Annotated in this window: 211 protein-coding genes, 1 tRNA gene, 1 CRISPR repeat array, 1 riboswitch and 1 other annotated feature (1 of these 215 cut by a window edge); of the genes, 76 read left to right on the forward strand and 136 right to left on the reverse strand. The window is 31.8% G+C overall.

Translation table 11 applies throughout. The features are described 5' to 3' along the window. Positions 1 to 2 precede the first annotated feature (2 nt). The 3 genes from Q5I67_RS02005 to Q5I67_RS02015 form a co-directional block, all read right to left on the reverse strand. Entirely contained in the window at positions 3 to 590 is a 588-nt protein-coding gene (locus Q5I67_RS02005) for a M20/M25/M40 family metallo-hydrolase (protein ID WP_302486192.1), read from the reverse strand. Between the two features lie 267 nt (positions 591 to 857). Continuing rightward, positions 858 to 1,220, reverse strand: a complete 363-nt coding sequence (locus tag Q5I67_RS02010) for a P-II family nitrogen regulator (protein WP_296896124.1) — start codon at positions 1,218 to 1,220, stop codon at positions 858 to 860. 72 nt (positions 1,221 to 1,292) lie between these two features. Beyond that, positions 1,293 to 2,684: an ammonium transporter gene (locus tag Q5I67_RS02015; RefSeq protein WP_296896126.1), complete on the reverse strand. Its 1,392-nt coding sequence runs from the start codon at positions 2,682 to 2,684 to the stop codon at positions 1,293 to 1,295. Positions 2,685 to 3,112: 428 nt separating this feature from the next. Between Q5I67_RS02015 and putP the strand changes: the two genes are divergently transcribed. After that, positions 3,113 to 4,618 carry a sodium/proline symporter PutP gene (gene putP, locus Q5I67_RS02020; RefSeq protein WP_302486193.1) on the forward strand — a complete coding sequence of 502 codons (1,506 nt, stop codon included), beginning with the start codon at positions 3,113 to 3,115 and terminating at the stop codon, positions 4,616 to 4,618. A 512-nt stretch (positions 4,619 to 5,130) separates the two neighbouring features. On the opposite strand, the gene Q5I67_RS02025 is transcribed toward putP, so the two are convergent. The 4 genes from Q5I67_RS02025 to Q5I67_RS02040 form a co-directional block, all read right to left on the reverse strand. Next, entirely contained in the window at positions 5,131 to 6,417 is a 1,287-nt protein-coding gene (locus tag Q5I67_RS02025) for an ArsB/NhaD family transporter (protein WP_302486194.1), read from the reverse strand. Between the two features lie 78 nt (positions 6,418 to 6,495). Next, entirely contained in the window at positions 6,496 to 8,166 is a 1,671-nt protein-coding gene (locus Q5I67_RS02030; protein ID WP_302486195.1) for a glutamine--tRNA ligase/YqeY domain fusion protein, read from the reverse strand. Between the two features lie 73 nt (positions 8,167 to 8,239). After that, complete coding sequence (locus Q5I67_RS02035) at positions 8,240 to 9,082, reverse strand: HD domain-containing protein (protein WP_366926313.1); 843 nt, start codon at positions 9,080 to 9,082, stop codon at positions 8,240 to 8,242. Positions 9,083 to 9,129: 47 nt separating this feature from the next. Beyond that, the gene (locus Q5I67_RS02040; RefSeq protein WP_302486196.1) at positions 9,130 to 10,278 is read right to left on the reverse strand and encodes a metallophosphoesterase; all 1,149 of its coding nucleotides are present in this window, start codon (positions 10,276 to 10,278) and stop codon (positions 9,130 to 9,132) included. 368 nt (positions 10,279 to 10,646) lie between these two features. Between Q5I67_RS02040 and Q5I67_RS02045 the strand changes: the two genes are divergently transcribed. The 5 genes from Q5I67_RS02045 (at position 10,647) to Q5I67_RS02065 (ending at position 14,658) form a co-directional block, all read left to right on the forward strand. Then, on the forward strand, positions 10,647 to 11,090 hold the full coding sequence (locus Q5I67_RS02045; RefSeq protein ID WP_008539551.1) for a Fur family transcriptional regulator: 444 nt from the start codon (positions 10,647 to 10,649) through the stop codon (positions 11,088 to 11,090). Positions 11,091 to 11,250: 160 nt separating this feature from the next. Then, entirely contained in the window at positions 11,251 to 12,048 is a 798-nt protein-coding gene (locus tag Q5I67_RS02050) for an MBL fold metallo-hydrolase (RefSeq protein ID WP_302486197.1), read from the forward strand. A 51-nt stretch (positions 12,049 to 12,099) separates the two neighbouring features. Continuing rightward, a complete protein-coding gene (locus Q5I67_RS02055) occupies positions 12,100 to 13,188 on the forward strand; it encodes a S1C family serine protease (RefSeq protein WP_302486198.1) in 1,089 nt (362 codons plus the stop codon). 2 nt (positions 13,189 to 13,190) lie between these two features. Beyond that, a complete protein-coding gene (rlmH, locus tag Q5I67_RS02060) occupies positions 13,191 to 13,670 on the forward strand; it encodes a 23S rRNA (pseudouridine(1915)-N(3))-methyltransferase RlmH (protein WP_015561772.1) in 480 nt (159 codons plus the stop codon). Between the two features lie 82 nt (positions 13,671 to 13,752). Continuing rightward, on the forward strand, positions 13,753 to 14,658 hold the full coding sequence (locus Q5I67_RS02065; protein WP_302486199.1) for an isochorismatase family protein: 906 nt from the start codon (positions 13,753 to 13,755) through the stop codon (positions 14,656 to 14,658). A 148-nt stretch (positions 14,659 to 14,806) separates the two neighbouring features. On the opposite strand, the gene Q5I67_RS02070 is transcribed toward Q5I67_RS02065, so the two are convergent. Beyond that, positions 14,807 to 16,234 (reverse strand): sodium:solute symporter family protein, encoded by a 1,428-nt coding sequence (locus Q5I67_RS02070; protein ID WP_302486200.1) that lies wholly within the window; start codon positions 16,232 to 16,234, stop codon positions 14,807 to 14,809. A 183-nt stretch (positions 16,235 to 16,417) separates the two neighbouring features. Here Q5I67_RS02070 and tadA point away from each other — a divergent pair, with 183 nt between their 5' ends. From tadA to Q5I67_RS02090, 4 genes are all read left to right on the forward strand, one after another. Beyond that, positions 16,418 to 16,894 (forward strand): tRNA adenosine(34) deaminase TadA, encoded by a 477-nt coding sequence (gene tadA, locus Q5I67_RS02075; protein WP_302486201.1) that lies wholly within the window; start codon positions 16,418 to 16,420, stop codon positions 16,892 to 16,894. 127 nt (positions 16,895 to 17,021) lie between these two features. Beyond that, on the forward strand, positions 17,022 to 17,459 hold the full coding sequence (locus Q5I67_RS02080; protein ID WP_302486202.1) for a universal stress protein: 438 nt from the start codon (positions 17,022 to 17,024) through the stop codon (positions 17,457 to 17,459). 18 nt (positions 17,460 to 17,477) lie between these two features. After that, positions 17,478 to 17,900, forward strand: a complete 423-nt coding sequence (locus Q5I67_RS02085; RefSeq protein ID WP_296896834.1) for a universal stress protein — start codon at positions 17,478 to 17,480, stop codon at positions 17,898 to 17,900. A gap of 170 nt (positions 17,901 to 18,070) precedes the next feature. Then, the gene (locus tag Q5I67_RS02090) at positions 18,071 to 18,904 is read left to right on the forward strand and encodes a hypothetical protein (protein ID WP_224169316.1); all 834 of its coding nucleotides are present in this window, start codon (positions 18,071 to 18,073) and stop codon (positions 18,902 to 18,904) included. Positions 18,905 to 18,966: 62 nt separating this feature from the next. Here the strand turns inward: Q5I67_RS02090 and Q5I67_RS02095 are convergent, their stop codons facing one another. The 7 genes from Q5I67_RS02095 to Q5I67_RS02125 all read right to left on the reverse strand — a co-directional run bounded on the left by Q5I67_RS02095 (position 18,967) and on the right by Q5I67_RS02125 (position 27,600). After that, a complete protein-coding gene (locus Q5I67_RS02095; RefSeq protein ID WP_302486203.1) occupies positions 18,967 to 20,253 on the reverse strand; it encodes an ArsB/NhaD family transporter in 1,287 nt (428 codons plus the stop codon). Between the two features lie 85 nt (positions 20,254 to 20,338). Beyond that, on the reverse strand, positions 20,339 to 21,520 hold the full coding sequence (gene alr / locus Q5I67_RS02100; protein WP_296896840.1) for an alanine racemase: 1,182 nt from the start codon (positions 21,518 to 21,520) through the stop codon (positions 20,339 to 20,341). A gap of 73 nt (positions 21,521 to 21,593) precedes the next feature. Further along, positions 21,594 to 22,241, reverse strand: a complete 648-nt coding sequence (locus tag Q5I67_RS02105) for a TatD family nuclease-associated radical SAM protein (protein ID WP_296896842.1) — start codon at positions 22,239 to 22,241, stop codon at positions 21,594 to 21,596. Positions 22,242 to 22,397: 156 nt separating this feature from the next. After that, complete coding sequence (locus tag Q5I67_RS02110; protein WP_296896844.1) at positions 22,398 to 23,228, reverse strand: pyridoxamine kinase; 831 nt, start codon at positions 23,226 to 23,228, stop codon at positions 22,398 to 22,400. Beyond that, positions 23,229 to 24,881: a dihydroxy-acid dehydratase gene (ilvD, locus tag Q5I67_RS02115; RefSeq protein WP_302486204.1), complete on the reverse strand. Its 1,653-nt coding sequence runs from the start codon at positions 24,879 to 24,881 to the stop codon at positions 23,229 to 23,231. Between the two features lie 96 nt (positions 24,882 to 24,977). Beyond that, positions 24,978 to 26,639, reverse strand: a complete 1,662-nt coding sequence (locus tag Q5I67_RS02120; RefSeq protein WP_296896848.1) for a 2-isopropylmalate synthase — start codon at positions 26,637 to 26,639, stop codon at positions 24,978 to 24,980. A gap of 62 nt (positions 26,640 to 26,701) precedes the next feature. After that, positions 26,702 to 26,940, reverse strand: a binding site (T-box leader). Positions 26,941 to 27,024: 84 nt separating this feature from the next. Beyond that, positions 27,025 to 27,600 (reverse strand): hypothetical protein, encoded by a 576-nt coding sequence (locus Q5I67_RS02125; protein ID WP_302486205.1) that lies wholly within the window; start codon positions 27,598 to 27,600, stop codon positions 27,025 to 27,027. A gap of 326 nt (positions 27,601 to 27,926) precedes the next feature. Between Q5I67_RS02125 and leuC the strand changes: the two genes are divergently transcribed. Genes leuC through leuB form a run of 3 tightly spaced genes read left to right on the forward strand, consistent with a single transcriptional unit; the run spans position 27,927 to position 30,761 of the window. Next, positions 27,927 to 29,189: a 3-isopropylmalate dehydratase large subunit gene (gene leuC, locus Q5I67_RS02130; protein ID WP_302486206.1), complete on the forward strand. Its 1,263-nt coding sequence runs from the start codon at positions 27,927 to 27,929 to the stop codon at positions 29,187 to 29,189. Position 29,190: 1 nt separating this feature from the next. Next, the gene (locus Q5I67_RS02135) at positions 29,191 to 29,685 is read left to right on the forward strand and encodes a 3-isopropylmalate dehydratase small subunit (protein ID WP_008539526.1); all 495 of its coding nucleotides are present in this window, start codon (positions 29,191 to 29,193) and stop codon (positions 29,683 to 29,685) included. Positions 29,686 to 29,693: 8 nt separating this feature from the next. Then, the gene (gene leuB, locus Q5I67_RS02140) at positions 29,694 to 30,761 is read left to right on the forward strand and encodes a 3-isopropylmalate dehydrogenase (protein ID WP_296898627.1); all 1,068 of its coding nucleotides are present in this window, start codon (positions 29,694 to 29,696) and stop codon (positions 30,759 to 30,761) included. 133 nt (positions 30,762 to 30,894) lie between these two features. On the opposite strand, the gene Q5I67_RS02145 is transcribed toward leuB, so the two are convergent. The 12 genes from Q5I67_RS02145 to Q5I67_RS02200 all read right to left on the reverse strand — a co-directional run bounded on the left by Q5I67_RS02145 (position 30,895) and on the right by Q5I67_RS02200 (position 42,297). Continuing rightward, positions 30,895 to 31,728 (reverse strand): AraC family transcriptional regulator, encoded by an 834-nt coding sequence (locus Q5I67_RS02145; protein ID WP_296898629.1) that lies wholly within the window; start codon positions 31,726 to 31,728, stop codon positions 30,895 to 30,897. Between the two features lie 344 nt (positions 31,729 to 32,072). Next, a complete protein-coding gene (locus Q5I67_RS02150) occupies positions 32,073 to 32,861 on the reverse strand; it encodes a putative hydro-lyase (protein ID WP_302486207.1) in 789 nt (262 codons plus the stop codon). 12 nt (positions 32,862 to 32,873) lie between these two features. After that, the gene (gene accC, locus Q5I67_RS02155) at positions 32,874 to 34,232 is read right to left on the reverse strand and encodes an acetyl-CoA carboxylase biotin carboxylase subunit (RefSeq protein WP_296898632.1); all 1,359 of its coding nucleotides are present in this window, start codon (positions 34,230 to 34,232) and stop codon (positions 32,874 to 32,876) included. Between the two features lie 43 nt (positions 34,233 to 34,275). Further along, positions 34,276 to 34,701: an acetyl-CoA carboxylase biotin carboxyl carrier protein gene (gene accB, locus Q5I67_RS02160; protein ID WP_296898633.1), complete on the reverse strand. Its 426-nt coding sequence runs from the start codon at positions 34,699 to 34,701 to the stop codon at positions 34,276 to 34,278. A 17-nt stretch (positions 34,702 to 34,718) separates the two neighbouring features. Continuing rightward, positions 34,719 to 35,717 (reverse strand): biotin-dependent carboxyltransferase family protein, encoded by a 999-nt coding sequence (locus Q5I67_RS02165; protein ID WP_302486208.1) that lies wholly within the window; start codon positions 35,715 to 35,717, stop codon positions 34,719 to 34,721. Then, entirely contained in the window at positions 35,714 to 36,439 is a 726-nt protein-coding gene (pxpB, locus tag Q5I67_RS02170) for a 5-oxoprolinase subunit PxpB (RefSeq protein ID WP_302486209.1), read from the reverse strand. The genes Q5I67_RS02165 and pxpB overlap by 4 nt, the downstream gene beginning before the upstream one ends. Before the next feature lie 22 nt (positions 36,440 to 36,461). Continuing rightward, entirely contained in the window at positions 36,462 to 37,658 is a 1,197-nt protein-coding gene (locus tag Q5I67_RS02175; RefSeq protein WP_296898639.1) for an NRAMP family divalent metal transporter, read from the reverse strand. Between the two features lie 51 nt (positions 37,659 to 37,709). Then, a complete protein-coding gene (gene pxpA / locus Q5I67_RS02180) occupies positions 37,710 to 38,468 on the reverse strand; it encodes a LamB/YcsF family protein (protein WP_296898640.1) in 759 nt (252 codons plus the stop codon). A 164-nt stretch (positions 38,469 to 38,632) separates the two neighbouring features. After that, complete coding sequence (locus Q5I67_RS02185) at positions 38,633 to 39,268, reverse strand: HAD family hydrolase (protein WP_302486210.1); 636 nt, start codon at positions 39,266 to 39,268, stop codon at positions 38,633 to 38,635. A 404-nt stretch (positions 39,269 to 39,672) separates the two neighbouring features. Next, positions 39,673 to 40,614, reverse strand: a complete 942-nt coding sequence (locus Q5I67_RS02190) for an AEC family transporter (RefSeq protein WP_302486211.1) — start codon at positions 40,612 to 40,614, stop codon at positions 39,673 to 39,675. A gap of 38 nt (positions 40,615 to 40,652) precedes the next feature. Next, complete coding sequence (locus Q5I67_RS02195) at positions 40,653 to 41,867, reverse strand: D-alanyl-D-alanine carboxypeptidase family protein (protein ID WP_302486212.1); 1,215 nt, start codon at positions 41,865 to 41,867, stop codon at positions 40,653 to 40,655. Continuing rightward, positions 41,860 to 42,297, reverse strand: coding sequence for a PaaI family thioesterase (locus Q5I67_RS02200; RefSeq protein ID WP_296899453.1), 438 nt, complete (start codon positions 42,295 to 42,297; stop codon positions 41,860 to 41,862). Before Q5I67_RS02200 ends, Q5I67_RS02195 begins: the two co-directional genes overlap by 8 nt. Before the next feature lie 301 nt (positions 42,298 to 42,598). On the opposite strand from Q5I67_RS02200, the gene Q5I67_RS02205 reads away from it, so the two are divergent. The 3 genes from Q5I67_RS02205 to Q5I67_RS02215 are packed head-to-tail and all read left to right on the forward strand — an operon-like array spanning position 42,599 to position 44,975. Beyond that, positions 42,599 to 42,862, forward strand: a complete 264-nt coding sequence (locus tag Q5I67_RS02205) for an HPr family phosphocarrier protein (RefSeq protein WP_296899451.1) — start codon at positions 42,599 to 42,601, stop codon at positions 42,860 to 42,862. A gap of 38 nt (positions 42,863 to 42,900) precedes the next feature. Then, positions 42,901 to 44,607, forward strand: coding sequence for a phosphoenolpyruvate--protein phosphotransferase (ptsP, locus tag Q5I67_RS02210; RefSeq protein WP_296899449.1), 1,707 nt, complete (start codon positions 42,901 to 42,903; stop codon positions 44,605 to 44,607). A 5-nt stretch (positions 44,608 to 44,612) separates the two neighbouring features. Then, positions 44,613 to 44,975, forward strand: a complete 363-nt coding sequence (locus tag Q5I67_RS02215; RefSeq protein WP_296899447.1) for a hypothetical protein — start codon at positions 44,613 to 44,615, stop codon at positions 44,973 to 44,975. Between the two features lie 173 nt (positions 44,976 to 45,148). Here Q5I67_RS02215 and sstT read toward each other — a convergent pair whose 3' ends face one another. Together sstT and Q5I67_RS02225 are read right to left on the reverse strand one after the other, a co-directional pair. After that, positions 45,149 to 46,402: a serine/threonine transporter SstT gene (gene sstT, locus Q5I67_RS02220; RefSeq protein WP_296899445.1), complete on the reverse strand. Its 1,254-nt coding sequence runs from the start codon at positions 46,400 to 46,402 to the stop codon at positions 45,149 to 45,151. 148 nt (positions 46,403 to 46,550) lie between these two features. Continuing rightward, complete coding sequence (locus tag Q5I67_RS02225) at positions 46,551 to 47,213, reverse strand: MgtC/SapB family protein (protein WP_302486213.1); 663 nt, start codon at positions 47,211 to 47,213, stop codon at positions 46,551 to 46,553. 489 nt (positions 47,214 to 47,702) lie between these two features. On the opposite strand from Q5I67_RS02225, the gene Q5I67_RS02230 reads away from it, so the two are divergent. From Q5I67_RS02230 to araD, 7 genes are all read left to right on the forward strand, one after another. After that, positions 47,703 to 48,989, forward strand: coding sequence for an S-layer homology domain-containing protein (locus tag Q5I67_RS02230; RefSeq protein ID WP_302486214.1), 1,287 nt, complete (start codon positions 47,703 to 47,705; stop codon positions 48,987 to 48,989). Between the two features lie 379 nt (positions 48,990 to 49,368). Beyond that, complete coding sequence (locus Q5I67_RS02235) at positions 49,369 to 50,643, forward strand: putative porin (RefSeq protein WP_302486215.1); 1,275 nt, start codon at positions 49,369 to 49,371, stop codon at positions 50,641 to 50,643. A 395-nt stretch (positions 50,644 to 51,038) separates the two neighbouring features. Further along, on the forward strand, positions 51,039 to 52,358 hold the full coding sequence (locus tag Q5I67_RS02240) for a putative porin (RefSeq protein ID WP_302486216.1): 1,320 nt from the start codon (positions 51,039 to 51,041) through the stop codon (positions 52,356 to 52,358). A 407-nt stretch (positions 52,359 to 52,765) separates the two neighbouring features. Next, positions 52,766 to 55,045, forward strand: coding sequence for an anaerobic ribonucleoside triphosphate reductase (locus Q5I67_RS02245; protein WP_302486217.1), 2,280 nt, complete (start codon positions 52,766 to 52,768; stop codon positions 55,043 to 55,045). Positions 55,046 to 55,093: 48 nt separating this feature from the next. Then, positions 55,094 to 55,378: an anaerobic ribonucleoside-triphosphate reductase gene (gene nrdD, locus Q5I67_RS02250; RefSeq protein ID WP_302486218.1), complete on the forward strand. Its 285-nt coding sequence runs from the start codon at positions 55,094 to 55,096 to the stop codon at positions 55,376 to 55,378. After that, positions 55,365 to 55,865: an anaerobic ribonucleoside-triphosphate reductase activating protein gene (gene nrdG / locus Q5I67_RS02255; protein WP_296899181.1), complete on the forward strand. Its 501-nt coding sequence runs from the start codon at positions 55,365 to 55,367 to the stop codon at positions 55,863 to 55,865. The genes nrdD and nrdG overlap by 14 nt, the downstream gene beginning before the upstream one ends. 183 nt (positions 55,866 to 56,048) lie before the next feature. Continuing rightward, positions 56,049 to 56,753 (forward strand): L-ribulose-5-phosphate 4-epimerase, encoded by a 705-nt coding sequence (gene araD / locus Q5I67_RS02260; RefSeq protein WP_296899182.1) that lies wholly within the window; start codon positions 56,049 to 56,051, stop codon positions 56,751 to 56,753. 73 nt (positions 56,754 to 56,826) lie between these two features. On the opposite strand, the gene Q5I67_RS02265 is transcribed toward araD, so the two are convergent. After that, complete coding sequence (locus Q5I67_RS02265; protein WP_302486219.1) at positions 56,827 to 58,251, reverse strand: sodium:alanine symporter family protein; 1,425 nt, start codon at positions 58,249 to 58,251, stop codon at positions 56,827 to 56,829. A gap of 309 nt (positions 58,252 to 58,560) precedes the next feature. Here Q5I67_RS02265 and Q5I67_RS02270 point away from each other — a divergent pair, with 309 nt between their 5' ends. Next, positions 58,561 to 59,283, forward strand: coding sequence for a DUF554 domain-containing protein (locus Q5I67_RS02270; RefSeq protein ID WP_302486220.1), 723 nt, complete (start codon positions 58,561 to 58,563; stop codon positions 59,281 to 59,283). A 23-nt stretch (positions 59,284 to 59,306) separates the two neighbouring features. Continuing rightward, complete coding sequence (locus Q5I67_RS02275) at positions 59,307 to 60,197, forward strand: ADP-ribosylglycohydrolase family protein (RefSeq protein ID WP_302486221.1); 891 nt, start codon at positions 59,307 to 59,309, stop codon at positions 60,195 to 60,197. A 55-nt stretch (positions 60,198 to 60,252) separates the two neighbouring features. Here Q5I67_RS02275 and Q5I67_RS02280 read toward each other — a convergent pair whose 3' ends face one another. The 12 genes from Q5I67_RS02280 to xylB (Q5I67_RS02335) all read right to left on the reverse strand — a co-directional run bounded on the left by Q5I67_RS02280 (position 60,253) and on the right by xylB (Q5I67_RS02335) (position 73,582). Next, the gene (locus Q5I67_RS02280; RefSeq protein ID WP_302486222.1) at positions 60,253 to 61,050 is read right to left on the reverse strand and encodes a histidinol-phosphatase HisJ family protein; all 798 of its coding nucleotides are present in this window, start codon (positions 61,048 to 61,050) and stop codon (positions 60,253 to 60,255) included. Positions 61,051 to 61,182: 132 nt separating this feature from the next. Further along, positions 61,183 to 62,445, reverse strand: a complete 1,263-nt coding sequence (locus tag Q5I67_RS02285) for a class II D-tagatose-bisphosphate aldolase non-catalytic subunit (RefSeq protein WP_296899193.1) — start codon at positions 62,443 to 62,445, stop codon at positions 61,183 to 61,185. A gap of 57 nt (positions 62,446 to 62,502) precedes the next feature. Next, complete coding sequence (locus Q5I67_RS02290) at positions 62,503 to 63,558, reverse strand: PTS fructose transporter subunit IIC (RefSeq protein WP_302486223.1); 1,056 nt, start codon at positions 63,556 to 63,558, stop codon at positions 62,503 to 62,505. Positions 63,559 to 63,578: 20 nt separating this feature from the next. Beyond that, positions 63,579 to 63,899 carry a PTS fructose transporter subunit IIB gene (locus Q5I67_RS02295; RefSeq protein WP_296899199.1) on the reverse strand — a complete coding sequence of 107 codons (321 nt, stop codon included), beginning with the start codon at positions 63,897 to 63,899 and terminating at the stop codon, positions 63,579 to 63,581. Positions 63,900 to 63,947: 48 nt separating this feature from the next. After that, positions 63,948 to 64,403, reverse strand: coding sequence for a PTS sugar transporter subunit IIA (locus tag Q5I67_RS02300; protein WP_296899200.1), 456 nt, complete (start codon positions 64,401 to 64,403; stop codon positions 63,948 to 63,950). A gap of 17 nt (positions 64,404 to 64,420) precedes the next feature. Next, a complete protein-coding gene (locus Q5I67_RS02305; RefSeq protein WP_296899202.1) occupies positions 64,421 to 66,328 on the reverse strand; it encodes a transcription antiterminator in 1,908 nt (635 codons plus the stop codon). A gap of 167 nt (positions 66,329 to 66,495) precedes the next feature. Further along, positions 66,496 to 68,169 (reverse strand): alpha-glucosidase, encoded by a 1,674-nt coding sequence (locus Q5I67_RS02310; protein WP_302486224.1) that lies wholly within the window; start codon positions 68,167 to 68,169, stop codon positions 66,496 to 66,498. A gap of 78 nt (positions 68,170 to 68,247) precedes the next feature. Beyond that, positions 68,248 to 68,688 (reverse strand): OmpH family outer membrane protein, encoded by a 441-nt coding sequence (locus tag Q5I67_RS02315; RefSeq protein WP_296898482.1) that lies wholly within the window; start codon positions 68,686 to 68,688, stop codon positions 68,248 to 68,250. A gap of 174 nt (positions 68,689 to 68,862) precedes the next feature. Beyond that, a complete protein-coding gene (locus Q5I67_RS02320; protein ID WP_302486225.1) occupies positions 68,863 to 69,483 on the reverse strand; it encodes a DUF4867 family protein in 621 nt (206 codons plus the stop codon). 10 nt (positions 69,484 to 69,493) lie between these two features. Further along, positions 69,494 to 70,510: a LacI family DNA-binding transcriptional regulator gene (locus Q5I67_RS02325; RefSeq protein WP_302486226.1), complete on the reverse strand. Its 1,017-nt coding sequence runs from the start codon at positions 70,508 to 70,510 to the stop codon at positions 69,494 to 69,496. Between the two features lie 100 nt (positions 70,511 to 70,610). Continuing rightward, a complete protein-coding gene (locus tag Q5I67_RS02330) occupies positions 70,611 to 72,029 on the reverse strand; it encodes a sugar porter family MFS transporter (protein ID WP_302486227.1) in 1,419 nt (472 codons plus the stop codon). Positions 72,030 to 72,058: 29 nt separating this feature from the next. After that, positions 72,059 to 73,582: a xylulokinase gene (xylB, locus tag Q5I67_RS02335; RefSeq protein ID WP_302486228.1), complete on the reverse strand. Its 1,524-nt coding sequence runs from the start codon at positions 73,580 to 73,582 to the stop codon at positions 72,059 to 72,061. 351 nt (positions 73,583 to 73,933) lie between these two features. Here xylB (Q5I67_RS02335) and Q5I67_RS02340 point away from each other — a divergent pair, with 351 nt between their 5' ends. Next, positions 73,934 to 75,421, forward strand: a complete 1,488-nt coding sequence (locus tag Q5I67_RS02340) for an L-fucose/L-arabinose isomerase family protein (protein ID WP_302486229.1) — start codon at positions 73,934 to 73,936, stop codon at positions 75,419 to 75,421. A 78-nt stretch (positions 75,422 to 75,499) separates the two neighbouring features. Beyond that, positions 75,500 to 76,075: an AAA family ATPase gene (locus tag Q5I67_RS02345; RefSeq protein WP_115152230.1), complete on the forward strand. Its 576-nt coding sequence runs from the start codon at positions 75,500 to 75,502 to the stop codon at positions 76,073 to 76,075. Positions 76,076 to 76,142: 67 nt separating this feature from the next. Here Q5I67_RS02345 and xylB (Q5I67_RS02350) read toward each other — a convergent pair whose 3' ends face one another. The 10 genes from xylB (Q5I67_RS02350) to Q5I67_RS02395 form a co-directional block, all read right to left on the reverse strand. Continuing rightward, a complete protein-coding gene (xylB, locus tag Q5I67_RS02350) occupies positions 76,143 to 77,675 on the reverse strand; it encodes a xylulokinase (RefSeq protein WP_302486230.1) in 1,533 nt (510 codons plus the stop codon). A gap of 74 nt (positions 77,676 to 77,749) precedes the next feature. Continuing rightward, positions 77,750 to 78,439: a D-lyxose/D-mannose family sugar isomerase gene (locus Q5I67_RS02355; protein ID WP_302486231.1), complete on the reverse strand. Its 690-nt coding sequence runs from the start codon at positions 78,437 to 78,439 to the stop codon at positions 77,750 to 77,752. A 5-nt stretch (positions 78,440 to 78,444) separates the two neighbouring features. Then, complete coding sequence (locus Q5I67_RS02360) at positions 78,445 to 79,497, reverse strand: aldose epimerase family protein (RefSeq protein WP_302486232.1); 1,053 nt, start codon at positions 79,495 to 79,497, stop codon at positions 78,445 to 78,447. A 61-nt stretch (positions 79,498 to 79,558) separates the two neighbouring features. Then, the gene (locus Q5I67_RS02365) at positions 79,559 to 80,647 is read right to left on the reverse strand and encodes a PTS fructose transporter subunit IIC (RefSeq protein WP_302486233.1); all 1,089 of its coding nucleotides are present in this window, start codon (positions 80,645 to 80,647) and stop codon (positions 79,559 to 79,561) included. Between the two features lie 15 nt (positions 80,648 to 80,662). After that, a complete protein-coding gene (locus Q5I67_RS02370) occupies positions 80,663 to 80,974 on the reverse strand; it encodes a PTS fructose transporter subunit IIB (RefSeq protein ID WP_302486234.1) in 312 nt (103 codons plus the stop codon). Positions 80,975 to 81,072: 98 nt separating this feature from the next. Continuing rightward, a complete protein-coding gene (locus tag Q5I67_RS02375; RefSeq protein WP_302486235.1) occupies positions 81,073 to 81,942 on the reverse strand; it encodes a ketose-bisphosphate aldolase in 870 nt (289 codons plus the stop codon). Positions 81,943 to 81,986: 44 nt separating this feature from the next. Further along, entirely contained in the window at positions 81,987 to 82,445 is a 459-nt protein-coding gene (locus Q5I67_RS02380) for a PTS sugar transporter subunit IIA (protein ID WP_302486236.1), read from the reverse strand. A gap of 13 nt (positions 82,446 to 82,458) precedes the next feature. After that, positions 82,459 to 84,216 (reverse strand): PRD domain-containing protein, encoded by a 1,758-nt coding sequence (locus Q5I67_RS02385; protein WP_302486237.1) that lies wholly within the window; start codon positions 84,214 to 84,216, stop codon positions 82,459 to 82,461. A 203-nt stretch (positions 84,217 to 84,419) separates the two neighbouring features. Beyond that, positions 84,420 to 85,403, reverse strand: a complete 984-nt coding sequence (locus tag Q5I67_RS02390; RefSeq protein WP_302486238.1) for a Gfo/Idh/MocA family protein — start codon at positions 85,401 to 85,403, stop codon at positions 84,420 to 84,422. Between the two features lie 13 nt (positions 85,404 to 85,416). Further along, a complete protein-coding gene (locus Q5I67_RS02395; protein WP_302486239.1) occupies positions 85,417 to 86,856 on the reverse strand; it encodes a PLP-dependent aminotransferase family protein in 1,440 nt (479 codons plus the stop codon). Positions 86,857 to 86,970: 114 nt separating this feature from the next. On the opposite strand from Q5I67_RS02395, the gene pdxS reads away from it, so the two are divergent. Then, entirely contained in the window at positions 86,971 to 87,852 is an 882-nt protein-coding gene (gene pdxS, locus Q5I67_RS02400) for a pyridoxal 5'-phosphate synthase lyase subunit PdxS (RefSeq protein ID WP_302486348.1), read from the forward strand. 6 nt (positions 87,853 to 87,858) lie between these two features. Then, the gene (gene pdxT, locus Q5I67_RS02405; protein WP_302486240.1) at positions 87,859 to 88,434 is read left to right on the forward strand and encodes a pyridoxal 5'-phosphate synthase glutaminase subunit PdxT; all 576 of its coding nucleotides are present in this window, start codon (positions 87,859 to 87,861) and stop codon (positions 88,432 to 88,434) included. 55 nt (positions 88,435 to 88,489) lie between these two features. On the opposite strand, the gene Q5I67_RS02410 is transcribed toward pdxT, so the two are convergent. From Q5I67_RS02410 to Q5I67_RS02435, 6 genes are all read right to left on the reverse strand, one after another. Beyond that, positions 88,490 to 89,719 (reverse strand): ATP-binding protein, encoded by a 1,230-nt coding sequence (locus tag Q5I67_RS02410; RefSeq protein ID WP_302486241.1) that lies wholly within the window; start codon positions 89,717 to 89,719, stop codon positions 88,490 to 88,492. Positions 89,720 to 89,927: 208 nt separating this feature from the next. Then, a complete protein-coding gene (locus Q5I67_RS02415; RefSeq protein ID WP_302486242.1) occupies positions 89,928 to 91,442 on the reverse strand; it encodes a phosphomannomutase/phosphoglucomutase in 1,515 nt (504 codons plus the stop codon). A gap of 40 nt (positions 91,443 to 91,482) precedes the next feature. Continuing rightward, complete coding sequence (gene recQ / locus Q5I67_RS02420) at positions 91,483 to 93,249, reverse strand: DNA helicase RecQ (protein WP_302486243.1); 1,767 nt, start codon at positions 93,247 to 93,249, stop codon at positions 91,483 to 91,485. After that, positions 93,239 to 94,123 (reverse strand): NAD(P)-dependent oxidoreductase, encoded by an 885-nt coding sequence (locus Q5I67_RS02425; RefSeq protein ID WP_302486244.1) that lies wholly within the window; start codon positions 94,121 to 94,123, stop codon positions 93,239 to 93,241. The genes recQ and Q5I67_RS02425 overlap by 11 nt, the downstream gene beginning before the upstream one ends. 20 nt (positions 94,124 to 94,143) lie before the next feature. Beyond that, on the reverse strand, positions 94,144 to 94,599 hold the full coding sequence (locus tag Q5I67_RS02430; RefSeq protein WP_008539465.1) for a metal-dependent hydrolase: 456 nt from the start codon (positions 94,597 to 94,599) through the stop codon (positions 94,144 to 94,146). 20 nt (positions 94,600 to 94,619) lie between these two features. Then, positions 94,620 to 95,081 carry an HPP family protein gene (locus Q5I67_RS02435; protein WP_118205125.1) on the reverse strand — a complete coding sequence of 154 codons (462 nt, stop codon included), beginning with the start codon at positions 95,079 to 95,081 and terminating at the stop codon, positions 94,620 to 94,622. A gap of 178 nt (positions 95,082 to 95,259) precedes the next feature. Here Q5I67_RS02435 and Q5I67_RS02440 point away from each other — a divergent pair, with 178 nt between their 5' ends. Together Q5I67_RS02440 and Q5I67_RS02445 are read left to right on the forward strand one after the other, a co-directional pair. Beyond that, positions 95,260 to 95,868, forward strand: a complete 609-nt coding sequence (locus tag Q5I67_RS02440; RefSeq protein WP_302486245.1) for a TetR/AcrR family transcriptional regulator — start codon at positions 95,260 to 95,262, stop codon at positions 95,866 to 95,868. Positions 95,869 to 96,031: 163 nt separating this feature from the next. Further along, positions 96,032 to 97,246, forward strand: a complete 1,215-nt coding sequence (locus Q5I67_RS02445; RefSeq protein ID WP_296896488.1) for a dicarboxylate/amino acid:cation symporter — start codon at positions 96,032 to 96,034, stop codon at positions 97,244 to 97,246. Between the two features lie 408 nt (positions 97,247 to 97,654). Here the strand turns inward: Q5I67_RS02445 and Q5I67_RS02450 are convergent, their stop codons facing one another. The 5 genes from Q5I67_RS02450 to rpsO all read right to left on the reverse strand — a co-directional run bounded on the left by Q5I67_RS02450 (position 97,655) and on the right by rpsO (position 102,247). Beyond that, a complete protein-coding gene (locus Q5I67_RS02450; RefSeq protein WP_302486246.1) occupies positions 97,655 to 98,257 on the reverse strand; it encodes a DUF1847 domain-containing protein in 603 nt (200 codons plus the stop codon). A gap of 98 nt (positions 98,258 to 98,355) precedes the next feature. Further along, positions 98,356 to 99,273 (reverse strand): UDP-N-acetylmuramate dehydrogenase, encoded by a 918-nt coding sequence (murB, locus tag Q5I67_RS02455; RefSeq protein WP_302486247.1) that lies wholly within the window; start codon positions 99,271 to 99,273, stop codon positions 98,356 to 98,358. A gap of 15 nt (positions 99,274 to 99,288) precedes the next feature. Continuing rightward, the gene (gene trmL / locus Q5I67_RS02460; protein WP_302486248.1) at positions 99,289 to 99,771 is read right to left on the reverse strand and encodes a tRNA (uridine(34)/cytosine(34)/5-carboxymethylaminomethyluridine(34)-2'-O)-methyltransferase TrmL; all 483 of its coding nucleotides are present in this window, start codon (positions 99,769 to 99,771) and stop codon (positions 99,289 to 99,291) included. 18 nt (positions 99,772 to 99,789) lie between these two features. Next, the gene (locus tag Q5I67_RS02465; RefSeq protein ID WP_302486249.1) at positions 99,790 to 101,859 is read right to left on the reverse strand and encodes a polyribonucleotide nucleotidyltransferase; all 2,070 of its coding nucleotides are present in this window, start codon (positions 101,857 to 101,859) and stop codon (positions 99,790 to 99,792) included. Between the two features lie 121 nt (positions 101,860 to 101,980). After that, positions 101,981 to 102,247, reverse strand: coding sequence for a 30S ribosomal protein S15 (gene rpsO / locus Q5I67_RS02470; protein ID WP_008539476.1), 267 nt, complete (start codon positions 102,245 to 102,247; stop codon positions 101,981 to 101,983). A 229-nt stretch (positions 102,248 to 102,476) separates the two neighbouring features. Here rpsO and Q5I67_RS02475 point away from each other — a divergent pair, with 229 nt between their 5' ends. Further along, the gene (locus Q5I67_RS02475) at positions 102,477 to 103,193 is read left to right on the forward strand and encodes an HAD family phosphatase (RefSeq protein ID WP_302486250.1); all 717 of its coding nucleotides are present in this window, start codon (positions 102,477 to 102,479) and stop codon (positions 103,191 to 103,193) included. A gap of 42 nt (positions 103,194 to 103,235) precedes the next feature. On the opposite strand, the gene Q5I67_RS02480 is transcribed toward Q5I67_RS02475, so the two are convergent. From Q5I67_RS02480 to Q5I67_RS02505, 6 genes are all read right to left on the reverse strand, one after another. Next, positions 103,236 to 104,525 (reverse strand): MFS transporter, encoded by a 1,290-nt coding sequence (locus tag Q5I67_RS02480; protein ID WP_302486251.1) that lies wholly within the window; start codon positions 104,523 to 104,525, stop codon positions 103,236 to 103,238. Between the two features lie 115 nt (positions 104,526 to 104,640). Continuing rightward, a complete protein-coding gene (locus Q5I67_RS02485; protein WP_296899875.1) occupies positions 104,641 to 105,345 on the reverse strand; it encodes a tetratricopeptide repeat protein in 705 nt (234 codons plus the stop codon). 158 nt (positions 105,346 to 105,503) lie between these two features. Continuing rightward, positions 105,504 to 106,634 (reverse strand): YibE/F family protein, encoded by a 1,131-nt coding sequence (locus tag Q5I67_RS02490; RefSeq protein WP_296899877.1) that lies wholly within the window; start codon positions 106,632 to 106,634, stop codon positions 105,504 to 105,506. A gap of 102 nt (positions 106,635 to 106,736) precedes the next feature. Further along, positions 106,737 to 108,266 (reverse strand): metallophosphoesterase family protein, encoded by a 1,530-nt coding sequence (locus Q5I67_RS02495; protein ID WP_302486349.1) that lies wholly within the window; start codon positions 108,264 to 108,266, stop codon positions 106,737 to 106,739. Positions 108,267 to 108,502: 236 nt separating this feature from the next. Further along, positions 108,503 to 110,065, reverse strand: coding sequence for a metallophosphoesterase family protein (locus Q5I67_RS02500; RefSeq protein ID WP_302486252.1), 1,563 nt, complete (start codon positions 110,063 to 110,065; stop codon positions 108,503 to 108,505). Positions 110,066 to 110,106: 41 nt separating this feature from the next. Further along, positions 110,107 to 111,372 carry a porin gene (locus Q5I67_RS02505; protein WP_302486253.1) on the reverse strand — a complete coding sequence of 422 codons (1,266 nt, stop codon included), beginning with the start codon at positions 111,370 to 111,372 and terminating at the stop codon, positions 110,107 to 110,109. A 326-nt stretch (positions 111,373 to 111,698) separates the two neighbouring features. Between Q5I67_RS02505 and Q5I67_RS02510 the strand changes: the two genes are divergently transcribed. The 3 genes from Q5I67_RS02510 (at position 111,699) to Q5I67_RS02520 (ending at position 115,477) form a co-directional block, all read left to right on the forward strand. Then, positions 111,699 to 112,376, forward strand: coding sequence for a response regulator transcription factor (locus Q5I67_RS02510; protein WP_302486254.1), 678 nt, complete (start codon positions 111,699 to 111,701; stop codon positions 112,374 to 112,376). Position 112,377: 1 nt separating this feature from the next. After that, a complete protein-coding gene (locus Q5I67_RS02515; protein WP_302486255.1) occupies positions 112,378 to 113,664 on the forward strand; it encodes a cell wall metabolism sensor histidine kinase WalK in 1,287 nt (428 codons plus the stop codon). Between the two features lie 127 nt (positions 113,665 to 113,791). Then, on the forward strand, positions 113,792 to 115,477 hold the full coding sequence (locus Q5I67_RS02520; protein ID WP_302486256.1) for a phospholipid carrier-dependent glycosyltransferase: 1,686 nt from the start codon (positions 113,792 to 113,794) through the stop codon (positions 115,475 to 115,477). 57 nt (positions 115,478 to 115,534) lie between these two features. On the opposite strand, the gene Q5I67_RS02525 is transcribed toward Q5I67_RS02520, so the two are convergent. Both Q5I67_RS02525 and Q5I67_RS02530 read right to left on the reverse strand, forming a co-directional pair. Next, positions 115,535 to 116,299, reverse strand: a complete 765-nt coding sequence (locus Q5I67_RS02525; RefSeq protein WP_302486257.1) for a hypothetical protein — start codon at positions 116,297 to 116,299, stop codon at positions 115,535 to 115,537. A gap of 47 nt (positions 116,300 to 116,346) precedes the next feature. Continuing rightward, complete coding sequence (locus Q5I67_RS02530) at positions 116,347 to 116,712, reverse strand: EamA family transporter (protein WP_302486258.1); 366 nt, start codon at positions 116,710 to 116,712, stop codon at positions 116,347 to 116,349. A gap of 211 nt (positions 116,713 to 116,923) precedes the next feature. Here Q5I67_RS02530 and Q5I67_RS02535 point away from each other — a divergent pair, with 211 nt between their 5' ends. The 6 genes from Q5I67_RS02535 (at position 116,924) to Q5I67_RS02560 (ending at position 123,698) form a co-directional block, all read left to right on the forward strand. Then, a complete protein-coding gene (locus tag Q5I67_RS02535; protein WP_302486259.1) occupies positions 116,924 to 118,573 on the forward strand; it encodes a phospholipid carrier-dependent glycosyltransferase in 1,650 nt (549 codons plus the stop codon). Between the two features lie 28 nt (positions 118,574 to 118,601). Beyond that, complete coding sequence (locus tag Q5I67_RS02540; protein WP_302486260.1) at positions 118,602 to 119,768, forward strand: DegT/DnrJ/EryC1/StrS aminotransferase family protein; 1,167 nt, start codon at positions 118,602 to 118,604, stop codon at positions 119,766 to 119,768. Between the two features lie 10 nt (positions 119,769 to 119,778). Continuing rightward, positions 119,779 to 120,732 carry a glycosyltransferase gene (locus Q5I67_RS02545; RefSeq protein WP_302486261.1) on the forward strand — a complete coding sequence of 318 codons (954 nt, stop codon included), beginning with the start codon at positions 119,779 to 119,781 and terminating at the stop codon, positions 120,730 to 120,732. Further along, positions 120,725 to 121,642 (forward strand): formyltransferase, encoded by a 918-nt coding sequence (locus Q5I67_RS02550; protein ID WP_302486262.1) that lies wholly within the window; start codon positions 120,725 to 120,727, stop codon positions 121,640 to 121,642. The genes Q5I67_RS02545 and Q5I67_RS02550 overlap by 8 nt, the downstream gene beginning before the upstream one ends. A gap of 37 nt (positions 121,643 to 121,679) precedes the next feature. After that, on the forward strand, positions 121,680 to 122,711 hold the full coding sequence (locus tag Q5I67_RS02555) for a bifunctional UDP-4-keto-pentose/UDP-xylose synthase (RefSeq protein WP_018998869.1): 1,032 nt from the start codon (positions 121,680 to 121,682) through the stop codon (positions 122,709 to 122,711). A gap of 93 nt (positions 122,712 to 122,804) precedes the next feature. Then, entirely contained in the window at positions 122,805 to 123,698 is an 894-nt protein-coding gene (locus tag Q5I67_RS02560) for a 4-deoxy-4-formamido-L-arabinose-phosphoundecaprenol deformylase (protein WP_302486263.1), read from the forward strand. Between the two features lie 61 nt (positions 123,699 to 123,759). On the opposite strand, the gene Q5I67_RS02565 is transcribed toward Q5I67_RS02560, so the two are convergent. After that, positions 123,760 to 124,326 carry a 6-carboxytetrahydropterin synthase gene (locus tag Q5I67_RS02565; RefSeq protein WP_302486264.1) on the reverse strand — a complete coding sequence of 189 codons (567 nt, stop codon included), beginning with the start codon at positions 124,324 to 124,326 and terminating at the stop codon, positions 123,760 to 123,762. A gap of 272 nt (positions 124,327 to 124,598) precedes the next feature. On the opposite strand from Q5I67_RS02565, the gene Q5I67_RS02570 reads away from it, so the two are divergent. Continuing rightward, a complete protein-coding gene (locus Q5I67_RS02570) occupies positions 124,599 to 125,450 on the forward strand; it encodes an HAD-IIB family hydrolase (protein WP_302486265.1) in 852 nt (283 codons plus the stop codon). A 58-nt stretch (positions 125,451 to 125,508) separates the two neighbouring features. On the opposite strand, the gene Q5I67_RS02575 is transcribed toward Q5I67_RS02570, so the two are convergent. Then, positions 125,509 to 126,696 (reverse strand): MalY/PatB family protein, encoded by a 1,188-nt coding sequence (locus Q5I67_RS02575; RefSeq protein WP_302486266.1) that lies wholly within the window; start codon positions 126,694 to 126,696, stop codon positions 125,509 to 125,511. A gap of 205 nt (positions 126,697 to 126,901) precedes the next feature. Between Q5I67_RS02575 and cbiM the strand changes: the two genes are divergently transcribed. Genes cbiM through Q5I67_RS02590 form a run of 3 tightly spaced genes read left to right on the forward strand, consistent with a single transcriptional unit; the run spans position 126,902 to position 129,376 of the window. Further along, positions 126,902 to 127,897 carry a cobalt transporter CbiM gene (gene cbiM, locus Q5I67_RS02580; protein WP_302486267.1) on the forward strand — a complete coding sequence of 332 codons (996 nt, stop codon included), beginning with the start codon at positions 126,902 to 126,904 and terminating at the stop codon, positions 127,895 to 127,897. Next, positions 127,875 to 128,705: an energy-coupling factor transporter transmembrane component T gene (locus Q5I67_RS02585; RefSeq protein ID WP_302486268.1), complete on the forward strand. Its 831-nt coding sequence runs from the start codon at positions 127,875 to 127,877 to the stop codon at positions 128,703 to 128,705. The genes cbiM and Q5I67_RS02585 overlap by 23 nt, the downstream gene beginning before the upstream one ends. Further along, positions 128,702 to 129,376, forward strand: a complete 675-nt coding sequence (locus Q5I67_RS02590; protein WP_302486269.1) for an energy-coupling factor ABC transporter ATP-binding protein — start codon at positions 128,702 to 128,704, stop codon at positions 129,374 to 129,376. Before Q5I67_RS02585 ends, Q5I67_RS02590 begins: the two co-directional genes overlap by 4 nt. Before the next feature lie 51 nt (positions 129,377 to 129,427). Here Q5I67_RS02590 and nirJ2 read toward each other — a convergent pair whose 3' ends face one another. The 6 genes from nirJ2 to Q5I67_RS02620 form a co-directional block, all read right to left on the reverse strand. Continuing rightward, complete coding sequence (gene nirJ2, locus Q5I67_RS02595) at positions 129,428 to 130,414, reverse strand: putative heme d1 biosynthesis radical SAM protein NirJ2 (protein WP_296896543.1); 987 nt, start codon at positions 130,412 to 130,414, stop codon at positions 129,428 to 129,430. Continuing rightward, positions 130,414 to 131,604 (reverse strand): putative heme d1 biosynthesis radical SAM protein NirJ1, encoded by a 1,191-nt coding sequence (gene nirJ1 / locus Q5I67_RS02600; protein ID WP_296896540.1) that lies wholly within the window; start codon positions 131,602 to 131,604, stop codon positions 130,414 to 130,416. Before nirJ1 ends, nirJ2 begins: the two co-directional genes overlap by 1 nt. A gap of 229 nt (positions 131,605 to 131,833) precedes the next feature. Continuing rightward, positions 131,834 to 132,772 (reverse strand): HTH domain-containing protein, encoded by a 939-nt coding sequence (locus Q5I67_RS02605; protein ID WP_302486270.1) that lies wholly within the window; start codon positions 132,770 to 132,772, stop codon positions 131,834 to 131,836. A gap of 90 nt (positions 132,773 to 132,862) precedes the next feature. After that, on the reverse strand, positions 132,863 to 133,429 hold the full coding sequence (locus tag Q5I67_RS02610) for a chromate transporter (RefSeq protein ID WP_302486271.1): 567 nt from the start codon (positions 133,427 to 133,429) through the stop codon (positions 132,863 to 132,865). Between the two features lie 47 nt (positions 133,430 to 133,476). Beyond that, positions 133,477 to 134,034: a chromate transporter gene (locus tag Q5I67_RS02615; protein WP_296896534.1), complete on the reverse strand. Its 558-nt coding sequence runs from the start codon at positions 134,032 to 134,034 to the stop codon at positions 133,477 to 133,479. 94 nt (positions 134,035 to 134,128) lie between these two features. After that, positions 134,129 to 135,124: an asparaginase gene (locus Q5I67_RS02620; RefSeq protein ID WP_302486272.1), complete on the reverse strand. Its 996-nt coding sequence runs from the start codon at positions 135,122 to 135,124 to the stop codon at positions 134,129 to 134,131. Positions 135,125 to 135,270: 146 nt separating this feature from the next. On the opposite strand from Q5I67_RS02620, the gene cbiB reads away from it, so the two are divergent. Both cbiB and cobO read left to right on the forward strand, forming a co-directional pair. Continuing rightward, positions 135,271 to 136,251 (forward strand): adenosylcobinamide-phosphate synthase CbiB, encoded by a 981-nt coding sequence (gene cbiB / locus Q5I67_RS02625; RefSeq protein WP_302486273.1) that lies wholly within the window; start codon positions 135,271 to 135,273, stop codon positions 136,249 to 136,251. A gap of 25 nt (positions 136,252 to 136,276) precedes the next feature. Next, positions 136,277 to 136,816 carry a cob(I)yrinic acid a,c-diamide adenosyltransferase gene (gene cobO, locus Q5I67_RS02630; RefSeq protein WP_302486274.1) on the forward strand — a complete coding sequence of 180 codons (540 nt, stop codon included), beginning with the start codon at positions 136,277 to 136,279 and terminating at the stop codon, positions 136,814 to 136,816. A 52-nt stretch (positions 136,817 to 136,868) separates the two neighbouring features. Here the strand turns inward: cobO and Q5I67_RS02635 are convergent, their stop codons facing one another. The 9 genes from Q5I67_RS02635 to Q5I67_RS02675 all read right to left on the reverse strand — a co-directional run bounded on the left by Q5I67_RS02635 (position 136,869) and on the right by Q5I67_RS02675 (position 144,678). Further along, entirely contained in the window at positions 136,869 to 137,606 is a 738-nt protein-coding gene (locus Q5I67_RS02635) for an ABC transporter permease (protein ID WP_075554921.1), read from the reverse strand. A 2-nt stretch (positions 137,607 to 137,608) separates the two neighbouring features. Then, a complete protein-coding gene (locus Q5I67_RS02640) occupies positions 137,609 to 138,472 on the reverse strand; it encodes an ABC transporter ATP-binding protein (RefSeq protein ID WP_302486275.1) in 864 nt (287 codons plus the stop codon). A 19-nt stretch (positions 138,473 to 138,491) separates the two neighbouring features. Beyond that, complete coding sequence (locus tag Q5I67_RS02645) at positions 138,492 to 139,286, reverse strand: ABC transporter ATP-binding protein (protein ID WP_302486276.1); 795 nt, start codon at positions 139,284 to 139,286, stop codon at positions 138,492 to 138,494. Between the two features lies 1 nt (position 139,287). Further along, on the reverse strand, positions 139,288 to 140,313 hold the full coding sequence (locus Q5I67_RS02650) for an iron ABC transporter permease (RefSeq protein ID WP_302486277.1): 1,026 nt from the start codon (positions 140,311 to 140,313) through the stop codon (positions 139,288 to 139,290). A 12-nt stretch (positions 140,314 to 140,325) separates the two neighbouring features. Beyond that, complete coding sequence (locus Q5I67_RS02655) at positions 140,326 to 141,288, reverse strand: ABC transporter substrate-binding protein (RefSeq protein ID WP_302486278.1); 963 nt, start codon at positions 141,286 to 141,288, stop codon at positions 140,326 to 140,328. 20 nt (positions 141,289 to 141,308) lie between these two features. After that, on the reverse strand, positions 141,309 to 142,016 hold the full coding sequence (gene cobI, locus Q5I67_RS02660) for a precorrin-2 C(20)-methyltransferase (RefSeq protein WP_296899716.1): 708 nt from the start codon (positions 142,014 to 142,016) through the stop codon (positions 141,309 to 141,311). A gap of 172 nt (positions 142,017 to 142,188) precedes the next feature. Beyond that, entirely contained in the window at positions 142,189 to 143,196 is a 1,008-nt protein-coding gene (locus tag Q5I67_RS02665; RefSeq protein ID WP_118205151.1) for a sirohydrochlorin cobaltochelatase, read from the reverse strand. A 200-nt stretch (positions 143,197 to 143,396) separates the two neighbouring features. Beyond that, a riboswitch (cobalamin riboswitch) is annotated at positions 143,397 to 143,575 on the reverse strand. A gap of 63 nt (positions 143,576 to 143,638) precedes the next feature. Beyond that, complete coding sequence (locus Q5I67_RS02670) at positions 143,639 to 144,058, reverse strand: biopolymer transporter ExbD (protein ID WP_015561858.1); 420 nt, start codon at positions 144,056 to 144,058, stop codon at positions 143,639 to 143,641. A 2-nt stretch (positions 144,059 to 144,060) separates the two neighbouring features. Then, on the reverse strand, positions 144,061 to 144,678 hold the full coding sequence (locus Q5I67_RS02675) for a MotA/TolQ/ExbB proton channel family protein (protein WP_296899710.1): 618 nt from the start codon (positions 144,676 to 144,678) through the stop codon (positions 144,061 to 144,063). A gap of 133 nt (positions 144,679 to 144,811) precedes the next feature. Here Q5I67_RS02675 and Q5I67_RS02680 point away from each other — a divergent pair, with 133 nt between their 5' ends. Continuing rightward, positions 144,812 to 145,405, forward strand: coding sequence for a DUF2284 domain-containing protein (locus Q5I67_RS02680; RefSeq protein WP_302486279.1), 594 nt, complete (start codon positions 144,812 to 144,814; stop codon positions 145,403 to 145,405). A gap of 98 nt (positions 145,406 to 145,503) precedes the next feature. Here the strand turns inward: Q5I67_RS02680 and araA are convergent, their stop codons facing one another. Beyond that, entirely contained in the window at positions 145,504 to 146,988 is a 1,485-nt protein-coding gene (araA, locus tag Q5I67_RS02685; protein WP_302486280.1) for an L-arabinose isomerase, read from the reverse strand. Between the two features lie 483 nt (positions 146,989 to 147,471). Here araA and Q5I67_RS02690 point away from each other — a divergent pair, with 483 nt between their 5' ends. Both Q5I67_RS02690 and Q5I67_RS02695 read left to right on the forward strand, forming a co-directional pair. After that, on the forward strand, positions 147,472 to 148,875 hold the full coding sequence (locus Q5I67_RS02690; RefSeq protein ID WP_296897211.1) for a sugar porter family MFS transporter: 1,404 nt from the start codon (positions 147,472 to 147,474) through the stop codon (positions 148,873 to 148,875). A 30-nt stretch (positions 148,876 to 148,905) separates the two neighbouring features. Continuing rightward, positions 148,906 to 149,484 (forward strand): AAA family ATPase, encoded by a 579-nt coding sequence (locus Q5I67_RS02695; protein WP_296897210.1) that lies wholly within the window; start codon positions 148,906 to 148,908, stop codon positions 149,482 to 149,484. Positions 149,485 to 149,572: 88 nt separating this feature from the next. Here Q5I67_RS02695 and Q5I67_RS02700 read toward each other — a convergent pair whose 3' ends face one another. The 10 genes from Q5I67_RS02700 to Q5I67_RS02745 all read right to left on the reverse strand — a co-directional run bounded on the left by Q5I67_RS02700 (position 149,573) and on the right by Q5I67_RS02745 (position 161,619). Beyond that, positions 149,573 to 150,667, reverse strand: a complete 1,095-nt coding sequence (locus Q5I67_RS02700; protein WP_302486281.1) for a GntR family transcriptional regulator — start codon at positions 150,665 to 150,667, stop codon at positions 149,573 to 149,575. A gap of 169 nt (positions 150,668 to 150,836) precedes the next feature. After that, positions 150,837 to 151,235, reverse strand: coding sequence for a dihydroxyacetone kinase phosphoryl donor subunit DhaM (gene dhaM, locus Q5I67_RS02705; RefSeq protein ID WP_296899018.1), 399 nt, complete (start codon positions 151,233 to 151,235; stop codon positions 150,837 to 150,839). Between the two features lie 18 nt (positions 151,236 to 151,253). Continuing rightward, on the reverse strand, positions 151,254 to 152,276 hold the full coding sequence (gene yjfF / locus Q5I67_RS02710) for a galactofuranose ABC transporter, permease protein YjfF (RefSeq protein WP_296899020.1): 1,023 nt from the start codon (positions 152,274 to 152,276) through the stop codon (positions 151,254 to 151,256). Further along, a complete protein-coding gene (locus Q5I67_RS02715) occupies positions 152,273 to 153,310 on the reverse strand; it encodes an ABC transporter permease (protein WP_091695233.1) in 1,038 nt (345 codons plus the stop codon). The genes yjfF and Q5I67_RS02715 overlap by 4 nt, the downstream gene beginning before the upstream one ends. Continuing rightward, the gene (locus Q5I67_RS02720; protein ID WP_296899023.1) at positions 153,310 to 154,818 is read right to left on the reverse strand and encodes a sugar ABC transporter ATP-binding protein; all 1,509 of its coding nucleotides are present in this window, start codon (positions 154,816 to 154,818) and stop codon (positions 153,310 to 153,312) included. The genes Q5I67_RS02715 and Q5I67_RS02720 overlap by 1 nt, the downstream gene beginning before the upstream one ends. 103 nt (positions 154,819 to 154,921) lie before the next feature. Beyond that, positions 154,922 to 155,947, reverse strand: a complete 1,026-nt coding sequence (locus Q5I67_RS02725) for an ABC transporter substrate-binding protein (RefSeq protein ID WP_296899025.1) — start codon at positions 155,945 to 155,947, stop codon at positions 154,922 to 154,924. Positions 155,948 to 156,210: 263 nt separating this feature from the next. After that, positions 156,211 to 157,005, reverse strand: coding sequence for an HAD-IIB family hydrolase (locus Q5I67_RS02730; RefSeq protein WP_302486282.1), 795 nt, complete (start codon positions 157,003 to 157,005; stop codon positions 156,211 to 156,213). An 85-nt stretch (positions 157,006 to 157,090) separates the two neighbouring features. Further along, complete coding sequence (gene gndA, locus Q5I67_RS02735; protein WP_302486283.1) at positions 157,091 to 158,506, reverse strand: NADP-dependent phosphogluconate dehydrogenase; 1,416 nt, start codon at positions 158,504 to 158,506, stop codon at positions 157,091 to 157,093. Positions 158,507 to 158,711: 205 nt separating this feature from the next. Continuing rightward, positions 158,712 to 160,031 carry a gluconate:H+ symporter gene (locus Q5I67_RS02740; RefSeq protein WP_302486284.1) on the reverse strand — a complete coding sequence of 440 codons (1,320 nt, stop codon included), beginning with the start codon at positions 160,029 to 160,031 and terminating at the stop codon, positions 158,712 to 158,714. A 31-nt stretch (positions 160,032 to 160,062) separates the two neighbouring features. Then, complete coding sequence (locus Q5I67_RS02745; RefSeq protein ID WP_302486285.1) at positions 160,063 to 161,619, reverse strand: gluconokinase; 1,557 nt, start codon at positions 161,617 to 161,619, stop codon at positions 160,063 to 160,065. 233 nt (positions 161,620 to 161,852) lie between these two features. On the opposite strand from Q5I67_RS02745, the gene Q5I67_RS02750 reads away from it, so the two are divergent. After that, positions 161,853 to 162,704, forward strand: a complete 852-nt coding sequence (locus Q5I67_RS02750) for a MurR/RpiR family transcriptional regulator (RefSeq protein WP_302486286.1) — start codon at positions 161,853 to 161,855, stop codon at positions 162,702 to 162,704. A 136-nt stretch (positions 162,705 to 162,840) separates the two neighbouring features. Then, positions 162,841 to 163,680 (forward strand): YitT family protein, encoded by an 840-nt coding sequence (locus tag Q5I67_RS02755; protein ID WP_296899037.1) that lies wholly within the window; start codon positions 162,841 to 162,843, stop codon positions 163,678 to 163,680. A gap of 108 nt (positions 163,681 to 163,788) precedes the next feature. Here Q5I67_RS02755 and Q5I67_RS02760 read toward each other — a convergent pair whose 3' ends face one another. The 9 genes from Q5I67_RS02760 to Q5I67_RS02800 all read right to left on the reverse strand — a co-directional run bounded on the left by Q5I67_RS02760 (position 163,789) and on the right by Q5I67_RS02800 (position 171,054). Beyond that, positions 163,789 to 164,613 (reverse strand): undecaprenyl-diphosphate phosphatase, encoded by an 825-nt coding sequence (locus Q5I67_RS02760; RefSeq protein ID WP_296899039.1) that lies wholly within the window; start codon positions 164,611 to 164,613, stop codon positions 163,789 to 163,791. Positions 164,614 to 164,759: 146 nt separating this feature from the next. Beyond that, positions 164,760 to 165,734, reverse strand: coding sequence for a ribose-phosphate pyrophosphokinase (locus Q5I67_RS02765; RefSeq protein ID WP_296922571.1), 975 nt, complete (start codon positions 165,732 to 165,734; stop codon positions 164,760 to 164,762). A 133-nt stretch (positions 165,735 to 165,867) separates the two neighbouring features. Continuing rightward, entirely contained in the window at positions 165,868 to 167,238 is a 1,371-nt protein-coding gene (glmU, locus tag Q5I67_RS02770) for a bifunctional UDP-N-acetylglucosamine diphosphorylase/glucosamine-1-phosphate N-acetyltransferase GlmU (RefSeq protein WP_296899045.1), read from the reverse strand. A gap of 263 nt (positions 167,239 to 167,501) precedes the next feature. Beyond that, positions 167,502 to 168,188 carry a GntR family transcriptional regulator gene (locus tag Q5I67_RS02775; RefSeq protein ID WP_296899047.1) on the reverse strand — a complete coding sequence of 229 codons (687 nt, stop codon included), beginning with the start codon at positions 168,186 to 168,188 and terminating at the stop codon, positions 167,502 to 167,504. Positions 168,189 to 168,201: 13 nt separating this feature from the next. Beyond that, positions 168,202 to 169,071, reverse strand: a complete 870-nt coding sequence (ispE, locus tag Q5I67_RS02780; RefSeq protein ID WP_296899049.1) for a 4-(cytidine 5'-diphospho)-2-C-methyl-D-erythritol kinase — start codon at positions 169,069 to 169,071, stop codon at positions 168,202 to 168,204. Between the two features lie 198 nt (positions 169,072 to 169,269). Continuing rightward, positions 169,270 to 169,614 (reverse strand): metal-sensing transcriptional repressor, encoded by a 345-nt coding sequence (locus Q5I67_RS02785; protein WP_302486287.1) that lies wholly within the window; start codon positions 169,612 to 169,614, stop codon positions 169,270 to 169,272. 12 nt (positions 169,615 to 169,626) lie between these two features. After that, positions 169,627 to 169,815 carry a type II toxin-antitoxin system prevent-host-death family antitoxin gene (locus Q5I67_RS02790; RefSeq protein WP_302486288.1) on the reverse strand — a complete coding sequence of 63 codons (189 nt, stop codon included), beginning with the start codon at positions 169,813 to 169,815 and terminating at the stop codon, positions 169,627 to 169,629. Between the two features lie 39 nt (positions 169,816 to 169,854). Then, positions 169,855 to 170,085, reverse strand: coding sequence for a hypothetical protein (locus Q5I67_RS02795; RefSeq protein WP_302486289.1), 231 nt, complete (start codon positions 170,083 to 170,085; stop codon positions 169,855 to 169,857). A gap of 15 nt (positions 170,086 to 170,100) precedes the next feature. Beyond that, positions 170,101 to 171,054 (reverse strand): magnesium transporter CorA family protein, encoded by a 954-nt coding sequence (locus Q5I67_RS02800; protein ID WP_296897463.1) that lies wholly within the window; start codon positions 171,052 to 171,054, stop codon positions 170,101 to 170,103. Positions 171,055 to 171,429: 375 nt separating this feature from the next. On the opposite strand from Q5I67_RS02800, the gene Q5I67_RS02805 reads away from it, so the two are divergent. Next, positions 171,430 to 171,518 (forward strand) — tRNA-Ser (locus tag Q5I67_RS02805). A 138-nt stretch (positions 171,519 to 171,656) separates the two neighbouring features. On the opposite strand, the gene Q5I67_RS02810 is transcribed toward Q5I67_RS02805, so the two are convergent. The 3 genes from Q5I67_RS02810 to Q5I67_RS02820 form a co-directional block, all read right to left on the reverse strand. Continuing rightward, positions 171,657 to 172,748, reverse strand: coding sequence for a site-specific integrase (locus Q5I67_RS02810; protein WP_302486290.1), 1,092 nt, complete (start codon positions 172,746 to 172,748; stop codon positions 171,657 to 171,659). Positions 172,749 to 173,025: 277 nt separating this feature from the next. Beyond that, positions 173,026 to 173,736, reverse strand: a complete 711-nt coding sequence (locus Q5I67_RS02815; protein ID WP_302486350.1) for a Fic family protein — start codon at positions 173,734 to 173,736, stop codon at positions 173,026 to 173,028. 794 nt (positions 173,737 to 174,530) lie between these two features. Then, a complete protein-coding gene (locus tag Q5I67_RS02820) occupies positions 174,531 to 175,208 on the reverse strand; it encodes a helix-turn-helix domain-containing protein (protein ID WP_302486291.1) in 678 nt (225 codons plus the stop codon). Between the two features lie 185 nt (positions 175,209 to 175,393). On the opposite strand from Q5I67_RS02820, the gene Q5I67_RS02825 reads away from it, so the two are divergent. From Q5I67_RS02825 to Q5I67_RS02860, 8 genes are all read left to right on the forward strand, one after another. Beyond that, positions 175,394 to 175,594, forward strand: coding sequence for a helix-turn-helix transcriptional regulator (locus Q5I67_RS02825; RefSeq protein WP_302486292.1), 201 nt, complete (start codon positions 175,394 to 175,396; stop codon positions 175,592 to 175,594). A gap of 50 nt (positions 175,595 to 175,644) precedes the next feature. Then, a complete protein-coding gene (locus Q5I67_RS02830; RefSeq protein ID WP_302486293.1) occupies positions 175,645 to 175,857 on the forward strand; it encodes a hypothetical protein in 213 nt (70 codons plus the stop codon). Positions 175,858 to 175,913: 56 nt separating this feature from the next. Then, a complete protein-coding gene (locus Q5I67_RS02835) occupies positions 175,914 to 176,165 on the forward strand; it encodes a hypothetical protein (protein WP_019000173.1) in 252 nt (83 codons plus the stop codon). 117 nt (positions 176,166 to 176,282) lie between these two features. Continuing rightward, positions 176,283 to 176,531: a hypothetical protein gene (locus Q5I67_RS02840; protein WP_302486294.1), complete on the forward strand. Its 249-nt coding sequence runs from the start codon at positions 176,283 to 176,285 to the stop codon at positions 176,529 to 176,531. A 10-nt stretch (positions 176,532 to 176,541) separates the two neighbouring features. Continuing rightward, on the forward strand, positions 176,542 to 176,820 hold the full coding sequence (locus Q5I67_RS02845) for a hypothetical protein (protein WP_075554936.1): 279 nt from the start codon (positions 176,542 to 176,544) through the stop codon (positions 176,818 to 176,820). Between the two features lie 189 nt (positions 176,821 to 177,009). Further along, positions 177,010 to 177,762: a hypothetical protein gene (locus Q5I67_RS02850; RefSeq protein WP_302486295.1), complete on the forward strand. Its 753-nt coding sequence runs from the start codon at positions 177,010 to 177,012 to the stop codon at positions 177,760 to 177,762. 295 nt (positions 177,763 to 178,057) lie between these two features. Continuing rightward, positions 178,058 to 178,531 carry a hypothetical protein gene (locus Q5I67_RS02855; RefSeq protein ID WP_302486296.1) on the forward strand — a complete coding sequence of 158 codons (474 nt, stop codon included), beginning with the start codon at positions 178,058 to 178,060 and terminating at the stop codon, positions 178,529 to 178,531. A gap of 757 nt (positions 178,532 to 179,288) precedes the next feature. Further along, a CRISPR array of direct repeats spans positions 179,289 to 179,908; the repeat unit is 30 nt; unit sequence GATAAATATCAACAGGTACTGTACGAATAC. Positions 179,909 to 180,772: 864 nt separating this feature from the next. Then, a complete protein-coding gene (locus tag Q5I67_RS02860; RefSeq protein ID WP_302486297.1) occupies positions 180,773 to 182,113 on the forward strand; it encodes an MATE family efflux transporter in 1,341 nt (446 codons plus the stop codon). A gap of 43 nt (positions 182,114 to 182,156) precedes the next feature. On the opposite strand, the gene Q5I67_RS02865 is transcribed toward Q5I67_RS02860, so the two are convergent. From Q5I67_RS02865 to Q5I67_RS02890, 6 genes are all read right to left on the reverse strand, one after another. Continuing rightward, positions 182,157 to 183,098, reverse strand: a complete 942-nt coding sequence (locus tag Q5I67_RS02865) for an asparaginase (RefSeq protein WP_302486298.1) — start codon at positions 183,096 to 183,098, stop codon at positions 182,157 to 182,159. Between the two features lie 43 nt (positions 183,099 to 183,141). After that, positions 183,142 to 183,321 carry a hypothetical protein gene (locus Q5I67_RS02870; protein WP_296899079.1) on the reverse strand — a complete coding sequence of 60 codons (180 nt, stop codon included), beginning with the start codon at positions 183,319 to 183,321 and terminating at the stop codon, positions 183,142 to 183,144. Between the two features lie 23 nt (positions 183,322 to 183,344). Further along, a complete protein-coding gene (locus Q5I67_RS02875) occupies positions 183,345 to 184,856 on the reverse strand; it encodes a GDSL-type esterase/lipase family protein (protein ID WP_302486299.1) in 1,512 nt (503 codons plus the stop codon). A gap of 72 nt (positions 184,857 to 184,928) precedes the next feature. Continuing rightward, the gene (gene rpoN / locus Q5I67_RS02880; protein ID WP_302486300.1) at positions 184,929 to 186,281 is read right to left on the reverse strand and encodes an RNA polymerase factor sigma-54; all 1,353 of its coding nucleotides are present in this window, start codon (positions 186,279 to 186,281) and stop codon (positions 184,929 to 184,931) included. Positions 186,282 to 186,299: 18 nt separating this feature from the next. Then, positions 186,300 to 187,592 carry a hexokinase family protein gene (locus Q5I67_RS02885; RefSeq protein WP_302486301.1) on the reverse strand — a complete coding sequence of 431 codons (1,293 nt, stop codon included), beginning with the start codon at positions 187,590 to 187,592 and terminating at the stop codon, positions 186,300 to 186,302. Between the two features lie 152 nt (positions 187,593 to 187,744). After that, positions 187,745 to 188,113 carry a VOC family protein gene (locus tag Q5I67_RS02890; protein ID WP_302486302.1) on the reverse strand — a complete coding sequence of 123 codons (369 nt, stop codon included), beginning with the start codon at positions 188,111 to 188,113 and terminating at the stop codon, positions 187,745 to 187,747. 190 nt (positions 188,114 to 188,303) lie between these two features. Here Q5I67_RS02890 and Q5I67_RS02895 point away from each other — a divergent pair, with 190 nt between their 5' ends. After that, a complete protein-coding gene (locus Q5I67_RS02895) occupies positions 188,304 to 188,891 on the forward strand; it encodes a LexA family transcriptional regulator (protein ID WP_302486303.1) in 588 nt (195 codons plus the stop codon). An 84-nt stretch (positions 188,892 to 188,975) separates the two neighbouring features. On the opposite strand, the gene Q5I67_RS02900 is transcribed toward Q5I67_RS02895, so the two are convergent. Continuing rightward, a complete protein-coding gene (locus tag Q5I67_RS02900) occupies positions 188,976 to 190,337 on the reverse strand; it encodes an NAD(P)-dependent oxidoreductase (protein ID WP_296899345.1) in 1,362 nt (453 codons plus the stop codon). 142 nt (positions 190,338 to 190,479) lie between these two features. Beyond that, the gene (locus Q5I67_RS02905; protein WP_296899347.1) at positions 190,480 to 190,836 is read right to left on the reverse strand and encodes a NirD/YgiW/YdeI family stress tolerance protein; all 357 of its coding nucleotides are present in this window, start codon (positions 190,834 to 190,836) and stop codon (positions 190,480 to 190,482) included. Between the two features lie 215 nt (positions 190,837 to 191,051). Between Q5I67_RS02905 and Q5I67_RS02910 the strand changes: the two genes are divergently transcribed. After that, entirely contained in the window at positions 191,052 to 191,738 is a 687-nt protein-coding gene (locus Q5I67_RS02910) for a response regulator transcription factor (protein WP_296899349.1), read from the forward strand. Continuing rightward, positions 191,722 to 193,185 (forward strand): ATP-binding protein, encoded by a 1,464-nt coding sequence (locus Q5I67_RS02915; protein WP_302486304.1) that lies wholly within the window; start codon positions 191,722 to 191,724, stop codon positions 193,183 to 193,185. The genes Q5I67_RS02910 and Q5I67_RS02915 overlap by 17 nt, the downstream gene beginning before the upstream one ends. Positions 193,186 to 193,251: 66 nt before the next feature. On the opposite strand, the gene Q5I67_RS02920 is transcribed toward Q5I67_RS02915, so the two are convergent. From Q5I67_RS02920 to Q5I67_RS02930, 3 genes are all read right to left on the reverse strand, one after another. After that, complete coding sequence (locus Q5I67_RS02920) at positions 193,252 to 194,004, reverse strand: hypothetical protein (RefSeq protein WP_302486305.1); 753 nt, start codon at positions 194,002 to 194,004, stop codon at positions 193,252 to 193,254. A gap of 128 nt (positions 194,005 to 194,132) precedes the next feature. Next, entirely contained in the window at positions 194,133 to 195,413 is a 1,281-nt protein-coding gene (gene serS, locus Q5I67_RS02925; RefSeq protein WP_296899355.1) for a serine--tRNA ligase, read from the reverse strand. Positions 195,414 to 195,535: 122 nt separating this feature from the next. Continuing rightward, positions 195,536 to 197,344, reverse strand: coding sequence for a penicillin-binding protein 2 (locus Q5I67_RS02930; RefSeq protein WP_296899357.1), 1,809 nt, complete (start codon positions 197,342 to 197,344; stop codon positions 195,536 to 195,538). Between the two features lie 208 nt (positions 197,345 to 197,552). Here Q5I67_RS02930 and Q5I67_RS02935 point away from each other — a divergent pair, with 208 nt between their 5' ends. Further along, a complete protein-coding gene (locus Q5I67_RS02935) occupies positions 197,553 to 197,924 on the forward strand; it encodes a RidA family protein (RefSeq protein ID WP_296899359.1) in 372 nt (123 codons plus the stop codon). A gap of 48 nt (positions 197,925 to 197,972) precedes the next feature. Here the strand turns inward: Q5I67_RS02935 and Q5I67_RS02940 are convergent, their stop codons facing one another. Continuing rightward, entirely contained in the window at positions 197,973 to 198,440 is a 468-nt protein-coding gene (locus tag Q5I67_RS02940) for a low molecular weight protein-tyrosine-phosphatase (RefSeq protein ID WP_302486306.1), read from the reverse strand. Between the two features lie 150 nt (positions 198,441 to 198,590). Between Q5I67_RS02940 and Q5I67_RS02945 the strand changes: the two genes are divergently transcribed. Further along, positions 198,591 to 203,576, forward strand: coding sequence for a type ISP restriction/modification enzyme (locus Q5I67_RS02945; RefSeq protein WP_302486307.1), 4,986 nt, complete (start codon positions 198,591 to 198,593; stop codon positions 203,574 to 203,576). 36 nt (positions 203,577 to 203,612) lie between these two features. Here Q5I67_RS02945 and Q5I67_RS02950 read toward each other — a convergent pair whose 3' ends face one another. Then, positions 203,613 to 204,938 (reverse strand): DUF2971 domain-containing protein, encoded by a 1,326-nt coding sequence (locus Q5I67_RS02950; protein ID WP_302486308.1) that lies wholly within the window; start codon positions 204,936 to 204,938, stop codon positions 203,613 to 203,615. Between the two features lie 569 nt (positions 204,939 to 205,507). Between Q5I67_RS02950 and Q5I67_RS02955 the strand changes: the two genes are divergently transcribed. Further along, positions 205,508 to 207,058, forward strand: coding sequence for an AbgT family transporter (locus Q5I67_RS02955; RefSeq protein ID WP_296899541.1), 1,551 nt, complete (start codon positions 205,508 to 205,510; stop codon positions 207,056 to 207,058). A gap of 17 nt (positions 207,059 to 207,075) precedes the next feature. Continuing rightward, positions 207,076 to 208,323 carry a peptidase T gene (pepT, locus tag Q5I67_RS02960; RefSeq protein WP_302486309.1) on the forward strand — a complete coding sequence of 416 codons (1,248 nt, stop codon included), beginning with the start codon at positions 207,076 to 207,078 and terminating at the stop codon, positions 208,321 to 208,323. A gap of 140 nt (positions 208,324 to 208,463) precedes the next feature. Here the strand turns inward: pepT and Q5I67_RS02965 are convergent, their stop codons facing one another. From Q5I67_RS02965 to nadA, 5 genes are all read right to left on the reverse strand, one after another. Beyond that, positions 208,464 to 208,718 (reverse strand): hypothetical protein, encoded by a 255-nt coding sequence (locus Q5I67_RS02965; RefSeq protein WP_302486310.1) that lies wholly within the window; start codon positions 208,716 to 208,718, stop codon positions 208,464 to 208,466. 143 nt (positions 208,719 to 208,861) lie between these two features. Then, entirely contained in the window at positions 208,862 to 210,175 is a 1,314-nt protein-coding gene (locus Q5I67_RS02970) for an MFS transporter (protein WP_296922803.1), read from the reverse strand. A 23-nt stretch (positions 210,176 to 210,198) separates the two neighbouring features. Beyond that, positions 210,199 to 211,050 carry a carboxylating nicotinate-nucleotide diphosphorylase gene (nadC, locus tag Q5I67_RS02975; protein WP_296897646.1) on the reverse strand — a complete coding sequence of 284 codons (852 nt, stop codon included), beginning with the start codon at positions 211,048 to 211,050 and terminating at the stop codon, positions 210,199 to 210,201. After that, positions 211,047 to 212,360: an L-aspartate oxidase gene (locus Q5I67_RS02980; protein ID WP_302486311.1), complete on the reverse strand. Its 1,314-nt coding sequence runs from the start codon at positions 212,358 to 212,360 to the stop codon at positions 211,047 to 211,049. Before Q5I67_RS02980 ends, nadC begins: the two co-directional genes overlap by 4 nt. 13 nt (positions 212,361 to 212,373) lie before the next feature. Then, complete coding sequence (nadA, locus tag Q5I67_RS02985) at positions 212,374 to 213,282, reverse strand: quinolinate synthase NadA (RefSeq protein WP_302486312.1); 909 nt, start codon at positions 213,280 to 213,282, stop codon at positions 212,374 to 212,376. A gap of 194 nt (positions 213,283 to 213,476) precedes the next feature. On the opposite strand from nadA, the gene addB reads away from it, so the two are divergent. The 3 genes from addB (at position 213,477) to yidA (ending at position 221,576) form a co-directional block, all read left to right on the forward strand. Then, positions 213,477 to 217,049 (forward strand): helicase-exonuclease AddAB subunit AddB, encoded by a 3,573-nt coding sequence (addB, locus tag Q5I67_RS02990; RefSeq protein ID WP_302486313.1) that lies wholly within the window; start codon positions 213,477 to 213,479, stop codon positions 217,047 to 217,049. Further along, complete coding sequence (gene addA, locus Q5I67_RS02995; protein WP_302486314.1) at positions 217,016 to 220,696, forward strand: helicase-exonuclease AddAB subunit AddA; 3,681 nt, start codon at positions 217,016 to 217,018, stop codon at positions 220,694 to 220,696. Before addB ends, addA begins: the two co-directional genes overlap by 34 nt. Positions 220,697 to 220,763: 67 nt before the next feature. Then, complete coding sequence (yidA, locus tag Q5I67_RS03000; RefSeq protein ID WP_296899636.1) at positions 220,764 to 221,576, forward strand: sugar-phosphatase; 813 nt, start codon at positions 220,764 to 220,766, stop codon at positions 221,574 to 221,576. A gap of 80 nt (positions 221,577 to 221,656) precedes the next feature. Here the strand turns inward: yidA and Q5I67_RS03005 are convergent, their stop codons facing one another. After that, positions 221,657 to 222,139: a hypothetical protein gene (locus Q5I67_RS03005; protein ID WP_302486315.1), complete on the reverse strand. Its 483-nt coding sequence runs from the start codon at positions 222,137 to 222,139 to the stop codon at positions 221,657 to 221,659. A gap of 51 nt (positions 222,140 to 222,190) precedes the next feature. On the opposite strand from Q5I67_RS03005, the gene Q5I67_RS03010 reads away from it, so the two are divergent. Both Q5I67_RS03010 and Q5I67_RS03015 read left to right on the forward strand, forming a co-directional pair. Next, positions 222,191 to 222,403, forward strand: a complete 213-nt coding sequence (locus Q5I67_RS03010; RefSeq protein ID WP_296899640.1) for an AtpZ/AtpI family protein — start codon at positions 222,191 to 222,193, stop codon at positions 222,401 to 222,403. A gap of 9 nt (positions 222,404 to 222,412) precedes the next feature. Further along, a complete protein-coding gene (locus tag Q5I67_RS03015; RefSeq protein ID WP_302486316.1) occupies positions 222,413 to 223,279 on the forward strand; it encodes an RluA family pseudouridine synthase in 867 nt (288 codons plus the stop codon). Here the strand turns inward: Q5I67_RS03015 and Q5I67_RS03020 are convergent. Continuing rightward, positions 223,269 to 223,943, reverse strand: a complete 675-nt coding sequence (locus Q5I67_RS03020) for a uracil-DNA glycosylase (RefSeq protein WP_302486317.1) — start codon at positions 223,941 to 223,943, stop codon at positions 223,269 to 223,271. The genes Q5I67_RS03015 and Q5I67_RS03020 overlap by 11 nt on opposite strands. An 83-nt stretch (positions 223,944 to 224,026) precedes the next feature. On the opposite strand from Q5I67_RS03020, the gene Q5I67_RS03025 reads away from it, so the two are divergent. Continuing rightward, entirely contained in the window at positions 224,027 to 224,905 is an 879-nt protein-coding gene (locus tag Q5I67_RS03025; RefSeq protein ID WP_302486318.1) for a DMT family transporter, read from the forward strand. A gap of 30 nt (positions 224,906 to 224,935) precedes the next feature. Here Q5I67_RS03025 and Q5I67_RS03030 read toward each other — a convergent pair whose 3' ends face one another. From Q5I67_RS03030 to Q5I67_RS03050, 5 genes are all read right to left on the reverse strand, one after another. Continuing rightward, positions 224,936 to 225,343: a YbaN family protein gene (locus Q5I67_RS03030; protein WP_302486319.1), complete on the reverse strand. Its 408-nt coding sequence runs from the start codon at positions 225,341 to 225,343 to the stop codon at positions 224,936 to 224,938. Between the two features lie 71 nt (positions 225,344 to 225,414). Next, positions 225,415 to 226,596, reverse strand: a complete 1,182-nt coding sequence (locus tag Q5I67_RS03035) for an MFS transporter (RefSeq protein WP_302486320.1) — start codon at positions 226,594 to 226,596, stop codon at positions 225,415 to 225,417. Between the two features lie 77 nt (positions 226,597 to 226,673). Then, entirely contained in the window at positions 226,674 to 227,462 is a 789-nt protein-coding gene (gene thiD, locus Q5I67_RS03040) for a bifunctional hydroxymethylpyrimidine kinase/phosphomethylpyrimidine kinase (RefSeq protein ID WP_302486321.1), read from the reverse strand. A 5-nt stretch (positions 227,463 to 227,467) separates the two neighbouring features. After that, on the reverse strand, positions 227,468 to 228,289 hold the full coding sequence (gene thiM / locus Q5I67_RS03045; RefSeq protein WP_302486322.1) for a hydroxyethylthiazole kinase: 822 nt from the start codon (positions 228,287 to 228,289) through the stop codon (positions 227,468 to 227,470). A gap of 99 nt (positions 228,290 to 228,388) precedes the next feature. Then, entirely contained in the window at positions 228,389 to 229,273 is an 885-nt protein-coding gene (locus tag Q5I67_RS03050) for a DMT family transporter (protein WP_302486323.1), read from the reverse strand. Positions 229,274 to 229,407: 134 nt separating this feature from the next. On the opposite strand from Q5I67_RS03050, the gene Q5I67_RS03055 reads away from it, so the two are divergent. Together Q5I67_RS03055 and Q5I67_RS03060 are read left to right on the forward strand one after the other, a co-directional pair. Next, complete coding sequence (locus Q5I67_RS03055) at positions 229,408 to 230,190, forward strand: DeoR/GlpR family DNA-binding transcription regulator (protein ID WP_302486324.1); 783 nt, start codon at positions 229,408 to 229,410, stop codon at positions 230,188 to 230,190. Next, positions 230,187 to 230,686: the 5' portion of a Cof-type HAD-IIB family hydrolase gene (locus Q5I67_RS03060; protein WP_302486325.1), read on the forward strand. Its footprint extends 295 nt past the window's final position; only the first 500 of its 795 coding nucleotides appear in the window; the start codon lies at positions 230,187 to 230,189; its stop codon lies off the right edge, out of view. Before Q5I67_RS03055 ends, Q5I67_RS03060 begins: the two co-directional genes overlap by 4 nt.

Consider the following 230,686-nt stretch of genomic DNA (forward strand, 5'->3'; position numbering starts at 1 on the left):
TTCTATATACGCTGACTATTTTGTTCGCCTAACTCATGATTAAAATCACAAGTATGCGGCTCACAATAATCAAAAGCTTCAGAATCGCAGTTTATAAGATATTTTGCATCTAATAAATATTTAGAATCTAACTCTTTCGCTCCAGTCATTCCCTGTTCTTCGTCTACAGTAAAAATAGCACGAATAGGGCCATGATTGAAATCCTGCTGTAATAAATACATAGCTGCTGCTACACCGATACCATCATCGGCACCAAGGCTAGTACCATCAGCACGTAAAAATTCACCATCATTGATGATCTTAATAGGGCTTGTGAGTGGATCATATTCTACCCCTTCAGTTGCTACGCATACCATATCCATATGACCTTGAACAATTACGCGTGGCCAATCTTCACAGCCTTTTGCTGCTTCTTTATCAATGATTAAATTAAATTTTTCATCTTGAATTACTTTACAGCCAAAAGATAATGCACGTTCTTTCAAAAAATTACTTACTGCTTCTTCATGATTTGATTTACGTGGAATAGCTGCCAAATTAGCAAATTCAGCTAATACGCCATCCATAATTTCTTTATCAGTTAAAGACATAAGCTACACCTCAATCTTGATAATATATTATACATTATTATAACATAGAATATATTTATTTTTACTGTATATTAGATAAAAAAAGAAGTTAGGCAAGCCTAACTTCTTTTTTTCTAGTATTTATAAGTTATTTAATAAGCTAAAAAAATGTCCAAGGAATATCTTTATTAAATCAAGATATTCCTTGTTGTGTATAAAGATATTTCTCTCATCATATAGTATATTATTCTATTTAGATAATATATTTATTATAATGAAGGAAATTTATCATGCCTCATCATCTGTGATGGCTTTATCGCCCATTGTACCTGTACGAATACGCATAGCGTTTTCTACATCGTATACAAAGATTTTACCATCACCTATATGACCTGTCTGTAAGGCTTTACGAGCTGTTTCTAAAACTAATTCAACAGGCACCGCACAAATAATTGTTTCAACCTTTACTTTTGGTACAAGATTTACGCTATATTGTTTGCCACGATATACTTCAGTATGACCTTTTTGTAAACCACAGCCATATACTTGACTTACAGTCATACCTTGTACACCTATTTTATTTAAGGCTTCTTTCAATTCTTCCAATTTACTAGCACGAGTTATTATTTCTACTTTCGTTATTTTTCGCATAAAATCTACCCCTTACTAATGAAAATTCTTTTTCTTATAATAATACCACTAAAACCTTAAAAATTTTACTTATTATTTTAAATCAACAGGTTTTGTAAAATTTTCACTAGCAAATGCTTCTGCTTCACTGGAAAGCAAAGTATTCGCACTCATGATGGACTGATTGTATGCACGTTCACCATGTTCGGAGATATCGATACCGGAGATTTCTTCGTTTTCGCTTGCACGAACCTGCATAAAGCAGCTAACAATTTTGAATAAGATATAGGAACCTACAATAGCGAGTACATAAGCTACTACTATAGAGATTAATTGAGCGATTAATGTATCAGCACTGCCATAGAATAAACCATCTGCACCTGCTGGGTTGATATCTGTAGAGCACCATAAACCAGTAGCGATAGCACCCCATGTACCACCAACGCCATGAACACCAAAAGCATCTAAAGAATCATCATAACCGAATTTTTCTTTTACTACAGCTACAGCGAAGTAACAAACAACGCCACCGATTAAACCAATGATAACAGCTGGAAGTGGAGCAACGAAGCCTGCTGCTGGAGTAATAGCTACAAGACCAGCTACGCAACCAGAAGCTGCACCTAAGATAGTAGGTTTGCCATGATGCATCCATTCACATGCTACCCAAGATACAGTTGCCATAGCTGCTGCTGCCTGTGTAGTAACGAATGCATTTGCTGCTAAACCGTTGGCACCAAGTGCAGAACCTGCATTGAAACCGAACCAACCAAACCATAAAAGTGCTGCACCAAGTACAGTCATTGGTAAATGATGTGGAAGCATTGGAACTTTGCCATAACCATGACGTTTACCAAGTAAGATACAAATTGTAAGACCAGATACACCAGATAAAATATGAATTACTAAACCACCGGCAAAGTCTAAAGCACCGAGTTTTGCTAAGAAACCGCCGCCCCAAACCCAATGAGCCATAGGGTTATAAATGAAGATTGCCCATAATAAGATAAATACTACGAAAGCACCGAATTTCATTCTTTCTGCAAAAGCACCAGTAATGAGTGCAGGTGTGATAACAGCAAACATACACTGAAAAGCTACGAAAGCAAGTTCAGGAATAGTACCATTTTCCATTACCTGTAAGCCAACACCAGTTAAACCAACTTTGTCTAAGCTACCGATAAATCCACCAATATCACTGCCAAAAGTCATTGCATAACCAATAATAACCCATTCTACAGAAATCATTGCTACAATGAAGAAACTGTGCATTATGGTACTCAATACGTTTTTACTTCTTACCATACCACCATAGAAAAATGCAAGACCTGGTGTCATGAGGAATACAAGTGCTGCACTAATTAAAACCCATGCTGTATCACCTGTATCGATTGCTGCTGCAGTATCATCAGCAGCGAAAACCATAGACGCCATCAATGCCATGAATATAGCAGTCATAGACAATATAGATGCCAATCTTTTCATAAACTACACCCTTTCTTCATCACAAAATAAGCCAAAAATGTATAATAATTGCTGAAAAGTAAAAAACGCCTTGTCAAAGGATATACTATTTCGTATATCTTTTAACAAGACGTCTTTGTCTTATTTTGCTATTAAATTATTATTACAAGATAATATCAACGAATTTATTTTTTTCTTTTGATGTACATCCTCGTCGATGTTTTTTATTATATGACTGGACACTACATTTGTCAATTAAAAATCAAAAAAAATTTTGTATACAATCTCAAAATCAATTTTGCCTATTATTTTATCTTCTTTTATTATTTTGCTTTTATTTGTATTATTTGTAGTATACAAATTTACATATGTACATAATTTGTTTATCATGATAAAATATTAACCATATAATTATAATTAAAAATAAAAAACTAAATAGGAGGGTTTTTATGTCTGATAATATATCTATTATTATCGCTTTTTTACTGTATTTGCTGTTTATGATGGCAATCGGCGTTTATTTTTATTATCGCACTCATAATATGTCAGATTATATCTTAGGTGGCAGAAAATTAGGTGCTTGGGTAACTTCGATGAGTGCTGAAGCCTCTGATATGAGTGGTTGGATGCTCATGGGTCTTCCTGGATTTGCCTATCTTGCAGGTTTAAATGCTGGCTGGATTGCCATAGGTCTTGCTCTTGGCACATGGGCAAATTGGCAGTTTGTCGCTCGTCGCTTGCGTAAATACACCGAGCTTGCCAATAATTCGCTCACCCTACCAGATTTTTTACAAAATCGCTACCATGATAAAAGTCCTTTAATTCGTGTAGTCATGGCCATATTTATTTTGATTTTCTTCATTATCTACACTTCATCTGGTTTTGTAGCTGGCGGAAAATTATTCAATACAATCTTTGGCATTCCTTATGAATATGCACTTTGTCTGGGAGCTTTTGTTATCGTCTTTTATACTTTTGTAGGGGGATTTTTAGCAGTTTGTTGGACTGATTTCATTCAAGGGGTAATGATGTTTTTTGCTATTTTAATCGTACCTATTGCCGCTTCTTTTACACTAGGGGGTTTTGCTGATACATATACTGCTATCAATATCACTAATCCTGAATTTTTCAATCCACTAACTAAACCTGATGGTTCTTATACTACTGTATTAGAATTAATTTCTCTACTCGCTTGGGGACTTGGCTATTTTGGTCAACCACATATTTTAGTGCGTTTCATGGCCATCACCTCTTCTGGCGAATTAAAAAAAGCTACTCGTATCGCTATGACATGGGTAGTGATCTCGCTCACTGCTGCTGTATGTGTTGGTATGGTCGGTAGTGTTTATTTGACAACTCCACTCAATGGAGCAAATTCTGAAACAGTCTTTCTCGTTATGACTGATCATTTATTTAGTCCATTTTGGGCTGGTATCATCCTCTCTGCCGTGCTTGCAGCTATCATGAGTACAGCTTCTGCTCAATTATTAGTAGGTGCTTCTGCTGTAGCTCAAGATTTATACAAACAATTCATTCACAAAGATATCAATCCTCGTGAATTAGTGCTTGTCACTCGTCTATCCGTCATCGGTATCGCTTTGATAGCTATAGCTCTTGGACTTGATCCTAACAACTCCATTTTAAATATCGTTGCTTACGCTTGGGCAGGCTTTGGTGCTACTTTTGGCCCTGCTTTATTATTCTCTCTCTTCTGGCGTCGCACTACAAGAAATGGTATCTTAGCGGGTATGATCGTCGGTGGTATCACTGTTCTTATCTGGAAACAAATCACTCAAATGGATATCGCCACTGTATATCCAATCCTCCAGCTCTATGAAATCGTTCCTGGCTTCATCTTATCCTCTTTAGCTATCATCATCGGTAGTAAACTCGATAAAGCACCAGCCAAAGAAATCACAGATACTTTTGACTCCGTAAAACACAGTAATATCTAATTATTTGTTCATTTCTTTGATGACAGAGAGTTGTTCATTTCTTTAATGGCAAAGAAACGAACCAAAGAAACCACCGCAGATAAAATTTTAGCTTTGAAAAAAATTATCACTTCATACAACGCTTAGAAACTCGCTACGCTCAGACATTCAGACTAAAACCGTATTCAGTGATAATTTTTTTCAATAACCTCCGGTTACCACTAAAATTTTATAATGCGGAAAAATATAATACCAAACATTTCCCGCATTTCAGCTTTTTTTACGGTAGCCATAGGCTATTGGTAAAGATAAAAATATGGCTACGGTTTTAGTTCTACTGTTTGAGCCAAGCGAGTTTAGAACGTTGTTGACATATTTTTATCTTTACCAAAGTAAAAAACGCGTGAGCGGGTAGTTTTCTTTTTGGTTCGTTTTTCTTTTATATAAAAGAAAAATGAACATAAAAAGCCGTTTTCTAAGTTATTATCATTTAACCTAGAAAAACGGCTTTTTATTTTAAAATTTTTATTAAATTATAGATAGAATAAGTATAAGTAAATGCTACTTATGATAATAGATAAAATCATAATTGGGAAAGCTACCATAAAGTATTTACCAAAAGAAATTTTTTCTCCATGGATTGCTGCCATACTTGCTACTACTACGTTGGCACTTGCACCTATTAGTGTTCCATTTCCACCTAGACATGCACCTAAGGATAATGCCCACCATAATGGTTCAAGATTTGTCATTCCCATTGCACCCATATCTTTGATCATCGGTATGAGTGTTGCTACAAATGGTATATTATCTATAAATGCAGAAGCTATTGCACTTAGCCATAGAATAAGCATTGTTGTGCTTGTTAAATCTCCTGCTGTTACTTCTAATACTTTTTGTGCTAATAATTTTATTACTCCTGTTTCTACTAAGCCACCTACTAAGATGAATAATCCGGCAAAGAAGAATATTGCAAGCCATTCTATATGACTTAATACATTGGCAATTTTCTTTTCATATCTAGCTATACTTATGAGCATCAATATACATGCACCAGTTAATGCTACTGTTGCTGATTCTAAATGCAATTGTGAATGCATTGTAAATGTAATGATGATCAAAGCTAGTACTACTAAACATTTTTTGAGCAATGTCGCATCTTTTATTTCTTTGCGTTCGTCCATTGCCATTACTTTTGCTCTTAATTCATCTGTTGTAACTAATTGTTTACGATAGAGGAATAATAATATCGCAATTGTAATAATAAAAGTAACGATACATACACCAGACAAATTAACTAAGAATGCCATAAAGTCCATTTCTGGTACGGCACTACCAATCATGATATTTGGTGGGTCACCGATAAGTGTTGATGTACCACCGATATTAGAAGCTAAAATTTGAGCTACTAAAAATGGTTTTACTGGTACATTTAATTGCCTCGTAATACTGAAAGTAAGTGGCACTGTCAATAATACTGTTGTTACATTATCCAAAAAGGCAGAGCATATTGCTGTTAAAAAAGATAATGCTACTAATAATTTTAAAGGCTGTGCTTTTACTTTTTTGGCTGCCCAAACAGCTAAATAATTAAATAAACCAGTCTCACCTGTGATATTTACGACTACCATCATACCTGCTAAAAGACCGATAGTATTAAAGTCGATATGGTGAATAGCCATATCTTGAGTCAAGATACCACATACAATCATGAGCATTGCACCAGTTAGGGCAATTACAGTTCGGTGAATTTTCTCCGATACGATGAACACATACACTACCATGAAGATGGCTAGTGCAATCCAAGCTGTTGAATCCATGAATAAACCTCACTTTATTTTTTATTTTCCCTTTTTATTATCTCTATCTATATTAAATAAATAATTTGCAATTAATTATTAACCTTTTTTAGCAACTTTAGACCATGTATCGCGAAGACCTACTACACGATTGAATACTAGATTATCCATTGTGCTATCTTTATCCACGCAGAAATATCCCTGACGTAAGAACTGGAATTTTGTACCAGGTGCTGCCCATTTTACACTTGGTTCTACCTTACAATTATTTAATACTACTAAAGAATCTGGATTTAGAGAAGCGATGAAATCTCCATTTACAGAGCCTTCTTCATCTTTTAATAAATAATCATAGAGGCGAACTTGTGCATCTAATGCTGTAGCAGCATTTACCCAATGAATAGTACCTTTGATTTTGCGTCCTGCTGTCTTACCACCAGTTTTGGAATCTGGATCATAGGAACAATGAAGTTCTACGATATTGCCCTGTTCGTCTTTTATGACTTCTTCACATTTGATGATATAAGCATTTTTCAAACGAACTTCGCCTTCTGGTTTCAAGCGGAAGAATTTCTTTGGTGCTTCTTCCATGAAGTCTTCACGTTCAATATAGATTTCACGGCTAAATGGCATATAATGTTTAGCATCTGTAGTTGGTAAATTTTCACAAGCAAGCATTTCTGTTTTGCCTTCAGGATAATTTGTGATCACTACTTTGATAGGATCAAGCACTGCCATGACACGATTTGCATGAGCGTTTAAATCTTCACGCACGCAATGTTCAAGCATAGCTACATCTACTAAGCTATTAGCTTTGGCTACACCAATGCGTTCACAAAAATCGCGAATTGCAGCTGCTGTATAACCACGACGGCGAAGACCAGAGATAGTAGGCATACGTGGATCATCCCAACCAGATACATAACCGCCTTCTACTAATTGACGGAGTTTACGTTTACTCATAACCATTTTAGTGATATTCAAACGAGCAAACTCAATCTGACGAGGACGAGTATTTACATCAAAACCAAGACTGTCTAAAAGCCAATCATAAAGTGGACGATGATCTTCAAATTCCAATGTACAGATAGAATGTGTAATACCTTCGATAGCATCGGATAATGGATGAGCAAAGTCATACATTGGATAGATGCACCATGTATCACCTGTACGATGATGAGTGATATGTGCTATACGATAGATAACTGGATCACGCATAGTGATATTAGGTGAAGCCATATCGATTTTAGCACGTAAAACTTTTTCACCATCAGCAAATTCACCATTTTTCATGCGTGTAAATAAATCTAAATTTTCTTCTACACTGCGGTTACGATATGGAGATTCTTTACCTGGTTCAGTCAAATTACCACGATATTGACGGATTTCATCTGCTGTCAAATCATCTACATAAGCCTTGCCTCTTTTGATTAATTCTATAGCATAATCATAGAGTTTACCAAAATAATCAGAAGCATAGTATTTTCTATCTTTCCATGAAAAACCTAACCATTTTACATCTTCTTGGATAGAATCTACATATTCCACATCTTCTTTTGTCGGATTAGTATCGTCAAAGCGAAGGTTACAAAGACCATTATATTTTTGAGCTGTACCAAAATTTAAGCATATGGATTTTGCATGTCCAATATGTAAATATCCATTTGGTTCTGGAGGAAAACGTGTATGTATTCCTTCAGTGTATTTTCCCTCTCTTAAATCTTCATCAATAGCGTTATGCACAAAATTGGAAGCCATTAATTCTGCCATTATTTTTTCCCCTTCTTTTTTCAAATTATAATTTATCTTATATGATATCATGATAAACTATTATTTGTCAGCTTTAACCTTGCCAAACATCTTTTGTTTGTAGTTTTTCTTGAATATAATTACGCAAACGGTTAATGCCTTGCATCATCTTTTCATCTTGAACTAAATTATTGATTATATCTTCGATATAATTTTGCTCTACAATCTGCTGTAAAGACCATGCAAAATACACATCATATACCCACATTAAACGCACAAGTTTTCTATCATCTTGCGTTCTCATTTTTGTATAATCACATTGTTTGCCTGCTACAAATAAATCCACAAAATCAGGGCTACAACCTGTTCCATCTGTAGGCCCTAAAAATGGTTTTAACACACGATAAATATCTATTTTATCAGCATCGCGAATTAATTTAGCAAAAGCTAAATGTCTTTGATTTTCTGTAGGTGCTATCTCTTTTGCATTGTGATTGCCTATGGCAAATTTTAAAGTCGCTAAATCTTCTTCATCTAATTTGGCCATAAAAGGTAAATCTTTGATGACTTTTAAGCCCAATTTAGCATGATTTTCAGATAAAGCATCATTAAAAGTACGATATACTGTGAACTGATAGAAGCGACCTACATCATGGAATAAACCGATCATCTTAGCCAAAAAGCTATCATGTTCATTTAGATTCAAATGTTTAGCCAGATTTTCACAGTTTTTTACAACCATCCATGTATGTTTTTCTTTTAATATTATGCCATCCACGATTTGAGCATCGTCAAAAAATATCGTTTTGGCCGATTTTATCTCCAAATGAGATTTTGCTGTCTTTGCTGCTTCTGGCGAATAAAATGATTTCATATATGTTGTCATCCAAGAACTCATTTCCTGCCAAAGGTCTTGCATCTTTGCTATATCATTCATCATATCACCCCAAAATCATCAAAATATAATAAAATAAATTTAAACGATTAAGCTTTAAAATTAAAGAATGTCACTTCTGGTGGACAACCAATGCGGTAAGGGAACCAACTGCCTGCACCACTGCTGACATAACCTATAGAATTATTTTGCTCAAATCTACCACGCATATATTTAAACATAGGAATAATCGGTATACCTAAAAAAGCAAATTGTCCCCCATGAGTATGACCTGTCAAAGTCAAATTTATATTGTGTTTAAAAGCTTCATCTATAAAAATTGAATGATGTGCTAATAAAATTTTATAAGCACTTTCTGGTACATCAGTCAAAGCCTTTTGTAAATATTGTTCTCGCATATTAGCGGCATCTTGTCCGCCTCGTTCATCTACATAATCAACACCCAAAAGATATAAAGGTTTATCACCGCTTAAAATCTTTATGGACTCATTGTTTAAGACTTTAATATTCGTCTTGCTCAAAGCTTCCTTTAAATGCTCTATACCTCGCATATGTTCATGATTTCCCCAACAAAAATAAACACCAAAAGGAAAATACGGTGTAAAGGCATTTAAAATCTTTATCGCTTCATCATTTATCTTGCCATTATCAAAAACATCGCCTGTAATCACAAGCATATCTGGACTTTTATGTGCTATCTGATTTAAAACTTCATAAAATTGTTTAACTGAAAAGAAATTACCCAAATGCACATCTGTTAAATGAGCTATTTTTATACCATTTAATTTAGGAAAATCCTTGCAATTAATATCTTGCTCTACAAATTCTATATGACGACTTTCATATAAACCCCCATATAATGTAGCAGAAATCGCTGGTACCCAAATAACACCACGCAAAAAGCGACGTTTACTTTCATCGATTTCTTGATGACGAGATTTTTCATATATCAATCGGAAAATTTTTACTAAAATCCCTAAAATAATCAAAAAAACTTGTAGTACATACCACATTACGACTATTTCACCTAAAATAGCTGCATAACTAAAATCTAATAATTTAGGATATAATACTACAAAACCTATAATGATTATTATATTAATAAATATCAATTTTTTACGTGCAGATTTACGAACATCTTTGGCAAAATATTCACTAGCTAAAAAAAAGCCTAAAACTGATATAATGACCATTACTAGAGCTGTCATCATGGTAAACATCATTGGCAATATTATCATTCCCTTCATAATATTGTAATTATAATATGAAAAATACATATACAAATAATCAATTAATCTATAAAAATCATTGATATTATTATATTTTTACATTATTTTTAAATTATATCATAGATAACAAAAATTTTAAAAGAGACAGTTTACATATATTATATAATTATTTCTACCTTATAAACTGGATTTCTTAACTGTTTAATTATTTTTTCTTATTATTTTGATTAAAAATTTCCTAAAAGCTTATCTATAACGCTTATATCTATTGACAATGCTTTATTTTTCTTTTAGAATAAAATTATAGTTTTTGGATAATTTTTCTATTTTAATAACAATTATTATTAATAACTATTTTTGGAAGGGGCGATACAGCCATGTTAGATAATAAAAAAGTGACTGAGCTCTTAAGAAAAAAAGGTTTCAAAGTAACGCCACAACGTTTGGCAATCTATAACGCATTATGCAACACGAAAGCACATCCTAATGCTGAAATGATATTTAATAAATTGCAACCTTATTACCCTACAATGAGTTTGGCTACTATTTACAAAACTGTTGATATTTTACACGAAATTGGATTAATCAATATCTTAAATGTCGGTGAAGATTCTTTCCGCTATGATGCAAACACTAGCTCTCATGCTCATATCTGCTGTACTGAATGTGGCAGAGTTGATGATATCATGATCGATTTTGCTAAATGTGTAGAAGAAGTTGCCAGTCAATCTTCTTATGATGTTCATCGTCATCAATTTTACTTCTATGGCACTTGTGCAGAATGTAAAGCTAAATTAAATAGCAAAGCTAAAGTTAGTTAATTCAATTAATTTTAATTAAAATTTAATCTAAAGCCACAGTTTTCTGTGGCTTTTTATATTGTATTTTTCTTATCCTAGTAATATACTAATCATATTACTTGACGGCTAAGGCTATATACACATATAATCAATAAAAATCAGAAATGAGGTTTTTTATTTTATGAACATATCTGTCTTAGCTAGTGGTAGCCGTGGCAATTGTACTTTAATCCATGATGATAATAATGCCATCTTAATTGATATGGGTATAAGCACCCGTAAATTAAAACAAGCTTTAGCACAGCTACATTTAAATATTGAAGATTTAGATGGTATCTTTATAACTCATGAACATATCGACCATATTCGCGGTTTAAAGACTTTAACTAAAAATTACAGTCTTCCTATCTATGGCAAAATCAATACTTTGAAGCAAATTGCCTCTACACAAAAATTTACAGATATAAATTTAAAACATTTTCATCCTTTACTTTCAGATGATATAAATATTGGCAATTTAAATATTAATGCTTTTGCTACTTCTCATGATGCTATTGATCCTGTAGGCTATAATATTTCTAAATATAGCTCTACCACAAAAAAAGTAACTGAAAAAATCACCCTAGCTACTGATTTAGGCTTTGTCAGTGAAACTGTACAAAATGCCCTTGAAAATTCTAACACCATCATATTAGAAGCTAATCATGATCTAAAATTACTGCAAAATGGTCAATATCCATGGTCATTAAAAAAGCGTATTTTAAGCACTAAAGGTCATTTATCTAATGTTGATGCTGGTTTTACTATCAATAAACTTCAAGCTAAGCCTCAACAGATAATTTTGGCTCATCTCAGTGAACAAAATAATACTCCTGATATTGCTTTAAATACAATTAAACAGATTTTTCAAGAAAATAATTTAGATGATATATCTCTACATGTAGCGTCACCAGATAGAATACTAAGTATTAAAAATTAATATTTAAATTTCTATCTATATTTAAATAAAATCAAATAAGGAGGTTTTTTTATGCGTTCTCCACTTTCTATTTTAGGCATTTGCCTTATTTCCATGAGTGTTTTGCTTGGTGGTTGTAGTAATAATGAACAAAGTGCTACTTCTTCATCTTCAACTGTAGCTTCTTCTAGTGAAAAACCATCTGCTCCAGCCTCTGATGCCCGCAATACCCCTATAGTTCAAGCAGCTAAAAAAGTAGGGCCGGCTGTTGTTGGTATCACTAATAAAGCTGTTGCACGTGATTGGTTCAACCGTCAAGTTGAAATTGATAAAGGTACAGGTTCTGGCGTTATTTTCAGAAGTGATGGTTATATCGTAACGAATAACCATGTAATTGAAGGAGCTAAAGATATCACTGTTGCTCTTGCTGACGGTAGAACACTTTCTGCTACACTAATCGGTGCTGATCCTTATTCAGACTTAGCTGTAATCAAAGTCGATGCTACTGATTTGCCAACTGCTGAATTTGGCGATTCTGATGATATCATGGTTGGTGAACCAGCTATCGCTATTGGCAATCCTTTAGGTCTAGAATTTCAAGGTAGTGTAACTGCTGGTGTAATCAGTGCTTTAAATCGTACATTAAATATTGGCGATAATCGCTTAAAACTTTTACAAACTGATGCTGCCATCAATCCTGGTAACTCTGGCGGAGCACTTGTAAATGCTGACGGTCAAGTAATCGGTATCAACAGTGCCAAACTTGCCGCAACTGGTGTTGAAGGTATCGGTTTTGCTATTCCTATCAATACAGCTAAACCTATTATTGATGAATTAATCGATAAAGGTCATGTAACTTATCCATATCTCGGTGTAGGTGTACTCGATAAACAAACAGCTGCTCAAGCTGGCTACAAATTAAATGTTGACGCTGGGGTCATTGTAATGCAAGTAGAACTTGGCAGTCCTGCTGATCAAGCTGGTATTAGACAACGCGATCTAATCTTAAAAATAGATGGCAAAGAAACTAACACTGTAGCTGATTTACGCGGTATGATAGCAGAACACAAAGTCGGTGATACTATCACCCTCACAATCTCAAGAAATGGACAAGTTGGCGATGTTTCAGTCACATTAGCTGAAACGCCAACAAATAATTAATCATGAAAATATCTATTGTTGCTTCAGGTAAAATTAAAGAAAAATATTTAAGAGATGGTATCAATGAATTTGTAAAACGCTTAAAACCATTTACTCAATTAGAATTCATTGAAATCAACGAAGAAAAAATGAAAGACAATCCATCTCCAGCTGAAAAAAAAGCTACATTGACAGCTGAAGGAGAACGTCTATTAAAAAAAGTCCCAGCAAATAGTTATTTAATTGTACTTGATGTTTTTGGCAAAGATATTTCTTCAGAAGAATTATCGGCAAAAATTGATAAACTCACTTTATCAGGACAAAGCCATATAACCTTTTTAATCGGAGGAGCTTTTGGTTTATCTGAAGAAGTTCGAAAACGTGCTGATGAACGTATTTCCTTCTCACGAATGACATTTACACATCAAATGATACGACTTTTGCTCGTAGAACAGATTTATCGTGCGTTTAAAATCAGCCGTGGCGAAAAATATCATTGGTAAATCATAAAAATTAGCATAGATAAAACAAAAGCTCAGGAAATCCTGAGCTTTTGTTTTATAAAATATAGAAGAGGTGATTTTTTTGCAAATACCATTTTACCATATCTTTGATAAGGATTCTGTTGGACAATTGATTAACCCTTTACCATTAAATCAAATTCTCAAATGGGCAGGACAAGAACCGACTCCTTATATTGATAAAAATAAATCTAAAGTTTTATTTTTAGGCGTGGATATTCAAACAGATTTTATGGATAATGGAGCATTAGGTGTTCCTGGAGCTAAAGAAGATGTAATTCGCTTAAGTCAATTTCTCTATAAACATATGGATAAATTATCCAAAATCATTGTTTCCCTAGATACACATGAACCAAAGCAAATCTTCCATCCTTGTTGGTGGGTGGATATCGAAGGCAATCACCCAGCTCCTTATACCATCATCAAGGCATCTGATTTAACCGAAGGAAAATGGAAAGCGACTATTGATCCAGCACTTAGCAAAAATTATGTTCGTCATTTAGAAAAAGCCGATAAACAATTATGTATATGGCCTTATCATTGTCTAAATGGCACCATGGGAGCTACACTAGAAAATCAATTTAGCAACATCATTCATTTTATATCCTTAGCTCAAAACATTCCTTTAGTCAAAATCAATAAAGGACAAAATCCACTTTCTGAAATGTATGGTATCATTAAACCAGAATATTCCATGCACGATGATACAAATACAGATTTACTCACTGAGATTGCCTCTTTTGACAAAATCATTATCGCAGGAGAAGCCAAATCTCATTGTGTACTCGAAAGCGTCCGCCAAATCTGTGAACATTATTTCGACAAATTAGAAATAACTCGTAAAATATACGTACTCACTGATTGCATGAGTGATATTCAAGGTTTTGAGCAATATAGTGAAACTAGATATAATATTTTAGCTAGTAAATATAAAATAAATCTCGTAAAATCCACAGATAATATTTTTTAAATAATATTTATATTACTCCATAAAATTTAAAAGAAACAAAAAAACACCTTTTATTTTCCATATTATAAGATTTTAACAATAATAAAAGCGACTTTGATTAAAGTTAATTATCAAAGTCGCTTTTTATTTTTATTATCTATTTAATTTATTATCTATTTAATGCTTTTTTATTTGGACTTACAAACATCATGATAAACATGATTATTAACGTCAACATAATAGCTGTAGATTGGGCATTTAAAATCCAAATGCCTTTATTACCATTAAATAAATCTAATCCTACAGTAACGATAATCCCTACTATTGTAGAAATTATAGCAGCTGAGGCACTGCTGCGTTTTGTGAACAAGCCAAATAATAATGGTGCTGTAATGGATACAGACATCAAAGAATAGAAAATAGACAATGCTGAAATTACATTTGGTAACACAATCGCAAGACCAATGCCAATAATACCTGCCATTACAGTCACAAATCTACTGCCTTTGATCAGGCTTTCATCTGAAACATTAGGATTAATAAAAGATTTATATAAATCCTTCGTAAAAGATGTTGTTATCATATATAAGACTGCATCTGCTGCACTGATTTCTGCTGAAAAAATAGCTGCCAAAGCTAAAGCAGAAGCCCAAAATGGCATACATTCTTTCATTACATAAGGAAGTGCCAAATCTTGCTGTGGTAAATCTGGAGCAATAGCATATGCTGCCATGCCTAAACTTACAGGAATAACAGAGAATAATAACATTACTAAACCACAAGCAAAAGTACTGATGCGTACAGTCTTTTTATCTCTAGCACTATATACTTTACCGATAAGAGCAGGAGATAAGAAAAACGATGGCATCAACATCAAGAAAAATCCCATGATGACTGTAGTACCTAGTCCGTCAAAACTAAAATAAGCTGTTGATTTGGCTACATCAGCCATATTAGCTACGACTTTTGCCTGTAAACCATCAAAGCCACCTACAAAAGATAAAACAAGTGGTACAGCTACGATAAAACCGATTAATTTTACACCTGCTTCGATTAAATTGGCATAAACAGCTGATAAAAATCCACCTGCACAAAAATATAAAACAACTACGACGGAAGCGATTAAAACACCTGTAGTTTTATCAATTTCTGCCACTACAGATAAAATCCAAGCAATTCCCATCAATTGACCAGCAAAAATAGCTAAAGTGCCAATCGCCATCATCAAAGATATAAGTCCTCTAAAATAACGATTATAACGATATTCTAAATAATCACCTAAAGTATAAAAACCATGATTTTTAGCTATTTCCCAGATTTTAGGGCCAATAAGAAAAGCTAAAATAAATGTCCCGAATGCTGAGGAAATAATCCACCAGGCAGCGGAAATACCAGACGTAAAGCCCATTCCTGCCACACCTACAGTAGAACCTGCCCCGATATTTGGTGCTACTAAAGTGATGAATAATAAAAATGGTGCCATTTTGCGTCCACCAACAAAGAAATCATCTGCTCCTTTTACTTTTCGTGATATGATCACACCAACGGCAATCAATAACACAGCATAAAGGGCAATTACCATAAGATACCAGTTCATTATAAGCCTCCACTCTTTCGCCTAAGTCAATAACCTAAAAATCAAGGTTTATTGCTATTTGTAGACAAAAAACATTTCTCAAAAATCAACTGCAAATTAGTTGTCAGTTGTTCTTGCCAAGACTATAGCTTATTTATTATAGTATAGACAATGTTAAAATACAAATATAAATGTGGTGATATCGTGGAACGTTTACAAATAAAAAATGACATTGAAGGTATGCAAGAAGCTCTCAAAGAAGCTCAAAAAGCTTTTACCCTTGGTGAAATTCCCATAGGTGCTATCATATGTGATGATAACGGCAAAATCATCGCTCGCGGTCATAATCTTCGTGAAAATACTTTTGACGCCACTGCTCATGCAGAAATCGTAGCTATTCGCCAAGCTTGCATCAAACTTCAAAACTGGCGACTTTCTAATTTAACTTTATATGTAACGATCGAACCTTGCCCCATGTGTGCCGGTGCTATCTTTTCTAGTAGATTAAAACGTTTAGTCTATGGTGCAACTGATTGGCGAGCTGGTGGTTGTGAATCGGTATTTAATATTGTCAACAATGATTGGCTAAATCATCAAGTGCAAACTCGTGCCGGCGTTCTTGAAGATGAATGTTCAAATATAGTGAAAAATTTTTTCCAAACTAGACGTCAAAACGTATAAATTTGTCACGGCTATAATAAATTTATAGATTTTATTTTAAGAAAAATTTTGTAAAATTAAAGGGATTTCCACTTTTATTAGCGAAATAGAATATATATACAAATAGTTCAAGAATTAGGTGGTAAATATGCCAAATATACAACGCATTGTAGTTCCTATAAATGGCACAGCAGAATCATTTAAAGCTTTATCTTTGGCTTCCGATTTAGCAAAAATACACCAAGCACAGATTTGTTTATTATTAGTTACATATTTTTCTACAGAAACTGATGATAAATCAACATATTCTTCTTGGCTAGCCACACCATTAACAGGTTCAGTTTCTCATTATGTTGAGACTATTTTTACAAGGGCAAAAGATTTATTGCCTTCAGATATCAATATCAGCACTCATCATCTAAGTGGGCAACCAACTTCAAAAATATTAGAATTTACTAAAACTCACAATATAGATTTAATCGTTATGGGTTGTCGTAAATTAAGTTTATTTAGTAGTATTTTAAATGGTAGTACAAGTCGCCAAATTCTTGAAAAATCAACTTGTCCTATAATCATTGTAAAATAATCTTTGGAGGGATTCCTTATGACAGATATTAAACGTATTTTAGTACCAGTAGATGGCTCTGAAACTTCCGATAGAGCTATTGATGAAGCTATTAAAATTGCCGAAGTATATAATTCAGATATTCATATTCTCTATGTAGCAAATATCAACCAACTAGCAATTAATGCTTGCCTCTCTGATGCAATCTTAGAAGCAGTTACTAAAGCTGGTAATGAAATACTTGAAAAAGCTGCTAGTAAAGTTCCTGAAAAAATCAATGTAATCACTACTTCAGAAACTGGTTCTCCATCTGTTACTATTACAGATTTCGCTGATGAAATCAAAGCTGATTTAGTAGTAATCGGTAGCCGTGGACTTGGTCTTGTTAAAGGTGTACTTTTGGGCTCTGTAAGCCAATATGTAGTAGAACATGCTCCATGTCCTGCTTTAGTTGTAAAATAAAATATAAATACAAAAGAGCCTATATATAGGCTCTTTTTTTTAATCTAAAGTTAATTAAATTTTAATATGATTATTTTCTTTTGATGATATGCTAAATATATACATAAAAGATAATAAATTTTTTTATCACTTTTATCACAATTCCCCAACTTGAAAGGATGTGTATTTAAATGAAAACTACATTAAAGAAAAAACTTGCAGCAGCTATTTTAGCGGGTTGCAGTACAGTTATATTCAGTGGCATAGCACTAGCTAATCCGCCTCAACCACCACCACCTCCTCCAATTGATTTGACACAAAGACCAGCACCTCCACCAAAACCATTTATGCATAATGAAGAAATCCAAAATTATTGCACACAATTTGAAAGTGATTATTCTTGGATGTATTTATCCACTCGCGAACGTGCTGCTAGAGACTTTGTATCCATCGATAAAGCTTTAAAAGATAATACAATTTCTTCTAATCAAGCAACTAAATTAAAAAAAGAAGTCATAAGTTTTTACAAAAACAATCAAAAATATGATGACAAAATGCGTAAATTAAACCGCGATGAAGCTAAACAATACCGCCAAGAAAATCATAAATATTTCTCCTTGCGTGCTAATTTAGCAGATATATCTGAAAGCACTACTATCCCTGTAGATACTTTAAAACGTATCTTAGCTAAACCTGATCCTAAAAAAATGAAACCAGCTAAAGCTCGTGATGATTTATCTGAACGTTTAGCAAAATTCACTAATCAATTAGTAGCTGATGGAAAAATCACTCAGGATGAAGTAAATATCCTTGATGAATATATGCAATCTGGTAGAGATAAATTAGCTAATATGACAAAAGAAGAACGCCGTGAATATTTAGCTGATTATCGTCAATTAACTGATGAACAACGTTTAGCTAAAATTTCTGAAGGAACTGGCATTTCTCCAGAAAGATTACAACAAATTTTCACTGCTTTTAAAGAAGCCGTAAAAGATAAATTACAGACTAAAATTCAAGATTAAAATTAATTTAACTAAAAATGCCTAGAAGCTATAACTTCTAGGCATTTTTTATTTCATAAGTATTATAAATATCTAATATATATATATACACTAGCTACAATAATAGATAAAATCATGAGTGGAAAAGCTATTTTTAAATAACTTACAAAAGATAATTTTTCTCCATGTGCACTTGCCATGCCAGCTACTACAACGTTAGCACTTGCACCGATAAGTGTACCATTACCACCAAGACAAGCACCTAAAGACAATGCCCACCAAAGTGGTTCAAGATTTGTCATACCCATTGCACCCATTTCTTTAATCATTGGAATGAGTGTAGCTACAAATGGGATGTTATCAATAAAGGCTGAAGCAATTGCACTGAGCCATAAAATAAGCATTGTGGAAGCTGTAACATTTCCAGATGTTATTTTTATAGCTTCAGCAGCCATAGCTTTAATAACGCCAGTTTCTACTAAACCGCCAACTAAAATGAATAAGCCCACAAAGAAGAAAATAGCAAGCCATTCCAAACGACTTAAGATATTTGCAATTCTTTTTTCACGTCTACTTACAGTGATTAACATCAATATAGAAGCACCTGCTAAAGCTACAGTTGCTGATTCTAAACCAAGTTGAGAATGGAACATAAATGTAATGATAGTTAAAAATAATACAATCAAACATTTTTTCAATAATAAAGTATCTTTTAACTCTTCTTTTTCATTCATAGCCATTACTTGTTCTTGTAAAGCTGTTGTTGTTGTTAATTTCTTATGATATATAGCAATGATTATAGCTATAGTAATAGCAAAAATGACAACACAGATATCACCTAAATTAGTCAAAAATGCCATAAAATCCATTTCGGGAACAGCACTACCGATCATAATATTTGGTGGATCACCAATAAGTGTAGCTGTACCACCGATATTTGAAGACATGATCTGTGCAATCAAAAATGGTTGTACTGGTATTTTTAGCTGTGCTGTAATACTAAAAGTTACTGGCACTGTCAATAAAACAGTAGTTACATTGTCTAAAAAAGCAGAACAAACAGCTGTAAGAGCAGATAGAGCTATTAACAGTCTAACTGGATTTGCTTTTACTTTTTTTGCTGCCCAAATAGCTAAGTAATTAAATAGCCCTGTTTCACTGGTAATATTAACCATAATCATCATACCAGTAAGCAAACCAATCGTATTAAAATCAATGTGATGGATTGCTTGGTCTTGTGATAATATGCCCATAATAATCATGACCATAGCACCTGTCAAAGCCACTATAGTACGATGTATTTTCTCTGAAATAATCAACATATAGGCAATGACAAATACAGCTATAGCAATATAAGCACTACTATCCATTAATAATCACTTTCTTTCCTCTAAAAATATTTATAACAAATAAAATTTATCTAAACTCTACCTATATATTTATATTAGATAAATTTTAAACATTATACATACTAATAGCTAAATCGCTCAAATACGATTTGTAGAATTTCAATTTCTTATCTTGTATATAAAATCTAGGTACACGACGTGAAATCATACAAGTGATTTCATAATTTATAGTTCCTAATTTTTCAGCTAATTCATCAGCTAAGATACATTCCTCACCTTGTTTACCAAAGAGAACTACTTCATCGCCAACTTTTACATCTTTAATATCTGTGACATCAACCATACATTGATCCATGCAGATATTGCCTACTACTTTAGCACGTTTACCATGAATTAATACTTCAGCTTTTCCTGATAATAACCTTGTGTAACCATCAGCATAACCTACAGGTATAGTCGCAATTACACGTTCTTCTTTAGCAATGAATTTATGACCATAACTTACACCATCACCAGGTTTTATGGTTTTTACATGCGTTACTTCACATTTAAAACTCATCGCTGGTTTTAAACCAGTATTGCTGATATCCACTTCATCTGATGGTGCCATGCCATATAAAATAACGCCAGCTCGCACCATATCATAATGATACTCTGGTAAATCAATGATAGTAGCACTATTAGCACAATGATGTACATTGATTTTTACACCAGCTTTAGCCAATTCATCACAAACCCATTTAAAACGTTTATATTGCGTATGTGTAAAGGTCTTATCATAACAATCAGCCAAACAAAAATGAGTAAATATACCTTCGATTTTTACATTTGGTAATTTACTTATCTTAATGATTTCTTCTACAGATTCTTTTGTAGGCTGATAACCAATGCGTTGCATACCACTATCAATAGCAATATGAAAAACTGCTTCACTTTGTTGTTTTACAGCTTCTTCAGAAAAAAGCTTTGCCTGTTCATAATCAAAAATACATACATCTATATTATAAGCAATAGCTTCATTTGCTCGAATTGGATTTGTATAGCCTAAAATAAATATAGGTGCTACTATACCTTGATGGCGAAGTTCTAAAGCTTCATCTAAGCGTGCTACCGCCAATCTATCAGCACCATTATCTAACAAAGTCTTCGCTAATGTCACAGAGCCATGACCATAAGCATCTGCCTTGATTACAGCGGCCACTTCTTTAGATTTTGCCATTTTTCTTATAATCTGCATATTTTTGGCAATTACATCTAAGTCGATTTCTGTCCATAATAATCTCATCATTTCGGACTCCACTATCTATTCGCTTCCATTCTTATTAAATTTATCTTGTTAATTAATTAATTTTTATCACCATTTAATTAGCTTCATAACGGCGAATACGTAAATTTAAGTTATACTCTTCACAAACTTTTTTACAAGCATTAATTTCAGTTTCGCCAATAATATCTACAATTGTTACTACTACATTAGGTATATATTGCTTACAATCTACTGCAAAATCAAGCATCGCTTTATAAGATTTTAAACCAAAACGACTGCGAGTAACATCTAAATATTTTTCTGCTGTAGACTCATTTAGACTTATAGAAATAGTATCTAACAAACCTTTAAACAATACAGCTGTTTTCTTGCCATATTCCAAATCACTTAAACCATTTGTGTTCATTCTGATTTTAAAATCAGGATATGTCTGACGAATAAATGTCAATAATTTCAGTAAATCATCTAATCTCATAGTTGGTTCACCAAAACCACAGATGACGATATCTGCTACATTTTCCATAGGTGCATTTAAAAAAGCTTGTTTAATCTCTTCTAAAGAAGGTTCACCTTCTTTTAACCATAATTTATGGTCTTCCTTTAAATGACGCAAACAAAATGTGCAATTGCAATTACATCTATTAGTAAGATTTACATACATATTGAATTTTTCTTGCGGAAATAATTTAGCTTTTTCGCTAAAATCAATATATCCATTATTATGTAATGTATATAATATCATTTAATCACCTTTTCCTTGTTACAATATAACATAAAAAATTATATCCTTTTAAATCTTAAACTTCAATAAGAAAAATCCACAATCCTTAAACAATAAATAAGCTTTAATTTTACCAATTAAAATCTTCAGTAAAATTAAAGCTTATTTTATACCTTATTATTTTAAATCAGTTAAATATTCTTCAAAACATAGACCATAATTCCATGGCACTTTTAAAGAATTAGTATATGCCATTGCTTTTCCCACAAAGTCTGCTGCTTTTTGTACGGCTTCAATTAAAGTTTCACCACGCACTAAACAAGCTGTTAAAATTGCTACAAAAGCATCCCCTGTACCTGAATGTTCTTCTGGTATTCGCTTATTAGACTGCATATAAGGATTTTTTCCACTCTCATAAATATAATTATAAACCTTATCTTCTTCTTCATTGACAAGACCTGTAATTACAATCTGTTTTACACCCTTATCTTCAATGGCTTTCGCCATCTTAAATAATTCAGTTTCAGTCGGCATTTTATCTGGATATGCTATATCCAATAATTGACAAACCTCAGTTAAATTCGGCGTTAAAACATCAGCTACATTCAATAATTGTCGCATTTTTAAACAAAGTTCTTCATTATAAGAAGAATACAATTTTCCACCATCACCCATCACAGGATCAACGACAAAAATAGTATTTTCCTTCTTAAAGCGTCTTGCAAATTCTAATACAAGCTCAATCTGGTCTTTAGAACCTAAAAAACCTGTCAAAATACCATCAAATTCTAGATTCAATGCTTGCCAATTATCCATATGAGCTTTCATATGTCTAGTGTAATCATCCATATAATGTACAGGAAAACCTGTATGTGCTGCCAAAATAGCAGTAGGCAGTGGACAAGCCTGTATCTTTAATGCTGATATCAAAGGCAATTGTACCGTCACTGAACAACGACCAAAGCCTGTTATATCATTGATTAAAGCAATTCTTTTTTGTCTTTTCACTTACTCTAAAACAGCTCCTGTGCTAGCAGATGTTGTAAGTTTTGCATAACGGGAAAGATATCCTGTTTTTACTTTTGGTTCAGGTTTTACCCAGTTAGCTTTACGTTTAGCCATTTCTTCATCGCTGATCAATACGTTTAATTTACGATTTGGAATATTGATATCAATGATATCACCATCTTCAAGATATGCGATTGGACCGCCAGCCATAGCTTCTGGAGATACATGACCGATACAAGCACCACGAGTAGCACCAGAGAAACGACCATCTGTGATGAGTGCTACTTTTAAGCCCATACCTGCGATAACAGCAGTTGGATTGAGCATTTCACGCATACCAGGGCCACCTTTTGGACCTTCATAGCGAATTACTACTACATCGCCATCTTTGATTTTACCACCAGTGATAGCTTCAATAGCTTCTTCTTCAGAATTAAAGCATTTTGCTGTACCTTTATAGCAAAGCATATCTTCTGTTACTGCACTAGCTTTTACTACTGCATAATCTGGAGCTAAATTACCCTGTAAAATAGCGATACCACCTGTTGGACGATATGGTGCTTCTACTGTTTTAATTACATCAGGACGTTGGATTTCACTATCTTTTATTCTATCACCTACAGTTCCTGTTACTGTGAGTGCATCTAAATGAATAAGGCCTTTTTTGCTGAGTTCATGCATTACTGCACAAACACCGCCAGCTTCATTTAAATCTTGCATATGGTGAATACCTGCTGGACTTAATTTAGTGATATATGGTGTTTTAGCACTGATTTCATCAAATAATGGAGCTGGAAGTTTAATACCAGCTTCATGAGCAATAGCTGTAAGATGAAGTACAGTATTAGAAGAACCACCAATACCCATATCTACAGTGATTGCATTTTCAAAAGCTTTCTGAGTCAAGATATCACGAGGTTTAATATCTTTTGCAATTAAATCCATGATTACATGACCAGCTTTTTTAGCAAGTGAAATTCTAGCACCAGTATAAGCAGCTGGAATTGTACCATTTCCAGGAAGGCCCATACCTAATACTTCAGTTAAAGTATTCATTGTATTAGCTGTAAATAAACCAGAGCAAGAACCACAACCTGGGCAAGCTTTTGCTTCTAAGTCATGCATTTCTTCTTCTGTGATTTTACCAGCTGTAAATTTACCAGCAGCTTCAAATGTTGTGCTTACGCTTACATCTTTACCTTGATAACGACCTGCAAGCATAGGGCCACCACTTACTACTACGCAAGGGATATTCAAACGAGCAGCTGCCATGAGCATACCAGGAACGATTTTATCGCAGTTTGGAATGAGTACCAAACCATCAAAAGCATGAGCTGTTGCTACAGCTTCAATAGAATCAGCAATTAATTCACGACTAGCTAAAGAAAATTTCATGCCAGGATGTCCCATAGCTATACCATCACAAACACCGATAGCTGGGAATTCAATAGGTGTACCACCAGCAGCAGCTACACCGAGTTTTGCAGCATCAGCAATTGTGCGTAAATGGATATGACCTGGAATTATTTCATTAAAAGCATTTACAATACCTACTAATGGTTTTTTTAAATCTTCTGGGCTATATCCCATAGCATTAAATAAAGCACGATGTGCTGAACGAGTTGCACCTTTTTTTACTAAATCACTTCTCATGAACAAACCACCTTTTCTATCTACATATAATATATAAACAATAAATTTATTATACTAACAGATTACTCATATATACAAATAAAATTACATCTTATATCAATCCATGCGATTAACTGCACTGATTAAAGCTTTTATAGAAGCAGTGATGATATCTGTATCCATACCAGCACCCCAATATGTTTTACCATCTTCTGCTGTAATACCAACATATGCCATAGCTCTTGAAGTTGCACCGATTTCCATGGCATGTTCACTATAGATCAAGTTATTGTATTTAAGACCAAATTCTTTTTGGATAGCATTACTTGCTGCATCAAAGCGACCATTACCCTGTGTTTCTACTACAACTTCATGACCATGTTCCATCAAATGTACATTACCTTTAAATGTGCCATCTGCTTGTTTATTCAAAACAAAATCAATCAATTTATATGGTTCTTCAACATTTACATAATTATCTTGGAAAATCTGATAAATTTCTTCTGGCATGAGTTCTTTATGTTTATGGTCAGATACACCTTTTACACAGTAACCGAAGTCTTCACGCATTTTCTTCGGCATATTAAGACCATATTTTTGTTCCATAACATAAGCTACGCCACCTTTACCAGATTGGCTATTGATGCGAATGACATCTGCATCATACTGACGGCCAACATCTTGTGGATCAATCAAGAGATATGGAACAGTCCAATGTGGTTCATCATTTTCTTCACGCCATTTCATGCCTTTAGCGATAGCATCTTGGTGAGAACCGGAGAATGCTGCAAATACGAGTTTACCAGCATATGGTTGACGTTCATATACATGCATACGAGTTACGCGTTCATACATTTCAATGATTTCTGGCATATTGGAAAAATCAAGTTTAGGGTCAACGCCTAAAGCAAACATATTCATAGCGATAGTGATGATATCGGCATTACCTGTACGTTCACCATTACCAAAAAGTGTACCTTCGATACGGTCAGCACCAGCGAGTAAGCCCATTTCAGAATCAGCAACGCCTGTACCACGGTCATTATGTGGATGAAGTGATAATACTACATTTTCACGATATTTAAGATTTTGAGACATATATGCTATCTGACTTGCATAAACATGTGGCATGGACATCTGCACTGTTGCCGGTAAATTGATGATAGCTTTTCGATCACTTGTTGGTTGCCATACATCTAAAACAGCATTACATACTTCTAAAGCAAATTCTGGTTCTGTTCCTGTGAAACTTTCTGGAGAATATTCAAAACGATAATTTGCCCCTGCTTGTTCTGTTAAATCTTTAAGTAATTTTGCACCATCAATGGCGATTTGTTTGATTTCTTCTTTAGATTTTCTAAATACTTGCTGACGCTGTGCTACAGAAGTGGAATTATAAACATGAACTATAGCATTTTTTACACCTTTTAAGGCTTCAAATGTTCTTTTAATAATATGTTCACGTGCTTGAGTCAATACCTGTACTGTTACATCGTCAGGAATTAAATCTTGTTCTACCAAGGTACGCAAAAATTCAAATTCAGTCTCAGAAGCAGCTGGGAAACCTACTTCAATTTCTTTAAAACCGATTTCTACAAGACGTTTATAAAATTCAATCTTTTCTTCCAAACTCATAGGAATAATCAAAGATTGATTGCCATCTCTAAGGTCTACACTACACCAAATTGGTGCTTTATCCACGTATTCTTTTTGAGTCCAGCTCATATCTACTGTTGGTGGCATAAAATAACCTTTGGTGTATTTATTAATATTCATCATTATGTATTCCCCCAATAACAAATTCTAAGATTTCTAAATAAAAAAAGCTTTCATCTCTAGAATTTAGAGACGAAAGCTATACTTACGCGTTACCACTCTGATTCATGTAAAAATCTTACATGCACTCATTTTAAAACTCAATATAACGGTCGAGTACCGACTTAACCTAATTATCTATATTCTAAGATGTTCAGCCAGCTATTCCAAGGTGAGTTCAAAAAATCATTCCTACTGTTTTGCACCAATCAACAGCTCTCTGTAAAGAAAAAACTTTTTTACTATTCCTTTTCTTCATATTTCACTTTTATAATTGTTTAATATTGCTGTTTAATACCTTATCATATAGCATAATTTTTTGCAAGTGTTTTGTATACAAATTTACATTTTATTTTAAAGAATTGACGTCTTTATAGAAATCTTTTACCGCTCGATTAAACATATCATAAGCATTTTTTTCATCTTCTCTTTTGTCAATTCTCTCAAAAATAATATTGCCATCTTTATCAGTCAATACAAATTTTGCTGAAAAATACTGCGTGTAATAATAATAACCTGGCTTTGTCACTGTTACTGGAATTGTCACCGAAGAAGTTTTTCCATCTTTACCTGTATGCGTGATAGTCTGGTTTTCAGTAACCTTTTCTTCATTTACCCAGCGTTTATTTGTTCCCCATGATAACATTTTCACGGATAATACCGCATCTGCTATTTCTTTATTATTTACAATTCTATATTTTTTTATATATTTTTCATTTTCATCTAAAGATTGACGAATTTTCAAATCTTCTAACTCTGAAAAAGATACATTATCTCCTTTTTCTACAACATCTTCAACGTAAATTTTTTGCACCTTATTTATATTATAATTATCAGCCTTCCATTCCGCTTTTTCGGCACTTGCCACCACCGCTGATAATAAAATACACATCATTACTAACATTGAACTTAAATATTTCTTCATTGCACCATCTCCTTTATATTGGTTTCATTTTAATTCATAGCCAAATTTTATCATAATTATTAGCAAATTCCAATAATAATATTTGTAAAAAATAGATATTTTTTATTCTTTTAGCAAAAACAAATTTCCTATACTGAAAATCAATTTATTTAATTGATTTATGCTAAGATAAAAAATATGTTCCTACGATACTATTTAAATCAAATATTCTCGATAATTCAGCTAAAAAGATTACTCTTGACAAAATTTTTCCACTTGTAATATCATATCTTTTAATGACATTGTTAATTTGTTAACTTAAAACAAACGATATTGGAGTGATTTTCATGGGTATGACTATGACCGAAAAAATTTTGGCTAAACATGCTGGAATTGCTGAGGTAAAGCCTGGACAGCTCATCAATTGCAAACTTGATATGGTACTTGCTAATGATGTAACTGCTCCACCTGCAATTAAAGAATTTGAAAAAATTGGCAAACCTGTTTTTGATAATACAAAAATAGCTCTTGTGCCTGACCATTTTACACCAAATAAAGATATTAAATCTGCTGGACTTGCAAAAATAGTTCGAGATTTTGCACATAAACACAATATTGTAAACTACTTTGAAATTGGTCGTGTAGGTATTGAACATGTAATTTTACCAGAAAAAGGCATTGTAGCACCTGGTATGGTAACTATTGGTGCAGACTCTCATACTTGTACATATGGAGCTTTGGGCGGTTTTTCTACAGGTGTAGGCTCTACAGATTTAGGAGTTGCCCTTGCTACTGGTGAAGCATGGTTTAAAGTTCCTGAAACTATTAAAGTCAATATCACTGGTAAAAAACCTAAATATATCTGCGGTAAAGATGTTATGCTCACTTTAATCGGCATGATCGGTGTAGATGGAGCTTTATATAAAGCATTAGAATTTGCTGGCGAAGGCGTCAAAGAACTCAATATGACTGACCGTTTAACAATTGCCAATATGGCTATTGAAGCTGGTGCCAAAAATGGTATCTTCCCTGTAGATGAAGAAACTCTCAACTATATCAAAGACCGTGTAACTAAACCATATGAAATCGTTGAAGCAGACAGTGATGCTACTTATTGTCAAACTGTAGAAATCAATCTTTCTGAATTAAAACCTGTAGTAGCATTTCCTCATCTTCCTGAAAATACTCACAGCGTTGAATCCATCAAAGAACCTATCACTATTGATCAGGTAGTTATCGGCTCTTGTACTAATGGACGTTTAGAAGATTTAGCCATCGCTGCTTCTATCTTAAAAGGTCATAAAGTACATCCTAATGTTCGCTGTATCATCATTCCTGGTAGCCAACAAGTATATCTCGATGCTATTCATAATGGTTATGTAGATACATTCATTGAAGCTGGTGCTGCTGTAAGTACACCAACTTGCGGACCTTGTCTTGGTGCTCATATGGGTATTATGACTGCTGGCGAACGTTGCGTATCCACTACAAATCGTAACTTCCGTGGTCGTATGGGACATGTAGACAGTGAAGTATATCTCGCTAGCCCTTATGTAGCTGCAGCTAGTGCAATTCTTGGAAAAATCGCAACTCCTGAGGAGGTAGAATAATATGGCTGAAAAATTAGAAGGAAAAGTTTGGCGTTATGGCGATAATATTGATACAGATGTAATCATCCCTGCTCGTTATTTAAACTCTTTTGATCCAAAAGAATTAGCTAGTCATTGTATGGTAGATATCGATGAAACTTTCGCTCAAAATGTAGTAGAAGGCGATATCATGGTCGGCGGTAAAAACTTCGGCTGTGGTTCTTCTCGTGAACACGCACCAATCGCTATCAAAGCTTCTGGTGTTCCTGTAGTAATCGCTAGCAGTTTTGCACGTATTTTCTATCGCAATGCTATCAATACTGGTTTACCATTACTTGAAATTGGTGATGATGTAGAAAAAATCCACGCTAACGATAAATTACGCGTTGATCTATCCACTGGTACTATTGAAAATCTCACAACTGGTGATACATTCCATGCTGTGCCACTTCCTGGCTTTATTCAAGATATTGCCAAAGCTGGTGGCCTCATCAACTACATTAAACAGAAGGGTTAAGATTATCTATGAGTAAAAAAATTGTAGTCATTCCTGGTGATGGTATCGGTCAAGAAATAACTGATAGTGCTGTTGCCGTTTTAAAGAAAGTTTCTGATAAATATAATTTAAATCTTGAATTTGAAAGTCATCCTGCTGGTGGTACTGCTTATGATTTATGTGGCAATCCACTTCCACAGACAACACTTGAAGCAGCTCAAAATGCTGACGCTGTGCTTTTCGGTGCTGTTGGTGGTCCAAAATGGGATAATGTAGAACCTACGCTTCGCCCTGAAAAAGCAGTTTTAGGACTTAGAAAAGGGCTCGGATTATATGCTAATCTTCGTCCTATCAAAGTAGCAGATGCTCTTGTTGAATACTCTCCACTCAAAGAAGAAATCGTAAAAGGTACTGATGTATTAATCGTACGTGAATTAATCGGCGGTATCTATTTCGGTGATAAATGTGAAAGTGAAATCTATGAAGGTAATGAACGTGCTTGGGATTTAGAAAATTATTCCGTTCCTGAAGTTAATCGCATTGTAGAATTTGCTATGCAAGCTGCTAAAAAACGCAAAAATAAAGTGACTTCCGTAGATAAATCCAACGTTTTAGCAACTTCTAGATTATGGCGTAGAACAACTGCTAAAGTAGCGGAAAAATATCCTGAAATCACTTTAGAAAATCTCTATGTAGATAACTGTGCTATGCAACTTGCCATCAACCCAAGCCAATTTGATGTCATTGTAACAGGCAATCTCTTTGGTGATATTTTAAGTGATGAAGCTGCAGTTTTAAGTGGCTCTATTGGTATGCTTCCATCTGCTAGTATCGGTGAATCCACTAGCCTTTATGAACCAATTCATGGCTCTGCTCCTGATATCGCAGGCAAAGGCATTGCTAATCCATTAGCTACTATACTTTCTGCTGCTATGCTTCTTCGTTATTCTCTTGATGAACAAGAAGCTGCTACTTGCATTGAACAAGCTGTAGATAAAGCTTTAGCTCAAGGATATCGCACACCTGATTTATATAAAGAAGGCTTCATCAAAGCAGATACAAAAACTATGACTGAAGCTGTATTAAATAATATCTAATATATATTTTATCTATAGATTTATTAAAAAATTTTATTGACAATTAACTTATCTTTTAATATAATTCTTGTGTTAGGACTTATATACATTCTTTACTCACCCCCTAGTGCATAACTAGGGGGTTTTTCTTTATTTATTCATGAATAGCTAATTGAGGATATTTTCGATAATTTAGCGGTGTATCTTTATATACTTTCTTAAAGTGATGACAAAAAGCTGAAGCATCATTAAATCCACAACTATAAGCTATATCAGCTATAGACATATTTCCGCCTTCTAATTTATTCATAGCTGTCTTCAAGCGGAAATTTAAAAGATATTTTTGCGGTGACATATTATATTCTTCTTTGAATAATCTATATAAGTATGTTCTATCTATTCCTAAGTAATTCGCTATATCTATGACACTGATATTTTTATTGTAATTTTCATATATATAATCTATGGCTTTTTCTACATGAATAGATTTTGCTTGTTGTTTCTTCATTTGAATTTTCATATGACCAAAAATATTATACAAACGACTCAATAATATATATTCGTTATTTTTATACTTGGAAAAGAAAAATATAAAATTAAGCATAGCTGTTCTGACTTCACCATTGCTCTTATCAAAAAACAATGGATTTACTTTGTCAAAACCGCTGTTATTTAACATATTTTCTACATCATAACCATCGATACAAATCCAACAATATTCCCAAGGATTATCTTTATCAGCTTGATAAACAGTCGTTATTCCTGGACGAATGAGAAACATAGTATCTTTTTCTATCTCATAGCAGGTATCATTCATCCATAATCTGCCTTTTCCTCTTGTTACATAATGGATTAAATAATGTTGACGTATAGCTGGACCAAAAGTGTGCATAGGACAACATATTTCCCAACCGCCATAATATAGATTTAAAGCTTTACTCAAATAAACAGGTGTATTAAATTCACTATAAATTTTTCTTATCTCCATAAAAAATCCCACCTATATCAAAAGTATTAATATAATAAATTATTTGCTCTATTTCAATTATATAAATTCTTTATTAAATTACAAGAAAAAAATCAAATCAATTTGCTTTTTTTATATTCTTATAGATTTAAAATCAAAATAACTGATTAATATATAAAAAATATAAATACTTATTTTCTCCAAAATGAGATTTATTTATAGAGTAATGCATTTTATTAAATATATATTTTCCTATTTGATTTTTATAAAAAAAGTAGTCAATAAAAATATATTAAATAAAAATAATTTATTTAAAAATATTTTTTAATTGACTACTTTTTATTATACTTGAAATTCTACATATTTTACATAATAGATAATTTAGAATTCAATATATCTGTAATAAACATATATCCAGGTGCATGAGTTATCATAAATTCTGGTTTTACAGCCATAGCTACAGCTTGCGGTGTCACCCCACAAGCCCAAAATACTGGAACTTCTCCAGGTTTTATTTCCGAACGTTCACCAAAATCCGGCTTATCTATATCTTTTATACCAATAGCTTCTGGATCACCAATATGCACAGGAGCTCCATGTACATATGGCATACGAGTCGTTATTTGCACAGCTCTTATAGCATCTTGCATTTTCATTGGTCGCATAGATACTACCATTGGACCATGAAATACTCCCGCAGGAATACATTCAATATTTGTTTTATACATTGGCACATTGTGATTATCTGTAATATGGCGTATTTCCAGACCAGCCTCAATCATTGGCCCTTCAAAAGAAAAACTGCATCCCAATAAAAAAGCCACCAAATCATCTTGCCAATATTTTTCAATATTGGTTACTTCATCTGTAAGCTCACCATGACGATAGATGCGATATCTAGGAATATCATATCTTAAATCAGCTTCAGGTGCTACCAATAAAGGAACAGGCGAACCTGCCTCGGTAACATCTAAAATAGGACAAGGCTGTTTATTACGCTGAGTGAATAATAAAAAATCAAATGCCAAATCTTTAGGTAAAATAGCCATATTAGCCTGAGCATATGGTGTACACATACCAGATGTTGGCATATCAAGTTCACCTTTACGAATTAAAGCTCTAACTTCTCTTGGTGTAGCTGTCTTTAAATCCATAAAATCACCCCATCAATATTTATTTAATATTTCCTCTAAATGTTCTTCAAGATAATTTGTATCTATTACAGCATTTTTAAATGCTTCTGTCGTTAATATTTTTTTCTGCAAATTAATAGTTGTATTTACCCCTTCAATTTTAAAATTAGATAAAGCCTCTTCCATTTTATCAATAGCTTCTGCTCTAGTCGGTGCCCATACGATTAATTTAGCTATCATGGAATCATAAAAAGGGGTGATTAAATAATCTTTATACATGGCACTATCCACGCGGATACCATTGCCAAATGGGGGCTTATATTTTGTGATGCGACCAGGACAAGGCATGAAATTGTGCAGCGGATCTTCGGCATTGATACGACATTCTATCGCCCAACCATTCATATGAATATCATGCTGAGTCCATGGCAATACTTCACCAGCAGCAACCATTATCTGCGTCTTAATCAAATCTGTACCCGTGACCATCTCTGTGACAGGATGTTCTACTTGAATGCGTGTATTCATTTCCATGAAATAAAAATTTCTATCTTTATCGACAATGAATTCTACCGTACCAGCTCCACTGTAGTTTACTGCTTTAGCCGCATTTACAGCAGCCTTGCCCATTTCTTTTCGCATATCCGGAGAAACTACAGGAGATGGTGCTTCTTCTATAACTTTCTGATGTCTTCTTTGTGTAGAACAATCTCTTTCACCTAAATAAACGACATTGCCGTGATTATCTGCCATTATCTGAATTTCTACATGACGAGAATGTGTTAAATATTTCTCTAAATATACACCAGCATTGCCAAATGAACGCTCTGCCTCTTGAGCTGCTTGGCGAAGTGCTTTCACAAGGTCGGTGCTATCTTCTACGACACGCATCCCTTTGCCACCGCCACCAGCCGTCGCTTTTATGAGCACAGGATATCCTATTTTTTCTGCTGTCAATCGTGCTTCTTGTTCATCATGAATTAAATCTTGTGTACCTGGAACAACTGGCACACCAGCTTCTTGCATTGTTTTACGTGCTACCGCTTTGTCGCCCATTTTGCGAATAGCTTCGCCACTAGCTCCAATATAAGCTATATTATAATTTACACAAGCATCAGCAAAATCTGCATTCTCTGCTAAAAAGCCATATCCTGGATGTATGGCATCAGCTTTGGCAGCCTTTGCCGCTTCGATAATGCGAGAAATATCTAAGTAACTTTTTTTGGCTTGAGATGGCCCTATACAATAAGCTTCATCAGCTAAACGAACATGAAGAGCATCTCTATCTGCTTCTGAATAAATAGCTACTGTATTAATGCCTAATTCATGACAAGCACGAATTATCCTCACCGCTATTTCTCCACGATTAGCTATTAATACTTTTTTAAACATCGACACTAATCCTTTCTATTCTTAGCAAATTATAAACTGTTTATCATACAGTTTTAACTTTGAATAAAGGCTGTCCAAATTCAATGAAATCGCCATCTTTTACAAGGATTTCTGTAATCTCGCCTTCTACTTCTGCTTCAATTTCTGAGAATAATTTCATTGCCTCTAAAATACAAACTACTGTATTTGGTGTTACCTTAGAACCAACTTTTACAAAAGGCTCTGATTTGGGATCTTGAGCACTGTAGAAAGTTCCTACCATAGGAGCAGTTATTTCTACAATCTGTTCTCCTGTCTTGGCTGGAACAGCTACAGGAGCTACAGTGTTTATCGTAGGCATGACTTCATTTGCTACCATGCCAGCTTTTTCCATCAAAATTTTGCCATCTTCATATTTTAACTCTAATTTATTTAATGATGATTCCTCTATGACTTTAACTAATTCTTTGATTTCTTCTAATGATAACAATGAAATAACCTCCAAAATTATAATTTTCCTGCTACAGCAATTTTTAAATTACTGATACATTTTTCCATTTCAATATATAAACGCTCAGCTTCTTCATTACTAATCAATTTAAAATAAATTCTATCACCTGGTTTTAATTGTGCTATTCTAGCCACATCTACGGCAGCTACTTGACCAATGACTGGATATCCTGCTGTTGTCTGATGGTCTGCCATCAATATGATAGGATTGCCATCAGGTGGTACTTGAATAGTACCAAGACTTGCCACTTCTGAAATCATTTCCAATGGATGATTTAATTCTAATTTAGCTCCACTCAAACGATATCCCATACGATCAGATTGAGTTGTAATCAAATAATCAGTGGCACAAAAATCATATTTAGCTTTCTCGCAAAACTCATCATATTGCAACCCTGCCATCACGCGAATAGGCTTTCTGAGATTTTCTTGAGATGTATGCACCTTACTGATATACCATTTAGCATGAGCATATGAATGTGCACCGCGTGATAATAAATTTATCATCATTTGTTGACCATATTCACTTGGTTCATTTGTGCTCAATAAATCACCTTTTTGTAAAGCTCTACCACAAACCCCACCAATACCAGCTCGCAAATATGTGCTTTTACTACCCATTACTTTTGGTACGTCATAACCACCTGCTATTGCTAAATATGCTCTTGCTCCCACTTTACAAGATGTAAATTTCAAAATAGCTCCCGCTTTTACAGCTACAGGACGAAGTGTTTGTACCTTTTGACCATCAAGTACAGGACATAAATCACCGCCAGTGATAGCAATAAGTGTATCTGAGGTAAATTCTATCGTTGGCCCACGGAGCGTAATCTCCAAAGCAGCTTCATATTCATCATTGCCTACCAAAATATTTGCCATACGCAATGAATACATATCCATAGCACCAGAAGTTATTATCCCCATTTTTTGATAGCCATATCTTCCTGCATCTTGCAAGGTAGTCATCAACCCTGGACGAATAATTTTCAAACTCATTTAGACTCACCATTCCTCAATGCTAAATATTCTTGTTCACTAATAGCTACAAATTTTACAATATCTCCAGAATTCAATAAACTTGGCTCAGTCTCATTTTCTGGTCTAAACATTTCCACAGGTGTTCTACCTATAATCTGCCAACCACCTGGCGTACTTATTGGATAACCACCTGTTTGATTTCCAGCTATACCAATACTTCTCGCTGGAATTTGCAATCTAGGTGTAGTCCTACGAGGAGTCGCAATGCGTTCATCCATACCACCCAAATAAGGAAATCCTGGACAAAAACCTATCATATACACTAGATATTCTGGCTTGGTATGAATAGAGATTACCTCTTGTACTGATAGATCATTATACTCTGCTACAAACTCAATATCTGGCCCATATTCTCCTCCATAGCAGACAGGTATTTCTACCACTTTAGCTTTTTTTTGAGGAAAATTCTCTGCTTTTTGTATATAATCTTTAATTATTTTTATCACAATTTGCAATGCTGATTTATCTTTATTTTGCAAAGCATTTTTTCTAACTACAAAAGGATTATAATAAACTGCTACGCTTGTATAAGAAATCACATATTCTTGCATACCCACAAAAGGATGCATTTGTAAATAATCAGCTAAAGTTTTTATCTTGCGATGTATCTCTGGCGATATAGTATCACCAAAATTCACCAATAAGCCTGTTTCACCTAAAGGCTTTATTTTAAATTCCATACTCAAAATAGCACCTCATTAATCAACTAAATAATTTTGGCAATTGTTTCATTATAGTCAATACACCCATATAAGCTGTCATAGCGACAACAATGATACCAAATACGCTCATCCAAATAGGATGTTTATAATCACCTACAACAGATTTTTTGTGTGCTGCAATGATCATTACCAATAAAGTAATCGGTAAAATAAGGCCATTTAATGTACCTACAACAATAAGTGTCTTTACAGGTTGACCTACAAAAGCAAATACTACTGTAGAAAATACAATAAAAGCAATAACGAACCAACGATAATTATTTTCTACTTTAGGACTAAAACTGCGAATAAAAGATACTGAAGTATATGCTGCACCAATTACTGAAGAAATAGCCGCTGCCCACATAACTACACCAAATAATTTATAACCAATATCGCCTACAGCTAATTTAAATACAGAAGCTGGTGGATTGGCTGGATCTAAAGCAAAACCATTAGAAATTACACCTAATGCAGCTAAAAATAGAAATACACGCATAATACCTGTTACACAAACACCAGTAACAGAACTTCTTGTAATCTGTGGTAAAGCCTGTTTACCTACAACACCTGCATCAATCAAGCGATGTCCACCAGAAAAAGTAATATAACCACCTACTGTACCACCTACTAAAGTAACAATCGCAAGTGGATCAATAACATCAGGCATAAAAGTTTTAGAAATAGCTTCACCTACTGGAGGTGCTGAAGATATTGCTACATACAAAGTCAATATAATCATAATAAATCCAGCTATTTGCGTAAACTTATCCATGAGTTTGCCCGCTTCTTTGAATAAGAAAATAGATATAGCGATGATCGCACTGATAATCGCTCCAGTAACTGTATCTATGCCAAAAATTACATTAAAGCCTAAACCAGCACCAGCGATATTACCAATATTAAAACCTAATCCGCCCATTACAATCAATAAAGATACCAAATATCCCAAGCCTGGCATAACCATATTTGCTACATCTTGCCCACGTTTTCCAGAAACGCCAATTACACGCCAAACATTTAGCTGAGCACCAATATCTAAAATAATAGAAATTAAGATAACAAAACCAAAACTAGCTAATAAAGTTTGTGTAAATACTGTCGTTTGCGTCAAAAATCCTGGACCAATTGAAGATGTAGCCATTAAGAAAGCCGCACCTAAAAGTACACTCCAATTGAAATTACTTTTACTATTCATTAACAATCATTCCTTTCTGTATAAATCTCTAAACAAACTACATCAAAATTGTCATTTAAAAGCTTTAATTGCTACATCAGCTGCTTCTAATTTTGCTCTAATTTTATTAGCAAAAGCCAATGCTTTTTCACTATCTCCATGAATACAAACTGTATCTGCTTTTACTTCAACGATTTCACCTGTTGTTGTATGTACAATCCCTTTTTCAACCATAGTCAAAACTTGTTCTATAGCTTTATCTTCATCTTTTATCATTGCATCTGCTTGTACTCTAGGAGTCAAGCTACCATCAGCTTGATAAGTTCTATCTGCAAAAACTTCATTTGCAACCTGTAAACCAATAGCTTCACCTGCTTTAATTAATTCACTACCTGCTAGACCATACAAAATCAAATCTGGATTTACACGATAAATAGCACTTGCGATAGCTTCTGCCAAAGATTTATCTTTAGCTGCCATATTATATAAAGCTCCATGTGGTTTTACATGTTGCATTTTTCCCCCTTCTGCTCTTACAAAAGCATCTAAAGCTCCTATTTGATAAATAATCAAATCATAAGCCTCTTGTGGTTTAATGTCCATTTTTCTACGACCAAAGCCAATCAAATCCATAAGTCCAGGATGAGCACCTATAGCTACATTGTTTTTTAGTGCTAAACAAACCGTTTTTCTCATTACATCTGGATCTCCTGCATGTAAACCACAAGCTATATTAGCTGAACTTACATATTTTAATACTTTTTCATCACAACCAATAGTATAAACGCCGAAACTCTCACCTAAATCACTATTTAAATCAATTTTATTCATTATAAAACCTCCTCTTTTTTGTATATATATTCATTATTATTTTATAAAAAAATAGTGCTGAATATTTAATAATACTCAGCACCATCGCCTTATAAAATATCATATTTATTATATATTATTTATTTAATTTTGTAAACATGTAACACGGATTAAATAAACAATGATTATAGTAATTCCTTTAATTTCTTCATAATTTTTATATGCGGAAATTTTTCAAAATCCTCTTTAATATTGTTACCTGTTAAAACACCTGCAAAATCCACTTTTGCATTTTGAGCAGCCTGTGCATCTACAATATTATCACCGATGTAAATTACATCTTTTTTATCTACATTCAAACGTTTAATAGCCTCTAAAATTCCATCTGGAGCAGGTTTATATGCATATTTATCCTCACTGCCGATAATAAATTCTACCAAATCATCTATTTTGTCCCTAGTCAAAGTCTGCATAATACGACGACGTGTTTTACTAGAGATAATTGCTATCTTAGCCCCATGTTCTTTTAACGTCTTCAATACCATTTTTGTATCATCATATAAATATGTATTCTCTGTCATATATAAATCAGCAAAAACAGTATATTTATCTTTTAATTCCTGTATTTTAGCTTCATCATTTTCTCCAGTCAATATAGACAAAGCCTCACTCATAGGCAGACCAATAGTTCTTTTTATTTCATCTTTAGGACGAAGCGGATACCCTTCCTGCTCCATAAGCAATTCAAAACACTTCACAATACCAACTTCCGAATTTGCCAAGGTATAATCAAAATCAAATAAATAAACCTTATAGGACATAAAAATTTCTCCTCAATATGTGCAATGTTTGTCTTCTTTTAAATAAAAATATAAAAAAAGAAAATTGCCCCATGACACTGATTTTACTCTGATAAAAACAATTTTTATTGCTGTAAAATCCACTAATAGGTACAACATTTCACATGATTTTTCTTATTCACAAACTAATATAAATATTAATTACCATTAAATAATGCTTACTTTTATTTCCCGCATTATAAAATTTTAAAGGTAACTGCAAGGTTATTGAAAATAATTATCGCTGAATACGGTTTTAGTCTGAATGTTTGAGCGTAGCGAGTTTCTAAGCGTTGTATGAAGCGATAATTATTTTCAAAATTAAAATTTTATCTGCGGTGATTTCTTTGGTTCGTTTCTTTGTCATCAAAGAAATGAACAAAAACTTACGATAATAATACCATATAAATTGGAATTGTAATTATAGATAACAATGTAGTAGCTGAAACTACTAATGTCGCATATTCTGTATCTGTATTATAAAGACTAGATAATACTACTGTTTGAATCATCGCCGGTAATGACGCCATGATTACAAATACTTTAAACATCAATTCTGGCATAGGGAAGATAAACGACAATAAGTACATGCTAAGCGGTGCAATTATAAATCTACCTAAACATATACCTATTAAACCTAAATCAAAACGAATTTTTTTCAAACCCATGGAATAAAGTGTTACACCTATAAAAATCAAAGCAAGTGGTGTGGTTAAATTTCCCATATATTGAGCTGTATCCATAAAAAATTTAGGTAGAGGAATATCCAAAATTAAAATAATCAATGAAGCTAAAAATCCTAAAATTGGTGGAGAAAAAATTCTTCTCAATGTCTTTAAAGTAAACATCTGATGATAAGAAAATTCTTTTGAATCTGCCTGAATACAAGCATTTCCTAAAGTCCAAAAAAATGTAGTATTAGCAAAAAAATACAATAAAGTATAAGGTATTGCTTCCTCACCAAATAATGCCATAGTTACTGGTAAACCTACAAAAATAGTATTTGAAGTTGTAAATGTAGATTGAAAAATCCCTCTATGACCTTTTTTAGACATAAATCTTGCCAAAAACACACTTAAAATAAAACATATACCAATAGAAATAAATGGCACGATAGAACCAGTTATCAAATGCAATAATTGGTCATGACTAAAAGCATGTGTAATATTATAGATAAAAAACAAAGGCAATGATACATTTGTTACCAATTTCGGCAATAGAGCTTTATTATCTTTGTTTATCCAACCAATCTTAGCTAGATAGCAACCTATCAGCCCCATAAAAATCAAAGTCAAAACACCACTGATAGCGTGTAGTAATGCTTCCATACTATCATTCCCTTCGTTTATTAATCACTTACAAATTATCAACTAAAAAATAATTTATGCAAAAATCCTAAGAAGTTAAATCCTTCAGGTACTTCTTCTGTCGTCACCATATCCACACTGCCAATAACATTTCCTTGATATAGTAAATCAACAGTTCCTACTTTTTCACCTTCACTCAAAGGAGCGTCAACGTATGCTGGTAAATTCATCTTCCAAGAAAAATCTTCTGCTTTTTCCTTATCCATTATAGGATAGGTAAAAGCTTGAGCAGGTTTCACTGTAGTTTTATAACTAGAACTATTATGTGTATATATATTTGATATTAATTGTTGCTCGTCAATTGTTTTTACTTCTTTTATATGTTTAAAGCCATAATCTAATAAAGCTCTGCCCTCAACAAAACGTGCTCTACTATCTGCTGTTTTTAATACTACGGCAATAAGTGTAACGCCATCTCTTTGTGCAGAAGCTACCAAACATCCACCAGCAGCATCAGTATATCCTGTTTTTATACCTGTTACATCATCATAGTTCCATAATAAGCGATTAGTACTACCATAAACATCTCTTCGTTCAGCAGGATTTATCCACTGTATCTCCTGCTCTTTTGTAGAAACTATCTTACGGAATTTTTCATTTTGATATGCATATCTCGCAATCTTAGCTAAATCTCTAGCTGTTGTATAGTGATTTGGATCTGTTAATCCATGAGGATTATTAAAATGTGTGTTAGTTGCACCAATTTCTTTTGCTTTATCATTCATCATTTGCACAAAAGTTTCTAAAGAACCTTTTCCTACATAATAAGCAATAGCATCAGCACCATCATTACCAGAAGCCAGCATTGTAGCTTGCAACAATTCTGACATTTTTATTTTATCGCCTTCATTTATATAAATGGCAGAACCATCTTCACCTACAGCACGTTTATCAACTTCAACTATGTCATCATCATTAGCATTTTCTAAGCCTAATATACAAGTCATCATTTTTGTTGTACTTGCTGGCATCGCTTTTGCGTCTGGATTTTTTTCATAAAGTATTCTACCAGTTGTAGCGTCGATTAAAATAGCGGCTTGAGCTGTCATATCTTGCAAATTATCTGCAGTAACTGGAATATATGGCTTTGATTCATCAACTGGTGGTGCATCATCTACGATGCTATCCATAGCTCTTGCTGGATTAAATACTATAAAAATTTGCACAAAAACTACAATAAAGGTTATAAATTGTTTAAAAATCTTTTCATTCACTAGCTAATCGTCCTATCACAAAAAATGTGCCACGTGTTTTAGCACATAATTTATTTTCTTTATTAAAAACTTCACATTCAGCAACTAATGTACTTCTTCCATTATGAATGATTGTACCTTTAACAATTGCTGTATCTTCCTCATCAATGGATTTTAAAATATTAATATTAAAATCCAACGTTACTACTTTTTTTCCCACACTAAGACAGGCTGCACCCATAGCCATATCACAAAGGGACATAATAACACCACCATGAGCTATACCATAAACATTTGTATGCTCATGTTTAATCGTTAAACTAACGCAAACATTACCCTTATTAATCGAAACAATATCTACACCTAAATGCTTTGTAAATGGATTATCTTCATAAAAATTATTGATATAATCACTTACACTTTTCATATCATTTTGATTAAATTGCTTCACTATTATTTCACCTGCCTTTTTTTGATAGATTTTATTATAATTTACTATTTTTTTGATTTCAAGAAAAAGCTTATACATATTCTCTATAAATTATAGAATTTAATAATATGTATAAAATCAATCATAAAATGACAGAAATGACGTTCAATTAAGGTTTTTTTAGAAAATTTCTTATTTTTTTCCAAAATCCACTAGTCATTTTCACAATTTTTGGTTATAATTAACAAAGACATAATTTTCAAACGATATTGTTAAATTCACAATTATGTTCTATATGTACTTAGAGAGGGGTTTATTTATAATGGAAACAACACTTATTATTGAAAACAAAACTGGCTTACATGCACGTCCTGCATCTATGTTTGTACAGGAAGCTAACAAATTCAGCTCCAAAATCAAACTTACTGCTAAAGGTAAAACTGTTGATGCAAAAAGCATTCTTATGATCATGAGCCTTGGTCTTACTCAAGGTAGCGAACTCACAATCTCTGCTGATGGCGATGATGCTCAGGCTGCTATTGATGCTCTTACTGGCCTCATCAAAAGCAAATTTGGTGAAGAATAATTTTTAAACTGAATTAGTGAGAGAGGGGGATTTGTACTTTGCCGTACGAATTAAGAGGAAAAGGAGTTATTACTGGTATTTCTATTGCCAAAGTAATGAAACTCGGAGAAGATTTACAATCTTATATTGATGCTTATACTCCAGGAACAGCTGAAGAAGAAGTATCTAAAATTAAAGAAGCTTTAGCTTATGCAGCTGAAGTACTTCAAACAAATATCAAAACACTTCGCGATAAAGGCATGCTTGAACAAGCAGGCATTATGGAAGCACATCGTATGATGGTACAAGACCCTATGCTCGAAGAAAATGCTATGTTAAAGCTTGGTGCTTGTGGTAGTGCTCCTAAAGCAGTACTCGAAGCATCTGAAGAAAATGCATCTATCTTTGAACAAATGGACGATACTTATTTCCGTGAACGTGCCGTAGATATCCGCGATGTTGGTAAACGCGTAACAAGACGTATTTTAGGTCTTAAAGAAAAAACTGTTGATGGTGGTGCTGTAATTCTCTGCGGAGATGAAATCGAACCATCTGTTATTGCTAATATTCCTACAGAAAAAATTGCTGGTGTTATCTTAGGCAATGGTAGTACAACTTGCCATGCTGTAATCATTGCTAAAGCAAGAGCAATTCCTACTGTTGCAGGACTTGGCGATAAAATTAAAGATATTCCTGATAATGCTGAAGTCATCTTAAATGGTGATACAGGTGAAATTTTCGTTGATCCAACTGAAGATTTAATCGCTTCCTATCAGGTAAAATTAGAAGAACAACGTCGCTTAAAAGAACATTATGCTCAACTTTCTAAACTTCCAACAGTAACTAAAGATGGTGTAGAAGTTGATCTCATGGCTAATATCAGCACTCACTTAGATGTTGAAGCTGCTATGAAATTTGGTGCTAAAGGCGTAGGTTTATTCCGTTCTGAATTCTTATTCATGGGTAGAGATACTATTCCTGATGAAGAAACTCAATTCAAAGCATATAAAGAAGCTATTGAAAAATGCAATGGTCATTTATGTGTAATTCGCACAATGGATATCGGTGGCGATAAACCACTCCCATATTTAAATATCCCAGAAGAAGAAAATCCTTTCTTAGGTTACCGTGCAATTCGTATTTGCTTAAACCGTCGTGAAGTTTTCATGCCACAGGTTAAAGCTATTTTACGTGCTGGTCTTTATGGTAAAGCAGCAATGATGCTTCCAATGGTCATCAACGTAGAAGAAGTTAAACAGGTACGTGCAATTATTGAAGAAGCTAAATCTCAACTTGCACAAGAAGAAAAACCATATTCCAATAATGTTCAACTTGGTATCATGGTTGAAACACCAGCAGCAGCTGTAATGACTCCTGTACTTGCTAAATATCTTGATTTCTTTAGCATTGGTACTAATGACCTTGTTCAATACACTCTTGCTGTTGACCGTGTTAACACTAATGTAAGTTATCTTTATAATCATTTCAATCCAGCTGTACTTCGTCTTATTAAACTCACTATTGAATCTGCCCGTAAAAACAACATCTGGGTAGGTATGTGCGGTGAAATGGCTAGTGATCCTAATGCTGCTGCTATTTTAATGGCTATGGGTATTAATGAACTTAGTATGAGTGCTCCATCTATTCCACGTGTAAAAGAAAAAATTCGCTCCATAACATCTGCTCAAGCAAAAGCTGCTTTAGATACTGTTATGACTATGGAAGATGGAAATGCTATTAAAGAATATCTTCAAACAGCATTATAATAAAAATGACAGATAATATTAATTCTACACATGGTAAAGAACAAAACATCAAGATGAATTTATTAAAATGGTTAAATGAAGGAAAAGATCCTTATAGTATCATTTATGAATTAGCCAAATATCTTGAAACTATATCTTCTGAGCCTGGTTACGCTGATATTGTTTTAAATGATATCAGAACTGTTTATGGCATCGGTTTAAATGAAAAAGTTGTATTAAGTGATGAGCTTTTTGAAGTTAGAACTCGTTTAGCAAAACTTGAAGAAGCTTTTAAACATCTCACGAGTGAAGAAGAACAAAATCATTTGAAATTTGCTATTGAACATCATAAAAAGAAAATACAAGAACTTGAACATAAATTAATGTAGTTTAAGCTACAAAAAGGACTTAGCTAAAAGCTAAGTCCTTTTAATTTTATTCAAATTCCTTCATTATAATATATACAAACATATTTTTTGATAAAAAAGCAATGCCTAAAGTTTTATTAACCCTAAGCATTGCTTTTTATTTTAATTCCATAAATATATTATCATAAATATTATTAAGCTCTATTTTGTGGAACCATATCTTTTACATCAAGAGTTCCTTCTTTAGAACGAGCAGCAAATTCTGCTGTTGCTGTAAATAATACGTCACTAGAGCTATTTAAAGCTGTTTCACAAGAATCTTGAAGAACACCAATAATAAAGCCTACACCAACTACCTGCATTGCAATATCATTACTAATACCGAAAGATGCACAAGCTACTGGAATAAGTAAAAGTGATCCACCAGCTACACCAGAAGCACCACAAGCACCAACTGTAGCAATTATAGACAATAATAAAGCCATTAAAATATCAACTTGAATACCAAGTGTATGAGCAGCTGCTAAAGAAAGAATAGCAATTGTAATCGCTGCACCGGACATATTAATTGTTGCTCCGAGTGGAATAGAAATAGAATAAGTATCTTCATTTAAACCAAGACGTTTACATAAAGAAAGATTTACTGGAATATTAGCAGCTGAACTACGAGTAAAGAAAGCATATAAACCACTTTCACGAAGTGTAGCAAAAACTAATGGATAAGGATTACGATGAATGTGTAAAAATACAATCAATGGATTCATAACAAGTGCTACAAGGAAGAAAGCTCCAAGTAATACAGCAAGTAAATGAGCATATCCTAAAAGTGCACCTACACCACTTGTTCCCACTGCATTTGCCACTAAGCCCATAATACCAAAAGGAGCAAAACGAATAATCCATTTTACAATTTTTGTAACAGCACTAGCCAAATCAGCAATCATAGTTTTTGTTTTATCAGAAGAAGCATGTAATGCTATACCTGCTAAAATAGCCCAAGCTAAAATACCTATATAATTCGCATTAACTAAAGCATTAACTGGATTATCAACAATACTCATAAGTAAATTATGTAAAACTTCTACAATTCCACTTGGTGGAGCAATTGTAGCATCTGCTACTTGTAACTGTAATGTTGTCGGAAATAAAAACGACATACATACACCTACTAAAGAAGCAAAAAATGTTCCTATTACATAAAGTTTTACGATAGGTTTCATAGAAGAACTAGCATCTGCATTTTTTTGTGCCATAGCATTCATTACAAGCACAAATACTAAGATAGGTGCTATTCCTTTTAAAGCTTTAACAAATAAATCACCTAAAATAGCAACAGCTGGAACTGCTGTTGGCACAGCTACGGCAATAAAAATCCCAATAATAAGTCCTAAAATTATCAATTTTAATAATGCCATTTCTTGATATTTTTTTCCAATACGACTCAACAATATAATCCAACTCCTTAAAACAAACACAATATAAAGACAAATATTTTCTCATAGTATACATCATTTTTTATAAAATGACAAGTATTATGCACTATTGAAACTTATATTTAATAAAAAAAGATTAAGCATTTCGGCTTAATCTTTTAATTCAATGAATTTCTATAGATTTTACAACACCTTTCATCGATATAAAATATGTTGATATCTCTGCTAATTTCAATCTTTTGGGATTAAACATCAAAATATCTAATTCCACTAATTCTTCAGAAACTACACTCACTGAAAAATTTTTACTTTTTAATCCCAAATTTAATAGTCTATTATATACTTCCTCTATTTTATCTCTATTATTTATCATCTTTATTTTGATCATAATATTATCTGTAGGTACAAACCAACTATCCATTTGTGATAAAATTTCTAAGATAATATATACTAATAATGAAGCAAAAATTGCTATTAAATAATATCCAGCACCTACTGCAAGACCTACTCCTGAAACTACCCATATGCAAGCTGCTGTTGTAAGTCCAATTACATTTACACCTTCTTTTATAATCGCACCTGCTCCCAAAAAACCTATACCACTCACCACCTGAGCAGCTAATCTAGCCGGATCCGCATTTGTTTTTCCTTCTACTTGTTCATATAACAAATTTGATAAAATCATTATTAAACATGAACCTATACATACTAAAATATTCGTTCTAAGACCAGCTGATTTATGTTTAAATTGTCTTTCAAAACCAATAAGTGCACCTAAAATTGCCGATAAAATTATTCTAAAAATATATTCCATTGAAAATTCCATATTATCACCTTCATTCATATAAATATTTTTCTACCTAACTATATATAATAAATTCACTATATATAATAAATTCTTTATATTGTCATTATACTAAATAAACTATCCTTATTTCAGCTTCAAAATTTTAATCAAAAATTAATTTAATTTTAATCAAATATATTTTTTGGTATTTTATTTTAATTTCATAAAAATATATAGTAATTAATAGCAATAAAAAAGAAATAAAATTTTATTTTTAGTGTAAGATTACCTATTTTTTCAATTACAATATTCATTATCCATGTATATTTTAAATGATTAAAAATATTCTTTCTATTATAAAGTTGCAATTTTAATGTCTTTGTGATATGATTTTAATAGTTCAAGAAAAGAATATATTGCACAGAGAAAAAAAAGTTGAGGAAACGTGGATACTCATACATAATCATTTCTCCTATCAATATATTTTCAATTGAACAAAAAATATATTTTATGAGGAGGAGTTTTATTATGTCTAAAAAAACTCTTGTTTCTGCAATTACTGCCGCTCTCGTAGTTGGCGCTGCTAGCACAACTTTTGCTGCTGCAAATCCTTTCAGCGATGTTCCTGCTGATAGCTGGGCATATGATGCTGTTACTACTCTTGCTGCTGATGGTGTTATTGATGGTTACCCAGATGGTACTTACAAAGGTCAAAACACTATGACTCGTTATGAAATGGCTCAGATCGTAGCTCGTGCTATGGCTAAAACTGACCTCGAAAAAGCTGATAAAGCTCTCGTTGACAAATTAGCTGCTGAATTTGCTGAAGAACTTGATAACCTCGGCGTTCGCGTTGCTGACCTCGAAAAGAAATCCGACAACGTTAAATGGGGCGGAGAACTCCGTTATCGTTATTGGGATGCTGATCATGATGCAAAAGCTGATGAAACATACAACAAAGTTATGTTCCGTCTTGAACCAAAAGCTTACATCGGTAACTCCGGTTGGACAGCTAATGCTCGTATCGGTTATGTAGCTGATCTTTCTAGCGATTCTAACGCTGAATTTGCTCATGGTGATGGCGATGATAACGATGCTGGTGTTGACCGTATCTATGTTGAAGGACCTTTAGCTGGTGCAACTGTACAAGCTGGTCGTCTTCCAGTATTCACTGCTCAAGGTATGTTATTTGATGATCGTATCTCTGGTGCTCAGGTTGCATTTGGTAGCGATGTATTCAAAACTACTTTAGCTGGTGGTCGTTATAGCGAAGAAGGACATGCATATGCTCCTAATGAAAACGCAAAATTAGTTACAGCTGAATACTATGGTGTTCAATTTGATTGGGCTCCAACAGAAAAAATTGCAGCTAATGCTGGTTACACTCAATTAACTGGTATTGATTCTAATGCTACTACTCATCAGTTCGCTCTTGGCGATGATGATAGCCTTGGCATTTGGTATGTTGGTGGTAGCTATGCATTTGATTCCAACGTTAAATTAGTTGGTCAATATGCTGAATCCGATGCTGACGCTTATGAAAAAGCTGGTAGCGTTGAAGTTCAATACAAAGGTGCAGATGCTGCAGATGCTGGTTCTTGGGGTGCTTATTTCGGTTACCGTCATCTTGGTGACAATGTTGCAATTGCTCCAACTTATGATGATGCTGCAGCTAACCAAAAAGGTTATGTAGTAGGTGCTTCTTATGTTCCTGCTGAAAACATTCTTGCTACTATCGAATACTTCGACGGTAAAGATATGGATACAGATACTGATGCTAGCAAATTCTTTGCTAACGTTGACTTCTTCTTCTGATAAACATTCAGTAAGACTGAAATCTAATAGAACTTTACAAAGAGCAGACTTTATGTCTGCTCTTTTTTGTTGTTTAAAATAAATTCAATAAGAAACTTATCAAAATTTATAAATATACTATTTATTTAAAATTATCATAAAAGTTAACTTGTCAAAAATTTATTATTATGATTATTAGGATATAAATAGAATGTTTTTATATTAAATTCTGAATATTGTATTTTTATAGAATTAATGATAAAATTATACATGTTTTAAAATATATATAAATTTATAGAGAAAATTTGAGGAAACATGGCTACTCATATAATATCTCTTTAAATGAAGATTTTATTTTAAAAATATTTTAAATTTTACAACTTAAGGAGAAATTATAATCATGACAAAAAAAATGCTCACTTCAACAATCACAGCTGCCCTTATAGTTGGTGCTGCTAGCACTACATTTGCTGCTAGCAATCCTTTTAGCGATGTTCCCGCTGATAGCTGGGCATATGATGCTGTTACTACACTAGCCAATGATGGTGTTATTGATGGTTTTCCTGATGGTACTTATCAAGGCAATAAAACAATGACACGTTATGAAATGGCTCAAATCACTGCTCGTGCTATGGCTAAAACTGACCTTGAAAAAGCCGATAAAGCTCTCGTTGATAAATTAGCTGCTGAATTCGCTGAAGAACTCGATAATCTCGGTGTTCGCGTAGCTGATCTTGAAAAAAAATCCGATAATGTTAAATTTGGTGGAGAACTCCGTTATCGTTATTATGATATCAATACTGATTCCGGAATAGCTGATACTACTAAAAATAAAATATTATTCCGCCTTCAACCAAAAGCTTACATTGGCAATTCTGGTTGGACAGCTAATGCTCGTTTAGACTATGAAATGGATCTTTCCACAGATAGTAATAGCAATAATGTTGTAGTTGATCGTGCTTATATCGAAGGTCCTCTTTTCGGAGCTACTGTAACAGCTGGTCGTACTCCAGTATTCACTGCACAAGGACTTTTATTTGATGATCGTATTTCTGGTGGTACAGTTACATTTGGCAGTGATGAATTCAAAACTAGCTTAGCTGCAGGTCGTTATAATAAAAAACATGAAAAGTCTTCTGATCCAGACAAAACTAGCAGAGATATAACAACTGAATATTATGGTATTCAATTCGACTACATGCCAAATGATAAATTAGCCTTCAATACAGGTTATACTGCTTTAACAGGACTTGATGCTTCTAAAGCAGACCTAGAAAAAATCGGTTACGGCAAAGATAATTCTGCTAATTTCTGGTATGCTGGTGGTAGTTATGCTTTTGATAAAAATATAAAATTTGTAGGAGAATATGCTCAAAATACAAAAGCAAAAACAGAAGACAAAGCTTGGACTACAGAACTTCAATATAAAGGTGCTGACATCTCTGATACTGGTTCATGGGGTATGTATGCTGGTTATAGAAATATTGAAGCCTTTGCTTCTATTGCTCCAACTTATGATGATATCATTGGTGCTGATTTTAAAGGTGCTGTTGTTGGTACATCTTACGTTCCTGCTGAAAATATTCTTGCTACAATTCAATATTTCGATGGTAAAGAAATTCATACTAATAAAGATGCTAGCAAGTTCTTTGCTAACGTTGACTTCTTCTTCTAAAATGCTTATTAATGAAATTAAAATTTTATAATGATAAAAAAGAGTAGATTATGTATCTGCTCTTTTTTTATGGAAAAATCTTTTCATTTTTTCTATAAAATGAAATAAAATTTATAAAATAATATAATTATCTTGTAAAAATTTATTTAAATAACATTTTTACGAAAATATAAAATATTATTTCTTTATATTTAATTTTATAAAAATTTTTATTTATATAAAATATTGAAATTTATTTCATATTATGTTAGAATTTAAGCAAATAAAGAAATTAGCTTTCATATTTATAAAATTAAATTCTTAGAGGAAACTTGGACACTCTATATTTTCTTTAATTTATATTATGATAGTTAATTATTTATTATCTAAATTATATTGTTTAGGAGGAAATATTTATGTCTAAGAAAACTCTCGTTTCTGCTGTTACAGCTGCTTTAGTTATCGGAGCAGCTAGTACTACATTTGCTGCTAGTAATCCTTTTAGTGATGTTCCTGCTGATAGTTGGGCTTATGATGCTGTAACTACACTCGCTAATGATGGTGTTATTGATGGTTACCCTGATGGTACATATCAAGGTCAAAATACTATGACTCGCTATGAAATGGCTCAAATCGTAGCTCGTGCTATGGCTAAAACTGACCTTGAAAAAGCCGATAAAGCTCTCGTTGATAAATTAGCTGCTGAATTTGCTGAAGAACTCGATAATCTCGGTGTTCGCGTGGCTGATCTTGAAAAAAAATCTGATAATGTAAAATGGAATGGAGAATTACGTTATCGTTATGTAAGTGCTACAAGCGATGCCACAGATAGAATGAGTAATCATACAAAAAGATATAATGATAATGATACTAGCCAGGTAATGTTCCGTTTAGAACCAAAAGCTTATATTGGTAATACTGGTTGGACAGCTAATGCCCGTATTGATTATGAAATGGATGCTCGCACAGATTCCAATGCAAAAGCTGTAGTAGCTCGTGCTTATGCTAAAGGGCCTTTAGGACATAATACTACTATTTCAGCTGGTAGAATTCCTCTTTTAGATACTTATGGCATGCTTCTTGATGAACATATGTCTGGTGCTCAAATCGATATTACTAGCGGTAGTGATAAAAACTTCACTACTTCTCTTTTAGCAGGTCGCTATAATCCAGGTCATGAAACAGATAAATTGCCTGGTCAAAGTATAGAAGATATCACTGCTGATTTTTATGCCGCACAATTCAATTATAAAAGTAAAAAATTCGATGCTAATGCTATGTATGCTGTAATGACCAATATTGAACCTGGTTCTACAAATTGGGGTACTTGGGCAGGTCAAACCGTATATGATTATGATAAAATGAATATCTGGTCTGTTGGTGGCTTATATCGCTTCGATAATAACTGGGGCTTACTTGGTCAATATGCAGTAAATACAGAATCTGATAATTCCGATGATAAAGAAGCTTACATGGCTGAACTTCAATATAAAAATGCTAATGTTGCTGATCCTGGTTCTTGGGGTGCTTATGTTGCTTATCGTCATTTTGGTAAAGATGTCACTATTGCTACAACATATAAAGATGTATTCAATAACCAAAAAGGCTTTGCTGTAGGTGCTTCTTATGTTCCTATGGAAAATCTCTTAGCAAGTGTTAAATACTTTGATGGTAAAGATATAGATTCTAATACAGATGCTGATAGATTCTATTTCAATCTTGATTTCTTCTATTAATAAATAATAAATTTTTCTCTCCTTAATAAAAAATAAACCCCTTTAAGACAGGCTTTTGCCTGTCTTTTTTTTATTTCTCTCAAAAATTTTTATCCATAAAATTTTTATATATTATATATGTAAAACTTTTATATCTATGAATTTTTATTATTTATCTGCATAAAAATTCATAGGTAAGTAAATATGAAAGAATTTACGTTTAATCACCATCAATTAAAATCTTTGTCAATACCTATTTAAAAATTGTATATAAATTTATTTTAGTGATTATACTATATATTGTGGTTTGTTTGACACTCATACATACATATAGTATAATCGTTGTCAGCACATAAAAGAAAACGAATTAAAACCATGGCATAGTATATTTTGCTCATGGTCAAATATACTAGGAGTGTCAGCTTATAATGATAAAAACAATCAAAAAACGCACTGGAGATATAGTGAAATTTAATGCACAAAAAATCACAGATGCTATCAAAAAAGCTAATATGGAATCTATTGATGAAACATTTTCCAAAGAACAATTATCTACTATTACAAATAATGTTATTAAATCATTAAAGAATTTAAAAACACCAGGTGTTGAACAAATTCAAGATGCGGTAGAAAAAGTTCTCATTGCTGGTAATTTTGCTAGCACAGCTAAAGCTTATATTCTTTATCGTGCAGAACACACAAAACTTCGCCAAGCTAAAGCTGATTTAATGGATATCTATAATGAACTTACATTTACTAAGGCTAAAGATGCTGATATCAAACGTGAAAACGCAAATATCGACGCTGATACAGCTATGGGAACCATGTTAAAATATGGTTCTGAAGGCTCTAAGTACTTCATTACTAGCAATATTTTGCCAAAAGATATTGCTGTAGCTCATATAGATGGCGATATCCATATCCATGATATGGATTTTTATATGCTCACTGAAACTTGTTGTCAAATAGATTTATTAAAACTATTTAAAAATGGTTTTTCAACTGGCCATGGTTATCTACGCGAACCAAATGATATTCGCTCTTATGCAGCATTAGCTTGTATTGCTATTCAAGCTAACCAAAATGAAATGCATGGCGGTCAGGCTGTACCAATGTTTGATTATTGTATGGCTCCAGGAGTTGCCAAAACATATCGTAAACAATATTACAAAGCCCTCGGCTATTATTTCAATGCTATGCTTGATATGAAACTTGAAGATGCTAGTTTGCTTTGTAAAAAAATAGAACAGAGTATTCCTGTAAAAATCAGCATGAGCACTACTGATAAATTTGGTAAAATTTTAGCAGAATTTTTACCAAAACATCAACGTGAACACAATTATCAAGAAATAAATGAAGAAACTACTAAAATGGCTCATAAATTTGCCGTAAATACTGCATGGAATGAAACAAATGCAGCTACTTATCAGGCAATGGAAGCATTCATTCATAATTTAAATACTATGAATTCTCGTGCTGGTGCTCAAGTACCATTTAGTTCTATCAACTATGGTACTGATACATCTCCAGAAGGTCGTATGGCTATGAGAAACCTCTTATTAGCTACAGATGCTGGTCTAGGCGATGGTGAAACACCTATTTTCCCTGTTCAAATTTTCAAAGTAAAAGAAGGGGTTAACTATGAAAAAGATGACCCTAACTACGATTTATTCCAATTAGCAATGAAGACATCTGCTAAACGTTTATTCCCTAACTTTAGTTTCTTAGATGCTCCATTCAATAAAAAATACTACAAACCTAATGATTATAACAGCGAAGTAGCTTATATGGGTTGTCGTACTCGTGTTATGGGTAATGTCTATGATCCAACTCGTGAAGTTACTTGCGGTCGTGGAAACTTAAGTTTCACAAGTATCAATTTACCACGCTTAGCTATTGAAGCTAAAGGCAATATAAATAAATTCTACAAATCTTTAGATGATATGATTGATTTGGTTATCCGTCAATTATTACATCGCTTTAAAATTCAATGTGCTAAAATTGGTAAGAACTATCCATTCTTAATGGGACAAAATATTTGGCTTGATTCTGATAAAATTGGTGAATATGATACTGTAAGCGAAGTTCTTCGTCATGGTACATTGACTGTTGGCTTCATCGGTCTTGCTGAAACATTAAAAGCCTTAATTGGCAAACATCACGGGGAATCTGCTGAAGCTCAAAAATTAGGTCTTGCTATCATCGGACATATGCGTAAACGCATGGATGATGAAGCTCAAAAAACAAAATTAAACTTCTCTTTAATTGCTACACCAGCTGAAGGTTTAAGTGGTCGTTTTGTAAAAATTGACCGTAAAATCTATGGTTCAATCCCTGGTGTTACTGATAGAGAATACTATACAAATTCCTTCCATATTCCAGTATATTATCCAATCAGTGCTTACAAAAAAATACAACTTGAAGCACCTTACCACAATTTAACAAATGGTGGTCATATAAGCTATATTGAAATGGATGGAGATCCTACAAAGAATTTAACAGCTTTTGAAGCTATTATTCGTTGTATGCATGATAATGGCATTGGTTATGGTTCTGTAAATCATCCTGTAGACCGTGATCCAGTATGTGGATATACAGGCATTATCAACGGAGTTTGCCCAAAATGTGGTAGAAGTGAAGCTGCCCATAAACGTCACGTTATTTTAAAACGCATGCGTGATAATTGTTGCAGTGCAACTTCCATTTAATTTAAATTTATAAATCAACAAAAATATTCGATAGAAAGAGTGATACAAATGTTAGTTAATGGTGTAGAAGTAAAAGTTAATGGTTTAACAGATATTACAGAAAAAGAAATTGTAAATTATATCAATTATATTAAAGAAAATTCTAGCGAAGCTCTTGCTAGCCTTACTATATCTGATGCTGGTAACGGAGAAGTCTCTCTTGACTATCGTACTCAACCTGCTCAATTTGAACGTATTCGTCGTATTACAGGCTATTTAGTAGGCACTATTGATCGCTTCAACAATGCAAAACGTGCTGAAGAACATGACCGCGTAAAACATGGCCTTAATTAAGATTGCAGGCGTTGTCAATGATTCTATTGTAGATGGTGAAGGTTTTCGCTTTACCATCTTCACTCAAGGTTGCTACCACAATTGTCCTCAGTGTCACAATCCTCAAACTCATGATGTAAATGGCGGTCATGAAGTCGATACAGATGATTTGCTCTCACAAATCTGTGAAAATCCCTTGTTAAATGGTGTTACCTTCAGTGGTGGAGAACCATTTCTCCAAGCAAAACCATTGGCACAATTAGCCCAAAAAGTTCATGAACGTGGCCTTAATATAACCACATTCACAGGTTATACTTTAGAACAATTACAAAATATGCACAATCCTGATGTCGATGCATTACTCGAACAAACAGATGTACTCATCGACGGACCTTTCCTCATAGAAAAAAAAGACCTAACCTTGCAATTTCGTGGTAGTAGCAATCAACGTATTATTGATATGCAAAAAACACGCGAAAGTGGTCAAATTGTTTTGATTGAATATTAATTTTTTAGCAATAATCTAGATATACTTTTAGATTATTGCTTTTTTTATTGAAATAATCGTTTAAATAAAATAAATATTTTTATTGAGAAAAATTTGTATGACATATTGTTATTTCAAAACAAAATATGTATAATAAATATTAAAGATGCTGAACGGCATTAAATTATAAAGAGGTGCATATAAATGTTAGAAGATTTGAAAAAAATTGTTTTTGAAGCTAATTTAATGTTACCAAAATATCATATGGTCACATTTACTTGGGGAAATGTATCTGGTATTGACCGTGAAAAAGGCTTAATGGTTATAAAACCATCTGGCGTAGAATACGACACTATGAAAGCTGAAGATATGGTAGTCGTTGATATCAACACTGGTAAAGTAGTTGAAGGTGATTACAATCCATCTTCTGATACAGACACACATATTAAAATTTATCAAGCTTGCCCTGAAATCGGTGGTGTTGTTCATACACATTCCCGTTATGCAACATCTTGGGCACAAGCTCGTCGTGATATTCCTGCACTCGGTACAACTCATGCTGATGATTTCTATGGTGGTATTCCTTGCACACGTGCTATGACTGCTGAAGAAATCGCTGGCTCTTATGAAGCTGAAACTGGTAATGTCATCGTTGAAACATTCAAAGAACGCGGTATTAAAATGATGGACGTACCTGGTGTAATCGTATATTCACATGGCCCATTCACTTGGGAAAAAGATCCTATTTCAGCAGTAAAAAAAGCAGTAGTTTTAGAAGAAGTAGCATTTATGGCTTATCATGCTATGACTATTGATCCTAGTTTAACACCTATGCAACAAGAACTTTTAGATAAACATTATCTTCGTAAACATGGTGCTAATGCTTATTATGGTCAAAAGAAAAAATAACATATAATAAATAATAATATATAAAATAAAAACCACCCATTAAACAAAATTATTTAATAGGTGGTTTTTATATTTATTTTACTAATTCTTCTTTAGGAACGAATTCTTTATTTCTAATATCTTCTAAATATGGTACAGGTTCTGTATCTTTTAGATCTATATTATCAATATATTTTTTCGTTTCAGCTACAATTACTGGTGATAATAATAATACTCCAATGAGATTTGGAATTGCCATCATCGCATTTAATGTATCGGCAATAAGCCAAACAAGATTTAAAGAAACGATTGGTGCTATGATAGCTACTAATAAATAAAGTATTTTATAACCTGTCAAAACTTTTTTACCTGCAAAATATTCAACACAGCGTTCACCATAATAAGACCATCCCCAAATAGTAGAAAAAGCAAATGTTATAATACCTACAACTAAGATGAAAGGTCCAACATATGGTATCTGACCAAATGCTAATGTAGTGAGTATACCGCCATCATGAATTGCTCCCATATCAATTTCTGGATTTTTCATAATACTAGACACTAATACAAGACCTGTCATCGCACATACAATAACAGTATCCCAAAAAACACCAGTCATTGATACCATAGCTTGGCGAACTGGATTTCTTGTCTGTGCAGCAGCTGCCGCAATCGGAGCAGAACCCATACCAGATTCATTAGAGAACAATCCACGAGCTACCCCAAAATGCATAGCTTGCATAATACCGCCACCAACAAGCCCACCAGCAGCTGCCCCAGGATTAAAAGCTAATGTAACAATTGTTTCAATAGCAGGAATAATGTAATCTGCATTAATTACTAAAATAAATATACAACCTAATATGTAAAATGCAGCCATAAATGGAACTAATCTTTCACATACATAAGCAATAGATTTTATACCGCCAAAAATTACAAGTGCTACCAAAATAGCAATAATAATCCCAATTATCCATGATGGAATACCTAAATTTTCACTACAAACTGTAGCAATAGCATTTACCTGTGTTGCACAGCCTATACCAAAAGAGGCAAATCCGCCAAAAAAAGCAAATAGTACGGCAAGCCATTTCATATTTAAGCCACGTTCTAGTGCATACATTGCTCCGCCTTGCATTCTGCCATCTTTTGTTTTCACACGATATTTTACAGAAATCAATGTTTCACTATATTTTGTGGCAATGCCAAATACACCTGTAAGCCAACACCAAAAAACAGCACCAGGACCACCGAGAGCAACGGCTGTTCCTACACCGATAATATTACCTGTACCAATAGTTGCCGCTAAGGCTGTTGTAAGTGCACCAAATTGGCTTACTTCACCTTCTGCTTCTTTATCTTTCGTAACAGATAATTTTATCCCTTGAATTAATCGTCTTTGAATGCCTTTTGTCCTAAGCGTCATAAAAATATGAGTGCCCATCAATAGAATTATCATTCCCCAGCCCCAGACAATGCCGTTCAAAGTAGTTACAAATGAATTAATTACTTCTAGCATAATTTAACCTCCTTAAAAATTTAAAATCAACAAAATAATATTTATTCATCTATATAAAATTAGATAAAAAAAACGTATGAAAAATTTATATCATACGCCATTGTATAAATATATTATTTTTGTTTATTATATAACTACATTTGTATTTTGTCAATTTTCTAATATATTTATCCGTAAATTATAATTGTTAATTTGTATACACATGGTTTATATTTTTTAAAATTTAGCCATAATTTATGAGTTATATTAATATTAAATGTTATAATATATTTATTTCTAATAACTATATTTTCAAGGAAGTGTTTATCTGTGATTGGCTTAGGAACAATCGCTAACACCATCGCGGTAATTATTGGTGGTGCTATCGGACTATTTTTAAAAAAAGGTATAAAAAAATCTCTACAAGACTCGCTATTACAAGCCATGGGAATTGCTGTTTTATTTATCGGCATAGGTGGTACACTATCACAAATGCTTATATTCAAAGATGGTCATTTAGAAACTACAGGTACTATGTTGATGATTTTCTCTTTATTAATAGGTACTCTAATCGGTGAAATCATCAATATTGAAGCTAAATTAGAAAAACTTGGTGAAATAGCACGAAAACTATTTCATGCTGACGAACAATCAAAATTTATAGATGCCTTTGTAACAGTTACGCTTGTAATTTGCATTGGTGCTATGGCTATTATCGGAGCACTCCAAGATGGTCTATCTGGTGACTATAGCTTACTTTTAACTAAAGCTATATTAGATGGCGTGATCTGTATGGTTTTTGCCTCTACTATGGGCGTTGGTGTTTTATTTTCCGCTTTACCACTATTTATCTATCAAGGATTAATTACGTTATGTGCTAGTTTTATCTCACCTTATCTTACAACTGCTATGATTAATGATATTTGCTATATTGGTAATATCTTAATCACTATTATTGGTATAAATCTTACATTTAATAATATAATTCATATTCGTGTTGGTAATATGCTGCTTGCTCTTATAGTGCCAGTAGTTTATCATATATTTAGCTAATAAATCATATTGGAGGAAAATTTGTGGAAAAAATAAATAAAATTAAAGGTGCTTTATATGGTGCAATTATCGGTGATGCTCTCGGAGCTCCACTTGAATTCATGCCTCAAGAACAAATCAAAGCTCAATTTGGCAAAGTTACAGAAATGATAGGTGGCGGTTGGTTACAAGTTCAACCAGGGGAAGGAACTGACGAAACAGCTCTACTTCTTGCTACTGCTTACGGTATTATGAAAAATCCTGAAAATCCATTTGCTGAAATTGGCAAGAATTTCATTAAATGGGCTATCAGTAGACCAAAAGATATCAGTGATACAACTCTTCGCAGTATTGATAAAACAATGTCTAAAGGTCATGGTAAACATCTCATTCCTAAAGCACGTTGGCACGAATCTGCTGGACAAGTGGACTTATTCAGCAATCGCGGTAGTGTAGATAATGGTGCTATATTAAATACTCTATATCCTGCACTTTATTACACTGATGAAACTTGTGCTGTTACTACTGCTCTTGATATCACTAATATGACTCATGTAAATACCCAATCTGACAATGCTTGCCGTATTTACGCTCAATTTATCTTCCGTATTTTAAACAATAATATAAATAAACAAGATATGGATAAAATAATTGATAATACTATGTATTATGATTATAAAAACGAAGAAACACAGCCAACAGCTTCTGCTTATGATAGTATTGTAGCTATGCTTCATGCCTTTATGCCTACAGATAATTTTGAAGACGCAGTACTGACTGCTATTAATTTTGGCGGTGATAGCGATACTATCGGTGCCATAACAGGCGGATTAGCTGGATGTTATTATGGATATGATAACATTCCTACTCGTTTTATCGATGCTATTCCTTCTGATATCAAAAAAATGCTCGATACTGTTATCGATGCTATTTAAAAATAAAAAAATATCCTTATAGATAGAATTTCTATTTATAAGGATATTTTTTATTTTATATATTATGTTCTATTGGACATCTTTTAGTAAATGTATATATTTTTTCAAATCCACAAGCTTTTAATAAATCATAACCTTGTTTACAATAACTAAAACAATCATCTGTACTGTGCGAATCTGAACCTATAGTAATAATCTTTCCACCTAAATTTTTATATAATTTTAATATTTCTATTTTAGGATAAACTTCATTTACTTTATTTCTTAAACCTGATGTATTTATCTCTAAACCAATATTTCTCTTTATCGCTATAGTTAAAATTTCTTCAATTAGATCTTTATAATCCTCAAATTCATAATTTCCATAATCTGCAAAAGCATATCTCTTCATTAAATCTAAATGACCAATTACATCAATATCTGCAATCTTTACCATAGCCAAAATCTCATTAAAATAATCTTCATAAATTTTACTCTTAGTTTTTGATGGCATAGTCAATCTCAATTTAACACTATTAATATTATGAACTGAACCAATAATAAAATCTAAATCCATTTTTTTTATTTCGCTCTTTAGAGTTTCTAAATACGGTTTTAAATGTGGTTCACCTATTTCTAAACCACGTTTTATATTTAATTTATCCCCGTATTTTTGTTTACATAACTCAATACATTCATGATAAGCCTTATAATCTAATACACCATAACTTACATCTTTGGGATCTACGTCAAAATGTTCCGTAAAACAAATTTCATTTAAGTCTATTTCAATTGCTTTTTTACAAATATCTTCTAAAAAGTCTTTTCCATCAAAAGAAAACTTACTATGATGATGATAATCTACTTTATACATAAAAAACCCTCACTTTAATTCTATAATTTTATATTTTTCCTATCAAATAAAAAGGATAATACGTTAAATGTATTATCCTTTCTTTTCTTTGTTTGATTGATTAAATTATATTTTTGATTAAATAAGTTTTTATTATTTTGCTAAAAGTTTTGATGTGAGACCTTCTAAATTAAATGCTTTTACATAATTATCAATGGAATCTTTAATTTTATTCACTACATATCGTTCTCCATCAATACCTGATTGACTTAAATTATCATATAATTTTGCGATTTCAGCTTTTACTAATGGATTATTAAATGTATAATGTCCACTAATTTCAGTAATTAAACGAGCTAATTCTTTATCATTTAAAATTTCTTCAATGGATAATTTATCTTTACCATCCACCATCCATTTTTTCCAACGACCAGATTTCACTGCTTCAGTAGTCAATACAAGAGCTATATTTGATTTATCTGAAATTAAACCTTCTTCATATAAACTATCTTCAACTTCAGATAATTTTAAATAAGCTTGAGTTTCTACTGTACCAAATTCTGGTGCAACATTCATTGCTGTAACACCCCATGCTGGATGTTGTAACAAAATAGCATCATCTAAATAATCGCCATTATGTTCTTTTAATCCTACATGATATTTTTTAGCAATAGATGACAAATTTTTACAAGAAGCAGGATCTACATGACCAACATTTTCTGTCAAACGAGTCAATGTACCTGTATTTCCTACGATAAAAGCTGGATGTGGAAGATTTTTTTCATCTAATTTTTCATTTAATTTTTTAATAAATGCTTCATAATTTTCACTAGAAGTCAATCCACCATTTGTTTCTTCAGTACCAACTTCATAACTTACAGGAGGAAGTCCCATTTCTTTTCTTTCATTTTCAGCAGTTTCAATTAATTCGATAGTACGGTTTATATTCACATTCATATCGATTACTTTTCCCACAATATATGGATCTTTTGTTGGGTCGATATGCAATAAATCAAAACCATTTTCTAAATCATATTTATAAGATTTTTTACCAAGCTCCATTGCTTCTTTTTCTGGGAGATGAGCATTTCTTTCATTATCACGTTGCCAAGGGCCACCATGGTCACGACAAAGATAATATAAACCATCAAAATTATTTTCTTTTGCTATCTGTGCAATAGCCTCAGCAAAGCGTTTTTGATCCCAATTACATACATAACCTCCACCAAGTTCATCGGCATCAACTTGGTTACGACTAGCAATAAACATAAGTGGAAAATCTTTTTCTTTTGCTAAAAGCATAGATGCTTTAATCAATGTATGACTCATTGGTCCTATACCAATCATAGTAGCTCTGTCTTTACCTTCAAATGATAATAATTTAGCTACAACTTCATTTAATGTAGGTTTTTTCATTTTATATTCAGCCTTCTTCTTTATCTTATTATATCTATTAAATAAAATTTAAAATTTTTATTTTGCTTTTTCATCAATATTTGGACGTAATATATGCAAGCAGATCGCTGTTACAATTGCACCAATAAACATATCTATTGCATACCATAAAGGAGCTTGATTTACACCAGCAATTACTATCAAACCGCCATGTGGAACCATACATTCTACACCATGGTACATACCAAGACCAGCACCTACCGCACTACCAATAATTATTGATGGCAATACAGTTTTTAATGATTTTACTGCGAACGGAATAGCACCTTCTGTTATGCCTATAAGTCCCATGAAACCTGCTGATATACCAAGATTTCTTTCATCAGCAGTATATTTTCTACGAGAAACAAATGTAGAAATAGCAAGTCCTAAAGGTGGAATAGCTACAGCAATACGATAAGCACCATTTGGGCCATAAATACCTTCTGCCATAAGAGCTAATGTAAATGCTGTTGCTGTTTTATTAACTGGACCACCCATATCAAAGGCAGCCATTGCACCAACAATAATTCCCAATAATACAGCACTACCACCTTGCATATGTCCTAAAATTTCAATCAACCATTTAATAAAAATAGCAATAGGTTCTGCAATAATATAGAAATAAATCATACTGATTACAAAAGTACTAATAATAGGAATAACTAAAATAGGCATAATTGCTTTTAAATTAGTAGGAACTTTCCATTTTTTTATCCATTTAGCCATATAACCAGATAAAACACCCATGAGCATTGCACCTAAAAATCCTGTTTGTACATGACTATCACCAAAAGGTGTATTAGCTATATATCCTACAATTAGCCCTGGAATAAGTCCTGGTTTACCCGCTATAGAATATGCAATATATCCAGCAAGTACAGGTATCATCATTGTCATACCTGCCATACCGATTACACCCAAATTTTGCAAAAATGGATTAGTAACCTCCATACCATTTTCTCCAGGTTTACCACCTGCCAAAGAAATGGCTAAGAAAATACCTCCGACTACAACTACTGGAAGCATATAGGATACACCAGTATTAAAAGCCTTCGTCAATTCTTGAATAATACTTTTCATATTATCAGACATTGATATACCTCCTTATTTTCTTATTTTACTAATGCAACTAATTTATCAATAATTTCTGCTGGATTGTGAATTACATCAGCAGGATTAACTGTCAATACCCTACCTTCATCTTCTTTTTCTTCAAAACGTTCCTGACCTTCAATACCAATAGCTACTGCCAATAAAACAGCATCAGCTTCATTTACTTCTTCTTCAGTCAATTCATTTTCAATACCAAGCCCCCCCTGTGTTTCAACTTTTACATCAAAACCTCTTTTTTTACATTCTTGTTCGATAGCTTCCTGTGCCATATAAGTATGAGCAACCCCTGTAATACATGCAGATACACCAACAATTTTCATTTTTAAAATCTCCTTTTTATTTAATCTATTAATTTATATTTATAAAAATTATTTATTAACGTTGTAATTAATACTTTCCAACAAATTAAATATTTCTTCTTTTGTTTTTAAAGTTAATAATTTTTCTCTAAAATCATCATTAATTAATTTTTTACTAATTTCTGCAATATACTTCAAATGTAATTTATTTGCATCTTTATCAGGTACACCAATCAAAAAAATTAATTTCACTAATTCATCACTATTTTCGTCCCATTTAAAAGCATTATTAGTTCTCATAAATGCTACAAATGGTTCTACTACTGTATCTGATTTTCCGTGTGGAATCGCTACTTGACAACCTACAGAAGTAGATATTTCTGCCTCCCTTGCAAACACCTTCTCAATAAACACCCCCTCATCCAAAATCAATCCTAATTTTTTAGCAGTGTTACTAATTAAGCTAATAACATCTGGCTTATTTTGTAAATCACTGTCTACAAAAATCATTTCATTTCTAATCATCTTAATACACCTCAGAATCATATATTTAAAAGCTCTAATAATTTACTTTTAAAAACTTTACTATTAATATTATCTATTTTGTTTAAACTCAAATTTAATCTCATTAATTTCTTATAAAATATAGTTAACGGTGTAAAATTTTTATTAAAATCATCTTTTGATACAGCAAATAGAAAAATATATTTTACTACAGATTTATTCCATTTTACGCCTTCATCTACAGATATTATCAATAATTTCGTTCTATTCACAAAATTCGGATTTCCGTGAGGAACAGCGAAACAACCAATATCTGTAGGAGATATTTTTTCTCTTTCAATAACACTATTTAAATATTCTGGTTCAACTAATTTAGCATCAATAAGAGTTTTTATTCCTGAAGATAATATTTCCTCTACACTATTTGCCTTTTTATAGTTTAATACCATTGATTCCATAATAATTAATTTTAATGTATTACTTACATTTTTATTATTAATATATTTTAAAATCTGTTCTAATTCATTTTCTCTAACAGCTGGAGAAACATATATTACTGGCGTCTTGCTATGTTCTATCTTTTCTGTACTCAAAATTAAATCATAATCATGTTTATCTAAGCTTAGAAAATCATGCATAGAATAACAACCTATAATTTTTATTATGCCAAATAATGAATTTATTTTTGTTGAAATTAATGTTGCTGCCGCCATACCATAATGACATATAACTATAGCTCTAATTTTTTGTTCTTCTGTTTTTAATCTTTCAATGGCTACTTGAAAATGTAATGTTAAATATATCATCTCATTGCGAGAAACATCATATTGATAATATTTTTTTATTATTGATGAAGCTATCACTGCCATTTCAAAACTAACAGGATATTGATAACCCAATTCATTCCACTGGCAATCTAAATTAGCAGGTTTTAACATATCTTTACGTAAAACAGTAGCATATATATGTAAAGATAAATTCCTTACTAACTCTACATCTTGAGATAAATCTATTGATAATCTATGATTTATTTTCTCTAATATCTTATAAATTATATCCTGCATTTGATTTACAATAGCATCCACATCAAAAACATTTTGTTTTCTCAAAGACATTAACATATAACAAATATAACAAACTTCATTATAGTTTTTATCCAAATGTAATAAAGTAGCAATATCTCTTGCTACTTTTAAATAAATTGTAGCATTTGGTAAATCTTTTATTATATTAGTAAAAATATTACTTACAGTCTTATTTTTATGTTTTTTATAATTATCTATCATCAATAAAAAACATAAAAATAATTGGCAAGCAGATTCATCTGTAAATGAAAAATCTTTATTATCCTGAATAATTTTTACTATATTATTTGCAATTAAAACATTATCTCTACTTATATAATCTAATATTGGAAAATGTTTTTCATTAAACTCTTCCATTTCTTTACATAAATTTATACCTTTAAAATATGCAGATAATAATTTAGCAAATAATGCCCTCTTCTCTGCTTCTGGACTAATGCAACGTATACCATAATGTCTTAATGACTGTAAATCATTACTATATGTTTTCAAAATATCTGGCATTAATTTTTCTATTTTAGATTTAGATACAAATAATTTATCTGCAATATCTTGTAATACCACAAAATCATCAGATAATATTAACAGCAATAAAATCTGTTCATCTAAAGAAAACTCTATACTATTTTTATTATCAATTAACAAATGTGTAAGATTTTCTTTTCCCCATATTTGTAAATTATTTTTACCTAAAACTTGCAAAATAATTTTATATGTTTTTAAAAAATCTTCCATATTCTTTATATCTGATTTTAGTGTAGGTATAGATATTTCTAAAGCTCTACTATAATCCTCCAAGGTCATATCTGGAAAATCATTTATATATTGCAATAATTTAAACTGTCTAACTGTTAATTTCATTATCATCACCTTACGTAATTTATTATAAAATATAGACCATTTTAGTAAAACTCATTATTTTTTTGATAATTTTAAAAAATATGAGTTATACAACAATCATAAAAATATAAAAATAGCGTAACAATCATTTAAATCGTTACGCTTTAAAATGAATAATATAACTAATTCTATTTATTATTTACTTTATAAACTCTTACCTCATATGAACGCAACACAGTGGCTTCACGATTTCCATAAGTTGATGCTAATAATGTTGCTCCTTTTAGTTCTGGTATCTTATATCCACGTATTTTGGCTGTTGTATTGGCAATAACAATAATACGTTCTGATTTATCTTTTGTCGTACGAGCATAAGCATATATACCTGGACTATATGATAATAATTCTTCGTAATCGCCCTCAATCAATGCCAGATGTTGATTACGTAAATTTATTAAATCTTTATAATAATTAAGTACAGAATCTTTATCTTCTGTCTGTGTTTTTACGTTTAATTCAGGATATTCATCATTGAGTGGTAACCATGGTTTACCTGTAGTAAATCCTGCTTTTGCTCCATTATTCCAAGTCATTGGACTGCGTGCATTATCTCTACTGTATTGCCAAATATACTTCATCGCTTCTTTTGGAGTTAATTCATCTTTTAGTGCCAATTCATATTGACCAATAGAAGAAATATCATTATACATTTTAATTGATGGCCATTTTATGTTTGTCATGCCTAATTCCTGACCTTCATAAATAAATGGTGTTCCTCTCATAGTCAATAAAATCGTAGCAATAAATTTTGCTGCCAATTTTGTATCTGTTCCCTGTGGGAAAAAGTAATTTGTGCAACGTGGTAAATCATGATTTTCAAAATAAACAGGTACCCATCCATTATTTTTTGTGGCATTTTCATCATCTGTGAAACATTTTCTAATATCGATTAATTTCCACGGTTTACGTTTATGCCATGTGCAGTCTTCATCAAAACCTAAACGAATATGACTAAAATCAAAGGACATATCAAAAACACCATTTTGACCGATCCATTTATTAAAATCACTTGGATAAACACCGTCAGCTTCAGCTACTGTAAATATATCCGCTCTATCAAAAACTTTTTCTTTAAATTCATGTAGAAAATCTAATATACCGTCTTGATAAGTTGTAGCTTTAGCAATGCTACCCAAATTATCCGCACCATCAACTGCTACATCTTTAAATTCACTTGGTTTTTTAATATATACAATCGCATCAATTCTAAAACCACGAACACCTTTATCTAGCCAGAAATTAGCTGCGTCAAATAAAGCTTGTCTTACTTCTCTATTTTCCCAGTTTAAATCTGGTTGAGCACTAGCAAAAGTATGCAAATAATATTGATTTGTTTTTTCATCAAGAGTCCATGCAGAACCGCCAAAAATACTACGCCAATTTGTAGGTGCAGAGCCATCTTCTTTGCCATCACGCCAAATATACCAGTCACGTTTTGGATTATCTTTTGAACTTCTAGACTCTTCAAACCACTTATGTTTATCTGATGTATGATTAAAAACTAAATCCATTACGATTTTAATATTGCGTTTATCCGCTTCAGATATGAGTCTTTCCATATCTTCCATAGTGCCATATTCCTTAGCTACACTACAATAATCTGAAATATCATATCCATTATCTACAAGTGGTGAAGGATAAATTGGACAAAGCCAAATAGCACCCACACCTAAATCCTGCAAATAATCTAATTTACTAATAATACCTGGAATATCCCCAATACCATCGCCATTACTATCACAGAAAGATTTAGGATAAATCTGATAAACAATTGTTTTTTGCCACCATTTTAATTCACCCATCATTTCCACCTCTATTTTTTATTAATTTAAGAAAAGCAGGTACTTCTTTGTACCTGCTTAATTTATCTCAACTATTAATTATTTTGCAGCATTTAAAACTTCTTCTGTAATATCAGCAGCAGTAAATAAAGCTACATCAGAAGTAATTACTACGCTATATCCATGTTCTTGAGCTACTTGTTTAATTGCATTGTTGATTTTTTCTTGTACTGGTTTTACTAAATTAATCTGTTTCTGTCTTAAATCAGTAGCCACTCTAGCACGAACTTTTTGAATATCTGCTGGACTCATTTTTTCATTAACAGATTTCTCAAAGTCTTTTTGTGCTTCTTCAGTAAGTTTATTCATATTTTCCTGAATGGATTTACTTTCTGGAATATTAGCTAATACATACTGATAATTGATAGTAGCAACGCTTGCTGTTGTAGCTGGTTGATATACTTCAGCAGCAGAAGCTGTTCCTCCTATACCTAACATAAATAATGCAGAACAAATCATTGCTAAAATTTGTTTTTTCATCTAAATGCCTCCTATATGAACATTAAATCATTAGTGTTATTATAGCATAAATATATCTAATTCGTTATATATTATTTGTTATAAATTCATTAAAAATAAGTATTTTCTTTATCACTAAAAAGCCTTATGAATACAAAAAGTGGCTATAAAATCCATAGCCACTTCTAAATTTATTTAAATTGTTGTATTTTCACCGATTAAGCCAATAAAACCGCCATCTTTATCTACACCACTTTCACTATGTCCAATGAGCCATTTATTAGCAGCAAAAAGTAATTGATTTTCACCTTTATTTTCAGCTGGTTTCACTTGTAATGGAAGATTAGTTCCTTTTGGTAAAACTACACCACAGCGAAATTCTTCATTATTTTCTTTACATGGTGCATAGTGAAGAGTTGTTGCATAAAGTTCTACTGCTGTACCTGCTGGTACAAAGAAACACTCTATATTTTTAGTTTCATAAGTATTATTTGTATAATCGATATCTTGCTGACGACCAAGCATTAAAATCAAATCTGTAGCTGCAATATCAATTTCAGAAGAACGATGATATTCAACTGCATTTAATTTATTGTTATAGCCACTGCAAAAACCAAATTCTACTTCCAATCCGCCATAAACTTCATCTTGCATCTGTTTAAATAAAGGTAATGCTTCTAAATCTGTATCAGAAGGTTCATATACTACACCTTCTTTAATAGCTTCTTTTGCTTTCATTGTTGCTACAAATTCGGCAGTATCAACATCTAAAACTCTACCATATTGTTTAAATTCAATATCATGTACACTTTTCATTATTTTTACCTCATAAATTTTCCAATATTTTTATCTCATTTTTCATTATATGTTTACTTTTATCTGGACTAATACCATTTACTAGATATTCAAACACGATCTGCATAGCTCTTTGACCTTGTCTATAAGGATGTTGATAAATCACTGCCTTAATTACATTTTTCTTCATCATTTCTACCGTAGTTGGCACTGTATCAAAAGCAATTATCGTTAAATCATCTTGTTTATTAAGTGATAACACTGCTCTACAAGCTCCATATACACCAGCTGCTACAATAAATATTGCATTTATTTCTTTGTGCATTGTCAACATCATCTTAGTCTTATCATATGAAGATATATCATCATCATCATTTTCTTGAATATCTACTATTTTAAATTTAGGATTTTTATTTATATTTTCTTCAAATCCAGCTAAACGTTGCTTATGACCTAATACCTTTGATGAACCCATGACTATACCTATATTAGCCCCATCAGGTACAATCATCTGCAATAACGCACCTGCCGTTTCACCACCATTAGTATAATCACTACCTACATAACATTGACGTTTAGAATTATCTACATCATTATTTATCGTTACTACAAAAATTCCAGCATCTACGAACTCATTGATTTCATCTATAATTACAGGATCATTCACAGGATTAATAATCAAGGCATTTACTTTATCTTTAAACTCTTCCATGATTTCATGTTGAGACTTTACATCATAGCCTCTCATATTCTTCCAAATGACTTTCAATCCATAAATTTCATATTTTTCCGCAGCTAATTTTATACCTCTGATAACATCATCAAAGAAAGGATTGCCTTCTGATGAAATCACAACTCCCACCACTGGATTTTTCTTTCGAGCAGATAGTGCTTTTCCTGCTGGATTTGGCTTATAACCTAATTCTTTTGCCATAGATAACACAAGTTCTTTCGTCTCTGGCTTTACATTACCACGTTCATTTATAACTCTATCCACCGTACCTCGTGAGACACCACAAAGGTCCGCAATTTGTTTTATCGTAACCACCAAAAGTACCTCCTATAATGCTGTTAAAATCTCTTAGTAAAGTTACACTATTATATACATATAATAACACAGCATTATAGGATAACTCATCAAAATTTAATTAACAACCGATATCTTTTAATTTTTTACCTTCCATGAGGTTCTGTTCAATTTTTTCTAATGTTACACCTTTTGTTTCAGGTACATAACGCATTGTTAAATATACAAATAAAGCATTCAATGCTGCATAGAGCCAGAAAGTCATTGTAGAACCTAAAGTATCAAGTAAAGTTAAGAATGTAGCACCGATTAAAGTACAAGATAACCAGTTAGTCATTGTAGAGCAAGCAATACCAAAATCACGGCTCTTAAGTGGTTGAATTTCAGAACATAAAATCCATACAACAGGACCTGCACCAAAACCAAAGCCAATAATTGCTAAAATTACCATGCCAGCAGATAAGTAAGGAATCCATGTAGATGTATTTCCACTTTCTAAACCAAAGAAGCAAAGACCTAAAACAAATAAGGAAACAGCCATTATAGCAAAACATCTAGATAATGCTGGTTTACGACCAGATTTATCAACAGTGCCAACAGCAATAAATGTTGCTAAAACGAATACAAGACCATTGACTACAGTACCTATCATCTGTTCTTCTGTAGAAGAGAAACCTGCAATACTTAAAATTTTTGGAGAATAATACATAATGATATTGAAGCCTGTGAGTTGTTGCATAAATTGAAGTAATACACCTAAAAATACTGCACGACGAACATTTTTATTAGCTTTGAATAATTCCCAACCAGCTTGTTTTACTTTTAAATTTTCTTTAATATCATGTAATTCAGTTTTGGCAATTTCAACATTAGTATGCATAGAACTCAATACATTAGCAGATTCTTGGAAACGACCTTTAGAAGCAAGCCAACGAGGACTTTCAGGCAATGCTAATACACATAAAATAAGTGCTACTGCTGGAATAGCAATGACCATGAGCATAGCTCTCCAATCACCAGTATAACTAAAATAAGTATCAGATAAGAAAGCTACTAAAATACCTACTGTAACCATTAATTGATAACCAGAAATAATACTTCCACGAGCATCTTTGTCTGACATTTCAGCTAAATACAATGGAGCTGTATAAGATGCTATACCTACAGAAAGACCTAAAATCAAACGAGCACCAATGAGCATTTCTACACTTGTTGCCATACCAGAACCAATACAACCCACAATAAATAATGCAGCACCAATCATCAAAGATTTTTTACGACCAATTCCAGAAGATAATCTTGAAGCAATAATTGCCCCAATAGCTGCACCTACCATCATAGAACTTACTACCCATTCTTGTAGACGACTTGTAAGTTCCCATTCTTTGGCAATAAATGGTAAAGCTCCAGAAATAACCCCTTGGTCAAGACCAAATAATAAACCTGCCATACCAGCAACTACAAATACGAAAATTCTTACAAATTTCACACGACTTGCTGATGTCGTTTGAAATGCTACTTCAGATTTTATTGTTCCCATTATTTACTCTCCTCTTAAATATATAAAATTTATAACTTAGCTAAATCCTGATAACAACCTTTTAATTGCGCATATACTTTCTTGTATAAAGCATGTCCTTGTTTATAATATTCACTTTCTTCTTTTATTGGACTGCAATTTGTTCCTGTTTTGATAAATTCATCACAAGCAGATACTACATCTTTGAAAATTCCAGCTCCTACACCAGCTAAAATAGCTACCCCTAACGCTGGACCTTCTTCAGAAGTCAATGTTTTTACTTCACATTCAAACATATCTGCAAGCATCTGACGCCATACTGGGCTTTTGCCACCGCCACCACATGCCATCATTTCATCTACTGTTACACCCATTTCTTTCAAAATGTCATAACAATCACTAAGTGAATATGCTACACCTTCCATGACTGCTCTCATCATATTTTCTTTTGTATGAATTGCAGATAAACCAAAGAATACACCTCTACAATTTGGATCAAGATGTGGTGTTCTTTCGCCCATCAAATATGGCAAATACATCAATCTATCACTGCCACATGGAATTTTTGCTACAGCTTCATTCATGAGTACATATGGATCTTTTCCTAATTCTTCTGCTTTTGCTTTATAATTATCAGCTATATTATCGCGGAACCATTTCAGTGATAAACCTGCTGCAAGTGTTACACCCATTACATGCCAACAACCTGGTACTGCACAACAAAAAGTATGTACTCTACCTTTTGGATCAATACTTAATTTATCTGTATGTGCAAATACTACGCCGCTTGTACCAATTGTAGTGAAAGCTTTACCGTCTTTTACAATACCAGTACCAATAGCTGCTGCCGCATTATCTCCTGCACCACCTACAACTACTGTATCAGTGCTAAGTCCTGATAATTTAGCAAATTCATCATTGATATGCCCTGTTACTTCTGGAGATTCATATACTTTTGCCAATAATTTTTTGTCTATATCAAGTTTTGCTAAAATCTCATCTGACCATTGACGTTTTGGAATATCTAATAATTGCATTCCACTTGCATCAGATACTTCTGTTGCATACTCACCTGTCATGCAAAAACGTACATAATCTTTTGGTAATAAAATATGTTTGCATCTTGCATAATTTTCTGGTTCATTATTTCTAACCCATAAAATTTTTGATGCTGTAAATCCTGTCAATGCTGGATTAGCTGTAATTTCTATCAATCTTTCAGCTCCAACCTTAGCAGTGATTTCTTCACATTCTTTTACTGTTCTTTGGTCACACCAAATAATTGAAGGACGAATTACTTCATTATTTTCATCAAGCATTACTAGCCCATGCATTTGACCAGATAAACCTACGCCTTTTACATCTTCAGGATTAATTTTAGATTTTGCCAAAACTTCTTGAATTGTATGTAAAGAAGCATTATACCAATCTTTTGGATTTTGTTCTGCCCAACCATTTTGTGGTTGATACATTGGATATTCTTCTGAAGCTGAAGCTATAACTTTCATAGTTTCATCAAATAATACAGTCTTTGTCGCTGAAGTACCTATATCTAAGCCTAATAAATATTTCATTATTTACCGCCTCTCTTTTGTGCTTAAGCACATTTGTTGTTTTTAATATATCATCTTTGAATTTATCCGTCAATATTTATTTTTATAATTTTTCAGATTTTTTTAATATATTTTTCTATTTTATTATAAATAAGTAAAAATATTATTTTATCAATATTTTACACAGAAACATTTCTTTTATAAAAAGACGACTTTTCTATTAAACTATTATTATAAATTTTCTAAAAAATTTTTATTGACAAAAACATCACTACATGGTATTCTTTAATTGTTCTTGATTGTGCCTAAGCACAAAAACAAAATAATAAAATAGTAAATATATTAGTGTATATATAAAAGGAGAGTATATTCATGTTTAATAATATTCCTAATGTAAAACTTGGTATCATTGCTGTAAGTCGTGATTGCTTTATCGTTTCTCTTTCTGAAAATCGTAGAAAAGCAATCGTTGAAGCTTACACTAAACAATATGGCGATATTTTCGAAGCTCAAACTGTAGTAGAAAATGAAATCGATATGCTCAAAGCAGTTGAAGAAGTTAAAACTGCTGGCTGTAATGCTTTAGTTGTTTTCTTAGGTAACTTCGGTCCAGAAACTCCTGAAACTTTAATTGCTCAAAAATTCGATGGCCCTGTAATGTATGTAGCTGCTGCTGAAGAAACAGGCAAAGACCTCATCAATGGTCGTGGCGATGCTTATTGCGGTATGCTCAACTGCTCTTACAATCTTGGTCTTAGAAAAATCAAAGCATTCATTCCAGAATATCCTGTAGGTACTGCTGATGAAATCGCTGAAATGATCAACGAATTCAATCCTGTTGCACGCGCTTTAATTGGTGTAGCAAATCTAAAAATCATCACTTTTGGCCCTCGTCCACAAGATTTCTTTGCTTGCAATGCTCCAATCAAACCACTTTATGATTTAGGCGTAGAAATCGAAGAAAACTCCGAACTTGATTTACTTGTTTCTTATAAAGAACATGCTGATGACCCACGCATTGATGATATCGTTAAAGATATGGCTGAAGAAATGGGCACAGCTAATCCATATCCAGATCTTTTAAAACGCATGGCTCAATATGAATTAACATTACTTGATTGGGCTGAAAAACATAAAGGTTCTAGAAAATATGTAGTATTTGCTAATAAATGCTGGCCTGCATTCCCATCTCAATTTGGTTTTGAACCATGCTATGTAAATAGCCGTCTTGTATCTCGTGGTATTCCTGTTGCTTGTGAAGTAGATATCTATGGCGCACTCAGCGAATATATTGGTACTTGCGTAAGTGGCGATGCTGTAACTCTTCTCGATATCAACAACTCTGTACCAAAAGATTTATTCGAAGAAGATATTGCTCCAAAATATAAAAACTATACTCTCAAAGATACATTCATGGGCTTCCATTGCGGTAATACTCCAATGTGCAAACTCGCTAAAGGTGCTATCAAATATCAGCTTATCCAAAATCGTTTACTTGAAAATGGTGGCACTCCAGATATCACTCGTGGTACTTTGGAAGGCGATATTGCTCCAGGTAAAATCACATTCTATCGTCTCCAAAGCAATGCAGCTGGACAATTACGCTCTTATATAGCAGAAGGTGAAGTATTACCTGTTGCTACTCGTTCCTTCGGTGGTATCGGTATCTTCGCTATTCCTGAAATGGGTCGTTTCTATCGTCATGTACTCATTGAAAAACAATATCCACATCATGGTGCTGTAGCATTCGGTCATTATGGTAAAGCTTTATTCAGTATCTTCAAATTCTTAGGTGTTGAAGATGTAGCTTTCAATCAGCCAAAAACTATGATGTACCCAACAGAAAATCCTTTTGCTTAATTAAAGATAAATATAATAAATAATAATAAAGAGCATCTACTTTTGTAGGTGCTCTCTTATAAATAGGAGGATTATTTCATGAGTAATTGTATTATTACTATTGGTCGTCAATATGGTGCTGGTGGTCGTGAAATCGCTGAAAAATTAGCTAAACAATTACAAATACCTTTATATGACCGCAAACTTGTAGCATTTATTTCTGCTCATCTTGAAAAAGGTGTTTCTCTTGATGAATTAGATTTAACATATGACAATCTCTATGGCAGTGTTTCTCCATATGAAACTATGTTTGCTGATTTGAATGTAGAAGACGATAATTATTTATTCACTCCACAATCAAAAGCTATCAAAGCACTTGCTGAAAAAAATTCTGGTATTTTTGTCGGTCGCTGTGCTAATTTCATTTTGAAAGATGTAAAAAATGCTCATCACTTCTTTATTTGTGCAGATGATGAATTCCGCAAAATAAGAGGCACTAATGTTTATCATAAAGATTTAGCTACATTAAAAAAAGAAGATGCTAAACGTGCTTCTTACTACAATTATTATACAGGTTCTACATGGGGTGATTGTGCAGATTATGACATGATAATCAATGTAGGTCGCTGTGGCATAGATAAAGCTGTAGAATTAATTGCTAATTACATTAAATAATTAAATAAATCGCTAACAACTTTCTTTAAAAATATAACTTATCTAAAAAAGCTAGTACAAAATTGTACTAGCTTTTTTTCAATTCAGCTAAATCCTGATAACAATCTTTTAATTGAGCATATACTTTCTTGTATAAAGCATGTCCTCGTTTATAATATTCACTTTCTGCTTTTATTGGACTGCAATTTGTTCCTGTTTTGATGAATTCATCACAAGCAGATACTACATCTTTAAAAATTCCAGCTCCTACACCAGCTAAAATAGCTACCCCTAATGCTGGACCTTCTTCAGAAGTCAATGTTTTTACTTCACATTCAAACATATCTGCAAGCATCTGACGCCATACTGGGCTTTTGCCACCGCCACCACATGCCATCATTTCATCTACTGTTACACCCATTTCTTTCAAAATGTCATAACAATCACTAAGTGAATATGCTACACCTTCCATGACTGCTCTCATCATATTTTCTTTTGTATGAATTGCAGATAAACCAAAGAATACACCTCTACAATTTGGATCAAGATGTGGTGTTCTTTCGCCCATCAAATATGGCAAATACATCAATCTATCACTGCCACATGGAATTTTTGCTACAGCTTCATTCATGAGTACATATGGATCTTTTCCTAATTCTTCTGCTTTTGCTTTATAATTATCAGCTATATTATCGCGGAACCATTTCAGTGATAAACCTGCTGCAAGTGTTACACCCATTACATGCCAACAACCTGGTACTGCACAACAAAAAGTATGTACTCTACCTTTTGGATCAATACTTAATTTATCTGTATGTGCAAATACTACGCCGCTTGTACCAATTGTAGTGAAAGCTTTACCGTCTTTTACAATACCAGTACCAATAGCTGCTGCCGCATTATCTCCTGCACCACCTACAACTACTGTATCAGTGCTAAGTCCTGATAATTTAGCAAATTCATCATTGATATGCCCTGTTACTTCTGGAGATTCATATACTTTTGCCAATAATTTTTTGTCTATATCAAGTTTTGCTAAAATCTCATCTGACCATTGACGTTTTGGAATATCTAATAATTGCATTCCACTTGCATCAGATACTTCTGTTGCATACTCACCTGTCATGCAAAAACGTACATAATCTTTTGGTAATAAAATATGTTTGCATCTTGCATAATTTTCTGGTTCATTATTTCTAACCCATAAAATTTTTGATGCTGTAAATCCTGTTAATGCTGGATTTGCTGTGATTTCTATCAATCTTTCAGCTCCAACTTTATTTGTGATTTCTTCACATTCTTTCACCGTTCTTTGGTCGCACCAAATAATTGAAGGACGAATTACTTCATTATTCTCATCAAGCATTACTAGACCATGCATTTGACCAGATAACCCTACACCTTTTACATCTTCAGGATTTATCTTAGATTTTGCCAAAACATCTTGAATTGTATGTAAGGAAGCATTATACCAATCTTTTGGATTTTGTTCTGCCCAACCATTTTGTGGTTGATACATTGGATATTCTTCTGAAGATGAAGCTATCACTTTCATAGTTTCATCAAATAATACAGTCTTTGTTGCTGAAGTACCTATATCTAAACCTAATAAATATTTCATAAAAATTACCCCTTTAATATACAATAAACTATCTATAGTAATATATTAACTATAGATAGTTTATTTTTAAATAATTAATATGTTATATAATCTTTATAATCCTTAAACATTAAATATTTCAATTCTTCATCTTCTTCAACATCAGGAATACGTGCTTGAGCTTTATAAAAACGATTATCTTTAGTATCATCATTCGTTGTAGATACTTCAAATAAAGCGATATCTCCCGTACCTTCTACACCTTGCCATTGATGATATTGATATGGTTTTAAAGTTACACTTTGACCTGGTTCTAAAAAAATTTCTCCACCTGCAGGAATTATAATATTTTTACCATCTACAGTTACTTCTACAGGTGTATCTGAAAAGCCCTCATTTTCATCAGCATTATATAAAGTTAATTTTAAAGTACCACCACCACGATTTATAATATCTTCCATTTTATACCAATGAAAATGAAATGGTAAAATCTGACCATCTCTAACAAATAATAATTTTTCACAATAATTTTTAGGATACTTATCTTTTAAATTAAAATTACCATTTCTAAAAGTGAAAACAGTAAGACCTACATGCTCAAAATCATTTGTACCAAAATCAGTAATATCCCAACCTAACATATTATCTACTATTTCTGCTTCATCTGCTGTCACTTTTTTCCAATCTTCAAGTGTATAAAAAGCAAATGGTGGCAAAGGTATTTTAAAAAATTCTGCTTTATCAATTGTATAATCTATGATTTTATTAATTTCTGATCTTTTCATTATTATTATCCTTTCTCTAAACTAAATCTAAATGTAGTTCTACTACTATATGGTTTATCTGGAGTAATTATAATTTTATCTATTTCTTTTGTATTAACTATATCTGGTAATTGTTGAGTTTCTATTGTTATACCTTTATATTTTTTTAACTTATGTGATTCTAAATCATAAGGTGTATCAACTTTATTACAAGAATAAATAATTACAGCATCTTCAGTGGTATTCACATCCACTCGTATTCCTGTCTTATTTTCTTTTAAAGAAATATCATTTATAGATTTTTTATTTAATTTAAACGCATGATCATAACCAGCACTTACGATTTTTTGTTGTTCATGAGTATTCATCCCATATAATCCTACTTTTCTAAACTCTTTAAAATTAAAAACCTTTTCATCATCTACATTTAAAAACTCCCATGTTGGTAAAGTTTTTTCATCAACAACTGCTATTTCATCAGCATCAATCTTTAAATAATGATCCTGAATTGTATCATTACTCTTACTACCTAATAAATTAAAATACATGTGATTTGTCATATTACAAATAGTTTTTTTATTTGTTTCCACAAAATAATGTATCTCTAAAATATTATCATTATCCAAACTATATTCAACTAATACAGATAAATTTCCCACGAACCCCTCATGTTCCTTATCTATTAGTCTTAATTGTAATATAGATTTTCTACTATTTTCTTTAATACTTACATTCCAAAAACAATGATGAAATCCTGCTGTCCCGCCATGTAAATGTCTATCTTCTTCATTTTTCTCCAACTTATATAAATTACCATCCAATTTATAAGTTCCATTACTAATACGCCCAGCAATTCGTCCAATAATTGCACCAAAAAACATTGGATTATTTTTATACAAAGATATATCTTTATATGCCAATATTCTATTATCTTCTATTCCATTTTTATCACAAAATAAAATTTTATTAATAATACCCCCATAATTTAATATTGAAACTTGCATTCCATTTATATTTTTTAAATTATATTGATAAACATCCTTATTATTAAATTTTGCAACTTTTTCTTTATTAATCATCTTACTAATCCCATTAAATTAATGGTGTAAGTATTGAACTCCAATACTTACACCTTATAAATTAACCTGAAATTTTAATACTAGATAAATCTAATTCTTTTTCATTTTCTTCATCTTCAATTATATCTTCTGCAGGTTTTCGTTTCAAAAATTGTAATAATACAGCAAAAACACAAGATCCTGCAAATAAGCTCAATAGCCAATACTCAGGATTAGCTATTCCTGGCAACGCAAAGAACCCTCCAGCTGGAACAGTTGACGCACATTGAAAATACATAACTAAGGCTCCATCTACTGCAGCTCCTGCAGCTGTACAAATAGTAATACGAACTAAATCATTTAATATTATTGGATAGGAACCTTCTGTAATTTGACAACATCCCATTAAAAATGCTGATTTCAAAGCATCTACTTCTTGTCTAGAGAATATATTTCTTTTTATTACCTTACTTAAAAAATATCCAATAGTTAATCCAAATGGTGCTATCATTGATGCTGAAATTAAAATAGATATGGGTGTACCTATACCCTGTGTCATTAATTGCATAACAAACACAAATACTACTTTATTAATTGGCCCACCATAATCAATTGCAGATAAAATACCTATTACTAGTCCTAAAAATAAAATTGAACTTCCATTTTGTAAACTATTTAATAAATTAAATACACCATCTGTTATTGCTAATATTACTATTCCTACTATATATTCCATAAATAAACCAATAATAATAGTTGTTAGTAATGGCAATATCAATTGAGGAACAATACCTTCCATAAAACTAGGTACTTTTATTTTTTTCTTTAAATAATTTACTAAATATCCAGCTAAATAACCAGTTAATAATCCCCCTAAAAAACCAAAACCATTTGCTTTACATAAAAGGCCTAATAAGAATCCTGGAGCTATACCTGGTCTATCTGCGATAGAATATGCTATAAAAGTTGAAATAAATATTGGTAATAATCCTAAACCATCCCCACCCAAAGTTGTTAAAGCATCTGGAATAGAAAATCCTGCTCTATAATCTGTAATTGTCTGTCCACCAAAAATATTACCAATTACCATTAGCATACCAGCAGCACAAACATATGGTATCATATAAGATATTCCTGTCATTATATGTTTTCTTATTTGCAAAGAAGCCATTATTCTCACTCCTTTTTATTTTCTGACAATTTCTTCTACTTTTTTAATCAATGCAGTCGGCGAATGTACTGCTATTTCTGTTGGTATTTCTATAATTTTTTTACCATTAAAACGTTCTTTTCCTTTTATTTGAATATCTATTGCTAAAATAACAACATCTGCATTTTTTATATTTTCAGTAGTTAATTCATCTTCAACACCAATTGTTCCTTGTGTTTCTATTTGAATATTATGTCCCGCTTTTTGTGCTGCCTGCACTAATTTTTTCTTGGCAATATAAGTATGTGCTATTCCTGCTACGCATGCTGCAACTCCAACGATGTTCATAAAAATCTCTCCTCTTAATAAATTATAAATTTACTTATTTTTTTATAATTCACAATAGCATGATAATCATGCTATTGTGAATTCCTATAATTATAAAATTAAAGTTTAAAACATTTTACTTTATCTATATCATTAAATAAAGCCATTTTTTCTTCAATAGTATCTCTACACATTCTAATACAAGATGGATAAATTACATTTGGTTCGCGTTCAAAACCTTTTTCATTTAAATATTTTTCTACACCCTTCATAAAACTATATTTAATATCACTAGAAATATTAATTTTACAAATGCCACGTTTTACAGATTCTGCAATTTCATCATCAGCATTACTAGAACCACCATGCAAAACCAATGGAATATCTATAGTATTTCTAATTTCTGTTAATAAATCTAATTTTAATTTAGGAACAAATCCTTTTGGATAAATACCATGTGCTGTACCAATAGCAATTGCTAATGAATCAACATCTGTTTTTTCTACAAAAACTTTTGCATCTTCTGGTTTTGTATAAATAATTTCTGTTGTACCACCTTCGATAGAATCTCCAGTTGTTCCAATTGTTCCTAACTCTCCTTCAACAGATACACCTACAGAATGAGCAATATCTACAACCTTTTTTGTTAATGCAATATTTTCTTCAAAAGGTAAATGAGAACCATCAATCATTACAGATGTAAAACCCAATTGAATTGCATGAATGCATTGTTCATATGTAGCACCATGATCAAGATGTAATACCATTGGCACTTTACTATGATTAGCTTCATAAATTACACTACTAATAAAACTATCACGCAAAAAACTTAATTCATCTGGATGAATTGCCATAATTACTGGTGCTTGTTTTTCTTCTGCACTTTCCATCATTGCTGTTAACAATTGACCTGTACCTGCATTAAAAGCAGGTACTGCAAATTGATTTTTTTGAGCAACATCTAACATTTCTTTCATTGTGATTAACATAATAAAATTCCCCTTTATTTATAAATTTATTTTATTTAATATATTTATTCCATTTCTTGAGATAACAATCTTATTATTTCCTTCTTATCCTGTGTTGTAAGCAACTTTTCTAAAGTTTCATCATCTGCTAATGCCATTGCCACTTGAGATAACAATTTTAAATGTACAGTTGTTTTATCTACATTTCTTACTGCAAATAAAATTACTACATGTACAGGTTTATTATCTGGAGATTCCCATAATAAATTATTATTTGTTCTTCCAAAAACAATAGACGTTATTTGTACTGCATCTGATTTACCATGAGGAATTGCTATATGATTTCCTAATCCAGTTTGACCTTCCTTTTCTCTTAGATAAACATCTTTTATAAACAAATCCTTGTTTATAATCTTTTTTTCCTGATATAATTTTTCAGTCAATTCTTTAATTGCTTCATCTTTAGTAGTAGCTTTCATATCTAAAACAATTAAATTTGTATTTAATACCTCTTCTATATTCATAATCTCACCTCTATCAAATATTATTTAATATCCAATTATATAAAATTAATATCTTTTCATTAGAAAGATTTTTTTCTTTTACAAAAACATCTATAGTATAATTATTACTTTCTATATCATTTCTTAAAAAAATATCTGTTTCTAATTTGTTACTTTTATAAAAATTTATATTTATTATAGATTCTATTTGAATACTTTTAAAAAATATACTATTTCTTATAAGATCATTTAATTTTTCTTTATTTAATAAATTTATAGTATTTAATTTTTTAACATCATTTTGAACTGGAATTGTTTTTATAAAAGATTCTCTGATACGTCTTTCATCTGTTTTATTAAACAAAGCACTTACATATGCTATAGGTTTATCTATATTTATTTGTAAATGTACTGTTGATATCACTAAATCTACTTTTTTCAAAGATAATACTAATTCTAATTGTTTTGCAGAAACTACATCTACTATATTCCATTCTGGAAAATAATTTTTTATTCTTTTTTCTAACAAATGGGATGTTCCTATCCCGCTAGAACAAACAATTATAACAGATTTTCTATTTATAACTTCTTCTATAGCACTTTGAAAATATACTGTTAAATATGCTATTTCATCTTCACTAATTTCAGATAAATTATATTTTAATTCTATCTTAGACATAACTAATTTTAATAAAATCATTAGTTCGGGAAATTCTAATTTTACTTCATCCAAAATAGGATTTTTTATAAAGATTTTGTATTTTATACGATTTAACATTGGTCTCAAATGTAATAATAAAGCTCTATATAATTCATTATTAAAATGAAATTTTATTGGAAATATACATAAACAAGATTCAATAATCTCATCTGCTATTTTTTTTACATATTCATCTTCAATAATCTCAAAATCTTTATTTTCTTTTAAACCACCTGACGATGTCAAATATCTATATAAATAAAAAACCTCTGCATTATTTAATTTTACCTCAAATGTTTCTTCTATATCTTTTGCCATCCTTAATGAAGCCTCATAAAAGTTTCCATTATAAGATTTATTTTTTAAATCTAATTCAAAATAAATAGTTTTATCTCTTTTTATTCTATTTATCAAAATTAAAATATGTGTTACCAAATTAATATAATATGGTTCAGTTATTTTATAATTCAAAAATACTTCTATTTTCTCAATTATTTTTTCTATCTTTTTTATATTTTCATTTCCAAAATGTTCTTCTAATTCTTCTAATGTAGCATTATCAATACGAGAATATACTTTCTTTATTGAACTATTATAATTTATCATTTTATTCAATATATCTACTAAAGCTTTTCTAATATCAGTCTCTTCACCTATCAATTTAGTTCCAGATATATCTTTTTTTAACTTTAAATTATATTGATTAAGTTTTTCTTCAATTACCTTAAAATCATTTACTATACTAGTTTTACTCACAAAATAATTATCTGATAATGATTGTATAGATAATTTATTTCCATCTAATAAATCATATAAGATTTTCATTCGCCTTTGCTCTGTTGTTAATTCTAATTTTCTTGGCACTTCTTCTAATAAATTATTCACTATATTCTTGTTTTCATTAGATAATCGTATTCCTTTGCCAGATATTTTTTCAATTTTTATATTTTGTTCTTCAAAATATTTTAAATCATTTCTAATTGTTTTATCTGAACAAGATATTTTTTTAGCAAAATATCTAACAGGTCTAAAATCATTAAGCTCTATTAAATATTGTAGAAGCTTTTTTTGTCTATATTGTAAATTCTTCATTTTAAGCTCCTCCTATCTTGTTTCTGATATCATAATATCATTTCTAATATTATTCTAAAATACCAAAACATTTCCACAATTCTTTAATAATTTTAGTATACTAAAATTACCACATTCAAATATAGAAATAATAAAAACACTTTATATCAATATAAATAAATTTATTGATATAAAGTGTTCTTATTACAATATATTTATCTCCATCAAATATTAAATTCTACTTTGCCACTTATTCTAGCTTGTTCTAATACTTTCATGACATTTAAGCTATGTTCTAATGTTTTATAACAAGTAGCTAAATCTTGCTGTTTAAATATTTCTGTGAAGGCTACAAATTCATTGACCATACGATGATTGTATTTTTCTTTATTTATCAAGATTTCTTCTTCGCCTTTTTTATGGACTTTAATTAATGCACATTCATTCGGTGCACCTACTAATTCCATATAACCTTTTTCGCCTTGAAATACGATTCCACTGATACTTTCAGAGTCTTTGGCTGCACTACATACTACTGTGTAATCATCATAATCTAATAATGCTGTACCGGAAATATCTATGCCATTAAAACCAAGGTTTGGTCGATAAATAACTTCTTTTGGTGTACCCAATACCCCTATGACAAAATGTAAATTATAAATATTTAAATCATATAAAGCACCCCCTGCATGTTCAGGGCTAAATGCTGGTGCTACATCTTTATTTAAATATCTATCATAACGGCTAGAATATTGTGCATAATTAGCATGAACATAACGCAATTGACCAATTTGCTCTAAATTTTCTTTTATATATTGATAATTTGATGCGTATAAAATGGTGATAGCTTCAAATAAAAATAAATTTTTAGCTTTAACTAAATCTATTAATTCTTGTGTTTGTTTTGCTGTAATGGTAAAAGGTTTTTCACAAATGACGTTTTTCCCTGCTTCTAGTGCTCTTTTTGTATATTCATAATGAACATTATTGGCTACAGCTACATAAATAAAATCTATTTCACTATCTTCTAGCATTTGATTATAATCTGTATATATTTTAGAAATACTATATTTATTTGCTATTTCTTCTGCTTTTTGTCTGCTTTGTGGTCGACTACATATAGCTACTATTTTTAAATCTTGAATATTTTTCGTAGCTCCTATCATTTCATGTACAATTTTACCATTTCCAGCAATACCTATTTTCATAAGTATTCCCCCTTTAATATTTAGTTATATTATGAATTATTTTTATTCCTGTGTTTATCTCCGCCAAAGATAAAGTGGCAAAACTCAAACGTATTTGTTTATTAGGAGCATTCCGCACAAAAAATGGTGCACCATCACAAATTATTACCCCTTCATCTCTAGCTCTTTCAATAACATCTGTAGCCATCAATCTATCTGGCAAATTAAGCCATAAAGACAATCCCCCTTGTGGCTTTAAATACTTTATATCTCTCGGCAAATATTTTTTCGCCATTCTAAGTGCAAATTCAAATTGCGTCTTATATACACTGCGAATAGAATTCAAATGCTCCTGCCACAATCCTTCACGCAAGTAATAATCAAAAACTCTCTGTGTAAGTCCAGAAGTTGCTATATCTGAAATATGTTTCACATTTAATAACGTTTGTGCCAAAGCCTGAGGCATGATTAAATAAGCAAGTCTTAACCCTGGCATAAAAATCTTTGATAAACTGCGAATATAAATCACTCTATCATCTGTGTCATATGCTTTCAAAGGTATAGGAGGTTTTTCTTGATAGTAAAGACCACTGATATAATCATCTTCCAAAACATATGCATTATAAAAACGAGCCAATCCCATTAAACGGCGACAATTAGCTTTTGTATAAGATATACCTGTAGGATTTTGAATATTTGGCATCACATAAATTAACTTTGGTCTAAATTTCCTTAATTTATTTTCGAGATCAACTAAATCAATACCTTCTTTTGTCAATTTAATATCTATAATTTTTGCCCCGCAAGAGCGAAAAGCTGCTATTGCTCCTGGATAAGTTGGATTTTCTACAAATACAATATCTCCGTGTTTTAAAATAGCACGTGCTACTATATCTATACCTTGCTGAGCACCTGAAATAATCTGTATATATTCTGGTGTAGTATTCACTTTCTTTTTGCCTAATTCCTGAGCAATAGATTCACGAAGTGGCAAATACCCTTGACTATCTTGATATGTAAAAGCATACCCCTTATCTCTTTCTAAAACTTTATTTACCACCTGTTTAAATATTTCAATAGAAATCATCTCTGGATTTAAAGATATTGTACTCATATTTATCACATTATTTTGACCATGCAATATTTTTAAATCATCCGTTAAATCAATAGGAATATAATTATTTTCTTCTAATTCATCTATAGTATTAATTACCTGTTCAGCCACATAACTTCCACTACCACGCTTACTAAAGATAAAACCATTTTTTTCTAATTCTTTATAAGCATTAACTACTGTACTTGGATTTACTTGTAAATTTTGAGCTAAATTTCTCACAGTAGGCAATTTATATCCCGGCGATAATAAATGCTGTTTTATCATCAATTTTATTTGCTCATATAATTGCACATATAAAGGTTCTTTTAAATCTTTATCTAATTGTATCGATACAAATTCAATTAATTTATCCTTCATTCTTGCTATTTTTTTCTCCTTTATCTATAATTTATAAAATTTAATTTGCAAATTTAAATATTGTATTGATACAATTTTATCATTTTAATCAACACACTACAATCAAAGGAGTATATTATGAATAATCGTTACACTTTAAATAAAAACCTCGCACAAATGCTCAAAGGCGGAGTCATCATGGATGTCACCAACGTAGAGCAAGCAAAAATAGCTCAAGAAGCTGGTGCTGTTGCAGTTATGGCACTTGAACGCGTACCTGCTGATATACGTCGTGAAGGTGGAGTTGCTCGCATGTCAGATCCTAAAATGATACGAGAAATTAAAGAAGCTGTTTCTATCCCTGTTATGGCAAAAGCTCGCATTGGTCACTTTGTTGAAGCTCAAATATTACAAGCTATCGGCATTGATTATATTGATGAATCAGAAGTTTTAACACCAGCTGATGACGAAAATCATATCTATAAACAAGATTTTGATATTCCTTTTGTTTGTGGTGCTAGAAATTTAGGTGAAGCACTTCGTCGAATTGGTGAAGGTGCTAGTATGATTAGAACAAAAGGTGAAGCAGGTACTGGAAATGTCGTTGAGGCTGTTCGTCACTTTAGAACTATGCAAAAAGATATTAATAGAGTAAAAGCTGCCACATCTAGTGAGTTAATGCATATCGCTAAAGAAATAGGTGCTCCTTTTGATTTAGTTTGTTATGTACATGAACATGGAAAACTTCCTGTTGTTAATTTTGCAGCTGGTGGTATTGCCACTCCTGCTGATGCTGCCTTAATGATGCAATTAGGTGTTGATGGTGTATTTGTAGGCTCTGGTATCTTCAAATCCGGTGATCCACAAAAACGAGCAAAAGCTATTGTCGAAGCTACTACTTTTTATAATGATCCTGAAAAACTAGCTAAAATATCAGAAAATCTCGGTGAAGCTATGGTCGGTATAGAAATAGATACTATTCCTCAAGAACAACAAATGGCAAAACGTGGCTGGTAATGTGATATGAATAAAATAATTGGTATTTTAGGTATGCAAGGGGCTATTGCTGAACATCAAGAAATCTTATTGCAAATACCACATACAAAAACTCGTATAGTAAAAACAGCCAAAGATTTAGATTGTATTGATGGGCTTATTTTACCTGGTGGCGAGTCTACAGCTATAGGAAAACTTCTTGATTATTTTAGCTTGAAAGAAATTTTACAGCAAAAAATCATTTCAGGTTTACCTGTATTTGGCACTTGTGCTGGTTTAATTTTGCTTGCTAAAAATATTGAAAATCAAACAAATACGCATCTTGCAACTATGGATATAACAGTTAAACGCAATGGCTATGGCTCTCAATTAGATAGTTTTTCTACTAATTTATTAATTCCTACCATAGATAAAAATATTCCTATTCCTTTAGTATTTATTCGTGCTCCCTACATTACTAAAACAGGTAACGATGTACAAATTTTAGCTACTTTAGATAATAAAATCATAGCTGCACGTCAAAAAAATATGCTTGTAAGCTCTTTTCACCCTGAATTAACTTGTGATTTAAGATTTCATCAATACTTCCTTTCTATGATTTAAATAAAAAATTCAATAAAATTTTTCTAATAAAAAAGCAGGAGTAATCCTGCTTTTTTTATTTATTATAAACTTGTCCCAAATAATGTGTTACAAACTGTTGTGCTATTCTGCCTGAACGTCCAGAATGTTCTTTTTCCCATGCACCAGCTTGAATGCGTAATTCTTCTTTGGATAATTCTATGCCATGTTGCTTTAATAAACCATCTACAATATCCAAATATTCTTGTTGGTTTGGTGCCATATAATAGATGATTAAACCAAATCTATCAGAAAGTGAAATAGTTTCATTCAATGTATCACTGCGGTGCATATCATCATCATTTGCCCCTCTATCTTTATAACTTTCCTTAATCAAATGACGACGATTTGATGTAGCATAAATAAGTACATTTTCAGGTTTTGCCGAAGCACCACCTTCAATTGCTGATTTCAAATATTTATATTCCACTTCAAATTCTTCAAAAGATAAATCATCTAAGAAAATGATGAATTTCTTACTGCTAAAATCTCGCAAACGTTCCATAATAACAGGTAAATCAATCAACTGTTCTTTAGTCAATTGCAATAAACGCAAGCCTTGATCAAAAAATGAATTAACTACAGCTTTTACACCGGAGGATTTTCCTGTACCTCTTGCCCCTACAAGTAAAACATTATTAGCAGGTTTATCTTCTACAAAAGCTTTTGTATTTGCCAATAACTCTTGTTTTTGATATTCATAGCCAATTAAATCTTCAAGTTTCATAGACTCAAAATGTTTAATACCAACTAGGCAATCATCATCACTATCCCAACGAAAAGCTCGATAATCTGCCATATCGCCACTGCCAAAAGTTTTATAATAATTAATAAAAACATCTGCTTTATCTTTGCTAGTCTTAGCTTCATTTAATTTAGCCACCAACATATTAAAAGCAGTAGAATGATTAGTATTTGTTGGTTCATAATCATCTAATAAATCACAATCCAAAAGCAAACTAGGTTTTAAAAGCAATACCTTTTCAATCAATTCAATATCATGACAAAAAGCTTGATACAAACTATTACCAATCTTACCGCCAGACTTTTCCACCGCATAAGATACGCAATTACTTTGATGAGCCACAGTATATATAATATATGAACGTATAATATTCCCAGATAAACCTAACTGCTCAGCCTTATTAATTAACTTAGCAGCTACAGCTCCTTTATTTAAATTTTCTCGAGATATAGTTTTTTCTATATCTCTAAAAACATCATCATTAAACAAATCTTGAAATACCAATAAATTATGTAAATCCATAAAAATACTCCTTTCAAATGCGTTTCCTTATAGTTTACAACATTTCAACCAAAAATAAAATACACCCCAAAATATTATTTTATAAACTATGCAAAAGTATCTATAGAGAAAACAACTACAAAACAAAAACCTCGAGAAACATAAAACTACCCTTCTCGAGGTTTTTATTATTGATAATATAAACTTCTGTAATTTTTCCGCTATATTATTATTTATCAAATACAGAGATATCTAATTGGTCAAAACCACTTAATAACTCTTTCATCATAGCTGTGATTTTTGCACAATCACCTTCGCCATTACCTTCTACATTAAGTGGCATATTTGGATCATGTAAAGATTGACGAAGCAATGCCCAACCATTTGCTTCACCTTTAAAGCTAATGCGTACACCTTCATAATTTGGTGTTACAATATGATAGCCTTTTTCTTTTGCACGAGCAGTAAATGCTTCTAAAACTTTTGCCCCATAAGCTTTGAAATCTTCACCTTTTAATTTTAAGCGATATTCTGCTGTTTCAAATTGTGGTTCAAGTTTTTCAATCAAGCTATTTAAAGTTTTGCCTTCTGCTTTAGTTTTAGCTGCAGCAATTAAGAGTTTAACTGCCATATATGCACCATCATCAAGATAATAATTTTCTTTAAGTGCACCATGACCACTTGTTTCAATAGCGAGTGGCGATACTACGCCTTCTTCATTTAAGCGTTTACATTCATTGATTACATTTTTATAGCCACGTTGGAAACGATGATGTTTTAACTGTAATTCACCTTCTAAAAATGCAGTTAATTTATCGGAAGTTACAGAGTCAGTAACAATAGTGGAATTTGGATAATCTTTCACTAAGATAGCAGCCATCATAGCAATGAGTGCATCACGATTTACTTCTTGACCATCGCTAAATACAGCAGACATTCTATCTACATCAGTGTCAAAAATCAAACCTAAATCAGCTTTATTATTAAGCACTGCACCGCGAATAGCATCCATAGCTTCTTTATTTTCTGGATTTGGAATATGATTTGGGAAATGTCCATCTGGATCTAAGTATAAGCTACCTGTAATATCTGCACCTAACTGAGCTAAAACTTTTTGTGCAAAAAATCCGCCAGCACCATTACCTGCATCTACTACGATATGATTGCCTGTAAGTGGTTTATCATAATTGTCTTTGCTGTTGATACCTTCACGGATTTTTGTGCAAAGATTTTCAGCATAAAGAGAAACTAAATCAAATTTTTCTACATTACTAATATCCACTGTTTGTTCAGTCAATTCGCAAGCGATTTTGAGCATATCAGTGAGGTCTTTCTTTTCCATACCGCCATTTTCTGGTTCAAAGAATTTAATACCATTGCGATTAAATGGAAGATGGCTTGCAGTAATCATCATAGAACCATCATATTTTGTTTCTTCATATACTAAAGACATAAACATAGCTGGAGTTGTAGCCATAGAACAATCAACAGCTGTTGCCCCTTGAGCTACAATTGCCATTAAAGCTTGTTGTTTTAACATTGGTGCAGAAATACGAGAATCATGACCTACTGCAATTTTTAATTCACTTGCTTTTTTGCCACTTTTTTGGCTGAGCCATAAAACGAAAGCTTGCACAATGCGATTAGCATATTCTGGTGTCAAAGTAACAGGTTCATCAGCTACACCTTCAACTGCTACTCCTCTGACATCACTGCCATTTTGTAATTTTAAAATTGGATCCATAAAATCTACCCCTTTTTCTCTTAATCTATACTAAATATCTTTACGATATGTAGCTCTTTATCACTGTTAAAAATTCTTCACCATATTTTTGTAATTTAAATTCACCTACACCGCGAATATTTTTCATCAATTCTAAATCAGTTGGTTTATCTGTTGCCATCTGTGTAAGTGTAGCATCAGAAAAAATCATATATGGTGGTAATTTTTCTTTTATCGCTAATTCTTTACGCAAACTACGCAAAGCTTCAAATAATTCACCTTTAGCCTTAGCTTTTTTGACGATTACCATTTTTTGCCAAACCTTTTTTTGACCGCGAAGTACTTGCCATGATAATTCATTCAAAGTAACCACTGGATATTGGCTTTCGGTGATATCTAAATACTGCATAGCACTGAGTCTTAAAATTAAGTCACTGATATCTTTTATCTTTCGCTCTTTCATCAAACCATACGTAGACAAACGCTCAAAATTAAATTGTTTTACCTTCGCACTTTTTGAACCTTTCAAGACTTCTGCTATCATTTTCACGCCGAAGCGTTCATGCATACGATAGACACATGATAAAACCTTTTGAGCATCAATTGTAATATCTATCAATTCGCCTTCTATTTTACAATTACTACAATTATCACAATGTTCTGCTACATCAAATTCACCAAAATAATGCAAGATAAATGCCCTTAGACATTGCGGTGTATGACAATAATCCACCATAGACTGCAATCTCTTATATTCTAATTGCTGGCGAATTTCACTTTCTGTAGATTTACTTATCAGAAATTTTTGAAGCTGTGTATCTTGAGGACTATACAGTAAAATACAGTTTCCTGAAAGTCCATCACGACCTGCTCTACCTGCTTCTTGATAATATGCTTCCATATTTTTAGGCATATTATAATGAATTACATAGCGAACATTCGGCTTATCTATCCCCATGCCAAAAGCATTTGTCGCCACCATGACAGAAAGATTATCATAGAGAAAATCTTCTTGCATTTGATTTCTTTCCTCATCTGTCATACCAGCATGGTATCTGCCTGCTTTAATGCCCTTTATTTCCAATAAAACTTGCAAAGCATCTACATCTTTTCTAGTACCTACATAGATAATTCCAGCTTCATCTTGATGTTTTTTTACATAATCTATGACAAATTTATCTTTTACTTCTCCTCTTAATACGGAAAAGTATAAATTTGGTCTATCAAAACCAGTTACAAATACATTAGGATTTTTAAGCCCCAATAAATTTATAATATCTGTTTTTACTTCTGGTGTAGCTGTTGCTGTAAAAGCACTGATAATCGGTTTAATGCGTAATGAATTAGTAAAATTTAAGATATTACGATAACTAGGGCGAAAATCATGACCCCATTGCGATAAACAATGAGCTTCATCAATAGCTATCATACTAATATTTAAATTTTCAAAACTATTCGGTAAATATTCAGGTGTTAATCGCTCTGGTGCTATATAAATAATCTTATAAAAACCAGCAGATATGTCTTGTAAATCTTTATATAACTGAGCTTTACTGATAGAACTATTAATATATACTGCCGCTATTCCTAGCTGACGCAAACTATCAACTTGGTCTTTCATCAAAGAAATAAGTGGCGATATAACAAGTGTTACCCCTTCAAATAATAATGCAGGGATTTGAAAACAAATAGATTTTCCCGCACCTGTAGGCATAATCGCCACTGTATCATTTCTATTTAATAAACTTTCAACTACTTTTTTCTGCCCTGGTCGAAAGTCTTCATATCCATAAAATTTTTGTAGTATTTGTCTTGCTTTATTCAGCATCATAATATTTCAATAAGGCTTGAGTGCCATTATTTTCATAACCTTCTTTGGCTAATTTTTCATATAGAGATTTTGCCAATTTCAATCCTGGTAAATCTAAATTCATTTCATCAGCTGACTCTATAGCTATTTTCATATCTTTAATAAAATGTTTAATGAAAAATCCTGGTGCAAAATCGCCTTTTAACATTCTTGGTGCTAAATTACTAAGCGACCATGAACCTGCTGCTCCTGTAGAGATTACATCTAATAAATCCTGAGGATTTAATCCACATTTTTTCGCATAAGCCACAGCTTCACAAACACCCATCATATTAGAGGCAATGGCTATTTGATTGCTCATTTTTGCATATTGGCCAGAACCTGCTTTGCCAAAATAGCAAATAGTTTTTCCCATAGCTTCAAAAATCGGCAAAACTTCTTTATAAACTTCTTTATCGCCACCGACCATAATGGCAAGTGTACCATTTTTTGCTCCTACATCTCCACCAGATACAGGTGCATCTAAAGATTTTATTTCATATTTTTGAGCTTCTTGATAAATCTCTTGAGCCAGTTTTGGACTAGAAGTAGTCATATCTATAATTATGCTTTGTGGTTTTAAATTTTTAATTACGCCATTTTCACCTAAATAGATTTCTGCTACATCTTGAGGATAACCTACCATAGAGATAATTACATCTACATTTTTGGCTAAAACTTTAGCACTATCAAACCATTTTGCACCTTTAGCTAATAAACTTTCAGCTTTTTGCTTTGTACGTGTATAAACCATGACTTCATATCCAGCTTTTAAGAGATTATCTGCCATGGATTTTCCCATTACGCCTATACCAATAAAACCAATTTTTAGTTTTTGCATATATTTCACCACTTTCTTTTACCTGAAACTTATTACAACATAAATTTATAATATAAAGCAGCTACACAAATCGTATAACTTATAAAATATTCCCATGAACTGCCCACGCGAAATAATTTTATACCTATTTTTCGCTTTCGCCATATAAGTGGCACCTTGCCACAAATTCCATCTTCAATGATATGAAGTAAAGCGCCTACACAGACAAATATCGGAATTTGTGCTATTTCCCAAAATAAATCTTTTAATACACCAACTTCATGTAAATAAAATAAAATAGCGATTATCGCTAAATAAGGCACTGTCCAATGTGTATTTTGGCGATGCTTTGAACGCCATTTCCAATAAGCTTTGCTTTCTTTTGGTGGTTTACCTTCCAATCTATCTGGCAATACACTGCCAAAAAAACTATATGCTGCATATAAAAAATTTCCTGTTCCTGCAAATACAACTACAGTCGTTACTAATTTATGATTAGCCCACTTCACAAAAATTCTCCTTAAAATTATTATCTATGCCATAAAGGATAATCTCTATGTAAAATAAATCTATTATAGACTATAGCAATAAAAACCAATAAACAAATTCCTGGTATTACATCAAATAAAAAATAATTGATAATACCTTGTTCATTCGCTTTTAATAATATAATCGGCATAGCAGCAGATGGTGGGTGAATTGCTTTAAACCACGATTTCACTAACATAGCTATAGCTACTCCTAAAGCATAAACAATCCAATTATGCCCTAAAATATATGCCATTAAAATACCTACGATACTTGTAATAATATAACCTAAAATAATATTTCTCGGCTGAGCATATTCACTGTCATATAACAAAAAAGCGATTATACTCGTTGCTCCAAATGGTGCTAATAATAAATTATCATCAATGGATTTAGATACTAAAGCTACAATTCCTATACCGAAAAAAATACCAATAGCTGATAGTATTTCATCTTTTTTCATAAAATTGAAATCCTTTATATTTTTTCCTTAAATCTAATTGCAATTATATCAAAAAATAACGTTAATTTATAGCATACTATTGAAAAACTATTATGGTTTGAGAAAAAAGATAAATGCCATTATAATATACTTTAAAGAAAACGAACCGCATTCATTTTTATAAAAAATAAATAGATAGGTGATTATTTTGGAACATACACTTAGTAAACGTGAAGCAAAAAAAATAAAATCAAAAAAGACGATTATCCAATCCGCTATTATGTTATTCGCTCAAAAAGGATTAAAAGATACTTCGATTGCTGATATCATGCAAAAAGCTAACTTAGGCATTGGCACTTTTTATAATTATTTTCAATCTAAAGATGATCTACTCCGTAGTCTACTCATTCAATTAGCTATGGACATTCGTCAACATTATCTAGAATCTTTAAATAAAGAAAAAACACAAGCCCAAATATTAGAAGGACTCGTTTTATACACTGCCAATCTATTAGATCAAAATCGCTTTATCTTGCCACTATTCATGCGTGCTGTAGATAAAAGTGCTTTAGCGATAAAACCTCATGTTTCGATAAAAAAACCACTTCCATTCAAAGATATTTTTGATGAAATCATCAAAACTGGTCAAGATAATGGTGAATTTCGCAATGATATTCCTGCTGAAATCATCACAGAAATGTTTCACTCCCTCTTTCAATCTGCCTCATTTAGTAGCTTACCACTAAAATATCAAGATAATATCCGCTATAAATTAAATTTAGTTCTTTCTGGTATTATCTTAAAATAAATTTTGTACGTATACAAAAAACAAATAAACATTTTATAAGATATTTTATATTTATTTTCCACTAAATCTACAGTATAGTTGTAAATTTTCTCCAAAAAGAGTATAATTTCGTTATATTATTTTTTTTATAATATACAATACATATTCTAAGGAGGTCTTTTTAATGACAGCAAAGACTATCATCAATAAGCTCGGTACGCTTATTCTCATTGCCATGGTTTTAGGCATTGCTGTTGGTTTGGCTCTAGGTGAAACCGCACAAATTTTTGCACCAATTGGCGACTTATTCATGCAACTAATCAAAATGGTTGTAATACCAATGGTTTTCTTCTCTTTAATAGGTGGTGCAGCTTCACTAGGAAATTCTAGTTCTGCTGGTAAAATTGGTTTATTGACATTTGTTTATTACACAATTACTACAGTTATTGCTACTGTTATCGGACTTATCTTCAGTTTAATTTTCAAACCTGGTGAAGGTATCAGTTTAGCTAGTTTAGGTGTTCAAGCTTCCAGTGAATATGCTGATAAAGGTGGTATACCTGGATTTTGGGAAACTTTAATCGGTTTTGTACCTGCAAATCCATTTGAAGCTCTCGTTTCTGGCAATATTTTACAGATTATCGTATTTAGTTTATTCATCGGTTTTGCTATCGCTAATTTAAGTGGTGAGAAAAAAGACTTTCTACTTAAATTTTTCAATTACATGACAGAAGTTACTGTAAAAATTATGACTGCTATTATGTGCATCGCACCACTCGGTGTATTTGGCTTAATGGCTGGTTCTATCGGTAAATTCGGTTCAGAAATCTTAGTAAAACTCGTATATCTTGTAGTATTATATATCATTGTCCTTGCTATCGTTAATTATGGTATTATCGGTGGTAGTGTTGCTATGTTCTCTAAATGCACTACATTTAAACAATTCTTTAAATCCATGTACAAAGTTCAATTATTTGCTTTCACTACAGCTTCTTCCATGGCTACTTTACCACTCAATATGAAAACAACTATTGAAGAATTACATGTTTCAAAAGAAACTACTTCTTTTGCACTTCCACTTGGTGCTACTATCAATATGAATGGTAATGCTGCTTATTATGCTATGGCTGCCATTTTCTTTGCTCAGATGTTTGGTGTTGAACTCACATTTACACAATATATTGCCATCATCTTTACATCTACAGTTGGTGCTGTAGGTCAAGCAGGTGTCCCTGGCCCTACACTTTTAGTAGTAGCCGTTCTCATGTCTGCTAACATTCCAATTGAAGCACTTCCAATTTTATTCGGTGTTGACCGTATCTTTGATATGCTTCGTACTGCTGTAAATATCACAGGTGATGCTGCTTGTGCAACTATCGTTGATAGATTTAGAGAATAAATCGTTCTTGTTCATTTTTCTTTATTGGTATAAAGAAAAACGAACCAAAAAGAAAACACCTTCCGCTACCACACTTTTTATTTTGGCAAAGAGCAAATCATGTCTACAACGTTTAAACTCGCTACGCTCAAACAGGTAAACTAAAACCGTAGCCACAATTTTCTCTTTACCAATAGCCTATGGCTACCATAAAAAGATGCTAAAATGCGGAAAATATTTGTTATTATTAATAATCAACGATGAATTATATTCATCATCTATCATTTTATAATCTACTCAAATAATAATATTCGGTAATCTTGTTATTCCGCTTTATAAAATTTTAGTGATAACCGCAAGGTTATTAAAAACAATTAAGATAAAAAGGAACAATATTTTGATATATATCAAGATATTGTTCCTTTTTATTTATATTTCATTTTCTTCCATTAATTTTAGTTTCTTACGCCAATAACGTGAATAAATTGCACCTAATGGATTATGGGCAAGCACTCTATCTTTTGCAACTAATGTAGTTACAGGGCCATTACAATTTTTATTAAATATCGCATCATGACCTACACATAGACCACAAGAAATAAATAAATCGCAACCTGCTTCATTTAAAAATTCAGCTTGATATTTTGGATTGCACATACTTTCTGTTGCACTTTGAGGATTTACTTTTTTTAAGCCTAATTTATCTTTAGATATTGCACAATTTTTACAACAAATAGATACTACTTCAAATTCACGTGCTAAAAATTTATTGATTAGATATGCTTCTTTATTTAAACCGATACAAAAAGCTAGACCTAATTTTTTATAGCCCATTTGTTTAGCAAATTCCACAGTTTCCTCTAAACGTGTAAGCTCGCTATAATATGTAGCTTCCACAAAAGCTGCTGCTTTCATAATTTTTTTCTCTTCATCTGTATATAAACCAAGTACTTCTTCTTGATTTATTTTTTTACAACTAATACCTTTTTTGGCACAAATATGGCTTTTGCAATTCGCACAATCACCGATCATATTAACACCTCCAAATAAATATATATTTACTTTATTATACAACAAAACCCTAAGAGAAACGTCTCTCTTAGGGTTTTATTTATTTTCATCTATCTTTTTTATTGTTCACCAATCATTTTTACTTCTGGATAAAGTTTCACACCATGAGCTTTATATACTCTATCTTGTACTTCTTTAATCAAATCAAGTACGTCTTGAGCTGTAGCACCACCGATATTAACTACAAATCCAGCATGTTTTTTAGAAACTTGTGCTCCACCAATAGTGAGACCTTTTAAACCTGTCTGATCAATCAAAGTCCCTGCAAAATATCCAGGTGGACGTTTAAATGTACTACCTGCACTTGGATATTCAAGTGGTTGTTTTGTTTCACGACGATTAGTTAAATCTGCCATTTTAGCTAAAATATCAGCTTGATTTCCCTCTTGTAGCTTTAATTCAACTTCTAAAATTAAATCACCATTATCTTGGAAAATACTATGACGATAGCCAAATTGTGCTTGTTCATTTGTGTAATGAACGACTTCACCATCTTTATTTACAGTTGTAACGGATTTTATAACTTTTTTTATTTCTCCATCATAGGCACCAGCATTCATGAAGATGCAACCACCTATACTACCTGGAATACCTACGGCAAATTCAAGACCTGTAAGTGAAGCTTCACCTGCAAATTTAGAAACATCTGCCATCAAAGCACCACATTGAGCTTTAATGATATCGCCATTTCGTGTAATTTTAGCAAAACGTTCATTTAAATTCACAACAATACCGCGAATACCTTTATCCATAACTAATAAATTAGAGCCATTGCCAAGCATTGTAAGCGGTATATCATATTCTTTTATTACTTTTATAACAGTTATAGCTTCTTCAACAGTTGAAGGCATTACAAAGCAATCAGCTGGGCCACCAATTTGAAATGTAGTATGTTTAGACATTGGTTCATCTATTAACACACTATTTTCTGGCAAAATTTGTTTTAATTTAGCTATACATTCATTTAATTTTTGCATTTATTTATGCTCCCATCAATCTAAATGATCAAAACCAACTTGTTTTAAATTAGCATAATTAAGTTGTCGCATAGCTTCATAGGCAATTACTGCCACAGAATTAGATAAATTCAAAGAACGTGATTCACTTATCATCGGTATGCGAATGCATTCATCCCAATGTTCTTTTAAGATACTTTCAGGAATACCTGCTGTTTCTTTACCAAAAACAAGCATATCATCCATACCATAGCTTACATCACTGTGTACATGATTAGCTTTAGTAGTCGCATAATGAAATTTATGACCTTTATATTTTTCTAAAATTTCATCAAAATTTTCATGATAATGCACTTTTACTAAATGCCAATAATCAAGACCTGCTCTTTTTAAATATTTATCATCAGTAGAAAAACCAAGTGGTTTTACTAAATGAAGTTCAATTCCTGTATTTGCACAAAGACGTGCAATATTACCAGTATTTGCTGGAATTTCAGGTTCAATCAAAACAATATGCACTTATGTTCACCAGCCTTATTAAAGAAGCACTTTATGAGAAAGATTTACTCTACCTTGACGATCAATTTCTGTAACTTTTACTTCTAATTCATCACCAATATTTACGACATCTTCTACTTTGCCTACGCGTTCTTTAGCTAATTGAGAAATATGGCATAAACCTTCTTTGCCTGGTAAAATTTCTACAAATGCACCAAAATTCATAATGCGTGTAACTTTACCTTTATAAGTTGCACCTACTTCAACTTCTGCAGTTAAAGCTTTAATCATATCTTGAGCTTTTTGTGCAGATTCTGCATCTACAGCTGTGATAAATACATTACCATCATCATGAATATCGATTTGTACGCCAGTTTCATCAATTATCTTTTTAATTGTTTTTCCGCCAGGTCCAATTACATCACGAATTTTATCAGTAGGGATTTTCATGCTATTTACACGTGGAGCATATGGAGATAATTCTTTATTTGGTTCACTAATACATTCAAGCATTTTGCTTAAAATGAATTCACGACCGCGTTTTGCCTGAGCGAGTGCAGCTGCTAAGATTTCTCTGCTGAGACCATCTACTTTAATATCCATTTGAATAGCTGTGATACCATCTGGAGTACCTGCTACTTTAAAGTCCATATCACCAAGAGCATCTTCCATACCTTGGATATCTGTTAAAATTGTATAAGCATCGCCATCTTTTACTAAGCCCATTGCACAACCAGATACTGGTTTTTTAATAGGCACACCAGCATGCATTAAGGAAAGTGTACTACCGCATACACTACCCATAGAGCTAGAACCATTAGATTCTAAAACTTCAGATACAAGGCGAAGTGTATAAGGGAATTCTTCTTCAGATGGAATAACAGGCACTAATGCACGTTCTGCAAGTGCACCATGACCGATTTCACGACGACCAGGACTACGCATTGGACGAGCTTCACCAACGGAATAACCAGGGAAATTATAATGATGGATATAACGTTTAGAAGTATCATCACCGATACCATCGATTACTTGTTCATCACCTAAAGCACCAAGTGTAGTGATATTTAAAATCTGAGTTTGTCCACGAGTGAAGAGTGCACTACCATGAGTACGAGGTAAAATACCTACTTCACAGCTAATAGGACGAACTTCTTCTAAGCCACGACCATCTGGACGAATTTTTTCATGAGTAATCATGTGACGTACAATGCCTTTTAAAGTTTTGTAAAGCACATAATCTATTTCCATATCCATTTCTGGATAAAGTTCTAAGAAATGTTCTTTTGCCTGTGCTTTTACTTCAGCTACATGTTCATCACGGCGAAGTTTATCAGCATCACGAACTGCAGCATCAAATTTATCATAAGTGTAGTCATGAATAGCATTTACGAGTTCTTCTGGAACAGTAAATAATTTTGGCTGATGTTTTTCTTTACCACATTTTGCAACCATTTCATTTTGGAATTGAACTAAACGTTTGATTTCTTCATGACCAAATAAAATAGCATCAAGAACTACTTCTTCAGATAATTCATTTGCACCAGCTTCAACCATCATTACAGCATCATAAGAACCTGCAACTGTTAAATTTAAATCAGATTTTTTACGTTGTTCTACTGTTGGATTGATCACAAATTCGCCATCAACACGACCAACACGAACACCAGCAATTGGTCCTAAGAAAGGAATATCAGAAATAGAAAGTGCACAAGAAGCACCGATCATACCAGCGATTTCTGGAGCATTATCTTGCTCTACAGATAAAACAGTAGCTACAATCTGCACATCATTTCTATAACCTTCTGGGAATAATGGGCGAATAGGTCTATCGATTAAACGGCTATTTAAAATGGCAGATTCAGCAGGACGACCTTCTCTTTTTATAAAACCGCCAGGTATTTTACCAACAGCGTACATTTTTTCTTCATAATCAACTGTTAAAGGGAAAAAATCTACTCCCTCACGTGGCTCAGCGGAAGCTGTTGCAGTTACTAAAACTACAGTTTCACCATATCTAACTAATACAGCACCGTTCGCTTGTTTAGCCATCTTGCCTGTTTCTACAACAAAACTACGACCGCCAAGTGTTGTTTCAAAAGTATACATAACTTACCTCCTATTTATGTATTTACCAATAATATATTTATCCTTGTGTCTATATCTATTTTAACTTAAAATCAAGCAAACTAAAAGAAAAAGCGGGAAAGGCTCCCGCTTTTTCAATTAATTATTTACGTAAATTTAATTTTGCAATAAGAGCACGATAACGTTCTACATCGATATCATATAAATAGCTTAAAAGTCTTCTGCGATGACCAACCATTTTTAATAAACCACGACGGGAATGATGGTCTTTTTTATTGTTTTTAAGATGTTCAGTAAGATATGCGATACGTGCAGTTAATAAAGCAACCTGTACTTCTGGAGATCCAGTGTCACCTTCATGAGTAGCGTTATCTTGAATGATTTGTAATTTTTGTTCTTGAGTTAACATTAAAATATCCTCCTAAATTTTATTTCTCCCGAATCCACGACAGCGTTGGAGTTTCGCTTACCCTAGAGTGGGAATGTCTTTTGCATACAAAAATTAATATATCATAAATAAATATCACTGTAAAGAAAAAGATTAATGCTTTTATTTTATGGATAAATATATATTCCAACTTTTTTAGATAATTGATAAAATGGACTTAAACTATTTTGTTGTCAGAAAGGAATTTATCATGCTAAAAAATAAGAAATTTGCTTTTTTTGATATGGACGGCACTTTGATTGACTCTGTTGGCATTTGGAATGAAATCGACCAAAAACTCATTGAAAAACTAGCTAATAAAAAAATCGATGAAACAACTGTTCAAAGCGACCGTGATACACAATTAAAAAAATTCAATGCACAACCAAATCCTTATTTATGTTATTGCCAATATCTCAAGGATAAATATTCAGCTCAAATTTCAGCTGAAGAAATCATCAAATTGCGTTATGAAATAGCTCAAGATTTTCTCCAAAATATAATTGATTACAAACCACAAGCTGACTTAGTCATCAAAAAATTAAAAGCAAAGCATTTTACACTTGCCATAACAACAACTACTAAACGTACAAATATGGAGATATATCGTACTTTAAATAAAAATATTAACACTAAAGCTCCACTTAATGAATATTTTGACTTAATCTATACACGTGAAGATGTCAGCAAAATCAAACCAGACCCTGAAGTCTATCAAAAAGCCATGCAAAAATTTAATGCCAAACCAGCAGAATGCATTGTCTTTGAAGATTCATTAATCGGTATTGAAGCTGCTAAACAAGCTGGCATTGAAACCATTGCTATTTATGACAAATATTCCGCTTCTGATACAGAAGCAATAAAAACACAAGCTGATTTTTATTTCCATAATTATACAGAACTCTTATCTCTTATCGATGAATTATAAAACAATAAAAAAAAGGTTATGCATGAGCATAACCTTTTTTTATTAATCGATTTCTATACCTTTTGTTTCTGGAACAGTAAACCACATAAAAATAAGTGCTATTGGATAAATAACAAATACAAGGCTCATTGCTCCTATCAAGCTTCCGCCTGTTGCCAAATAACCAATTATAGCAGGTCCAAAACCAGATAATCCACGTCCTGTACCAAAAATTATATTTTCCGCAGTAGAACGTGCTTCTGATGGATAATTTTCAGCAATAACTGCACCATAGCCACCCATCATGCCATTTACAGTAAAGCCTAATAAGAAACTTCCCCATAAAAGACTTGCTTGACTTGTGAAGAAAAAGAAATAGATTACGCAGTAAATAGTACCGCAAATATACCAAAGTGCAAATGTCTTCTTACGGCCAATTTTATCAGCTAAGATACCAAATAAAATTATACCTAAAATCATGCCTGCAATGGATATTACCATCCAACCACTTGTCTGAGCTAAGCTATAACCATATTTTTGAGATAAAATTGTTGGCATCCAGCTAAATATCGCATAATAACCAAAATTTTGCACTAAACACATTACAGTAAGACCAATTGTTGTAGCTGTTATTCTCTTAGTAGAAAATAATTTTTTAAGTGGCATACCCACTAAATGATAATATTCTTTCTGTTCTTTTTCCGTGATAGTTCCATTTTCCTTTTTAGCAATCAATTCTTGCTGACGCTGTTTTTTACGTTGCCACAAAATAGGTTCTCTAAGATGCATACGCACATAAATAGCGATAAGTGCTGGCACTAAACCTACTAAAAATACAGCACGCCAGCCAAACATCGGTACGATTATAGCTGGAATAATTGCTGCTAATAATACACCACCTTGCCAGCCAAGTGCTACCCATGAAGTAGCTCTAGCTCTCATATCAGGTGCCCAAGTTTCAGTAACAATCGCCATACCAATACCGAATTCGCCACCGATACCAAGACCAATGATAAAACGCAAAACAAGCAAAACTGTGTAATTATCGACAAAATACATAAGGAATGTAGCCACAGCAAATAAAATTATGGAAAAAGACAATGTTCTTGTACGACCATATTTATCTGCTAATAATCCAAAAATATATGAACCAATCCACATACCTATAGTTGTCGCTAAGGTGAGATTACCGGCTTCAGCTGTTGTAAGTCCAAAATCTTTAATAATAAAAACTAAAATAAATGATAATAAGAACATATCCAGTCCATCAGCTGCATATCCCAATATAGCACCAATTAACGTTTTAATATAATGGTCTGCTTCTCCTTCTACGTGTTTCTTTTCTTCCGACATGAAACTCCTCCTCTTATATTTTTTTGTCTAATAATATTATGTACAAAAATACATATATAACTATATAACAATATTAGTAGTTATATATGTATTTTTTGCAAGCATCTAAATAAAATTAAATATCCCAATGAATTTTTTCTGGTGAAGGACAAGCATGATCTATTGTATTTAAAATCCATGCCACATTATTATGAGTTGCACTAAAAGCTTTTTCTATAGCAGGTTTATATTTTTCTGGAATATCCATAAAAGATAAAGCCTTTCTCATATAATTTAAAGACTCTTCCTTCATCAATCCAGTAGCCATTAATTGAGCCTTAAAACGATATCCATAATACAAATAACTATTATGCTTTACATCTAAATTCTCAAATACGCGAATTTTTTCATCAATCTCATTTTCAGCTGTTTCGATATCTTGCTTATTATACAGCAAATTCCAACGATCAGCCCAAATTTCACCACGTAAAATATATTTATATAGATAATCTGTAGACTCCACTAATTGTATCGCTAAATTTATATAATGAAGTGCATCATCATATTTTTTATCTTCGCGAAGACAAGAAGACAATCTTTGTAATGCATATACCTTTTCTTCTACTTGTTCTGGATTTTCTTCATCTATGTCTACATCAACAACTGAACGAAACAACTCTATTGCTTCATCATGTTTTTTTAATTCTGGCATTGCCAAAAAATGAGCAAGGCGTGCTCTACTTCTCCAATCATCAAAACCGCCAGCAAACAAACTAGCAGGTGGACTAGCTGGTGAATCCATTACATAATGTGTAAGTTCATGGAAATCATGACTATTCATTAAAAATCCTCCTAAAATCTATATTTATAATAAAATAATAAAGATATCTTTATATCATTAACTTTATTATTTAGATACATTTTATCACATTTTTTTAATATAAAACAAAAAATGCCTTAGCAGTAAAAATTTACTACTAAAGCATTTAAGATTTTAATTTACTTTTTTTCTAAATAATGCGGAAGCCATGCAGAAAATAATGCTACTATTGGCACTGTTAAAATAACGCCAAAACTACCAGATATCCCTTGCATGATTTCTATACCAATGGAATTTGAATTTATTAATTGCAAATAAGGCAAATCATATACATAGTCTAATACCCATACCCCAAGAGAACCACCAAAGAAAGCTAAAATAAGTGTTGTAGACATTGTACCCATGATATCTCGTCCAACATTCATTCCACTTTTAAATAATTCTTTTGGTGTTAAGGCTGGATTTTTAACATGCAATTCTTGAACTGCTGAAGATACATCCATTGCTATATCCATTACAGCACCTAAACTCGCAAATAAAACACCTGCAAAAAGTAATTGACCTACATCAATTAAGGTATTTTGTCCAACAAATAACAAGGATTCAATATTAGATACATTATAACCTGAAAGAGAAGTAAAATGACCAAATATATCTGCTGTCAATCCTGCAATTAACAAACCACAAAAAGTAGCTAAAATAGCAGATAAAGCTTTTATCGTAAAACCATTTATCAAACAGATAGTCATTGCTGTTACAACTGTTGCTGTAAAAATTGCTGCTATAGATGGAGAAGTTCCTTTCATTATCATAGGGAAAAATACAAATACAAAACAAATAAAGCTAAAAATAAGTGCAATTGCTGATTTTACACCTTTTTTACCACCAATGATACAAAGTGCAATCAAGAAAATAGCAATAAAAATATATATCGGCATGGAACGATCAACATTATACACTGTTGTAACATGTAATTGCCCCACTACACTTGAAATAGTGATTACTTCTAAGCCTGGTCTACAAGCTGTTCCAAATAATAAACCATTTGGACTATTTGCTTCTAAAATTTGACCTTTTTGTGGTCCAGTTTCCATCTGTAACAATACTACCTGATCGCCCACACGCGAACCATCTTCTTGCACATTATCTTTTAAAACTTCAACAACAACTGCTTTTTCAAAAGCACGACCTTGTGTATTCACCAATGTAGGCTTTTCTACTTGATTATATGATTGTAAAAAGAAAAATCCACCTATTAATATACAAATAATTATAATCCCACGAACCCAAATATTTTTAAATAAATTCATAAAAATATCCATCCTTATTGTCATTATATAAATCTTTTTTAATGTAAAAACTGCGGTAAAGCATACACTTTACCGCAGTTAGAGAAAAATTAAATCTTACTATTATCTCTTGATAATGCTATAAGCTTCATCGATTGGTGTGCCTGTTTCAGCATCATATGTGTTAATAGTAAATTTGTCATCAGTAATATTAATTACAGAATATGTTGGTCTCCATGTCTGGCTACGAGCAGCTACATAATCTTGTTGCTGTTCTATTAAATTGTAGAATTTAGAACCAGTTGCAGAGTTAGAAGTCATATAGAATACACCATCTGGATTTACAAGTGTTCCTTGTTTCATATCAGCAATAGTGTAGCAACGATTTTGAGATTCATAATAATCTTTAAATGCACTATCAGATTTTAATTTTTTATCTAAAACGCTATGATCTTGACCATGTTGACCTACTTTATATTCTGCAAAATCATCATACTGTTTGCCATCACTAGTGAGCTGGTAAGTACGAGCATAAGTATGGTCATGACCTTGTAATACAACATCAATATCATTAGCATCAAAAATTGGTGTTAACTGATTACGTAAGATAATACCATCAGAATCAGAGTGGTCTAAACCTGAACCATAGATATCTTGGTGCATTACTACTATACGCCATTTTACATTTGGATTTTCTTTTACTGCTTTTTCTACTAAAGCTTTATGGTCAGCTGCATTATAGTTATTTGCATTGATAACAATGAATAAAGCATTACCATAAGTATAATAATATCCATGACCTGCTGCTGTTGGATTACTTTCTTCAGTAAATGGATTTGGTGTATTAAAGTGATTTTGATATCCAGGTGTCAAACAATCATGGTTACCAATAGCTACAGCTTGTGGTAAATCACGCAATGCTGCTGCAGAAAGATATCCAGCATATTGATATTCTTGTAATTGAAGTTTTCCTGCATCATTACCTGCTGGTTCATTAATCTGGTCACCAGGAGATACTAAGAAATTAATTTCTGGATGTTGAGCTAAAGCACTATTTAATGTTTTATTCCAGTTATAAGCATCATTTCTTGTTGCAATATCACCATTTTGTTCTTCTGTACCTTCATTTGGAACTTGACCTTTAGAAGCACCAATCTGTGGGTCACCTACGTACATGAATGAGAAATTATGTGGATCGCCTGTTTTATATTCTTGAGCTTGTTGCCATTTACCATTTAATTTTACCTGATAATAATATGTAGTATTTGGCTCAAAACCATCAGCTGTTACTTTATTACTATAATACTGCACACCATTGATCACTGTACCTTCTATACAAGTACCTTTGAATTCTACAGCATTTTTCATATCTTTATTATTAGCAATACGAACTAAAGCTTCATTAGATTTTTCTTTAGAATACCAACCAAAATTTAATTTAGAAAAATCTGCCCCTGGTGTAAGTGCTACTTGTTCATAATTAGTTTTGATTTTATCCCAGTTAGCTTTCCAGTCAGCCCAATTTGTATGATCTGATACGGCTGTTTTAGTAGTAACAGCTGGTGCTACAGAAGCATCATTCCAATGTTCTGTTGCTGCATAAACAGTTAAAGATCCTACACTAAGTGCCGCACTTAAACATAAGGCTAACATTCTTTTTTTATTTTTTTTCAAATAAAACACAAAAGCCACTCTCCTTAGTTATCTCACAATATTTTACGATAATAGATATTCTATATCTTTTAGACATACCTATTTTATATTCTATTTTTTAAGACACTGTAAACATAAAGTAAAATCTAAATGAATATATTAAAAAATAAATGTAAAATAAAAGTGACAAGATTTTTCTTGCCACTTTTATCTCTAAATTTTATTCAAGTTTCTATTTATTTTTTGATAATTGTATAAGTATTATCAATAGCTTCTCCTGTTTCTACATCATAAGTATTAACAGTGAAACTATCTTTTGTAATATTAATTACAGAATATGATGGTCTCCAATTCTGGCTACGAGCAGCTACATAATCCTGTTGTTCTGGAATTAAATTATAGAATTTAGAACCAGTTGCAGAGTTAGAAGTCAAATAAAATACACCTTCTGGATTTACAACTGTTCCTTGAGATTTATCTGCAATATTGTAGCAAAGATTTTGAGATTTATAATATGCTCTAAACACACTGTTATTATCAAAGCTTTCATCAAATTTATCGTGATTGAATCCACCTTGATTTTGTTTATATTCTAAGAACTCATCATGTGCTTGTCCATCGCTTGTAAGCTGATAAGTACGTGCATAACTGTGATCGTGACCTTGTAGTACTACATCAATATCATTTGCATCAAAAATTGGTGTTAATTGTGTACGCAAGATAATACCATCAGAATCAGAATGGTCTAAACCTGAACCATAAATATCTTGGTGCATTACAACAATACGCCATTTTGTATCTGGATGAGCTTTAATAGCTTTTTCAATCAAAGCTTTATGATCTGCTGCATTGTAGTTATTAGCATTAATAACAATGAATAAAGCGTTACCATAACTATAAAAATATCCGTTACCAGCAGGTGTTGGTGTAGATTCTTCAAGAAATGGATTTGGATTATTAAAATGATTTTGATAGCTAGCAGAGCTACAGTCATGATTACCAATGGCTACAGCTTGTGGTAAATTGCGAAGAACAGAAGCAGAAAGATATCCAGAATATTGGTCTTCTTGTTCTTTTAAATCTTTTGCGTTTTCAGTGCCTTTTACACTTACTTGATCACCAGGAGATACTAAAAAGTCAATCTCTGGATGTTGTTCTATTGCTTTATTTAAAGTTATATTCCAATTATAAGAGTCATTTCTAGCAGCTAAATCATTACCTAATTTTTTACCATTAGATTCATCATTTTTTTGTTTATATGAAGAACCGATCTGAGGGTCACCAACAAACATAAAGCTAAAATTGTCTGGATCACCTGTTTTATATTCTTGAGCTTGTTGCCATTTGCCATTTAAATTTACTTGATAATAATATGTGCTATTTGGTTTAAAGCCATCAGCTGTTACTTTATTACTATAATATTGGACGCCATTGATTATAGTACCAGCTTCACAAGTGCCTTTAAACTCTTTAGCATTTTTCATTTCTTTATTATCTGCAATACGCACCATTGCTTTATCTGTCTTTTCTTTAGAGTACCAACCAAAATTTAATTTGGAAAAATCTGCTCCTGGTGTAAGTGCTACTTGTTCATAATTAGTCTTTAAATTATCCCAACCAGCTTTCCACTGTTCCCAATTAGTATTATCAGAAATAGGTGTTTTTGTTTCTACTGCTGGTTTTGTAGAGGCATCATTCCAATATTCAGTCGCTGCATAAGCTGTTAAAGAACCTACACTTAAAGCTGCACTTAAACAAAGTGCAATCATTTGTTTTTTACTTTTTTTTAGATAAAACATTCTTATCGCTCCAAATCTCTAATCAATCATATGCAATTTAATTAAAATTTAAATTTAAGACTAGTATATACAGTATCGGCATCTGTATCTGTCTTCATATCTTTACCATCAAAATACAAAAGTGAACCTACTAAGTTTTGAGCAAATACATATTCTATACCAGCTACAAGACCTTTTTGTCCTGCGTCAGCATCATCATAAGCTGTCTCAATGGTTACATTCTCACCAAGATGACGATAACCTAAATATGCCCCCCAAGAACCAGCATCTTTAAGATCAGCACCTTTATACTGCAATTCTACACTGCCAGCTTTATCATAACTGTTAGCATCTGTATTTTGTAAATATTGACCTACTAATGCTATATTTTTATCAAAATTATACTTACCACCTGCATACCATAAATTAGCTTTATTATCATCTACATCTAGGTCTAAATCCACACTATCGTCTAAACCATTCAATAAAATATAACCTGCATTAAGTGCTAAATTATCACTTGGTGTATAGTCAAATTGCACACCATAATAATCAGCAGTGATATCTTTTGCTGTTTTATCTTCTGGAATTTTACCATCATGATCATTTTCACTATAACGACCAACAGTTAAATTTGTATTAAATACATCACTGCCAAAATCTACCATTACACCAGAAAGTTCATCATCAAATATCATACCTTGACAAATATCTAAAGGAAGATGACCTGCTGCTACTGTAGCACCAAATAAAGGCCCTTCTACATATGCTCTAGTAACTTCTACACCATCTGCATTACTATCTGTTTCTGGATACATTGTATATTCAATTTTGGCATTAGCTGTCCAACCAGAATTACCAATATAAGCTTTTGGTTCAAGTTTAAATTCTAATTTATTTGAACGTTTATCTTTACCTTCATCATGATTAGCTTGAACATATTTATATTTTAATTCGCCTTTCCATTTTACATTATCGGATTTTTTCTCTAAATCGGCTACACGAACACCAAGATTATCTAATTCTTCCGCAAATTCAGCAGCTAATTTATCAACAACAACTTTATCTGCTTTTTCAAGATCAGTTCTCGCCATAGCACGTGCTACAATTTGAGCCATTTCATAACGAGTCATAGTGTTTTGACCTTGATATGTACCATTTGGATAACCATCAATTACACCATCATTCGCAAGTGTAGTAACTGCATCATATGCCCAACTATCAGCAGGCACATCACTAAATGGATTTGTTGCTGCAAAAGATGTACTTGCAACTCCCATCATTAAACTTGCTGTAATTGCACTTGTAATAAGCTTTTTCTTTAACATTAAATATTCCTCCAAAATAGTTAATATATAATACTTCTATAAAATTAAAAATTTTAACTTTATAAAAATAAAACCCAAAATTGCTCAATAAAAATTAATGTTTTTGGCGAAATATTCCAAAACGTTTATTATTATAAAAAAGCTTTTTAAAATAATAATTAATAATATGTAAAATCATTATTAAAGATATATAAAAATAATATAAATACTTGTATAAATATAAAATAAATGTAAAATTTTGCAGATATTTATTTTTATATTTTAATATTATAAAATATTAAGGAAAGTATCATTTATTGTATAAAATTTGAAAGTAGGTTTTCCTCATGCGAATATTATTTGCAGAAGATGATAAAAGATTATCTAAAATGATTAATTTCCTTTTAAAAAAAGAAAATTATATTGTAGATTGTGTATATAATGGTCAAGATGCTATCGATTATGCTAATTTATCTGATTATGACATCATTATTTTAGATTGGATGATGCCTTTAAAATCTGGCATTGAAGTATGTAAATATCTACGTGCTCAAAATAATCAAACAGCTATTTTAATGTTAACTGCCAGAGATACTCTAGAAGATAGAGTTGATGGTCTAGATAGCGGGGCTGATGATTATTTGGCCAAACCATTCGAATTTCCTGAATTACTAGCTAGATTAAGAGCCCTATCCCGCCGCATTAATAAAACATTTTATAATGATATCATTGAATATAACAATCTAAAATTAAATTGTTGTAATGCCATTTTGACTTATAAACAAATAGAAGTATCTTTAAGCCCTAGAGAAAATCAACTCATGGAACTATTAATTAGAAATACACATCAAATTCTACCTCGTGAACAAATTATTGATAAAATCTGGGGATATGATACTAATATAAATTCCAATACTTTAGATGTAACAATAAAATCTCTACGTCAAAAATTAACAAAAATAGGATTAACTAATTGTATTCAAACCATTCGTGGTATTGGTTATAAATTTGAAATGGATGCTTAATATGTTTAAAGAATTCAAAGAAAAAATCGTTAAAGATTATTGCTATCTTACTGTATTACTATTATTATTTGTATCATTTTCTTTATATATTGTAGGTTTTTCTATATCATATAAAAGCCAATTATCTCATATAAAAATGCTCGCTATTGAAGAAAGTGAAGACTTATTTTATAAAATCAATACTAAGGATTTAAAAAATTTTCCTAAAGATGATGATAACTCGCCTGAAGAAGATAATTATTTTAATAAAATTTTCATCTATGGATATACCAAAGACCATCAATTAGTATTTGAACATAATAATATGGAATGGTCTGAAAAATCTATCACTAAAATTATTAATGATAATTCACTTTCTTTTCATAAGGTATATTTTGATTTTAATTTAGTTGATAATCGCCATTTGAAATATTTAATTTATATGCGTTATCCACTCCTAGAAAATAATGTATTTTTAGGTGAAGTCTATGTTGGCATAGAAGTAACTCATTGGGTGCGTGAACAAATTCGCATATTCTTTATTTTATTAATAATTATTTCTCTATCCTTATTTTTTGTACGCTATGTCGCTTATAAAATGGCAAATAAAGCTATGCAACCTGTCGTTCAATCATTTGAACAACAAAAACAGTTTATTGCCAATGCCTCTCATGAATTACGAACGCCTTTAAGCATTATAATGTCTGGATTAACTGTATTAAAAACAGATGATGAAAATAATCTCTCTAAATTTTCCATAGATACTATTGATGATATTAATGATGAAAGCTTAAAGATGAAAAAGCTCATTGACAATTTATTATTATCTGCAAGAAATACCAATAATACATTAACTGTGCATAGCACTAAATTTAACCTCAACAATCTCATCAATAAAATCTACACTAAATTTTCTTTATTAGCTAAAAATAAACAAATCACCCTCAAAATTTCTAACCCTCCAGATATTTTTATAACAGCTGATATGTCTCATATTGAGCAAATATTAGCCATCTTAGTGGATAATGCTATTAAATACAGTGATGAAAATAGTTCTATTTTTATTACCATAACAGAAGATAAACAATGTATAAAAATTGCCATCAAAGATAGTGGCCCTGGCATATCCATTGAAGACTTACCGCATATATTTAAGCCATTTTATCGTGCTAATAATACTCGCACTTATTATGGTAATGGTCTTGGTTTATCAATAGCTCAAATACTCGCACAAAAAAATCACAGTGATATTCTTGTAAAAAACAATGATGAGAAGGGTTCTTGTTTTACTTTAATAATTAATATCTAATAAAAAAAAGAGTGGAAAATAAATCTTTTCCACTCTTCTTTATTTTTTATCTCAGTTTTTTTTCAGAATGCTCCTATATGCTTTTCTTAAATTAATTATATTCAAGATTATATAAAGGAGTAATCGTATGAAACAGTCGCAACATCCATCTAAACTATTTGATTTAAAAAATCTCGATAAAACATCTATCTTTACTATAGCCATTATTTTTATAATTTTATATTTATGGCATCTTGGTCTATATCCTTTAATTAATCCTGATGAAGGAAGATATGCTGAAATTCCTCGCGAAATGTTAGCCAATAAGAACTTTATTACACCATATTTAAATGGCGTGGAGTATTTTGAAAAACCTGCCCTGCAATATTGGATAACAGCTTTCTTCATGTATATATTCGGTGAAAATGAATTTGCCGTGCGTTTATTTCCCGCTCTATCTGCTCTAGGTGGCATCTATTTGACAGGATATTTAGCCACTAAGATGTTTAATCGCCAAACAGGTTTTCTAGCTAGTATCATACTTGGTAGTTCTTTTCTTTATTTAATCATTGGTTCTTTAAATATCTTAGATATGGCAATCTCTTTTTTCATCACCTTATCTATGGTAAGTTATTATCAATTTAGTACTACACAAAAATCAAAATATCTTTATATTTTCTATGCTTCCATGGCTTTTGGCACTTTAACTAAAGGTCTAATAGCTATCGTTTTGACTGCTATTATTATATTTTCTTATTGCTTGCTTACTAAAAATTTAAAACTATTATTAAAAAGTATATCTTTACCTGGTATATTGATCTTTCTTGTAATTTGTGTGCCATGGTTTTATTTAGTTTGTAGAGATAATCCTGACTTTTTCTATTTCTTTTTTATTCATGAACATTTTTTACGCTATTTAACTAAGGTTCACGATCGTTATCAACCATTTTATTTTTTCATACCTTGCATTATTTTAGGAATTTTTCCCTGGACAGGATTTTTCATATCATCATTACTTTCCAAATCACCTCAAAAAACATGGCATAAATTTATGACTAATCCTCATAGACATAAATATATTTATCTTTGTTTATGGTTTAGCCTAATTTTTATCTTCTACTCTATATCAGATTCCAAACTTGTACCTTATATTGTTCCTTGTCTTATGCCTCTTTCTATATTAATAAGTCGCCATTTAAATCAAATAACTTACCAGTCAACAAAAATAAAGATTGCCATGATAATCAATGCATTTATCTCTTTAATCATAATTGCAGCCTTAATCATCACTACTATCAAAAGCGATTTCATTACACTAGAAGAATTTATCTTATCTGGTAGCTTTATCATTTTAGTATTGATTATATCTAATATAATCATATTTATATCCTGGTATAAATATGAAAATTTTACTCAAATAATATCTATTTATGCCATCTCTGCCATTTTATTTAGCTTTTCTTTGCAACCTGTAATCACTCAAGTAGCTCAACATCGCACAGGAAAAGAAATTGCTCAGGTAGTAAACTCCATAAAAACAAAAGACACTTTAATTCTTTCCTATAAAGATTATCTACAAGATTTACCATTTTATACCAAATCTCGCATCGCCATTTATGATTATTTAGGTGAATTAGATTTTGGTGCCAGCCACCCTAGTGGACAAGGTTGGTTTTTAAATAAAGACGAATTTTTAACCATATGGGAACAAAATCCAAATACTTTATTAGTCGTTCCTCAAAAATATAAACAAGAATGTTTAAATGAATTAAATGATAAAAATACCCGTATTTACTTTGAAACCAACAAATATTTAATTATTACCCATAAATAAATAAAAAAACTGCATGTAAAATAATTCCAATAAATTTTACATGCAGTTTATTTTTTATTAAAAATTAAATTTTTCTACAGCACCATCGTGAGTTAAGATAAATTTTTCCTGTTGAGGAATATTTCCTCTTTTATCCTTAGGAGGTATTATCTCGTATTTTTCTAAAGCCTGAATACATGCTGTATTTAAATCTTGATATTCTTCTTCACTTAGGCCTAAATCAGATTTTTCTGCTGGAAGCACAGGATAAGCCTGAATCACTTTTCCTTGTTCATCCATTATATACTCTACAACGACGATAATCGCTTCGCCTTCTGGTACTAAATTATAATCATAAACAGGTTTTTCTTTATGTTTATATGTTGGCATTAAATCTTTAGAATCTTTTACATCACTAAAATTTAAAATGAGATTTTCTTTCGATATTTCTTTAACTACAATATTTGTATCTTTATAAGTACGAAATTTATGCCTAGGTTCTTTTTTCACTACAGGCTCTTCTTTTTTTTCTTTCTTATCTTCTGGTGGATCAATGGTTTCTACTGGAGGTTTTGGTTTTTCCAAATCTTCTTTATCCACCACTACTTCTGATTGAGAATTTATTTCTTCTGTTGGTTCTACTACTACATCATCAGGCTCATTATCTTGAGTTATACCAATATCTACATACGTAATATCTTCATCATCGGAGGATTTTACTATCGTTTTTTCACTTATTTCTTTTGTTATATTATTCATAACATATCCACCTAAAGCAAAAATCCCTACATGTAAAATGATAGATATTACTAATCCTACTTTTACATAATTTTTAGCTTTCATAACAAAATCCTTCTATATTTATAAATCAATACAATCTTATAATCTTATTAAGAACGATACAATAAGAATACACCTAAACAGATAATGATAATGCCACCTATTTTATTCAAAGTCATGGATTCGCCAAAATAAAAATATCCCACAAAGGCAGCAATGATATAACCTATACTTAAAAATGGATAAGCATAACTTACTTCCACGCGGGAAAGTACCATAAGCCAAACAATGAAACTTATTACATAAAAGATAAGCCCAGACCATACATATAAATTAGTGCTTACTTTTAAAATCATAGTCAATATAGAATTTAGATCTACTTGAATACTTCCTATTTGAGACATACCTTTTTTTAAAACTAATTGAGCAGCTGCATTCAACAATACACCTGTTAATATCAATAATAAATTTGTCAAAATTCCATCTCCCTTTATTAACTAATTATTAATCTTAACACATATAATACAATCTTACAGCAAAAATTTAAAAAATATCTGACTATATCTTCTCAGAAAAAAATCATTTTAAAAGTCTATACTATATCTTGATTGTAGATAAACATAGAAAATAGTATAATTATATAGTTTGCATATATTTTATTAATCATGAAATTTAGGAGGTTTTTTCTTGCGTGATTTTTGTCTAAAAAATAAAAAATTACTGTTAGGAATATTTATCTTAGCTATTTTCTATTTATACCTAGCTCATTTAGGTTCCTATCACTTAATGGACCCTGATGAAGGGCGTTACAATCAAATACCTCGTGAAATGTTATTAAGCGGTGACTTTATCACACCACATCTAAATGGCGTAGAATACTTTGAAAAACCTGCGTTTCAATATTGGTTTACTGCCATCATGATGAAGATTTTTGGCGTTACAGAATTTGCTGGACGCATCTTACCAGCATTATCAGCTATCGGTTGCGTTGGTCTTGCTGGATTTTTAGGCACAATGATGTATTCTCGCAAAGTAGGTCTACTCGCTAGTGCTATTCTAGCTACATCATGTTTAAATTTAATCGTTGCTTCAATTAATATTTTAGATATGGCTCTGACTTTATTTATGACAGCTTGCATGGTATTTTTCTATGCCTTTGAACGCACAGAAAAGAAAAAATGGCTTATTGCCTTTTATATTGCCATGGGCTTTGGTGTCTTAACTAAGGGCTTAGTTGCCATAATCTTACCATTTGGTATTTTATTTTGGTATACAATTTTAACTAAAAGACCTCGCTTATTTTTAAAATTATTTTATCTACCAGGAATTTTAGCTTTTCTTATCGTTACTGTTCCATGGTTTTATCTTGTTTGCCAAGCAAACCATGATTTCTTTTATTTCTTCTTTGTCCGTGAACATTTCTTGCGTTTTACAACTAAAATGCACGATAGATTCCAACCTTGGTGGTTCTTTATCCCATTTGTAATCATCGGTATGTTACCTTGGACAGGATTTTTATTATCCTTATTCAGTAAAAAAGGTGTTATTCGTAAAACAACGTCCCAGCGTAATCGTTTTGATATCATCTTTTTATTATTATGGTTCTTTATCATTTTCATTTTCTACTCTATTTCCGATTCTAAATTAGTACCATATATCATGCCTTGCTGGATGCCACTTGCCATTTTAATTGCAGCTTCCATCAAGCGTTTTGAAGATGAAAATTCTTGGCTTTGTCATAGTTTTTTAATCAATAGCATCTTATGCTTAGCTTTTGTCGGAGCTTTAGTTGGCTATGTCCTAAGTTCTAATTATTTGACAATTGATGAATTCATTGCTGAAGGTGGTTTACTCACAGCAGCATTATTCATCGGTACCATTGCCTCTATTTTTGTTTGGATAAAAACAAAAAGATTTCGTTGCACTATAAGTGTTCTTTGTATCATGGGATTTTTCTTTGGTTTAGGTCTTCATGATGTCCAAGAGCAAGTACACAATAATCAATCTGCATATTATGTAAGCCAAAAAATCAATGAATTAAATCCACAAGATGCTTTAATCGTAAATTATGGCGATTTTTATCATGGCATACCATATTACACTAATCAACGAGTTGCCCTTGCTGATTTCAAAGGTGAACTTGAATTTGGCTCTGAACATCCAAGCGGTGCAGGTTGGTTTTTCAATGGTGAAGAATTAAATAATTTGTGGAACAGTCAAAAGCGTATTATAATTGTGGTTAAAGAACGTTATAAAGATAAATGTCTCAATGTATTGACTTCTCCAGCGAAACAAGTAATAACTGAAGGGTCATATACTATTTTGATTAATAAATAATAGTTAAATGATTTGGAGGAATATTTCAATGCGTAAAGAATTTTTACCTTTTGCTAAACCTATGGTTAGCGAAGAAGCTATTGCTGATGTTGCAGACTCTATTCGTAAAGGTTGGCTCGCTATGGGCCCTAAAACAGTGGATTTTGAAAAAAAATTTGCTGACTATGTAGGTTGCAAATTTGGTATTTCCGTAAACTCTGCCACTGCTGGTTTACATCTTGCTGTAATGGCACTTATCGAACCTGGTGATGAAGTCATTACTACACCTATGACTTTTGCTAGTACTGTAAATGCAATTGTATTTTCTGGTGGTAAACCTGTTTTAGTGGATATTGACCCTCATACTTTCAATATAGATATAAACAAAATCGAAGCAGCTATCACACCAAAAACAAAAGCTATCATTCCTGTTCACTTTGCAGGTCGCCCTTGCGATATGGACGCACTCGAAGCTCTCGCACAAAAATATAATCTTGCTATTATCGAAGACGCTGCTCATGCTCTCGGTGCAGAATATAAAGGCAAAAAAATCGGTTTTGGTCGTGGTGCTCGTCACATTGCTATATTCAGCTTCCACCCAACAAAAAATATCACTACTGGTGAAGGTGGTATGATTTGCACAAATGATGAAGAAGCTGCTGAAATCATGTCCATGCAACGTCAAAATGGTATGAGTAAAGGGGCTTGGAACCGTTATCAAGCAAATGGTAAAGCTCACTATGATATTTTCCGTCCAGGTTTAAAATACCAGATGATGGATATTCAAGCTGCTATCGGTCGCGACCAGCTCACACATCTTGAAGACTTCAATAATCGTCGTCGTGAAATCGTAGCTCGCTATCAAAGAGAATTAAAAGATGTACGTGGTTTAATCCTTCCTCCAGAAATTGAAGAAGGTAATGTTCATTCTTGGCATATATACACACCTCTAATTGATATTGATGAACTCGGTTTTAGTCGTGATGATTTCATGGCAAAAATGAGTGCTAAAAATATAGGTACTGCTTATCATTATCAAGCACTTCACTTATTCACTTGCTTTGGTGAACTCACTGGTCTTAAAGCTGGCGATTTACCAAATTCTGAATATGTATCTGAACGTATTGTTTCCTTACCACTCTTCCCTGCAATGACTGATGAAGATGTAACTGACGTTATCGAAGCAATCAAAGAAATCTGTGGTATGAAAGGCTGATAACTAAAAAATGTTAGGAAGTCCCGAAATTTCCATTGTAATTCCTGTTTACAATGAAGAAGAATCTTTACCCCAATTATTTAAAGAACTCTATCCTGTAATGGAAAATCTACAGCGTAGTTTTGAGATAATTTTTATCAATGATGGCAGTCGTGATAAATCATTTGCCATGCTTTACGATTTTCAAAAAGCACATGAAAAAACTGTCCGCGTCATTGATTTAAATGGTAATTTTGGTCAACATATGGCAATCACTTCTGGCTTTGCTAATGTCCGCGGAAAATATATCATCACTTTAGATGCTGACTTACAAAACCCACCAGAAGAAATTCCTAAACTCATTGCTAAAATGGATGAAGGATATGATGTCATCGGTACATGTCGTCAAAATCGCCATGATCCACTATTTAGAAAAGTTGCCTCTCGCTTTGTAAATAAAATGACTAATCGCATCAGTGGTCTGCATATCAGCGATTATGGCTGTATGCTTCGTGGATATAGCCGTCGCATTGTCGATATCATTGTTCAAAGTCGTGAAAGCACTACTTTCATTCCTGCATTAGGTCAAAAATTTGCAGTAAATCCTATAGAAATTCCTGTCAGTCATCGTGAACGTGAATTTGGCGAATCTAAATACAGCTTCTTCCGTTTACTTCGTTTAAATTTTGATTTAATGACTAGTTTCTCTATAGCTCCTCTACAAATGGTTACTATGAGTGGCATGGGTATTTCTCTTTTAAGTATTATCTTTTTCCTATATTTGATTTTACGCCGTATTGTCGTAGGTCCTGAAGCTGGTGGTGTTTTCACCTTGATGGCCATAAACTTCTTTTTAATCGGTGTTACTATCATGGCTCTCGGTATTATCGGCGAATATACAGGTAGAATTTATAAACAAATTCAGCAACGACCTCATTATATAATCAGAAAAATCTATGAGGACGGTGCTAAAGAAGATGAATAGACCTTCTATCGTTGTATTTGCCTATAGTGAGCCAGGATATACTTGTCTAAAAACATTAATAGAAGCTAAAGCTAATATTTTAGCTGTATATACTCATCAAGATGATCCTGATGAAGAAATATGGTTTCATTCTGTATATGATTTGGCTAAAGCTAATAATATACCAGTATTTAGACCAAAAAAAATAGATGAAGAAGCTACTAATTATATCTTAAATTTAAATCCAGATATCATCTTCTCTTTCTATTTTCGCCGTTTAATTCCTGATGAAATCATTTTAAAACCACGTTTAGGTGCTTATAATCTTCATGGTGCTCTATTGCCTAAATATCGCGGTCAGACTTGTGTTAATTGGGCTGTAGTAAATGGTGAAAAAAGAACAGGTGCTACACTTCACCTCATGACAGCAAAAGCCGATGAAGGTGATATCGTTGAACAACGTGGTTTTGATATAGCATTTACAGATACATCTTTGGATGTTTTCATCAAAATCAGTAAAATCGCTAGTGAAATCATCAAAGATTGTTTGCCAAAAATAGAGGCAGGTACTATTACTTTGACACCACAAGATGATACACAAGCCACAAAATTTGGCAGACGTCGCCCTAAAGATGGTTTATTGGATTTTTCTAAAGACGCTATTAGTTTATATAATCTCATTCGAGGAGTTACACATCCTTTTCCTGGAGCTTTCACCTATGTGAATAATAAAAAACTATTCATTTGGTGGGCAAAGCCAATCGAAGGAACAGGAAATATTGGCGAAATTGTAAGTACTAATCCACTTTGCATTGGCACTGGAAAAGGTCTACTTCAACTAGAAAAATTACAATTTGAAAATGAAGCTGAATTAGATGCCAAAGCATTTACTGATTTATTGCCAATTGGTACTAAATTTGAACTTGAATAAAACATTATAAATAAAAATAGAAAGAAGTATTTATCATATGAAAATTTTTGTTACTGGTGTAAACGGTTTTATTGGCTCTCATTTCCTTGAAATGGCACTTGCTCAAACAGATTGGGAAATTCAAGGTTTTGACTTAGCAGATAATAATATCACTCAATTCTTGGATAATCCTCGCTTTTCTATGAAAAAAGGCGATATCTTCAAAGAAGAAGCTTGGCTCAATGAACAAATCAAAGAATGTGATGTTCTTTTACCATTAATCGGTATTGCTCGCCCAGCTTATTATATAACTCGTCCACTTTGGACATTTGAACTTGATTTTGAACAAAACTTAAAAATGGTTCGTAAATGTGCTGAATATGGTAAACGCGTTATCTTCCCTTCAACTTCTGAAGTATATGGTATGCCTGATCCTAACAATAAAGTCATGGACGAAGATAACAGTAATTTAATCTTAGGTCCTGTATCTAAGAGCCGTTGGATTTATAGTTGCAGTAAACAAATGATGGATAGAGTAATCTTCGCTTTTGGTCAAGAAATGGGCCTTAAATTCACTTTATTCCGTCCATTTAACTGGGTAGGGCCTCGTCTTGATAGCTTTAAAGATGCAAGCGAACATAAAGGTCGCTCCATCACTCAATTCATCTATGATGTTTTATACACTGGCAAAATAACACTTGTAAACGGTGGTGCTCAACGTCGTAGCTTTACTTGGGTAGGCGATGGCGTACAAGGTTTAATTGATATCATCACTAATAAAGATGACCAAGCAGAAGGACAAATCTTCAATATCGGTAATCCTGAAAACAATTATTCCATCAAAGAAATGGCTGAAATCGTTGTTGATGAAATGAAAAAATTCCCTGAATTCAAAGATAAAGCCGATAAAGTAGAATTTATCGTTATGGACTCCGATAAATATTACGGTAAAAACTATGATGATATGCAAGATAGATTGCCATCTGTGAAAAAAATGGAAACTCGCCTTGGCTGGAAACCAAAAGCTACACTTCGCGAAGCAATCCACTATACACTTGAATGGTATGCTAAAAATTTAGATAAAGCTTAATCATTTATTTATAAAAAAACAAAAGCCATTGCCCTTAGCATTTGCTAATAGCGATGGCTTTTTAGCTAAAATATATAAAATCAGGAGGATATTATGGCTAAAAAAATTGCTATAAAAATTGATGTAGATACAAAACGTGGCTATGATGAAGGCGTACCTCGCATGCTTGATGTTTTTAAACAAGAAAATATCAAAGCTACTTTCTTTTTCTCCATGGGTACAGATAATTCCGGCAAAGCTATTCGCCGTATCTTTCGCAAAGGTTTTTTAACTAAAATGCTACGCACTAAAGCACCTAGTACCTATGGTTTTAAAACTATGATGTATGGTACTCTTTTACCTGCACCTCATATCGTCGAACCAAATCCTATGCCATTTCTTCGTGCTATCAAAGAAAATCACGAATGCGGCATTCACTGCTGGGACCATGTCTATTGGCAAGATAAATTGCCTTTCCTATCTGAAGACACTATAAAAGGAGAATTGACTAAAGCCATCAATCTCTTTGAAAAAATAGCTGGCTTTAAAGCTAAAGCTTGTGCTGCTCCTGGCTGGCAAGTAACACCTCGCAGTTTAAAAGTTCAACAAGAATTAAGTTTTGATTATTGCAGTGATGTTCGCGGATATTATCCATTTTATCCTATAATGAACGATAAAAAATATTTGCCACTACAAATTCCAGGAACATTACTCACTATGGATGAATGTTTAGGTAGCACTTTAGATGATAAATTAATCACTGAAGAAAATATCAATGATTATTGGCTGAGTCATTGTAACCAAGAATTTAATGTCTTAACTATCCATTCGGAAATGGAAGGTTTAAAACAATTGCCTATTCTTCATGATTTCATCAAAAAAGCCAAAAAGCTTGGTTATGAATTTGTAAAATTAGAAGAAGGTAAACATGTTCCTAATATCAAGGAATGTGAAGTTTATCATGGATATTTACCAGGTAGAGCAGGAACAGTTGCTCGTCAACGATAAAAAAAGCCACAGCATATATGCTGTGGCTTTTCTATTTATAATTTTATTTATAAATATTTAATTATGGTTTTTTGTAACCGCATTTTGGACAAACACCATTTTCATTCAATGTAATACCACATAATGGACAACGATCAATTTCAAGATGTGGTTCATATTCTTCAGATGCCAAATTAACTCCACTAGAGAAAGTGAGTTTTACAATATTTAATTTATCTTTTAAAAGCTCATAAACAATTTTTATCATACCTTCAACTGTCATTGTTTCTTTTGTAACAACAAGACGACAATCTGGATATGCAGTAGCAAGTTCTGTTTTAAAAGCAGGCCCTTTCATCACATTGTTTGGTGCACCATCTTTTATGCCTTGCTTCTCATAAACACCTAAAATAGCAGGAAGTAATGGATCATCTTCACGTAAAATTAAAGCATGATCAAAGTTTTTTAGAACTTCCCACGCTGTTTTTTGAATTTCATTACAAGGGAATACCATATTTACGCCAGAATTAATAGAACCTTCTACTTCAATGGTGAGAACACCTGTATGCCCATGAAGATATTGAGCTTCGCCTTTGAAACCATAAAAACGATGTGCATACTGTAAATCAAGTTTTGTAATACTTCTCATAAATAACATCTCCTTTGTAATTTTTATTAATCAATAATTTTTATTAATTAATATTATATCAACAAAGATAAAAAATATCAATATTTTTTGAAATTTTTTATTAATTTTTTACAAATCTTTCATTATATCTTTAAAAGTTCCATTTATAATAAAAGCATATCAGTTAGGAAATAGCACCTCTGGTTATTAAATATATTTGTAGAAGAAGAAGACTTGCTATGCGTGGCAGCTTCTATCTTCTACGAAATTAACTCCATTTTGAGGTAATAATTATGACAGATTTTAGTAATATTTTCTTAATCAGTGATATGGATGGCACATTAATTAATTCTAAATCGCAAATTTCCACTATTAACAAATATGCTTTAAATGAATTCACTAAAGCCGGTGGTACATTTGCAGTAGCTACTGGCAGAACATTAATCAGCTGTAAAGAATATATTCCAGAGCTTCCTATAAATGCACCTAGCATATTCTATAATGGTACAATTTTGCAAGATACGAATAATAATGTAGTCTTAAAAACATTATCACTGCAAACAAAAATTCTTTTCAATTTTCTCAAACAATGTTTAATTCATTGTCCTAACACTTGTATAGAACTTCATACTAAAGATACTTTTTACATCATCACTAAAGAAGAATTTGATGACCCTGTTATCAAACGTGAAAATTTATCTTATATCAGAAGTAATCTAGATGACCTTTATGATTTAGACATCTTAAAAGTCCAATTTTATACAACAAATACTCATACGATATCATGGCTCCATAATTTCGCCAAATCTATGGAGATGGATAAAATTGCCAAATATTTTACTTCTTGGTCTAGTTATTTTGAATTAATTCCTAAAAATGCCTCTAAAGGTATTATGTTGGATAATTTACGCAAAATGCCTATGTACAAGGATAAAATATTTATCGCTGTTGGTGATTTTGACAATGATATAGAAATGCTTCTCTTTGCCGACTACGGCATTGCTGCTCAAAACGCTACACAAAACCTCAAACAAGTAGCAGACATCATCGGCGTAAGCTGTGATGAACACCTTCTTTCTCATGTTATCAACAAAATTATCCCTAACTTGGATAAACTGATGATAACAACTCTTCAAACTGCATAAGAAAAACCTTCTATGTATAGCCCTAACATAGAAGGTTTTTCTTTTTTTATCTATAAATTTATTTCACAGCAAACTCTTTATAAGCCTGATATAAACGCTCTAATGCCCAATGGATATATTTTGTTGGACAAGCCAAGTTCCAACGTTCAAAACCACTACCTGCTTTACCAAATATATATCCTTCATCAAAATAAAGGCACGCTTTTTGGCGATTACGCATTTCTAATTCCTCATTAGTTAAATTAAATGCTCTAAAATCAAGCCATAATAAATATGTCGCTTGAAGTTGTGTTATTTTCACTTGTGGAAAATACTCTTGCATAAAATCCATAATTATTTTTTTATTTACATCAATGATATTTATGACCTCTGTCAACCATTCTTCACCATATTCATAAGCTAAACGACAAGCTTCATAACTTAAAATACTACAAGCAAAATCTGCATCAGTTGCTTGTTCTGCTTTAAATAGATTGCGATAATTTTCATTAGCTATAAATACATTAGAAAGTTGCATACCTGCTAGATTAAAAGTCTTACTTGGTGCTGTGCAAATAATTGAATGTTCTAATGCTTCTTGAGAAATCGTACCATAAGAAACATGTTTAAATCCTGGCATGATTAAATCAGCATGAATTTCATCAGCTACTACTAAAATATCATTTGCTAAACAAATTTCACTGATTTTAGTTAATTCTTCTCTTGTCCAAATGCGACCGCAAGGATTATGCGGACTACAAAGTATCAACATTTTTGTATCTATTGCTTTAGCTTTTTTTGTAAATAAGTCCCAATCAATATCATATATCATACCATTATTAATCAAAGGTATTTCCACTAATTTTCTTTGATTGATTTCTATAGCTTTATACATAGGATAATACACAGGTGTAAATAACATCACACCATCGCCTTTTTGCGTAAAAGCTTTTACAGCAGTGAAAAAAGCATTTACTACACTATGTGTTTCTACAAGCCATTTTTCATCAACTATAAAATCATGATGCTTTTGTTGCCATTTACAAACGCTTTCACGATATTTTTTATTCGTGCCTGCATAACCTAAGATATTATCATCTATAAATTTCTTTAATCCTTCTGTGATTTCTGGGGCAAGTTTAAATTCCATATCAGCTACAGAAAAAGGAATTACTTTTTCATCTACTAAAGGATTATTTTTCATTTCCTGCCATTTTTGACTGCCAATGCCAAAGCGAGCATTAATATTTTCTAAATCGTATTTCATAAAATACACCTCTTTCATTTTTAATTATCATATTCCCCCATACCCCCATATAAAAATATTTTTACTTTCCTAAATTATAGCTTAATGCTTTGATATCCATGATTTTATTTTAATTTTTATTTCTATCCTATACATAGGCTTATATTTATCATTTATAAATAATATAATGATGGCAAATAATATTATTTATAAGGAGGATTTCATTATGCATATTCCTGATAATTATTTAAGCCCTTCTACTTGTGCTACTTTATTTATAGCTATGACACCTATCTGGTACTATTCTATCCGCAAGATAAATAAAACTTTATCTGCTGATAAAATCCCTTTAATTGGCATAGGTGGTGCATTTGCTTTTATTTTAATGATGTTTAATCTGCCCATTCCTGATGGCACTACATCCCACGCCGTCGGTGGAACACTCATAGCTTTACTGCTAGGGCCTTATGCTGCCTGTATAGCTATCAGTGTAGCACTTTTCATTCAAGCTATAATCTTTGGTGATGGTGGTATTTTATCTTTTGGGGCCAATTGTTTTAATATAGCATTTATTTTACCTTTCACAGGCTTTTTTATTTATAAAATTTTAAATAAAATTCATTTATCTCCGTTTTATCATAAATGCACTATTTTTCTATCTGCCTATATCAGTATAAATTTAGCTGCCTTTTTCACAGCTTTAGAACTTGGCATCCAACCATTATTATTTGTAGATAATTTAGGTCAACCGCTTTATTGTCCTTATCCGCTTTGGATATCCATACCTGCTATGGCTTTATCTCATTTGACAATTGCCGGCATAGCAGAAGGTGCATTTACTTTATCTTTATATCTTTTTATCCTCAAAACATCTCCAAATATAATTTATGATAGCCAACAGATAAAATTAAATTCTATTTTTTCTTTATTAGCATTTTTAATTATTATTTCTCCACTTGGACTCATAGCTGAAGGCACTGCATGGGGTGAATGGGCTCCAGAAGAAATTTTAAATGACGCTTCTTCAGGGGTTCCTCTTGGATTTATTCCAGAAAAATTATTAAATGGATTTAATTATGAAGCTTTTTTCCCTGATTATACTATGAGTGGAACGACTGATATTTTAGCTTATATAGCTTCAGCTATTATTGGTGTCGCTCTCTTAATCATCATCTTTAAAATACTGGGAAGTATTATTTATGCAAAAAAACAATCACTTTGATAATTCTGTTAAAATTCCTAAATGGCTTTTAACCACAGATGAGTACACACCCCCAAAGGATAAAGATAATTTTTGGCAAAAAACTTTATTTTCCATTACTACTAAATTAATTTTTCTTCGCCATCATAATTATTCCCATAAAAATAATCGGCTAAATCCCAGTGAAAAATTATTGTTCATTTTTCTCACCATAATTTTAATAAATTCTGCACAAAAAATATTTTTTCCTTTAATTATTTTAGCTTTTAGTCTAATTTATCTATCGACTTTAAATACTAAACTCATCATTTCTATATTAAAACCGACTTTGATATCAACTTTATTTTCTTTAATAATAATTTTACCTTCTCTATTACTAAATAATACTCGCCTTTTCTATCTGCCTTTTAAAATTTTTATAACTGTTCTTCTTTTAGCTTATATCGCTCAAACTATCCCTTTTTATAGACTAAGTAAAATTCTTCGCCTATTTCATATTCCTGCGATATTTATTTTAACCTTAGATTTAATATTAAAATATATCGTGATTTTAGGAGATACTATTACCAATTTATTAATTTCTCTGAAATTACGCTCTATCGGTAAAAATAATTTTAAATATCAAAGTCTAGCCTCTATATCAGGCACTACATTTCTAAAATCACAGATTTATACCAAAGAAACTTATCATGCTATGATATGTCGTTGTTTTGATGAAAATTATACGCCAATTATTAAACATAAATTTAAATTAAAATATATTTGGCATATCATCGTAATTATCATTTATCTATTATTTTATTTTTTCAGTGAAGGATATTTTCTATGACACCAATTATAAATCTATCTCATATAAGCTATAACTATGAAGAAGTTTCTGCTTTAAATGATATCTCTCTTAAAATCTATGCCGGAGAATTAATCTTTTTTACAGGCCCTAATGGTTGTGGTAAATCCACTTTATTTAAACTTTTAAATGGTCTAATCTTTCCTACTAAAGGTGAATATTACTTTGATAATAAGAAAATCGATAAAAATACTTTACAAGATAATATGTTTGCCAAAAACTTTCATAAACGCATTGGTTATATTTTTCAAAATCCAGATGTACAATTATTCAATGCTACAGTGTATGATGAAATCGCCTTCGGCCCAAGACAAATGAATTTGAATGAAGAAATTATTCATCAACGCGTAAATGAGCTTTTAATTTATTTAAATATACAACATTTACAAGATAGACCACCTTATCATCTAAGTGGTGGCGAACAGAAAAAAGTGGCTCTTGCTGCAATCTTAGCTCTAAATCCAGATGTACTTATGATTGATGAGCCTTTAAATGGACTTGATAATAAGACTAGACAATGGTTTAAAGAATTTCTCATAAATTTTATCAAAGCTAATAAAACTATTTTGATTTCCACGCATGAACAAGAATTATTATCTCTACCTCATAGTCGCATTATAAAATTCAATGATGAGCATACAATTTTAAATTAAAATCAACTAAAAAAGTGTTGTATATAGCCTAGACCATATACAACACTTTTATTATTTATGACTATATAAACACCATGGTTCCTCTGCCATATAATTGCCATCATTATAATAAGCAGCTCTAGCTCTACAGCCACCACAGCTGAATTTATATTTACATTTACCACAATTGCCTTCAAATTCAAAAGTACGCAATTTATTCAATACTTCGCTGTTTTTCCAGATTTCATCAAATGGAGTTTTGCGAACATCACCAAGCTCCATATTTAAATAAGCACATGGCTGTACTTTTCCACGAGGGCTGATAATGCAATAAGATGTACCAGCCAAGCAACCACGGCGGAAACGAAGTTTCATGCCCATCTGGTCAGCTATACGCATAAATTGAGGTGCACAAGTAGGTTTTAATTCGATATCCACTTCTTGCTGTTTTTTCATAATTCTTGTGATTACATCTTCATATTCTTTCGCACGAAGTGATTCTGCTTCGATATTTTTACCTCTACCTGTTGGTACTAAGAAAAAAATATGATGAGCTACAGCACCTTCTTTAACGGCAAAATCCGTTAAAGCTTCCAATTCATGTTGGTTCCAATCCATCACTGTTGTATGAATTTGAAATGGCAATCCCACTTTGCGACAATTTCTCATACCACGAACAGCACCTTCCCAAGCATTAGGGAATTTACGGAATTTATTATGTTTTTCTGGATCCATAGAATCAAGAGAAATACCCATGCCCATAGCTCCAGCATTTTTTAATTTTAAAGCCATTTCTTCTGTGATAAGCGTACCATTTGTGCCAAATACAGAGCGAAGACCTAATTTTGTAGCATACGCTACTAGTTCTAAAATATCTGGACGCATAAGTGGCTCTCCACCAGAAAAAATCATGATTTTAAAGCCAGCTTTGGCAATCTGTTCTAAAAGCGTTTTCGCCTCTTGAGTATTTAATTCCTCTTCTGCTTTACAACCAGCATCACGATAACAATGGTCGCAAAACATATTACAAGCATTAGTTGTATTCCATGAAATAATCATTATTTTTCATCTCCTGTAATACCAATTTCTTCATCAGTTAAATAACAAGAAGGATCTGATTCCCAAAAATCTCCAGTACGAGCTTCAGCACGTGTTCTGAAATTACCATTACAATTATCTAAGAATTTACATTTACTGCAACGACCTTTTAATAATGGTTTTCTATCTTTCAATCCAGCCATAATAGGATTTGTTGTATCTTGCCAAATATCACCAAATTTACGTTCACGAACATTGCCAAAAGTATGGTGTTGTGTAAATTGGTCAGGATGTACATATCCGAGTGGATCAACTTCAGCAAATGCCATACCAGAACGGTTACCACCATTCATGGAAATATATTTTTTAATCTGCTGAGCAAGCTCATCTTTGCCTTCTTTAAGAGCTTTTAAATACATATATACACCATCACAGTGATTATCTACAGTCAAGATTTCTTTTTTCAAGCCACGTTCTTCAAAATCACGAGTGCGACGAATGATTATATCCATAGCACGGCGAGATTCTTCAGCTGTTACATCTTCATCCATCATTTGATTGCCACGACCGGAATATACTAAATGATAAAAACATACACGATTGATATTTTCTTCTTCAATGAAATCAAAGATATTCTCTAATTCTTGGATATTGTGATGATTGATAGTGAAGCGAAGTCCTACGCGTTGGTCAACTGCTACACAGTTTTTAATACCATTCATAGCAGCTTCAAAAGCTCCAGCTTTGCCACGAAATTTATCATTTACTTCACGAAGACCATCTAGGGAAATGCCCACATAACCTACACCAATATCTTTGATTTTGCGTGCTACTTCTGGTGTAATCAAAGTGCCATTAGTAGATAATGTAGGACGCACACCTTTTTTCGCTGCATAATCTGCAAGTTCAAAAAAATCCGGACGAATTAATGGTTCCCCACCAGAAAATAACAATACTGGCACATTAAAATCTGCTAAATCATCAATGAATTGTTTAGCTTCTGCTGTAGTCAATTCATTTGCATATTTTTTAGCATCAGAACTCATATAACAATGGCGACATTTTAAATTACATGTACGTGTAGAATTCCAAACTACAACTGGACCTGCACCTTCTTTTACACCATTTTTTGCTTTATGAGCATCATTTGTATAACGAAGAGAATCTCCAAAATATTCTGTTGCAAATAATAATTTCGTTACGCTTATCACTTAACTCACCTATTCCTTATTTTAATTCTAGTTTATACAAGCAAATATTTATATATTTCAATATATGTATATACTAAATATGAACGACATTCACATTTACAATATATTTATAATAACAATATAAATGTTAAAGGTCAATAAAAAGCTTTTATAATTATTTTTCTATTTTGACCAAAAAAATATCTTTTTATCTCCATATATTCTACAGAGATAAAAAGATATTTATATATTAATAATTTATTCTTTTTTTACCAGCGACTAAACGTTTTAAAGAATTAACTTCACGTGTAAGTCTATTGATAGCTTTTACTAAATCAGCTACTGGATTTATTTCTTTTACAGTTTCCACTTTTGCTACTTTTGAAACTTCTTTTTTCGCTTCAACTACTGGTTTTACTTCGATATTTTCTTTTTTCTGTACTGGTGTTTCATCTACAGTTTGTACAATTTTGCGAGGACGACCTCTTCTTTTCTTTGCTACTTGTTCATTTGCTTTTACTTGTGTTTCTACTTTTTCTACCTTAGTTTCAACTTTAATTTCTGCTGCTTTTTGTGCATTTTTTGGTGGACGACCTCTTCTTTTTTTCTGTGGTGCCACTTCTTCTTTTACTTCTTGTTTCACTACAGGTTCTGCTAATTTTATATTTTTTGCCATCTCTGCGATTTTATTTATACGTTTTTTAACTGTTTTTGCTTTATTTTCTGTAGCTTCCACTTTTGCTATAACTTCTGGATTTTTGCGAGGACGACCGCGTTTTTTCTTTGGCACATCCACTGTATATTCTTCTTTTTTAGTTTCTGCTACAACTTCAACTACTGGATTTTTGCGAGGACGACCTCTTCTCTTTTTTATCGGTTCACTGTTCATTATTTTTTCTTCCTTCACTTTTTCTGTCATATTTTCTTTATTCTCTATAATTAATTGACCATCAGCATATAATTTTCTCCATCTTGCTGAAGCTCTTTCAATGCGTTTATTGCCCAAAATAGCTGGATCAAAACCTGCCTCAATAAAAATTTCTGTAGGTTTTTTACCAGATAAATATTTTTTTACATAATAAGACTTAAATGCTTCTGTATATATAATTCTTGTTTTTTCCACAGATTCTACATTAGGATTTCTACTAAGAATTTGTCTTTGTTCTTCGGTAAATACTTTTGCTGCCACTTTTATTCGCCTCTTTCTTATGTATACATCTTATTTATAATAATAATATATACCATTGACAAATTCAATATATTAATCTAAAAAATCCCCCTAAATCATTCCTATCAAGCCTAAAATAAGACCTAATATACCAGAACCCACTAATATTTTTATAACCCCTGCATTTCTTCTAACAGCAATAAATGCAATAATTAATATAAATAAGCCTAAATAATCAATATCTGCTATGTTTATTGGCATTTTTTCTGTATTAAATAATGCTAAAAAAATAAAACTCATACCCGCTGAACAAATTAAAGCAACAACAGCCGGTCTTAATCCATTTAATATTCCTTTTATCACCCCAATATTTCCATATTTAAAAAATAAATTTGCTAAAATAATACCTAAAATGAAAGATGGTGTGACAAATCCCAAAGTCGCTACAATAGCTCCCAAAAATCCCGCTACTTTCATACCGACAAAAGTTGCCGCATTAATACCAATAGGACCAGGAGTCATCTGAGATATAGTAAAAATATCTATGAATTCGCTCATACTAAGCCAAGCATGTATATCTATTACTTGAGCTTGAATTAATGGCATGGAAGCATATCCACCGCCAACGCAGAATAAACCTACTTGCACAAAGCTCCAAAATAATTCTAAATAAATCATGGTAAAAATCCTTTACTTTTCTTAATATATTTTTAAATTATTTATTTTTAATTATATTTTTTATCACGCATTAATAATAAACCAATAATACCATCAATAATAATCAAATACATTACATTTATATCTGTAAGAAAACTCATGCCAAAGGTAAAGCAAATAATCAGTAAAGACAATATATATTTTTTCTTTAATTCCTTTTTTAATAAATCATAGGCTACATTAATAATCAATGCTGTAGCACCACATTGCATACCTTTTAATAATAATTTCACATATGGATTTGTAGCAAATAAATTATAAAAAACACATACTAAAGATAAAGTGATAAGCGGTGGCAATACCGTGGCTAGTAAAGCGGTCAAAGTTCCTTTTACACCACGCATTTTATAACCCAAAATTACAGCAGAATTAATTGCCACTACCCCTGGCATAGATTGAGCTATAGCCACTAAATCTAAAGCATCTTTTTCTTTTATCCATTTATATTCATCGACATATTTTGCCTTCAATAGCGGTATGATTACAAAACCACCACCTACAGTAAAAGCACTGATGATAAATGTAGATTTAAATAATTTCCAATAAAAATTTTCTTCTTTTTCCATTTCAACAATCCTTTATTTTATATAAAATAAAGAAATCACTATTATCGAATAATCCTACAATAATAGTGATTTCAAATTAAATCAAAATACTATTTTAAAAAACAGCTTTAATTTCACCAATAATATCGCCACGATGATTTTTCAATACAGGTGGATACATTGATAATAATTTATTGTATTCTTCTTCATTAATGTAATTAAAATGTTTGAGCATAACTATTACCATAGGTGTTACTGCTGCATAGCTTCCATCTTCAATTTTAAAAGCTAAACCTGATTTTAACTCACGAGAAGCTAAACAATATACTGCATCTGCACCAATTTTAGCCAGTACTCGTCCATTTGTCACTTCTGCTACTGCTTTATCAATTCTACCTGTTCCTGAAACCATCTGCGGATAAGCACACATAGCATCGCGAATTTTTATCGCTGCTTCTGTATATTCACCCCAATTGCCTTCTTCTGCATTCATCAAACGAGCATAGGCATATGCCATTTTATCGAGTGGTAAATAAAATACAGGCACACCACAACCATCAATACCAATATCCAATTCATCTTCAGGGATACCTGCTGCCATAGCTACGATTTGATGAATAATTTTTTGAGCTGGATGATCCGGCTTTATATAATCATCTACTGGTATATTCAACAACTGGCAAAGAGCGATAATTGCTGAATGTTTACCAGAGCAAGGATTATGCAATGCTGATGGTTTTAAATTATTTTTTACTAATTCTTTAAAAGCCTTACCACTCATAGGACGAGCGGAACCACAATTTAATACATCTTCAGTCAAACCTAATTTATGCAAAATAGATTTTACAGTCTCTACATGAATATTTTCACCACTATGCGAAGAGGCAAGTATCGCCAATTCTTGTTGTGTTAAATTATATTTTTCAACGCCACCTAATTTTACAAACTGTAATAATTGAAAAGGTTTCGCTGCACTACGCCAAAACATCGGTAGGTGAGCATTGCCTACTTTATCAATAATATTGCCATCAACGCCAACACAAACAGCATCGCCTCGATGAATATTTTCTACATATTTTCCTCTTGTGTAATGTAATAATTCTACACTCATGTTCTCACCTCAATAATAAAATTTACTTAGATTATCTTTTATCATACCATAGCACTTTATTTTTTTGTAGTAATTTATTGATTTTAAAAAATCTAGCTTCTATAATTAATATGCATAGAAAAATTTGAAATTGTGAGTTGAATGTAATGGAAATAGCTTTTATTGCTCTTTTAGCTTTTGTTATTGATTGTATAATTGGCGACCCTAATTCTAAATATCATCCTGTTGCTTTGATGGGAAAATTAATTGATATTCTCGATAAATTATTGCGTAAAGATAATGCTACTGAACCCACAAAATTAGTTTGTGGTTTTATTTTAGTGGCTATCTTATTGAGTTTTAGCTATGGTATAACTTATGGCATAATCACACTTCTTGATATATTTAATTGTCCTAGTTGGCTCAATATCTTTATCCAGGCTGTAATCTTAAGCTTTATGATTTCACCAAAATCTCTAGCTAAAGCAGGCAAAGACATTTATGATGAATTAATCAATCACAATCTCGATCAAGCCCGTGAAAAAGTAAATTACATCGTAAGTCGCGATGCCAATCGCATGAATGAACAAGATATCACTCGTGCCACTGTAGAAACCGTAGCAGAAAATATCGTAGATGGTATCATCTCACCTTTATTTTATTTCTTTATCGGTGGTCTGCCACTCGCTGTACTCTATCGCATGAGTAATACCATGGATGCTATGATTGGCTATAAAAATGATAAATACCTTTATTTTGGCAGAACAGCTGCCCGCATTGATGACGTTTTAAATTTTATTCCCGCACGCATAACAGGGCTTTTGTTGATTATCGTGGCTTTTTATTCTAAATTAAATGCCAAAGGTGCTTTTAAAATGATGATGCGTGATGCTAAAAAACATCCTAGTCCTAATGGTGGTTATACAGAAGCCACTGTAGCTGGTGCTTTAGATATTCGCTTAGGTGGCATAAACTATTATTTTGGTCGTCAATCATTCCGAGCTTATATGGGTGAAGCTATTAATGAGTTAAATGCTAAACATATCCGTCAAACTATAAATTTAATGTATAATGTTTCCATTTTATTTTTAATCGTAATGTCTATAGGCTATGTTATCATCAAAAAATATCAAGAAATTAATCTTTAAATCATAAGTAGGTGAATAATAAATAATGCAAGATACTCAATATAAAAAAGGATTAGTAATCGTTCACACTGGAAACGGCAAAGGAAAAACTACAGCAGCTTTAGGGCTTGCAATCCGTGCATGGGGCGAAGGCTTAAAAGTTTTAATTCTCCAATTCATCAAAGGCAGTTGGAAATATGGCGAATTAAAAGCCTTAGCCAAATTTGCTCCAAATATCACAGTGAAACAATGCGGTGAAGGTTTTACTCGTCGAGGCAATACAGATATAAAAATCCATCAAGAAGCTGCTAAAAAAGCACTTCAAGAAGCAAAGATGGAAATGATAAGCAATAAATGGGATATGCTCATCTTAGATGAAATAAATTATGCCATTGATTTTGATTTAGTTGAGTTAAAAGATGTCTTAGATTTAATCGCTGAAAAACCTGCTGATTTACATCTCGTTATGACTGGACGAAATGCCAAAGAAGAAATCATTCAAAAGGCTAATTTAGTAACGGAAATGAAAGAAATCAAACACCCTTATAAAGAAGGCATCAAAGCTCAAAAAGGTATTGAATTTTAAATTTAAATAAAAATGCACTCCAAGGAAAAATTTTCCCATTGGAGTGCATTTTTTAATTTTTTATCTTACCTAAAATGCGATTGCAAATAATAAATAATACAATCATATATAAGCATAAAATACCGATAGATAATATAGAAATCTCTTGATTATGTGTGATAGCACGCAACAAAGTCGATGTATGTGTCAATGGCAAAGCTTCAATAAAATAATGCAATAATAATGGCAATTTATCTGTAGAGAAAAATGTGCCACATAAAAATGACATCGGCAATAAAATATACGTATTAAATCTCGCCATATCTTCAAAAGTCTGTACTGTCATCGCTGCTGAAAAACCAATTTCAGCAAAGATGATACAATTTATGATCAATACAACTATAAATAATGGCGTAATCGCAAATTTCGCACCAAATAAATAAGCTAAAACAACGATAATCGCCGAAGAAATCATGCCACGAAGCACAGCAGCCAAAATCTTTCCTGCTACAAAAGCTATTGGTCGTATTGGCGATACTAAATATTCTTCTAAAGATTTATGATATATACGTTCTGCATGTACAGGAGTCAAACTATTAAAAGCTATATTCATGGAATTTAAAGCTAATATCCCTGGAACTAAAAAATCTAAATAAGAACCAGTTCCTGTATTAATACTTCTACCTAAGCCCCAGCCAAAAGCCACCATATATAAAATAGGTGCTACCATACGACTTAAGATGAATTTTATCATGCGATGTTTCAACACTACCCAGTCTCGCCAAAAAACAGTCCAAATATCATATAGCATAATCAACTCACCGTCCTTCCTGTCAATTCTACAAAGACATCTTCCAAATTGGAATGACGTATAGTCGTCGCTACATCTAAAGTTCCAGCAAAATCTGCACATTCTTTGCGAGAATTAAAGAACTTATACTCTCTAGACTCTTCACTATCCCATTCTACGACATATTTACCAATTTGCTCACAAAGAGCTTTTGGCGTATCTAATTTTATTAAACTACCTTTATTTAAAATAGCCACTCTATTGCATAGACTTTCTGCCTCTTCAATATAATGAGTAGTCAAAACTACAGTAACGCCATCTTTTGGCAATCGGCGTATCAAATCCCAAATGCGTCTACGCACTTGTGGATCTAATGCTACAGTAGGTTCATCTAAAAATAAGATTTTAGGATTATGCATCAAAGCTCGCACAATCAATAAACGTCTTTTCATACCACCAGATAGACTTTTTACTTTATCATTAACTCTATCTTGAAGCTCTACATAATTTAATAATTCTTCAATGCGGGCATGTCGCTCACTTTTAGGAATATGATGCAATCTTCCGTGCAATTCCATATTTTCCCAAACAGTCAAATCCTGATCAAAATTTATATGTTGCGGTACTACCCCTATATATTTTTTTACATTTAATTCATCGCTGAATATATCTTTTCCCTTATATAAAATTTCTCCAGCTGTAGGCTTTGTGAGCATGGTAAGCATGCGAATAGTCGTCGTCTTGCCTGCTCCATTTGGCCCTAAAAGCCCAAAGATTTCACCTTCATCAATCGTCAAATTCAAATCTTTTACAGCCGTTTTTTCTATATTTTTACCTTGTTTATTCTTAGAAACAAAATTTTTCTTTAGGGATTTTATTTCAAGCATATTTATTCCCCTTATTATATTAATTTTTAACTAAAGATACTGGAAAAATTATTTTATCTTCTGGATTTTGACAGTTTTGATACATCTTAGCATTCACGCCAAATACTTTAGCTAAATTTTCTACATCAAGTACAGTATTTGGCTCACCTTGCTCAAATACATGTTTATCTTTCAAGATAACTATATCATCAGCATACATACGAGCATGATTTATATCGTGTAAGACCATAATCACTGTCATTCTTTCACGTTTATTTAATTCATCGACAATTTGCATGACTTCCAATTGATGAGCGATATCTAAATAAGTAGTTGGCTCATCTAATAATAAAATCTGTGGCTGTTGAGCAAGTGCCATTGCAATCCATGTGCGTTGTCTTTCACCACCAGACAAAGTACTGACTAAACGATGAGAAAAAGATGTAATATGTGTTTTTTCCATCGCTTCTTCAATAATCGCTTGCTCTTTTTTATTATTCAATGACTTAAACATAGAGCGATACGGAAATCTACCATAACTTACAAGCTCTTTTACCGTCAAATCCGTTGGAGTTGTCGCTCCCTGTGGTAATATTGCCATTTTTTTCGCTAGATTTTTTCTGGATAAATGCAAAATATTTTCTCCATCAATCAAAATTTCGCCTTTATACTGACGATTTAATCCTGAGATAGCTTTCAATAAAGTCGATTTACCACAACCGTTTGGCCCTATGATAGCTGTCTTTTTTTCAGCTTTAAAATCAATATTAATTCCATCTAAAATCAATTTATCATGTATTTTTATCGTTAAATCAGATACTTTTAAATCGACCATATCAAAGCTCCTTTCTAAGTAAAAATAAAAAGAATGGAGCTCCCAATATTGCCATAAAAATTCCCACCGGCAATTCCAATGGAGCAAATGCTACACGGGCAAAAGTATCACTATAGGTAACTACAGCTATCCCCAAAAGTGCCGACGAAGGTATCAAATAGCGATAATCTGAACCTACAATCAAACGAGCTGTATGTGGCACTATAAGTCCTACAAAACCTAATAAACCTGCTACCGATACAGCACTTGCTGCCAATAATGCTCCTATAGCAGTCAAATAAATACGTGTTAATTCCACATTTACCCCTAGAGCTTTTGCTATATCATCACCCAATTGCAAAATATTTAAATGGCGTGAACCCAGCATTGCTAAAATAAATCCAATCAGAGCATAAGGCCAAATAATATCTACATGTGGCCACGAACGAGCCGATAAGCCCCCTACCATCCACATCAAAGCACCATGTATTCTATCACTATATAAAACTAAAATAGCAGAAATACCTGCACCTAAAAATGCTGATACTGCCACCCCTGCCAAAATAATACGCAATGGTCTTATGCCATTTTTCCATGCCAATAAATAAATGCAAATGGCTGCAATCATAGCACCGACAAAAGCTATAGGCGTTATTAAATATTCCATAGCAGGAAATAATACAATCACTAAAATACCTGTAAGCCCTGCCCCTGAAGAAATCCCTATGATATGCGGATCAGCTAAAGGATTTTTCATCACGGCCTGTAAAATAGCTCCTGCCATAGCCAAATTCATACCTACTAATCCCGCCACTATCGTTCTTGGCAATCTAATATTGTATAAAATCTGTTGGTGAGGACTATTTACACCATCGATAAAAATATTTTTTAATTCACTTATTGGAATAGCTACTGCTCCACTCACTATACTGCAAATAATGCCTGAGCAAGCTAAAATGGCGAATACTATCATCATTAGTATTCGCCATTTATTAATCGCTATGCCAAATTTTGTAGTTTGTAAAACTTCTTGTTTTTGCATAGTCATATCATTTCACCATCAATTAAATTTATCTGGATAAGCAAGCTTAGCCATAGTTTCAACCGCTTCTGGATAATGAATACCTGGACTTAATAAAAACATTTCCTGTGGTAAGAAATACACTCTTTTTTCTTTTACTGCTGGAAGAGTTTGCCATGCTGGATTATTTTCTACATTCTCCATCATAGATTTCTTTATAGTCTCTAGTTTTCCCATACTTGTAACAAAGATAACATCTGGATTTGCTGATACTAATGTCTCCAAACTATAAGGTGCAGAAGTTGGATTGCTTTCTAATGGAGTCAATCCTTTCGCTATATTTTCAAATTCCAAGATTTCCGCTGTTGAACCAGCAATACTACCTTCTAATTGTACAGTTACATTTTGAGCTGTACTATGTAGTATCGCTATGCGTTTATGTTCATTCGGCAATTTAGCTTTTATTTCTGCTATTTTATTATCCATATCTTGTATCAAAGTTTTTGCTTTATCTGGATTTCCTGCAATTTGCCCCAAAACATCAACTGTATGTTTTACTTGGTCATACGTACGCATTTCAAGTACAACTACAGGAATACCATTTTCTTCAAAAGTAGATACAAATTTATCATTCATACCTTTATAAGCAATTACTAAATCTGGTTGAGCTTCTATTACTTTTTCAATATTAATATTATAAACATTTCCTACCTGTGGTAGATCTTCATCTTCTTTGGGAATACCAGTCTTTGCCGATACTCTTGCTACAACATTTCCATCAACAGCATGAAGTGGTTCCAAAAAAGATGCCGATAATGGTACTATTCTTTCTGGTTTTTTCGTCAAAACTACTTGTCTATCAGCATCATCTGTAATAGTTAAATAACTATCAGTTCCACTTGAAACATTTTTTTCCTCTGTTTGACTACCACAACCAACTAATATCACGGAAAAACATATTACTAAAGCTAATATACAAAACAAACCATTCAATTTTTTCATAGTAACATTATCTAAGGCAATTAAATACCTTTACTCCTTCTAGTCAAAATAGTTGATAAATAATTTAATTTTTTATCTTTTTGTGCTTGTAAATCATCTATTATTTCTTCATCTGGAAGACCACAACGACTTACAAGTACAGCATTATCTATCATATCATTTTCAGCTAAAGCATCTACTACTTCAGGATAATTTTTATAAACTTTCATCATTACCACATTATTAGAAACAGCTAAAGCTTTATCAATAGTTTCTTTATCAGCAGTTGCTGGAATTACACTGATGATATCATTGCCTTCAACTAAAGGATAACCTAATTTACTGCCAATTGCACAAAATGCTGGCACACCTGGAATAGTTTCAATATTTATATCTTTTTCTTTTGCTAAAAGACGATATACATAAATATATGTACTGTAAAACATTGGATCGCCTAATGTTAAAAATACTACATTTTTTCCAGCTTGTAATAAAGCTAAAATCTCTTCTTTATTTTTTTGCCATGCATCAGTAGTTTCAAAATTAACTACCATTGGAAAAACTTGATATACGATTTCAATATCATCTTTTAAATAAGGTTTAGCTATGCTTAAAGCTACGCTACCATCTTTTTTTTCTGTTTTTGGTGCAATGAGCACATCAGCTTTTTCAATAGCCTTAATAGCTTTCATTGTCAATAATTCTGGGTCTCCAGGACCTACACCAATACCATAAAAAGTTCCTGCCATGATTAAAAATCCTCCTGCATAAAAAGGTATGTGACAAAATTTGCCACATACCTTACTGTATTACATTTTGCATATTTTAGTAGAAACTAAATTACTTAATAAAATAATGCTCTTATTTATTTTACACTTGGCATATAAAAGCGTCAAGCATACAGGATTTATTCAAAATCTATTATTTTTCTGCTTCAAGAGCGTTCCATGCTTCATTTGCTCTATCTACAAATAATTGACGAACGTTTTGGTTTTCACCAAGACCATGAATGTATGCGTCTACTTTAATACCTTCTTTTTCTAAGATGGATTTATGAGAATCTTCTTCTGCACCAGCCATATCATTATTTGCATGATCACCTGCAACCATCATAAGAGGCATCATTGTAACATGATTGATACCTTTTGCTTTTAATTGAGGAATAATATCTTCAAGAGATGGCCAGCCTTCAACTGTATAAATCATTACTTTACCATCATAAAGTTTATTTAAACGATCTTGCATTACAGAATAATAAGCATTAGATGGATCTGGTGTACCATGTGCCATCACTAATACTGCATCTTTTTTACCTAATTTTGGCATTTGAGAACCAATTGCTTGCATTACTGCTTCAACGTCATCTCTTTGACCTTCTTGACCCATCCAATACATAAGAGGTGTACCAATAGTCATTTTTTTGAATTGTGTTTTATAGATATCATATACAGCTGTTTTATAAGCATATTCCATACCAGGAATGATATCTAAGGAAGTAAGTGCTATGCGATTATAGCCTTCAGCTTTTAATTGAGCTAATGCTTCTTCTGGTGTAGGAATAGTAATACCTTCATTTGCTTTTACACGGTCAATAATAATATGAGAAGTAAATGCTAATACAACTTTTGTATTTGGATGTGCTTTTTGAATTTCTTCTACAGTAGCTTCAATTGTTTTTGCACGAGTATCTTTGTATGTTGTACCAAAGCTCATTACTACAATAGCATCTTTATTTGGAGCTTTTTGAAGTTCTGCATCAGTTGTATTATATGTACGTACACCGATTTCAGAAGCTTGTAAAAGTGCAGGAGTTGCTGTTTTTACTTCTGGATTTAAACTATATCCTGCTGCAAAAGATGTTGCAGATACTCCTGTTAAAGCTACACATGCCATAGATGCGATTAACATTTTTTTCCATTTAGCTTTCATATCGTTCTTTCCTCTCTTAGCTGAGTTATCCCCTTTATGCTACAATTTGCTTTTAAGCTAGGTTAAAAGTCATAAAAAAAATGAACCTTCTGCGCGCTCAAAGGTTCATTTCTAGTATAAAAAATCTCTACATGGAATTATACCGATGTAGAGATAGCCTTATACTGTAATAAATCTCCTACCTATCTCTCGCAGGTCATAACGGTGATTGACAAATAGGCAGTTCTTCTGACTTAAGTTCATCGCTCCTTCAAGCCTTCCCAAGAAAATCTCAGTGACATATTTTGAAGTTGCTCACTTTCACAGCGGCGGGACCGTAGCAGCTTTTACTGCTTTCTCTATTAAGCCCAAAAGGGGCACCTATTCCACTCAATAAATATAAAATTGTTAGAAAAATAATTTCATTTTTACAATAACACTTAAGAGTATATCTGTCAAGACATTATTTATGTTCATCTACCATAGTCTCTGTAGCCAAACCAAATTTAGTTATCCCCACAGCTTTAAATTTATCTAATAATGCCATAATTTTTCCATAATCTACATTTTCATCAGCACGAATTACTACAGCAAAATTATTATTTTCTTCATATTTTTCTTTTGCACCTTGAAGTAATGTATCTTCATCTATCAATTTATTTTCTAAATACAAAGTGCCATCAGCTTTCATCGTGACTAAATAATTAACATTTGTTTGACTTTGGGCATTTTGTACTTTAGGCATATTTACAGGAATAGTTTTTAAATCCACCATATATAATGTACTAAGCATAAAAAATACCAATAAGAAAAACATTATATCAATCATTGGTATAATCATAACCTCAGGCTTAGAAAAAGCTCTTCTATCTTTTAATCGCATGATTATTCACCTCTAGTTATATAACCTTCAATTAGTGAAAACGCTTGTTCCATATCTGTTACAATACGGTCTACTCTTTGCACAAAATAAGCATGAATAGCTAAAGATACAATTGCTACACAAAGTCCTGTAGCTGTCGCAATTAAGGCTTCACCAACCCCTCCAGTGATAGCTATAGCTTGACCTTCTTGAAGATTAAATACACTAAAAGCTGAAATCATTCCCACTATTGTTCCCAATAAACCCAAAAGAGGAGCCATAGTAACGATTACATTTAAATAATATAATCTTTCCTTAAATTTAGAAATACTAATGCCTGATTGTACTTCCAATAACATCATCAAATTTATATTTTTATTTTGCATTTTACTAAATGCAAAATTCACCAATGATGCCAAATCCCCCTTAGTATTTTGTGCTAAAGCTTTTGCTTCTTCGATTTTATTATTAATCATCAATTTATAAAATTTTTGTGTAAAATCTCTACCAGAATCAGCTTTTGTAAAATATAATAAACGTTCTATGCCAATAGTTATAATAAAAATTGAACATATTAGCAATATATACATTACTAATCCGCCTTTATGAAAATATTCTACACCTTGCATCAATAAGTCCATAAAAAGACCTCCTATTAAAATCTAGCTTTTTACGCTATAATTTATTCATACTAATAATAAGCTTATCAAATATAGCTGTCAAACCTAAAATCAAAAATATTCATCTATCTAATATCAAAAAGGAAGTATGTTTATGTTTACAACTAAAATTTATATCAAACAGCAAAACATGCAAGAATTTATCTCAAATTATCAAGATATTGATAAATTCTTAGGTTATTGCAAACAATGTAATAATTATAATCATAAATGGTCTTGTCCACCACTTAGTTTTAATCCTAAAACTTATTTAAATAAATATAAATCTATTTATCTAGTTGCTGTACAATTAAATTACACTGAGGATACTATAAATAGTTTAACTACTAAAGAAGAAATCAGTTCTTTTACGCGTAAAACCTTACGTAAAACAAAAAATGAATTAGCTACTGCTCTACTAAATTTAGAAAATGATAATACAATTTCTCTATCTTCTGGCGGTTGTAGTTATTGCTGTAAATGCAGTAGAGATGATAATAAACCTTGTAAACACCCAGATAAAATGCGTCATTCCCTTGATTCTTTTGGCATAGATTTAGGAAAAGTAACTGAAGATGTATTTAATATTAAATTACTTTGGGGTTTAGATAAATTGCCTAAATATCATGTATTAATTCATGCATTAATTACTAATGAAATAATACCTACAAAAACTATATTTGATACTATAAACAAAAACAGCGTATAACTATTATAGTTATACGCTGTTATTTTAAAAAATATTCTTTCCCCCTAAGTTAAGGGAAAATATATAAAGTTATGGGGGAAAGAGAGAGAGTTAACAAATTATTTTAATTTCCACATAATGTCGGAAAGCATGAGCTGATCTTTAAATTTATCCATATCTAAGTCTTTAGTAATATGAACAAATTCAATACCCATCATATTAGCCCAATCGCGAAGTTGTTCAGCAGTTACAGTGTAACTGATAACGCTATGATGTGCACCACCTGCTAAGATCCAAGCTTCACCTGCTTCTTCAAGGCTTGGCAATGGTTTCCACATTACACGAGCAACAGGAAGATTTGGCATTGGCATAATAGGTTTTACGCATTCAACATCATTTACGATAAGACGCATTCTACCGCCCATATCTACAATAGTAGCTACAATAGCACTGCCTGCTTTACCTTCAAATACAAGACGAGCTGGAGCATCTTTACCGCCGATACCAAGTTCATGAACTTCAATTTTTGGAGTATCAGCTGCAACACTTGGGCAAACTTCAAGCATATGAGCACCGAGATTATAGCTATCTTCACCGTTTTTACCGAAATGATAAGTATAATCTTCCATCAAAGCAGTACCTTCATCAATACCCTGTGCCATAGTTTTCATAACTGCAGTGAGGCAAGCAATTTTCCAATCGCCTTCAGGTCCAAAACCATAACCTTGACCAGTTAAATCTTGTGTTGCAAGACCTGGGAGTTGTTCCATACCATAAAGGTCTTCAAATGTATTTACAAAGCCATCTGCGTTATTATCTTCTAAGAATTTTTTGATAGCAACTTCAACTTTTGCCTGATAACGTACAGATGCGATATTATCTGTATTCATTACATATTTAGATTTATATTCAGCTACTTGAGCATCAATCTGTTCTTCTGTTACAGCATTGATATACTGTACTAAATCACCAACAGCCCAAGTATTTACAGACCAACCAAATTTAATTTCTGCTTCTACTTTATCGCCTTCAGTAACAGCAACATTTCTCATGTTATCACCAAAACGAATAACTTTTAAATCAGCACTAGCAATTACACCAATTGCAGTACGCATCCATGTAGCAATTTTTTTCTGAACAGCTTCTGTTTCCCAATAACCAACAACAACTTTACGAGCAAGACGCATACGAGTACCAATGAAACCATGTTCACGGTCACCATGTGCAGACTGATTTAAGTTCATAAAGTCCATATCAATTCCTTCATTTGGAATTTCTTGATTATATTGTGTATGAAGGTGAAGATATGGTTTTTGTAATTTTTTAAGACCTCTAATCCACATTTTGGATGGGGAGAAAGTATGCATCCATGTAATAATACCAGCACAAGTATCATCATAGTTTGCATCCATTACAAATCTATCGATAACTTCAGCAGTAGTACCTACAGCTTTGAATTCAATTTTAGCTGGAAGTTTACCAGAAGCATTCAAACCATCTACCATTTTTCTTGCGTCATCTTCAACAGCTTTTAAAGCTTCAGGTCCATATAAAAACTGGCTGCCTACGATAAACCAAAATTTGTAGTCTTGTAATTTTTTCATAAAAAAACAACTTCTTTCTTTAAAAAATTATAACTTATCTTATTACTTGCAAATAATTCTAATTTAAATCTATGTCGTATATTCAATATTATTACTTATTAGAAAATTATAATATATAATTGTCATACAACATGGTTTTATTATAGCATGTATGTTATACAATTTTCAATAGCAAATTGAAAAAATTTTTATAAATTTTTTCAATCTTTTTAACAATTCAATTATATAAACAACTTTTCGTAAACTTTTACTCATCCTTTTCTATCTTATTAACGGAAATTATTTTTCTCAAATATTTTTCCTAAATAAAAAAATTCAAAAAAAAGTAAAAATTATTTACAACAGGCACTTGTCAAATAAAAAAAACTATAGTACAATTGCTTTTGTCAAAAATATCATACAACTTGATGAAATTATTTAAATTAGTATGATATTTATAATTGTCTGTTAATTCTATAAACAAGAAAAGGTAGGTTTTATTTCATGTCCACAGCTATTAACACAGAAGCGCTTCAACAAAGTAAACGTATGCGTAAATTAGTATCTGTTGCAGCCGGTATGGCTGGTTTGTTGTTCGGTCTTGATATTGGGGTAATTGCTGGTGCATTGCCATTTATCACAGACCAATTATCACTTACAAGCCAAATGCAAGAATGGATTGTAAGTTCTATGATGTTCGGTGCGGCTATTGGTTCAGTTATTACTCTATGGATTTCATCTAAATTAGGTCGTAAAAAATCTATTTTAACGGCAGGTCTTTTATTTATTATAGGTTGTTTTGGTTCTTCATTCGCTCAAAATTATGAAATCTTATTAGTTTCCCGTATAATCTTAGGTTTTTCCATTGGGGTTGCTTCTTATGTAGCACCACTTTATCTTTCTGAAATGAGTGAAAAGGAACATCGTGGTCGCTTGATTTCCATGTATCAGCTCATGATTAACTTCGGTATCGTTATTGCATTCATCTCTGATACACTTCTTGCTCCAACAGAAAGCTGGAGACTTATGCTTGGTATTATCAGTATTCCTGCATTCTTATTAGTATTTGCTGTTTCTAAATTACCAGACAGCCCACGTTGGCTCGCTTCTAAAGGTTTCACAACTGAAGCTCAAAAAGTACTTAATGTTCTTCGTGGCAATAAAGAAAAAGCTCATGAAGAACTTCAAGATATTACAGATAGCTTAAAAGTAAAACAAGCTGGTTTCTCTTTATTCAAAGCAAATAAAAATGTTCGTCGTGTTGTTTTCCTCGGTATGTTCTTACAGTTCATGCAACAATTCACTGGTCAGAACATTATCATGTACTATGCTCCAAAAATCTTCAGTCTTGCTGGTTTTGAAAGCCATACAGATCAAATGTTCGCTACTATCTTAGACGGTATGACATTCGTTGTATTCACTTGGATCTCCATGCAGTTCATTGATAAAACTGGTCGTAAAATTGCTTTAAAAATTGGTTTTGGTATCATGGCTTTAGCTCTTATCGTTCTCGGTTGGTGCCTCATGCAGTTTGAAGGTGGCAATACTGCTCAATGGATTTCTTACACTGCTGTTGGTATGACAATTCTTTCCATCGCTGGTTATGCTATGAGTGCTGCACCTGTTATCTGGATTTTATGTTCCGAAATTCAACCTCTTAAGAGCCGTGACTTCGGTATTGCATGCTCCACTACTACAAACTGGGTATCCAATATGATTATCGGTGCTACATTCCTTTCCCTTCTCGAAGGTATTGGTTCCGCTCAGACATTCTGGTTATATGGTATTTTAAACGTAATCTTCATTTTCTGCACAATCTACATTGTTCCAGAAACAAAAGGTGTTTCTCTTGAAAAAATTGAAAGCAATCTCATGGAAGGTAAGAAACTTCGCAATATCGGTTGCTAATGATAAGATAGATTCAAGGAGGAAAATATTATGTTAATTACAATTGGTCGTCAATATGGTGCTGGCGGACGTGAAGTTGCTGAAATTTTAGCTAAAGAACTTCAACTTCCATTATACGATAGAAAACTTGTAGCACTTATTGCTGAACACTTAGAAAAAGGCTGTAAATTAGAAGAACTTAATTTAACATATGCTAATCTTTATGGTGAAGAATCTCCATATGAACATATTTTTGATAATATTATTAAAAATGATGATATGTTCATGTTTCGCCCTCAAGCAAAAGCTATTAGAGCTTTAGCTGATCAAAAAGATTCTGGTATTTTTGTTGGTCGTTGTGCTAACTATATCTTAGATGACCACAAAGCATTTTCTTTCTTCATTGTGGCTGATGATGATTTTAGAAAAACACGTGGTAACCTTGTTTATCATAAATCTCTAGATGAATTAAAAAAAGAAGATCAAAAACGTGCTTCTTATTATAATTACTACACAGGACTCAGCTGGGGAGATCCTAAAGATTATGATTTAGTAATCAATGTAGGTCGTACTGGTATTGAAGGTGCAGTAAAAATTATTAAAGATTATATTACAAATAGCTCTAAATAATCTTAACTAATATAAAATAAAAACACTTCTTTTATGTTTTAAGCGAGTAATTAAGATTTTAAATCTCAACATAAAAGAAGTGTTTTTTTTAATTTTTATCTCTTAAATCCTTTACAGATTCTCTTTCTACTAAATTAGGCGGAAATTTTACGCTCACATTTAAACTTGGATTTTCCATTAACTTTAAAAGTTGTACAGCTACGGTTTTACCTAATTCTTTTTTTGGATGAGCAAATGTTGTTAAACCTATCGCCGATTCTAATTCTAAATCATCAAAGCTAATAATAGATATATCATCTGGTATTTTTTTACCTAATCTCGTCAATAAATCTACTAAATACCTTGCCACCTGATCATTATAACAAATAATGGCTGTAGCATCATTTATACGTTCTAACATTTTTTCGCTAAATTCGCCATTTTGAATTTGTTTTATATCTTCTGTTGTATACCAAAACATATTACGTTCAGATTGCAACAAGTTATATTTTTTTAAAGCATTAATCGCACCTGAATAACGCAATTGACCTTGCATATCATCAGATTTAAAAATACCCGCAATCTTTTCATGACCATGTTTTATAAGATATTCTCCCGCAGCCTGTCCAGCCATATAATCATCCATACGTATACTTGGTATATTCATTGGCGGATTAGTATCAGCATGGATAAACACACATGGTATTCCTGCTGATTTTATTTTTTGATAAAAATCTGTATTGATATATGGTATACCACTTTTTGATGGTTCAATAATTAAGCCATCAATATTGTTTTTCAACATAGTATCTAAAATATATGCTTCTTTTTCCACTCTATTATAGGTAAAAGCTAACTGCATGAAATAACCATTTTTAGTCAATACTTTCTCTATTCCTTGTACAATACTTGGAAAAATATAATCATCTAAATAAGTTAGAACAACACCTATATTTCTTGTTGCTTTCTTTATTGCTGATTTTGAAGCACATACATATGTTCCGCTACCACGTCTTCTTTCTAATAGACCTTCACTTTCTAATACACTTGTTGCTTGTCTTACTGTTTGTCTACTAATAGAAAATTTCTTTCCTAATTCATTTTCAGAAGGCAATCTCATACCTACACTGAACTCTCCGCTTAAAATTTGCTCTCTTATCCAATTCATTAAATCTATATATTTCGGAGCATCTGTAGTCGCCATTTTTACACCGTCCTTTCTTCTATAAATATAATATATTCTCTTTTTATATTTATATACGTATTTATATAGTTTACCAAATAATCTCTATATAATACAACTAATTATTAAAAATATTAAGATGGGGAAATATTGTAATCTACAACATTCCCCCATTTTTTACTATATATGTTTATCCTCTTTTTGATACACTCTTTGCGTTTTCTGTCATATTTAATACGGTTATTAAATCACTACCTTTTGCTGCTTCGCTAGCTGCTGCAATAGCACCTTCTACAATTGGAGCATCAGCTATTTTTACACGTTGATGCAACTGCATAGATAATCCTTCGATCGCTAATCCTGCTGATATAATAGAACTACCTACATCTGTAATGATAATTACACCATTTTTTCCATCATCTGCCTCTTCGATGGCTCGACAAATTTTTGCACTATCCGTACCAAAGCTACCATCAGCAGTACCTCCAGCAGCAATAATTTTTAATTCATTTGGAACTACTTTTTTTGCCATATCTCTGACACCTTCAGCAATGCTTACCATGTGTGAGACTATAACTATACCTACCATTATCTTCACCTCTATTTTTTATTTATTACTTTCCATTGAACTCTTAGATGTTAATTTATTTTTATGTTCAGTAATTAATGCTTGCATGATGATAAATATACATAACAAAGCACCAACTACGATTTTAGTCCACCAAGCAGATAATGTTCCCTGAAAAGTTATAAAGGTGAGAATTATACCTTGAATTAATACACCGAATATAGTACCTGGCATAAAAGCTACCCCACCAGTTAATAATGTACCACCAATAACGGAAGAAGCGATAGCATCCATTTCCATGCCCATTGCATGTAATGTATATCCAGATAACATAGTCCAAGAATATACTACACCACCTAAAGCTGCACAAAAACCACTTATTACATACGCTAAAATTTTAGTTTTTGTTACAGGTAAACCCATTAAGGAGGCAGAATTTTCATTACCACCAATTGCAAATATAGTTCTACCAAATTTTGTATATTTTAATACTATAATCGCAATAATCAATACAATTAATGCTACCAAAGCACCAACAGAAATAAATCCTGTTCCAAACATATTTATACGTTCTGAAGCAATCGCTACATAATTTGGATTGTCAATATTAATAGTGTCTCTAGAAATAACAGCTGTCATACCACGACAAAAAAACATACCTGCCAATGTTACAATAAAAGGCTGCATCTTAAATACTGAAATTAAATATCCTTGAACAAATCCTACAACGATACCAATCAATAAAACTAAACAAATAACTACAGGTATTGCAAGTTCTGTATTCTGTAGTAAATATGCTAAACACATACATACAAGTGCAACAACTGCACCTACAGAGATATCAATACCACCACCGCCAGTGATAATTGTAAAAGTTACACCAACAGTAACAATAATTAGAGATGCATTATCAATAAGCAAGTTCCAAAAAACTTGAGGTCTCGAAAAACCATTATACATCGCTACACCAATACCATATAATACTATGAATAATATTACAGTTACAAAAAATTGAAAATATCTTGAGGCTATTGCGGAATTTATATATTGTTTCATATTCATGCTTTATCCACCGCCTTTACTGTATTTTTTTTGCTCTTATTAAAAATTTCACGGAAATGTTTAGATTGAATTAAACATAAAATAATTACAACAATAGCTTTTACTACTGGTAATTGGTCAGAAGCTACCCCCATTGCGTACATAGTAGTAGTTAATGTTTGAATAGTAATAGCACCAATTATACTGCCGCCAATATAAAATTTACCACCACTCAATAATGTACCACCTAAAGCTACTGCTAAAATAGCATCCATTTCCATATTTAATCCAGCATTATTCGCATCTGCTGCACGAATTAATGAACTTTCAATTAATCCTGAAACACCTGCACAAAAACCAGAAAAAGCATATACTAAAAAGATAATTAAAGCAACATTTATACCTGCATATCTACTTGCTGTAGGATTAATACCTACCGATTGAATAAACAGCCCAAGAGATGTTTTTTTCAAGATAAATACCACTAATGCTATCATTAAAATTGCAATAATAATCGGGCTTGGAATAATATTGCCTGGAATATTTCCACCAATATAACTAAATGGAGCATAATAAACTGTTATAATTTGTCCTTCAGTAAGTAATTGAGCAATACCTCTACCAGCAACCATTAAGATAAGTGTTACAACCATCGGTTGTATCTTTATCTTTGCTACTAAGAACCCATTCCACATACCGCAAACAACACCAGTAGCTATAGCTGCAATCATAGCTACAACCATTGGATATTCAGCTACACCATCGCCTCTGCCACCAATAAGACTACAACAAACAGCACCTGATATAGCAACTACAGCACCAACAGAAATATCAATTCCTGCTGTAGCAATAACAAAAGTCATACCTAATGAAAGAATAATCAAAGATGAAGAACGATTTAAGATATCAAATACACGGCCATATAATCTACCATCCTGTGTTATTTCCACATCTAAAAATCCTGGGACAAAAATAATATTAAATATAACCAAAATTGCTAAAGCAACTAAAGGTAAAAAAATTGAACTAGATTTAAAACTTTTTAATTTATCCATTAAACTTCACCTCCAGCAATAGCTTTCATAATGTTTTCTGAAGTAACTTTGTCGCCTTCTATTTCTGCGACTTTTTTACGGTCACGAATAACTGTTATCTTTGTACAAGTTCTAATCATTTCATCCATTTCACTGGAAATAAATATAACCGACATACCTTTAGATTTTGCCAAAGCTACAGCCATTTTTTGAATTTCACTCTTTGTACCAACATCAATACCACGTGTTGGTTCATCTAATATTAATAAATTAGGTTCCGTTATGAGCCAACGAGCAATAATAACTTTTTGCTGATTACCACCACTTAAATTGCTTACCAATTGTTCCCTGTCTGAAACTTTTATTTTTAATAATTGAATACAATCATCTGCAAATACAACCTGTTCTTTATATGGTATATATTTAAACATTCCTTTTTTAGCCTGTAATGCTAAAATAATATTTTCACGAACACTTAAAGAGCCTATTATACCTTGTACCTTTCTATCTTCTGGGCAAAATGCTATTTTTTCATTCATCGCTTCAATTGGATTTTTCAAGTTAACTTTTTTGCCATTAATTACAATTTCACCCTTAGTAATTGGATTTACCCCAAAAAGCAATTCAGCTGTTTCTGTACGACCAGAACCTAGTAAACCACCAAGGCCAATTACTTCACCTTTATGTATAGTTAAATCTACACTATTTAATTTACCAGTACAGCCAATATTTTTTGCTTCAAGAAATACTTCATCTGAAGGTACACTTTTAGCTCCCATTTTATCAAATTCTTTTACAGAATCTAAATCTTTACCAACCATTTTAGCAATTAATTCTACCTGTGGTAATTTATCAATGTCATAAGCTCCAACTAATTCGCCATTGCGTAAAATTGTAATTCTACTACACAATTCATAAATTTGTTCTAAGAAATGTGAAATAAAAATTATTCCCATTCCCTTTTTTTGTAATTGACGAATAATGCTAAACAAACGTTTTGTTTCTTCTTCATCTAAACTAGATGTTGGTTCATCAAGAATTAAAATTTTAGCATCAACATCAACAGCACGTGCTATAGCTATCATTTGCTGTATAGCTACAGAGTAATGATCCAATGTTTTTGTCACATCAATGTGAATATTTAAACTATTTAATAAGTCAGCAGAACGTTTATTTATTTGTTTCCAATCAATAAAACCAAATCTCTTTGGTTCACGTCCAATAAAAATATTTTCCGCAACTGTTAAATTAGGACATAAATTTACTTCTTGATAAACAGTAGAAATACCACATTCTTGTGCTTCTTTTGGATTGTTTGGTGAAATCTCCTTACCATTTAAAGTAATAGTACCACCATCACGATGATAAACACCTGTAAGAACTTTTATTAATGTAGATTTTCCCGCTCCATTTTCTCCCATTAATGAGTGAATCTCACCTGCACGTAAAGTAAAATCTACGTTCGATAAAGCTTTAACTCCAGGAAATACTTTATCTATATTTCGCATTTCTAAGAGAACATCTCCCATATTCTCACCTCATTCAAGTAAAATTTTATATAAAATAAGCCGTACTTGCCGTTCAAGCCAAGTACGGCTTTTTACTATTTCTAGTAATTCTTATACAATGAAATTAATATTTTCTTTCTGGTAATGTTTTTTCAGCAACATCTGCTGGGAAGACTCCTTCTTCCATATATACCATTTTATCTACTTGTTCACCATTTAAAATTTTCTTAGCTGTTTCCATGAGCAATGGTCCTTGTAATGGATTGCATTCAACAGTACAATTTGATTTACCTTCAATCATAGCCTGGAAAGCACCTTTTACACCATCAACAGAAACAATTACAATATCTTTACCTGGCTGTAATCCAGCTGCTTCAATAGCTTGAATAGCACCTAAAGCCATATCATCATTTTGAGAGAATAAAATATCGATTTTATCACGACCACCAGATTTTAAGAAAGATTCCATAACTTCCTGGCCTTTTTGACGTGTAAATTCACCAGTTTGAGACATTAAAATTTGATATTTGCTTGCATCTGGAGAAGCTTTCATTGCTTCTTCAAAACCTTCAGAACGTCCAATAGCTACAGAGGAACCTACAGTACCTTCGAGTACTGCTATATTATATACACTACCTCCATCACGAGGTGTTTTATTTTGTGCTTTCATATATTGGTCAATCCATTCAAAAGCTTTTTTACCTTCAGCTTTTGAATCTGTACCTATTTTAGCTACATATAAATCCTCACTTACTTTTGCATCACGGTCAACAATAACTACTGGAATACCTGCATCTTTTGCTTCTTGTAAAACAGTATCCCAACCAGTTTCTACAATTGGTGTAAATGCAATTAAGTCTACTCCTTGTGCAATGAAAGAGCGAATTGCTTTTATCTGATTTTCTTGTTTTTGCTGTGCATCTGAGAATTGAAGATTTATACCTGCATCTTTTGCTGCTTGTTTAATAGATTCTGTTTGTGCTGTTCTCCATTCAGATTCAGCACCTAATTGAGAATAACCTATTGTAATTTCCTTACCATCTTTTGTAGCTCCACTTCCAGTTCCACTACTAGAACTATTATCACTACCACATCCCACACAAAAAGCCAACATAGTAAGGCCTGTTAATGCTGCTACTAATCTTTTCATAATTTCACTCCTTAATATATTTTTATAAAAATTTAACGCTTGTAAATCCACCGGTTTATTTAACTTGCTCTTATCATACAACTTTTTTGATTAATTTTGCAATAGGTAATATATATTTATTTTAAAATTTTAAAAATATTTCCAAATAATGAACAATTTTAATTATAATTATATTAAAAACCTATAAATTAAATTTATAAATATAATAAAAAAACCTAAAAGTGCCTATATTTTATAATAGGTACTTTTAGGTATCTTACATCTTATAAATTATCCAATAACATTTCACCAACACTATCATACAACTTTGTTGCAACTTTTTTTGCATGCATAGTTGCTGAATTTAAACTATATCCTCCAAATTCTTTTATCATTGATACATCATTTTGAGCATCACCTATTGTTAAAACATGTTCAAAGTATTTATCTTTTTGCAAATTCAATAATTCTTTGACTCCTTGAGCTTTATTTATTCCCTTAGCACATATATCTATACAATTTAAATTCATATTAGCTAAGAAAGCTCCTTCAAATTCACTATTTATGCGTTTAGCATAATTGTTAGCAATTTCTTCTGTTTCATAAGCTAAACTAATTTGTATTACATTCATTTCAGCTAAAGCTTGTTCTACAGATATTTTTTGAATGATGTCTTGATTTTTATATTTTTCAGACTCAAAATACTTTAACAACTGCGATTTAGGGCTATTTATCGTAGTTCTCATTTTTTCTGCTGAAGAAAATAAAATATGCCAACTTTCTTTGACAATATCACTATGAAAAAGTTTTTCTAATTGAATTTTATCTAAAGGAAAGGATTTTATTAATTTTAAATTTTTATCGAAAATTGTTCCACCATTATTGCAAATTACAAAATCATAAGTAAGCTTCTGATTATTTACTTCATGCATTAAAGAATGTACATCTCTACCACTACATAAAACAAATAAATTACCTTGCTGTCTCCACTTATTTACCGCTTCTATATTTATTTGTGGGATGATTGCTTCATCATGAAAATATAATGTTCCATCAAAATCACTAAATGCAATTTTCACCAAAAACACCTCACTTTTAATTCATTCCAATACTTTATATTATAAAAAAAAAGCAGACAAAAGTCTGCTTTTTCTTTCTATATTTTTATCTATCAAAATGTTTTTGCCACTGATGATGGAAAGAGCCTTCTCTATCAATGCGTTTATACGTATGAGCACCAAAATAATCTCTTTGAGCTTGAATGAGATTTGCACCCACAACTTTTGTACTCAAGCCATCAATATAAGAAATTGCATTTGCAAAAGCTGGTACTGGTACACCTGCTAAAATAGCTTTAGCTACAATTTTTCTTAAACATTGCTGATTATTTTTTACTTTTTCAGCAAAGAATTCATTTTCAATTAAATTATCTAAATTAGGTTCTTGCTGATAAGCATTTGTGATATTATTTAAAAATTTCGCCTGAATAATGCAACCAGCTCTGAAAATAGAAGCAATATCGCCTAAATCTAAATGCCAATCATATGTTTCAGAGGCACTCTTATACAAAGCAAGACCTTGAGCATATGCTGCAATTTTAGCTGTATATAAAGAACGTCTTACATCTTCTACAAAATCTGCATCAATTTCTACAGGTAATACTTTTTTCAAACCACTTTCTGCTAATTGTTGACGTTTTTCATAGAAAGAACTGATATTTCTAGCATTGCAAGCACTTGTCATAATAGATGTATTCACACCTTGTTCTAAAGCAGCTAAACTTGTCCAACGACCTGTGCCTTTTTGCCCTGCACTATCTAAGATTTTATCTACTAATTCGCCTTCGCCTAAATCATCTTTTTCTTTAAAGATATCTGCTGTAATACCAATTAAGAAGCTATTTAATTCACCTTGGTTCCATTCATTGAAAATATCTGCAATCTGAGAATTTTCATATCCACCAACATGTTTTAATAATAAATAAGCTTCAGCAATAAGTTGCATATCTGCATATTCAATACCATTATGCACCATTTTTACATAATGACCTGCACCGTTTTCACCGATATATGTGCAACAAGGTTTACCATCTTCAGCTTTAGCGGAAATAGCTTCTAAAACTTCTTTGATTTCTTTATAACTTTCTTTATTACCGCCTGGCATTAATGCTGGGCCATTGAGTGCTCCCTCTTCACCGCCAGATACACCAACACCAAAATATTTAAATCCTTTAGAAGTTACATATTCATATCTTCTCTGTGTATCTTTAAAGAAGGAATTTCCACCGTCCATGATGATATCTTCTTTATCTAAATAAGGTAAAAGACTTTCAATCACACTATCTACTGCTTTACCTGCTGTTACCATGATAAAGAATTTACGAGGACGAGCTACACCTTCTACTAAGGATTTTACATCATAAAAAGCTGTTATATTATCATGTGGATGATTTTTAACAAAATCCTCTGTTAAATCTGGAGTGTAATTATATACGGCTACTTTGAAATTATGATTTGCCATATTTAAAGCTAAACAGCTTCCCATTACACCCATACCAATAACTGCTATATTTGATTTCATAAATTTTATTTTCCCCCATTAAAAATAAAAAAAATATATCTATATTGTACAACTGTCTATCAAAAAAAGCTACCAATAAGGTAGCTTTTTTATTTTTCTCGTACAATATATTATTGCATATCTAAAATCCAGCTACTAAATTATTCATAAAATACATTTATTCTTTTTTATTTATAATTTATTTGCATAAAATCTTTAAAAATTATCAAAACAAAATTGCATTTAAAATCATTACACCAATAATACCTGCAACAGAAATAATAGTTTCCAAAGCACACCATGTGCGAATTGTTCCTTTTATAGTTAAACCAAAGAACTCTTTAAATAACCAAAATCCTGGATCATTTGGTGGGCTGAAAATTACACTACCTGCACCAACTGCTAATACCATAAGTTCTGGGCTTACACCAGTGAGTGGAATTAATGGTGCTACAATACCACCTGCTGTAAGTGCCGCTACAGTTGCAGACCCAACAGAAGTTCTAATAACAGCAGCAATCAACCATGCCATCAATAATGGAGACATATCTGAACCATGAATTAAACTACCGATATATGTTCCCAATCCACTATCAATTAAAATCTGTTTTAAAACACCGCCACCTGCAACAACAAGTAAGATCATCGCAATAGTTTTTACTGCATCTTCTACACTTGTCATTATTTCTTTCATGGATTTTCCGCGATTTAAACCAAAAGTAAAAATAGCAATGATTACAGAAATAGTAAGTGCTATATCTGGATTTCCTAAAAATACTAAAATATGGTAAATACTATACGTATCATCTAAAGTCATTTTTACAATAGCAGAAGCAGCCATCAATACAACTGGTACTAATGCTGTAAAAATACTTACTGCAAAAGAAGGCATTTCATCTTCTTTGAAAATTTTAGGATTATATAATCCTTCTGGTATTTCTGGTTTTAAATCTTTAACAAAATTATAATAAAGTGGTCCTGCTAAGATAACTGTTGGCACTGCAATAATAAAGCCATAAATCAAAGTAGTCCCTAAGTCTGCATTAAAAATAACCGCAATCGCTGTTGGTCCTGGGTGAGGTGGTAAAAATCCATGTGCTACAGATAAAGAAGCTGCCATTGGAATACCAACTTCTAAAAGATTAACCTTTGCTTCCGCTGCAATCGTAAATACTAATGGAATTAAAAGTACAAAGCCGATTTCATAAAAAAGTGCAATACCTACGACAAAACCTGTTAAGCAAACAGCCCAACGAACATTTTTTACTCCGAACATAGAAATCAATGTAGTGGCAATTCTTTGTGCTCCCCCACTATCAGCCATCAATTTACCAAGCATAGCCCCAAAACTTACGACTATTGCCAGACCTCCTAATGTACCGCCTAACCCCTTAGTTATAGATGGTACGATAGCATCTACTGGTAAACCTAAAGCAAAGCCCATAAAAATTGCTACAAAAATTAAAGATAAAAAACTATTTAATTTACACTTTACAATAAGTATAAATAAAATAATAATCCCCACAGCCAATATAGCTAATGGCATAATCAAAACCCTCTCTCTTTATATATTTTTATTATTTATACATTCTATTTTGATACGTAGTTATGCGTGCAAAATCAGGTTGTAATTTTTCATATAAACTGCTATAGATATCAAAAAGTTCTTCATAGACTTCTTTATTTTCTGCTTGTGGTTTATATACTTTCTTCGGTTTAATTAAATTTGCAGTATCTGAGATATCTTTCATCTCACCACTGGCTATGAAACCTAAAACAGCTGCCCCAAAAGCTGCTCCCTCGCTATTTTGAGGTAAAGTTATATGTTCGCCAAAGATATCAGCCATAATTTGTAACCATAATGGTGATTTTGTAAAACTACCACTAACGCGAATATCTTTTACCTGACCAAAATCTTTTAAAGCACTTAGTACACAATTTAAACTAAAACATATACCTTCCATGCCAGCTCTAATCATATGAGAACGACTGTGATTTAAAGATAAGCCAAAAAACATTCCACGAAGTTCAGAATTCCAATATGGTGCACGTTCACCTGTAAAAAATGGCAACAACAATAATCCATCTGCTCCAGCTGGAATTTTAGAAGCTTTAAGCGTCATTAAATCATATGGGTCAATATCGATATCTTCTAAACGATGATTGCTATAATGACAGACTTTATCGCGAAGCCATCTCATGATGATGCCACCATTATTTATAGCACCACCTGCAACCCACATATCATCAGTCAAGTTATAACACCATGTGCGTCCTAAACTATCCACCTTTGGTGTTTTTGTGAGCATTCTAATTGCTCCGCTTGTACCGATTGTTGCACTTAACTGACCATCTTCGATAGCACCAATTCCCACATTTACCAATACACCATCCGTAGCACCAATAACTACAGGTAAATTTTCTGGTAAATTCAATCTTTGTGCTGCATTATCTGTCAATTTACTCTGATAAGTCGTAGATACAACAGGTGGTAATTGTGCTCTCGTTATTCCCGCATAATTTAAAATTTCTTCGTCCCAATCCATTTTATGAGCATTATATAAACCACTTGCAGAAGCTGAAGACTTATCAACTACCCACTCACCTGTCATTTTTTCAAAAATATAATCTTTTAAAGAATAGATATATCTCATTTTGGCAAATACGTCAGGATAATTTTTTCTCACCCATAAGATTTTCAAAAATGGATAACAAGAATGAGTTGGACAACATGTTCTTTCATAAAAACCTTTTACTAAGGCTTCATCTTTTTTTAATTCATTAACAATACCTACGGAACGGCTATCTGCCCAAGTTATCATATTGCTCAACAATTCACGATTTTCATTAGCCGGTGCAAAGCTATGCATAACAGTACTAATAGCTATACCAGATACATTTTTTCCTTTATAAATTAAAGTATTAGCTACTTCACGTACAACTTTTTCAATTGCTTTATATATAATCTCAGGATTTTGCTCAGCCCAATCTGGATATGGTGTTTCTAACGGATAAAATTCATCTGCACTACATAAACTCAATCCATCTTTTTGATAAGCAATCGCTCTAACTCCTGTAGTACCTACATCTACCCCAATCCAAATACAACTTCTTGTATTACTAAAAGCCAACATTAAAACCGCCCTTTCCCTAAATCATTATAAATAAACTGAAAAATCATTAATTTATGTAATTTCTTTATTTACTAACACAAGCAAATTATAACAAATAAAACTTTATTATGCAATATATTTTTCATTTTATTTTTTATTTTTGATATTTTTATATCATTTTATCAATCTTATTCTATACTATCACTGTATTTTGTTGTTATAATTACATTAAGAAAGATTTTGAGGTGAACATCATGGAGACAAATACATCTATCTTAACATTAATGCGTAGCAATTATAATAATATGACGAAATCAGAAAAACGCATCATAGATTATATCCTTGCCAATTTAAAAACTGTCATGAGTCAAACTATCTCCGATTTAGCCAGCAATACTCAAAGTTCGGAAATTACTATTTCTCGTTTTTGTAAAAAATTAGGTTTTAGCGGTCTACAAAGTTTAAAAATATCCTTAGCTAGTGAAGTATTTAGCCAAGATGAATTAGTGTCTCAAGAAATCAATCCCAATGATTCCTATAAATTAATTGCAGAAAAATTATTTTCTTCTATAACTGATGGACTTCAAGACACTTTAAAATTATTGGATTTTTCTCAAGTGGAAAAGGCTGTTCAACTTATAAAAAATGCACATCAAATCTGCGTATATGGTTTTGGCAATTCTTTTACAGTCTGCCAAGATATCGAAACACGTTTTATGCGTTTTGGTATTCCTATAAAAGCCTATAATGATTTGCATATGCAAGTTACAGCCTCATCTCTACTCACAGAAAAAGATTTAATCATCTGTGTATCTCATACCGGTGCCAATATCGATTTACTCCAAGCAATTGAATTAGCCCACAATAATAATATCCCCATTATAGCCATAACAAGTTATATGAATTCCCCACTTTGTAAATTAGCCGATGTTGTTTTGCATGGTATGGGTCGCGAAATCGCCTATAAATCAGAAGCAGTTGCTTCTCGTTTGATCCATATGGCCATAGTAGATATTCTATATATGGGTGTATATCAAAAAAATGTTACAAAAAACTTCACTAATATCGAAAAAATGCGTAATGCTATTGCTAAACGTAGATTGTAATGTACATTTTTTTACAATCTTAAATAAAAATTTTATAAAATATGTAAAATAATTAAAAAAACTACTTGCTAAATGTCTAAATTGCTATATAATGATGAATATTGATTTAGATTTTATATTATTTTAGAGGTATTTTATGAAAAAGTATATTGTACAATATGCGATGATTGTGCTTGGTGCACTCATTTCTGCTATATCTTGTAATCTCTTTTTAATTCCTAATCACTTTTTATCTGGTGGACTTACAGGGATAGCCATTATTCTTCACTATTTATTTGATTTACCAATTGGTATACAAAACATTATATTCAACATACCTATTTTATATATTGCCTATCATTTCTTTGGCAGATTATATTTTTTCAATACAATATTAGGTACAAGTTTATATTCATTTTTCATTGATTTGACATCATTTTTAACACCATACACGCCACTACATAATAACCCTATGCTATCTGCAATAGTTGCTGGTGTAGTTTCTGGTATTGGCTTTGGTCTCATCTTACGTGCAAATGCCAACACTGGTGGTGCCGATGTAATCGCAGCTTTAATCAAAAAACTTTATTCTTATAATATCGGCACTATGATTTTCGCTCTAAATTGTATCATTGTACTTTGTGGTTTATGTTTATTTAACTTTGAAGTAGCTGTCTATACTTTAATCTATATGTATATCATGGGTGAGGTTGACAATAGAATTGTTACAGGTTTTAATAAACGAAAATCTATAATGATTATCTCCGATAAATCCGAACAAATAGCAGGTCTCATCATGCTTGAGTTAGGCCGTGGTGTTACTCTAATTAATGGCGAAGGTGGATATACACATACTAAGAAGAAAATACTTTATATTGTAGTAAATCTCACTCAGTTAAGTAAAATTAAAGAAATAGCCTTAAATATAGATAAACGAGCTTTTTTCATTATATCCAATGCTTCTGAAGTAAATGGCAAAGGCTTCTCTTATCACTAAAATTAAAAATAATCTAAAGAAAAAAGGGATACGATTTGATATAAATTCAAATCTTATCCCTTTTATTTTTTACTTTTTCTTTTATTTATTTCAGTTTAAATTGTCAAATTATCCTTGGAAATAAAAATATGCAAATACGATTAGACCTAAAATTATACGATACCAGCCAAATGCTTTAAAGTCATTTGTTCTTACATAACGGAGTAAGAATTTAATAGAAATAATAGAAACTATAAAAGCTACTACCATGCCCACTAATAGTAAAATAACTTCTTCAAAAGTATAATTAAAACCGAATTTAAATAGTTTTAATGCACTAGCACCAAACATAACAGGAATAGCTAAAAAGAATGTGTATTCTGTAGCTACCACACGAGAAGTTCCAAATAAAATACCACCTAAAATAGTGGAACCAGAGCGAGATGTACCTGGAACTAATGATAATACCTGAAAGAAACCTATTATCAATGCTGTTTTATAATCTAAGTAATCAACATCTTTTATTCTTGGTCTTCTATGTTTATTATAATTTTCAACTATAATGAATAAAACACCATATAAAACTAATGTAAATGCTACTACATGTGCATTCATAAAATGTTCTTCCATATAATCATTGAATGCTAAACCAATCACAGCAGCAGGAATACAACCAACTATTACTTTTCCCCATAAAGAAATAGTTTGTCTTTTTTTCAAATACGTTTTTCGCTTTGAAAATGGATTTAGTCTATCAAAATTTAAGGCAACTACTGCTAAAATTGCACCCAATTGAATAACTACCAAAAACATATCCATAAAAGCTTTACTTACATTTAAAGACATAAATTCGTCAACTAAAATCATATGACCTGTACTACTTACAGGTAACCATTCAGTTAAACCTTCAACAATCCCTAAAATAATAGCTTTTATAATTTCTATGGTAAACATAAATTATAAAAACCCTCCTATATTTATTATTTTCATTTTAATATATAACCCCAAACTGAATTTACAATGAAAATCTTACTCTAAAATTTGCCCATATCCACAAAAGAGGCCTCAAAACGAGACCTCTTTTATTTTTTATTTAGTTATCAGCCTTTACCTTTTACGATATCAATTGAATCAAAAAGTTTGCTTACAGATTTTTTCTGATAAATACGAGAAATAACTTCTCCTATAGGTGGAGCCATAGATACAGAAACAATTTTGCTAGAATGTTTTTCTTCAGGTAATGGAATAGTATTTGTAATAATTAATTCTTCCATTGGAGAATCTTCAATACGTTGAACTGCTGGATCACTTAAGATACCATGAGTACAACAAGCATAAACAGATTTAGCACCATGTTTAACAAGTGCTTTTGCACCTTCACATAAAGAACCTGCTGTATCTACAATATCATCGATGATAACGCAATTTTTGTCTTTTACATCACCAATTAAGTTCATAACTTTAGCACAACCTGGCATTGGACGACGTTTTTCAATGATAGCAATAGGAGCCTTTAAGCGGTCTGCTAATGCACGTGCACGTGTTACACCACCAAGGTCAGGAGATACAACTACTACATCATCAAGATTTTTAGCTTGAATATAAGCTGCAAGAAGTGGAGCTGCTGCAAGATGATCTACTGGAATATCAAAGAAACCTTGAATTTGACCAGCATGTAAGTCAACAGTGATTACACGGTCAATACCAGCTGTAGTCATAAGATTAGCTACTAATTTTGCAGAAATTGGTTCACGACCACGAGTTTTACGGTCTTGACGAGAATAAGCATAATATGGTACAACCGCATTAATGCTCTGTGCGGAAGCACGACGGCAAGCATCAGCCATAACGAGTAATTCCATAAGATTGTCATTTACTGGTTGGCTAGTTGGCTGAATAATAAATACATCCTTACCACGAATACTGTCGCTAATCATTACTTGAGTTTCACCATTGTTGAAGTGACCTACAAAAGCATGACATAATTCCACACCGATATACTGTGCTACTTCTTCTGCTAATTTTGGATTGGCATTACCAGTGAGAATACATAATTTTGATGTATCGAAGTTCATTTTACTCCTCCTGAAATCTGTTAAAAATATAATAAATAATAATAATATATATAGAAATGTAGCTATCCTACATTGCTATCAAAATTAAATATAAATTAAACTATTATACTGATATACTAACTAAATTTCTTAGTTATTTTCTTTTATCTTTCCAACCTTCAATATTTTTCTGTCTTTCACGTGCAATTGCAAGTGCATTTTCTGGAACTTCTTTTGTGATGGTAGAACCTGCACCTATATATGCACCATTATTTACTTTAACTGGAGCTACAAGATTTGAGTTGCAACCAATAAAGCAATCATCACCTATTGTTGTACGGAATTTAGTTTTTCCATCATAATTTACAGTGATTGTACCACAGCCCATATTTACACCAGAGCCCATATCAGTATCCCCAATATAGCTCAAGTGAGGTAATTTAGAGCCTTCACCGATATTGGAGTTTTTAACTTCTACGAAATTACCGATTTTCACTTTATGTGCAAGTTTTGTATTAGGACGAATGTGTACATATGGTCCCATTTTTACATCATCAGCGATTTCGCAGTCTTCAGTGAAACTGAACATAGCTTCTACATTATTACCCATAACTGTATTTTTAAAATGTGAGTTTGGTCCAAGTTTACAGCCTTCACCAATTTTACTATTACCTTCAATCCATGTAGATGGATAAATTATAGTATCTTGCCCAATTTCAACATCAGTGTCTACATAAGTAGTATTAGGGTCCATCAAAGTTACACCCTGAGCCATTAATTCTTTATTTTTACGCTGACGAAGAATTTTTTCAGCATTAGATAATTGTTCACGAGAATTTATACCTAATGTTTCTTCATAATTTTCAGCAATAGAAGCATTTATTTTCTGTTTTTCTTTACGTAAAATGGATAAAACATCTGGTAAATAGTATTCACCTTGAGCATTATTGTTATTTACTTTTTTCAAACTAGCGAATAAGGATTCAGCATCAAAGCAGTATATACCTGTATTGATTTCATTAATTGCACATTCACGTTCACTAGCATCTTTTTGTTCTACAATCTTTTCTACAGAACCATCTAATAGACGAATTACACGTCCATAACCAAATGGATCCGGCATAAATGTTGTAAGTACAGAAGCTTTTGCACCTGATTGTATATGTTCTTCATAGAATTTTTTTAATGTCGCACCTGTAACAAGTGGAGTATCACCACATAAAACCATTATAGCAGTATTTTTATCTTTAATTAATGGTTCTGCCTGCATTACAGCATGACCTGTACCTAATTGTTCCTCTTGTAAAACAATTTCAGCTTTATCACCTAAAACAGCTTCAACTTGTTCACGACCAAAACCAACAACAACTATATTACGTGTGGAACCAGCATCTTTAGCAGCATCAAGTACATGTTCTACCATTGGCTTTCCACCTGCACAATGAAGTACTTTTGGTAATTTAGATTTCATACGAGTGCCTTTACCTGCGGCTAAAATAATGGTAATTAATCCTTCTGATTTCACCTTAAAATTCACTTTCCTTTATCGTATATGTGATGTATTTCTACTTTTACTGATGATAAATATAAAATAGAAACTTCTTGATGTTTTCATATCAAGCAAACCCCGTGCATCCCACGGTTTTCAATATATAAAAATTATTTTGCTATTACATCAGACAAAAAAATCATATATATTTTTATCTTTATCATAAAATAAAAAACTACCTATGTTTATTATATCATATCTAAATCATATCTAATAAAAATCTTTAGTAATTATTTTAATTACATATTACCGTCTTTATCTTCCATACTAAGCAATAAAGTATGTTCAGAACGCTCCATGTGATATTCAGAAGCCTTTTGTGCAGCTACTGCATCACCTTGGGCAATAGTATCAACAATACGACGATGTTCTTCCAATGTTTCTTCTAAACGACCAGGATAGGCCATGGATTTTGCACGGAAACTTGTCAATTGTTCACGTAAATTATAAATAATACCTACTAAACGATTGTTTCTACTTGCCTGATATAAAATATCATGGAATTTTGTATCAGCTTCAACGATTTTTTCCATATTTTTTTCTTTTATAGCTTCACCAATGACAACTAATAGTCGCTGTAATTGTTCAAGCTCTTCATCTGTGATACGTTCAGCAGCAAGTCCACTAGCTAGAGAATCTAGTGATGTTCTAATTTCAAAAACTTCATTGATATCTTTAATGGACAAATTAGATACATATGTACCGCGACGAGGCATCATAATGACATATCCTTCTAATTCTAATTTGCGAATTGCCTCTCTAACAGGAGTACGACTAACACCAAGTTGTTCAGCTAAATGAATTTCCATTAAGCGTTCGCCTGGCTTTAAAATACCTTTTCTTATCGCATCACGTAAAGTTTCAAAAACCACTTCACGCAATGGCTGATAACTATCTAACTTTATTGGCGTAAGTTTATTGCTCATGTTTATTCCTCCATTAAAAATTTTTTTCTGCTGTTTCTACAGCGAATACATCTGCATCAAAATCCAATTGTATTTTGCCTGCGATTTCTTTTGCCTTTTGACTATCTTCTACAATGGCAAAAACTGTTGGGCCACTGCCTGACATCATCGCAGCCATTGCTCCATAATCAGAAAGCTTCTGTTTTATCTGTGCTATTTCAGGATATTCTGGAATAGTCACATATTCTAAAACATTACCTAAAGCTTTACAAATACCTTGTAAATCCTTTTTCAACAAGGCTTTTCGCATTGCTTTATTATCAGGATGAATTACACTATTTTCAACTTTATGATAATTTTTATATACCCATGCAGTGGACACATCTACTTTAGGCTTTACTAAAACAATATTTGTCTTGGGCATAGCTGAAATTTCCTGTAATATCTCGCCTCTGCCAGTCGCTAACATTGTACCGCCCATCAAACAAAAAGATATATCTGAACCTAATTTTTCTGCCATATTACACAATGCATTAACGCCTAAATTCATTTCAAATAATTCATTTAAACCTCTAAATACAGCAGCAGCATCGGTACTACCACCAGCTAATCCAGCGGCTACAGGTATTCTTTTGATTAAATTAATCTCTATACCACTATTTATCTTATATGTATCTAAAAATAATTTCGCTGCTTTATAAATCAAATTATCCTCAGGCTTTGCTACACCTTTGACATCACCATGAAGAATAATTCCTTCTTCTGCATCAAGTTTAGTAAAAGTCAATGTATCAAATAGGTTAATAGATTGCATGACCATACTAACTTCATGATAACCATCTGTTCTTTTGCCTAAAATATCCAAAGTAAGATTTATTTTTGCATTTGCATTTATTGTTACCATTTTATTCATCCTATCAATATCTTGTACTCAAAATACATTACTCATTCTTAAAAGATTTTATCATTCTATCAATAAAAAGTCTACTATTTAGTATATTATTGTTAATTCCATCAATTCAAAAATCTTTTCTCAATTGACAAAAAAATGTACTAAAAGTACAAAAGGCAAATATTTACCTTCATAAATACTTGCCCTTCATTATTTTACAAATTTATCAATTGCCTCTTTTAATTTATCAATTGCTTCTTGGTCATTTTCCTTTACAGCTTCTACTAAACAATGTTCTATATGATCCTGCAAAATTATCTTAGATACATTTTTTATTGCTGAATTAACAGCTGATAATTGTATCAATACATCACTACAATCTCTATTTTGCTCTACCATACGTTTTACAGCACTCAAATGACCTATTGCCCTTGATAATCGATTTAACACAGCCTTTGTCTGTGTATGCGTATGTGTATGTCCATGATGAGTATGCACGGTGCCATCTTCATGCACATGAAAACCTACATTAATTTCTTTAGTATTTATATCCATTTAGCAAAAACCTCACTTTTTCTCTTGAGCATTTTTAGCCAAAAAAATTTCCTTTTGCATTTCATTAAACTGTTCCATAGACATAACCACTATATTTTTTCCACTGCTACGCTGTACAATCAAGGTTTCCTTTTCATCAACCACTTTATCAGCATATAGTGTAAATTCATTTAATAAATCAGAAGATGGTATTGCCATCATATACATCATATCCTTCCCTATAAGATATAATCGCTTATATTAACAAGAAGAAATACCTAATCTTGGATGTTTCACAGGTTTTAAACTGCGTTTACGAATAATAGTTAAAGCCTCACTCATGGAAATATCTTCACGTGAAGAGTTTTCCTCAAAAATACATATAGGATTTTTCACACCTATCTCCGAAGCAGGCATATATACATATTCTAAATTGACATTATCTCCATAGATAACACCATCACATAAATTAGCTTCTATTAATGTTCGCATAAAGACCTCTTTAAGTTAAAACATATTTTTTCGCCATAAAACAGTGGCACAAACACCAGCCAAAAATATAGCTAATATACAAATATCTAAAAACGCTAAAGGATTTTCCGAAAACGGTACTTCCACATTCATACCAAAAAAACTAGAAATAACTGTTGGTATAGCTAAAATAATTGTCATTGCAGCCAAAAAACGCATTACTAAGTTTAAATTATTCGACATTATTGAAGAAAAAGTATCCGCAAGCCTAGCCAAAATTGTACTATACATTTCAACCATCTCACGTGCCTGTTTATTTTCAATAATTACATCTTCTAATAAATCTTCATCTTCTTCATATAACTTTATAATATTTTGCAAACTATGATTAGAACGCAATCGCATAAGTTTTTCAAGCACTGCACCATTAGAACGTAAAGACGCATTAAAATAAGTCAGTGCTTTTTGTAATTCCAACAAACGCAAAATCTCTCTATTTTCAGTGGATTCACGCAATCTAGCTTCAATTTCATCAGATAATTTATCTATTTGACGAAGATATTTCAAATAATATGTAACTGATTTATACAAGATTTGAAATAAAAAGCGTGTTTTTTTAAAAGTACGAAAAGAACGATATGTTCTTTCATTAAAATCTGATATTACTGGCGTATCCTCTAAACATACTGTAATAATATAATCTGGTGTTAAAATAATGGCTAATGGCAAAGTGTCATAAGATTCAAATGTTCTCATAACTGGCACATTAGTCAAAATCATAATCGAATTATCTTCTATATCGGTATGTGAACGTTCTTCATTATCTAGTGCAGAACGCAAAAAATCAGGTTCTACTTGTGTTAAATTACCTACTACCTTTAATTCATATGGAGTAGGTGCAACAATATTTATCCATGCCCCTTTTTCTAATGATTTTAATGTCAATTCCTTTAAAGGACCTGTTTCCATGGATTTATAAATTTTTAACATTGCGATAGATTTCTCCCTTCTCTAAAAAACCTACCACAATTTATTATTCAACTAAGATCTTATCAATATTTTTATTACATAAATCTGATGAATAATTTGGTAGGTATCCACTATATTCTTTTTTATTAATACATAATTTATTACTCTCCGGATACTCGTCCATAATTATTCACCAACCTTTTTATTTTACTTTTATCTATTGCATATTTAAGTATAATTCATATAATATAACTTATCAAGCATATCCATAATGATAGTTTCCGTTTATGTTCAAAATTTTGATAAGCTTTATTATTCGTCATAATTTTTTTAAGTTACTTAAATTAATAGTTGACAAGCGTAAAAAAAAATTGCTATACTTATATAGCAACTAATGGAGAGGTGTCCGAGTGGTTTAAGGAGCTGGTCTTGAAAACCAGTGATTCCGAAAGGGACCGTGGGTTCGAATCCCACCCTCTCCGCCATTAAATAAAACGATACAGGGAAATATTTCAAAGTGTTTCAAAGTCTTGATAAATCTAGTATTTAAAGGCTTTTTAGTAGTTTGAAGTATTTCCCTTTTTTTCATTGCTTTTAAAAAGTTTGCCCCTTTTTTGCCCCTTTTAAAAACTAAGGGCTTGTAGTTTATTTTTAACTTCATTATTCATAGCATCAGTAACATGAGTATAAATACTCAATGTTGTATTAGGATCGTTATGTCCTACACGTTGCATAATAGCTTTTAATGGTATATTATACTCTGCTAATATACTAATATGAGTATGGCGGAAAATATGACTTGATATCTTTTTATCTGTAATTTTTAGTTTTCTTAATTTGCTATTGATATATTGAATATTAAAAGGGTTGCCAGTGCTATTTGTAAAAATATAGCCTCTATCTTTATATTTTTTACTATTCCAGCTGGCAAGCCTTTTATTTTCTAAAATTATAATATCAAGTATATATTTTGCTCTATTATTTATAGTAACATCACGATATGAATAAATATTTTTAGGTGTACCACGTTGTATATCTTCACCATTATGTGCAGATTTTAAAAGAGTACCATTTATATTTATTTTAGAATTTTCCTTATCATAATCTTGAACACGCAAGGCGAGTAATTCCCCACAACGTAAACCAGTAAGAGCGATAAATTCCATAGCTAAAGCAATACGAGAATTTATTTTTTTTAATTGATGCAAACATGATTTTAATTCATCAGCATTTAGAAATTTATTTTGTAATTTATGAACTTCTTTTTTTGTAGCAGGTCTTTTTTTTAATTTTATTTCTATAAAATCGCTTATATCCTGTATATATTGTGATTTTTTAGCATATTTCATTATAGATTTTATAATTACCAACGTACCATTTGAATAACTATATGATAATTTTTCAGTATAGTACATATCTTGAATTATTTTTTCTGCTATTGCTGGTGTAAAATCAATAAATAACATATCTGAAATGGCTTTTTCTATACGCTTTATATAATTTTTATGATTTATTCTTGTATCAACTTTTACAGTTGGGGCGGTATATTCTAACCATTCATTAGCAACTTGTATAAAGGTTAAATTATTAATCTTTTCAAGTTGCTTTTTTTCTGCTTTATTTATTACATCATTAAATTTAGCTTGTAATAATTCTGTAGCTTTTCTTTTGGCATGAGTTGTATTGCTGTTTAATGTAACAGATAATTTTATCATTTTATTAGTATTAGGATTTAAGAACCTTTCACAAAATTTATATCTAATACCTTTTGAGTTTATGACTTTCTCGATCCACATAATAAACCACCTTTTCAATGTATTATCTTCACATAAACCACATCTATATAAATGCTCATATAATAATTGAAAATCACTGAAATATTATATAGTTAAAATAAAAAGCATATAAAAATATGCTGGATAAATTTTATAAAGTTCTCATCATAATACAGTAAAATAAATCTGCTAGTGTTTCATCAGCATGAAGAGATTATCATAAATCAACTTCAATATATATATCATGCTCATTATTATTTGCTAGTGCCTGCAATCGAATTAACTCATTTGCTTGAAGTTCTTTGGCAAAAGCCATAAAATCTGCCATGTTTTCAGTATTTAAGCAGTTTATATATCTTTGCTTGTCGTTTACAGGTATAACAATAGGTAAGATATGAGCTTGCAAGCAACTATAAACAATTAAAGCCCTACCAACTCGACCATTGCCGTCTGAAAATGGGTGTATATGCTCAAATTGTATATGCTGACGTAAAATACTTTCTATTATTTCATCAGTATTTTTTGCCAATTCTATTTGATATTGTAAATTGGCTCGCCAATCTTCTAATGCACTAGGAACTAAATAAGGTGGTGTCGGTGTAAAATCAGCCCCAATTACTAAATTAGGTATAGTTTTAAATCTACCTGCTACACCGTCAATAGCATTATTACATAAAATAGCATGTATTGATTTTATAAACTCATTATTTATTGATGCATCATGTTTTAAATCATCAATCATTTGATTAATATAAGATTTATAATTAAGGACCTCGTTAAGTTCTCGCATATTCATAGCACGAGGGATATAATTATCAATTAAAATGCTTTTTGTTTCCCCTTGTGTCAATGTATTGCCTTCTATGGCGGTGCTATGATGTGCCATTCTAACCAGTAAATCAGAAAAGTAATCATTTGATAAATAAATTCTTTCTTTCAATAAATTCACCTCGATACAAAAAATTTAACCGCCAATACAAGCGATTTTAAAGCATAGCCTATACAAATATATCTATACATATATAAAACATCTATACAGGGCTACTATTAAAGCAATTTAACATAAAAGAATGATAAATCATCATCAAAAATAAAAGATATAAACTCATAATATTATTAAGCAAGTCCATTTTTTTATTAGATAATATTAAGGCTCAAGCTTGAGCTTTAAAAATGAGTAAACTTAATAAAGCCAATAACACATCAATCTTTTTTGATGAAATATTAGCCAGTTTCAGCCCTTTTATTTTGCTGGTGCTTATGATTGTACCTGTAAAAAGCCTTATATATTACCGCCTAAAGTATTTATCTTATGGCGGTATTTTTTTACTTTTGAGATTTTTTAAACATGACATTTTCTAGGGTTTGACTCATTTTTCTAAGGTGATAATTTGCCACTTTTACATATGTTATTCAATTATTTTTGATAGTCCAAAATTGGACTTTCAGAAATAACATATATTTTTAAGCTTATATCATGTTTATAATGTGGTGCATTGTATGCATGTCTTTATTTTAACCAACGTAAAAATGCGTTCGTTAAGATGTAAAATTTCTAACAATCCAAAACTGCTAAAATAACAGTTTTAAATATATTGTTTTTAGCCAACGCAAAAATGCAGGGGCTAAAAGTTTTACTTCAGCTATTTAATAATTAATTGCTTAGGCAATGCAATTAATCATCAGATAAATAAATAGGTACTTGCCTAGTGTATCTATTTATTAATAAAACTTCAATTTATCAAAAAGTTCTTTTTTTATGTTGATAATATCATGTGTTTTTGTTTTATCTATATATTCTTTATGTTTATTTAAAAATTCCTTTACTTTATCCATTGTCAATACAGCTCCTTTAGTATCAAATTTTTTATTTTCTGATACATTACTTTTTAAAATTTTAAATAAACAATCCGAATAACCTTCATAACCTTTAAATAATAATAAAATCAAGCTATTTTTTATAAAAATATTTTTTTGATTTTTAAAATAATCATCAATTATATTTAAGTTTTTTATAAAATTTTTTTTATCAATCATTAGTTTGATTTGTTCTTTTAGGTCAAGTTTATTTTTAAATTCAAAGTATATATATTTATCATCTATTTTATTTAGTTCAATATCTAAATTATTTATATCAGTAGATAAAATATCATTTATTCTTTCTATAAGACGATTATCCTCGTCATTTCCTAAAATATTAGTCGTTCGCCCTAATAAATCATCAGTAGATACTTGAAGCAGGTCGGCAATTTTGCATAGTGTTTCGTATTTGGGTTCACGTCCTCTAACTTCATAACCTACATAAGTATTTGGTTGAATACCTAATGTATTAGCAAAATCTTTAGCGGATTTATAACCTGCCTTTTCTCTATAATGGCGTAAATTCTCTTGAAATCCCATTTTTTCACCTCTTTAATATATATTATATAGTTCATAATAGCTTAAATCAAGAAAAAATATATTAAAGAAGCACAAAATAGCATTGATTTTTGATTAATAACATAATATAATTAACTTAAGCTAATTTGAGCTAATTAAATCAAAAATAATTGTTTTGGTACATTTTAGACAAAAGAGGTAAGAAAATGTTTAAACTTAATAAAAATAATTTTAATAATGCTATGGCTAAAAAGTTGTACAATCCTACAGATTTAGCAAAAGAAGCTGGCTTATCAGATACAACAATAAGCAAAATTATCAAAGATAGTGCTTTTAGTAGTTATAAATCACTAGGTAAGATAGCAAAGGCTTTAGATGTTGAACCTAAAGACTTAATACAAGAATAAGAAAACCGCCAATATATTTTTTGGCGGTATTGATGAAAGGAGCAAAAGACATGGCAAAAAGTTTTTCTTTAGTTGCAGATAAAAGCAATAATATAAAAGCTTTTATATTCTCTACTGATAGCAACGCTGTTGATGAAATCCTAGCAATCTATCAAGAAAAAAGAAAAGATATAACAGTTCATCATAGTATAGTAGATGAAAAAATGCTTGATTTCATGAAGAACTTTATAAAACTAAACGAAAAATATTTAAAAGACTGTTAAAAAAGTGTAAAAAAAAGCCCTATATAACAATATATAAGGCTTGAAAAAGGTATTATATGAATTTAAAAGTTATAACAAGAGAAAAATATGTATTAGATGATAATGTATTCAATGGATTTTTTGAAAATGTATTTAATTTGACCGCCATTGAATATACGTTAAAAAGCATATTAAAAAATAAAGATGTAACGGATAAAACAAAAGAAAAAGCCCTGCATCTTATATTAAAAAATTTGCATGATGTAAATGTTGATTTACTTAATGATTTAAAAAAAATAGTCCCTTGCAATAAAACAAGGAACGAATAAAAGACACTTATATTTTATAACAAATTCTAATAAAAATAAATACATGAGCATAAACCACATCTATATAAATGCTTATATAAAAGATTGTACTTCTAAGATTTTAAGGAGCAATAAAAAATGGGTACTATAGCAGATACGTTAGTAGATATCAGAATAAAAAATAATGATGTATATGTACAACTAAAGCATATATTGAAACTTTACGATTTCAGCCGTTCTACATTATGGCGGTTAATAAATGAAATGCGATTAATACCAAAATACCAAAAGGCTTTCCGTGATGTAAGCCCACAAAAAAAGCTGGTACATCTTGCCAGTTTTGAAGAATTTATACAATATAAACATCAAAAATATATGAAAAATTGAGGGCGAAAAAATGAAAGATGAACAAGATATTATTATAACTTTAGGCAAAATGAACAATAGATATGAAAGATTTAATCTTGTAGATGATAGTTTTACTTTAGAAATGAAAGATTTAGAGACCAATATAAACATTAAATTGATTGTATCTAAGCGAGATAAAAATAAAAATCAATTATATAGGCTAAATATGAACAAGAATACAAGTAAAAACATAGTGATTTATCAAAAAGTTAATGCAGTAACATTTCATTTTTTAGTTAATTGGATATCATTACATTTTAAAGATTAAAAATAATAAGCCCCTAAAATTGGGGCTTTTATATTACATAATTTAAGGGCTATAAAGGTATGAACGAAACGTTCATTCCTGAAGCGTTTATATTACATAATTTAAGGGCTATATAAAGCCCTTTATGACTTGATAAGGTTATTATCTTAATGACCATACATAAAAATATAGAGAAAGGAGCAAAAGAAAATGGCTTATAGAAAAGATGAGATTAGTATAAGAAATGGCGATATTTTAGAAATAACTAAAAGTAAAAGATTACCAGTTAAAAATAGATTAAGATGCATCAAGATGAATACTACATCAGAACAGCAGGAAAAAAGAAATATTAAATACGCTACTAATTTATTAAGATTGTTACTTCTACAAAACTTTAACGAAAATGATTTATATTGCACATTGACATATGATAAGCCAGTATCAGGAGAAGAAGCAAAAAAACATCTAGCTAATTTTAGAAAAAGATTGCAACGATTAGCAAAAAAATTAGATGTAGAAGCAAAATATATTGTAGTAACAGAAATCGGCGGAAAAAATAAAATACATCATCATATTATTATTCATACCAGCAGAAATATTATCAAAGTATCTCATATTCGTGATATATGGAAAAATGGATTTGTGAAAATAAAATTATATGGCGGAACTTTGCAAGACGCTGAAAACTTAGCCAACTATTTTATAAAGAAAAATAGAAATGCTTTTTATGTATTGCCTAATATATACAAAAAGCGTTGGAACTCTAGCCAAAACTTGCAAAAGCCCCAACGCTCAACGGCTGTTATACATCATAAAACTTGGAAAATACAGCCAAAAACAAAAAAAGGTTATTATTTAGACACTCATTCAATAATAAACGGCTTTTATGAATTTGATAGCGGTATAGAATACGAATATCAATTCTATAGGCTAATACGCATAAAACCGCCAAAATCTAAATAATAGATACACTATTTATATAATATCATTATTTATTATATAAGTATACAGTCATTTATGATTTTTACTTTACAAGGTAATGGCAAAAACAAAAATCGTTTATAAACCAATAGAAAAGCTTGTATCATATGGGTTTTTATTATGTTTTGATTAGTGATTTACTTTACAGATAAAAGATAAAAATGAGTTTAAATCTAAAATGAAAATTTATACTTATCAATAAAGCGATTATAGTAATGATAATATATGTATGTTCTTAGAGTGTATTTATTAATCTATGATGAAAAGGCGGTATATTATGACTACGATACAAGATTATCAAAATAAAAATAAACATGATATAAAGTATTATAGAAAGCAGATGTCTAAATATCTATTAACATATAATCAAATAAAAGAAGGTATACAATTTAAAGAAGAAGATATCAAAAACTTAGAAAAAGAATATTTTGAAGTCTGCCCAGCAGTTCATAAAATAAATAAGAGTTCATCACAGTGGACTATAGAAGATAAAAGAAAATATATGGCGGATAAAATAAAAGCTGGTATCGTTATTGATAAACTACACATAAAGCAAATAGAACGCTGTTTATTATTGATATCAAAAGATAAATATTATGATATAATACCGCTATTTTATTTTGAGCATAATACTATAGAAGCCATAGCAGAAAAATTATTTTGTGATGTAAAGACGATATATAGGAATAAAAAAAGATTACTAGATAAAATGATTGTATGTTATTTTGGTGTTAGTAGTATATTAGAATGATGCATCAATAATTTATGGCGGTTATGTTGGGACTAAATAAAAGGTACTTTCTAAAGGGTAGGCGTACTATTGCGGAGCCTTGAGCGTGGTTTATTTCTCTTAAAATAGTATTTTTTTTGGCTGACAAGCTGACAAATGCAAGTATACTCATAGTGGAAAAATAACTTTAAAAGCTTTATTTATTAGCCTTTGTTATTTCTGTAGAAAAATTATTTTTGTCAGATTTTGGATAAACTAGAACCGCCATACAATAGATAAATAAGACCTACATTAATAAAAGATGTCTATACAGGGCTAATGTATATGATATAGTTAGTCTGTACCCCCAGTATCCAAGGTACTACCTAGATATATATTGATTGCAGGGGTCGCATTTTCCGCGTTAAATCGCTGATAAAAAAATAAAAAATTAGGTTGAAAGTTAAGAAGTTTAAAAGTCCAGTCGTAAAGGATTTTGACGCTATAAACATTGATATATCAATATAAATAAACATAATGAGATTTATAAAAATATGGTATGAAGTTTAAAGTTTTACCTAATAAACATTGATATATAGATAATAGCTTAAGCCTAAAATAACTATAATAATTTATAAATTTACCAGCTAATTTTTTATAAAATCTTGATAGATATTGTAATTATTGATGTTCTAAAATTATGGCTAATATCTTATATTTGCTGGTAAAATTTCTAAAAACCTTGCAATATCAATACTTTATAACTATAATGTAATTAATAAAACCTAATATTACTAGAGATAAATATCAACAGGTACTGTACGAATACGGATTTCTACCCTCTTTACTTCTATAGCCTGTTATGATAAATATCAACAGGTACTGTACGAATACCAGATTGCAACGCAAGAAATTTTCGGCGAGTTTTAAGATAAATATCAACAGGTACTGTACGAATACTGCCACAGTACACACATGGCTTTTCTTTTAAATCCGATAAATATCAACAGGTACTGTACGAATACTGATGTATATACAATTTTTTAACGCCCATGATTTTAGATAAATATCAACAGGTACTGTACGAATACCTGTAAGAATATCCCATGTCTAAGAAGCCTTTTATTGATAAATATCAACAGGTACTGTACGAATACTCATATAAGAAGTTCCCTCTAATTTCAAATTCAACAGATAAATATCAACAGGTGCTGTACGAATACTCAATACTAACAACATCAAATACAACGTTTATCCATGATAAATATCAACAGGTGCTGTACGAATACCCTCGAGGTATAATGTTTTTTGGTAAGCTTTTCTGATAAATATCAACAGGTGCTGTATGAATACATTGATTGCCTAATAAGATAACTAAAATGGATTTTAGATAAATATCAACAGGTGCTGTATAAATAAATTAAAATATCAATTAAATAAAATAATTATTTTTAGCCACATTCCGAAAAAACAGAAAAAGGATATAACAAGTCTTTTTTCAGTAGTTAAAAAGATTGAAATTTCAGTTTATTTTTTCTGCTAAAATAAGTAAATATTTTTGTATTGTCAGATTGATAAATTATGACCGCCATATAATAGATAAAAATATGCTGGTATATAATAAGACCTGCAATAATAAAAAACGTCTGTACATGGCGAAAAATTTAATATATATTGTTTGATTTTATATTATGATGTGTGATATTCTTTAGAAGTTGAGCGGTAAATTTATTTGGGTAGAGAATTTAAGTATAAAAATAAACCTAGCAAAGTAAAAAATTGCTAGGTTTGAGTATTTATATAGATGTGGTTTATGTGATATTCCCCTTTTTTGCCCCTTTTTTAATAAAATGGCTGAAAAGTATTGATATTATAAAACGTTCCCACACTCTCCGCCATAAAATTAAACGATACAGGGAAATATTTCAAAGTGTTTCAAAGTCTTGATAAATCTAGTATTTAAAGGCTTTTTAGTAGTTTGAAATATTTCCCTTTTTTTCATTGCTTTTAAAAAATTTACCCCTTTTAAAAACTAAGGGCTTATAGTTTATTTTTCTGCTAAATTAAATAAAATAATACTAATAAACTATAATTAAAAAAATATATAATATTACATGCTAATTATAGGCAAAAGAAAAAGAAATATTTTATTATCATTCCAATGCTAAAACCTCAAATTAATTACTTAAAAATAAATCAAATTTTTTTCTAAAAACAGATTGACTATAGGGCTACACTATACTTTATAATAAATAAAAAATATTTCAAATCGAGGTTTTTTCTATGTTAAACTTACGTACAATGTATAGATTACATCGACTTGTTAAAGTTATGTTACCTGTATTAGCCACTCAATTAGCTATCATCGGTATGAACTTTTTTGATGCTACAATGTCAGGTCATGCTGGTGCTGAGCAACTTGCTGGCTCTTCTATAGGTGGAAGCCTCATGATGCCTATCATCGCAAGCTCTACAGGTATTTTAATGGCAGCTACACCTATAATCGCTCACTTGATTGGTAAAAATGAAAAAGATAATATCGCTACAGTAATTCACTCTGGATTAATTATTGCTTTCCTCATTGAATTAATTTTACTTTTAGCTTATTTATTATTTATCGATAAAATTTTAATATCTCTAGCACTTGAACCATCTGTCTATTATATTGCTAAATATTATATGTTAGCTTTAATCCTAGGCTTAAGCGGTGGATTATTGACATTTCCACTTCGTTCTTTAACTGATACAGTTGCTGGAACTGCTGTTTCCATGAAAATCTATCTTCTAGCCTTACCTATTAATGCCTTTTTAAATTATTGTTTTATTTATGGGAATTTCGGTGCACCTAAATTAGGTGGTATTGGTGCTGGTGTAGCTACAGCTATCACATATTATATTTTATTATTTATTTTCATTGCTATAATAGCAAATAATCCTCAATTTAAAAATTTAGGTTTATTTAAATTTAAAACTTCTTTAAGCACTATTAAAGAATATCTTTCTATCGGTATTCCTAATGGTTTAGGCATATTCATGGAAGCTAGTTTATTTGGCTTTATCATTATCTTTATCAGTAAATTTGGCACAAATTATATTGCGGCTCATCAAGCTGCCATGAGTTTTTCTAGCGTTTTATATATGTTACCATTGAGTTTTTCCTTAGCCTTAACCATCATTATCGGCATTGAAGTTGGAGCAAAACGCTATTTAGAAGCTAAAAAATACGCTTATTTAGGATTAACAGTTTCTTTTCTCTGTGTTTTATCTATAGTTGGTTTAGTATTTTACTTCCGCGATTATATTGCACTCTTATATGCTACTGATGCAACTTTATTAACATATATTGCCCACTTTTTAATTTATACTGCCGCTTGGCAATTATTTGATGCTATTGCTTGCCCTATTCAAGGTATCTTACGTGGATATAAAGATGTAAAAACAGCTTTTTATGTAAGTATGTTGGCTTATTGGGGAATTTGTCTTCCTGTAGGCATGTTTTTTGATTATTATATGATGCAAGGTGCTTTTGCTTATTGGCAAAGTATGGTGCTTGGTGTCGGCACTTCTGCCGTTTTATTATTCTTTAGACTTTGTTATATTGAGAAAAAATTTACTAATTTATAAAAATAAAAAGGATAAATTGAAATCAATTTATCCTTTTTATTTTTTATTTTTTTGCTAAATCTATCATTAATTTTACAGTAGCTGCTTCTACAGATAATTTTCCCGCTGGTATCACACCTGCTCTACAAGCTTTAATACCTACCTCATATCTATCCATATGCACGCCATTAAATAAACATTGTGTTGTACAAATAATTTTTATACCTTGTTTTATTAATTTTTCAATTGCTCCCACAATATCTCTTTGTTTATCTTCTGAAAAAGGTATTCCACCTGCTCCATAAGCCTCTATGACAATACCTTTATATCCCATTTTGGCTAAATTAAATAAAAGCTCACTATCTAATCCTGGCATAATCTTTACTTGAGCTACTTTCAATTCTAAATCGCGATGAACCTTAAATACTCCATTTATTTCTGGATTTTTATATTCATTCCACTTTATATCATTTCCATTAAATGTAGCTACTGGCATTTTATTCACGCTTTGAATAGAACGCATATCTTCACTATATAATTTTTTAGCCCATAATCCTTCCATTATTTGCCCACCGCAAACAGCGAACACACCGATTTTGTCTGAACTAGCCATAGCAAAAGCTGCATTTAAATTCTCTTTTGCATCTGTATTTTCTTCTTCAATTGTAAGTTGAGCACCTATCACTACTACAGGTTTTGCCAAGTTTTCGAGCATATAATGAAGTGCACAACAAGTCCAGTTCAATGTATCTGTACCATGTGTAATTACAAAACCATCATATTTAGCATATAATTTTTCGATATAATCTGCGATATACTGCCAATCTTCTGGCTGTAGATTCGTACTATCTAACTGCATGATATCATAACAATCAATTTGTCCATATTTTTTTAAACTAGGAACCATTTCCAGCATTTCTTTAGCTGTAAATCCTGGCACAAGCCCATTTTCACTAGGTCTAGAAGCTATCGTACCACCTGTAGCCAACCAACAAATTCTTTTCATAAAATTATCACCATCATTTACTCTACTTTATTTTGCTATTTGCTCAATTCATTTCACTATCTAATTCTTGTTGATATTGTTCATATGCTTCTAAATCATACTTTAAACCAGATAATGCTCTTTTCGCTATAGCAATAGGACAATCAGGTGTACAAACTGGGCATTTTCCACATAGCTCTTCTACAGCTACTAAAGCTTTTTCTACTTGTTTTACCGTTGCCATTATTATCCCCTCATTCAATTAAATCAATTATCACTTATAATATCTGAAAAATTAACCCTCAAATAATCGCCAACTAATTCACCGATATGTTTTTTACCTTCATAATCAGGATGTAGACCATCTGTTGTCATATTATCAGCTAAATAACCATTTTCATCCATCAATCCAGAAGCTACATCTATATGATGCGGTTGGTTTTCTATCCATTCATTTATTTTCAAACGTTCCTTATCCCAGCCTTCACTGATATCTAAATTTATAACAGATTTCATTCTTGCTGGATTTACAGATGTCACTGTTAAAAATACTGGTATAATGCTATTTTGCTGACATTTTTGTTTTATCTTATTCAAATTATCAATTACAGTTTTAGCCTTAACCCCTGTGCGGATATCATTTACGCCCCCCATTATTACTAATATTTTAGGATTAAATGGTAATATATCACGATCAAATCTATTCAACATATCAGAAGTTAAATTTCCACTAAAACCGATATTTAGTACAGGTAAATTAGCATAAGTTTCCCAATTATACAAAGTCGCACTAGGTGGTGTACTCACTGCACCCCCTCCATGAGTTATACTATCTCCTAAAGCCGCTACTTTTATACCTTCTTGTTTTACTGTAAAATAACTATTTTTAGACTCTGCTATTTTATTATTTTCCTTATCATACGCTTGTACATTGAAAAAATATAATCCTTCTTTTGTATAAGCTTTATTATCATAATAATCCATGCCTTGAGGACATGTATATGTTGCTACTTTTTCAATCTTATTAAAATCATGATTTGGCACAAAAAATACATCTATATTATAATGATCTGTATTTTTTACTGGAACCCAAGAATATACCGGATAAACAGGCATATAATCCATCTTATCAAAATGAGTTGTTATCTTTAGGGGTGATATTTTTACATTTTTTTCAATTAAATAAGTATTATAAGTGCGTATGCTAAAATCTTCAGATTTATATTCATCACCCTTATTTTGCCAATTTAAATTATATACCTCCCCCTTATGCAATAATCTTGGTCTTGTATAATCAGATACAGGCACTTTATTTTCATCTAATCCTCTAACTTGCCATTTTAAATTCTGCGATAAATCCACTTCATTATTATCTAATTGATAACCAGCTGCATAAATATTATATTTAGTAAATAAAACTTCCTGTGTATCTATATCTTTTACAATTAATTCATACATAACAGCATTTGGTATTTCTGGCCAATTTAAAATAGCTGATTTTAATTGCATATTTTCAATTTTATTTTCTGTTTGATTTATTGTCTCTTTATCTTCTAAATCTCTACTTGGTAAATTTATATTATTTTCTTCAATATGTGTTTGTTCGTTTATTTGTTCAGGGTATATTTTATCATTCACTTTATCTATTTTTATTGTAGCTTCTTTTATTTGCACAAAATTTTGCTTAACTGGGACTTGTGCCATTACTAAATTCATACTCGCATAATTAACAATACCCACAGCTAAGGCAATTTTAAACATAAATTTTCCTAATTTCACTTTATTCTCCCTACTAAATAAAACAGATAGAAAATTCCTCAATCTTCTATCTGTTTTAAATATTTTTAAGTTCTAATATCTTTTACGTTTAGATGAAGAAGCAAGTCCTAATTGTTCCCTATATTTCATAACAGTTCTTCGTGATATTTTCATACCATTTTCATTTAGAATATTTGACAATTGCTGGTCACTAAAAGGCTTTGCTTTATTTTCACTCTCAATAAGTTCTTTTATTTTAACTTTTACCTTATCTGCGATTATTTGCTCTTCGCCATTTTGTTTATTTACACTTGCTGCAAAAAATTTTTTCAAAGCAATAATTCCATAAGGCATTTCCATATATTTATTGGCAACTGTCCTACTGACAGTAGATTCATGAACACCAATATTTTCAGCAATAGTTTTCATAAGTAAAGGTTTCATATAGGATAAACCTTTATAAAATACCATTTCCTGTTGTTTTACAATTTCATTGACTACTTTCAATAAAGTTATACGTCTTTGTTCTATACTTTTAATCAACCAAATAGCAGAATTTACATGTTGTTCAATGTATTTCTTACTATTTGCATCTAACATATCCCTTTTATAACAAAGACTATTTACTCGTAACTTAGGTACATTTGTATCATTTATAATTACTTCTAATTTTCCATTGATATCTTTAACTACTACATCAGGTACAATATATTCTAAATTTTCTTTACCAAAAGATGCTCCTGGTTTAGGGTTAAAACTGCGAATTATATCTATTGCTTCTTGAACTTTTATCGGTTCTGTATTTTCTAAAATAGCTATTTCTTTAATTTTACCATCAGCTACTTTAGTTAGATATTTATCAATAATATCTTTTATAATCCCATTATATACATTAATTTTTTTAGCCTGTATAGCCAAACACTCTGGTAAATCTCTTGCCCCAATTCCAACAGGTTCTAATAATTGGATTTTTACCAGAACATTTTTTATTATCTCTTCATCTGTATTCAATAAAGATGATATTTCTGCCAAACTTGTTCTTAAATATCCTGCTGCATCTAATAAGCCAATGATATAATGTGCAATTTTTATTTCCTGTTTATCATTAAAAGTAAAATCCACTTGTTCTGATAAATATTCCTCTAAGGTTTGATTACTTCTCGTAAATTCTTTTACCTTATAATCATCATCATTTGCCATAGGTTCGGGCTTTTCATCATCTTTATTCAAATACTCTAAAAAATCCATTGTTCTCTCAAAATCAGAAGTAGGCTCAAGCTCATGTTCTGAGCTTGAGTCCATTTCTAATGTTGGATTTTCCATATATTCTTTTTCAATAAGTTCGCCTAATTCATGGGCAGATAATTGTAAAATATTTATGGACTGCTGAAGTTTTGGTGTCATTAACAATTTTTGTTTTAAATTTAATGATAATGACTGCTTCATTTTTATATCCTCATCAAATCAGCATACAACTGGTTCCATAGCGGCAGCGAGTGCTGCACCAAGTGCGGAACCACCATTTTCTAATACAAGTTCAATTTTATCTGATTCATCTTCTAAGATTTCATAAATAGCTTTTTGCATATTGTCTTTTATTGTAGGCATTTTTTCATATACAGAGCCATCTACAGCCACAAACTGTTTAGGAATACCGCCATTTGGATATAAATGCCACATAATACCGCAATAAGTAGCTACTACTAATCTTGCAGAACGGCTAGCGATTGTTTCTGCTAAAGCTTTTACCCAGATAGCATCATCTGTTGTGATATCTGCATCTTTGATTTTTGCTTTTAATAAAGCACATACACCATCTAAATTATCGCTATTATCCGCCAAAATAGTGGATATATCAATACTTGTAAATTCCACTTTACCGATATTCCAAGCATCATCTAAGCAATAAGACAATAATTCACCCATATAACGGCCAGAAACCATTTTTTCTAAGCGTTGTTCATATGGTTTCTCAGATTCCATATCTAATTTATAATCGTATTTATTGATAGCGAGTTTATTAAATCCGCCAGATTCCATATTTATAACCATTGCAGGTTTACCTATACCTGCACTAGTATATGTTTCATAATAACAAGTATTATGACCTGTAGCATAGATAGAGCCTACATTTACATTACCTAATTTATATGCAGCTGCCAATAAAACTGCTACTGTATCATTGATTACTGCTGTTGGTTCAACATTTGTAAGATTTTTACGTGCTAAAGCAGCTTTTAATAAATCATTTACAACTTCACCTTCAACGCCTTTTGTAGCAAATTCCTTAGTCCAAATAATAAGACGTGCATTATAAATATTTGTTTGAGAAGATGGGAATGAGAAAGTATGTCCCAATAAGTATTTTTTATCATGATTGCCATCAACAGCTTCTTCTACCATATCAGCGATAAAATCAAATAATTCATCAGCATTTGCATCAGCGCAAATAAAATCATATTCGCCTGGCACTACTAATGGTTTTGCTACTTTTTTAATAACTTCGAATTTGCCTTCACCATCTAAACGAATGAGAACTACACGTAGATTTGTGCCACCAAAATCAAGTGCTAAGTATTCTCCTGTTTCTTTACCAGTAGGTAAACCGATATAAGATGGTAACATACGCAAAGAAGATTCTCCTGTTTCTTTTACGCCATGTTCTATATCATAGCGAAAAGATGCTGCTACCTCTTTTATAGCATCGCTATCAAGTGTAAATTCATCAATCATTTCTTGAAATTTCTTGTTATCCATCGAATTATTTTGCCCCTTTTTTATCTAAAAATAGACTACTCTTTATAAAAAAATAAGAGTTTCTTGGGTATAATTAATAATCTAACTATATCTGCCAAGCACTACGGCTAGTCCTTAACCTGAAATTATATAATAATTTACATTTTATTTAATTAAAATCTTCCTTTAGGTATTATTTCCATCCAGTTCCCATCTGGATCATTGATAAAATAAATGCCCATTTCTTTATTTTCATAACAGATACAGCCCATTTTTTCATGAAGTTCATGTGCTTTTTCATAATCATCTACTTCAAATGCTATATGGAAAGTATTGTCACCTAAATTGTAAGCTTCTTTTTGGTCTTTTAACCATGATATTTCCAATTGATGAGTTGTTTCATCATCACCCATATAAACTAAAGTAAAGTCTGGTGTTACTAAACGGTCTACTTCTTTTAGACCTAAAGCTTTATTATAAAAATCAACAGCTTTTTCTAAATCTAAAACATATATATTGCTATGCAAAAATTTGAAATTCATACTCACACCCCATATCATTTGCTCTTTTTCTATCTTATTTTAGCATAGATTAGTAGGTAGAACAAATAAGCAATTCTTACATAAAATTAAAATAAAATCACTATTTATAATATATATCTTTTATTTTTTTCACTATGATATAATTAATAATTATAAAATAAATTACTAAAAAATTATAGGTGATAAAGCTATGTCAATATTTGCAATAACCTTAAAAAAACTATTACAAGAAAAAAATATGAAACAAAGTGAACTTGCCCGTTTAACTAAAATTAATAAATCTTCTATCAGTGAATACCTATCTGGGAATTACCAACCAAAATATAAAAATATCCTCAAAATAGCTGAAATATTAAATGTTTCTCCCCATATTTTTTTAGAAGATACCTCTAAAGAAAAAAATATCCGACATCTTCCTATACTTGGAAAAATCGCTGCTGGTATTCCCATCTTAGCTCAAGAAAATATTGAAGGCTATCTACCTTATGACGATAACGATGCTGATTTTTGCCTACGCATATATGGCGATAGCATGATCAATGCCCGTATTAATCATGGCGACATCGTATTCATCAAACAACAATCCACTGTAGAAAATGGGGAAATCGCTGCCGTATTAGTAAATGATAGTGCTACCTTAAAACGCGTTTACTTTGTAGATGATACAATACAATTGCGTTCAGAAAATCCTAAATATAAACCTATGATTTTTTCTAAAGATAATTGTGATAATTTCCGCATACTGGGAAAAGCCATTGCTTTATACACTAAAATTTAAATAAAAAGAAGATGTTTTCGTAAATAGATTTTACGCAAAACATCTTCTTTTTTATTTCATCATACTATATTAACTTACAATATATTAATCAACCATCTTCATGCCGCATTCTTCCATGAGTTTTTTAGCTTCTACATATTGAGCTATACCTTGAGCGACTTTTTGAGCATCTTTCATTGCTACAACTACGGTAGCTGGCCCATTAACTACATCACCGCCAGAAAAAACGCCATGTCTCATCGTCATTCCATATGGTTTTTCACGAGTTTTTACAAAACCATATTCATCTACATCAATACCTTTTGTAGAGTCTACTATTCTACTAGCAGGTTTTTGTCCAATAGCAATAATAATCTTGTTGGCAACAAAATATTCTTGCTCATCTGTATCCACTACTTTTTCCAAATCTTCATCAAATCTGCGAATAGAACATTGTATGCCTGTTACTGCATCCTCTCCTGTAATCTTCAGAGGTCCTCTCAAGGCATGGATTTCTACGCCTTCCTCTTTTGCAGCATCAATTTCCGATTTTAATGCTGCCATATCTTCTTCACGACGGCGATTTATTACTTTTACTGAATTAGCCCCACAACGCATTGCTGTGCGTGCTGCATCCATAGCTGTATTACCACCGCCAATTACAACTATATCATCACCTTTTTTAATTGGCACTTCATTTACATCAATACTATTACTATTAGATAATTCCACCATCTGTAAAAAATATGTTGCTTGTACTACACCCTTTAAATCTGCACCCTCTATTGATAAAGATTTAGACAGAGCATTTCCTGTGCCGATGAAGATAGCATCGAAACCTTGATTAAACAACTCATCTACAGTGATTTCTGTACCTACCATTATATTTAATTTAAAATCTACACCTAATTTTTTTATACGTCTTACTTCACGACGCACAACTTGTTTTGGTAAACGAAATTCTGGTATGCCATACATCAATACGCCACCAGCTTCTGGCTGAGAATCAAAAACCGTTACTTTAAATCCCATTTTGGCTAAGTCCCCAGCTACTGTAAGCCCAGCAGGACCTGATCCGATGACTGCAATATTTCCTGGTTGAGATTTGGCTACATTTGGAGCTACTAATTCAAGCTCTCCATCCATATCCGCAATAAAACGTTCTAATTTTCCAATTCTTATACCTTGACCTTTACGACCTAAAATACAAGAACCTTCACACTGACGTTCATGAGGACAAACTCTACCACAAACCGCTGGCAAATTGCTACGCTGAGCAATAATCATACTGGCTTTACCTAAATCTCCATGAGATAAAGCATCTATAAATTCTGGAATATTATTATTAATCGGGCATCCTGTACGACACGTTGGTTTCTTGCAATTTAGGCAACGCTTTGCTTCAACTATAGCTTCTCTGAGCGTATAACCATTCGCATCATATCCTACATCAGCTGTATTTGACATATAATTCACCTCTATGGTTTTAGTACTAAATTATTTATTTTAATTATACCATTAAAACAATCGAATATACAATTATTTTAACAAAAAAAGCCATCAGTTATAAGAACTAATAGCTTTTCTGCTTAAATTTTATATTTTATTTTTAACGTTTCTCGATATTTTTAACTTCTAACTCAATACCGCCATGCCAATCTTTATCTACTTCAGCATAAATGCGTACAGGAGAATTCATTGACAATTGATACCATATATCATCATCAACTTCCACTGTCATGGAATTACCTTCATTATCAGTGAATGTATATAAATCTTTATAAATATGTTCAGTGAATGTTCCATCAACTAATACACGTTGATCATCCCAACCATTAGCTTTAATTTCTGCAATTGTTGTCACTTGAGCATTATTGCCATTATGATGTTTTGCCGCGAAAACAACAGCTGTACCTAAAACAAAAACAGTCACTAAACTCAATACTAACGCTAACATTTTTTTCATATTATCACTCCTATATATTTATTAAAAATAAAATCCTTATTTATTATTTTTATCAGGTAAATAAACTCCAACATTTTACACTTTTATAATAAACAATTATTATTAAAAAAGAATTATACACTAATTAAAATTAGATTAAAAATAACTTATAGTACTTTTTATTTACTTAAAAACATGGTTTCATATAAATAAGAAGTATTTTAGGAGGAATTTTTATGAGCAAAATTTTAATTGTAGAAGATGAACACCGCATCGCTCGTTTTTTACAAATGGAACTAGAACATGAAGGTTTTTCAACTGCTAGCGAGAGTAATGGTCTAAGAGCTTATGAGCGTATCATTCAAGAAGATTATGATCTAGTCTTGCTAGATATTATGTTACCTGATATGGACGGTTTGACAATCTGTAAAAATGTACGTAAATTATCCGATATTCCAATCATCATGCTTACAGCAAAAGACGAAATAAATGATAAAGTAACAGGACTAGATATCGGTGCTGATGATTATATTACCAAACCTTTTGCTATTCAAGAGCTCTTAGCCAGAATACGTGCTGCTTTGCGTAAGCACAATAATTCTGCCACTAAGCCAATAGAAGAGCCTTCTATTTTTAAATTTAAAAATATAAACGTTTATCTTGATCGCCACGAAGTCAAAGTTCACAACAAATTAGTCGAACTTACAAAAAAAGAATACGATTTACTTTTATATTTACTCCGCAATCATGACCATGTCTTATCTAGAGAACAAATTCTTCAATCCATTTGGGGTTATGAATATATGGGGGATACTAATGTAGTTGATGTCTATATTCGTTATCTACGTGCCAAAATTGATGATTATTTCAACGAAAAATATATTTATACAGTAAGAGGCATTGGCTATGTTATCAAAACTTAAGACTTTTTTAAATATATGTATTCATCCACGTTTAAAATACATGCCTATCTCGTTAAAATTGGCTTTTATCTATAGCATAATGCTCTGTCTAATACTATTTGTCACCCTAAGTAGTACATTAATAGGCATTCATTATGTATTATTTCATGAAGCTGAAGTCTCCATCACTTTATCTGCCAATTATGTAGAAAAAAAGGCAAATAATGAAACTGTTCCCGAATTACTCCAAGATGTGAAAAATTCCGCATTAATTCCTGGAGTAGTCATGCGTGTAACTGATAGCAATAATAATATTGTCTATGATAGCTTACCTATGTATATTTCGATAAATCATGTTCAAGAAGCCCTTGCTAAACAAGAAAAAGATCCTGAGCTAGAAGAATATATTCGCAATGCTCTTTTACCTTCAGATTTAAAGTTCGTCGATTTTAAACATTTTTGGATTTTCTATACACAAAGAACGATTACTAAAGATAATGAAACATATACACTTCACTTCTTGCGAACGATTACAGCTGAAAAAGTATTCTTAGAAGAATTATCTGAAACAATCCTCTATGCAGGTCTCATCGGCGTGATAATTTCCATACTCTGTGGTTTTCTTCTCAGTAGAAGATTATTAAAACCACTTAGAGATATCACGACCACCGTAAAAAATATCGAAATTCAAGATTTAAATCAACGCATCAAAGTTCAGCCTACTAAGGACGAATTGGAAGAACTTTCCAATACCTTTAATTTAATGCTCGAAAGATTACAAAAAGGATTTGAACAACAACGTCAATTCGTCTCTGATGCTTCTCACGAGCTTCGCACTCCTGCTACTGTAATCTGCGGTTATTCTGATATGCTCGCTCGTTGGGGCAAAGATGATCCTCAAACTGCTGATGAATGTATCACTGCTATTCATTCTGAAGCTATCAATATGCAACGCTTGATTGAAAAACTCCTCTTTTTGGCTAGAGCTGACCAAAAACGTCAAGTTCTGCATAAAGAATCATTAAATCTAAAGCCATTAATTGCCGATATCGCCAAAGATACACAATTGATAGCACCTCAACATACTGTGATTTGCACACACAACGATGAAGGCTATATCTTCGCTGATGAACTGGTAATGCGTCAAATGCTTCGTATATTTTTAGACAATAGCATAAAATATACTCCTGATGGCGGTAAAATTACTATTTCCTCAGAAAATAAAGCTAATCACATGGTTATAAAATTATCCGACAACGGTATCGGTATCGCTAAAGATAAACAAGATAAAATATTTGAGCGTTTTTATCGCGTAGATAGTGCTAGAACGAAAAATGGTGTCGGTGGCACAGGTCTAGGTTTATCCATCGCTAAATGGATAGCTGATGCCCATAATATTGAAATAAGATTAATCAGCGAATTAAATAAAGGAACGACTATTATCTTAATTATCCCTAAAGATAATTAAATAAAAAATGCACCTAGCTTAAATTTAAATTAAGCCCATGGTGCATTTTTATTTATAAAATCTCAATCAATATTTAGCTTGTCCATTATTGAAATAAATCATTGTTTTCGCTGGCAAAGTTACCATTGTACCATTTGGTTGTTGCCATGAAATAGCTTTTTTTAGTACTCCTGAAGTTACATATCCTTCTTTAGAAAAACTGATATCTTTACCGCCAGCAAATTCTACAAAGCCTGCCATTTCATCGCCAGCTAAACCTGTTTTAAAACCGTATGGTCTTAAAATAGCATCATCTCTTAAGCGACCATTTTTCACTGAACCATCAGGATAAAAGCCCAATTCATATTGATCCTCAAATGTTATCAAGCCATATTTATCTTTATTCACACTTACTGTTACTTCTTCATCAATAGTACCAGATAATACAGTGCCGTCGGTCGCAAAAGTTACGGGCTTATTGCCTTTATAACGCACATGTGCATATGTTGGAAAAGGAATAGATACACTTGTGAATGGGTGAAAAATACGTGGATAGAAAATGCTATTATTACTTTCCTCATAATAATCATTGATTACATTTCGCCAGCCAGTAGGACGAAGTGCAATATCGCGATTTAATACACCTGATACAACTTCATTATTCTCATTTAATTCCACTACTGTACCCTTTTTAAATTTTAAATCATCATTTGCCACGCTAAAACCTTGAGGAACTAATACTTTTGTCTTATCTAAAGTTATAGTTTTTGCCTCTGCCATGGACATAGATAAGCCAAAACAAAGTAAACCTACTGCTAAAAATATTTTTAAATTCTTCATTGTATCACCTCGTATACTCAATTTATATTTTATTTATACCATATAATTTAAATACTTGCCATACGACAAAAGCTCATCAAAATTGAAATTGATGAGCTTTTATTTATCTTATTAAATTATCACTTATATTATTCTGGTTTTTTAATTACTTCAATGCCACCCATATATGGACGAAGCACTTTTGGAATTACTACAGAACCATCTGCTTGCTGATAGTTTTCCAATACAGCAGCTACTGTACGACCTACTGCAAGACCAGAGCCGTTCAATGTGTGTACGAATTCAGGTTTTGCACCTGGGCTACGACGAAATTTAATATTAGCACGACGTGCCTGATAATCACAAACATTGGAGCAAGAAGAAATTTCACGATACATATTCTGGCTAGGGAGCCATACTTCAATATCATAAGTCATAGCAGCAGTGAAGCCGATATCACCTGTGCAAAGTTTTACTACATGATATGGGATTTCTAAAAGCTGTAATACTTCTTCAGCATTATGAGTCATTTTTTCTAATTCTTCATAAGAAGTTTCTGGTTTTACGAATTTAATCATTTCAACTTTGTTGAACTGATGTTGACGAATAAGACCACGAGTATCACGGCCAGCACTACCAGCTTCTGCTCTAAAGCAAGCAGTATATACGCTGTAGTATTCTGGTAATTTATCGCCATCTAAGATTTCATCGCGATGGAAATTAGTAGCAGGAACTTCACCAGTTGGTACTAGATAATAATCCATGCCTTCTAATTTAAACATATCTTCGGAGAACTTAGGTAACTGACCTGTACCTGTCATGCTGTCTTTGTTAGCGATAAATGGAGCGAGCATTTCTGTATAGCCCTGTTTATCTACATGTAAATCCATCATGAAGTTGATCAAAGCACGTTCAAGTCTTGCACCTAAACCTTTATAGAAAGTGAAGCGTGCACCAGTAACTTTAGCAGCTCTTTCTGGATCTAAAATGTCAAGGTCTGCCCCGATATCCCAATGAGCTTTTGGTTCAAAATCAAATTCACGAGGAGTGCCCCAACGGCGTACTTCTGGGTTATCGCTATCATCTTTACCGATTGGCACAGATTCATGGCACATATTTGGAATGCGAAGTAAAATATCATGTAATTCATCTTGAATTTCACGGAGTTGTTTATCTAATTGGCTAATTTTTTCACCAACTTGACGCATTTCTAAAATTACAGCATCAGCATTTTCTTTATTCTTTTTCATTTCGCTGATTTTTTTAGAAACAGCATTTTTCTGGCTTTTTAAAGCTTCTGTTTCAGCGATGATTTCACGACGTTGTTTTTCAAGTTCCATGAAACGGTCAAGGTTCATTGGATTATTTCTGTTTTTTAAGTTTTGTAATACTAATTCAGGGTTATCTCTGACAAATTTTATATCGAGCATTATTTTAACCTACCTTTTTTTATTATAACTAAATATGTAGTAATCTTAATTTTACAACATAATGCCTTAAATTAAAAGTTTACCACATGATAAATTCATTTTCATCAACATATTTTTAATACTTATTGACTTTTTCCTGTATTTCCATTCCCATTGATATCCTCTAATAAGCTCTGATTGCCATTGATCGGCTTAATATTAGCATATCTAAACAATTGAACAAAAATATCATGAGCAATAGGTGCTGCTATCTGCCCACCATAGTACTCACCACCAGCAGGATCATTGATAATGACTAATACTGTGAACTGCGGATTTTCCACTGGTCCAAAACCACAAAATGACGCAATATATCTACCTGGCAAATATCCACCATTTACCATATCGATCTTTTGTGCTGTACCTGTTTTACCAGCAATGTGATAACCTTCAATACTTGCTTTAGAGCCACCACCTGTAGATACTACCTGTTCCAATACAGATTTCAAAGTTTTATCTACATCAGAATCAATACAGCGACGCACTTCTTCTTTTTCTGTTTCTTGATATACAGTGCCATCAGCATTATAAATAGCCTTTACGATATGTGGTTTCAACAAAACACCATCATTTGCTATCGCCGACATCGCTGTGACCATTTGAAGTGGTGTTACGGCTATACTCTGCCCAATAGAAGAAGTCGCCACATCAGAGGCTACCATGTCTTTTGGATTGAATAAAATACCAGATTCTTCCCCTGGAAGCTCAATACCTGTACGTTCACCAAAACCGAATTTACGGGCATAATTCATCAATCTTTCTCCGCCCAATTGCAAGCCAAGTTGAGCAAAACCTGTATTGATAGAATTTTTTACAACATCTAAGAATGTAACTGTACCGAAGCTATCGCCACTCCAGTTTTGAATAGTTCTTCCTGATACTTCAATGACACCTGGATCTACGAAAATATCTGTCGGTGATACTAATTTTTCCTGAAAACCTGCTGCCGCTACAATGGATTTAAATGTAGAGCCTGGTTCATAAATATCAGATACAGCTCTATTTTTCCAAACGCTAGGATCATATTTATGGAAATTGTTGGGATCATATGATGGACGAGAAGCCATCGCCAAAATATCTCCATTTTGCGGGTTCATTACTATAGCAGTAACAGACTCCGCACCATGATCCATCATTGCTTTTTCCAAAGCTTTCTCTACGATAAATTGATATTGTGCGTTAATAGTCAATTGAATATTTTTGCAGTTGGCATCAACTGGTGAATTTTTCATAAATACAGAGTCTAAAATCGGTCTAGCCAGAGCATCTGTAAAAATAGATGAAGTCTGTTCTTCACCTTTTATCATGCCGTCAAATTGTTGCTCTATACCATCTAGCCCCTTATCATCAGTGCCGACAAAGCCAATTACATTTGCTGCCAACATATCATTTGGATAATATCTCTTACTTTCCTGAATAAAACCAAGACAAGCTCCATATTCAGGTTTTTCTTTAATCAGATTTTTTAAAGCCTTTGTCTCTTCTGGTTCCATCTGTCGTTTTACCCAGACAAAACCACCACCTTGAGCGATATCTTTTAAAATATCTTGCTCTGTAAGACCTATTAAAGGTGCTACATCTTTAGCTGTCTGCTCAGCATCTTGTACATGATTTGGATCGATAAACAAAGAGCTAACCATCGTGCTTATAGCCAACTCTTTCATATCCGCATCATAGATCGTACCACGTGGCACATGAAGTACAGATGCTTCCTGTACCTGCGTTTTCAAACGCGTCAACATATCGTCACCACGTACTATCTGTACCCAAGCATATCTAGCCAAAACAATCATAATTAAAGCCATTAATCCTATGAATAAATAAGCTATATGCAATTGTACTTTATCTTTTCTTTTCACTACTCTTCTAAATTGTTTATTATTGTTGTCCATAATTATCTTATCTCAAAGAGCTACGATAAAATACCTCACTTTCTTTAAACATAACTCTAATTATAACAAATTTTAGTATAAAGATATATTTTTAACCTTGAAATATCTAAAAAATTATTTCATAGGCAAAAAAACCATTTAATGATAGAATATTAACTGTATCTAAGTATACATATTTACATTTATTAAATCTATTGAGGTGAATTTTATGAAAGTAATTCAAACAACTAATGCACCTGGTGCTGTAGGACCTTATTCTCAAGCTATCGAAATCGACAACCTTGTTTTTGCCTCTGGTCAAATCGCTTTAAACCCAGCTACTGGAGAAATGGCTGAAGGTATCGAAGCTCAAGCTCATCAAGCATTGAAAAACGCTCAAGCAGTAATCAACGCTTCTGGTGCCAAATGGGAAAATGTAATCAAAACAACTGTATTCATCACAAATATTGATGATTTCGCTAAAGTAAATGAAATCTACGCTACTTACTTTACACAACCATATCCTGCTCGCTCCTGTGTAGAAGTAAGCAAATTACCAAAAGGTGCCTTGATTGAAATAGAAGTAATCGCTAAAAAATAAGCTTTAACTTAAAAATAGGAATGATACTAAAATATCATTCCTATTTTTTTATGCCAAACTATATTCTTTTATTAATTTAGCAAGTAATGCCCTGCAAGCTTTATCTATATCTGCATATGTTTCATCGAAATTATCTGTATACCATGGATCCTTTACATCACGATTTTCGCCGACAAAAGACATCATTTTATATACTTTATGCTCCGTATCTTCACCGATAACATAGCTTAGATTGCGTAAATTATTATTATCCATCACGATAATATAATCATACATATCATAATCTTGCTTTGTTATCTGTACAGCTTTTCGCTTGCTAAAAGGAATATTCATCTCACGAAGTTTTGCTTTTGTGCCATAGTGAGTATCACAGCCGATTTCCTCACGACTTGTAGCTGAAGAATTAATAATGAATTTATCAACTAAACCCGCTTTTCGCACTAAATCCTTCATCACAAATTCAGCCATAGTTGAACGACAGATATTACCATGACATACAAACATTATCTTTATCAAAATGTCTCATCTCCTTATAAGTTTTTATACTAAAATTATTTTACCATTTTAAGATTATTTTTTCTTTCTATAAAAAATATTATTTTTCTTTACTTTTAAATTAAATTTTCATATCCTATTTATATATATTTTGTAATTAGGAGTTTTTTAATGTCGTTTCAACAAATTTTAGATATATACAGAAAAAAATCATGGAATGAACGCAATAAAGGTGAACGTTTTGAAATGCTTATGAAACGTTTTTTATTATCTTATCCTTTATATGCAAACGAATTAAAAGAAGTTTGGTTATGGAGTGAATTTCCATATAGAAAAGATTTCGGTGGTAGTGATTTAGGTATTGATTTAGTTGCTTTAACTATTAATGATGAATACTGGTCTATTCAATGCAAATTCTATGACGAAAAAACAACTATTAATCTTGATGATATAAGTCATTTTATTGCTAATTCTAATAGAAGATTTTTAGATGACAAAGGACAATCACAAGAATTTTCTTTGTGTCTTTGGATTGATACTAAAAAAAGTTTTGGGAAAAATGCCGAACAATTAATACAAAAACAACGCATAGAATTTAAAAGACTTGGATTTTATGAACTCGATAATGCTTCTATTGATTGGCAAGCTCTCGCTGATGGTGAAACAGGAAAATCTGTACAATTAAAGAAAAAGACACCTAGAGAACATCAAAGAAAAGCTATTGCCTTAGCACATGAATATTTTAAAACTAAAGAACGTGGTAAATTCATCATGGCTTGTGGTACAGGTAAAACTTACACAGCCTTAAATGTTGTAGAACAAGAAACAAATAAAAATGGATTTATTTTATTCTTAGTTCCTTCAATAGCATTATTATCTCAAACATTAAAATCATGGCTAAATGATACTACTGGAATAATCTATCCTGTATGTATTTGTTCAGATACTAGTTCTTCTAAAGTAAAAAGTAAAAATTCTGATTCAGATGATACTTCTACTATTGATTTACCATTTCCAGCTACTACAAATGTAGATACTGCTATTTATCAAATTAAACAGCGTTTTATACAACAAAGTAAAACTGGTGGTATGGTAATCATTTTTTCTACATACCAATCTATTGATGTAGTACACAAAATCCAACAACATTTACTTTCAAGTGCAAATGAAATAAATGATAATAATATTTTTCAATCAGCAAATAATACACCTTTTGTAAAAATAGAAGATAAATCTAAATATATATTCGATATGATTGTATGTGATGAAGCTCATCGCACTACAGGTATAAAAATAAAAGGTACAGATGATTCAGCATTTGTAAAAGTTCACGATAATAACTTTTTACAAGCTAAACATCGCCTTTATATGACAGCTACACCACGTATTTATACCGAAGAAGCTAAGAAAAAGGCTCGTCAAGGTTATGCAGAACTTTGTTCTATGGACGATATAGAAAAATATGGTGAAGAAATATATCGCATTGGGTTCAGTGAAGCTGTGGAAAAAGGTCTTTTATCTGATTATAAAGTAATAGTATTAACTATAGGTGAAGACCAAATTCCTGCAAGTATCCAAAATGCCATTGCTGATAAAGGCACAGAAATCACTACAGATAGTGCTTCTAAATTAATTGGCTGTATCAATGCTCTTTCTAAACGCATGACTTTAGATTCATTAAATTTAAAAGAAGTAGATCCTGGATTTATGCACACAGCACTTGCATTTTGTTCTAATATAAAAACATCTAAAGCAATAAGCAATATTTTTAATAATTACGCTGATGATTATTATGATTCTTTATCCAAAGAAGAAAGAGTAAAAACTGTAAATGTTTCTGCTAAGCATGTTGATGGCTCAATGAATGCTATTGAACGCGAAGAAAACTTACAATGGTTAAAAAATACTAATACAGATAATACAGATTGCCATATCTTAACTAATGTACGTTGCTTATCTGAAGGTGTTGATGTTCCTTCATTAGATGCCATAATATTTTTATCCTCAAGAAATTCACAAGTTGATGTAGTTCAATCTGTAGGTCGCGTTATGCGTAGACCTCCTACAAATTCTACTTACGATAAAAAATATGGCTATATTATTATTCCTGTAGTAGTACCCCCAAATGTAGAACCTGAACTTGCTTTAGAAGAAAGCAAAGATTTTTCTACAATATGGAGCGTATTAAATGCTTTGCGTGCACATGATGACCGTTTTGAAGCTACAATTAATAAAATAGAATTTAATAAGACAAAACCTAAACAAATTTTAGTAGGTGGCACACCTGAACCAGATGGTACTCCTTATGGCACTAAAGAAGAAGGAACAACTGAAACCGTTAATGAAAATCATAAAAAATATGAATATATTCCTTTATATTTTTCAAAATTGCAAAAGGCTATTTATGCTAAGATGGTACCTAAAGTTGGCACTAAACGCTATTGGGAAGATTGGGCAAATAATGTCGCTGAAATAGCACGTCGCCATAAAGAACGCATAGAACAATTAATTCAAAAAGATGGAGAACATAAAAAAGCTTTTGACAAATTCTTAAAAGGTTTGCATAAAAATATTAATCCATATATAAGTACAGAAGATGCCATTGATATGCTTTCACAACATCTAATTACTCAACCTGTTTTTGAAGCATTATTCGAAAATTATTCTTTTGTAAAAAACAATCCAGTTTCTAAATCCATGAGTGAAATCTTATCATTATTAGATAATCAAGGATTAGAAAAAGAACGTGAAGAATTAGATAAATTTTATAAAACTGTACAAAGAAGTTGTGAAAATATTGATAATGCTGAAGGAAAACAAGCTATTATTAAAAAATTATACAATAATTTTTTCAAATCCGCTTTGAAAAAAACCGTCAAAAAATTGGGTATTATTTATACACCTATAGAAATAGTCGATTTCATTTTAAATTCTGTCAATGATATTCTCAAGAAAGAATTTGGCAGAAAACACGGTTTAAGTGATGAAAATATTCATATATTAGACCCATTTACTGGAACAGGAATTTTTATAACTCGTTTATTAGAATTAGGATTAATACGAAAAGAAGATTTAATACGTAAATACACAAAAGAACTACACGCCAATGAAATTGTATTACTCGCCTATTATATCGCATCTATTAATATAGAAAATACTTTCCATGATATGGCAGAAAAAGATAACTATATTCCATTCGAAGGCATTTGCTTAACTGATACCTTCCAACTAGGTGAAACTATAGCCAATGGAGAAAAAATAGAAGCTGATGGCTTTGCTAATATTTGGTCAGATATGTTTCCTGGCAATTTTCAAAGAGTTATCGACCAAAAGAAAACACCAATGAAAGTTATAATCGGCAATCCACCATATTCTATAGGGCAACGTTCTGCAAATGATAATGCTCAAAACGAATCTTATCCTTTATTAGAAAAACGTATCGCTGAAACATATGTAAAACATTCAACAGCCACATTATGTAGAAATTTATATGATAGTTATATAAAAGCCTTTCGCTGGGCTAGTGATAGAATTGATGATAAAAATGGCGGTATCATTGCTTTTATCACTAATTCTGGTTGGATTGATGGTATGGCTACAGATGGGTTTCGTAATTGTTTAGAAAAAGAATTTTCTTCTATCTATATTTTTAATCTACGTGGAGCTATTAGGGGAAAATCTGGTCAAGCAGTTAAACGAGAAGGTCAAAATATTTTTGATATAATGACTGGAGTAGCAATAACCATTTTAATAAAAAATCCTAAAAAAAATAATAGAAAAGCTGAAATTTATTACCATGATATAGGTGATAATCTATTAAAAAAACAAAAATTAGATATTATAAAACATCTAAAATCTTGTATGAATAGTAAATTTCCAGTAAAAATATTAAAACCAAATGAAAAAAATGATTGGGTTAATCAGAGAAATAACATTTTTGAAAACTATATAATTATAGGCAATAAAAAAGATAAAGATTTAAAACAAAAATTTTTCTATGATTCATATAGTAATGGTTTATTAACATCTAGAGATGCTTGGTGTTACAATACTAATAAAGAATTTTTATCTAACAACATACAAAGAACAATAAATTTTTATAATAATGAAGTAGAACGATATCAAAAAGAAAAAGAAAAAATATCAAATATTAATGATTTTATAAATAAGGATAAAAGATTTTTTTCTTGGGATGCAATTCAAAAAGATAGAGATTTATTAAATGGCAAAAAATATAGTTATAATTCTAATAGTATTTATATATCTATGTATAGACCTTTTTTTAAACAATATTGTTATTTCAATAGAAATTTAAATAGTCGTGTTTATCAATTACCACAATTATTCCCTACGAATAAATCAAATAACTTTTTAATTTGTATTTCTGGTGTTGGCGGATTAGATTTTGCCGTATTAATAACAAATATGGTAACTGATTTAGCTTTCATAAAAACTGGAAATGGAGTAACACAATGTTTTCCATTATACTATTATGAGCAAAGAGCAAAAATAGAACAAAGCCTTTTTGATGAAGACAAAGAAGAATATATTCGTCATGATGGTATTACTGATTTTATCTTTGAACAAGCTAAAGATTTATACGGAAAAAAAGTTACCAAAGAAGATATTTTCTTCTATGTATATGGATTTTTACATTTACCAAAATATCGCCAAAATTTTTCTGCTGACTTGAAAAAATCTTTTCCTCGTATTTTCCTTGTAGATGAACCAAAAGTATTTTGGCAAATTTCTAAAGCTGGTCGAGATTTAGCAGATATTCATTTGAATTATGAAAATCAAAAAGCACCAGAAGGTGTTATTATTGAGGGCGATTGTGGTAATTATACTGTATCAAAAATAAAATTCCCTAAAAAAGACCAAAAAGATACTATTATTTATAATAACGATATCACTATTAAAAATATCCCCCTTGATGTTTATAATTATATAGTAAATGGTCGTTCGCCAGTAGAATGGATTATGGAAAGATATCAGGTAAAAATAGATAAAGCCTCTGGAATTGAAAACAATCCAAATGATTGGGCTACTGAACATAACCAACCACGTTATATTTTAGACTTACTCTTAAGCGTTATGACTGTAAGCTTAAAAACTCAAGAAATAGTTAATAGTTTACCTGATGTAAAATTTGAATAAAAAATAGACTGCACTTTTAAAGGTGCAGTCTTTCTTTTATTTTATATTAATATACAATTTATGTGGTTTAAATTCAAAATTAACATCATTATACTTCATCTCATAAAAATCAAATGAATCTCTATTATTTTCTTTACATTTTTTTCGTATAATATTTATAATTTTCATACGTTCTTTTATTGGTGTACGCATACCAAATATAATAGCTTCCAAGTCATTAAAATCATAGTTAAAAACTCTACTATTTTCATCTTTAAATCTATGAAACGTATCTACTAAAGATATCCTACATTCTTTTTCGTTTTTCCAATCAGATAGTTTATAACAAATACAATTATCTATATTATCCCAGTATTTTTTTCTCCACTCATCTAAATTTCCTTTATCTCCTCTCATTTGAAGAAAATATTCGCTACTATTATGATTTTCATCATAATACCAATTATTTGTTAAAATTCCCATAGGTAAAACACCTATATTTGTAAAAAAATTTACTTCTTTATCATTAGGTTTATAAATAACTTTATTCAATTTATAATCTCTAATTTCATTATTAATAGGATTTTTTAATTTTAAATATAAATTACCATTATCTTTAATAAAATCTTTAAATTTTAAACATACTCCTGTATGATTATTAGCATAATATCCCCAAAGAGCAACATTTGAACATTCTTCAGAAAAACATGCTATATATATTTTACATGACGATAATTTTCTCAAAGCTTGAATATATTTTAAATTAAAATCATTTAAATTAAATTTATTAAAATATATAGATGTCTGTCTTAATGCAGTTGTACATTTTAAAATAGTTTCCAATGAACAATCTTCTTTTAATATATCTTGCAAATTTTTATCTAATTTATTTTTTATATTATACAATATTTCTTCTTTTATCTTATTATTATTTTTCTCTTTAATAATATACCACTGAATATATGGTTCAATAAGGTTCAATATATCATATAAGTTATCCTTATATATTTTCTTTGTATAATTGTCTAATAAATGATTTATTAAATTTTGCATTAAAACATCATTTTTAAAATTTAAAAATATCCTTTGTATGATTTCTTTATATACATCTGTCTGTTCACTGAACATTAGATGTACAGGTATATCATTTTTCGTATCTTCCATTTTATCAGGAGCAAACTGATATAGTGCAATAGTCGTATCCAAACAAAGTATATAATGTCTAAAAAAATTATCCCAAATTATTTTATCACCTTGCCAATAATATTTAATATAGCTTTCTAATGGATCATTTAAACTATCTGTATCAGCTAAAAATATTGTTTGTTTTTCTAATTCTTTATGATCTCCTAAAATATTGTTTAAATTTCTTAATCTATACATACTTACTCCATTTCAATTTATATTATATAAACCAATATTATATCTTCTTCTATAATACTCTATCGTTCTATACTTTAAAATATCTCTCATATTATCTACAAAAACTTTATTTTTTATAATATCTTTTAGATTTTCATTTAAAGTTAATGTAAATACTTCTTTTTATTTTTATAATAATTTATAGTTTTATTCAACATAAAATAAACCCTTCTCAAATATATCAATATATTATTTTATTATACACTATCTATAAATGGATGAATTGTTCAAAAGACTACTAGATTTCATATTAATAACATGTTGACAGATATTATCTTAGTTGATATACTTCCTAGAAGTATAAATATGTTTTTATTAATTAGAGTAGATATTTTATACAATATATATATTTTATTTTTACATATAAAGTCTTTTAAAAATGTAAAGACTAAAAAAATCTATAAAAAGGAGTAGCTACTAGATAGAGATTTGTTTTTAGTTATATACATAATGTTCATTATATAAAAATATTGGAAAATTTGGACTTGATTACACAAATTTCTGTCCACATTTTTAGTAGCATATATTTTATGGAAAATACGCAGAAATCTCAAAGTAATGGTATTTTAGGTTTGATTGAAAGAGTAGGTAATAAAATTCCAGATATTACGATTTTATTCGTAGGTGCATTTGTCCTCGTTTGCATTTTATCTGCTATTCTTTCACAGATTCATTTTAATTATGTTCACCCAACTACAGGCGAGCCTATCGTTGTTAATAATATGCTCAGCCCTGCTAATATTGTGCTACTACTCAGTAAAATGGTAACAAATTATGCAGGATTTCCTCCTTTAGCTATGGTTATTGTTGCTACTTTAGGTATTGGGATTGCTGATGGTTCTGGGTATATCAATACGGGTTTGAAAAAAATCCTTTCGATTACGCCAAAATTTTTAATTACACCAATTATTATTGTTGTAGGTATGATTAGCCATTTAGGCCCTGATACTGGGTATGTTATCATCATTCCAGTAGCTGCTTATATGTTTTATGCTAGTGGCAAGCATCCATTAGCAGGGATTGGGGCATCATTTTCTGGTATCGCAGGAGCGTTTGCTGCCAATTATACACCATCCGCTATTGATCCTGTTATTCAAGGTTTTACGCAAAGTGCTGCTCAAATTATCGATCCAACATATCAAGTAAATGTGCTTTGTAATTATTTTTATGCTTTTGGTTCTACTTTTATCGTTATTTTAAGTTGTTGGTATATTACAGAAAAAATTTCTGAGCCTTGGCTTTGGAAAACTTATCCGCTAGATAAAGATATTGTCGTTGATGAAAATGCTCAAACTGCTATTACACCAAAGGAAAATCGTGCTTTCCTCATTGCCACTGGCGTATTGGTATTAATGATCATTGGCTTAGTGATGGCTTTACTTCCAGAAGATTCTTTGCTTCGTGATCCAAATGGAGTCATTGCTAGTTTCCAAGCTCCTATCATGCAGTCAATCGTATCTTTATTATTTGTATTTACTGGTACAGTAGGACTTGTATATGGTATTTTGGTCGGTAAATTCAAATCACCAAAAGATGTTACTAATGCTATGGAAGATATTACAAAAACCTTAGTGCAATTAATTGTATTTTATTTCTTTGCAGCTCAATTCCTTTTTGCTTTTGGTACTTCTAACATTGGTGCCTTGATTGCAATTTCCGGTGCTGAGTTTTTAAAATCCCTAGCATTACCACCACAGATTACCATCTTGGGCATTATTATTTTCGTTGCTCTATTAAATCTCATCATTACTTCAGCTTCGGCAAAATGGGCAATCCTTGCACCGATTTTCGTACCGATGCTCATGGCTGTAGGTATCGCTCCAGAGCTTACACAGGTTGCCTTCCGCATCAGTGATTCTGCGGTAAATGTCGTAACTCCAATGTTTGCTTTTTATCCACTAATCATTCTTTATTGCCAAAAATACGTGAAAAATGCAGGTATTGGTACTTTAAGCTCATTAATGTTACCATATACTATAGCATTATTAATCGTTTTAACTATAATGTTATATGTATTTTGGTTCTTTGATATTCCATTGGGCTTCCAAGCCGATTATGTATATCCTAGAAGAATTCTTTAAAGAAAGGCCGTCTTTATATGTCTTTAGCACAAAAACTCCAAGAAAAATTTTTTCGTTATGTAGCGATCACTAGCCAAAGCGATGCTTCTCAAGATACTGTTCCTAGTACAGCAGGACAACTTGAATTGGCAAAAGTTTTACAAGAAGATTTAGCAAAATTAGGCTTAGTTGATTTAGAAATTAGTGAATACGGGGTATTAACAGGAAAATTACCTGCTAATTTACCTAGTGATTATCACAAAGTGCCAACTGTTGGCTGGGTGGCTCATTTAGATACTGTCGATGTCTGTCTATCTCCAGATATTAAGCCTCAGATAATCAAAAATTATCAAGGTGGCGATATCTGTCTAAATGCTGAAAAAAATATTTATTTGACTACAGCACAACACCCTGAAATTGAAAAATATATTGGCGATGATATCCTTGTAAGTGATGGAACTTCTGTCTTAGGTGCTGATAATAAAGCAGCTATCAGTAATGTCGTAGTTGCCTTAGAAACACTTTGGGAAAATCCACAGATTTTACATGGAGATATCTATGTTGCTTTTGTTCCAGATGAAGAAATTGGCCTAAAAGGCAGTAAAAAACTAGATTTTAGCAAATTCCCTGTAGATTTTGCTTATACTATTGATAGCTGTGAACTCGGTGAAGTTATCTATCAAACATTTAATGCAGGTAGTGCTAAAGTTCATATAAAAGGCGTTACGGCTCACCCTATGTCTGCTAAGGGTGTATTAGTAAATCCTGTGCTTGTGGCTACTGATCTCATAAATAGTTTTGATCGCATGCAAACTCCTGAGCATACAGAAAAAACAGAAGGATATATCTGGATAAATGGTATTGATGCTAATGTATTAGAAGCTACTGTTTCTATGAATATCCGTGATCATAACAAAACACTTTATGAAGCACGTAAACAGCAGATAAGAGATGCTGTTGAATTTTTAAAATTACGCCACCCTAAAGCAGAGATTACTTTGACTATGAGCGATACTTATGCAAATATCGAAAATGCTGTAACTGATGATAATAAACAATGTATCGATTATATCTATCAAGCTATGGCAGATTTGGATATTAAACCGCAAACTATCGCTATGCGTGGTGGTACAGATGGCTCATTCATTTCCTCTCAGGGCATTTTGACACCAAACTATTTCACAGGTGCACATAATTTCCATTCTAATTGTGAATTCTTACCGATGAAATCCTTTGTAAAATCTTGTGAAATGACTTTAAAATTAATTGAATTAATCACTAAATAATAAAAAAGAGATAAATAGTAAACTGCACCCTAAAAAATAACTTTTGGGGTGCAGTTTTTTTAGATAATTTATATTCTTTATTGTCTCACATGTCTTATTCAATCTTAAGAAATTAACTTATAAATACATTTTATTCGTCTTTATAAACAATGTAATCTATGATAAATGCCACCAGAAAGTTTACTTTCTTTTTCTCTTCGCAAAATAGCTAATAAATTATTTGTGATTTTTTTATTGCGTTTTTTTCGCAATGGTCTTTGAGCTGTTTCTGGTATATTCCATGTCTTTCCAGTCAAAAAAGCTCCCACTATCTTGCCTTTAGTACAATAATCTCGCACTGTTCTTTCTGACAAATTCCATTTTGACGCTATTTGTGCTACTGAACAATATTTCATAATCTCACCTTCAATTCTTTTAATTTTATGCCGTTATCGGCAAGTTATCAACCAAAAATATCAATTATTTTTCAATTTTATTTTGCCGATAAAACAAAAATAGCAGATACATTTTGTACCTGCTATTTTTATCTAGATTATATTTAAATATTTTCCAAGTTTTTCTGTTTAGTTTCTACACCTAAAGCAAATACTGCTACAGCAATAATGATAAATACACTAGCAAACATGTAGAAAACAGTATGCATATCACTGCCAGCTTCTATCATCATACCTACAACAAGTGGAGCAGCCATACCACCGATACGACCGATACCTGCTGCCCAACCACTGCCCATAGCACGAATAGCTGTTGGATAAAGTTCTGGTGTATAAGTATAAACAACGCCCCATGCACCAAGGTTAAAGAAGGACATCACACAGCCCCAGAAAATAATCATTTCTGCACTTTGAGCTTGTCCGAAGAAATAACTTGCTACACCACTCATACATAAGAATAAAGATAATGTGTATTTTCTGCCTAATTTATCCACGAGCCATGCCGCACAGAAATATCCAGGAAGCTGAGCAAAAGTGATTAAAAGCACATATTCAAAAGTTTTTACAAAGGCAAAACCTTGCTGATAAACGATAGCAGGAAGCCATGTGAAAATTCCATAATAACTATAAACAATACCAAACCATACAATCCAAAGCATGATTGTTCTTGCTAAATATTTACCAGACCATAAATCTTTTAATTTTGGTTTTTCTGTAGGTACGTCGTCAGCTGTTGCTTTTAAATCGCCAGTGTATTTAACACCAAGACGCATTTCCAAATCATCTACAATTTTTTGAGCTTCTTCTACTTTGCCTTTAGATAATAAGTATCTTACAGATTCAGGCATATGCAAGCGAATGAAAAATACATAAATAGCAGGTAAAGCACCGATGATAAAAGCATAATGCCAACCATAAACAGGAATGAATAAGTAAGCAATACAAGCAGCTGCTATCCAGCCCACGCCCCAGAAGCTTTCTAATAAGACGATAAATCTACCGCGTAAATTAGTTGGTGCATATTCAGACATGAGTGTCGCCGCTACTGGAAGTTCACCGCCTAGACCAAAACCGACGAAGAAGCGGAAAATCAACAAGGATTCATAACTCCATGAAACTGCACAAAGTCCTGTGGCTATACTGTACAAAATTACTGTTGCAGAAAATACAGCTTTACGACCGAATTTATCAGCGATAGAACCTGCGATTACTGCACCTATTGCCATACCCACAAGACCGATAGAGCCGATAGCACCCATCTGTCCAGCAGACAAGCCCCATTCTTTACCAAGTACAGGTAATACAAAGGCTATAAGCCCTGTATCCATCGCATCAAATAACCAACCAAGACCTGTGATAACTAATAACTTATAATGGAAACTACCTACTGGCAAAGCTTCCAATCTTTGTAATAACATCAATTCCACTCCCTAATTTATAATTAAATTCTATGCAAATGCTTTAATGATAAATCTAAAATTGGTGCTGAATGAGTCAATGCACCACTAGAAATAAAGTCCACACCGATTTTAGCTAATGCTTGTATATTTTCTTTAGTTACATTTCCTGAGCATTCAGTTTGAGCTTTTCCGTCTATGAGTTTTATGGCTTCTTTCATCATATCTATGCTCATATTATCTAGCATGATGATATCTGCTCTGGCTTCTAGGGCTTCTCTTACCATATCTAAATTTTCTGTTTCAACTTCTATTTTGCGTACAAATGGAGCATATGCTCTAGCTAATTCTATAGCTTTTTTTACACTACCAGCAGCTCCAATATGATTATCTTTTAATAAGATACCATCAGATAGATTATAACGATGATTATTTCCTCCACCTACTGTAACAGCATATTTTTCAAAAATACGCATATTCGGTGTTGTCTTTCTCGTATCTAATAATTTTGTTTTACTGCCTGCTAATAGATTTACTACTTGATTTGTATATGTAGCAATTCCACTCATTCGCTGTAAATAATTCAATGCCACTCGCTCGGCTGATAATAACACTCTAATATCGCCTTTTATTTTGGCAAGTAAATCTCCTTTGTTCACTTTATCGCCATCTTTAGCCATAAATGTGATTTCGGTATCTTTATCTAATAATTCAAAGGTTCTAGCAAATACAGCTAAGCCTGCTATTACACCTTCACCTTTGCAGATTAAATCCACTTCACCCAAAACTTTTTCCGGCATAATGGCATTAGTTGTTACATCTTCACTAGTGATATCTTCTTGCAATGCCATCAAGATCAATTTATCTGCATTCATTTTCATTGTTATTTCATTCATCTTGCACTTCTCACTTTATCCATTTCATCAAAAATAGCTTGTTTATATTCTTGAGCTAAGATTGTTTTTTCTCTATCTATATTTTGTTGTACATTATTTGCTAATTGAGCGAAATCTATATCGTATTTTTTATGTTGTAATTTTTCATCATCATGAATTTTGTTAACTGCTCTTTTAGCAAAGACCAATCCTTCTAATAATGAATTACTAGCCAATCTATTTGCTCCATGAACTCCATTACAACTTGTCTCACCAACGGCATATAAATTGTTCATTGTAGTTTTACTGTATTTATCTACATGGATACCACCCATATAATAATGCTGTGCTGGTACAATAGGTATCCATTGTTTAGTTACATCAAAGCCTTCTTCAAGACATTTTTCATAGATATGAGGAAAATGATTTAAAATCACATCTTTACCAAGAACTGTCATATCCAACCAAACATAAGGCATATTATCTTTTGCCATTTGTTTTTTTATTTCTGCTGTCATTAAATCTCTAGGCAAAACTTCATTTGCAAAACGCTTTCCATCTTTGCCATATAATTTTGCTCCTTCACCTCTTACCGATTCAGAGATTAAAAAGCTTCTGCCTGGCTTGTTTGTATATAATGAAGTTGGATGAATTTGTACATAATCTGGATTTTCAAGTTCTATATTATGGCGAAGTGCTATCGCTATAGCATCACCTGTTAAATGAGGATAATTTGTGGAGTGTTCATATAATCCACCTATACCACCACTAGCTAAAATTGTATTATCTGCTTCAATGGTCAAATACTCATTATTTTTATCCTTAGCCAAAATGCCAAAACAAGTATTATCTCGTTCAATTAAATCTAACATAGTGACATATTCTAAAATACGCACATTAGGTAATTTCTGTACTGCTTTTAATAGATTTCTAGTGATTTCTTTACCTGTGATATCTTCATGAAATAAAATTCTAGCTTTAGAATGACAACCTTCTCTTGTATAATTCAATTCACCATTTTCTTTTCTAGCAAAATCTACACCATAGCCAATCAATTCATTTATGACTTCACGAGAAGAACGTATCATTATATCTATAGACTCTCTTCTATTTTCATAATGACCAGCTTTCAATGTATCTTCCATGAAGCTATCATAATCATTTTCATCTCTTAAGACACAAATACCACCTTGTGCTAAGAAAGAATCACTATTTTCTACAGCGTCTTTTGTTATCATCAATATATTTTTATCACTAGGGCAATGTAGTGCTGCAAATAAGCCACTAGCACCAGTACCTACAATCAATATATCTGTTTTATAATTTTGCATATTTACACCTTCATCATTTTGCTAATTCTAACATTTTTTCAAGTGGTTTCATTGCTTTAATGCTTAACTCTTCATCAATTTCTACCACATATTTTTCATTCACTAAGCTATCTTTAACTTTCGCTAAAGTAACTTTTTTCATGTCATCACAATATTGTTTAGGTATTGCTGGCAAAAATAACTTATCTGGATTTTTTTGTTTCAATTCATACATAACACCATTTTCTGTACCAATGATAAATTCCTTTGCCTCAGAATTAGTGGCAAACTTTATAATCTCTGATGTACTGCCTACAAAATCAGCTAAATTCGTTACTTCTTCACTACATTCTGGATGAACTAAAAACAACGCATTGGGATGTGCTCTTTTTGTTTCATTCACTAAATCTGCACTTATTTTTCTATGTATTGGACAATAACCATCATTACAGATAATATTCTTTTCTGGAACTTTACTTGCTACATATGCTCCTAAATTACCATCTGGAATGAAGAAAATATTTTTATTTGATAATTTTTTCACAATCTCAACAGCATTAGCAGAAGTTACACAAACATCAGAGACTGCTTTTAATTCAGCTGTAGAATTTATATAACAAACTACTGCTAAATCTTCGACTTGTTCACGCATTTTTTTTACTTTAACAACACTTACCATATGTGCCATAGCACAATCTGCATATCTATCTGGCAATAATACTTTCTTTTTAGGATTTAAAATTTTTGCACTTTCACCCATGAAAGATACTCCTGCAAATACGATTAAATCAGCATCAATATTTTTAGCAATTTTACTTAAATAAAAAGAATCTCCTATATAATCTGCGACTTCTTGAACATCATCAGGAACATAATAATGTGCCAAAATAACAGCATTTTTTTCTTTTTTTAATTGCTCTACTTCTTCTTTTAAAGACAACATCAAGATTTCTCCTTCACGGAATATTTTTTGATATTATACATCAAATATTAACAGCTGACAAGACAGTAATATATACAAATATTTTTTTTATTTATCAATGATTAATAGATTTTACCACTAAACGAAACAGTCATTTTATTCGATTATGATATAATTAAGCCAATATATTTTTGATAAATTTGTGAGGTAATCTTATGTTAGAATTCATCATTGGCAGAGCAGGAAGTGGCAAAACCACAGCTTGTTTAAATGCCATTAAAGAAAAATTAATCCATTCACCGACAGGGAAACCTCTAGTTATATTATTGCCTGACCATATGACTTTTGCGATTGAACGTCAATTAGCTTTGGAGTTAAAAGATTATGGCGGTTTTACTAGAGCTTATGTCTTGGGCATGAGCAGACTTGCCTATCAAGTATTAATGCGTTGCGGTGGAATACTCCATCCACATCTCAATGAAATCGGCAAAGAATTATTATTATCTAGAGTTTTAAGTTCTACAAAACTCTCTATCTTAGCCAAGGCTGCTCGCCAACATCATTTCACAGCTTCTGTATCGCAAATCATTGAAGAATTCAAAACTTCTGGTATCAGCGTTACTACTTTGCAAGATATTCTAACGCTAATTGATAATGATTCACTCAAACAAAAATTGAGCGATTTAACTTCTATTTACGCTGGTCTTGATGAACAGATGTCTGGTCGCTATCACGATAGCGAAGATATGATGGAACTTGCGATCAAAAAATTACCTGAATGTACATGGCTCCAAGATGCTGAAATCTGGATAGATGGTTTTGATGCTTTCAATCCTCAACATTTTCGCGTAGTCGAACAATTATTAGCATTAGCTAGCGATATTCATTTAACATTATGCATCAACAATTTAAATGATATTGAACATGAAGCACCTACTGCTTTGTTTCATCGTCAATTCAATGTATTTCAACAGATAAATAATATGGCTAAAAAATTAGCTCTACCTACAAAGATAACTACACTTACAGCAAATCACCGCCACAAACAACAAGATTTAGCCTTTATCGAAGAGCAATTATTTAAATTTCCTTTGACGAAAAAAAATTATACTGGCGGTCTTCAAATAGTCGAAGCACCTAACCGACGTTTAGAATGTGAAGCTGTCGCCTGTGATATTTTGCGTCTATGTCGCGAAGAAAATTATCGCCATTATGATATCGGTATTTTAATCCGCAGTAGTGAAGATTATAGCGAATTATTGCAAGCAGTCTTGAATGATTTTAATATTCCTTATTTCAGCGATAGCAAGCGACAAACTGCTCATCATCCTCTAGCTGAATTAATCCGCTCTAGCCTAGAGGCTATTTCTACATGGCAATATGAACCACTATTTCGAGCTTTTAAGACTGATTTTTTCAATGACAAATATTTGCAATCGCTTAAAAATCTCGAAGAAAATACAGATGAAATACAATTAGATTTGACAGAGCAAAAAGCTATCGCTCGCAAAGCTATTGATAAATTGGAAAATTACGTCTTAGCTTTTGGTCTTCGCGGTCGCAATCGCTGGTGTGAAGAAAGCGATTGGCGTTTTTCTCATCATAAACAAATTGACTCTATGGGCACAGATTTAGAAGAAGAAGCTAATTTCACTGCTATAAATCTAACTAGACGCAATTTAGTCGCTCCTTTAGAAAAGTTCTACACTTCTTGCCAAAATTCGCAGACTATCGAGGAATATACGCTTGCCCTATATGATTTTCTGCTCGATTTGCAAATACCGACTCAATTGCAATTATGGGAAAAAATAGCCCAAAAGCAAAATGATATTGCCCTTGCCAAAGAACATCATCAAATCTGGGATAATATCATTGAATTGATGGATCAATTAGTGCAGACATGTGGCAAAGATTATATCAATCTTGAAAATTATTTAAAATTAATCAATGATGGCTTAGATAGTATTCAGATTGCTTTGATACCACCTGGATATGATTATGTTACACTTGCACCATTTGAACATAATACTTTAAACAACAAGAAGGCTATTTATATTTTAGGTGCTAATGAAAAAATCATGCCTCGCCATAGTAAAACAGAAGGTATCTTAAGTGATGCTGAACGTTTATTAATGGCAAGCCTAGGGCTGAATATTTCTAGCGGTACAATGGAGGATAATTTTGCCGAAAGATATCTTCTCTACAAAGGCTTTTCCTTAGCTACAGATTATTTTTGGGTATCTTATGCTCTAGCTGATGGAGAAGGAGCTGGACTGAATAAATCCATCTTGATAACTAGATTACAAAAGATTTTGCCTAAAGCAAAGTTCACAGCCATTCCTCTAGATAAAATAATCTCTTATCCAAGTGATTTTACGCTAGAAGAAAATCTTTTAGATAGCTCATTTGCGATAAAAACCATGCAAGTATCTACAACAAGAAAGACACTTAGCCATTTGACCTCCGCTCTTCGCCAAACTCGTGATGGTGAAGATTTAGCGTCATTTTGGCAAGATGTTTATAATTATCTCTTAACTGCTGATGTTCCTTTATCCACGGCACTGCAAAGTATTTTCGCCCAAGCACCAAAACCTGTATTGCCAGCTGATTTAGCTAGTAAATTATATACGAAACGCAAAATACTTCGTGGCAGTGTAACACGCTTTGAACAATTCTTTAATTGCCCATTCAAACATTTTGCTCATTATGCTCTAAATCTGCAAGAACGCAAAGAATTTAAATTTGCCGCTCCAGATTTAGGGATTTTACTCCATGCCATCATGCACCAATTTGGAGAAATCCTCGTGAAGCGACAAATATCATGGCAAGATGTAACTCATGAACAATGTCAGCAAATCTGCAAACAAATTATCAAGGCGATTGCTCCTAAATTGCAAAATGAAATTCTCTTAAGTTCCAATCGCTATAGACATCTTTTGCAAAGAATTGAGCAATTATCCATTGATTCTTTGATGCGTCTAGTAGAATTTGCCAAACACAGTGAATTTTCACCTAAAGCTCTAGAGCAGGATTTCGGTGCTAATAGCTCCATGCCTCCTTTATTATTTACAGATGAAGATAATCACAAAATAGAAATCATTGGGCAGATTGACCGCATTGATTTTAATGATAATTACTATCTAGTCATTGACTATAAATCAGGCAATGCTTTTATTAATCTACTGCAAGTATATTATGGCTTGAAATTACAGCTTTTGACGTATCTTTTAGTAGCTCAAAATACTACTTTGCAATTATATAATATGGAAAATGCCATTCCTGCTGGTATTTTATATTGCTTTTTAAAAACACCTATCATCACAGGTACTAATAAATTATCCGTTCAACAAATTAAAACAGAAATTGAAAAGAAAATGCGTATGCCAGGCTGGGTATTGGCAGATCCAGAAATCATCAAAAAAATTGATGACTCTTCTAATTTCATCAAAGTACGTTTAAATAAAAATCAAGATGATATCTCCGCTCAAAGTCGTTCCTATGTAAAAACAGCAGAAGAATTCGATTTATTGATGAAACATATCGAAAATACTTTAAAAGAAGCTGGCAGTGAAATCTTAAAGGGCAATGCTGATATCGCACCGTATAAATTAAAAGATGAAACAGCCTGCAAATACTGCCCATATATCGCTATCTGTCGCTTTGATAAATATATCTCCGGCTATAATTATCGAGAGATAAATCAACTCAATGACGAAGAAATCATTGAAAAATTAAAACAGAAAGAAGGAATTCCATGCCTTGGTCAGCACAGCAACAACAAGCTATAAATACTTATGATAAAAATATCCTCGTAGCCGCAGCTGCTGGCTCAGGGAAAACCTCTGTATTAGTAGAGCGTGTAATTCAACGCATTGTAAATAAAACATGCGACATCAATCAAATACTTGTCGTTACTTTCACCAATGCAGCCGCAGCTGAAATGCGTGAACGTATCGCCAGTGCCATCACAGAGAAATTATCCGATAAAGATAAAGAGCGTCAACTCGTATTATTAAACGCTTCTTCAATCTCCACACTTCATGCTTTTTGTCAAAATATCATTCGCCAATATTTTCATCAATTAGGCTTAGATCCTAAATTTCGCCTTGCTAATCCTCAAGAAATTGAATTATTAAAGCTCGATGTACTTGAAGAACTCTTTGAAACGAATTATGACAAAGATGATAATGAAGACTTTCTAGAATTCACTGACACCTATGGCAATGAACGTGGCGATGATAGCACCTATGATATTATCTTAAAACTATATGAATACTCTCGCAGTCAGCCTTTTCCTCTACAATGGCTAAAAGCTCTACCTTCATATTTTCAAATCAACAACGCTGATGAACTCAATGATTGCCCATGGTTACAGATAATCAAAGACAATGTCAAAGATGGTTTAAATATAGCCATAGACAATAGCCAGAAGATGTATCAATTAGCTACAGATTTAAACTTACCACCTTATGCAGATATCGCCAGTGAAGATTTAGCTTTTCTTTATGATTTAAATAATTTAATCGATACTTCCTGGCAGGATTTTTTTAATTTAATCAATGAATTTAAATTTAAAGCTCTGCGAATTTCTAAAAAATTCTCTGTAAATGAAGAAGATAAAGCTACTATTTCCGCTCTTCGTGATGAAACCAAGAAAATCATCAAACAATTAAAAGAGCATTATTTTACACAAACTATTGAAGATACACTCTCTGATATGCCTCAATTGTATAAACAAGCCAATAGCTTATGTAATATAACCATAGAATTTTCTCAAGCTTTTAGTAAAGCTAAAAATGAACGCTCTTTAGTCGATTTTTCCGACCTTGAACATTTCACTTTGAAATTGCTAGCTGATGAAAACTCCACTGCTGCAAAGCTGATACCTTCACCAATCGCTCAGACACTACAGGAAAAATATGTAGAAATCATGGTCGATGAATACCAAGATACAAACGGAGTTCAAGAAGCTATTTTAAATCTAATTGCTTCACGCACTAAACCAAATTTATTTTTCGTCGGCGATGTAAAACAAAGTATTTATAAATTCCGTTTAGCTGAGCCAGAATTATTCTTAGCTAAATATCATCAATACCCTCATGAAGAAGATTGTCTTCGCATTGATTTAGCCCAAAACTTCCGCAGTCGTAAGGAAATCCTCGATGGCGTCAATTTCATCTTTTCTCAAATCATGACCACAAAAGCTGGGGAATTATCTTATGGCAAAGATGAAGCCTTATACTGCGGTTTTGATTATCCTCAAAGTGAATTTTTGACTTTAAAATCACCGATTGAATTAACTTTATTGGATAAACAGCAAAAATTAACTTTAACTGATAATGATGATAATGATAATGATGATACGCTCCAAGGCTTTCAAGCTGAAGCTAAATATATTGCTCTTCGCATAAAAGAATTGATGAATAAACAGCCTTTAGTCTTTGATAAACATACAAAAACTTATCGCCCTATAAAATGGAAAGATATCGTTATCCTACTGCGTTCTGTTCAAGATAAAGCTAAGATATTAGCTGATGTACTTCGCGAAGATAATATTCCTGTATATGCCACTATTGAAACGGGATATTTCCAAGAAACAGAAGTTCGCATCATGCTTTCATTATTGCAAATAATCGACAATCCGCAACAAGATATACCACTGACTGCGATTTTGTACTCACCTATATTTAATTTCACCGTTGAAGATTTAGCTCATATCCGCCTTATCAATCCGCAATTAAATATGTATGAAACTTTATTATTCATGACATCTATTAATGAGCTACAAGAACAATTACTCCCTGTAGATAAAAAAGTATTTGCTAAATTACAGATTAAAGTAAATGATTTTCTCACTAAATTGCATTATTGGCGAGATTATGCCCGCAGTCATAGCGTACCTGAATTGATTTGGCTATTGCTCAATGATACAGGATATTATGATTATGTAGGTGGCTTGCCTGAAGGCTCTGTACGCCAAGCGAATTTAAGAGCACTCTATGACCGAGCTTTCAATTATGAGCAGACTTCTTTCCGTGGTCTTTTCCGCTTCTTGCGTTTTATCCATAAAATGCAACATATGGGAAATGATTTAGCCGTAGCTAGAAATCTAAGTGATAGTGAAGATGTAGTGCGTATCATGAGTATTCATAAGAGCAAAGGTCTTGAATTTCCTGTAGTAATTCTTGCTGATATCGGCAAACAATTCAATCTCAAAGATATTCAAGGAAGTGTTCTCTTTCATAAAAAACTCGGCTTAGGTCTTTATGTAAATGATGTTAAACATCACTATCGCTATCAAAATTTATCTCGCCAAGCTATCATTCAACAAATCGTCAAAGAGTATAAAGCAGAAGAAATGCGTATATTATATGTAGCTATGACTAGAGCTCGTGAAAAGCTCATACTCACCGGTACTGTTCGCAATATGGAAAAATTTGCTCAATATGCTTGTTCTCAATTGCAAACGACGACAAAAACGCTACCTGATTATTTCATCATGCAGGCAAAATCATATTTAGATTGGCTAGCTCCTACTATCGCTCGCCATAAAGATGGCTTAGTCTTACGTCAATCAGCTACAAATGAAAATGCTGTTTTATTAGATGATCCTTCACAATGGCAAATTTCTCTAATCAACTCATTAGATGTCACAGATAAAACTACAATTTCCACTGTAAATGAAGATATCATCAATAAAGTAAAAAAATTACAGCCATTGCCAGCTACAAAGCAAAAAGACAATATTGATAAATTATTGAATTGGTCTTATCCTCATCAAGAGGCATTATCCATTCCAGCAAAATTGTCCGTTACTGAAATCAAACAGCAATTTACTTCAACTGATTACGCTCCTCAAGATGATAATGCTCAAATGCTGTTTGCTGAAACTAGTTTTAAACGACCACAATTCTTGCAAAAACAAACAAAAATGACTGCTACAGAATACGGTAGTTTAATGCATACAGTGATGCAACATTTAGATTTTCATGGCGATTTATCCGATAAAGGCATATTAGCCCAACTCCACAATTTAGCTGATAGAGAAATAATCGACAAACAGCATATAAATAAAATCTACCGCAAAAATATCCGTGAATTTTTATTTTCACCGCTAGGCATACGCATTCAAAAAGCAAAATCACTGCAAAGAGAATTAGCTTTTAACCGCATGATTAATGCTAAGGTCTATTATCCTCAAGCTGAAGATAATGATACTATCTTTATCCAAGGTATTATCGACTTATTAGTCGAAGAAGATGATGGCTTGATTTTATTGGATTATAAAACAGATAATTGCACGCAAGCAGAAGCTAAGGCAAAATATGCCATGCAAATAAAGCTTTATGCTCAAGCAGCCAGTGAAATCATGCGAAAGCCAATTAAAGAAAAATATCTCTATCTTTTTCATGATGCTAACTTGATAAAGATGTAGCTTTAGTTATACAATTAATTAAATTAAACAATACACAAATAAATAACAATACAAAAGGAGAGTTTTAATGTACAAATTAATAGCCCTTGATATGGACGGAACTTTATTTAATTCTGAAAAACAAATCACTGCTAGAACAAAAGAAACTATCGCTCAAGCTAGAGCTTTAGGTGTAAAAATTGTCCTTGCTTCCGGTAGACCACTTGATGGACTTCAACCACCACTTCAAGAATTAGATTTAATTCATGAAGATGAATATGTATTGAGTTTTAATGGTGCTTTAATCGTAAATACCAAAACTCGTGAAATCGTATCAAAATGTGTTTTAAAAGGCTCAGATTATAAAGATTTATTCAAACTATCCCAAGAGTTAGGAGTACATTGTCAAGCATTCTCCACTAGACAAGGATTAATAACTAATGAAACTAGCCAATATACAGAACATGAAGCTAGTATCAACAAAATCGATATCAATATCATCAATCCTTTAACAGATATCACAGATGAAGAGGATATCATCAAGGTTATGTTCATTGACCCACCAGAAATCTTAGATGAAGCTATCGCTAAAATACCTGATTGGGTAAAAGAACGCTATAATGTATTTAAAAGTGCTCCATTCTTTTTTGAAATCACCAATAAAGGTGTAGATAAAGGTATAAGTTTATTACAACTTGCCGATTATTTGAATATCAAACAATCTGAAACTATGGCATGCGGTGACCAAGGCAATGATTATACCATGATCAAAGCCGCTGGTCTTGGCGTTGCTATGGAAAATGGCATTGATAAAGTAAAAGCTATCGCCAATTATGTAACTGATACAAATGATAATGACGGTGTAGCAAAAGCCATTGAAAAGTTTGTTTTAAACAAATAAAATTCTCTAAAATAAATGACCCTCAACAGTTGAAAAACTCAGCTATTGGGGGTCATTGTATCTTTAATTTAAATTCATGCTTAAGAGCGACTAGTCAAAATATCATCATGTGCTCTAGCATATTCTACTATCTGAATAAAACGCATACCGCCTATGGAGTCACGGCTAACAGTTATCCAAGTCAAATACAGTGGAGTATCAGTCCAACGGAATTTATCCTTTTTCGTATAAAAAGATTCATCGCCAAAACAAATAGAAGTCTGCTCTATATTCAATTTACATTTAGTGATTGTATAATAATTAAATTCTGTAGACATTGATATATTGTTTGTTTTCTTTTCCTGATAAATGATGATATTCTTATTAATAGAACCATCTTCATTTCTATCATATTTAATACTATTTAAATCAAGTGCATAACTATAATCTTCTGCTGGACCAATGTCCAAAGTTTGCCAATTATATACTTGTGCATTTTTATCATCACTTTGGGCAAATGCTACACAAGTATTCACAATCAATAACATCATCAATAAATAAATTGTTTTCATTACCTTATTCATTCAAATCACAACCTTTTATATAAATTTATCACATAAGAAAAGAGGGTTTTTATGGCACCAAAATCAACATGGGAAACATTCGCCTTTGTCAGTGGTATTGGCTTTCATTTCGTCATCACCATTGGCGTTTGCATTTTTTTAGGGCAAAAGGCTGATATATATTTTCAGACTTCACCTATATTCACTTTAACTGGCATCATCTTAGGTGTAATCACTGCCATTTACACCGCTTACAAAAAAATCAAAGATGTCAATAAAGCATAAGGAGTATCTATGATAAAATATATCGTTAAATCAAATGTCAAAGAACAATTAGCAAAAGATTATTTAAAACGACATGAAGGGATTTCTTCTACTTTATGGAAAAAAATCAAACGACAAGATGAATTCTTCGTAAATGGTCAAAAAGTTCGTGCTACACAAGTGATAGTAAAACCAAATGACATCATTGAATACAATCTTCCTGTAACCTCTAAAGTAGAACCGGTAAAAATCCCACTAAATATAATTTTTGAAGATGACTATTTCTTAATCGTGGATAAAATAGCTGGTATGCTCACTCATCCATTGACATTTGAAAATACTCAAACATTGGCTAATGGCGTGATGTATCACTTTGCTAAAACTAATCAAAATATAGGCTGTCATCCACTTTATCGCCTCGATAGAAATACTTCCGGCTTAGTCGTCTTTGCCAAAATGCCACAATTACAACATCAATTGGCCAATAACCATCAAAAATTTCAAAGATATTACTATGCATTAGTTCATGGAAAACTCTCACAAAAACAAGGGCAGATAAATGCACCTATTGGCAGAAAAAAAGATAGTATCATTCTGCATGAAGTCAATGATGCAGGTAAACATGCCATCACCAATTATCGCGTAATCAAAGAATTTGAAAATTATTCTTTAATTGAACTATGGCTAGAAACAGGGCGAACACATCAAATACGTGTGCATATGTCTTATCTTGGTCATCCATTATTAGGAGATGACCTCTATGGTGGCAAATTAGATTTAATCACTCGCCATGCCCTTCATGCCTATAAATTAAAATTTACTCATCCTTTTACCCATGAAGAAATTTATCTCTCCAGTCCCCTGCCAGATGATATGGCAAAATTAATCATAGATTAGGGATTTGCCAATCTATAGGTTTTTCACCCACAGATTCTAAAAAGGAATTTACCTTAGAAAATGGTCTACTGCCAAAAAATCCGTTAAACGCAGATAATGGACTTGGATGAGCAGACTCTACAATGAAATGTCTAGGATTTGTAATCATCTTTTTCTTTTTACGAGCAGGTGCTCCCCACAAAATGAAAGCTATCGGTTTTTCACGTTCATTTAAAATTTCAATAATTCTATCTGTGAATTTTTCCCAACCCATATTGCGATGAGAATTTGCCTGATGTGCTCTCACTGTAAGTACAGTGTTCAGTAATAATACACCTTGCTGTGTCCATGGCTTTAAACAACCATTATTCGGTATTTCACAGCCTAAATCGTCTTTTAACTCTTTAAAGATATTTACAAGTGAAGGTGGTGCTTTCACTCCTGGTTTTACCGAAAAACTAAGTCCATGAGCTTGACCATCGCCATGATAAGGATCTTGACCTAAAATAACAACTTTTGTATCATGATAACTTGTATAATGAAGAGCATTAAAAATATCGTACATGTCTGGGAATATCTGTCTTGATCTATATTCATCTACCAAAAATTTACGAAGTTCTAAATAATATGGTTTTTTCAATTCCGGATTTAAAAATTCGGCCCAATCATTATGAAAAATCTCCATAACTAACACCTCTTTCATATTTAAATATTATTATTTTTATTATACCAAAATATTAACAGTAGGAAAAACAACGGAGGCACTCAATGAATAATCATTTAAAAGGCATTTTAATGGTATTATCGGCTACTGCTATGTGGGGGCTTGTTGGTATTTTAGTTCAATATTTAATAAATAGTGAACAATTCACACCTGAATGGCTTGTAAATACACGCTTACTAGCTAGCGGTATAATTCTTCTAATTATCACTTACTTTTTTTATGAACGAAATATCTTTCAAGTATTGAAAACAGATTTTTTCTCGCTAATGATATTAGGCATAGTCGGTCTTTTAGGCTCTCAATATGGTTTTTATGTCTGCATAAATCACAGCAATGCTCCTACAGCTACAATTTTAGTTTTTCTTTTACCTGTATTTATCATGCTCTACACTTTATTAGTAAAACATAAACGACCTTCAGGTCTTGAACTTATTTCTATCTTATTTGCTATAATTGGCACTTCATTAATCGTGACTAAAGGAGATTTCTCTTCAATCATTCTCTCTCCTATCGCCCTTATAGCGGGCATTACTTCTGCTCTTTGTTGTGTAGTTTATACACTTCAACCTCGCAAGGTGTTATCTAAATACTCCGCCACCAATGTAATGGGCTGGAGCATGCTTTTTGGTGGCATATTTATTTCTTGTTTTAATAATCCACTATCTATCCCCGGAGAAATAAATTTATATACATTAAGTGCCATTTTAAGCATGATTTTATTTGGCACTGTATTAGCATTTTGCTTTTACCTAAAAAGCCTTGATTACTTGAGTCCAACTGAAGCCAGTATCTTAACTGTGGGCGAACCACTTTGTTCTATTATTCTCTCTTTAATCTTCTTAAATGTTACTTTCTCCTCTATCGAACTTATAGGAGCAGTATTGATTTTAAGTACAGTATTTATCTTAGCTAAAGCAAAATAAGAGGCTAATTTTAGCCTCTTATTTTTATTTTCATCTATATTTTTCTGTTTTTATGCCCCAAAATAAATAAATAGTATGTATTATCCAAACTGTAAGCATTACATATTTTATCCAGAAAAAATCCATCGGCATAAAATAATATCCTATGCTCATTATAGCTGTTACCATAAAAAACACTTTGAATTTTGCCTTTATGCTCATTGTTCGCTTTTGCACAAAATCTGCCAAATGTTTTTTATATAAATCAGTTTGCCTAAACCATTGATGTAATCTCTGTGAACCTTTAGAAAAACAATATAGCGTTAACAAATAAAAAGGCACTGTTGGTAATAATGGCAATACGATTCCAATAGTTCCCAATATAAAGCTTATAAAACCTAAGCTTATCCAAAAATATCGTATCAGAATTTTATTTGATAATTCCACTTTGCACCTCATCAAAGAAATGATAACAATTTTCAATAAAATTATATCATAATATATTGGTATTATCTTCTATTATTTAGTGATTATCCTTCAATTGTTTTTCTATTATCGTATTTAAAATAAATCATACTCGCTACAGTAGCTATTACAGCTATAATACCTTCAAGATAAAAAGCTATATTTAGATTATATATTTCCGCGATATTGCCAGCTATCATTGGGACTATCGTCATTCCCACTGCATAAATAGCCTGATAATATCCCATAGCTGTAGAACGTTTTTCTATAGGGACATTTTTCATTGCTTCTGAAGTGCAAAAAGAAAAAACAATCCCTGTAGACAATCCCGCTAATATTTGAATTGCAATCAATAAATTAGGTGAGAAAATATTGGGTACAGCAAAACAATATATAGCTAAAACGAATAAAATAAAAGGTATCCAAAGTGATGAACCCAATCGTCTAGCAAAATTACTTGCTGAAAAATAAGAAGCCAGTACTGCTACAATAATATATACGATGGATAATAGACCAATTTGAAATGCACTCGCATTTATTTCATGAGCAATCTGCGTTGTAAAACTCATACAAGTAGCCATTAAGATACCTTGTTGAACTAATGCCAATATAGAAAAAAAAATCAATCTTTTATCTGCATAAACTTTTATTAAATCTGATGTTTTCGGCACTATTTTTCCTGTCTTTATCTTTTGCTCTTTAATGCCAAAAGATAATAATATCGCTGGCACACCACTACAGATACTCAATAGACATAAAAAATTCATACCTAAATGATTATAGCTCAAGGTACTTAAAACAAAACCACCTAAAACGCCTATATTATTAGCAGCCATGATAAGGCCCATTGCTCGCTGTAGATTTTCACAAGTGAAATAACTAGCATATAAGACCATGAAAGAAATCCACATAGCTGAAGCGAAACCAGATAATATATTTCCCACTAAAAAACCTGTTTGCGGTTCTAAAATAATGCGAAATACAGAAGCTAGTGCTGAAGCTGTAACTCCTAAGATGATAAATAATTTATGACGACCATTTTTATCTGCCATGATGCCAATGGGCATTCTCAACACCATCTGTGAAAAACCATATATACCTATGATTATGCCAATCATACTAGAAGAAACCTGCATAGTTGATAAATATGGTGTTTGAAAAGGCACATATACATATTGAGCAAACCAAAATAGTACAACTATTATCAACAACAAATTTTTCTGGTAATTTAAACTACTTTTATCCATAAAAAATATTTTGCTCCTTTCATCTTATATTAAATCCTTAAAATAAAAATCGCCTTAGACTAAGGCGATTTTTTTATTTATAAATTATACATATGATTTAAAGGGCCACTGCCTTTTCCTAAATCTAAATTAGCTTTTAACGCTCCTGTTATATAATCCTTAGCATTTTTAATACTTGTAACTAAATCATGACCAGCAGCTAAATTAGAAGCAATCGCTGATGATAAAGTACAGCCTGTGCCATGAGTATTTGAATTGTCTATGCGTTTACCTTCAAACCAATGGATTTCTCCATGGTCCCAAAGCAAATCATCTGCTGTATCTTCCAAATGACCACCTTTAATCAAAATAGCTGTTGGTATCTTTTGGGAAATAGTCTGTGCTGCCTTTATGCAATCTTCTTTTGTCTTGATAGCAAAGCCACATAAAACTTCTGCTTCTGCTAGATTTGGTGTAATCACTGTAGCTAATGGCAATAATTTTTCAATCAGAGTATTTGCCGCATCTTCTTCCATCAAACGACTACCAGCCGTAGAAACCATTACTGGATCAGCAACGATATTTTTAGCTTTGTATTCCACTAATTTATGTGCAATCATCTCAATGATTTCTTTATTTGCTACCATGCCGATTTTAACTGCATCAGGATAAATATCTTGAAAAATACAATCCAATTGTCTGCCGACAAAGTCAGCCCCTGCATCCAAAATACCATAAACACCAGTTGTATTTTGAGCTGTAAGTGCTGTGATTGCACTCATTGCATACATTTTATGAGCAGTAATTGTTTTTATATCCGCTTGAATACCTGCTCCACCACTGCAATCAGAGCCTGCTATTGTCAAAACTTTTTTCATTTCATTCATCTCTATCATCTCTTTTCATATTTAGCCATAGCTTCTAACTGTTCACCAGTCATATTATAAATAGCATCAATTAAATAATTTCTAAAGCTAGCATTGCCATCTAATTCACCCATGCGTTTTTGAGCGATTTCTCCTGCTACACCCATAGCACAAAAAGCTGCTACAGTAGCCAACAATTTATTATCTTTATTTGCTGCTAAATAAGCTGTAGTAAATGCTGATAACATACAACCACTACCTGTGATTTTACTCATGATTTTATGACCATTGTAAATCACATAAGCATCTTTACTATCAGCTACAATATCAATAACACCACTAATAGCGATAATCGTATTCATATTTTTAGCTAATTGTTTAGCGAATTTTACATACTCAGCTAAATTTTCTTCAGTAATGCTATCTCTTATATCAGCATCGACACCACGAGTTGAACCACTACCATTTGCTAGAGTTTTTATCTCAGAAATATTACCGCGAATTACATCGAATTTTATATTTTTTACTAATTCAACAGCAGTACGAGTGCGAAGTTCTGACGCCCCTACACCTACAGGGTCTAATAAAACTGCATGATTTAATCTATTAGCTGTCCAACCTGCTTTATGCATAGAATTAATTGTTCTTGAATTCAACGTACCAATATTTATATTTAAACCATTACAAATACTTGTAATCTCTTCTACTTCATTGATATCATCAGCCATAATAGGCGATGCTCCACAAGCTAATAAAATATTTGCACAATCATTTACAGTAACATAATTAGTAATATTATGTATTAATGGAGAAATTTTACGCACATTCTCTAAACATTCTCTCAACAAAATAATCAGCCTCCTTTTTATTATTTTCATTCTACAATATTCACAAAATGCCTGCAATGATAAAAGCTTTTTGTTTAACTTGACTCCATCAAAATTAACTTAATTTACAGATTTAGCTTTTACTAAATTTAAATTAAGTATTAATATTGCCGAAATAATACAAATCATACCCAATATCTTTGTTAAATCAAATACTTCCTGAAAAAATATCAATCCCACTATAGCTGATACAATAGGTTCAATCGTAGCTAATATTGAAGCTTTTCCTGCCTCTAATTTTTTTAGCCCTGTAGTATAGAGTAAAAAAGGCATTACCGTACAAAAAATAACTAATCCTACAATTGCTATAACAGCCTTTAACTGCCAAAGATTATCTAAATGATTTATCACTCCTGATAAAGGAATACTGCCAATGGATGCTACGATAAAAGTATATGTGATAATAGTAATAGCTTCATACTTATCTATTATCATCTTACTAAAAATACTGTACAGAGCATAACCAAAACCTGCTCCTAAACCTAATAATATAGCTTTACCACTCAAAATCACTTCTTGAGAAAACGCCCCTGTGATAAAACACAATCCTATTATAGTTATAAACAAAGCTAATATTTTTTGTTTATTAAATTTTTCATGAAAAAAGAAAAAGGACATTATCATCACAAATATAGGTGCCATATACAATAAAAGTGCAGGAACTGCCACACCACCAATGACTTCAATGGCTTCAAAATAACAATAATTAAAAAAGATAATACTAAAAATACCCGTACCAATAAAATAAATTATATCCTTAAATTCAATTTTTAATTTACTTCTATCAAATATGCTTAAATAAATAATTAAGCATATTGCTGAAAAAAATACTCTTATTGCCACACATTGCAAAGAATTGAAACCTACTTCTTTTAATAAACTGATAAAAATTGCTATAATTCCCCACAAAACACCTGCACTAGCAATGCAAATAACACTATTCACTACACTAACTCCTTTTCAAATCTTAAATTTTTCCATTTTATTATTTTAACTAAATTATTACACAATAATCAAATTGACATAATGCTTACACTTGCTTAAAATTAACATAACAAGTTAAGAATTGTGGTGATTATATGTATCAAGAAGAGCGTCTATACCAAATTATGAATTTATTACGCAAGAAAAAAAGTCTATCTAAACAAGAAATCATGTCTACATTCAATATATCTCGAGATACAGCTAGACGTGATATTATCTGTTTAGTAGAACAAAAAGTGGCTTTACGCACGCATGGAGGTATTACACTTCCAACAGTTCAACTTCGCCAAAGTTTTCAAGAAAGATCAACCTTAAAAAACTCTACTAAAGATTTATTAGGCAAAATAGCTTCAACATATATCAAAAAAAATGCTATTTGTTATTTAGATACATCAACAACCGTACAATATATGTGTAAATATATTAAAGAAAAAGCTACTATTTACAGTAATTCCATTGATATAATAGAACAATTAAAAGATAATGCTACTTTAGATTTACATCTATTAGGTGGCAAACTCAATCCAGTAAATCGTTATTTTTTTGGTAGTGAAACTTTAACTATACTTGATAATATCCGTTTTGATATCGCCTTTTTAGGAGCCGCTAGCATCAATGAAGATGGCTTCTATACCTTTGAAAATGAAGATGCTGCTATCAAACATTTAATTGCCAAAAATTCCGCACTTGTCTGCGTTCTTGCAGATTCGGGAAAATTTCTCTTACAACCTGCTTATAAATTTGGTAAATTAAGCGATGTAGATATCGTATTGACTACAAAAATGCCCCCAAAAGCCATTGTCACAGCATTAGCCAAAGCCAATTGCTCACTATTTTGGGATTTCAATGACAAAGTTAAAGGAGAAAATATTTTATGAGCATAAAATTAATAGCCTTAGATATGGATGGTACTTTACTTAATCGACAAAAACTTGTTTCTGAGAAAAATGCCTCAGCTATAAAAAGAGCTATGGATAACGGTATTTATGTAACTATCGCTACAGGTCGTATGCCAGCGTCTGCTGCTTATTTTGCTAAACAATTAAATATGAATTGCCCTGTAGTATCTTGTAATGGCGGTGTTGTTAAAGATTTAAATACAGGAAAAAGCATCTATGAAGCTCACTTTCCTAAAGATACAATAACAAAATTAATTTCCATATGTTATCAAAAAAATTGGTATATTCGTTGGTATATTGGTGATACTATTTATGTTCGCTATGTAGATATGGATATGTTCCCTGCTTATAAAACCACAAAAGGATTAAATATAGTAGAAGTTGGCGATGAATTTGAGAAATATACAGAAAATGTTACTCAATTAGTCGTTTGTGATTTAAATGGAAATATCCAAAAAATACAAGATGAATTAGC

Origin of the sequence: uncultured Megamonas sp. (assembly GCF_958438645.1) — a bacterium.
GTDB lineage: Bacteria > Bacillota > Negativicutes > Selenomonadales > Selenomonadaceae > Megamonas.

Bases quoted from the DNA above. Each gene is read 5' to 3' on its own strand.
- Q5I67_RS02005 (WP_302486192.1), bottom strand. From the start codon at position 590: ATGTCTTTAACTGATAAAGAAATTATGGATGGCGTATTAGCTGAATTT.
- Q5I67_RS02010 (WP_296896124.1), bottom strand. From the start codon at position 1,220: ATGCGAAAAATAACGAAAGTAGAAATAATAACTCGTGCTAGTAAATTG.
- Q5I67_RS02015 (WP_296896126.1), bottom strand. From the start codon at position 2,684: ATGAAAAGATTGGCATCTATATTGTCTATGACTGCTATATTCATGGCA.
- putP (WP_302486193.1), top strand. From the start codon at position 3,113: ATGTCTGATAATATATCTATTATTATCGCTTTTTTACTGTATTTGCTG.
- Q5I67_RS02025 (WP_302486194.1), bottom strand. From the start codon at position 6,417: ATGGATTCAACAGCTTGGATTGCACTAGCCATCTTCATGGTAGTGTAT.
- Q5I67_RS02030 (WP_302486195.1), bottom strand. From the start codon at position 8,166: ATGGCAGAATTAATGGCTTCCAATTTTGTGCATAACGCTATTGATGAA.
- Q5I67_RS02035 (WP_366926313.1), bottom strand. From the start codon at position 9,082: ATGAATGATATAGCAAAGATGCAAGACCTTTGGCAGGAAATGAGTTCT.
- Q5I67_RS02040 (WP_302486196.1), bottom strand. From the start codon at position 10,278: ATGATAATATTGCCAATGATGTTTACCATGATGACAGCTCTAGTAATG.
- Q5I67_RS02045 (WP_008539551.1), top strand. From the start codon at position 10,647: ATGTTAGATAATAAAAAAGTGACTGAGCTCTTAAGAAAAAAAGGTTTC.
- Q5I67_RS02050 (WP_302486197.1), top strand. From the start codon at position 11,251: ATGAACATATCTGTCTTAGCTAGTGGTAGCCGTGGCAATTGTACTTTA.
- Q5I67_RS02055 (WP_302486198.1), top strand. From the start codon at position 12,100: ATGCGTTCTCCACTTTCTATTTTAGGCATTTGCCTTATTTCCATGAGT.
- rlmH (WP_015561772.1), top strand. From the start codon at position 13,191: ATGAAAATATCTATTGTTGCTTCAGGTAAAATTAAAGAAAAATATTTA.
- Q5I67_RS02070 (WP_302486200.1), bottom strand. From the start codon at position 16,234: ATGAACTGGTATCTTATGGTAATTGCCCTTTATGCTGTGTTATTGATT.
- Q5I67_RS02080 (WP_302486202.1), top strand. From the start codon at position 17,022: ATGCCAAATATACAACGCATTGTAGTTCCTATAAATGGCACAGCAGAA.
- Q5I67_RS02085 (WP_296896834.1), top strand. From the start codon at position 17,478: ATGACAGATATTAAACGTATTTTAGTACCAGTAGATGGCTCTGAAACT.
- Q5I67_RS02090 (WP_224169316.1), top strand. From the start codon at position 18,071: ATGAAAACTACATTAAAGAAAAAACTTGCAGCAGCTATTTTAGCGGGT.
- Q5I67_RS02095 (WP_302486203.1), bottom strand. From the start codon at position 20,253: ATGGATAGTAGTGCTTATATTGCTATAGCTGTATTTGTCATTGCCTAT.
- alr (WP_296896840.1), bottom strand. From the start codon at position 21,520: ATGATGAGATTATTATGGACAGAAATCGACTTAGATGTAATTGCCAAA.
- Q5I67_RS02105 (WP_296896842.1), bottom strand. From the start codon at position 22,241: ATGATATTATATACATTACATAATAATGGATATATTGATTTTAGCGAA.
- ilvD (WP_302486204.1), bottom strand. From the start codon at position 24,881: ATGAGAAGTGATTTAGTAAAAAAAGGTGCAACTCGTTCAGCACATCGT.
- Q5I67_RS02120 (WP_296896848.1), bottom strand. From the start codon at position 26,639: ATGATGAATATTAATAAATACACCAAAGGTTATTTTATGCCACCAACA.
- Q5I67_RS02125 (WP_302486205.1), bottom strand. From the start codon at position 27,600: ATGAAGAAATATTTAAGTTCAATGTTAGTAATGATGTGTATTTTATTA.
- leuC (WP_302486206.1), top strand. From the start codon at position 27,927: ATGGGTATGACTATGACCGAAAAAATTTTGGCTAAACATGCTGGAATT.
- Q5I67_RS02135 (WP_008539526.1), top strand. From the start codon at position 29,191: ATGGCTGAAAAATTAGAAGGAAAAGTTTGGCGTTATGGCGATAATATT.
- leuB (WP_296898627.1), top strand. From the start codon at position 29,694: ATGAGTAAAAAAATTGTAGTCATTCCTGGTGATGGTATCGGTCAAGAA.
- Q5I67_RS02145 (WP_296898629.1), bottom strand. From the start codon at position 31,728: ATGGAGATAAGAAAAATTTATAGTGAATTTAATACACCTGTTTATTTG.
- Q5I67_RS02150 (WP_302486207.1), bottom strand. From the start codon at position 32,861: ATGGATTTAAAGACAGCTACACCAAGAGAAGTTAGAGCTTTAATTCGT.
- accC (WP_296898632.1), bottom strand. From the start codon at position 34,232: ATGTTTAAAAAAGTATTAATAGCTAATCGTGGAGAAATAGCGGTGAGG.
- Q5I67_RS02165 (WP_302486208.1), bottom strand. From the start codon at position 35,717: ATGAGTTTGAAAATTATTCGTCCAGGGTTGATGACTACCTTGCAAGAT.
- pxpB (WP_302486209.1), bottom strand. From the start codon at position 36,439: ATGGAATTTAAAATAAAGCCTTTAGGTGAAACAGGCTTATTGGTGAAT.
- Q5I67_RS02175 (WP_296898639.1), bottom strand. From the start codon at position 37,658: ATGAATAGTAAAAGTAATTTCAATTGGAGTGTACTTTTAGGTGCGGCT.
- pxpA (WP_296898640.1), bottom strand. From the start codon at position 38,468: ATGAATAAAATTGATTTAAATAGTGATTTAGGTGAGAGTTTCGGCGTT.
- Q5I67_RS02185 (WP_302486210.1), bottom strand. From the start codon at position 39,268: ATGTCCTATAAGGTTTATTTATTTGATTTTGATTATACCTTGGCAAAT.
- Q5I67_RS02190 (WP_302486211.1), bottom strand. From the start codon at position 40,614: ATGGAAGCATTACTACACGCTATCAGTGGTGTTTTGACTTTGATTTTT.
- Q5I67_RS02205 (WP_296899451.1), top strand. From the start codon at position 42,599: ATGGAAACAACACTTATTATTGAAAACAAAACTGGCTTACATGCACGT.
- Q5I67_RS02215 (WP_296899447.1), top strand. From the start codon at position 44,613: ATGACAGATAATATTAATTCTACACATGGTAAAGAACAAAACATCAAG.
- Q5I67_RS02225 (WP_302486213.1), bottom strand. From the start codon at position 47,213: ATGGAATTTTCAATGGAATATATTTTTAGAATAATTTTATCGGCAATT.
- Q5I67_RS02230 (WP_302486214.1), top strand. From the start codon at position 47,703: ATGTCTAAAAAAACTCTTGTTTCTGCAATTACTGCCGCTCTCGTAGTT.
- Q5I67_RS02235 (WP_302486215.1), top strand. From the start codon at position 49,369: ATGACAAAAAAAATGCTCACTTCAACAATCACAGCTGCCCTTATAGTT.
- Q5I67_RS02240 (WP_302486216.1), top strand. From the start codon at position 51,039: ATGTCTAAGAAAACTCTCGTTTCTGCTGTTACAGCTGCTTTAGTTATC.
- Q5I67_RS02245 (WP_302486217.1), top strand. From the start codon at position 52,766: ATGATAAAAACAATCAAAAAACGCACTGGAGATATAGTGAAATTTAAT.
- nrdD (WP_302486218.1), top strand. From the start codon at position 55,094: ATGTTAGTTAATGGTGTAGAAGTAAAAGTTAATGGTTTAACAGATATT.
- nrdG (WP_296899181.1), top strand. From the start codon at position 55,365: ATGGCCTTAATTAAGATTGCAGGCGTTGTCAATGATTCTATTGTAGAT.
- araD (WP_296899182.1), top strand. From the start codon at position 56,049: ATGTTAGAAGATTTGAAAAAAATTGTTTTTGAAGCTAATTTAATGTTA.
- Q5I67_RS02265 (WP_302486219.1), bottom strand. From the start codon at position 58,251: ATGCTAGAAGTAATTAATTCATTTGTAACTACTTTGAACGGCATTGTC.
- Q5I67_RS02280 (WP_302486222.1), bottom strand. From the start codon at position 61,050: ATGTATAAAGTAGATTATCATCATCATAGTAAGTTTTCTTTTGATGGA.
- Q5I67_RS02285 (WP_296899193.1), bottom strand. From the start codon at position 62,445: ATGAAAAAACCTACATTAAATGAAGTTGTAGCTAAATTATTATCATTT.
- Q5I67_RS02290 (WP_302486223.1), bottom strand. From the start codon at position 63,558: ATGTCTGATAATATGAAAAGTATTATTCAAGAATTGACGAAGGCTTTT.
- Q5I67_RS02295 (WP_296899199.1), bottom strand. From the start codon at position 63,899: ATGAAAATTGTTGGTGTATCTGCATGTATTACAGGGGTTGCTCATACT.
- Q5I67_RS02300 (WP_296899200.1), bottom strand. From the start codon at position 64,403: ATGATTAGAAATGAAATGATTTTTGTAGACAGTGATTTACAAAATAAG.
- Q5I67_RS02305 (WP_296899202.1), bottom strand. From the start codon at position 66,328: ATGAAATTAACAGTTAGACAGTTTAAATTATTGCAATATATAAATGAT.
- Q5I67_RS02310 (WP_302486224.1), bottom strand. From the start codon at position 68,169: ATGGGTGAATTAAAATGGTGGCAAAAAACAATTGTTTATCAGATTTAT.
- Q5I67_RS02315 (WP_296898482.1), bottom strand. From the start codon at position 68,688: ATGAAAAAACAAATTTTAGCAATGATTTGTTCTGCATTATTTATGTTA.
- Q5I67_RS02320 (WP_302486225.1), bottom strand. From the start codon at position 69,483: ATGAAAAGTGTACATGATATTGAATTTAAACAATATGGTAGAGTTTTA.
- Q5I67_RS02330 (WP_302486227.1), bottom strand. From the start codon at position 72,029: ATGGGAACAATAAAATCTGAAGTAGCATTTCAAACGACATCAGCAAGT.
- xylB (WP_302486228.1), bottom strand. From the start codon at position 73,582: ATGAAATATTTATTAGGCTTAGATATAGGTACTTCAGCGACAAAGACT.
- Q5I67_RS02340 (WP_302486229.1), top strand. From the start codon at position 73,934: ATGTTTAATAATATTCCTAATGTAAAACTTGGTATCATTGCTGTAAGT.
- Q5I67_RS02345 (WP_115152230.1), top strand. From the start codon at position 75,500: ATGAGTAATTGTATTATTACTATTGGTCGTCAATATGGTGCTGGTGGT.
- xylB (WP_302486230.1), bottom strand. From the start codon at position 77,675: ATGAAATATTTATTAGGTTTAGATATAGGTACTTCAGCAACAAAGACT.
- Q5I67_RS02355 (WP_302486231.1), bottom strand. From the start codon at position 78,439: ATGAAAAGATCAGAAATTAATAAAATCATAGATTATACAATTGATAAA.
- Q5I67_RS02360 (WP_302486232.1), bottom strand. From the start codon at position 79,497: ATGATTAATAAAGAAAAAGTTGCAAAATTTAATAATAAGGATGTTTAT.
- Q5I67_RS02365 (WP_302486233.1), bottom strand. From the start codon at position 80,647: ATGGCTTCTTTGCAAATAAGAAAACATATAATGACAGGAATATCTTAT.
- Q5I67_RS02370 (WP_302486234.1), bottom strand. From the start codon at position 80,974: ATGAACATCGTTGGAGTTGCAGCATGCGTAGCAGGAATAGCACATACT.
- Q5I67_RS02375 (WP_302486235.1), bottom strand. From the start codon at position 81,942: ATGTTAATCACAATGAAAGAAATGTTAGATGTTGCTCAAAAAAATCAA.
- Q5I67_RS02380 (WP_302486236.1), bottom strand. From the start codon at position 82,445: ATGAATATAGAAGAGGTATTAAATACAAATTTAATTGTTTTAGATATG.
- Q5I67_RS02385 (WP_302486237.1), bottom strand. From the start codon at position 84,216: ATGAAGAATTTACAATATAGACAAAAAAAGCTTCTACAATATTTAATA.
- Q5I67_RS02390 (WP_302486238.1), bottom strand. From the start codon at position 85,403: ATGAAAATAGGTATTGCTGGAAATGGTAAAATTGTACATGAAATGATA.
- Q5I67_RS02395 (WP_302486239.1), bottom strand. From the start codon at position 86,856: ATGAAGGATAAATTAATTGAATTTGTATCGATACAATTAGATAAAGAT.
- pdxT (WP_302486240.1), top strand. From the start codon at position 87,859: ATGAATAAAATAATTGGTATTTTAGGTATGCAAGGGGCTATTGCTGAA.
- Q5I67_RS02410 (WP_302486241.1), bottom strand. From the start codon at position 89,719: ATGGATTTACATAATTTATTGGTATTTCAAGATTTGTTTAATGATGAT.
- Q5I67_RS02415 (WP_302486242.1), bottom strand. From the start codon at position 91,442: ATGGATCCAATTTTAAAATTACAAAATGGCAGTGATGTCAGAGGAGTA.
- recQ (WP_302486243.1), bottom strand. From the start codon at position 93,249: ATGCTGAATAAAGCAAGACAAATACTACAAAAATTTTATGGATATGAA.
- Q5I67_RS02435 (WP_118205125.1), bottom strand. From the start codon at position 95,081: ATGAAAAAAGATGAAATACTATCAGCTATTGGTATTTTTTTCGGTATA.
- Q5I67_RS02445 (WP_296896488.1), top strand. From the start codon at position 96,032: ATGACAGCAAAGACTATCATCAATAAGCTCGGTACGCTTATTCTCATT.
- Q5I67_RS02450 (WP_302486246.1), bottom strand. From the start codon at position 98,257: ATGATCGGTGATTGTGCGAATTGCAAAAGCCATATTTGTGCCAAAAAA.
- murB (WP_302486247.1), bottom strand. From the start codon at position 99,273: ATGCAAAAATTAAATGAATGTATAGCTAAATTAAAACAAATTTTGCCA.
- Q5I67_RS02465 (WP_302486249.1), bottom strand. From the start codon at position 101,859: ATGTATACTTTTGAAACAACACTTGGCGGTCGTAGTTTTGTTGTAGAA.
- rpsO (WP_008539476.1), bottom strand. From the start codon at position 102,247: ATGTTAACTCAAGAACAAAAATTACAAATCATTCAAGATAACGCTACT.
- Q5I67_RS02475 (WP_302486250.1), top strand. From the start codon at position 102,477: ATGCTAAAAAATAAGAAATTTGCTTTTTTTGATATGGACGGCACTTTG.
- Q5I67_RS02480 (WP_302486251.1), bottom strand. From the start codon at position 104,525: ATGTCGGAAGAAAAGAAACACGTAGAAGGAGAAGCAGACCATTATATT.
- Q5I67_RS02485 (WP_296899875.1), bottom strand. From the start codon at position 105,345: ATGAATAGTCATGATTTCCATGAACTTACACATTATGTAATGGATTCA.
- Q5I67_RS02490 (WP_296899877.1), bottom strand. From the start codon at position 106,634: ATGAATTTATTTAAAAATATTTGGGTTCGTGGGATTATAATTATTTGT.
- Q5I67_RS02495 (WP_302486349.1), bottom strand. From the start codon at position 108,266: ATGTTAGCCTTATGTTTAAGTGCGGCACTTAGTGTAGGATCTTTAACT.
- Q5I67_RS02500 (WP_302486252.1), bottom strand. From the start codon at position 110,065: ATGTTTTATCTAAAAAAAAGTAAAAAACAAATGATTGCACTTTGTTTA.
- Q5I67_RS02505 (WP_302486253.1), bottom strand. From the start codon at position 111,372: ATGTTAAAGAAAAAGCTTATTACAAGTGCAATTACAGCAAGTTTAATG.
- Q5I67_RS02510 (WP_302486254.1), top strand. From the start codon at position 111,699: ATGCGAATATTATTTGCAGAAGATGATAAAAGATTATCTAAAATGATT.
- Q5I67_RS02515 (WP_302486255.1), top strand. From the start codon at position 112,378: ATGTTTAAAGAATTCAAAGAAAAAATCGTTAAAGATTATTGCTATCTT.
- Q5I67_RS02520 (WP_302486256.1), top strand. From the start codon at position 113,792: ATGAAACAGTCGCAACATCCATCTAAACTATTTGATTTAAAAAATCTC.
- Q5I67_RS02525 (WP_302486257.1), bottom strand. From the start codon at position 116,299: ATGAAAGCTAAAAATTATGTAAAAGTAGGATTAGTAATATCTATCATT.
- Q5I67_RS02540 (WP_302486260.1), top strand. From the start codon at position 118,602: ATGCGTAAAGAATTTTTACCTTTTGCTAAACCTATGGTTAGCGAAGAA.
- Q5I67_RS02545 (WP_302486261.1), top strand. From the start codon at position 119,779: ATGTTAGGAAGTCCCGAAATTTCCATTGTAATTCCTGTTTACAATGAA.
- Q5I67_RS02550 (WP_302486262.1), top strand. From the start codon at position 120,725: ATGAATAGACCTTCTATCGTTGTATTTGCCTATAGTGAGCCAGGATAT.
- Q5I67_RS02555 (WP_018998869.1), top strand. From the start codon at position 121,680: ATGAAAATTTTTGTTACTGGTGTAAACGGTTTTATTGGCTCTCATTTC.
- Q5I67_RS02560 (WP_302486263.1), top strand. From the start codon at position 122,805: ATGGCTAAAAAAATTGCTATAAAAATTGATGTAGATACAAAACGTGGC.
- Q5I67_RS02565 (WP_302486264.1), bottom strand. From the start codon at position 124,326: ATGAGAAGTATTACAAAACTTGATTTACAGTATGCACATCGTTTTTAT.
- Q5I67_RS02570 (WP_302486265.1), top strand. From the start codon at position 124,599: ATGACAGATTTTAGTAATATTTTCTTAATCAGTGATATGGATGGCACA.
- Q5I67_RS02575 (WP_302486266.1), bottom strand. From the start codon at position 126,696: ATGAAATACGATTTAGAAAATATTAATGCTCGCTTTGGCATTGGCAGT.
- cbiM (WP_302486267.1), top strand. From the start codon at position 126,902: ATGCATATTCCTGATAATTATTTAAGCCCTTCTACTTGTGCTACTTTA.
- Q5I67_RS02585 (WP_302486268.1), top strand. From the start codon at position 127,875: ATGCAAAAAAACAATCACTTTGATAATTCTGTTAAAATTCCTAAATGG.
- Q5I67_RS02590 (WP_302486269.1), top strand. From the start codon at position 128,702: ATGACACCAATTATAAATCTATCTCATATAAGCTATAACTATGAAGAA.
- nirJ2 (WP_296896543.1), bottom strand. From the start codon at position 130,414: ATGATTATTTCATGGAATACAACTAATGCTTGTAATATGTTTTGCGAC.
- Q5I67_RS02610 (WP_302486271.1), bottom strand. From the start codon at position 133,429: ATGATTTATTTAGAATTATTTTGGAGCTTTGTGCAAGTAGGTTTATTC.
- Q5I67_RS02615 (WP_296896534.1), bottom strand. From the start codon at position 134,034: ATGGAAAAAGAAGAAAATTTTTATTGGAAATTATTTAAATCTACATTT.
- Q5I67_RS02620 (WP_302486272.1), bottom strand. From the start codon at position 135,124: ATGAGTGTAGAATTATTACATTACACAAGAGGAAAATATGTAGAAAAT.
- cbiB (WP_302486273.1), top strand. From the start codon at position 135,271: ATGGAAATAGCTTTTATTGCTCTTTTAGCTTTTGTTATTGATTGTATA.
- cobO (WP_302486274.1), top strand. From the start codon at position 136,277: ATGCAAGATACTCAATATAAAAAAGGATTAGTAATCGTTCACACTGGA.
- Q5I67_RS02635 (WP_075554921.1), bottom strand. From the start codon at position 137,606: ATGCTATATGATATTTGGACTGTTTTTTGGCGAGACTGGGTAGTGTTG.
- Q5I67_RS02640 (WP_302486275.1), bottom strand. From the start codon at position 138,472: ATGCTTGAAATAAAATCCCTAAAGAAAAATTTTGTTTCTAAGAATAAA.
- Q5I67_RS02645 (WP_302486276.1), bottom strand. From the start codon at position 139,286: ATGGTCGATTTAAAAGTATCTGATTTAACGATAAAAATACATGATAAA.
- Q5I67_RS02650 (WP_302486277.1), bottom strand. From the start codon at position 140,313: ATGACTATGCAAAAACAAGAAGTTTTACAAACTACAAAATTTGGCATA.
- Q5I67_RS02655 (WP_302486278.1), bottom strand. From the start codon at position 141,288: ATGAAAAAATTGAATGGTTTGTTTTGTATATTAGCTTTAGTAATATGT.
- cobI (WP_296899716.1), bottom strand. From the start codon at position 142,016: ATGGCAGGAACTTTTTATGGTATTGGTGTAGGTCCTGGAGACCCAGAA.
- Q5I67_RS02665 (WP_118205151.1), bottom strand. From the start codon at position 143,196: ATGAAAGCTAAATGGAAAAAAATGTTAATCGCATCTATGGCATGTGTA.
- Q5I67_RS02670 (WP_015561858.1), bottom strand. From the start codon at position 144,058: ATGCGATTAAAAGATAGAAGAGCTTTTTCTAAGCCTGAGGTTATGATT.
- Q5I67_RS02675 (WP_296899710.1), bottom strand. From the start codon at position 144,678: ATGGACTTATTGATGCAAGGTGTAGAATATTTTCATAAAGGCGGATTA.
- Q5I67_RS02680 (WP_302486279.1), top strand. From the start codon at position 144,812: ATGTTTACAACTAAAATTTATATCAAACAGCAAAACATGCAAGAATTT.
- araA (WP_302486280.1), bottom strand. From the start codon at position 146,988: ATGAAAAAATTACAAGACTACAAATTTTGGTTTATCGTAGGCAGCCAG.
- Q5I67_RS02690 (WP_296897211.1), top strand. From the start codon at position 147,472: ATGTCCACAGCTATTAACACAGAAGCGCTTCAACAAAGTAAACGTATG.
- Q5I67_RS02695 (WP_296897210.1), top strand. From the start codon at position 148,906: ATGTTAATTACAATTGGTCGTCAATATGGTGCTGGCGGACGTGAAGTT.
- Q5I67_RS02700 (WP_302486281.1), bottom strand. From the start codon at position 150,667: ATGGCGACTACAGATGCTCCGAAATATATAGATTTAATGAATTGGATA.
- dhaM (WP_296899018.1), bottom strand. From the start codon at position 151,235: ATGGTAGGTATAGTTATAGTCTCACACATGGTAAGCATTGCTGAAGGT.
- yjfF (WP_296899020.1), bottom strand. From the start codon at position 152,276: ATGAATATGAAACAATATATAAATTCCGCAATAGCCTCAAGATATTTT.
- Q5I67_RS02715 (WP_091695233.1), bottom strand. From the start codon at position 153,310: ATGGATAAATTAAAAAGTTTTAAATCTAGTTCAATTTTTTTACCTTTA.
- Q5I67_RS02720 (WP_296899023.1), bottom strand. From the start codon at position 154,818: ATGGGAGATGTTCTCTTAGAAATGCGAAATATAGATAAAGTATTTCCT.
- Q5I67_RS02725 (WP_296899025.1), bottom strand. From the start codon at position 155,947: ATGAAAAGATTAGTAGCAGCATTAACAGGCCTTACTATGTTGGCTTTT.
- gndA (WP_302486283.1), bottom strand. From the start codon at position 158,506: ATGAAATCAAATATAGCAGTTATTGGTATGGGTGTAATGGGAAGCTGT.
- Q5I67_RS02740 (WP_302486284.1), bottom strand. From the start codon at position 160,031: ATGCCATTAGCTATATTGGCTGTGGGGATTATTATTTTATTTATACTT.
- Q5I67_RS02745 (WP_302486285.1), bottom strand. From the start codon at position 161,619: ATGTTGGCTTTTAGTAATACAAGAAGTTGTATTTGGATTGGGGTAGAT.
- Q5I67_RS02750 (WP_302486286.1), top strand. From the start codon at position 161,853: ATGGAGACAAATACATCTATCTTAACATTAATGCGTAGCAATTATAAT.
- Q5I67_RS02755 (WP_296899037.1), top strand. From the start codon at position 162,841: ATGAAAAAGTATATTGTACAATATGCGATGATTGTGCTTGGTGCACTC.
- Q5I67_RS02760 (WP_296899039.1), bottom strand. From the start codon at position 164,613: ATGTTTACCATAGAAATTATAAAAGCTATTATTTTAGGGATTGTTGAA.
- Q5I67_RS02765 (WP_296922571.1), bottom strand. From the start codon at position 165,734: ATGAACTTCGATACATCAAAATTATGTATTCTCACTGGTAATGCCAAT.
- Q5I67_RS02775 (WP_296899047.1), bottom strand. From the start codon at position 168,188: ATGAGCAATAAACTTACGCCAATAAAGTTAGATAGTTATCAGCCATTG.
- ispE (WP_296899049.1), bottom strand. From the start codon at position 169,071: ATGGTAACAATAAATGCAAATGCAAAAATAAATCTTACTTTGGATATT.
- Q5I67_RS02785 (WP_302486287.1), bottom strand. From the start codon at position 169,614: ATGGATATAAATACTAAAGAAATTAATGTAGGTTTTCATGTGCATGAA.
- Q5I67_RS02790 (WP_302486288.1), bottom strand. From the start codon at position 169,815: ATGATGGCAATACCATCTTCTGATTTATTAAATGAATTTACACTATAT.
- Q5I67_RS02795 (WP_302486289.1), bottom strand. From the start codon at position 170,085: ATGCGAACATTAATAGAAGCTAATTTATGTGATGGTGTTATCTATGGA.
- Q5I67_RS02800 (WP_296897463.1), bottom strand. From the start codon at position 171,054: ATGTTAAAAATTTATAAATCCATGGAAACAGGTCCTTTAAAGGAATTG.
- Q5I67_RS02810 (WP_302486290.1), bottom strand. From the start codon at position 172,748: ATGATAAAATTATCTGTTACATTAAACAGCAATACAACTCATGCCAAA.
- Q5I67_RS02820 (WP_302486291.1), bottom strand. From the start codon at position 175,208: ATGGGATTTCAAGAGAATTTACGCCATTATAGAGAAAAGGCAGGTTAT.
- Q5I67_RS02825 (WP_302486292.1), top strand. From the start codon at position 175,394: ATGTTTAAACTTAATAAAAATAATTTTAATAATGCTATGGCTAAAAAG.
- Q5I67_RS02830 (WP_302486293.1), top strand. From the start codon at position 175,645: ATGGCAAAAAGTTTTTCTTTAGTTGCAGATAAAAGCAATAATATAAAA.
- Q5I67_RS02835 (WP_019000173.1), top strand. From the start codon at position 175,914: ATGAATTTAAAAGTTATAACAAGAGAAAAATATGTATTAGATGATAAT.
- Q5I67_RS02840 (WP_302486294.1), top strand. From the start codon at position 176,283: ATGGGTACTATAGCAGATACGTTAGTAGATATCAGAATAAAAAATAAT.
- Q5I67_RS02845 (WP_075554936.1), top strand. From the start codon at position 176,542: ATGAAAGATGAACAAGATATTATTATAACTTTAGGCAAAATGAACAAT.
- Q5I67_RS02850 (WP_302486295.1), top strand. From the start codon at position 177,010: ATGGCTTATAGAAAAGATGAGATTAGTATAAGAAATGGCGATATTTTA.
- Q5I67_RS02855 (WP_302486296.1), top strand. From the start codon at position 178,058: ATGACTACGATACAAGATTATCAAAATAAAAATAAACATGATATAAAG.
- Q5I67_RS02860 (WP_302486297.1), top strand. From the start codon at position 180,773: ATGTTAAACTTACGTACAATGTATAGATTACATCGACTTGTTAAAGTT.
- Q5I67_RS02865 (WP_302486298.1), bottom strand. From the start codon at position 183,098: ATGAAAAGAATTTGTTGGTTGGCTACAGGTGGTACGATAGCTTCTAGA.
- Q5I67_RS02870 (WP_296899079.1), bottom strand. From the start codon at position 183,321: ATGGCAACGGTAAAACAAGTAGAAAAAGCTTTAGTAGCTGTAGAAGAG.
- rpoN (WP_302486300.1), bottom strand. From the start codon at position 186,281: ATGAAGCAGTCATTATCATTAAATTTAAAACAAAAATTGTTAATGACA.
- Q5I67_RS02885 (WP_302486301.1), bottom strand. From the start codon at position 187,592: ATGGATAACAAGAAATTTCAAGAAATGATTGATGAATTTACACTTGAT.
- Q5I67_RS02890 (WP_302486302.1), bottom strand. From the start codon at position 188,113: ATGAATTTCAAATTTTTGCATAGCAATATATATGTTTTAGATTTAGAA.
- Q5I67_RS02895 (WP_302486303.1), top strand. From the start codon at position 188,304: ATGTCAATATTTGCAATAACCTTAAAAAAACTATTACAAGAAAAAAAT.
- Q5I67_RS02900 (WP_296899345.1), bottom strand. From the start codon at position 190,337: ATGTCAAATACAGCTGATGTAGGATATGATGCGAATGGTTATACGCTC.
- Q5I67_RS02905 (WP_296899347.1), bottom strand. From the start codon at position 190,836: ATGAAAAAAATGTTAGCGTTAGTATTGAGTTTAGTGACTGTTTTTGTT.
- Q5I67_RS02910 (WP_296899349.1), top strand. From the start codon at position 191,052: ATGAGCAAAATTTTAATTGTAGAAGATGAACACCGCATCGCTCGTTTT.
- Q5I67_RS02915 (WP_302486304.1), top strand. From the start codon at position 191,722: ATGTTATCAAAACTTAAGACTTTTTTAAATATATGTATTCATCCACGT.
- Q5I67_RS02920 (WP_302486305.1), bottom strand. From the start codon at position 194,004: ATGAAGAATTTAAAAATATTTTTAGCAGTAGGTTTACTTTGTTTTGGC.
- serS (WP_296899355.1), bottom strand. From the start codon at position 195,413: ATGCTCGATATAAAATTTGTCAGAGATAACCCTGAATTAGTATTACAA.
- Q5I67_RS02930 (WP_296899357.1), bottom strand. From the start codon at position 197,344: ATGGACAACAATAATAAACAATTTAGAAGAGTAGTGAAAAGAAAAGAT.
- Q5I67_RS02935 (WP_296899359.1), top strand. From the start codon at position 197,553: ATGAAAGTAATTCAAACAACTAATGCACCTGGTGCTGTAGGACCTTAT.
- Q5I67_RS02945 (WP_302486307.1), top strand. From the start codon at position 198,591: ATGTCGTTTCAACAAATTTTAGATATATACAGAAAAAAATCATGGAAT.
- Q5I67_RS02950 (WP_302486308.1), bottom strand. From the start codon at position 204,938: ATGTATAGATTAAGAAATTTAAACAATATTTTAGGAGATCATAAAGAA.
- Q5I67_RS02955 (WP_296899541.1), top strand. From the start codon at position 205,508: ATGGAAAATACGCAGAAATCTCAAAGTAATGGTATTTTAGGTTTGATT.
- pepT (WP_302486309.1), top strand. From the start codon at position 207,076: ATGTCTTTAGCACAAAAACTCCAAGAAAAATTTTTTCGTTATGTAGCG.
- Q5I67_RS02965 (WP_302486310.1), bottom strand. From the start codon at position 208,718: ATGAAATATTGTTCAGTAGCACAAATAGCGTCAAAATGGAATTTGTCA.
- Q5I67_RS02970 (WP_296922803.1), bottom strand. From the start codon at position 210,175: ATGTTATTACAAAGATTGGAAGCTTTGCCAGTAGGTAGTTTCCATTAT.
- nadC (WP_296897646.1), bottom strand. From the start codon at position 211,050: ATGAATGAAATAACAATGAAAATGAATGCAGATAAATTGATCTTGATG.
- Q5I67_RS02980 (WP_302486311.1), bottom strand. From the start codon at position 212,360: ATGCAAAATTATAAAACAGATATATTGATTGTAGGTACTGGTGCTAGT.
- nadA (WP_302486312.1), bottom strand. From the start codon at position 213,282: ATGTTGTCTTTAAAAGAAGAAGTAGAGCAATTAAAAAAAGAAAAAAAT.
- addB (WP_302486313.1), top strand. From the start codon at position 213,477: ATGTTAGAATTCATCATTGGCAGAGCAGGAAGTGGCAAAACCACAGCT.
- addA (WP_302486314.1), top strand. From the start codon at position 217,016: ATGCCTTGGTCAGCACAGCAACAACAAGCTATAAATACTTATGATAAA.
- yidA (WP_296899636.1), top strand. From the start codon at position 220,764: ATGTACAAATTAATAGCCCTTGATATGGACGGAACTTTATTTAATTCT.
- Q5I67_RS03005 (WP_302486315.1), bottom strand. From the start codon at position 222,139: ATGAATAAGGTAATGAAAACAATTTATTTATTGATGATGTTATTGATT.
- Q5I67_RS03010 (WP_296899640.1), top strand. From the start codon at position 222,191: ATGGCACCAAAATCAACATGGGAAACATTCGCCTTTGTCAGTGGTATT.
- Q5I67_RS03015 (WP_302486316.1), top strand. From the start codon at position 222,413: ATGATAAAATATATCGTTAAATCAAATGTCAAAGAACAATTAGCAAAA.
- Q5I67_RS03020 (WP_302486317.1), bottom strand. From the start codon at position 223,943: ATGGAGATTTTTCATAATGATTGGGCCGAATTTTTAAATCCGGAATTG.
- Q5I67_RS03025 (WP_302486318.1), top strand. From the start codon at position 224,027: ATGAATAATCATTTAAAAGGCATTTTAATGGTATTATCGGCTACTGCT.
- Q5I67_RS03030 (WP_302486319.1), bottom strand. From the start codon at position 225,343: ATGAGGTGCAAAGTGGAATTATCAAATAAAATTCTGATACGATATTTT.
- Q5I67_RS03035 (WP_302486320.1), bottom strand. From the start codon at position 226,596: ATGGATAAAAGTAGTTTAAATTACCAGAAAAATTTGTTGTTGATAATA.
- thiD (WP_302486321.1), bottom strand. From the start codon at position 227,462: ATGAATGAAATGAAAAAAGTTTTGACAATAGCAGGCTCTGATTGCAGT.
- Q5I67_RS03055 (WP_302486324.1), top strand. From the start codon at position 229,408: ATGTATCAAGAAGAGCGTCTATACCAAATTATGAATTTATTACGCAAG.